The sequence below is a fragment of the Halonotius sp. F2-221B genome, from assembly GCF_046719765.1.
Lineage (GTDB): Archaea > Halobacteriota > Halobacteria > Halobacteriales > Haloferacaceae > Halonotius.
Window position 1 is genome coordinate 1 of record NZ_JABEBY010000004.1, and the last position, 185,937, is coordinate 185,937.

Annotated in this window: 202 protein-coding genes, 4 tRNA genes and 1 pseudogene; 87 read left to right on the top strand and 120 right to left on the bottom strand. The window is 62.8% G+C overall.

Annotation, left to right across the window (positions count from 1 at the left end):
* Positions 1 to 164: 164 nt before the first annotated feature.
* Entirely contained in the window at positions 165 to 473 is a 309-nt protein-coding gene (locus tag HKK80_RS03355; protein ID WP_411798205.1) for a putative quinol monooxygenase, read from the top strand.
* Positions 474 to 1,075: 602 nt separating this feature from the next.
* On the opposite strand, the gene ftsY is transcribed toward HKK80_RS03355, so the two are convergent.
* From ftsY to rpl18a, 3 genes are read right to left on the bottom strand one after another with little or no spacing between them, the layout of a single operon-like run.
* A complete protein-coding gene (gene ftsY, locus HKK80_RS03360) occupies positions 1,076 to 2,263 on the bottom strand; it encodes a signal recognition particle-docking protein FtsY (protein WP_411798206.1) in 1,188 nt (395 codons plus the stop codon).
* Positions 2,264 to 2,298: 35 nt separating this feature from the next.
* Positions 2,299 to 2,772: a prefoldin subunit alpha gene (pfdA, locus tag HKK80_RS03365; protein WP_411798207.1), complete on the bottom strand. Its 474-nt coding sequence runs from the start codon at positions 2,770 to 2,772 to the stop codon at positions 2,299 to 2,301.
* Positions 2,769 to 2,945 carry a 50S ribosomal protein L18Ae gene (rpl18a, locus tag HKK80_RS03370; RefSeq protein ID WP_411798208.1) on the bottom strand — a complete coding sequence of 59 codons (177 nt, stop codon included), beginning with the start codon at positions 2,943 to 2,945 and terminating at the stop codon, positions 2,769 to 2,771. Before rpl18a ends, pfdA begins: the two co-directional genes overlap by 4 nt.
* 270 nt (positions 2,946 to 3,215) lie before the next feature.
* Between rpl18a and HKK80_RS03375 the strand changes: the two genes are divergently transcribed.
* Positions 3,216 to 4,478 (top strand): RNA-guided endonuclease InsQ/TnpB family protein, encoded by a 1,263-nt coding sequence (locus HKK80_RS03375; RefSeq protein WP_411798209.1) that lies wholly within the window; start codon positions 3,216 to 3,218, stop codon positions 4,476 to 4,478.
* Positions 4,479 to 4,529: 51 nt separating this feature from the next.
* On the opposite strand, the gene HKK80_RS03380 is transcribed toward HKK80_RS03375, so the two are convergent.
* Genes HKK80_RS03380 through HKK80_RS03390 form a run of 3 tightly spaced genes read right to left on the bottom strand, consistent with a single transcriptional unit; the run spans position 4,530 to position 5,632 of the window.
* Positions 4,530 to 5,195 (bottom strand): translation initiation factor IF-6, encoded by a 666-nt coding sequence (locus HKK80_RS03380; RefSeq protein ID WP_411798210.1) that lies wholly within the window; start codon positions 5,193 to 5,195, stop codon positions 4,530 to 4,532.
* Between the two features lie 6 nt (positions 5,196 to 5,201).
* On the bottom strand, positions 5,202 to 5,477 hold the full coding sequence (locus tag HKK80_RS03385; RefSeq protein ID WP_411798211.1) for a 50S ribosomal protein L31e: 276 nt from the start codon (positions 5,475 to 5,477) through the stop codon (positions 5,202 to 5,204).
* 2 nt (positions 5,478 to 5,479) lie between these two features.
* Positions 5,480 to 5,632: a 50S ribosomal protein L39e gene (locus HKK80_RS03390; RefSeq protein WP_411798212.1), complete on the bottom strand. Its 153-nt coding sequence runs from the start codon at positions 5,630 to 5,632 to the stop codon at positions 5,480 to 5,482.
* A 147-nt stretch (positions 5,633 to 5,779) separates the two neighbouring features.
* Between HKK80_RS03390 and aglJ the strand changes: the two genes are divergently transcribed.
* Complete coding sequence (gene aglJ / locus HKK80_RS03395) at positions 5,780 to 6,790, top strand: S-layer glycoprotein N-glycosyltransferase AglJ (RefSeq protein WP_411798213.1); 1,011 nt, start codon at positions 5,780 to 5,782, stop codon at positions 6,788 to 6,790.
* 24 nt (positions 6,791 to 6,814) lie between these two features.
* Here aglJ and HKK80_RS03400 read toward each other — a convergent pair whose 3' ends face one another.
* The 14 genes from HKK80_RS03400 to HKK80_RS03465 form a co-directional block, all read right to left on the bottom strand.
* The gene (locus tag HKK80_RS03400) at positions 6,815 to 7,141 is read right to left on the bottom strand and encodes a hypothetical protein (RefSeq protein ID WP_411798214.1); all 327 of its coding nucleotides are present in this window, start codon (positions 7,139 to 7,141) and stop codon (positions 6,815 to 6,817) included.
* Positions 7,142 to 7,216: 75 nt separating this feature from the next.
* Positions 7,217 to 7,582, bottom strand: a complete 366-nt coding sequence (locus HKK80_RS03405) for a HesB/IscA family protein (protein ID WP_411798216.1) — start codon at positions 7,580 to 7,582, stop codon at positions 7,217 to 7,219.
* A 58-nt stretch (positions 7,583 to 7,640) separates the two neighbouring features.
* Entirely contained in the window at positions 7,641 to 8,909 is a 1,269-nt protein-coding gene (gene hisD, locus HKK80_RS03410) for a histidinol dehydrogenase (protein ID WP_411798217.1), read from the bottom strand.
* Between the two features lie 41 nt (positions 8,910 to 8,950).
* The gene (locus HKK80_RS03415; protein ID WP_411798218.1) at positions 8,951 to 10,780 is read right to left on the bottom strand and encodes a Na(+)/H(+) antiporter subunit D; all 1,830 of its coding nucleotides are present in this window, start codon (positions 10,778 to 10,780) and stop codon (positions 8,951 to 8,953) included.
* The gene (locus HKK80_RS03420) at positions 10,780 to 12,465 is read right to left on the bottom strand and encodes a cation:proton antiporter (RefSeq protein ID WP_411798219.1); all 1,686 of its coding nucleotides are present in this window, start codon (positions 12,463 to 12,465) and stop codon (positions 10,780 to 10,782) included. The genes HKK80_RS03415 and HKK80_RS03420 overlap by 1 nt, the downstream gene beginning before the upstream one ends.
* Positions 12,462 to 14,006, bottom strand: a complete 1,545-nt coding sequence (locus HKK80_RS03425; RefSeq protein ID WP_411798220.1) for a proton-conducting transporter membrane subunit — start codon at positions 14,004 to 14,006, stop codon at positions 12,462 to 12,464. The genes HKK80_RS03420 and HKK80_RS03425 overlap by 4 nt, the downstream gene beginning before the upstream one ends.
* Entirely contained in the window at positions 13,999 to 14,367 is a 369-nt protein-coding gene (locus tag HKK80_RS03430) for a cation:proton antiporter subunit C (protein ID WP_411798221.1), read from the bottom strand. Before HKK80_RS03430 ends, HKK80_RS03425 begins: the two co-directional genes overlap by 8 nt.
* The gene (locus HKK80_RS03435; protein ID WP_411798222.1) at positions 14,364 to 15,011 is read right to left on the bottom strand and encodes an MnhB domain-containing protein; all 648 of its coding nucleotides are present in this window, start codon (positions 15,009 to 15,011) and stop codon (positions 14,364 to 14,366) included. Before HKK80_RS03435 ends, HKK80_RS03430 begins: the two co-directional genes overlap by 4 nt.
* Positions 15,008 to 15,586 (bottom strand): DUF4040 domain-containing protein, encoded by a 579-nt coding sequence (locus tag HKK80_RS03440; protein ID WP_411798223.1) that lies wholly within the window; start codon positions 15,584 to 15,586, stop codon positions 15,008 to 15,010. Before HKK80_RS03440 ends, HKK80_RS03435 begins: the two co-directional genes overlap by 4 nt.
* A complete protein-coding gene (gene mnhG, locus HKK80_RS03445) occupies positions 15,583 to 15,903 on the bottom strand; it encodes a monovalent cation/H(+) antiporter subunit G (RefSeq protein WP_411798224.1) in 321 nt (106 codons plus the stop codon). Before mnhG ends, HKK80_RS03440 begins: the two co-directional genes overlap by 4 nt.
* Positions 15,900 to 16,205, bottom strand: coding sequence for a cation:proton antiporter (locus tag HKK80_RS03450; RefSeq protein ID WP_411798225.1), 306 nt, complete (start codon positions 16,203 to 16,205; stop codon positions 15,900 to 15,902). Before HKK80_RS03450 ends, mnhG begins: the two co-directional genes overlap by 4 nt.
* Positions 16,202 to 17,362 carry a monovalent cation/H+ antiporter subunit E gene (locus HKK80_RS03455; RefSeq protein ID WP_411798226.1) on the bottom strand — a complete coding sequence of 387 codons (1,161 nt, stop codon included), beginning with the start codon at positions 17,360 to 17,362 and terminating at the stop codon, positions 16,202 to 16,204. Before HKK80_RS03455 ends, HKK80_RS03450 begins: the two co-directional genes overlap by 4 nt.
* A 212-nt stretch (positions 17,363 to 17,574) precedes the next feature.
* A complete protein-coding gene (gene coaBC / locus HKK80_RS03460; protein WP_411798227.1) occupies positions 17,575 to 18,747 on the bottom strand; it encodes a bifunctional phosphopantothenoylcysteine decarboxylase/phosphopantothenate--cysteine ligase CoaBC in 1,173 nt (390 codons plus the stop codon).
* 44 nt (positions 18,748 to 18,791) lie between these two features.
* Entirely contained in the window at positions 18,792 to 19,646 is an 855-nt protein-coding gene (locus HKK80_RS03465) for an NAD(P)/FAD-dependent oxidoreductase (RefSeq protein ID WP_411798228.1), read from the bottom strand.
* 110 nt (positions 19,647 to 19,756) lie between these two features.
* Between HKK80_RS03465 and HKK80_RS03470 the strand changes: the two genes are divergently transcribed.
* A complete protein-coding gene (locus HKK80_RS03470; RefSeq protein WP_411798229.1) occupies positions 19,757 to 23,428 on the top strand; it encodes an LAGLIDADG family homing endonuclease in 3,672 nt (1,223 codons plus the stop codon).
* A gap of 30 nt (positions 23,429 to 23,458) precedes the next feature.
* Here the strand turns inward: HKK80_RS03470 and HKK80_RS03475 are convergent, their stop codons facing one another.
* Entirely contained in the window at positions 23,459 to 23,776 is a 318-nt protein-coding gene (locus HKK80_RS03475; RefSeq protein ID WP_411798230.1) for a hypothetical protein, read from the bottom strand.
* A gap of 121 nt (positions 23,777 to 23,897) precedes the next feature.
* The gene (locus HKK80_RS03480) at positions 23,898 to 24,083 is read right to left on the bottom strand and encodes a hypothetical protein (RefSeq protein WP_411798231.1); all 186 of its coding nucleotides are present in this window, start codon (positions 24,081 to 24,083) and stop codon (positions 23,898 to 23,900) included.
* A gap of 217 nt (positions 24,084 to 24,300) precedes the next feature.
* Between HKK80_RS03480 and HKK80_RS03485 the strand changes: the two genes are divergently transcribed.
* Positions 24,301 to 24,384: a surface glycoprotein gene (locus HKK80_RS03485; protein ID WP_411798403.1), complete on the top strand. Its 84-nt coding sequence runs from the start codon at positions 24,301 to 24,303 to the stop codon at positions 24,382 to 24,384.
* On the opposite strand, the gene HKK80_RS03490 is transcribed toward HKK80_RS03485, so the two are convergent.
* Complete coding sequence (locus tag HKK80_RS03490; RefSeq protein ID WP_411798232.1) at positions 24,381 to 26,183, bottom strand: helicase C-terminal domain-containing protein; 1,803 nt, start codon at positions 26,181 to 26,183, stop codon at positions 24,381 to 24,383. The two genes, HKK80_RS03485 and HKK80_RS03490, sit on opposite strands and share 4 nt — an antisense overlap.
* 139 nt (positions 26,184 to 26,322) lie before the next feature.
* Here HKK80_RS03490 and HKK80_RS03495 point away from each other — a divergent pair, with 139 nt between their 5' ends.
* Entirely contained in the window at positions 26,323 to 26,595 is a 273-nt protein-coding gene (locus HKK80_RS03495; protein ID WP_411798233.1) for a hypothetical protein, read from the top strand.
* 39 nt (positions 26,596 to 26,634) lie between these two features.
* On the opposite strand, the gene HKK80_RS03500 is transcribed toward HKK80_RS03495, so the two are convergent.
* On the bottom strand, positions 26,635 to 26,880 hold the full coding sequence (locus HKK80_RS03500) for a hypothetical protein (protein ID WP_411798234.1): 246 nt from the start codon (positions 26,878 to 26,880) through the stop codon (positions 26,635 to 26,637).
* A 126-nt stretch (positions 26,881 to 27,006) separates the two neighbouring features.
* On the opposite strand from HKK80_RS03500, the gene HKK80_RS03505 reads away from it, so the two are divergent.
* Complete coding sequence (locus HKK80_RS03505) at positions 27,007 to 28,368, top strand: hemolysin family protein (RefSeq protein WP_411798235.1); 1,362 nt, start codon at positions 27,007 to 27,009, stop codon at positions 28,366 to 28,368.
* 30 nt (positions 28,369 to 28,398) lie between these two features.
* On the opposite strand, the gene HKK80_RS03510 is transcribed toward HKK80_RS03505, so the two are convergent.
* The 4 genes from HKK80_RS03510 to HKK80_RS03525 all read right to left on the bottom strand — a co-directional run bounded on the left by HKK80_RS03510 (position 28,399) and on the right by HKK80_RS03525 (position 31,613).
* A complete protein-coding gene (locus HKK80_RS03510) occupies positions 28,399 to 29,583 on the bottom strand; it encodes an anion permease (protein WP_411798236.1) in 1,185 nt (394 codons plus the stop codon).
* Positions 29,584 to 29,613: 30 nt separating this feature from the next.
* Complete coding sequence (locus HKK80_RS03515; RefSeq protein WP_411798237.1) at positions 29,614 to 29,760, bottom strand: hypothetical protein; 147 nt, start codon at positions 29,758 to 29,760, stop codon at positions 29,614 to 29,616.
* Positions 29,761 to 29,798: 38 nt separating this feature from the next.
* Positions 29,799 to 30,308 carry a metallophosphoesterase gene (locus HKK80_RS03520; protein ID WP_411798238.1) on the bottom strand — a complete coding sequence of 170 codons (510 nt, stop codon included), beginning with the start codon at positions 30,306 to 30,308 and terminating at the stop codon, positions 29,799 to 29,801.
* A gap of 120 nt (positions 30,309 to 30,428) precedes the next feature.
* Positions 30,429 to 31,613: a CBS domain-containing protein gene (locus tag HKK80_RS03525; protein WP_411798239.1), complete on the bottom strand. Its 1,185-nt coding sequence runs from the start codon at positions 31,611 to 31,613 to the stop codon at positions 30,429 to 30,431.
* Between the two features lie 139 nt (positions 31,614 to 31,752).
* Here HKK80_RS03525 and HKK80_RS03530 point away from each other — a divergent pair, with 139 nt between their 5' ends.
* The 3 genes from HKK80_RS03530 to HKK80_RS03540 all read left to right on the top strand — a co-directional run bounded on the left by HKK80_RS03530 (position 31,753) and on the right by HKK80_RS03540 (position 34,389).
* Positions 31,753 to 33,810 (top strand): DEAD/DEAH box helicase, encoded by a 2,058-nt coding sequence (locus HKK80_RS03530; RefSeq protein ID WP_411798240.1) that lies wholly within the window; start codon positions 31,753 to 31,755, stop codon positions 33,808 to 33,810.
* A 77-nt stretch (positions 33,811 to 33,887) separates the two neighbouring features.
* On the top strand, positions 33,888 to 34,058 hold the full coding sequence (locus tag HKK80_RS03535; RefSeq protein ID WP_411798241.1) for a hypothetical protein: 171 nt from the start codon (positions 33,888 to 33,890) through the stop codon (positions 34,056 to 34,058).
* A 46-nt stretch (positions 34,059 to 34,104) separates the two neighbouring features.
* Complete coding sequence (locus tag HKK80_RS03540; RefSeq protein ID WP_411798242.1) at positions 34,105 to 34,389, top strand: DUF357 domain-containing protein; 285 nt, start codon at positions 34,105 to 34,107, stop codon at positions 34,387 to 34,389.
* 16 nt (positions 34,390 to 34,405) lie between these two features.
* Here HKK80_RS03540 and HKK80_RS03545 read toward each other — a convergent pair whose 3' ends face one another.
* The gene (locus HKK80_RS03545; RefSeq protein ID WP_411798243.1) at positions 34,406 to 35,275 is read right to left on the bottom strand and encodes a CheF family chemotaxis protein; all 870 of its coding nucleotides are present in this window, start codon (positions 35,273 to 35,275) and stop codon (positions 34,406 to 34,408) included.
* 106 nt (positions 35,276 to 35,381) lie between these two features.
* Positions 35,382 to 35,765 (bottom strand): DoxX family protein, encoded by a 384-nt coding sequence (locus HKK80_RS03550; RefSeq protein WP_411798244.1) that lies wholly within the window; start codon positions 35,763 to 35,765, stop codon positions 35,382 to 35,384.
* Positions 35,766 to 36,005: 240 nt separating this feature from the next.
* Here HKK80_RS03550 and HKK80_RS03555 point away from each other — a divergent pair, with 240 nt between their 5' ends.
* The gene (locus tag HKK80_RS03555; protein WP_411798245.1) at positions 36,006 to 36,206 is read left to right on the top strand and encodes a hypothetical protein; all 201 of its coding nucleotides are present in this window, start codon (positions 36,006 to 36,008) and stop codon (positions 36,204 to 36,206) included.
* 734 nt (positions 36,207 to 36,940) lie between these two features.
* Here HKK80_RS03555 and HKK80_RS03560 read toward each other — a convergent pair.
* From HKK80_RS03560 to HKK80_RS03570, 3 genes are all read right to left on the bottom strand, one after another.
* Positions 36,941 to 37,015: transfer RNA gene (locus HKK80_RS03560), tRNA-Met, on the bottom strand.
* A gap of 166 nt (positions 37,016 to 37,181) precedes the next feature.
* Positions 37,182 to 38,678, bottom strand: coding sequence for a response regulator (locus HKK80_RS03565; RefSeq protein ID WP_411798246.1), 1,497 nt, complete (start codon positions 38,676 to 38,678; stop codon positions 37,182 to 37,184).
* Positions 38,679 to 38,908: 230 nt separating this feature from the next.
* Positions 38,909 to 40,144 carry a mandelate racemase/muconate lactonizing enzyme family protein gene (locus HKK80_RS03570; RefSeq protein ID WP_411798247.1) on the bottom strand — a complete coding sequence of 412 codons (1,236 nt, stop codon included), beginning with the start codon at positions 40,142 to 40,144 and terminating at the stop codon, positions 38,909 to 38,911.
* A gap of 87 nt (positions 40,145 to 40,231) precedes the next feature.
* Here HKK80_RS03570 and HKK80_RS03575 point away from each other — a divergent pair, with 87 nt between their 5' ends.
* Positions 40,232 to 41,167, top strand: coding sequence for a 1,4-dihydroxy-2-naphthoate polyprenyltransferase (locus HKK80_RS03575; RefSeq protein WP_411798248.1), 936 nt, complete (start codon positions 40,232 to 40,234; stop codon positions 41,165 to 41,167).
* On the top strand, positions 41,167 to 42,210 hold the full coding sequence (locus tag HKK80_RS03580) for a mandelate racemase/muconate lactonizing enzyme family protein (protein WP_411798249.1): 1,044 nt from the start codon (positions 41,167 to 41,169) through the stop codon (positions 42,208 to 42,210). The genes HKK80_RS03575 and HKK80_RS03580 overlap by 1 nt, the downstream gene beginning before the upstream one ends.
* A 7-nt stretch (positions 42,211 to 42,217) precedes the next feature.
* Here HKK80_RS03580 and HKK80_RS03585 read toward each other — a convergent pair whose 3' ends face one another.
* On the bottom strand, positions 42,218 to 42,676 hold the full coding sequence (locus HKK80_RS03585; RefSeq protein ID WP_411798250.1) for a halocyanin domain-containing protein: 459 nt from the start codon (positions 42,674 to 42,676) through the stop codon (positions 42,218 to 42,220).
* Positions 42,677 to 42,776: 100 nt separating this feature from the next.
* On the opposite strand from HKK80_RS03585, the gene HKK80_RS03590 reads away from it, so the two are divergent.
* The 3 genes from HKK80_RS03590 (at position 42,777) to HKK80_RS03600 (ending at position 45,824) form a co-directional block, all read left to right on the top strand.
* A complete protein-coding gene (locus tag HKK80_RS03590; protein WP_411798251.1) occupies positions 42,777 to 43,232 on the top strand; it encodes a DUF5799 family protein in 456 nt (151 codons plus the stop codon).
* Between the two features lie 163 nt (positions 43,233 to 43,395).
* A complete protein-coding gene (locus HKK80_RS03595; RefSeq protein WP_411798252.1) occupies positions 43,396 to 45,087 on the top strand; it encodes a methyl-accepting chemotaxis protein in 1,692 nt (563 codons plus the stop codon).
* A complete protein-coding gene (locus HKK80_RS03600; protein ID WP_411798253.1) occupies positions 45,087 to 45,824 on the top strand; it encodes a bacteriorhodopsin in 738 nt (245 codons plus the stop codon). The genes HKK80_RS03595 and HKK80_RS03600 overlap by 1 nt, the downstream gene beginning before the upstream one ends.
* Before the next feature lie 33 nt (positions 45,825 to 45,857).
* On the opposite strand, the gene leuB is transcribed toward HKK80_RS03600, so the two are convergent.
* Positions 45,858 to 46,832, bottom strand: coding sequence for a 3-isopropylmalate dehydrogenase (gene leuB, locus HKK80_RS03605; RefSeq protein ID WP_411798254.1), 975 nt, complete (start codon positions 46,830 to 46,832; stop codon positions 45,858 to 45,860).
* 118 nt (positions 46,833 to 46,950) lie between these two features.
* Between leuB and HKK80_RS03610 the strand changes: the two genes are divergently transcribed.
* Positions 46,951 to 47,355: a MauE/DoxX family redox-associated membrane protein gene (locus HKK80_RS03610; RefSeq protein ID WP_411798255.1), complete on the top strand. Its 405-nt coding sequence runs from the start codon at positions 46,951 to 46,953 to the stop codon at positions 47,353 to 47,355.
* A 253-nt stretch (positions 47,356 to 47,608) separates the two neighbouring features.
* The gene (locus HKK80_RS03615; RefSeq protein WP_411798256.1) at positions 47,609 to 47,863 is read left to right on the top strand and encodes a UPF0175 family protein; all 255 of its coding nucleotides are present in this window, start codon (positions 47,609 to 47,611) and stop codon (positions 47,861 to 47,863) included.
* Here HKK80_RS03615 and leuD read toward each other — a convergent pair.
* From leuD to HKK80_RS03650, 7 genes are all read right to left on the bottom strand, one after another.
* Positions 47,860 to 48,462 (bottom strand): 3-isopropylmalate dehydratase small subunit, encoded by a 603-nt coding sequence (gene leuD / locus HKK80_RS03620; RefSeq protein ID WP_411798257.1) that lies wholly within the window; start codon positions 48,460 to 48,462, stop codon positions 47,860 to 47,862. The genes HKK80_RS03615 and leuD overlap by 4 nt on opposite strands.
* The gene (gene leuC, locus HKK80_RS03625; protein WP_411798258.1) at positions 48,462 to 49,922 is read right to left on the bottom strand and encodes a 3-isopropylmalate dehydratase large subunit; all 1,461 of its coding nucleotides are present in this window, start codon (positions 49,920 to 49,922) and stop codon (positions 48,462 to 48,464) included. The genes leuD and leuC overlap by 1 nt, the downstream gene beginning before the upstream one ends.
* Positions 49,923 to 49,963: 41 nt before the next feature.
* Positions 49,964 to 50,968 (bottom strand): ketol-acid reductoisomerase, encoded by a 1,005-nt coding sequence (ilvC, locus tag HKK80_RS03630; RefSeq protein ID WP_411798259.1) that lies wholly within the window; start codon positions 50,966 to 50,968, stop codon positions 49,964 to 49,966.
* Between the two features lie 24 nt (positions 50,969 to 50,992).
* Entirely contained in the window at positions 50,993 to 51,694 is a 702-nt protein-coding gene (gene ilvN, locus HKK80_RS03635) for an acetolactate synthase small subunit (protein ID WP_411798260.1), read from the bottom strand.
* Positions 51,691 to 53,475, bottom strand: a complete 1,785-nt coding sequence (gene ilvB / locus HKK80_RS03640; RefSeq protein WP_411798261.1) for a biosynthetic-type acetolactate synthase large subunit — start codon at positions 53,473 to 53,475, stop codon at positions 51,691 to 51,693. Before ilvB ends, ilvN begins: the two co-directional genes overlap by 4 nt.
* Before the next feature lie 355 nt (positions 53,476 to 53,830).
* The gene (locus HKK80_RS03645; RefSeq protein ID WP_411798404.1) at positions 53,831 to 55,030 is read right to left on the bottom strand and encodes a LeuA family protein; all 1,200 of its coding nucleotides are present in this window, start codon (positions 55,028 to 55,030) and stop codon (positions 53,831 to 53,833) included.
* A 133-nt stretch (positions 55,031 to 55,163) separates the two neighbouring features.
* Complete coding sequence (locus tag HKK80_RS03650; protein ID WP_411798262.1) at positions 55,164 to 55,307, bottom strand: hypothetical protein; 144 nt, start codon at positions 55,305 to 55,307, stop codon at positions 55,164 to 55,166.
* A 327-nt stretch (positions 55,308 to 55,634) separates the two neighbouring features.
* Here HKK80_RS03650 and HKK80_RS03655 point away from each other — a divergent pair, with 327 nt between their 5' ends.
* Together HKK80_RS03655 and HKK80_RS03660 are read left to right on the top strand one after the other, a co-directional pair.
* Complete coding sequence (locus tag HKK80_RS03655; RefSeq protein WP_411798263.1) at positions 55,635 to 56,381, top strand: family 16 glycosylhydrolase; 747 nt, start codon at positions 55,635 to 55,637, stop codon at positions 56,379 to 56,381.
* A 156-nt stretch (positions 56,382 to 56,537) separates the two neighbouring features.
* The gene (locus HKK80_RS03660) at positions 56,538 to 56,804 is read left to right on the top strand and encodes a DUF2892 domain-containing protein (protein WP_411798264.1); all 267 of its coding nucleotides are present in this window, start codon (positions 56,538 to 56,540) and stop codon (positions 56,802 to 56,804) included.
* Between the two features lie 4 nt (positions 56,805 to 56,808).
* Here the strand turns inward: HKK80_RS03660 and HKK80_RS03665 are convergent, their stop codons facing one another.
* From HKK80_RS03665 to HKK80_RS03675, 3 genes are all read right to left on the bottom strand, one after another.
* Complete coding sequence (locus HKK80_RS03665) at positions 56,809 to 58,068, bottom strand: glycosyltransferase (RefSeq protein WP_411798265.1); 1,260 nt, start codon at positions 58,066 to 58,068, stop codon at positions 56,809 to 56,811.
* A gap of 207 nt (positions 58,069 to 58,275) precedes the next feature.
* The gene (locus HKK80_RS03670) at positions 58,276 to 58,428 is read right to left on the bottom strand and encodes a hypothetical protein (protein ID WP_411798266.1); all 153 of its coding nucleotides are present in this window, start codon (positions 58,426 to 58,428) and stop codon (positions 58,276 to 58,278) included.
* Positions 58,429 to 58,480: 52 nt separating this feature from the next.
* Positions 58,481 to 58,660: a hypothetical protein gene (locus HKK80_RS03675; protein ID WP_411798267.1), complete on the bottom strand. Its 180-nt coding sequence runs from the start codon at positions 58,658 to 58,660 to the stop codon at positions 58,481 to 58,483.
* A gap of 113 nt (positions 58,661 to 58,773) precedes the next feature.
* Here HKK80_RS03675 and HKK80_RS03680 point away from each other — a divergent pair, with 113 nt between their 5' ends.
* Positions 58,774 to 59,226, top strand: coding sequence for a peroxiredoxin (locus HKK80_RS03680; protein ID WP_411798268.1), 453 nt, complete (start codon positions 58,774 to 58,776; stop codon positions 59,224 to 59,226).
* A gap of 94 nt (positions 59,227 to 59,320) precedes the next feature.
* On the opposite strand, the gene HKK80_RS03685 is transcribed toward HKK80_RS03680, so the two are convergent.
* From HKK80_RS03685 to HKK80_RS03705, 5 genes are all read right to left on the bottom strand, one after another.
* Positions 59,321 to 60,334 carry an NADP-dependent oxidoreductase gene (locus tag HKK80_RS03685; protein ID WP_411798269.1) on the bottom strand — a complete coding sequence of 338 codons (1,014 nt, stop codon included), beginning with the start codon at positions 60,332 to 60,334 and terminating at the stop codon, positions 59,321 to 59,323.
* Positions 60,335 to 60,515: 181 nt separating this feature from the next.
* Positions 60,516 to 60,590 (bottom strand) — tRNA-Val (locus HKK80_RS03690).
* Positions 60,591 to 60,674: 84 nt separating this feature from the next.
* Complete coding sequence (locus HKK80_RS03695) at positions 60,675 to 60,941, bottom strand: hypothetical protein (protein ID WP_411798270.1); 267 nt, start codon at positions 60,939 to 60,941, stop codon at positions 60,675 to 60,677.
* A gap of 318 nt (positions 60,942 to 61,259) precedes the next feature.
* A complete protein-coding gene (locus HKK80_RS03700) occupies positions 61,260 to 61,787 on the bottom strand; it encodes a cob(I)yrinic acid a,c-diamide adenosyltransferase (protein ID WP_411798271.1) in 528 nt (175 codons plus the stop codon).
* Positions 61,784 to 62,020, bottom strand: coding sequence for a glutaredoxin family protein (locus tag HKK80_RS03705; protein ID WP_411798272.1), 237 nt, complete (start codon positions 62,018 to 62,020; stop codon positions 61,784 to 61,786). The genes HKK80_RS03700 and HKK80_RS03705 overlap by 4 nt, the downstream gene beginning before the upstream one ends.
* 391 nt (positions 62,021 to 62,411) lie before the next feature.
* Here HKK80_RS03705 and HKK80_RS03710 point away from each other — a divergent pair, with 391 nt between their 5' ends.
* Positions 62,412 to 63,077: a 2,5-diamino-6-(ribosylamino)-4(3H)-pyrimidinone 5'-phosphate reductase gene (locus tag HKK80_RS03710; RefSeq protein ID WP_411798273.1), complete on the top strand. Its 666-nt coding sequence runs from the start codon at positions 62,412 to 62,414 to the stop codon at positions 63,075 to 63,077.
* 82 nt (positions 63,078 to 63,159) lie between these two features.
* Positions 63,160 to 63,492 (top strand): thioredoxin, encoded by a 333-nt coding sequence (gene trxA, locus HKK80_RS03715; RefSeq protein WP_411798274.1) that lies wholly within the window; start codon positions 63,160 to 63,162, stop codon positions 63,490 to 63,492.
* Between the two features lie 100 nt (positions 63,493 to 63,592).
* Here the strand turns inward: trxA and HKK80_RS03720 are convergent, their stop codons facing one another.
* From HKK80_RS03720 to HKK80_RS03740, 5 genes are all read right to left on the bottom strand, one after another.
* The gene (locus tag HKK80_RS03720) at positions 63,593 to 66,103 is read right to left on the bottom strand and encodes an ATP-dependent DNA helicase (protein WP_411798275.1); all 2,511 of its coding nucleotides are present in this window, start codon (positions 66,101 to 66,103) and stop codon (positions 63,593 to 63,595) included.
* A 25-nt stretch (positions 66,104 to 66,128) separates the two neighbouring features.
* Positions 66,129 to 66,647: a hypothetical protein gene (locus tag HKK80_RS03725; protein WP_411798276.1), complete on the bottom strand. Its 519-nt coding sequence runs from the start codon at positions 66,645 to 66,647 to the stop codon at positions 66,129 to 66,131.
* Positions 66,648 to 66,759: 112 nt separating this feature from the next.
* Complete coding sequence (gene sucD, locus HKK80_RS03730; protein WP_411798277.1) at positions 66,760 to 67,629, bottom strand: succinate--CoA ligase subunit alpha; 870 nt, start codon at positions 67,627 to 67,629, stop codon at positions 66,760 to 66,762.
* Positions 67,626 to 68,771: an ADP-forming succinate--CoA ligase subunit beta gene (sucC, locus tag HKK80_RS03735; protein ID WP_411798278.1), complete on the bottom strand. Its 1,146-nt coding sequence runs from the start codon at positions 68,769 to 68,771 to the stop codon at positions 67,626 to 67,628. The genes sucD and sucC overlap by 4 nt, the downstream gene beginning before the upstream one ends.
* Positions 68,772 to 68,848: 77 nt before the next feature.
* Positions 68,849 to 69,139, bottom strand: coding sequence for a hypothetical protein (locus HKK80_RS03740; protein ID WP_411798279.1), 291 nt, complete (start codon positions 69,137 to 69,139; stop codon positions 68,849 to 68,851).
* 96 nt (positions 69,140 to 69,235) lie between these two features.
* Between HKK80_RS03740 and HKK80_RS03745 the strand changes: the two genes are divergently transcribed.
* The 4 genes from HKK80_RS03745 to HKK80_RS03760 all read left to right on the top strand — a co-directional run bounded on the left by HKK80_RS03745 (position 69,236) and on the right by HKK80_RS03760 (position 72,505).
* Positions 69,236 to 69,308: transfer RNA gene (locus HKK80_RS03745), tRNA-Gln, on the top strand.
* 216 nt (positions 69,309 to 69,524) lie between these two features.
* A complete protein-coding gene (locus HKK80_RS03750) occupies positions 69,525 to 70,244 on the top strand; it encodes a nucleotidyltransferase domain-containing protein (protein ID WP_411798280.1) in 720 nt (239 codons plus the stop codon).
* On the top strand, positions 70,237 to 70,722 hold the full coding sequence (locus HKK80_RS03755) for a hypothetical protein (protein ID WP_411798281.1): 486 nt from the start codon (positions 70,237 to 70,239) through the stop codon (positions 70,720 to 70,722). The genes HKK80_RS03750 and HKK80_RS03755 overlap by 8 nt, the downstream gene beginning before the upstream one ends.
* A gap of 121 nt (positions 70,723 to 70,843) precedes the next feature.
* Positions 70,844 to 72,505: a hypothetical protein gene (locus HKK80_RS03760; RefSeq protein ID WP_411798282.1), complete on the top strand. Its 1,662-nt coding sequence runs from the start codon at positions 70,844 to 70,846 to the stop codon at positions 72,503 to 72,505.
* A gap of 7 nt (positions 72,506 to 72,512) precedes the next feature.
* Here the strand turns inward: HKK80_RS03760 and HKK80_RS03765 are convergent, their stop codons facing one another.
* Positions 72,513 to 73,697: a PQQ-dependent sugar dehydrogenase gene (locus tag HKK80_RS03765; RefSeq protein ID WP_411798283.1), complete on the bottom strand. Its 1,185-nt coding sequence runs from the start codon at positions 73,695 to 73,697 to the stop codon at positions 72,513 to 72,515.
* 156 nt (positions 73,698 to 73,853) lie between these two features.
* Between HKK80_RS03765 and HKK80_RS03770 the strand changes: the two genes are divergently transcribed.
* A complete protein-coding gene (locus tag HKK80_RS03770; RefSeq protein WP_411798284.1) occupies positions 73,854 to 74,795 on the top strand; it encodes a ZIP family metal transporter in 942 nt (313 codons plus the stop codon).
* A gap of 230 nt (positions 74,796 to 75,025) precedes the next feature.
* Here the strand turns inward: HKK80_RS03770 and HKK80_RS03775 are convergent, their stop codons facing one another.
* The 5 genes from HKK80_RS03775 to HKK80_RS03795 all read right to left on the bottom strand — a co-directional run bounded on the left by HKK80_RS03775 (position 75,026) and on the right by HKK80_RS03795 (position 79,640).
* Positions 75,026 to 76,246, bottom strand: a complete 1,221-nt coding sequence (locus HKK80_RS03775; RefSeq protein ID WP_411798285.1) for a hypothetical protein — start codon at positions 76,244 to 76,246, stop codon at positions 75,026 to 75,028.
* A gap of 209 nt (positions 76,247 to 76,455) precedes the next feature.
* A complete protein-coding gene (locus HKK80_RS03780; RefSeq protein ID WP_411798286.1) occupies positions 76,456 to 77,154 on the bottom strand; it encodes an SDR family NAD(P)-dependent oxidoreductase in 699 nt (232 codons plus the stop codon).
* 47 nt (positions 77,155 to 77,201) lie between these two features.
* The gene (locus HKK80_RS03785) at positions 77,202 to 77,651 is read right to left on the bottom strand and encodes a TIGR00725 family protein (RefSeq protein WP_411798287.1); all 450 of its coding nucleotides are present in this window, start codon (positions 77,649 to 77,651) and stop codon (positions 77,202 to 77,204) included.
* 63 nt (positions 77,652 to 77,714) lie between these two features.
* Complete coding sequence (locus HKK80_RS03790; protein ID WP_411798288.1) at positions 77,715 to 78,344, bottom strand: TetR/AcrR family transcriptional regulator; 630 nt, start codon at positions 78,342 to 78,344, stop codon at positions 77,715 to 77,717.
* A gap of 801 nt (positions 78,345 to 79,145) precedes the next feature.
* The gene (locus HKK80_RS03795) at positions 79,146 to 79,640 is read right to left on the bottom strand and encodes a DUF3592 domain-containing protein (protein ID WP_411798289.1); all 495 of its coding nucleotides are present in this window, start codon (positions 79,638 to 79,640) and stop codon (positions 79,146 to 79,148) included.
* Positions 79,641 to 80,034: 394 nt separating this feature from the next.
* Between HKK80_RS03795 and HKK80_RS03800 the strand changes: the two genes are divergently transcribed.
* Positions 80,035 to 80,568 (top strand): ArsR family transcriptional regulator, encoded by a 534-nt coding sequence (locus HKK80_RS03800; protein ID WP_411798290.1) that lies wholly within the window; start codon positions 80,035 to 80,037, stop codon positions 80,566 to 80,568.
* An 80-nt stretch (positions 80,569 to 80,648) separates the two neighbouring features.
* Positions 80,649 to 81,008 carry a hypothetical protein gene (locus HKK80_RS03805; RefSeq protein WP_411798291.1) on the top strand — a complete coding sequence of 120 codons (360 nt, stop codon included), beginning with the start codon at positions 80,649 to 80,651 and terminating at the stop codon, positions 81,006 to 81,008.
* A gap of 128 nt (positions 81,009 to 81,136) precedes the next feature.
* Here the strand turns inward: HKK80_RS03805 and HKK80_RS03810 are convergent, their stop codons facing one another.
* The 3 genes from HKK80_RS03810 to HKK80_RS03820 all read right to left on the bottom strand — a co-directional run bounded on the left by HKK80_RS03810 (position 81,137) and on the right by HKK80_RS03820 (position 83,890).
* Positions 81,137 to 82,258, bottom strand: coding sequence for a hypothetical protein (locus HKK80_RS03810; protein ID WP_411798292.1), 1,122 nt, complete (start codon positions 82,256 to 82,258; stop codon positions 81,137 to 81,139).
* A 191-nt stretch (positions 82,259 to 82,449) separates the two neighbouring features.
* The gene (locus HKK80_RS03815) at positions 82,450 to 82,815 is read right to left on the bottom strand and encodes a hypothetical protein (protein WP_411798293.1); all 366 of its coding nucleotides are present in this window, start codon (positions 82,813 to 82,815) and stop codon (positions 82,450 to 82,452) included.
* A gap of 37 nt (positions 82,816 to 82,852) precedes the next feature.
* A complete protein-coding gene (locus HKK80_RS03820; protein WP_411798294.1) occupies positions 82,853 to 83,890 on the bottom strand; it encodes a zinc-dependent alcohol dehydrogenase family protein in 1,038 nt (345 codons plus the stop codon).
* A gap of 94 nt (positions 83,891 to 83,984) precedes the next feature.
* Between HKK80_RS03820 and HKK80_RS03825 the strand changes: the two genes are divergently transcribed.
* The gene (locus HKK80_RS03825) at positions 83,985 to 84,881 is read left to right on the top strand and encodes a mechanosensitive ion channel family protein (RefSeq protein ID WP_411798295.1); all 897 of its coding nucleotides are present in this window, start codon (positions 83,985 to 83,987) and stop codon (positions 84,879 to 84,881) included.
* 87 nt (positions 84,882 to 84,968) lie between these two features.
* The gene (locus HKK80_RS03830) at positions 84,969 to 85,376 is read left to right on the top strand and encodes a TRAM domain-containing protein (protein ID WP_411798296.1); all 408 of its coding nucleotides are present in this window, start codon (positions 84,969 to 84,971) and stop codon (positions 85,374 to 85,376) included.
* Positions 85,377 to 85,392: 16 nt separating this feature from the next.
* Here the strand turns inward: HKK80_RS03830 and HKK80_RS03835 are convergent, their stop codons facing one another.
* Positions 85,393 to 86,094, bottom strand: a complete 702-nt coding sequence (locus HKK80_RS03835) for a class I SAM-dependent methyltransferase (RefSeq protein WP_411798297.1) — start codon at positions 86,092 to 86,094, stop codon at positions 85,393 to 85,395.
* Positions 86,095 to 86,289: 195 nt separating this feature from the next.
* Here HKK80_RS03835 and HKK80_RS03840 point away from each other — a divergent pair, with 195 nt between their 5' ends.
* Positions 86,290 to 86,562, top strand: a complete 273-nt coding sequence (locus HKK80_RS03840) for a MarR family transcriptional regulator (RefSeq protein WP_411798298.1) — start codon at positions 86,290 to 86,292, stop codon at positions 86,560 to 86,562.
* Positions 86,563 to 86,634: 72 nt separating this feature from the next.
* A complete protein-coding gene (locus HKK80_RS03845) occupies positions 86,635 to 87,552 on the top strand; it encodes a glycosyltransferase family 2 protein (protein WP_411798299.1) in 918 nt (305 codons plus the stop codon).
* Positions 87,553 to 87,578: 26 nt separating this feature from the next.
* Here HKK80_RS03845 and HKK80_RS03850 read toward each other — a convergent pair whose 3' ends face one another.
* Complete coding sequence (locus tag HKK80_RS03850; protein WP_411798300.1) at positions 87,579 to 88,409, bottom strand: amidohydrolase family protein; 831 nt, start codon at positions 88,407 to 88,409, stop codon at positions 87,579 to 87,581.
* Between the two features lie 216 nt (positions 88,410 to 88,625).
* Between HKK80_RS03850 and thsA the strand changes: the two genes are divergently transcribed.
* The 3 genes from thsA to HKK80_RS03865 all read left to right on the top strand — a co-directional run bounded on the left by thsA (position 88,626) and on the right by HKK80_RS03865 (position 94,054).
* Entirely contained in the window at positions 88,626 to 90,191 is a 1,566-nt protein-coding gene (gene thsA / locus HKK80_RS03855) for a thermosome subunit alpha (protein WP_411798301.1), read from the top strand.
* Positions 90,192 to 90,381: 190 nt separating this feature from the next.
* Entirely contained in the window at positions 90,382 to 91,866 is a 1,485-nt protein-coding gene (locus HKK80_RS03860; protein WP_411798302.1) for an ATPase domain-containing protein, read from the top strand.
* A gap of 7 nt (positions 91,867 to 91,873) precedes the next feature.
* Positions 91,874 to 94,054: a PAS domain S-box protein gene (locus tag HKK80_RS03865; RefSeq protein WP_411798303.1), complete on the top strand. Its 2,181-nt coding sequence runs from the start codon at positions 91,874 to 91,876 to the stop codon at positions 94,052 to 94,054.
* Between the two features lie 3 nt (positions 94,055 to 94,057).
* Here HKK80_RS03865 and HKK80_RS03870 read toward each other — a convergent pair whose 3' ends face one another.
* Positions 94,058 to 94,855: an S-adenosyl-l-methionine hydroxide adenosyltransferase family protein gene (locus HKK80_RS03870; RefSeq protein WP_411798304.1), complete on the bottom strand. Its 798-nt coding sequence runs from the start codon at positions 94,853 to 94,855 to the stop codon at positions 94,058 to 94,060.
* A gap of 9 nt (positions 94,856 to 94,864) precedes the next feature.
* The gene (locus tag HKK80_RS03875) at positions 94,865 to 95,389 is read right to left on the bottom strand and encodes a nicotinamide-nucleotide adenylyltransferase (protein WP_411798305.1); all 525 of its coding nucleotides are present in this window, start codon (positions 95,387 to 95,389) and stop codon (positions 94,865 to 94,867) included.
* A 167-nt stretch (positions 95,390 to 95,556) separates the two neighbouring features.
* Between HKK80_RS03875 and lonB the strand changes: the two genes are divergently transcribed.
* Positions 95,557 to 97,866, top strand: coding sequence for an ATP-dependent protease LonB (gene lonB / locus HKK80_RS03880; protein ID WP_411798306.1), 2,310 nt, complete (start codon positions 95,557 to 95,559; stop codon positions 97,864 to 97,866).
* A gap of 95 nt (positions 97,867 to 97,961) precedes the next feature.
* Here lonB and HKK80_RS03885 read toward each other — a convergent pair whose 3' ends face one another.
* On the bottom strand, positions 97,962 to 99,218 hold the full coding sequence (locus HKK80_RS03885; protein WP_411798307.1) for an RNA-guided endonuclease InsQ/TnpB family protein: 1,257 nt from the start codon (positions 99,216 to 99,218) through the stop codon (positions 97,962 to 97,964).
* A 185-nt stretch (positions 99,219 to 99,403) separates the two neighbouring features.
* On the opposite strand from HKK80_RS03885, the gene HKK80_RS03890 reads away from it, so the two are divergent.
* The gene (locus HKK80_RS03890) at positions 99,404 to 99,739 is read left to right on the top strand and encodes a hypothetical protein (RefSeq protein ID WP_411798308.1); all 336 of its coding nucleotides are present in this window, start codon (positions 99,404 to 99,406) and stop codon (positions 99,737 to 99,739) included.
* A 33-nt stretch (positions 99,740 to 99,772) separates the two neighbouring features.
* Here HKK80_RS03890 and HKK80_RS03895 read toward each other — a convergent pair whose 3' ends face one another.
* On the bottom strand, positions 99,773 to 100,225 hold the full coding sequence (locus HKK80_RS03895) for an MGMT family protein (RefSeq protein WP_411798309.1): 453 nt from the start codon (positions 100,223 to 100,225) through the stop codon (positions 99,773 to 99,775).
* Between the two features lie 86 nt (positions 100,226 to 100,311).
* Here HKK80_RS03895 and trpC point away from each other — a divergent pair, with 86 nt between their 5' ends.
* From trpC to HKK80_RS03920, 5 genes are all read left to right on the top strand, one after another.
* The gene (gene trpC, locus HKK80_RS03900) at positions 100,312 to 101,073 is read left to right on the top strand and encodes an indole-3-glycerol phosphate synthase (RefSeq protein ID WP_411798310.1); all 762 of its coding nucleotides are present in this window, start codon (positions 100,312 to 100,314) and stop codon (positions 101,071 to 101,073) included.
* Positions 101,074 to 101,143: 70 nt separating this feature from the next.
* The gene (gene trpB, locus HKK80_RS03905; RefSeq protein ID WP_411798311.1) at positions 101,144 to 102,421 is read left to right on the top strand and encodes a tryptophan synthase subunit beta; all 1,278 of its coding nucleotides are present in this window, start codon (positions 101,144 to 101,146) and stop codon (positions 102,419 to 102,421) included.
* A complete protein-coding gene (gene trpA, locus HKK80_RS03910; RefSeq protein ID WP_411798312.1) occupies positions 102,422 to 103,318 on the top strand; it encodes a tryptophan synthase subunit alpha in 897 nt (298 codons plus the stop codon).
* A gap of 54 nt (positions 103,319 to 103,372) precedes the next feature.
* Positions 103,373 to 104,167 carry a 2-amino-3,7-dideoxy-D-threo-hept-6-ulosonate synthase gene (locus tag HKK80_RS03915; RefSeq protein ID WP_411798313.1) on the top strand — a complete coding sequence of 265 codons (795 nt, stop codon included), beginning with the start codon at positions 103,373 to 103,375 and terminating at the stop codon, positions 104,165 to 104,167.
* 159 nt (positions 104,168 to 104,326) lie between these two features.
* On the top strand, positions 104,327 to 105,145 hold the full coding sequence (locus HKK80_RS03920) for a hypothetical protein (protein WP_411798314.1): 819 nt from the start codon (positions 104,327 to 104,329) through the stop codon (positions 105,143 to 105,145).
* Between the two features lie 49 nt (positions 105,146 to 105,194).
* Here the strand turns inward: HKK80_RS03920 and meaB are convergent, their stop codons facing one another.
* Positions 105,195 to 106,442, bottom strand: coding sequence for a methylmalonyl Co-A mutase-associated GTPase MeaB (gene meaB / locus HKK80_RS03925; RefSeq protein ID WP_411798315.1), 1,248 nt, complete (start codon positions 106,440 to 106,442; stop codon positions 105,195 to 105,197).
* 2 nt (positions 106,443 to 106,444) lie between these two features.
* Positions 106,445 to 106,861 (bottom strand): cobalamin B12-binding domain-containing protein, encoded by a 417-nt coding sequence (locus HKK80_RS03930; protein WP_411798316.1) that lies wholly within the window; start codon positions 106,859 to 106,861, stop codon positions 106,445 to 106,447.
* 107 nt (positions 106,862 to 106,968) lie between these two features.
* Between HKK80_RS03930 and HKK80_RS03935 the strand changes: the two genes are divergently transcribed.
* The 4 genes from HKK80_RS03935 to HKK80_RS03950 all read left to right on the top strand — a co-directional run bounded on the left by HKK80_RS03935 (position 106,969) and on the right by HKK80_RS03950 (position 109,199).
* Positions 106,969 to 107,199, top strand: a complete 231-nt coding sequence (locus HKK80_RS03935) for a hypothetical protein (RefSeq protein ID WP_411798317.1) — start codon at positions 106,969 to 106,971, stop codon at positions 107,197 to 107,199.
* Positions 107,200 to 107,339: 140 nt separating this feature from the next.
* Positions 107,340 to 107,732, top strand: a complete 393-nt coding sequence (locus tag HKK80_RS03940; protein WP_411798318.1) for a MarR family transcriptional regulator — start codon at positions 107,340 to 107,342, stop codon at positions 107,730 to 107,732.
* Positions 107,725 to 108,057: a hypothetical protein gene (locus tag HKK80_RS03945; protein WP_411798319.1), complete on the top strand. Its 333-nt coding sequence runs from the start codon at positions 107,725 to 107,727 to the stop codon at positions 108,055 to 108,057. Before HKK80_RS03940 ends, HKK80_RS03945 begins: the two co-directional genes overlap by 8 nt.
* 68 nt (positions 108,058 to 108,125) lie before the next feature.
* Positions 108,126 to 109,199: a glycosyltransferase gene (locus HKK80_RS03950; RefSeq protein ID WP_411798320.1), complete on the top strand. Its 1,074-nt coding sequence runs from the start codon at positions 108,126 to 108,128 to the stop codon at positions 109,197 to 109,199.
* A gap of 14 nt (positions 109,200 to 109,213) precedes the next feature.
* On the opposite strand, the gene HKK80_RS03955 is transcribed toward HKK80_RS03950, so the two are convergent.
* Positions 109,214 to 109,852, bottom strand: a complete 639-nt coding sequence (locus HKK80_RS03955) for a halocyanin domain-containing protein (RefSeq protein ID WP_411798321.1) — start codon at positions 109,850 to 109,852, stop codon at positions 109,214 to 109,216.
* A 157-nt stretch (positions 109,853 to 110,009) separates the two neighbouring features.
* Here HKK80_RS03955 and HKK80_RS03960 point away from each other — a divergent pair, with 157 nt between their 5' ends.
* Positions 110,010 to 110,267 (top strand): MTH865 family protein, encoded by a 258-nt coding sequence (locus tag HKK80_RS03960; protein WP_142442228.1) that lies wholly within the window; start codon positions 110,010 to 110,012, stop codon positions 110,265 to 110,267.
* A 41-nt stretch (positions 110,268 to 110,308) separates the two neighbouring features.
* A complete protein-coding gene (locus HKK80_RS03965; RefSeq protein WP_411798322.1) occupies positions 110,309 to 110,929 on the top strand; it encodes a J domain-containing protein in 621 nt (206 codons plus the stop codon).
* 23 nt (positions 110,930 to 110,952) lie between these two features.
* Here the strand turns inward: HKK80_RS03965 and HKK80_RS03970 are convergent, their stop codons facing one another.
* Positions 110,953 to 111,732: a MarR family transcriptional regulator gene (locus tag HKK80_RS03970; RefSeq protein WP_411798323.1), complete on the bottom strand. Its 780-nt coding sequence runs from the start codon at positions 111,730 to 111,732 to the stop codon at positions 110,953 to 110,955.
* 83 nt (positions 111,733 to 111,815) lie between these two features.
* Here HKK80_RS03970 and HKK80_RS03975 point away from each other — a divergent pair, with 83 nt between their 5' ends.
* Positions 111,816 to 112,529: a metallophosphoesterase gene (locus HKK80_RS03975; RefSeq protein ID WP_411798324.1), complete on the top strand. Its 714-nt coding sequence runs from the start codon at positions 111,816 to 111,818 to the stop codon at positions 112,527 to 112,529.
* 276 nt (positions 112,530 to 112,805) lie between these two features.
* The gene (locus tag HKK80_RS03980; RefSeq protein ID WP_411798325.1) at positions 112,806 to 115,556 is read left to right on the top strand and encodes a hypothetical protein; all 2,751 of its coding nucleotides are present in this window, start codon (positions 112,806 to 112,808) and stop codon (positions 115,554 to 115,556) included.
* 153 nt (positions 115,557 to 115,709) lie between these two features.
* On the opposite strand, the gene HKK80_RS03985 is transcribed toward HKK80_RS03980, so the two are convergent.
* Positions 115,710 to 116,981: an NAD(P)/FAD-dependent oxidoreductase gene (locus HKK80_RS03985; protein ID WP_411798326.1), complete on the bottom strand. Its 1,272-nt coding sequence runs from the start codon at positions 116,979 to 116,981 to the stop codon at positions 115,710 to 115,712.
* A gap of 57 nt (positions 116,982 to 117,038) precedes the next feature.
* Positions 117,039 to 118,031 (bottom strand): alpha/beta hydrolase, encoded by a 993-nt coding sequence (locus HKK80_RS03990; protein ID WP_411798327.1) that lies wholly within the window; start codon positions 118,029 to 118,031, stop codon positions 117,039 to 117,041.
* Between the two features lie 145 nt (positions 118,032 to 118,176).
* Here HKK80_RS03990 and HKK80_RS03995 point away from each other — a divergent pair, with 145 nt between their 5' ends.
* Both HKK80_RS03995 and HKK80_RS04000 read left to right on the top strand, forming a co-directional pair.
* A complete protein-coding gene (locus tag HKK80_RS03995; RefSeq protein WP_411798328.1) occupies positions 118,177 to 119,403 on the top strand; it encodes a threonine synthase in 1,227 nt (408 codons plus the stop codon).
* Positions 119,404 to 119,495: 92 nt separating this feature from the next.
* Complete coding sequence (locus HKK80_RS04000; RefSeq protein ID WP_411798329.1) at positions 119,496 to 120,170, top strand: metal-dependent transcriptional regulator; 675 nt, start codon at positions 119,496 to 119,498, stop codon at positions 120,168 to 120,170.
* 62 nt (positions 120,171 to 120,232) lie between these two features.
* Here the strand turns inward: HKK80_RS04000 and HKK80_RS04005 are convergent, their stop codons facing one another.
* The 3 genes from HKK80_RS04005 to HKK80_RS04015 form a co-directional block, all read right to left on the bottom strand.
* Positions 120,233 to 120,991, bottom strand: coding sequence for a DUF2064 domain-containing protein (locus HKK80_RS04005; RefSeq protein WP_411798330.1), 759 nt, complete (start codon positions 120,989 to 120,991; stop codon positions 120,233 to 120,235).
* Between the two features lie 76 nt (positions 120,992 to 121,067).
* On the bottom strand, positions 121,068 to 121,703 hold the full coding sequence (locus HKK80_RS04010) for a uracil-DNA glycosylase (RefSeq protein WP_411798331.1): 636 nt from the start codon (positions 121,701 to 121,703) through the stop codon (positions 121,068 to 121,070).
* 78 nt (positions 121,704 to 121,781) lie between these two features.
* Positions 121,782 to 122,891, bottom strand: a complete 1,110-nt coding sequence (locus HKK80_RS04015) for a lysostaphin resistance A-like protein (RefSeq protein ID WP_411798332.1) — start codon at positions 122,889 to 122,891, stop codon at positions 121,782 to 121,784.
* Positions 122,892 to 122,907: 16 nt separating this feature from the next.
* Between HKK80_RS04015 and HKK80_RS04020 the strand changes: the two genes are divergently transcribed.
* From HKK80_RS04020 to HKK80_RS04030, 3 genes are all read left to right on the top strand, one after another.
* Positions 122,908 to 123,192, top strand: a complete 285-nt coding sequence (locus HKK80_RS04020; RefSeq protein WP_411798333.1) for a DUF5779 family protein — start codon at positions 122,908 to 122,910, stop codon at positions 123,190 to 123,192.
* A 382-nt stretch (positions 123,193 to 123,574) separates the two neighbouring features.
* Complete coding sequence (locus HKK80_RS04025) at positions 123,575 to 124,282, top strand: hypothetical protein (protein WP_411798334.1); 708 nt, start codon at positions 123,575 to 123,577, stop codon at positions 124,280 to 124,282.
* Between the two features lie 6 nt (positions 124,283 to 124,288).
* Complete coding sequence (locus HKK80_RS04030; RefSeq protein ID WP_411798335.1) at positions 124,289 to 124,714, top strand: hypothetical protein; 426 nt, start codon at positions 124,289 to 124,291, stop codon at positions 124,712 to 124,714.
* A gap of 26 nt (positions 124,715 to 124,740) precedes the next feature.
* On the opposite strand, the gene HKK80_RS04035 is transcribed toward HKK80_RS04030, so the two are convergent.
* Positions 124,741 to 124,950 carry a ribbon-helix-helix domain-containing protein gene (locus HKK80_RS04035; protein WP_411798336.1) on the bottom strand — a complete coding sequence of 70 codons (210 nt, stop codon included), beginning with the start codon at positions 124,948 to 124,950 and terminating at the stop codon, positions 124,741 to 124,743.
* 122 nt (positions 124,951 to 125,072) lie between these two features.
* On the opposite strand from HKK80_RS04035, the gene HKK80_RS04040 reads away from it, so the two are divergent.
* The 8 genes from HKK80_RS04040 to rdgB all read left to right on the top strand — a co-directional run bounded on the left by HKK80_RS04040 (position 125,073) and on the right by rdgB (position 130,195).
* Positions 125,073 to 125,318 (top strand): DUF5816 domain-containing protein, encoded by a 246-nt coding sequence (locus tag HKK80_RS04040; protein WP_411798337.1) that lies wholly within the window; start codon positions 125,073 to 125,075, stop codon positions 125,316 to 125,318.
* Between the two features lie 83 nt (positions 125,319 to 125,401).
* Positions 125,402 to 125,749 carry a hypothetical protein gene (locus tag HKK80_RS04045; protein ID WP_411798338.1) on the top strand — a complete coding sequence of 116 codons (348 nt, stop codon included), beginning with the start codon at positions 125,402 to 125,404 and terminating at the stop codon, positions 125,747 to 125,749.
* A 78-nt stretch (positions 125,750 to 125,827) separates the two neighbouring features.
* Complete coding sequence (locus HKK80_RS04050; protein WP_411798339.1) at positions 125,828 to 126,247, top strand: universal stress protein; 420 nt, start codon at positions 125,828 to 125,830, stop codon at positions 126,245 to 126,247.
* 107 nt (positions 126,248 to 126,354) lie between these two features.
* Positions 126,355 to 127,101, top strand: coding sequence for a lycopene cyclase domain-containing protein (locus HKK80_RS04055; RefSeq protein WP_411798340.1), 747 nt, complete (start codon positions 126,355 to 126,357; stop codon positions 127,099 to 127,101).
* A 78-nt stretch (positions 127,102 to 127,179) separates the two neighbouring features.
* The gene (locus HKK80_RS04060) at positions 127,180 to 127,491 is read left to right on the top strand and encodes a 30S ribosomal protein S24e (protein WP_411798341.1); all 312 of its coding nucleotides are present in this window, start codon (positions 127,180 to 127,182) and stop codon (positions 127,489 to 127,491) included.
* 6 nt (positions 127,492 to 127,497) lie between these two features.
* Entirely contained in the window at positions 127,498 to 129,204 is a 1,707-nt protein-coding gene (locus tag HKK80_RS04065) for a bifunctional N(6)-L-threonylcarbamoyladenine synthase/serine/threonine protein kinase (protein ID WP_411798342.1), read from the top strand.
* A gap of 77 nt (positions 129,205 to 129,281) precedes the next feature.
* A complete protein-coding gene (locus tag HKK80_RS04070; RefSeq protein ID WP_411798343.1) occupies positions 129,282 to 129,575 on the top strand; it encodes a DUF5808 domain-containing protein in 294 nt (97 codons plus the stop codon).
* A 53-nt stretch (positions 129,576 to 129,628) separates the two neighbouring features.
* Positions 129,629 to 130,195, top strand: a complete 567-nt coding sequence (gene rdgB, locus HKK80_RS04075) for an RdgB/HAM1 family non-canonical purine NTP pyrophosphatase (RefSeq protein WP_411798344.1) — start codon at positions 129,629 to 129,631, stop codon at positions 130,193 to 130,195.
* Positions 130,196 to 130,240: 45 nt separating this feature from the next.
* Here the strand turns inward: rdgB and HKK80_RS04080 are convergent, their stop codons facing one another.
* From HKK80_RS04080 to HKK80_RS04090, 3 genes are all read right to left on the bottom strand, one after another.
* Positions 130,241 to 130,843, bottom strand: coding sequence for a hypothetical protein (locus tag HKK80_RS04080; protein WP_411798345.1), 603 nt, complete (start codon positions 130,841 to 130,843; stop codon positions 130,241 to 130,243).
* 42 nt (positions 130,844 to 130,885) lie between these two features.
* Positions 130,886 to 131,542, bottom strand: a complete 657-nt coding sequence (locus HKK80_RS04085) for a potassium channel family protein (protein WP_411798346.1) — start codon at positions 131,540 to 131,542, stop codon at positions 130,886 to 130,888.
* Positions 131,543 to 131,650: 108 nt separating this feature from the next.
* Positions 131,651 to 132,088, bottom strand: a complete 438-nt coding sequence (locus HKK80_RS04090; protein WP_411798347.1) for a DUF5807 family protein — start codon at positions 132,086 to 132,088, stop codon at positions 131,651 to 131,653.
* A 785-nt stretch (positions 132,089 to 132,873) separates the two neighbouring features.
* Between HKK80_RS04090 and HKK80_RS04095 the strand changes: the two genes are divergently transcribed.
* The gene (locus HKK80_RS04095) at positions 132,874 to 134,703 is read left to right on the top strand and encodes a cbb3-type cytochrome c oxidase subunit I (protein WP_411798405.1); all 1,830 of its coding nucleotides are present in this window, start codon (positions 132,874 to 132,876) and stop codon (positions 134,701 to 134,703) included.
* A gap of 102 nt (positions 134,704 to 134,805) precedes the next feature.
* On the opposite strand, the gene HKK80_RS04100 is transcribed toward HKK80_RS04095, so the two are convergent.
* The 4 genes and pseudogenes from HKK80_RS04100 to HKK80_RS04115 form a co-directional block, all read right to left on the bottom strand.
* Positions 134,806 to 135,666 carry a sulfurtransferase gene (locus HKK80_RS04100; RefSeq protein WP_411798348.1) on the bottom strand — a complete coding sequence of 287 codons (861 nt, stop codon included), beginning with the start codon at positions 135,664 to 135,666 and terminating at the stop codon, positions 134,806 to 134,808.
* Positions 135,666 to 136,436 carry a helix-turn-helix domain-containing protein gene (locus HKK80_RS04105; RefSeq protein ID WP_411798349.1) on the bottom strand — a complete coding sequence of 257 codons (771 nt, stop codon included), beginning with the start codon at positions 136,434 to 136,436 and terminating at the stop codon, positions 135,666 to 135,668. Before HKK80_RS04105 ends, HKK80_RS04100 begins: the two co-directional genes overlap by 1 nt.
* Positions 136,437 to 136,679: 243 nt before the next feature.
* Positions 136,680 to 137,120 (bottom strand): hypothetical protein, encoded by a 441-nt coding sequence (locus HKK80_RS04110; protein WP_411798350.1) that lies wholly within the window; start codon positions 137,118 to 137,120, stop codon positions 136,680 to 136,682.
* A 218-nt stretch (positions 137,121 to 137,338) separates the two neighbouring features.
* A pseudogene (locus tag HKK80_RS04115) lies at positions 137,339 to 137,743 on the bottom strand (30S ribosomal protein S6e); the annotation flags it as partial.
* A gap of 100 nt (positions 137,744 to 137,843) precedes the next feature.
* Between HKK80_RS04115 and HKK80_RS04120 the strand changes: the two are divergent.
* The 3 genes from HKK80_RS04120 to HKK80_RS04130 all read left to right on the top strand — a co-directional run bounded on the left by HKK80_RS04120 (position 137,844) and on the right by HKK80_RS04130 (position 139,878).
* Positions 137,844 to 138,683, top strand: a complete 840-nt coding sequence (locus tag HKK80_RS04120) for a hypothetical protein (protein ID WP_411798351.1) — start codon at positions 137,844 to 137,846, stop codon at positions 138,681 to 138,683.
* Positions 138,684 to 138,823: 140 nt separating this feature from the next.
* A complete protein-coding gene (locus HKK80_RS04125; RefSeq protein ID WP_411798352.1) occupies positions 138,824 to 139,351 on the top strand; it encodes a hypothetical protein in 528 nt (175 codons plus the stop codon).
* Positions 139,352 to 139,440: 89 nt separating this feature from the next.
* Complete coding sequence (locus tag HKK80_RS04130) at positions 139,441 to 139,878, top strand: TRAM domain-containing protein (RefSeq protein WP_411798353.1); 438 nt, start codon at positions 139,441 to 139,443, stop codon at positions 139,876 to 139,878.
* Positions 139,879 to 139,961: 83 nt separating this feature from the next.
* Here HKK80_RS04130 and HKK80_RS04135 read toward each other — a convergent pair whose 3' ends face one another.
* The 10 genes from HKK80_RS04135 to phnG are packed head-to-tail and all read right to left on the bottom strand — an operon-like array spanning position 139,962 to position 147,778.
* Positions 139,962 to 140,372, bottom strand: a complete 411-nt coding sequence (locus HKK80_RS04135) for a hypothetical protein (RefSeq protein WP_411798354.1) — start codon at positions 140,370 to 140,372, stop codon at positions 139,962 to 139,964.
* The gene (locus HKK80_RS04140) at positions 140,369 to 141,043 is read right to left on the bottom strand and encodes an HAD family hydrolase (RefSeq protein ID WP_411798355.1); all 675 of its coding nucleotides are present in this window, start codon (positions 141,041 to 141,043) and stop codon (positions 140,369 to 140,371) included. The genes HKK80_RS04135 and HKK80_RS04140 overlap by 4 nt, the downstream gene beginning before the upstream one ends.
* Positions 141,036 to 141,845 (bottom strand): sugar phosphate isomerase/epimerase family protein, encoded by an 810-nt coding sequence (locus HKK80_RS04145; RefSeq protein ID WP_411798356.1) that lies wholly within the window; start codon positions 141,843 to 141,845, stop codon positions 141,036 to 141,038. Before HKK80_RS04145 ends, HKK80_RS04140 begins: the two co-directional genes overlap by 8 nt.
* Positions 141,842 to 143,014, bottom strand: coding sequence for an alpha-D-ribose 1-methylphosphonate 5-triphosphate diphosphatase (locus HKK80_RS04150; protein WP_411798357.1), 1,173 nt, complete (start codon positions 143,012 to 143,014; stop codon positions 141,842 to 141,844). Before HKK80_RS04150 ends, HKK80_RS04145 begins: the two co-directional genes overlap by 4 nt.
* Positions 143,011 to 143,799 carry a phosphonate C-P lyase system protein PhnL gene (locus HKK80_RS04155; RefSeq protein WP_411798358.1) on the bottom strand — a complete coding sequence of 263 codons (789 nt, stop codon included), beginning with the start codon at positions 143,797 to 143,799 and terminating at the stop codon, positions 143,011 to 143,013. Before HKK80_RS04155 ends, HKK80_RS04150 begins: the two co-directional genes overlap by 4 nt.
* On the bottom strand, positions 143,796 to 144,626 hold the full coding sequence (locus tag HKK80_RS04160) for an ATP-binding cassette domain-containing protein (protein ID WP_411798359.1): 831 nt from the start codon (positions 144,624 to 144,626) through the stop codon (positions 143,796 to 143,798). The genes HKK80_RS04155 and HKK80_RS04160 overlap by 4 nt, the downstream gene beginning before the upstream one ends.
* The gene (locus HKK80_RS04165) at positions 144,623 to 145,672 is read right to left on the bottom strand and encodes an alpha-D-ribose 1-methylphosphonate 5-phosphate C-P-lyase PhnJ (RefSeq protein ID WP_411798360.1); all 1,050 of its coding nucleotides are present in this window, start codon (positions 145,670 to 145,672) and stop codon (positions 144,623 to 144,625) included. Before HKK80_RS04165 ends, HKK80_RS04160 begins: the two co-directional genes overlap by 4 nt.
* Positions 145,665 to 146,792, bottom strand: a complete 1,128-nt coding sequence (locus tag HKK80_RS04170; protein WP_411798361.1) for a carbon-phosphorus lyase complex subunit PhnI — start codon at positions 146,790 to 146,792, stop codon at positions 145,665 to 145,667. The genes HKK80_RS04165 and HKK80_RS04170 overlap by 8 nt, the downstream gene beginning before the upstream one ends.
* Positions 146,793 to 147,338 carry a phosphonate C-P lyase system protein PhnH gene (gene phnH / locus HKK80_RS04175; protein WP_411798362.1) on the bottom strand — a complete coding sequence of 182 codons (546 nt, stop codon included), beginning with the start codon at positions 147,336 to 147,338 and terminating at the stop codon, positions 146,793 to 146,795.
* Complete coding sequence (phnG, locus tag HKK80_RS04180; protein WP_411798363.1) at positions 147,335 to 147,778, bottom strand: phosphonate C-P lyase system protein PhnG; 444 nt, start codon at positions 147,776 to 147,778, stop codon at positions 147,335 to 147,337. The genes phnH and phnG overlap by 4 nt, the downstream gene beginning before the upstream one ends.
* 225 nt (positions 147,779 to 148,003) lie before the next feature.
* Between phnG and HKK80_RS04185 the strand changes: the two genes are divergently transcribed.
* Genes HKK80_RS04185 through HKK80_RS04200 form a run of 4 tightly spaced genes read left to right on the top strand, consistent with a single transcriptional unit; the run spans position 148,004 to position 151,550 of the window.
* Entirely contained in the window at positions 148,004 to 149,035 is a 1,032-nt protein-coding gene (locus HKK80_RS04185; protein WP_411798364.1) for a PhnD/SsuA/transferrin family substrate-binding protein, read from the top strand.
* A gap of 21 nt (positions 149,036 to 149,056) precedes the next feature.
* Positions 149,057 to 149,860: a phosphonate ABC transporter ATP-binding protein gene (locus HKK80_RS04190; RefSeq protein WP_411798365.1), complete on the top strand. Its 804-nt coding sequence runs from the start codon at positions 149,057 to 149,059 to the stop codon at positions 149,858 to 149,860.
* Positions 149,857 to 150,882, top strand: a complete 1,026-nt coding sequence (phnE, locus tag HKK80_RS04195; RefSeq protein WP_411798366.1) for a phosphonate ABC transporter, permease protein PhnE — start codon at positions 149,857 to 149,859, stop codon at positions 150,880 to 150,882. Before HKK80_RS04190 ends, phnE (HKK80_RS04195) begins: the two co-directional genes overlap by 4 nt.
* Positions 150,883 to 150,884: 2 nt before the next feature.
* Entirely contained in the window at positions 150,885 to 151,550 is a 666-nt protein-coding gene (locus HKK80_RS04200) for a DapH/DapD/GlmU-related protein (protein ID WP_411798367.1), read from the top strand.
* A 39-nt stretch (positions 151,551 to 151,589) separates the two neighbouring features.
* Here HKK80_RS04200 and HKK80_RS04205 read toward each other — a convergent pair whose 3' ends face one another.
* Positions 151,590 to 152,468: a winged helix-turn-helix transcriptional regulator gene (locus HKK80_RS04205; protein ID WP_411798368.1), complete on the bottom strand. Its 879-nt coding sequence runs from the start codon at positions 152,466 to 152,468 to the stop codon at positions 151,590 to 151,592.
* Positions 152,469 to 152,629: 161 nt separating this feature from the next.
* Here HKK80_RS04205 and HKK80_RS04210 point away from each other — a divergent pair, with 161 nt between their 5' ends.
* The 4 genes from HKK80_RS04210 (at position 152,630) to phnE (HKK80_RS04225) (ending at position 156,542) form a co-directional block, all read left to right on the top strand.
* Positions 152,630 to 153,628 carry a PhoU domain-containing protein gene (locus tag HKK80_RS04210; RefSeq protein WP_411798369.1) on the top strand — a complete coding sequence of 333 codons (999 nt, stop codon included), beginning with the start codon at positions 152,630 to 152,632 and terminating at the stop codon, positions 153,626 to 153,628.
* Between the two features lie 107 nt (positions 153,629 to 153,735).
* The gene (locus tag HKK80_RS04215) at positions 153,736 to 154,746 is read left to right on the top strand and encodes a phosphate/phosphite/phosphonate ABC transporter substrate-binding protein (protein ID WP_411798370.1); all 1,011 of its coding nucleotides are present in this window, start codon (positions 153,736 to 153,738) and stop codon (positions 154,744 to 154,746) included.
* Between the two features lie 6 nt (positions 154,747 to 154,752).
* Positions 154,753 to 155,553 carry a phosphonate ABC transporter ATP-binding protein gene (gene phnC / locus HKK80_RS04220; RefSeq protein WP_411798371.1) on the top strand — a complete coding sequence of 267 codons (801 nt, stop codon included), beginning with the start codon at positions 154,753 to 154,755 and terminating at the stop codon, positions 155,551 to 155,553.
* Positions 155,550 to 156,542 carry a phosphonate ABC transporter, permease protein PhnE gene (gene phnE / locus HKK80_RS04225; protein ID WP_411798372.1) on the top strand — a complete coding sequence of 331 codons (993 nt, stop codon included), beginning with the start codon at positions 155,550 to 155,552 and terminating at the stop codon, positions 156,540 to 156,542. Before phnC ends, phnE (HKK80_RS04225) begins: the two co-directional genes overlap by 4 nt.
* A 188-nt stretch (positions 156,543 to 156,730) precedes the next feature.
* Here phnE (HKK80_RS04225) and HKK80_RS04230 read toward each other — a convergent pair.
* Both HKK80_RS04230 and HKK80_RS04235 read right to left on the bottom strand, forming a co-directional pair.
* A tRNA-Thr gene (locus HKK80_RS04230) sits at positions 156,731 to 156,802 on the bottom strand.
* A 73-nt stretch (positions 156,803 to 156,875) separates the two neighbouring features.
* Positions 156,876 to 157,538: a hypothetical protein gene (locus tag HKK80_RS04235; protein ID WP_411798373.1), complete on the bottom strand. Its 663-nt coding sequence runs from the start codon at positions 157,536 to 157,538 to the stop codon at positions 156,876 to 156,878.
* Between the two features lie 250 nt (positions 157,539 to 157,788).
* Here HKK80_RS04235 and HKK80_RS04240 point away from each other — a divergent pair, with 250 nt between their 5' ends.
* Positions 157,789 to 159,045, top strand: coding sequence for a hypothetical protein (locus HKK80_RS04240; RefSeq protein WP_411798374.1), 1,257 nt, complete (start codon positions 157,789 to 157,791; stop codon positions 159,043 to 159,045).
* Between the two features lie 61 nt (positions 159,046 to 159,106).
* Positions 159,107 to 159,982, top strand: coding sequence for a hypothetical protein (locus HKK80_RS04245; protein WP_411798375.1), 876 nt, complete (start codon positions 159,107 to 159,109; stop codon positions 159,980 to 159,982).
* Positions 159,983 to 160,359: 377 nt separating this feature from the next.
* Here HKK80_RS04245 and HKK80_RS04250 read toward each other — a convergent pair whose 3' ends face one another.
* Positions 160,360 to 161,199, bottom strand: coding sequence for a hypothetical protein (locus HKK80_RS04250; protein WP_411798376.1), 840 nt, complete (start codon positions 161,197 to 161,199; stop codon positions 160,360 to 160,362).
* Between the two features lie 357 nt (positions 161,200 to 161,556).
* On the opposite strand from HKK80_RS04250, the gene HKK80_RS04255 reads away from it, so the two are divergent.
* The gene (locus HKK80_RS04255) at positions 161,557 to 162,639 is read left to right on the top strand and encodes a signal peptidase I (protein ID WP_411798377.1); all 1,083 of its coding nucleotides are present in this window, start codon (positions 161,557 to 161,559) and stop codon (positions 162,637 to 162,639) included.
* Between the two features lie 40 nt (positions 162,640 to 162,679).
* Here HKK80_RS04255 and HKK80_RS04260 read toward each other — a convergent pair whose 3' ends face one another.
* The 3 genes from HKK80_RS04260 to HKK80_RS04270 form a co-directional block, all read right to left on the bottom strand.
* Positions 162,680 to 163,513, bottom strand: a complete 834-nt coding sequence (locus HKK80_RS04260; RefSeq protein ID WP_411798378.1) for a hypothetical protein — start codon at positions 163,511 to 163,513, stop codon at positions 162,680 to 162,682.
* A 329-nt stretch (positions 163,514 to 163,842) separates the two neighbouring features.
* Complete coding sequence (serS, locus tag HKK80_RS04265) at positions 163,843 to 165,222, bottom strand: serine--tRNA ligase (RefSeq protein ID WP_411798379.1); 1,380 nt, start codon at positions 165,220 to 165,222, stop codon at positions 163,843 to 163,845.
* Positions 165,223 to 165,261: 39 nt separating this feature from the next.
* Positions 165,262 to 166,602: a ribonuclease catalytic domain-containing protein gene (locus tag HKK80_RS04270; RefSeq protein WP_411798380.1), complete on the bottom strand. Its 1,341-nt coding sequence runs from the start codon at positions 166,600 to 166,602 to the stop codon at positions 165,262 to 165,264.
* 91 nt (positions 166,603 to 166,693) lie between these two features.
* Here HKK80_RS04270 and HKK80_RS04275 point away from each other — a divergent pair, with 91 nt between their 5' ends.
* On the top strand, positions 166,694 to 166,966 hold the full coding sequence (locus HKK80_RS04275) for an ArsR family transcriptional regulator (RefSeq protein ID WP_411798381.1): 273 nt from the start codon (positions 166,694 to 166,696) through the stop codon (positions 166,964 to 166,966).
* On the opposite strand, the gene HKK80_RS04280 is transcribed toward HKK80_RS04275, so the two are convergent.
* Entirely contained in the window at positions 166,967 to 167,269 is a 303-nt protein-coding gene (locus tag HKK80_RS04280; RefSeq protein WP_411798382.1) for a hypothetical protein, read from the bottom strand.
* A 122-nt stretch (positions 167,270 to 167,391) separates the two neighbouring features.
* On the opposite strand from HKK80_RS04280, the gene HKK80_RS04285 reads away from it, so the two are divergent.
* A complete protein-coding gene (locus tag HKK80_RS04285) occupies positions 167,392 to 168,351 on the top strand; it encodes a succinylglutamate desuccinylase/aspartoacylase family protein (protein WP_411798383.1) in 960 nt (319 codons plus the stop codon).
* Positions 168,352 to 168,467: 116 nt separating this feature from the next.
* Positions 168,468 to 168,872 (top strand): response regulator, encoded by a 405-nt coding sequence (locus tag HKK80_RS04290; RefSeq protein ID WP_411798384.1) that lies wholly within the window; start codon positions 168,468 to 168,470, stop codon positions 168,870 to 168,872.
* Positions 168,873 to 168,980: 108 nt separating this feature from the next.
* Here HKK80_RS04290 and HKK80_RS04295 read toward each other — a convergent pair whose 3' ends face one another.
* Genes HKK80_RS04295 through HKK80_RS04305 form a run of 3 tightly spaced genes read right to left on the bottom strand, consistent with a single transcriptional unit; the run spans position 168,981 to position 170,866 of the window.
* On the bottom strand, positions 168,981 to 169,316 hold the full coding sequence (locus HKK80_RS04295; protein ID WP_411798385.1) for a type II toxin-antitoxin system RelE family toxin: 336 nt from the start codon (positions 169,314 to 169,316) through the stop codon (positions 168,981 to 168,983).
* Positions 169,317 to 169,321: 5 nt separating this feature from the next.
* On the bottom strand, positions 169,322 to 169,489 hold the full coding sequence (locus tag HKK80_RS04300) for a hypothetical protein (RefSeq protein WP_411798386.1): 168 nt from the start codon (positions 169,487 to 169,489) through the stop codon (positions 169,322 to 169,324).
* 51 nt (positions 169,490 to 169,540) lie between these two features.
* Entirely contained in the window at positions 169,541 to 170,866 is a 1,326-nt protein-coding gene (locus HKK80_RS04305; RefSeq protein WP_411798387.1) for a DUF1743 domain-containing protein, read from the bottom strand.
* A gap of 161 nt (positions 170,867 to 171,027) precedes the next feature.
* Here HKK80_RS04305 and HKK80_RS04310 point away from each other — a divergent pair, with 161 nt between their 5' ends.
* Complete coding sequence (locus tag HKK80_RS04310) at positions 171,028 to 171,996, top strand: transcriptional regulator (protein WP_411798388.1); 969 nt, start codon at positions 171,028 to 171,030, stop codon at positions 171,994 to 171,996.
* On the opposite strand, the gene HKK80_RS04315 is transcribed toward HKK80_RS04310, so the two are convergent.
* From HKK80_RS04315 to HKK80_RS04335, 5 genes are all read right to left on the bottom strand, one after another.
* Positions 171,993 to 172,238, bottom strand: coding sequence for a glutaredoxin family protein (locus HKK80_RS04315; protein ID WP_411798389.1), 246 nt, complete (start codon positions 172,236 to 172,238; stop codon positions 171,993 to 171,995). The two genes, HKK80_RS04310 and HKK80_RS04315, sit on opposite strands and share 4 nt — an antisense overlap.
* A 77-nt stretch (positions 172,239 to 172,315) precedes the next feature.
* Positions 172,316 to 173,326: a hypothetical protein gene (locus HKK80_RS04320; RefSeq protein WP_411798390.1), complete on the bottom strand. Its 1,011-nt coding sequence runs from the start codon at positions 173,324 to 173,326 to the stop codon at positions 172,316 to 172,318.
* 43 nt (positions 173,327 to 173,369) lie between these two features.
* A complete protein-coding gene (locus HKK80_RS04325) occupies positions 173,370 to 173,777 on the bottom strand; it encodes a hypothetical protein (protein WP_411798391.1) in 408 nt (135 codons plus the stop codon).
* A gap of 128 nt (positions 173,778 to 173,905) precedes the next feature.
* Positions 173,906 to 175,312 (bottom strand): NCS2 family permease, encoded by a 1,407-nt coding sequence (locus HKK80_RS04330; RefSeq protein ID WP_411798392.1) that lies wholly within the window; start codon positions 175,310 to 175,312, stop codon positions 173,906 to 173,908.
* A gap of 192 nt (positions 175,313 to 175,504) precedes the next feature.
* Positions 175,505 to 176,218: a phosphoribosyltransferase family protein gene (locus HKK80_RS04335; RefSeq protein WP_411798393.1), complete on the bottom strand. Its 714-nt coding sequence runs from the start codon at positions 176,216 to 176,218 to the stop codon at positions 175,505 to 175,507.
* 237 nt (positions 176,219 to 176,455) lie between these two features.
* Between HKK80_RS04335 and dpsA the strand changes: the two genes are divergently transcribed.
* Positions 176,456 to 177,004, top strand: coding sequence for a DNA starvation/stationary phase protection protein DpsA (dpsA, locus tag HKK80_RS04340; protein ID WP_411798394.1), 549 nt, complete (start codon positions 176,456 to 176,458; stop codon positions 177,002 to 177,004).
* A 134-nt stretch (positions 177,005 to 177,138) separates the two neighbouring features.
* Here the strand turns inward: dpsA and HKK80_RS04345 are convergent, their stop codons facing one another.
* Positions 177,139 to 177,303, bottom strand: coding sequence for a hypothetical protein (locus HKK80_RS04345; RefSeq protein WP_411798395.1), 165 nt, complete (start codon positions 177,301 to 177,303; stop codon positions 177,139 to 177,141).
* Between the two features lie 105 nt (positions 177,304 to 177,408).
* On the bottom strand, positions 177,409 to 179,475 hold the full coding sequence (locus tag HKK80_RS04350) for an ATP-binding protein (RefSeq protein WP_411798396.1): 2,067 nt from the start codon (positions 179,473 to 179,475) through the stop codon (positions 177,409 to 177,411).
* A 253-nt stretch (positions 179,476 to 179,728) separates the two neighbouring features.
* Here HKK80_RS04350 and HKK80_RS04355 point away from each other — a divergent pair, with 253 nt between their 5' ends.
* Positions 179,729 to 180,520, top strand: coding sequence for a hypothetical protein (locus tag HKK80_RS04355; RefSeq protein ID WP_411798397.1), 792 nt, complete (start codon positions 179,729 to 179,731; stop codon positions 180,518 to 180,520).
* Here the strand turns inward: HKK80_RS04355 and HKK80_RS04360 are convergent, their stop codons facing one another.
* Both HKK80_RS04360 and HKK80_RS04365 read right to left on the bottom strand, forming a co-directional pair.
* On the bottom strand, positions 180,521 to 180,877 hold the full coding sequence (locus tag HKK80_RS04360; protein WP_411798406.1) for a nucleic acid-binding protein: 357 nt from the start codon (positions 180,875 to 180,877) through the stop codon (positions 180,521 to 180,523).
* 68 nt (positions 180,878 to 180,945) lie between these two features.
* Complete coding sequence (locus HKK80_RS04365; protein WP_411798398.1) at positions 180,946 to 182,100, bottom strand: thiolase C-terminal domain-containing protein; 1,155 nt, start codon at positions 182,098 to 182,100, stop codon at positions 180,946 to 180,948.
* Positions 182,101 to 182,187: 87 nt separating this feature from the next.
* Between HKK80_RS04365 and HKK80_RS04370 the strand changes: the two genes are divergently transcribed.
* On the top strand, positions 182,188 to 182,601 hold the full coding sequence (locus HKK80_RS04370) for a hypothetical protein (protein ID WP_411798399.1): 414 nt from the start codon (positions 182,188 to 182,190) through the stop codon (positions 182,599 to 182,601).
* 9 nt (positions 182,602 to 182,610) lie between these two features.
* Here the strand turns inward: HKK80_RS04370 and HKK80_RS04375 are convergent, their stop codons facing one another.
* The 3 genes from HKK80_RS04375 to HKK80_RS04385 all read right to left on the bottom strand — a co-directional run bounded on the left by HKK80_RS04375 (position 182,611) and on the right by HKK80_RS04385 (position 185,848).
* Positions 182,611 to 183,573: an NADPH:quinone reductase gene (locus HKK80_RS04375; protein WP_411798400.1), complete on the bottom strand. Its 963-nt coding sequence runs from the start codon at positions 183,571 to 183,573 to the stop codon at positions 182,611 to 182,613.
* Positions 183,574 to 183,640: 67 nt separating this feature from the next.
* Positions 183,641 to 185,569, bottom strand: a complete 1,929-nt coding sequence (thrS, locus tag HKK80_RS04380; protein WP_411798401.1) for a threonine--tRNA ligase — start codon at positions 185,567 to 185,569, stop codon at positions 183,641 to 183,643.
* Between the two features lie 111 nt (positions 185,570 to 185,680).
* Complete coding sequence (locus HKK80_RS04385) at positions 185,681 to 185,848, bottom strand: hypothetical protein (protein ID WP_411798402.1); 168 nt, start codon at positions 185,846 to 185,848, stop codon at positions 185,681 to 185,683.
* Positions 185,849 to 185,937 lie beyond the last annotated feature (89 nt).

Here is a 185,937-nt window from a genome sequence, read left to right on the forward strand (position 1 = left end):
CCTCTCGTATCGGCATCCTCACCATGTCAGACTGCGATCTTGCTGCTACCGTTATCAGGAGAACGGACAACTAGCGATATTATCAAAATAATACTCCTGGCTATAGATATTTCACCGCTACAGGAACCACCGTATTTTATGTATCGGGTAAATTATGAAGAGATATGATCGTCATTCATTCTGAAGTGCCAATACATAACGATTCAAAAGCAGAAGCTAGCAAAATTCTAAAAGATATGGCTTCTACTTCCAGAAAGGAACCAGGGGTTATTGATTATAGGGTAACATTCGATATTGAGGCACCAGCAACGGCCAGAATTATTGAACAGTATGAAGACTGGGACGCAGTCGAAGCACACGAATCGAGTAGTCACCTCGAATGGTTTCAAGATGCAATTGAGCCACACATGCGTGCTGAACCAACGTTATACCAGTATGAGGTAACAGAAAAAATTGAAGCTAAGGGGCCATAAGGTGGTTATCTACGCTCAAAACTTGTATGCGATTTATACCCAAGATCAATAGTACCCCTAGTTGAGGTAGTTTTTCACTGGAAGGGCTGTAAGAGGGGAGGCAGCCCAAGCGTATGCCACAGTGAATCTGGATTAGCACGCGAGTGACTGTCGATCAGTTGCAAGCCGGTGCGTTGGTCTAAACGACCAATTGTATTGAAAATCTCTTTTTACTAAAAAGCATTGGAGATAATATTCCCAATATGAAAATAGTATTAATATAATAAGCGTATATATTGAACCAACAAACAATATTGAATCGGAAGCAGGATACAGGTCAAAAGCGTGGCTAGTTGGAAGTACTCTGTTGAGTAGCAGTCATTGAGTCGAAATTAAGCAACATCAATTTTGAAATCACGAGTCTGGGTCGCTCACACACCGATTCAATATCTACCACTCTCCACATGTATCACTATTTATCAGAGCACTTTGACACGTTCTCCAGCTATCATTCAAGCAGTCCACCCTTCGACTACCTGTTCATTGACCACAACCAGAACACAGGCCGGCGGCTACGCCACAGGTCTACAGTTTTGGTCGTCAAAAGCAGCGATCAGACTGCTCTACTCGTCGTTGCCGAGCAACTGATCGACCAGTTCCTCCGGCTCGAAGGGCTCGATATGCTCGTAGCCCTGCCCGGTTCCAAGGAACAGGATCGGTTTGCCGGTAACGTAGGCGATCGAGATCGCCGCGCCGCCGGAGGCATCGACATCCGCTTTCGTCAGGATCGTCCCGTCGATGGCGGCGGCGTCGTTGAACTCCTGGGCGCGCATCACGGCATCCTGGCCGGCGACGGCCTCGTCGACGAACAGCGTCATATCGGGGTCGACGACGCGGTCGATCTTTTCGAGCTGTGACATCAGGTCGTCGCTCGTATGGAGTCGCCCCGCTGTGTCGCCGAGGACGACATCCACGTCGTTGGCCTCGGCGTACTCGACGCCGTCGTAGATGACCGCGGCGGGATCGCCACCCTGCTCGTGGGTGATGATCTTGCGGTCGAGGTTCTCGGCGTGTTGTTGGAGCTGTTCGTTCGCGCCGGCGCGGTAGGTGTCGCCGTTGGCCATGACCGACGAGTAGCCACGGTCAGCCAGATACTCCGAGAGCTTGGCGATCGAGGTCGTCTTGCCGACGCCGTTGACGCCGGTAAAGACGATCGTGATCGGTTTGTCAGCCTCGGCAATGCGCTCGTCGAAGTCGAACTGGCCGACGCTGATCACGTCGACGAGGGCGTCGTGGAGCGCGCGCTCGACGAGTTCGCCGGTCGTCTCGACCTGCTTGCGTGTCTCGCCGATCATCGTCTCCTCGACGGTGTCGAGGATCTCCTCGGCGACGCTCATCTCCACGTCGCTCTCCAGGAGTGCCATTTCGAGCTCCCACAGCGGGTCTTCGAGGTCGTCTTCCTCGATGATGACCTTGCCCGTAGCGAAGGCCGCGGCGCGTTTCAGCGTGCCCGGCCCCGACGACGAGTCGTCGCTGTCGTCGTCATCGGCATCGGCCGCGTCATCGCTCTCGACAGCGTCGCTACCGGGTGTCTCAGCGTCGGTCTCGGCAGCAGCCGCGGCCGCGCTGTCGTCGGCATCAGCGTCGTCGACAGCGACACTTTCGGCGTCAGCACTCGCGGCGGCGTCGGCACTCGCGGTCGATTCATCGACGTCGTCGGCTGGCTCGTCCGCGTCGTCGGCCGCCTCCTCGGCGGTTTCCTCGACGTCCTCGCGGAACGAGTTCAGCTTGTCTTTGAGTCCATCAAACACGGCTTGTCCTCAGTAGGTCAGTTGCAGGTCGGTCGTTACTCGTCGCCGTCCTGCATCTGCTCCATCTTCGACATCTGCTGTTGCTGCTGTTGCTGCATCCGCTGTTGGATCGCCTGGGCCTGTTTTTCGAGATCCTCGGTCTCGTCTTCGAGCTCCTCGATCTCGGCTTCGGTCTCCTCGATGGTCTCCTCGATGCTCTCCTGTTTGGTGCGGAGGGCGTCGACGGCGTTGTCCTGTTCCTGTTCGGCCGCGTAGCCGCCGCCGAGGCTGACGATGACCTCGTCGATGTCCTGGATCTCCGCGCGCAGGTAGGCGTCGCCGCCGATCGGCACCTGCACCGTTGAGCCGCTGTCGAGGGTGTCGAGGGCGTCGACCGCCTCGTCGATCTCGGCGTGTTCGGTCTCCAGCTCGTCGACCTCGGCCTCCAAGGCTTCGACCTCGGCGTCGATGGCTTCAAGCTGTTTCTGGAGCTGCTGGAGCTGTTGGCCGCCGCCACCGCTTCCCATCATTGTGCGGACACCTCCTGGATCGTGATCTGCGTTCGTTTGAGCCCGTGCTCGCTCCCGAACTGCGAGAGGATGTGCTCGCGGGCGACGTTCTCGTTTTCGGCGTCGATCTCCTTTGTGAAGGTTCGCGGCCCGGTTCGGCCGTCAAACTCGCCGCGGATCGTGAACTGACTCATGCCTCGTTGCTCCGGCAGCAACGCGGAAGTATCTTCCTACTCAGGACGAGCCATAGCCGTTACGTGTGGCTTCTCAGGAACCAAGATACGAGAAAAGCTTCGTCGAACCGACGACGCACCGACAGGGTTACAGCGGTAGCGAGGCGAAAGCCCATCGGCTTTAGCCGTGGGATGAAGCCGACAACTGTGAATATATCTACGTTCGCCGCTCTACCCGGATATTCCACGCCGAACACAACGTTAATGAAATTGAGACTATGCTGCTTACATATGGCGGATCGGGTCGTCACGCGAACACTCACAGCGAGTCTCACTAACCACTCGCAAGTGCACGACGATCTCGATTCCCATGGCTTCGCCGCCAGCAAACTTTGGAACGTCGGTCGGTGGACGATCCAACGGGTTTGGGATGCTATCGATCATATCCCCGATGCTGACGATCTCTGTTCATACCTCAAAACTCACGACCGCTATGCAGACCTGCACTCACAGTCTAGTCAGCGAGTTCTCCAACAACTCGCTGAGGCGTTCGTGGGCTGGTACGAACAGGACGATCCCGATGCGAACCCACCCGGCTACCGCAAACACGGCGACGACCACCCACGCTCAACGGTGACGTGGAAAAATCAGGGCTTCAAACTTGACACCGAGTACAATCGTATCCGACTCTCGAAAGGCACGAACATGAAAGAGTCGCGGTACGCCGCCGACTACATCCTCTGCGAATACACGCTCCACACAGCCGACCGGACGCTCGAAGACGTTGAATCTGTCCAGACAGTGCGTGCGGTCTGGACTGGCGACGAGTGGGAGCTACACTTCGTTTGTAAAATGCGTGTTGAGACACCCGACGCTCCGGGTGAGAAAACAGCAGGAGTCGATCTTGGCATCTGTAACACGGCAGCTGTTTCTGTCGGTGATGAAACGCTGCTGTACCCCGGCAATGCGCTGAAAGAGGATGCTCACTACTTCCGCCAGCAAGAATACGCCACGGAAGGTGAGAACGGGCCGTCACAGACTGCCCAGTGGGCACGCCGCAAGAAGGCCCGGCGACAGCATCACTTCCTGCACGCTTTGTCGAAAGATATAGTTGAACAGTGTACTGCTCGTGGTGTTGGGACGATAGCGGTCGGCCACCCCAAACACATCCGCGAGGACGAGGACTGGGGGAGACACGGGAACAAACGCCTCCACGACTGGGCGTTCACCACGCTGCTCGACTACATCGAGTACAAGGCCAAAGACCGTGGCATCGACGTGGAACGTGTTGCTGAAGGTAAGCTGAAAACGTCGAAAACCTGCTGTGCGTGCGGTGTCGAAGCCGACGCCCACCGCGTCGAGCGTGGGTTGTACGTGTGCGACGAGTGTGAGTTGGTAGCGAACGCTGACTGCAATGCGGCTGAGAACATGCGAGCGACGGTAACTCCGAATCCGTCACAGGATAGGAGTAACGGCTGTTTGGCACAGCCAACGGTGCGGTTGTTCGACACATCAACGGGGCGAGTAGTCCCACAAGAACAGGTTGCGCCGTGAACCCTAATATCCCAACGTGGGAATCCCACGGCTTTAGCCGTGTGGAGGATGTCAATCGATGAAGCCGAGGGTGTCCTCGATCCGCCCGATCTCCGGGCCGGTCGTCTTCTCGCCGACGACAAACCCCTCGTCGGTGGCGACAAGCCCCGAGCCCAACAGCGGCGCGCCGTAGTTGATCGTCCCAACGTCGACGTAGGCATCGAGGTGCTCTTCGATCGTTGTCAACTCGGCCTCCCGCGATTGGGGATGGCACAGCACGCCGGTGTTGGTGGCGACGGCGGCGGTGCCGACGGTCTGTCGATCGCCGAGCGCGCCGCGGACGACCGGCACATCGAGGGTCTCCTCGACGACCGATACCGCCTCGTCGTCGAGCTCAGGATGGACGTACGCGCCGGTGTTGTTGGCGAGCACGACGTTGCCGGCGGCGTTGATGCGGCCGGGGAGTTCGGCGACAACGCCGTCGGCAGCCTCACTGATCGTCTCGCGTTCCCGCTCGGTGAGCTGGCTGGAGACCACCAATCCGTTGTCGTTGCCGGCGGCCAATGCACCGACGGTGCCGGAGCCGCCGATCGTCGTCGACACCGGCTCAACACCGAGTTCGTCGGCGATCGCTGTGGCTGTCTCGTCGTCGATATCACGCCGGACGAGCAGACAGCCGGTGCTCGCATGCGCGAAGACACCGACGTACGGCGAGCCGGCAACAGTCGTGCGTAACACGGTGGGTTAGGCGAGTTCCGCTTCGACGATCGCCTCGCCGTCTTCGACGAACCGGGCCGCACGAACCCGGAGCTTCGACGGCGGGTTCTGGCGACCGTTCTCCCACACTGCCTCGTTGATCGAGGGATCGAGCCGGATCTCGTCTTCGGCGACGTTGAAATGCTGTGCGAGGTGCTCGCGGATGATCGTCATCGCCCGGTCGGCACGCTTCTGGGTCGGAACCGCTTTCACGCCGCGGAGCGGTACCGTCTCGACGCGCTCCTCGAATTCACTCGTACTCATCGTTACTCGTCAGTGTTGCTTCGCCGCCAGTTGCGGCGTTTCGCGTTGCGCGAAACTTCCATATCGGTTTTCATCATCACCCACGTCGGCACCCGCCGGTTCTGCCGTTCGAGCTTCGCCAGCCGCTTTTTCTGCGCCTTCGATTTCTTTCCCATAGTACCAGCCTCTCGGACAGCACCGCTTAAAATCCTGTTCATCCGGGCGGATCGACGCGGCCACACAGCGCGGGCGACGGTCGCCAACGCGGCACGCCGCCTGCCAACCACACAGGGTTTTAGGCCTCCGGTGCCGAGACGACGACAATGGCTTCGCATGCGGATGTCTGTGTTCTGTTGCCGGCGCTCAACGAGGCTGCGACGATCACCGATGTGATCACCAGCTATCAGGCCGCTGGCTTCACCGAGATCCTCGTCATCGACGGCGGCTCCAGCGACGGGACACGGGAGCTTGCTGAGGAGGCCGGCGCGACGGTCATCACCCAGACCGGCAGCGGGAAGGGCCAAGCTGTCCGGCAGGCGGTCGGCTACATCGACGCGCCGTACGTCCTCATGGTCGACGCCGACATGACCTATCGGGCCGCCGACGCCGAGGCGATGTTGGAGCCGCTGCTCGACGGCGAGGCCGACCACGTCATCGGCAACCGGTTTGCCGATATGGAGGCCGGCGCGATGACGACGCTCAACAAGATCGGCAACCGGCTGTTTAACGCGATCTTTCGGATGATCTACGGCGCAAACTACGTCGACATCCTCTCCGGGTATCGTGCGTTCACAACCGACTCCTTCGAGCGGCTGACGCTGACGGCCGACGGCTTCGGTATCGAGACCGAGATGGCGATCCAGTGTGCGAAACACGAGATCGACACCGCGGTCGTCCCGATCACCTACCGCCCGCGGCCCGATGGCTCGGCGACGAACCTCCATCCGATCAAGGATGGCAGCATCATCCTGCTGGAGTTGTACCGAAACGCGAAAACCAACAACCCGCTGTTTTACTTCGGCAGTGTCGGCCTCGGCTCGACGGTCGTCGGCGTCGCCATGCTGGTGTTTGTCATCTGGCGGTGGCTCACCGTCGATATCAGCCACCAGCTCATCGCCATCGGCGGGGTTGCGATGCTGCTGCTCGGTGTGCAACTCCTGATCTTCGGCTTCCTTGCGGATATGATCCAATCGTTGCACCGCGAACAGCGCGACCGGATCGACCGCCTCGACAGCAGTCTGACCGACGATCGATCGGCATCGACGACAGACCGACGGGAGCCGACGCCGACCGACGGCGAGGCTGACCAGCCGGTCGCTAAGTCAGATCGGTAACCGGTTTCAGGCGGCGCGACGCGCTTAGATCGGCAACAGGGCCCGGAGGCGACCGACAACGCTTGTGGTGGCCTGTTTGCGCTGTTCTTCGAACACCGGATGTAACATATCAAGCAGCTCCGACTGTTTGGCGAACTCATCTTGGGGCAGCCGGTCGAGTGCGGTCGCCAACGCAACGGTGTTGCCGGCGCTGTCAACCGGAATCTCGGTGTCGGAAACGGCCGCACAGATCTCGCGGCTCGTCGCCGGATAGCTGATATCGGCCCTCTCAAGCCGGGCGGCGAGCGCGGCGATGCCGAACGCGATCACTTCGGGCTCCGACGTTTCGTTTTGGGGCGGCCTCGCTGCCATTAGTGACACGTTGGGCTCAGGTGGTAAAAACCCAGCCACACCAGCCGCGTCGTGGCTGAAACGGAACAAATCGCGTCAGGTTCTGAAACTTTCACCGCAGCCGCACTCGGAGACAACATTGGGGTTTTCCACGTGGAACCCTTCGGCCTGCAGCCCGTCCTCGTACTGGAGACTGCTGCCACCGATGTAGTTCAGGCTTGCGGGGTCGACAAAGACGCGGAGTCCGTGGTGAACCGTGATGGTGTCGTCGTCCTCTGGCTTGTCGTCGAAGCGCATCCCGTAGGAGAGGCCGGCACAGCCGCCCTGCTGGACGAACAGCCGCAGCCCGCCGACATCGGTGTCCATCCCTTCGCTTTCCATCAACGCGAGGGCCTTTTCGGCAGCCTGCTCCGTGACTTCGACGGCCTCCTCGGTTCCGCCGTCGACGGTGCTCGTGCTCATACCCAGCTATCGTCAGCCGAGCCTGTTAACAGTGACGGCGAAACGTAACCAGGAGTCATTACTCGAATCGGCGGCGAACACTTTCGGCGTGGGCCTCCAGCCCTTCGGCCTCCGCGAGCGTCGTAATCGCCCCTGAAAGCGCGTCAAGGCCGTCCGAATCGAGTCGCTGAACCGTCGTCGACCGCAGGAAGGCGTCGACCGAGAGCCCGCCAAACCGTTTTGCGCCGCCGTTGGTCGGCAGGACGTGGTTCGTGCCGGAGGCGTAGTCACCGGCAGCCACCGGCGTGTTCGGGCCGAGGAAAACGCTGCCCGCCGAGTCGATGCGGTCGAGGATCGCCTCGTCGTCGTCGGCCTGAATCGAGAGATGTTCGGCGGCGTACTCCTCGGCAAAGAGGACGGCTTCCGACATCGATCGCGCCAGGAGGACGCCGCTGGCGTCGTGAGCGAGGGCGTCGCTGATGATGTCGGCCCGGTCGCGCCCGTCGACCTGTTCATCGATCGCGGCGTCGATCGCTTCGGCGGTGGCCTCATCAGCGGTAACGGCGACCACGGAGGCGTTGGGGTCGTGTTCGGCTTGGGCGATCAGGTCGCTGGCGACAAGCTCGGGGTCGGCTGTCTCGTCGCAGACGACAAGGATCTCACTCGGCCCGGCGAGGAAGTCGATCTCCACGTCGCCGCGAACCTCGGCCTTCGCGGCGGTCACCCACTTGTTGCCCGGGCCAACGATCTTCTGTACCGGCGTGACCGTTTCGGTGCCGTAGGCGAGCGCGGCGATCGCTTGCGCGCCGCCGGCGGCGTAGATCGCATCCGCCCCGGCTTCGTGGGCCGCCGCGAGCGTAACCGGGTTCATCGGGTCGGCCGGCGGCGTGGCGACGGCGACGTGGTCGACGCCAGCAATTTTGGCTGGGATGACACCCATTAGGACGCTTGAGGGGTAGGCGGCGGTGCCGCCCGGCGCATAGACGCCGACCGCTGAAAGCGGCCGGAACCGCCGGCCGAGTTCGCGGCCGTCGAAGTGCTCGCGCCAGTCGTCGGGCACCTGTCGCTCGTGGAACTCACGGATGTTGGCGGCGGCGGTCTCGATGGCCTCGAGAATCTCGTCGTCAACGTCTTGATGGGCGCGCTCGGCGAGGTCGGTCACATCGAGATTGCCGACCTCAACATCGTCGTGCTTTGAGGCGAGGTCACGCAGCGCGACATCGCCCTCCGTGCTGACGCGGTCGATGATGTCGGCGGCGTCGCTCCGAACCGCGTCGATGCCGGCGTCACGCTCGAAGAAGGCCGCACGTTCGGCCGGCGAGAGATCCGCGATGACTCGGTAGCTCATAGGCCGGCTTCGGGTGGCCGGCGAAAAACCGTTTCCATCCCCTAACCGATCAGCAGGATCGCCACGGCGAGACTCACCACGGCGAGCAACACGAAGACGCTCCGGCCGATCCCCGAGCGGAGTATCGGCGGCTGCTCGTCGCTGCCGACGCCGAGCCGGCGGGCGGTCGCCTGCGGATCGCTGCCGACGGCTTTCGCGCGGGCGATGGTGCCCATCACGGCGCGGTCGACGGCGGCGTAGCCTTCGGTGACGCCGACGATGATGCCGCGGCCGCCGTAGAAGACAGCCCGATTGTAGATCGCGTCGATATCGGGCACGCGACCGAGTTTTGAGAGCGGTTTCTTCGTAAGCCGGAAGCCGATCAGCCCTGCGGCCGCAAGGACGACCCCCTCGACGATGTGACCGACGGTATAGGTTTTGTACACATGTGCGACGACAGCGTCGCTTGTCACGTCGAACGGCAGGAGACCGAACAGGCCAGTGTTGGCTGGCAGGAGAGCCGCCAGCGGCGATGTGGGGACGGCAATCCCATAGAAGACGCATAGTCCTGCCACCGCCAGCATGGCGACGCTTTGGCCGGGATTCGCGTCGGCGACGCTGCCGTCGTGAGTGCCATGGAAGAAGGCGTAGTAGCCGAATTTGATGAACGACATGAAGGTGCCAATCCCACCGAGCAACAGCAGCCATTCGAGGGTGTGGAACTCACCGATCGGGAACGGCCCCGCACTGAAGGCGTAGTGACTCGCCGAGATGATAATGCCCTTGCTGACGAAGCCGTTGAATCCGGGGAAGCCGGCGATCGAGAGGGCAGCGACGGTGAACGCGCCGGCGGTGATCGGCATCTCTCGTGCCAGCCCACCGAGTTTCTTCAGATCCTCCTCGCCCGTCCGGTAGACGACGACGCCGGCAGTCATGAACAGCAATCCCTTGTAGAGGATATGGTTGAACACGTGGGCGAACGCACCAGACTGGGCCAACGCGCCGCCGATGCCGACGCCGGCGATCATGTAGCCGACCTGCGACTGAATGTGATACGAGAGCAGCCGGCGCATATCGTTTTGGAACAGCGCGAACGTCGCCCCGAAGACGGCCATCCCGCCGCCCATGTAGGCGATAGCGAGGTGGCCCTCGGGGAACGCGCGGTACATCCCGTAGACGCCGGTCTTCGTGGTGAACACACAGAGGAAGACGCTGGCGGCGATATGCGGTCGGGGGTAGGTGTCGGGGAGCCACGTGTGCAGGCCGATGAAGCCGACGTTGACACCGATCCCGATGGCCGCGAGCGCGGCAGGGAGACCAGCGGCGATGCCCGCCACCTCGGGGCCGCCGGGCACCGACGCGAAGAGGAAGGTGCCCTTCGTCACGTAGGTCTGCAAAATGGCGGCCATCAGTAGCGTGCCGCCGATCCCGTGGAAGATCGCGTAGCGGTAGCCCGCTCGGACTGCCTTGCCGCGGTAGTGCCAGACCAGCAGCGTGCTGGTGACGGCCATCAGCTCCCAGAAGAAGATGAGCGTGAGCCAGTCGCCGGCGAACACCGCACCAAAGCTGGTGGCGACGTACGAGAGCGCGAACGCAGTTTGCAGGCTCTCGGCCTCGCTAGCGTAGGAGTACAGCACGGCGACGACGCCGATCAGCGCGAAGATCAGCCCCATCAGTCGGGAGAACTGATCGACGTTGAACAATACGGTCTCGAACCCAAGGAACTCGGTCTGGAGGTACGCGCCGGCCGGAACTGTCCACACCCACGCGAGCGTCACGGCGGAGGCAGCGATGCCGAGCGCGTGGCCGGCGCGGCGCGGCAGGAGTGCGACCAGGACGGCGACCGCCAGCAGGACGACCCCAGGCGGGACGGCCGTGAGCGCGGTCGCCATCAGCCCATCACCCCCGGCAGATTACCGACGATGGTCTTGACGATCCGCAGGAAGACGACAGTATGCGGAATAACCCCCAGCAGCAGCGACAGCGCGGCCGCGGTCAGAATCGGCCCGAGCATGAACCACGTACTCTCACCGCCGCGCCAGTTGCTGGCCGGCCAGCCGCCGGCCGGCGGGCCGCCGTGATGGTGATCGCCGTGGTCGGAATTGTGATCGTCGCTGTGGTGATCGTCGCCAGCGTGGTCGGTGGCGTCGCCGCCGTCGGCGACCACCCGATCCCGACCGCCGTATGGGCCTTCGGCGATGGGTTTCTCGTCGTGGTCGTCGGGCGTCTCGAAGAACGCCTGGTAGACGATTGGCCAGAAGTACGCGATGTTGAGAATCCCCGAGAGCAACAGCACGCCCGCGAAGATCCCATTGCCGCCCTCAAAGGCCCCAATGACGATGTACCACTTGCTGACGAAGCCGGCGACGAGCGGAATGCCGGCCATCCCCGCAGCGGCGACGCCGAAGGCGACCATGGTAAGGGGCATCCGCTTGCCGATGCCGGCCATCTCGCTGATGTAGTCGGTGTGGGTTTCGACGTGGATGATCCCCGCACAGAAGAACAGGGTGAGCTTCATGAACGCGTGGGCCGGGATATGCAGCAGTCCGCCTATCAGGGCATCGCCCTCCAGCAATGCGAGCCCGAGGACGATGTACGAGAGCTGGCTTATCGTCGAATAGGCCAGTCGGCGTTTGAGATGATCCTTCCGCAGGGCGATGATGCTGGCGACGGTGAGCGTGATCGCCGCGAGCGCGGCCAGCGGCAGCGCGATCCCGAGGTCGCCGAAGCGGTCAGGGCCGAGGGCGGCCAGCGTGTCAGGCCCGAACACGTCGAGGACGACGCGGGCGATCCCGAAGACGCCGCTTTTGACGACGGCGACGGCGTGCAGCAGCCCCGAAACGGGTGTCGGCGCGACCATCGCCTCAGGCAGCCACTGGTGCAGCGGCATCAACCCGGCTTTGACGCCGAAGCCGACCGCGAGGATCATGAACGCCAGCGTCGCAGCCGTCGGGTCGGCATTGGCGAGGGCGGCGATTCCGCCGGGCGTGAAGTCGACGGTGCCAGTCAGCCAGTAGACGAGCGTCGTCCCGGCCAGCACCAATACGCCGCCGCCAAAGAAGGTGTAGGCGAGGTATTTGCGGCCGGCCGCCCGCGCTTCCTCAGTTTCGTCGTGAGCGACGAGCGGGTACGTTGCGACTGAGAGCACCTCGTAGAAGACGAAGATCGTCAGGAGATTGCCCGAGAAGGCGATGCCGACGGCGGCGGCGACCGAGACGGCGAAGGAGGCGAAATACCGGGTCTGATTATCCTCGTCGAGCCCGCGCATGTAGCCGATGCTGTAGAAGCTGGTGACGATCCACAGCAAGCTAGCCAGCGAGGCGAACAGGACGCCCAGCGGGTCGGCCCGGAGGACGAAATCGATACCGGGGACGATAGTGCCGAGGTTGGTGACGAGGATATCGCCGTCGAGGGCGGCCGGCACCATGCTGGCGACGAGGCCGAACATCGACACCGAGGCGAGGATTGTCCACGCCTCTCGAAGGTTCGGCCGGCGGCCGGAAACGAGGATCAGCCCGGCGGCGACGAACGATACAAGGACGGCAGCCAACGGTCGAACGGCGGCGATTTCACTCATTGGAAGAACCTCCCGAAGACAGGGTCAAGCAGCTCCGCAAACATCCCGGCCGCACCAAACAGCGCGACCGTCGACAGCGCGAGGACGACGACAACGACGATCCGTTCGGTGGCGACGCGATTGCTTCCGCCGTCGGCGACGACCGAGCCGTCGTCAGCGACATCGACCGCGTCGGTCGCGTCGGCGGCGACATCGCCGTCGTCGTCAGTCGCGGCGGGCTGATTGAAGTACAGCGTTTCGAGCAGCCGGCCGATGTAGGTCAGCGTCAACAGCGTGCTGATGAAGATCACGGCAGCGACGCCCCACGAGCCCTCCTCGACCGCGCCGAGAGCGATGAACCACTTGCCGAGCGTGCCGACCGAGGGCGGAATCCCGACGAGCGCGAGGCCGGCGACCGCCATCATCCCCGCGGTGATCGGGGCGCGCTTGGCGAGGCCGGCGTAGTCGGCGACGGTACGCGCGCCGTAGGCCGAGGCGAGCACGCCCCCGCCCATGAATAGCGTGGCCTTCATCAGCCCGTGGCCGACGAGGTGGATGACCGCGCCGAACAGCGCGGTTTCGCTCTGGAGACCGATTGCCGCGAGGATCATCCCGAACTGGGCGACCGAGGAGTACGCGAAAACGCGTTTGAGTTCGGTCTGGAGCGCGGCCAGCAAACTGCCGACGACGATGCTGATCGAGGCGACCAACAGGACGGCGTCGGTGATCAGCGGGTTCGCCGCGAAGAAGTCGACGGTGAACACGTCGTAAGCGATCCGGATGAGCGCGTAGGCCGCCGTCGTCGAGACGAGCGCGGAGATGTAGGCTGAGATGGTATCCGGCGCGTAGGTGTAGGCGTCGGGCTGCCAGGTGTGCAGCGGGAAGATAGCGATCTTCAGCATGAAGCCGATGAGGATGAAGCCGAAGGCCGCCTGCACGAGCGGGTCGGTGTAGCCGAGGGCAGCGAGTTCAGCCGCCATATCGCGCATGTTGAGCGTGCCGGTGGCGACGAAGGCGTAGCCGACGCCGATCAGGTACAGTGATGCGCCCGCCGTCCCGAGGAACAGGTATTTGAGCGCGCCGTAGGCCGCCCGGGGGTCGTCGTTGCTGGCGATCAGCGCGTAGCTCACCAGCCCGACGATTTCGAGGAAGACGAAGAGGTTGAACAGGTCGCCGGTGAGTGCCATCCCGAGCAAGCCACCGGTCAACAACAGAAAACCGCTGTAGAAGGCGTTGCTGTCGGGGCCGGTCGTCCGCGCGTAGACGAGGACGGCGACGGCGACGACGCTGATGAGGAGTGCGAGGATCGCCGACAGCCCGTCGCCGACGAGTTCGATCCCGTAGGGCGCGGGATAGCCCGCAAGGTCGTGGACGAATCGCTGGGGGCCGCCGCTCCACGGCGAGACGGCCCACGCGAGGCCCGCCGCGAGGCCGGCAACCGACAGCGACGTTGCCATCGCTATCGGCCAGCCGACGCGCTCGAATCGGAGGCCGAACAGCAGCGGGAAGATCGCCGCCAGCAGCGGGATGGCGATCAACAGCGGCAGGAGCGCGTCACTCATCGCCGATCACCTCCCGGAGCGCGTCGGCCCGCAGGGTGCCGTACTCGCTGTACAGCCGGATGGTGAGCGCGAGGCCGACCGCCGTGAGGCTGATACCGACGACAATCGCCGTCAGCACGATTACCTGCGGCAGCGGGCTGACGTAGGGGCCGCCGCCCTCGACAACGACCGGTGCCGCGCCGCCGATCCGGTAGGCCGAGGTGACGAAAAACAGGAAGACACCGGTTTGGAACATGTTCAATCCGATGATTTTCTTGACGAGGTTCTCGTTTGCGATCATCATGTAGAGGCCGATGGCGGACAGCAGGACGAACAGCGCGTAGGCGTGTCTGGTCGTCACCACGCCGAGGAGGTCGGTCATTCGTTCTCACCCGCCTCGGCGGTGGTGTCGCCGTCGATTTCGGCGTCATCGCCAGCGACATCGTCGCGCGACTCCGACGCCGTGTCGGCACCGGTGTCTGTCGCCGCGTCGGCATCGTTGCCGGTGCCACTGGGCGGCGTCATGCCGGCCGCAAGCGCGAAGAATAGCCCCATCAAGACACCTGAAACGATGAAGGCGATGCCGCCGATCTCGACGGCCTCCATCCCGTATTTGACGAACTCGTACTCCTTGAGGCCGAGCGTGTCGCCGAGAACGGGGTAGTAAGCGGTGTAATCGAGAAAGTTCTCGCCGAGGGCCATCGGGACGAGTGCGATGCCCGCGAAGATCGCCACGCCGACCGTGGCGAGGCCGACAACGAGCGTATTCGAGAGCCACTCGCGGGTCGACTCGATGCCGAAGGCGAAGGCGATCATCAACACGACCGACGCGATGAGCGCGCCACCCTGGAAGCCGCCGCCGGGCGAACTCGTCCCGTGGAACGTGATGAACAGCCCGTAGGTCAACACAAAGGGGATGACGGCCTTGACAGTCGTCATGATGACCTGACTCTCGGTGTAGAGCGGCCGTTGGCGGGCAACACGGGTGTCCGAAGACGTTTCGCCGTTGAGCCGGTCGCTGCTCATGTGGTGAACACCTCCCGCCCGAGGACGAGCAGGCTGGCGACCCCAGCCGCGAAGACGACGATCGCCTCGCCGAAGGTATCGAACCCGCGGTAGGCCGCCAAGACGGCGGTCACGGCGTTTTCCGCGCCGGTCTCGTCGTAAGCGTTGGCGAGGTAGTAGCCGGTCACGTCGGCGTTGGCGAGGATCGGCGAGCCGGGATCGCCGACCGCCGGGAACGCCGGCAGCGTCGCGGCGACGACGAGGACGAACAGCCCACAGACGCCAACGGCGGGCCAGTTGATCGCCTCGAAGCGGGCGTCGGTCGCCGGCCGCGTCGTCTTGGCGATGGTTAACAGCAGGAAGACGGTGGTGACGCCGGCCCCGATTGCGGCCTCGGTCAGCCCCACGTCGGGTGCGCGGTAGAACGTGTAGATGACCGCCAGCCCGAGGCTGTAGGCCGCAAAGATGACGATAGAGGCGAGTACGTCGCGGAACAGGGCGGTGAGGACGGCCGTGATGAGGACGAACGCGAACAGCGACGCCTCGATGGGCGTGATGCCGACGCTCTGGAGCGGGAGCCCAGCAGCGACGCTCATCGTCGCTCATCCCCCTTCGTCCACGGCTCGACGCCCTCCTCGTAGGCCGCCCGCGCGATGGCGTGGGCCGCCGTCGGGTTGGTGACGAAGATGAAAAACAGCAGTAACACCGTTTTGACCGCTGTTGGGCCCCAGCCAATCGTCAGCGCGACCGCCGCGAGCGCGAAGCCCGCGCCCAGCGTGTCGGCTTGGGAGGCGGTGTGAGCACGGGAAAACACGTCCGGCAGCCGGATCACACCGGTCGTCGAGACGAACGTGAAAAACAGGCCCAGTGCGACGAAGACCGCGATGAGCCCGATCCGGGCGGTGGTGATCATATGACACCACCCCGCTCGACGGTGAACTTCGAGATGGCAATCGACATCAGGAAGTTCAACAGGGCGTAGACGAGGGCGATATCGAGGAACCACGGCTCGCCGAGGGCCGCCCCAAGGAGGGCAAGAATGACGACCGTGTTGGTGCCGAGGACGTTGACCGCGAGCACGCGATCCTGATTCGTCGGGCCCAAAATTGCCCGATAGAGCATAGCGACCGCGAGCGTGACGAACAGCGCGGCCGCGATCAGCAGGCCGTCGCCGACGGTGTAGCCGGCGACGACGGTGGTGTCGGCGACGCTCATCGCTTCTCCTCCAGCGTGTCGTCACCACTGAGATCGACACCGTCGTCAGCGATGCCACCATCAGCGACGGCTTCGGTTCCGTCGGTCGGCGGTTCGCCTGCCTTTGGGTTCTGTAACACCTCGGTGTCACCACGCTCACGCGGCGACGGGAAGCGGGCGGCGTCACGCCCATAGAAGACAAACCGAACCCACCGCTCCAGCGAGCCGTCGAACAGCCCCTCGCGGGCGAACGGCACTAGCGAGTGGACGTACAGCTCCTGATCGTCGGCTTTGACCGTCAGCGTCCCCGGCGTCAGCGTGATGCTGTTTGCCAGTGTCGTCAGCGGGAACCCCGAGCCGACAAACACCTTGATCTTCGTGAGTCGGGGGTCGATATCGAGGCGCGGATCGAGGATCACGCGAGCGACGACGAGGTTCGAGACGATGATCTCATAGAGGAGATACGGGACGTAGATGACGCCGCGTGCGAGGCGTTTCGGTGAGTTGATCACCGTCGGATCGCGGTAGAAGCTTACACCCGACAGCGTCGTGGCGACGATCAGCGCGGTCGCAACGCCGGTCACGAGATCGAACAGCCCGCTGAACCCGCCGAGCACCTGATAGAACAGCATCGAGGTGCCGAACAGCGCGAGAAAGCGGGCCGGTGTGGTGCGGCCGACCACTCGGTCCCGGCGTGTCGGGCGGTCGACCGGGGCCTCCTCGATAGCGAGGTCGCCTTGGGCGAGTTCAAACTCCAGGGGCTCTACCAGCGTCGTGTGGCCGACAAGCGAGTACTCGGGATCGACGACGACGCGACCGAGGCCGTGTTGCTCGGCGTACTCGGTGAGCAGGTCGGCGTAGTCGCCCGGGCTGAACAGGTAGTCGTCGCCGCCGATCACCGCGGTTTCGATGGTAATCGCGTCGCTGGCGGCGTCGGCCTCGTCGAGTTCGAAGCCGGCCCACGTTTCGACCTGACTGAGGAGATCAGCCGCGCGCTGTCGCTCGCGGTCGGAGCCGGGGTCTTCGGCGCGCCACGAGGCGACCGAGACGAAGTGGACGACGGGCGCGTCACCGGCGGCGGCCCGGTCGAGGGCCTCGCCGATGACGTAGCCGACGGTCTGGCGGAGGGTCGCCGAGCGTTTGACGGGGACGACGATCCCCGACTCGGGGGCCGTCATCGGCCGGTCACTCCGTCCGGCGCACGCGAGGGTTGTCCGAACGTCATACTGGTCTTAGTCGGGGAAAGTCGGGGACGCCTCAAAACAATTCTTATCTTGGCTGTCGGATGAGTTGGAGTTTCGAAAAGCGGGTGTGTCATCTGTTGGTTTGTGCGTAATCTGTCGGGATACTAGTTGTCTGTTCAATAACTCGCGGAGCGGTGCCCGATCAGTTACTCCCCGAGCAGCCCCGCGAGCCGGCGGGCGATCCGGTCGCCGAGCAGGGGTTTCGGCCCTTCGACGACCTCGCAGTCGGCGACCGTTTCGGCCCCACGGTCGACCAACAGCGCGCGAGTATCGGTTTCGCCCATCACAGTCGCGTCGTTGGCGACGACGAAGGCGAGGTCGATCCGGTCGCGTAGCGCGGTTGCCTGTTCGAGCAGGGCCTCGTCGTCGCCGGTCGTTTCGGCCTTGAAGCCGATCAGCGGGAGGTCGGGGTGGCCCTGTCGAATCGAATCCAGCACCTTCGGCGTCGGTTCGAGATCGATGGTTCGGGCCTCGCCCGACCGGAGTTTCGCCGACGCCTCCTGGACGGTGTAGTCGCCGATGGCCGCCGCCGAGACCATCGCGTCGGCGTCCTCGCAGGCGGCGTCGGCCGCGGCCAGCATCTCCGCGGCGCTCTCGATTTCGACCACGTCGGCGTAATGCACGTCGGGGCCGTCGTGGATCAGCGTCACATCGGCCCCCCGGATCGCACAAGCACGGGCGACCGCACGACCGGTGCGGCCCGACGCCCGGTTGGTCAGCACGCGGATCGGGTCGATGGCCTCGCTGGTCGCGCCGCCGGTGACGACGATATGGCGACCGGCGAGGTCTTGGGTCGTCGTCGCCCGCGCGAGCGCGGTGACGATGGCGGCCTCGGTGGCGATCTTAGCCTTGCCCTCCTCGATGCGTGGATCGACGAACTCGACGCCCCACGATTCGACGCGGTCGATCGCGTCGAGCACGCCGGGGTGGTCGTACATCGGTTCGTGCATCGCAGGGGCGACGACGACCGGCACGTCCGCGCCGAGGGCGGTCGTCGCCGCCGTGGTGACAGGGGTGTCGTCGACCGCGCCAGCGATCTTGCCGACCGTGTTGGCGGTGGCCGGTGCGATGAGGAGTACGTCAGCCCAGCCCTCACGGCCACAGAGGTCGACGTGTTCGACCCGGCCGGTGATCTCGGTGACAACGTCGCGCTCGGTGGCAAATTCCAGTGCCCACGGGTGGATGATCCCGCGCGCGCTGTCGCTCATCAGCGCGCGGACTGACGCGCCCTGCCGGCGGAGTTCGTGGGCGAGTTCGACGGTTTTCACCGCGGCGATGCTGCCGGTGACGCCCAAGGCGACGTTGACGCCGTCAAGCATACCCCGAACGTGGGGTCGGTAGATAAATAGGCGTTCGGGGTTCGCTACCGCTCCCAATCGAGACGATTGCGCTCGTCGTCGACGAGCGAAGGAAAGGTTCGCTGCTGTTGGTCGTGGGGCGCGGCGAAGTACTCCTGCATCGCCGCCATCGCGGCTTCCTGTCTGGCGCGCTGCTCGGTCGGATCGATCTCCTCACAGCCCGGCGGCACCTCCCGGCCGCGATCCGTCCAGTAGCCCTCAGGGGCGACCCAGTCGTTGTAGAAGGGGATGTCGGTGTCGTGGATCAGCGTGATCGCGGCTTCGGCCCCGTCGCCGGCGGCGATCACGGCTTGGTGGTAGCGTTCGGCCAGCCGCCCCGCGACGTAGAGCCCCTCAACACCGGTGCGGCCCAACTCGCCGGCCTCGGCGTACTGTTTGCTGTCGGCCGTTCGGGTCTCGATATCGAACCCATCAAGAAAGTCGGCATCCGGGAACGAGGCGGCCAACACCCGATCAGCGGTGAGCTCCCGCGTTGGTTCGGTCTCCTCGCCGTCGTCGCCAGCATCTCTCTCGGTGTCGTCGCTGGCCTGTCCGCCGGTAATCGTGGCCGTGAATCCGTCGTCGATATCGCCGGTCAACTCGGTGACGGTGCCCGTCTGGTACTCGGCACCGTTTCGGGTTGCCTGCGCGCGCAACATATCCGCGAACCGGCGGGGGTTGACGCCGGCCGGAAAGCCCGGGATGTTTTCCAGATGGGCGTTGCGCCGGAGCACCGTCTCGCCGTCGTTGATGACCATCGTCTCGATGCCGGCGCGGGCGGTAAACGTCGCCGCGGTGAGGCCGGCGACGCCGCCACCAATGATCAAAAGCTCGTGTCGCCCATGTGTGGTTCCTGCTGTCGTCGACTGCGATGACGCCATACCGTTCGTACCGGCGGGAGTATTTTTGCAGTAATGGTACATGACTCGAATACTCTCCGGATCGGTGGGAACCGGACTTTCATAACCGATGCCGACGTACGCCTCTCGTAATGGCGCAGGCCTCCAATCAGGAACTCACCGATCGGTTCATCCAGTTTTATCGCAACTATTACCGGGATGAGATCGGACAGCTCGCCCAGCAGTATCCCAACGAAAAGCGGTCGCTGTACATCGATTACGACGACCTCTACCAGTTCGATGCGGATCTCGCCGAGGATTATCGCTCCCAGCCCGACCAGCTCCAGGAGTACGCCGAGGAAGCCCTCCGGCTCTACGACCTGCCGGCGGATGTCAAACTCGGCAACGCCCACGTTCGGCTGCGAAACCTCCCGGAGTCGGTCGACATCCGCGACATCCGCGTCCACGACAACCATATCGGCAAGCTCGTCTCCGTGCAGGGGATCGTCCGCAAAGCGACCGACGTGCGCCCGAAGATCACCGATTCCGCCTTCGAGTGCCAGCGATGCGGAACGATGAATTACATCCCCCAGCAGGACGGCGAGTTTCAGGAACCCCACGAGTGTCAGGGCTGTGAGCGACAGGGGCCGTTCCGCATCAACTTCGACCAATCTGAGTTTATCGATGCGCAGAAGATCCGTGTCCAGGAGAGCCCCGAAGGCCTGCGCGGCGGCGAGACGCCCCAGAGCATCGATATGAACGTCGAAGACGACATTACCGGGAAGGTCACCCCCGGCGATCACGTCACCGCCGTCGGCGTCCTCCACATCGAGCAGATGTCCGACGGCAACGAGAAATCCTCGCTGTTCGATCTCTACATGGATGGTGTCTCGATCACCGTCGAAGACGAGGAGTTCGAGGACATGGACATCGAGCAGGAAGACATCGAGACGATCATCACGCTCTCCAACGAGGACGATATCTACGATCAGATGGTTGGCTCGGTCGCGCCAGCGATCTACGGCTACGAGGAGGAGAAGCTGGCGATGATTCTCCAGTTGTTCTCCGGGGTGACGAAGAATCTTCCCGACGGGTCGCGGATTCGTGGCGACCTGCATATGCTGCTTATCGGTGACCCCGGGACCGGCAAATCTCAGATGCTGTCATATATCGAAAACATCGCCCCGCGATCGGTGTACACCTCCGGGAAGGGCAGCAGTTCGGCCGGGCTGTGTGTCACAGGGGACACGCTCGTACACACGAACGAGGGCTTCAGGCAAATACGAGACCTCGTGGCGAGCGACCTACCCGAACCGGTTGACGACGAGACGGCCGTCGAGAAGGAGGTTGACATCCAGACCTTCGACCGCGAGACGGGTGAGATGAAGAGCGACACGTCGTCGCACGCGTGGCGAATGCCCGAGAAGGAGTGTCGCCGCCTTGAGACGGCCCATGGAAAAGAACTCGAAGCATCCCGCAGTACGCCCGTCCTGACGTGTGGCTCCGACGGGATGGAGTGGACCGAAATCTCCGCGGTCGAACCCGGCGAGTACGTGGCAGTACCGCGGTACGAAGACCTCGACCGATCGGAGATCGGTGTTCGGGAGTTCTTGGAGTTAACGACCGAGAAGGTACGCCTCGCCGACGAGACGGTTGCGTTCCTCCGCGAGGAGCTGACAGCGGAGTTCGGCTCGTTGCGGGACGCCGCGGCGGCACTCGATCTCTCGGAGAACTTCATCTACCTCCACCTCAAGAACCGCCACGTTCCGCTGGATAAACTCGACCGGATGCTGGAGGCCGTCGGTGCGACCCGCGAGGACGCCAGTATCGAGCGGGCGATGCTCAGACACGGCGACAGCATCACCATTCCGGAGACGTTCGACGAGGATCTCATGTACCTGCTCGGGCTCGTCTTCGGGGATGGGGATATCTCCCTGAACCGCCGCGATGGCAACCGCGGGATGGTTCGGATCTCGAACAGCGACACACAGCTACTCGAACGCGCCGCCGACATCTTCGACGCACAGTTCGACAAACACCCTGATATCGAACGGCAGGCGGACAAAGTGCCCTGCATTCGGGTCAACAGTGCGACGATTGCCCGGCTGTTCGCCAATGCCGGGATGCAGACGCCGAAAGACGGGTTGGCACTCGATCCACGGTTGACCACGGCGGCGCACGCGGATGCGTTCCTCCGCGGCCTCATGGACGCGGATGGCTCCGTCTCGGCACGCAACGATGGCGGATCGAGCGTTCTCATGTCGACAATCAGTGACGATCTCGCCGAACAGGTGCAGTTGATGTTGGAGACCTACGGCGTCCGGGCACAAACCAGGGAACGCGATCGGCGTGGCACGTACGAACTCGCCAGCGGGGGGACAATCGAATCCAAGCACATCCAGCATCACCTCGAAATCTATGGCGCGGACATCGACCGCTACGCCGACGCCATTGGGTTTGCATCGGCGGCAAAAACCGAGGCACTGCAGGAGATCGTCAGCACCGAACGACGCCAGCGCGAAACGATGCCGGTCGGGTCGACACTTGCCACCGCTGAGGGGTCGGCTGGAGAATACTACATGAACGTCCACCGCGGCGACAACCCCGGACGGGCGCGGGCGCGCTCGATGCTGCAGGACATCGATCTCGGCCCCGCCGAACCGCTCGTCCGTGAAGTGGTGGACGCGGAGTTGCGGTGGGATGAGGTCGTTGCCGTCGAAAACACCGATGAGAAGGAGGTGTTCGACCTGACCGTCCCGGATACACACAACTTCGTTGGCAACGGTCTCGTCACACACAACACCGCCGCGGCCGTTCAGGACGATTTCGGCGACGGCCAACAGTGGACGCTTGAGGCCGGCGCGCTCGTCTTAGCCGACAAAGGGATCGCGGCCGTCGACGAACTCGACAAGATGGCCAGCGACGACCGCTCGGCGATGCACGAGGCCCTCGAACAACAGAAGATCAGCATCTCGAAGGCCGGCATCAACGCCACCCTGAAATCCCGCTGCTCGCTCTTGGGCGCGGCCAACCCGAAGTATGGCCGGTTCGACCAGTACGAACCCATCGGCGAGCAGATCGATCTTGAACCCGCTTTGATCTCCAGATTTGATCTCATTTTCACCGTCACCGACCAGCCCGACCCCGAACACGACGGCAAACTCGCCGACCACATCCTCAAAACGAACTACGCCGGGGAGTTGAACACCCAGCGCGACCGGATCGCTACCTCCGAGTTCACCCAACAGCAGGTCGACGACGTGACCGAGGAGGTCGCCCCCGAGATCGACGCCGAGCTCCTGCGGAAATACGTCGCCCACGCCAAACGCTCCTGTTTCCCGACGATGACCGACGAGGCGAAGGCGACGATCCGGGAATTCTACGTTGACCTCCGCTCGAAAGGGGCCGACGAGGATGCCCCGATCCCGGTCACCGCCCGAAAGCTCGAAGCTCTTGTCCGACTGGCGGAGGCGAGTGCGCGCGTACGGCTCTCCGATACGGTCGAGCCCGAAGACGCCGAGCGGTCGGTCGAGATCGTTCGCTCCTGTCTGCAGGATATCGGCGTCGACCCCGAAACCGGCCAGTTCGATGCTGACGTGGTCGAAACTGGCACCTCGAAAACCCAGCGCGACCGGATCAAGAACATCAAGGGCCTGATCAGCGAGATCGAGGAGGAGTTCGAGGAGGGCGCGCCGATCGAGGAAGTGTTGGATCGGGCCGATGAGATCGGGATGGATGCCGCGAAGGCCGAAGATGAGATCGAAAAACTACGGCGGAAAGGCGAGGTCTACGAACCAAAACAGGATCATCTGCGAACGACCTGACAGGGATCGACCGCTGACTCGTTTTCGGCGTTACTGCACGCAGCGTTCGCGCTGTGTTTCAGCCGCGTCGATGACCGCCCGCAGCGCGGAGTGATCCCGCGTTGGTGCCGCCGACGCCGACAGCCGGTCACGACACAGCTCACAGAGCAGTGACAGCTCATCCGTTGTGAATACCCCGTCGGCTTCGAGTCGGTCAAGAATCCGAGAGACGCGTTCGATACGCACATCGTCGACAGTGGTGCGGTCGACGGCGTCACGAAGCCAGTGCTCGACGGTTGCGTGGGCGGCCCATGCCTCGGCGTGTGGGAGTTCGAGCCGGCCACAGGGGTCGGTTACGGATGCTGTCATACGCGTGCCTCCGTTCGTGAGGGGGAGTGCCACGCACAAAAAATCCGGCCTCCAATTATCTATACTGATATCTTTGGTGTGTCTGCTGTCGAACGCCTGTGTGGAGAGCCGACGTTGCCGATCAGCTCGGTGTTGGATCTGCGAATGGCGGCGTGTTTGGCTGTTCCGGACGGGACGGCACACCGAAGCGATCCAGGATGCGGGCAAAGGCTTCGGGTGACTTGCCCGCACGGGTTGCAGCCTGGTTGAAGGTGAGTGTTCCACAGCGATACAGTGTGAGCGCGATCATCAGGCTGTCTGTGGCCATACACTTCTTACAGAGTGGTTGAATATAAGTCTACTGTGGGAATTACTACCGTAGTTAGGCTAATAAAATCAGATTAATTTTGTTTTGTTTTCTTTATTCGAATAAATTTGGTTGAATGGCCTTTCTATTTTCTTCGATCGAACCGGGGCCGACAGTGTGGGTTCCTGTCGGACGCAAAGTCAATGGAGCTAAATCACTCGATGAAAAACCTACAGCTATGAACAGACAGCAGATCATCGCCGTCCTCTTTGCGGTCTTGATGGTTGGCTCGATGGTCGCGTGGGGCGCGACACTGATCTAGCCGTCGCCCCAGACATCCGACAGCGGGTGGTCATCCCGTTGGGCAGCGTCGGCGTCGGTGCGGGATCGGCCCCCTGACGCCGTGGCGTCGGTCTGTCCACGCGTGACGGCGGACTGACGGCCCCGGTCGTCGGCTGTGGCATCGATCCCGGCGAGCGCGGCGTCGGGATCGAACGCCGGCAGTGTCGGCTCCGAGCAGCGATCGACCTGCTGGCGGAACCACGGCGGCATGTCGGCGGCCGCCCGATCAAAGAGATCCAGCAGACTCGAATCGGCGAGATACGTCGCCCCGTAATCGTCAGGGGCTCGAACCACCCGCCCGCAGGCCTGGATCACCGTTCGCAACGCCGCCCGGTGGTACCACGCCCACTGACCGTCTTCGAGTCGGCGCGCGACCCGTGAGTCGTTGGTGTTGAGATAGGGTACCTTACAGAGCACCTGCCAGCGGGCGAGGTCGCCCTCCAGATCGAGGGCCTCCTCCATCTTGACCGCGATGAAGACCTCGGGGTCGTCGCTGGCCTTCCACACGCCAAGCTCATCGTCACGGCTGTCGGCTGTGTGGGTGCGAATCCGCGACCCAACACCAAACTCAGCCAGCCGGTCGGCAAGATCCTTGGCGATGGCGTACGAATGGGCGTGGATCAACCCCTTTTCGTCGGGGTGTTCGGCCATCAGCCGAACGAGCAGGCGGGCGAGCTTCGGGAGCGTCTCATCGCGGTACTCGTAGGTCATCTTCCCCTGTGTCACATCGTACAGTGGACGGTTCTCGACCGGAAACGTGTGGTCAACATCGACGAGTGCGACACGATCGGGATCGAGACCGACCCCCCGACAGAATGCCTCCTTGTTGAGGATCGTCGCCGACAACAGCGCGAAGTTATCGCCGCGATCCCAGACGGTGTGCTGAAGATACCGGGCGGGATCGAGCGGTTTGATCGTGATCGCCGTTCCCTCACCGCCGGGTTGGTCGACGACCCATGTCGTCGGGCTCTCGGGATCGCGGTAGTCATCAACGAACCAGTTGAGGTCGCTGATGAGCTCGCCAAGTCGATCCCGCCGGGCGACTTCCTCGGCTGAGAGTTCGGGCTGGGCGGTAAGCTCATCTTTCGCCCGCGAGCAAACGCCGGCCAGCGTCTCCGCGAAGCGAACGGTGCGGTCGAGGGGATCGTCGGCAGCGGCGACAGCTGGCACGCCGACCTCGTCCCAGACGGGTACACGATCGGGCGAGAGTTCGATCGTCGCGTACATCTCGGCCCACTCGGCGAGCCCGTGGGCCTCGTCGATGACGACGACATCGCGTTTGCCGAACACGTCCGAGCCCGCGGTCTGCATGAAGTACGCCAGCGTCATCGCCGCATGCGGCTGTGCAGAGGCGATCGACCGATCGGAAAAGTACGGACACCGGTGTTTGATCGAACAGTCGAACCCCGACTCGCGGGCACAGGGGGCCTGATCGACCGGCGTGTCGTGTTCGCCCGGGAGCAAACAGGAATAATTGTTCTTGCCGCGGATGATGTTGAGGTCGTCGAGCAGGGGGTCGGCGGCTACGTCATCGAGTTGGGAAACCTGCGGCGTCGTGTAGTAGGCACCCGTCGCTTGGGCCGGCTTGGCGGTCTGTTTCGAGCGGGCACAGCCCATGATCGACCGCGCCAGGAGGGATTTCCCGCTGCCGGTCGGCGCGCGCACCAGCACCACGTCGTTGTCGGCCTCGAAGGCCGACTGGATGTCCCGGAGGGCCTGTTTCTGTTGGGCCCGAAACTCGGGGGCGGGGAACTCCTCGACGATGCGGGCGGGCTTCACGGCCGTCGGTCGGATTGCCGGGGAGAAAAGCGTAGGGATTGCGGTGGGGTGGTCGTCGGTGTCGACAACGAGTCACTGAGATAGCCAAAAAAGTATCGTTCAACAAACTCACAAGTAGTTGCGTGTTGTTACAGCCACTATGGAGCGGCTGTACATATACACCGGCTCGTTCGTCGTAATCGGGGTTTCAGTGGGCGGGCCAGCAGCACGCTCACTCGCTGCTGGAGACCATAGTATCCCGATACTCCTTATGGCGATCGGTGGAGCCGGGATGATCGTCACTGCTGTTTACGAGGCACTGGAAACTGACCCCGAGGAGTTTACTGCCTCGGCTCTTTCGATCTTCGCGTTAGTTGGTACCGCTTGTTTAACGCTTCTCGGAACAGTTCTCTCTGCCGTTTCTGGTGCTTGAGTAAGCTGTACTGAGCGATTGAGGCTGACCACTAGCTATCTACTCATCGTCAGCCGACGATTCGTCCGCCTCGTCAGCCGTCGGCAATGCGGCCACGTCGTCGGCGGTCGGCTCCCGATCATCTGGCAGGCGGTCGACACAGTCCAAACAAAGAAAGTGCTCGCTGCCGTCGGCGAGTTCGAGGATCATCCCGTCGGTCGGGCCGAAATCAAAGCTCCAGAGGTCGCCGATCCCGCCGGCGATCTTGACTTTCGTGTCACAGCCATCACACCGCCGTGTCGTCATTGGTCACAGGAGGGCGGCCGTCGGTTTCAGTCCACCGTTCGGTTGTCATCGGCGACGGCAGCGGCGCGATCGGCGGCTCGTGTGAGGGCAACTCTTAATTCCGGGGCGGGGAAAAGGCCAGTACCAATGGGCTTATTGCTTGTAGGGACGCCTCTCGCAGCCGAGTTACTCCAGCTGCCGGCCCTCAGTACGGAAGCGATTACCGCCCTCGGCGTTGTCGCTATCGTCGTCCTGATCGGCCTCTCGGCGTTCTTTTCGTCCTCGGAGATCGCCTTCTTCTCGCTGCCCCAACACCGCATCGAGTCAATGGTTGAGGAGGGCATCCCCAACGCTGAGACGGTCAAAGCCCTCAAGGGCGACCCCCACCGGCTGTTGGTGACGATCCTCGTCGGCAACAACATCGTCAACATCGCGATGTCGTCGATCGCCACCGCGCTGTTCGGTATCTACATGTCGCAGGGCCAGGCCGTGGTGGCGGCGACGTTCGGCATCACCGCCGTCGTCCTGCTGTTTGGCGAGAGCGCGCCGAAGTCCTACGCGGTCGAAAACACCGAGTCGTGGGCGCTGCGGATCGCGAGCTCGCTGAAGCTCTCGGAGTACGTGCTGTTTCCGCTGATCATCGTCTTCGATAAGTTAACCCGGATCATCAACACGGCGGTGGGAAGCTCCTCGGCGATCGAATCCCCGTATGTCACCCGCGATGAGATCAAAGACATCATCGAAACCGGCGAACGCGAGGGGGTCATCGACGAGGAGGAACGCGAGATGCTCGAACGCATCTTCACGTTCAACAACACCATCGCCAAGGAGGTGATGACGCCGCGGCTGGATATCACCGCTGTCTCACAGGACGCCACCATCGAGGAGGCCATCGAGGCCTGTATCGGCCACGACCACGTCCGCGTCCCCGTCTACGACGGCAACCTCGACAACATCATCGGCGTTGTCAACGTCCGTGATCTGGTGCGTGAACACCAGTACAGCGAGGGTGAAAGCGATCTCAGGGATATCGTTCAGCCGACCTTACACGTCCCCGAATCGAAAAACGTCGACGACCTGCTGGCGGAGATGCAGGAAAACCGCCTCCAGATGGTCGTCGTCCTTGATGAGTTCGGGACGACCGAGGGGATCATCACCCTCGAAGATATGGTCGAGGAGATCGTCGGCGACATTCTCGAAAGCGACGAAAGTGAGCCGTTTACGCGGATCGACGAGCAGACCACTGTCGTCCGCGGTGAGGTCAACATCCACGAGGTCAACGAGGTGCTCGACATCGACCTCCCAGAAGGCCAAGAGTTCGAAACGCTGGCTGGCTTTGTGTTCAACCGCGCCGGTCGGCTCGTCGAGGAGGGTGAGACCTTCGAGTACGACGGCGTCGTCATCGAGATCGAGGAGGTCGACAGCACGCGCATCCTGAAGGCCCGACTCACCGTCACAGAGGAGTATCCCAAAACTGAGGACGAGGCCGAACCCGAGCTGACGGAGTAGCTGTCGGCGGCGGAACCACCGGCATGCCGGTCAGAAGAGGAGCTGGACAGCAGTGTACACCACGTAGCCGATAACGAACGCCGAGACCAGCGAGCCGACCCACGCCAACACCGTGTATAGCATCTTATCGCGGCTCACCCCGGCGTTGCCGGCGGCCAGCCCGCTGCCGACGATCGCGCTGACGATGATCTCGTTGAACGATACCGGGATGCCGAAGTAGACCGCTGTTTGGGCGATCGCAAACGATGGGATCAACGCCGCGATCGATCGCCGCGGCCCAAGCGAGGAGTAATCCTGAGAGATGGCCTTGATCATTCGTGGCGCGCCAGTCCAGGAGCCAATCAAGAGCCCAAACCCACCGCCGACAAGCACGGCCCACAGCGGGATGTTGATTCCATCCCCGAGCAGCGGTACCAGCGGCCCGATCGCCAGGCCGACCTGACTGCCGCCCGCCGAGAAGGCGACCAGCCCACCCAAAAACAGCAGGAAGCGTCGCTGGCCGGCCGCCCGATCCCGATTCAGTGCGAGCCACAGGGCGGCCATCCCCGCAAGGGCGACCCCACCGGTGGCAACGACGACACCGGCGGCTGTGGGGAGTCCGGTCGCCGGGCCAAGGGTGCCGGCGATCGACCCCTGTTCGCCGGGCGGGCCGAGAAAGGTAAAACCGATGTTGGCGATCAGCGCGCCGACGAGCCCGCCAAGGGCGGCGATCAGCCGATCCTCATCGAAGCGATCCCCGCGGATGAGCCGGGCGATCCCGTAGGCGATCCCGCCGCCGACAAACGGCGTCAGCGTCCACAGCGTGAGGATCTCGGCGTACTTCGCCCAGGCAGGCCCACCGCCCATCGCCAGCCCGACGCCGACGACCGCGCCGGTGACGGTAAAGGCGGTGGCGATCGGGTAGCCGGCGAAGACGCCGAGAGCGACGAGAACCGCCGCGGTCAGCAGGCCGACGATCGCGGCCCCGGCGGTCAGCGGTTCGCCGATGATGAGCTCACCCCCGACGGCCTCGGTGACGTTGGCACCCTGCAGTACCGCCCCGGAGAAGCCGAGGACGCCGACGATCAGGCCCGCCCGGAGCACGGAGATGGCGTTCGCGCCGACCGCGGGGGCAAACGGCGTCGACCCGGAGGAGCCCGCGCCGATCGCCCAGGCCATAAAGAGGCTGGCCGCCGCGGCGATCCCGAAGGTGACCAGCGTTTCGACACCGATCATGGCGTGGTTTGTTGCTGGGTGTCGGCCACGTTACTCCCGCCGTTGGCCGTCACGATACCCTTCTCGGAGCCCGAGGACGGTACGCCGCATGAGGAGATACCCAAAGAAAACGAACAGCAGCAGCACCACAAGAATCCCGATGAGGACAGGATCCGCGAAGATCTCGACAACGGTCATAGTTTTCTCACCGCCGGCGCGCCGCAAAGACGTTTCGATCAGTGGGAGAGGCTGAACGCCTCGATCACGTAGTTGTTGGGTGTGACGAGCCGGCCTGTAAGCCCCGCCTCGCTCGGCTCCAGTTCGGCGTGGGCTTTCCGATAGCCGCGGGGTTGGGCGTGGCTACCCGGGTTGATGAGGGGGAGTTCGCCGCTCGTGTCGACATCTGGCTTGTGGCTGTGGCCGTAGATCACGGCGTCGGCGTCCCGTTCCCGCCCGAACAGCGTCAGCTCGGTTGGGCCGCCGCTGACGCGGTGGGTGACCGCAAACCGGAACCCCTCGTAGTCGACCGTCCGGGCCTCCGGAAGCCGCTCGCGGATCTCGCTGTCGTCGTTGTTGCCGTAGACGCCGCGGACTGTCCGGGCTTCGTCCTCAAAGGCATCGAGCACCGGTGCGCGCATGAAGTCGCCGGCGTGAATGACAAGATCGGCCTCCCGGACAGCCTGCAGCGTCCGGCCCTCAAGCTCGTGACCCCGGACGCTGTGGGTATCAGAAACGACGGTAAGCATAGCTATCAGTCCGCTACGCAGTGGGGAAAAACTACCGCTGTCGGTGAATCCGTCCTCCCGGAGCGACAGGGTATCGCTGCTATCAGCCTATCGGAGCGATGGGATATCGCTGCTATCAACCTACCGGAGCGATGGCATCTCACCGCTTGTCTGGTCGCCGATCAGCGTCGCCGACCCTCCGCGGCTCTGGATAATGTTGAACGCGGTCATCAGATCGGTTTTCGAAACGATGCCGATGAGCGTCTCCGACTCGTCGACGACAGGAAGCCGGCCGACGCCGTGTTCCTGCATCGCCTGCAACGCGGTGAAGGCGTCGGCGGTCGGTGCGATGGCCGTGATATCGCGTTCCATCACGTCGTCGACGGTGTAGGCGTCGCGTTCGACATCTTTCACCGAGCGGGCGTGATCCAGCGTGACCATCCCGATCAGCTCCCCGCGGCTGTCGACAACCGGGTAGCCGGTGTGGCGTTCGGTTAGCATCCGATTGAGGAGGTCGGTGATCGTTGTTTCGGGGTCGACAACGAGCAGCTCCTCACCGGGTGTCATGATGTCGCCGACAGTGACGCCCTCGAAGGCGGCTTTCAGCGTCGACTGCTGGGCCTCGCCGGAGGCGGCAATGTAGATAAAGAAGGCCAGCAGGATCAACAGCGGGCTAAACGCAAACAGCCCCAGCAGGCCGAGGGCGAAGGCGAAGGTTTTGCCGACCTCGGAGGCGAGCTGGGTCGCCCGTGCGTGGGGTCGATTGCGGGCTAACAGTGCGCGCAACACCCGGCCGCCGTCCATCGGGAACCCCGGCAGCATGTTGAACAACGCGAGTCCGACGTTCATCACGGCGAGATAGCCGAGGACGAACCGAACCGGATCGAGACCGCCCGGCACAACCAGAAAGGCGAGATACGAGAGGCCGCCGACGACGACGCTGACAAGCGGGCCGGCGATGGCGATGTTGAACTCCTGCTGCCAGGCTTCGGGGATCTGCTTGAAGCTGGCGACGCCGCCGAGCAGCCACAGCGTGATCGATTCGATCTCCACGTCGTAGCGCATCGCCACCAGCGAGTGGCCGAACTCGTGGAGCAACACGCCACCAAACAGGCCGATCGCGGCGGCGATCCCGAGCAGCCATGGGGTTATCCCGGCTGTGAGCGTCTCGACAGCCAGGTTCCCCCCAAGAACGGTGTTGATGAGATCGGCTAGTCGGTCGATATCCGAGCCGATGATCCACGCAAAGATCGGGAGGATCAGCAGAAACGTCCAGTTGAGTTGCACCGGGATACCAAATACCCGTCCGAGACGAAGCCCTCGCATACCCCTGTTTTGCCGCGAGCAGGTATTAAGTTGGCTCTCCGGCTGATGGCGGTCGGTGCGGCCGCGGCGACGCCCTCCCGACAGCACGCCATCGCCGAAAGCCGAACCCCTGATATACTCCGATGGTCTACCCGTGGGCGTGTCCACGCAGGCCTCGGCTGTCGAGACGCTGTTCCTGCATGAGCGCGGCGATAGCTACCGCGTCGTCGCCATCCGGGACGGCCAGCGCGTCTTCCATGGGACGCTCGATACGAAGGAGACGAGTGCCGGCCCACGACCCGGGCGGTTCCGCACCAAGGACGGCACCAGCGAGGAGCCACGAAACCCAGATGAGTTCGTCGAACTCGCCCGCCAGGCGGGTCGCATCCGCATCTCCCAACAGACCTCGGCGGCTGGACGCGAGGAGCTGCAGGCGCTGCTCGATGGCTACCAGCTGTCGGCAAAGACGGTGCGAACCTGCCGGTACTGCGCCAACGACGGCGCGTACTCGCCGATCACCGAGGAGACGGCGATCAAAACCGACCGCGAGCATATCTGTCCGGACTGTGCCCGCGAGGAGCTAGAGCGCGAGCTCGCCTACAAGGGGCAGTTTACCGGCCAGGCCCAACAGCGGCTTGAGGATCTCCTGCTTGAGGTGCAGGATCTCGACCGGATCGTCAACCTCCTGTCGGGTGATCTCGACCCCGATCTAACCAAATTCGATACGATCAGCGCGACCGTCGACGATGTCGATCCCGTGGCGACCGACTCGCTTGGCCTGCATCCGCAACTGCAGTCGATGATCGAATCCCGGTTCGACGAGTTGCTCCCCGTCCAGAGCCTCTCAGTGCGCAACGGGCTATTTGACGGCGACGACCAGCTCGTCGTCAGCGCGACCGCAACCGGCAAAACGCTGATCGGCGAGCTGGCGGGTGTCAACCGCACATTGGAAGGCAAGGGCACGATGCTGTTTCTCGTCCCGCTTGTTGCCCTCGCAAATCAGAAACACGAGGATTTCCGGGATCGCTACGGCGACCTCGGCCTGGATGTGACGATCCGGGTTGGCGCGAGCCGGATCAACGACGACGGGACGCGGTTCGACCCCGGTGCGGACGTGATCGTCGGTACCTACGAGGGGATCGACCACGCCCTCCGGACGGGCAAAGATCTCGGCGATATCGGCACCGTCGTTATCGACGAGGTACACACCCTCAAAGAGCCGGAACGCGGCCACCGCCTCGACGGCCTCATCTCTCGGCTGAAATACTACTGTGAGGAACGCGCCGACGAGAGAAGCGAATACGGCGGCGCGCAGTGGCTTTACCTTTCGGCGACCGTCGGCAACCCCGAGTGGCTGGCCGGACAGCTCGGCGCGACACTGATCGAGTTCGAGGAGCGACCCGTCCCCATCGAGCGACACGTCACCTTCGCCGACGAACGCGAGAAGTTGCGGCTGGAAGACAAACTCGTCAAACGCGCCTTCGACCAGAAATCCTCGAAGGGCTACCGCGGCCAGACGATCATCTTCACCAACTCCCGGCGACGCTGTCACTCGATCAGCCGGAAGCTGGGATACGACTCCGCGCCGTATCACGCCGGCCTCGACTACAAGAAACGCAAACAGGTCGAAAGCAAGTTCCTCGACCAAGAGCTGTCGGCGGTCGTCACCACCGCCGCCCTCGCCGCAGGCGTCGACTTCCCGGCCTCGCAGGTCATCTTTGACTCGTTGGCGATGGGGATCGAGTGGCTCTCAGTGCAGGAGTTCAGCCAGATGCTCGGGCGGGCGGGCCGCCCCGACTACCACGATACGGGGACGGTCTACATGCTGATCGAACCCGACTGCACCTACCACAACTCCATGGAGATGACCGAAGACGAGGTCGCCTTCAAACTCCTGAAAGGCGAGATGGAGGACGTGCGCAACGTCTACGATCAGGCTGCTGCCGTCGAGGAAACCCTGGCCAACATCACCGTCGCTGGCGGGTCGGCAAAGCGGCTCAACGACCGGATGCTCGGCGAGATCGACACCCAGCGGGCGGTCGGTAAGCTACTCGAATGGAACTTTATCGACGGCCTCGAACCGACGCAGATGGGCCGAGCGGTCACCCGGCATTTCCTCTCGCCGGACGACGCCTTCCGGCTACTGGATGGGATCCGCAACGGGCTGTCGCCCTCCGAGATCGTCGCCGAACAGGAGCTGGCCGACGAGGAGTTGTAGGTGTGTGATCGCGTCTCAGTAAAACGCGCGTCGAACCGATAGCCGGCTTTTTGTGTCTCACAACCGATCCGAGAGCTATGTTACACAATCCGATCTTCCGCTGGGGCGTCGGGCTCTCGGGTGCTCTTGTCGTCGTTGCTGTCGCGCACCTGTTCCTGAGTGGCACTGTCCAACTCGTTGCCTACGGGATCGCCGTCTTCGATGGGCTCATGACGCCGCTGGTTCTGAAACGGGCTGCTAGGGAGTAACGCACAGCGACCGAACGGCTTTCCGACTGGCCGGCAAGCCACCGATATGGCTGCCGATCTTGCCGAAAAGACGGATCGCTACGAGCAGATGTTGGCCGACGCCTTAGCCGCGGCGACGACACAACCGCCAGCCGACACACCACTCGGCGAGGCTGCCGCCGAGTGTCGGGAGATGGCTGAATCGTATCTGGCAGACGGCCGCCACTTCCGGGCTGACGGCGATCCAGTAAACGCGCTGGCCGCGTTTTCCTACGGCTACGGCTGGCTGGACTGTGGGGTTCGGATGGGGCTGTTTTCGGTGCCCGACGACACCGAGCTATTCACGATGTAGTGGTGCCGGCAGGCTGCTACTCGTTGACCGACTCCAGCTGTTCGGTGACGACGATCTCGCCGCGGGAGGTGAGATAGAGCACGCCCTCCTCCTCGGTGACCAACTCTTTTTCCAAGAGGCTCTCGGCGACCGTCTCTGCGTCGGTGTCATCGTCGGTGACGATCCCCTCCAGCGACGCGCTACCGCCGGCACTGTACAGCGAAATGAGTGCCTGGGTTTCGGTGTCGTTGACCTCCGTCTGCCGCACGTCGTTGATAACCTTGCTGTAGTTGAGCCGGACGAACTGACTCAGGAAGGTGAGCTTCCGCCTGCTGAGCAGCGAGATGTAGGTTGTCAGCGTCGTGTTGCCGGCGGCGTGATCGAGGATCAGCGTCGGCCGGGCGCGATCCATCAGCTCCCGCTGTTCGTGTTCGAAGCCGATGACCGCTTCAACGTTGATCCGGGCGGTTTTGTCGTCTAAGGATAGCTCGATCGCCGATTCGGAGAGATCAAGCAACATCTTTCGTGGCGGCACATCGGTGACACGGCCGCCGCGTTTGGCGGGATGTTGGGCGATCACGGTCTGTTTGCCGATCAGGAGCTTGAACAACAGCGTCCGGAACTTGGCGATCGTCTCCGGGCTACCGCCGATGATCGCCCGCCGCCGGTTTCCCTTCCGTTCGTAGGCGATGGCGATCGCCTCCTCGAAAAACTGTGAGACGCTGTCGGCGACCGAACCGGGGTTTGTGCTGACGATCTTTGAGAGAAAGATCGTCTTCTTGCTGTCCCCTGTGACGAGCACTAACTGTTCGTGGTTAAGAAGTACACGACCTTTGACAGGTTTGAGCTGGTCAATATCTTCGGTGAGGAGCTTTCCGGTGAAGTCGGCGACGACCTCCTCACTCATGACCTACGTATTACGCAAACGGGGTATTGTATATTTCGGATCAGTTGGGAACACCGGTAGTGCGACGGCATACCACGTCATTCCTATCAGAATTTTGTGGTTCAAACTACCGGTTGTAGGCCGCCCGGAGGAAGGCGACGGCCGCGCCGAACATGGCGAGATTCCCGAAGAACGCCAGCCGTTCGCCGCTTTTGTCGTCGGGATCGGCGTTCCAGAAATCATGCATCGTCGGCGTTACGACCGCCAGAAACGTTGCCACCGCGCCGGTCGCCAGCCGCGGGAACCGCCAGAATGCTGTACCCAGTCCGCCGACAACCATCATGCCGGAGGCAAACGGGGCCGCGATCTCCGGTAGTGGCACGTCGGCGGAGTCGGCGTACTCGATCGTCTCGTCCATCTCTCGGAAATCTTCGGTCGCTTGCAGGGCGACGCCGAGGCCGAACAACACGCGCCCCATCGTCGAGAGGGTGTCAGTGGTATCGGATTTCATGCTGTTGTCTACCAATTCTGTAACCCCCACGGGAATATAAACGTCAAGGTCGCTCACACGCTACGTAATCGTCCATGGTTGATTAATACGGTCTCAAACGCGAAAAATAAGCTGTTTCGGTTGTGGATATTCAGAAAGTGATTCGGAATAAAACTAAAATCAAGCAAACGATTATGGGTGAAATAGATCGAAAAGACGTATATATGTGTCGAATCATCATACAAACGCCCATACGAAACTATGAGACACGATTACGACCTCCCGCCCGACTGGGCGGCCATGACCGACGAGGAGAAATCCCGATGGATGACCCAGGAACGCTGTCGGCGTCAGGCGAGACGACAGCAGACACCCGTGGCGGACGCCGTGGACGCCGAATCCGAACGAGTCGAGCGGAAACTGGCAGCCCGTGGCTACGCCCCGGTGAAAAAACAGCGATAGCCACTGACACCACCGACTCCGACGCCCCGTTTTTTTCAGTTCACGTGGGTATCAACACTGCTTGGGTGAGACGCTTGACGAGCCACGCTTGAGTGAGCCACTCGCCTGTCTTCGTTGCGCCACCACCCGATGGCCCCGGATGCTCACCCCGCGGCGACCGCCCTCGCAGCACCTGATTATTACAGCTGATACTCCGCGCCGAACGTATTTATATTCCCTCGCGCTATCCGTAGATGTCGCTACTCACAGAAGGCGACACCCCCTGAATAGGTGTGGAAGTCTCCCCCGACTTCCGAGTCTTTGAGAGCATGCGACATTGACCCCCCTCGAACCCTGCTCCACCACTGGTATGGTGGTAGCACTGCATTCCACTTTTCACGACGCGAACACAACCTCTAACAGCATCGTTGCAATCGACCGGTCGACAGCCTCCACCGAGAGGAAGACTACGGTCGAAGACACCGGCGCGATACTGACCGTCTGGGGGTGCGATCGTGTGTCACTGGATTCACCTGTCGCCTTCGCGACCGCGTCGTCAACGGCGACGAAACGCTCCGTCGCGCCGGGATGGAACTGGTCGTTGAACTGTGCGTCCGAGACGGATAGCGGAACATCGTGGTAACAGCCGCTTCTCGCGTGTGCTTCTTGCTTAACGCTCTCCTATGAGTCGTTCAGCGACAGTGGAGATGGCGTGGCGACAAGACGCCACTTCGTGGGTGACTGTCGCAGAAATATAGCGGGAAGTAGATTTGAACTACCGATCTCCGGGTTATGAGCCCGGCGGAATCTCCTGGCTATCCCATCCCGCTATCAGAACGGATGCCACAGTTACGGTTAAGCGTTATGATCGACTCGCAGTATGGCACTTTTCGACGATGTGTGGTGGTGTCACGACCCGACCGACAGCCCGCTGTCGCACTCAGTTGTCTGCGGTACACACCGCAACTGCGATGCCCGACCGCACCCATGAGGATGTCAGTCGCTTTCCAGATCAACGCCGATATCGTCAACCGTCATGATGTGATCGAACAGCGGCTTGAGCGTGTTCACGTCCTGTGGGCTGCTGGCCGAGGGGTTAACAAAGAAGGAGCTTACCGCTCCGCCGGCACTCAGCTTGCCGAGGAAGATGTGGAGAAACCGGAAGGTGCCCTCAACGGATTTGTACCGGAACAACACGTCGAGCGGATCAAGCGAGACAGCGATCCCGCCGTCGAGAGCCTGCCAGTCATCCAGCGTCTTCGTTGAGAGAATCCCCAGGCGCGTCACATCGTTGGGATTGTTGATGTTGACGACCTCGACGGTATCGCTGACAGCGGTCGGAACGGTCTGCGAACAGCCGACGGTGATCACCTTGACCCGGCGGGCGGCCTCGGCGATCGCCGCCAGCCGGTCGGGGTTCATCGCCCGATACTGGATCAGGAGGATGTTGCGATCGTCGGCCTCGGTGACGCCAAGCAGATCACGACGGGCCTCGTGTTTGCGGCTATCCTGTGAGCTACACTGGACGAGGATCGTCGTCCCCGGCGAGAGATCCAGATTCCGGGGACGCTGGTAGCCCTCATTGGCTTCCCACACCGTGTCGTCGGCCTCCGGTTCGGCTCCCGGCGTATCGGCGGTCGGGGTGGGGTCGCTTGGCGTGCCATCGGTAGTTGACGCCGAGCGACTCGGCGTTTCTGCTGTCGCTCCACCGGCTGTGTCGGCGGCTGCAGCCTGTGTGGGTGGTTGGCTGTCGGCCTCGCCGTTATCGATGGTTTCGGCCATCGCCTCGGCCGACTGGGTCGCTGGTTCATCGTCGTCACCGATGATCTTCGCCAACAGCGCGATCAGCTCATCTTTTGGGAGCGCTTGGAGCTCATCGAGATCGAGATCAAGATCGGAGGCCGACAGTTCGTCGGCTGTGTCATCGCTCGCTGTTGTGTCGCCGTCGTCGGTGGCTGTCGAGCCGGTTGCAGCGGTGTCAGTCGTTTGCGACGATCCGGATGCTGACGCCTCGGTGCCGCCACCGTCCGTGCTTGCTGGCACCTCTTCGGTGGCTCGTGCTCCGGGCGTCTGTTCCGTATCGGCGGTCGCCGGTTCGGCGGTCGTTTCGGCCGATTCGGCCGTCAGCTCGTGGATCCGATCGACCAGCGGCTCATAGGAGAGCTCGATCATCGACCGGGGGAAGAGATCGGTCGCACCGGAGCTAAAGGCATCGCGGGCGATCTCTTCGGGCTCGTCGTCGATCAGGAGAATGACCGGCAGCGAGCTGTGTGCCGAGCGCACGTGCGACAGCAGATCGAGGCCGTCGTCGTCGCCGAGCCGGAACTCGCTGATGACGCAGTCGATATCGTCTGCGTCGAGCGTTGCTTTCGCGGTAGCCACGTCGCTGGCGGTTCGCACCTCGAACTCGTACTCCGACGAGAGCGTCTCCGCGCGGGACGCCGCCGTATCGGCATCAGCGTCTACGTACAGTAACTGTGGCACCGCACCCATAGCTTAAGAGTGGGGTTCCGGAAGTATAAACACCACCGATCGATCCTTGTATCTCAGTAAAACGACGGCTGTCACGGGGTGTCGTGGGGGCTACTCAACCGGTGCGGGGCAAGCTTCGCTGGCCCAACGAAGCTCAGGCCTCGTCGAACATGGCGGAGCAAGCTCCGCCGACTCGACTTCGCGCTGCTCAGTCGAACATCGCAAATCAGAGATTTGCTGGCCTGACGAAGCTACGCTTCGTCAAACAACGTCTCGCCGTCGACCATGTGCTCCTCGACGGCGTCCATATCGAGCGTGACGCCGAGTCCTGGCTCCTCAGGGATCTCGATGTAGCCATCGACGATCACGTCTTCCTCGACGAGTTCGTCCCACCAGCCGAGCTCGTAGCTGTGGTATTCGACGGCCAGGGAGTTCGGGATCGCCGCGCCGACGTGGGCACTCGCCATCGTCGCCACCGGCGAGGAGACGTTGTGCATCGCCACGGGGATGTAGTACTGATTCGCCACGTCGGCAATCTTTCTCGTCTCGCGCATCCCGCCGACCTTCGGGAGGTCGGGGGCGATGATATCGACCGCCTGGTTCTCGATGAGGCGTCGCTCCTCGGTGACCCGATAGCGGTTCTCGCCGACGGTGATCGGCGTGATCGTGGATTTCGTGACCTCCTCTTGAACTTCGAGGTTCTCCGGCGGGACGGGGTCTTCGAGCCACCACACGTCATACTCCTCAAGCTCGGCGGCGAGCCGTTTCGCGCTACCGCCCGAGAACGTCCAGTGGCAGTCGAACGCAACGTCGGCGCGATCCTTCACGCGCTCGGTGACGGCCTCGACGATCTCGGCTTTGTGGCGGATTTCGCCCGGCCGAAGATGGCGGTTTGCGCGATCCTTTTCGAGCCCCGAGGGCACATCGAGATCGAATTTGAGAGCGTCGTAGCCGAGTTCCTCGACGACGCGTTCGGCCTCGTCGGCGCAGGCCTGCGGGTCAGCCTCGTTGGCGGTGTGGCAGTCACAGTAAACGCGAACCTCGTCGCGGTATTTGCCGCCGAGGAGCTGGTAGGCCGGTACGTCGAGGATCTTCCCCGCCAGATCGTGCAGCGCGATCTCGATGCCGGCGATGGCGGTGACCGTGACGCCCTCAATGGTACCTTCGCCGGACATCTTCTGGATCAGATGCTCGTAGAGGCGATCGATATCGAGGGGGTTCTCGCCGACGACGAACGGTTTCATCCGCTCGATGAGTTCGGGGACGCCCGCACCCCAGTAGGCCTCGCCGGTGCCGACGACGCCGCTGTCGGTGTACACTCGGACGAGTGTCCACGGGAAGTTGCCGTCGACCATCGTCGTCTGCACGTCGGTGATCTCGACATCGCGGTCGCCGCCGCGGCTGGCGGTGACGCCCATCGTGTCGCCGGACAGCTCACGCATCGTGTACTCGGCGTTCGGGTCGTGTAAGGAGTCGTAATCGACCATGTGTCGGCGTTAGTGTCCACTCGTAAATAGTCTCCTCACCTGTGTGCGAATGGCAACATTCAGGCACGCGCCGCCCCCAGCGTGACTATGAGCGGTTCGAACCTCTCGCGGCGACAGGCGTGGGTCGCCGCTGCCCGCCCGCAGACGCTGCCAGCGGCAGCCGCACCCGTCATCGTCGGCGTTGGCCTCGCACTCCACGACGGCGTTGCTGCCGTCGCCCCCGCCGTCGCCGCCTTCGTCGGCGCGGCCCTGATCCAGATCGGCACCAACTTCGCTAACGACTACTACGACGCGATCCAGGGTGCCGACACCGACGACCGCGAAGGGTTCACGCGTGTCACGCAGTCCGGGCTAATCGAACCGGACCGCGTCAAGGCTGCGATGTATGCCACCTTCGCGGCCGCCATCGTCGTCGGCGGCTATCTTGTCTACGTTGGCGGCGTCCCGATCCTCGTGATCGGGCTGCTGTCGGTCATCTCCGGGATCGCCTACACCGGCGGCCCCTACCCGCTCGGCTACCACGGCCTCGGCGACCTCTTCGTCTTCGTCTTTTTCGGCGTCGTCGCCGTCACCGGTACCTACTATGTCCAGGCTGCGGCCGCGCTGGCCGCGCCGCTGACGACGACGATCCCGCCCGGGACGATCACGCTTGAAGCGGTCGTCGCCAGCCTCCCGATCGCGGCGATCTCGACGAACATCCTCGTCGTCAACAACATTCGGGACAAAGCGGAAGATGAAACGACCGGCAAGCGAACGCTGGCGGTGCGGTTCGGCTACGGCTTCAGCCGCGCGGAGTACATCGGCCTGCTCGGCGTCGCATACCTGGTACCCGTCTGGCTGTGGCTGGCGACGGATTTCTCACCGACTGTGTTGCTTCCGCTGTTGACGCTGCCGGTCGCCGTCCGGGTCGCCGAGACTGTTCGGACTGAAACGAGCGGCGCGGCCCTCAACCCAGCCCTGGAGACGACCGGGAAACTGCTGGCGGGCTACGCGCTGCTGTTCGGCGTGGGGTTGGCGGTCTGATGTGGATCGAGTCGTTTTCTCTCACGCTTGCATCGCCGCTGTCGACTGCTCGCGGCGAGATCACCGAGCGACGGGGGTTCCTCGTCGGCGTCGACGACACCGCGGCCCCACCCGGGATCGGCGAAGCAACCCCGCTGCCGGGCTGGACTGAGTCCATTGAGGACTGTCGAGATGCACTCGAAGCGACCGACCCTGCGACCCCTGAGACACATCCTGATCCGTCGACGACGCCAGCCGCGGCCCACGCCGTCGAACTCGCCGGGCTTGATGGGCGCGGTCGCAGCGAGACAACCTCGTTGGCGGCGATGCTCCGAAAAGACGTCTTCGATGATGCCGATGCTGCGGTACCCCAACAGGTGCCAGTAAACGCGACCATCGGCGACGACGATCTCGATGCGACCGTCGCGGCCGCCGAACGCGCGGTCACCTACGGCTACGACTGCCTGAAGCTCAAAGCCGGCAGCCAGTCCGTGGAGGCCGACCTCCAACGCGTCCGCGCCGTCCGCGAGGCCGTCGGCGACGACATCGCGCTCCGGATCGACGCCAACGGTGCGTGGGATGTTTCAACCGCCGAGGATGCGATCGACGAGCTCGCGGCTCTCGACGTTGCTTACATCGAACAGCCGCTACCGGCGGCCAACATCGCCGACCACCGCGAGCTTCGTGGTCGCGGTGTCGACATCGCGCTCGATGAATCGCTGGCGACAGCGTCGATATCGGCCGTCCTCGATGCCGACGCGGCCGACGTACTGATCCTCAAACCGATGGCCCTCGGCGGGCCGCTGCAGGCGACACAGGCGGCCGCCCGTGCCCGTGAGGCGGGCGTCGAGCCCGTTGTGACGACGACGATCGACGCTGTTGTCGCGCGGACGGCCGCCGTTCACGTCGCCGCGGCGATCCCCGACATCGCGCCGTGTGGGCTGGCGACAGGGTCGCTGCTTGCGGATGATCTCGCCGCCGATCCGGTGCGGATTAGCGAGGGGGCTGCGAGCGTGCCGACCGGCGGTGGGCTCTGTGGCGATGCGTTTGAGACGCTGCGCTGATCGATGGTTACTCCGCGATAACCTCCACGACACCGATCATTCCATAGCCACGGTGTGGGCTACAGTAGTAGGTGTAGACGCCGGGATCGGTGAACGTATGTTCAAACGTGTAACCGGCCTCGGCTCTGAGTTCGCTTACAAACGCGGGGTCTTCAGCGTCCGCAACAACGTTGTGGCCGCCCCCCTTGCCGGTCCACTCCCAGGTGACCGTCGTTCCCGGCGACACCTGCACGGCTGCTGGGTCAAAGGCAAACCCCTGTTCGCCGACGCCGACAGCGACGGTCACCGATTCGGCATCCGTTCTGTCTGTCACACTCTCGGCATCAACATTATTTGCTCGTCTAAGCACCCCGTCGTATGGGCCGCTCTCGGCCGTCTCAGCACCTTGGCTAGTGCATCCAGCAACGCCAACAACTGCCGTTGCCCCGATCCCTGACAGCAGCTGTCTACGGGTCGCAGTGTTCATACCGTTGTTACCCACTGAGGGCGCATTAGTCGTCCGTTCTAAACTGGTGGTAGCCATCACACCCGGTAGGCTGAAACCACCGGCAGGTGTAGTCACAGCCATGAGCGAGTGGCGAGACATGCTCGTCGGCGACCGCATGGCTGTCGATCAGGCGTTCACCGACCGGGTTCAGGCCTCGGAGTTCACGAACCAGGAGTGGGGGCTGATCATGACGGCGACCGAACTCGACATCGAGCACGCCGACGATCCCGAGGCCGCCCGGCTCGTTGCCGATACCGCGGCGATCGAATCGATCATGCCCGAACTGGCGGCGATCCGTTCACGGGGCGGCCCGATGGCCGGCGGGGACGACGAGGGTACCAACGACCCCGGGATCGTCGACTCGATCAAGGGCGCGCTTGGGTTCAGCGATGACGACGACGGCGTCGACGAGGAGAAGTTGGCGGCGGCCGAAGCACTCGCCCAGGAGTACGCCGACGAACTCCAACAGCATCTCGAAGCGAACGACGCCTTTGAGGCGATCAGGGAAGCCTACGTCGAATCGGCGGAGCGGTGAGCGGGTTTCGCGTTTTTTGGTGTCGCGGCATGGTTACATTCTTGTCGCGGAACTTTGTGCGAGTGGATTTGTGGTGAGGCCTATATTGAATGGGTTTGGCTGCCGATGAATAGCCTATACAGATAGCGCGTACGCATACGTGGTCGGCTTTCAATGTCTACCTATGGCCGAAACGCAGTCTGGCAACTCAATACGCGACAGCTACGCAACGAAGCTCACGCTCTCGTTGGCGGGGGTCGTCGCTCTCGCCACGGCGGCCGGTATCCTGGTGTATTTCCAGGCCCGGTCACTGTTCGGTGCGGAGGCCGGTGTCATCGGCTCAAGCATTCTGGGATTGATTCTCGTCACCGTCATCAGCCTCGCGCTGATCGGCGTGACGATCGGTAGCAACACGATCATCGCCCTCCGGCGGCTGACAACCAAGGCAGACCAGATGGCCGAGGGCGACCTCGATGTCGATCTCGACACCAAGCGAACCGATGAGATCGGGCAACTCCACCAGGCATTCGACTCGATGCGCCGCTCGCTGCGGGAGCAGATTTCGGCCGCCGAGGAAGCCCAAGAAGAGGCGCAGGCCGCCCGCGAGGAGATGGAACAGCGGGCCGAACGCATCGAACAGAAGGCCGCCGAGTACGAGCGCGTGATGCAGGCCGTCGCCGACGGCGACCTCACCCAGCGTGTCGATCCCGCCACCGACAGCGAGGCGATGCAGCAGGTCGGGGTCGCGTTCAACGAGACGCTCGACGAACTGGAGGGAACCGTCAGCGAGGTGATGACCTTTGCCGACCACGTTGAGGACGCCGCCGCCGGCGTCGACAGCACCGCCGACCAGCTCTACGCGGACAGCAGCGGCGTCGCCAACGCCGTCGAAGACATCTCCGACGGCGCGCACAGACAGACCGAGAACCTCCGCGAGGTGGCCGACGAGATGGACGGCCTCTCATCGGGCGCGGAGGAGGTCGCCGCAACCGTTGATACGGTCGCCGAGACGACCGAGCAGGCGACCGACGCCGGCACCGAGGGCGAGGCTGCCGCCGCCGATGCCATCGAGCAGATGGACGCCGTCGAATCGACGACCAACGAAACGCTGGAGGACATCGAGGTGCTCGACGAGGAGATGGACAAGATCGGCGAGATCGTCGATATGATCAGCGAGATCGCCGAGCAGACGAACCTGCTCGCGCTCAACGCGTCCATCGAGGCCGCCCGCGCCGGCCAGGAGGGCGAGGGCTTCGCCGTCGTCGCCGAGGAGGTCAAAAGTCTCGCCGAGGAGACCAAGGAGGCCGCCGGCCAGATCGAAGGGCGCATCCAGCGCGTCCAAGAGAAGACCAGCGAAGCCGTCGCCGGGATGGACGAGACCAGCGTCCGGATCAGTCAGGGCGTCGAGACGGTCGAGGGCGCCATCGACCAGCTCAACGACGTGATCGAGTACGTCGAGGAGATCGACAGCAGCATGAGCGAAATCAACCGGACGACCGAAGAACAGGCTCGTGCGGCCAACTCGGTGGTCGATATGATCGACGAGGTCGCGGAGATCAGCGAGACGACGACCGAGACGGCCGACGATGTGACCGAGACGGCGACCGACCAGCAGGAGACGCTGCAGACGGTCGAGTCGTCGGCGACGCAACTCCGGTCGCAGGCCGCGAAACTGCGAGAGGCTCTCGACCGCTTTGAGGTCGACAGCGACGCGGGCGGCGGCGAACTCGGCGCGTCGGCACCGACCTCACCGACGGCTGGCAGCGAGTTGTCGCCGGACGCGACGGCAGCGACGCCCGACGCGGCGGCGACCGACGGCGGCCAAGAGACGGACAGCGAGGCAACCGACGACGATCTCAACTTCGGTGATTCCTAATGTTGTTTTCAGCAAACGGCTGGGCGGCGGTCGGCGCGGTGGCACTGGGACTCGGCACGATCCCCTCGGCGTACTACGCGGTTCGTGACGAGAAAAACAGGAAATACTACAGCGTGCTCGCGGCGATCACGGGGATCGCCACGGTTGCCTACGCGTTGACCTCGCTGGGGATCGGCTCGATTCCGGTCGACGGCGCGACGTTCTACACGCCGCGGTACGTCGACTGGCTACTGACGACGCCGCTGTTGATTCTCTATCTGACGATGCTGTGTAAGCCGGGACGGCAGCTCTACGCGCTGTTGATCGGCCTCGACGTAGCGTTGATCGGCCTCGGCGTGGCAGCGATCTTCACGCAGGGTGTGTTGTCGCTGACGCTGTTCGGACTGGGCGGCGCGGCCTACGTCGCGTTGGCCTATCTGCTGGTCACTGAACTCCCGGATCGAGCGAGTTTCGCCAGCGAGCGGGTCGGGATCGTCTTCGCCAAACTGCGGAACGTGACGGTCGTGCTGTGGACGCTGTACCCCGTGGTCTGGCTGCTCGCGCCGGTCGGATTCGGACTCCTCCAGCCCGGTGTCGAGATGATGGTGATCGTCTATCTCGACATCATCACAAAGGTCGGCTTCGCCATGCTCGCGCTGATGGGCAAGGATGCCCTCGACGACATCACCGACCAGTCGCTGCAACTCGACACCGAGGAAGAACAGGGCTCGTCGACGGCGACCGAGTTCGTGAGCTAACGACTCGCGCGCTTTTCGCTGTTCGCAGGCCCGCTACAGTTCGTCGATGATCGCCTGCGTGACTTCGTCGGTGTCGGCGTCGCCGCCGAGGTCGGCGGTGCGCGGGCCCTCGGCGAGCACGGTTTCGACGGCGGTCTCGACGCGATCCGATTCTTCACTGTAGCCGAGATGATTGAGTAGCATCGCCGCCGACAGCACCGTTGCCATCGGGTTGGCGACGCCCTCGCCGGCGATGTCGGGCGCGGTGCCGTGAACCGGCTCGAACAGGGCGTTGTCGTCGCCGATGTTCGCGGAAGGCAGGAGGCCGAGCCCGCCGACGAGGCCGGCAGCGAGATCCGAGAGCACGTCACCCGCGAGGTTCGGACAGACGATGGTATCGAACTGTTCGGGATCGAGACAGACTCGCGTTGCGAAGGCGTCCATCAGGACTTCGTCGGTCTCGACGCCGTGCTCGTCGGCGACGCGAACGACTGCGTCGCGGAACCGGCCGTCGGTCTTCCGCATCACGTTGGCCTTGTGGACGACGCTGAACCCCTCGCCGTCGTCGACGTACTCGCAGGCGAATTCGGCGAGTTTCTCGGAGGCCGAGGTGGTGACGACGCGCGTCAGCGTCGAGAGGTCATCGGAGAGGTCGTCCTCGTGGCCCGAATAGACGCCCTCGGTGTTTTCGCGGAGGAAAACGAGGTCTGTTTCCGGTCGGACGGCGTCGACGCCCGGATACGCTTTCGCGGGGCGGATGTTGACGAACGAGTCGACGGCCTCCCGCAGCGGGAGGATCACGTCGGCAGCGGTCTCGCCGGCCGCGCCGAACAGCGTGGCGTCGGACTCGGCCGCGAGGTCGTAGGTCTCCTGTGGGAGTGCCTCGCCGGTTGCGTCTTTGACCGCGTCGCCGGCGTCGCCTGCGACGAATTCGAGATCGAGATCGAGCGATTCGAGTACGTCAACAGCGGCTGGGATCACTTCCTGTCCGATGCCGTCGCCTTCGATGACGGCGATTGTGTGGCTCATACGCGTCGTCTTGCCAGCACTGAAAAGAGCATGTCGATGTGTTGGAGTCGTAGTGACCTGTGTCGCCGAACGGAGCAACCCCAAACCGCTTCCCTGTTGTCGCCGTAGCAGGGGGCAGATGGTTGATTTGGCCCGGTTCAAACGTCCGCTGCTCTACGTGATGGGGCCGCTCTACGTCGTCGCGGGCGTGCTGCATTTCGTCGTCCCGGATTTGTACGCCCAAATCATCCCGCCGTTCCTGCCCGCGCCGCTCGCGCTGGTCTACCTCTCCGGTATCGCCGAAATCGCTGTCGGGATTGGGGTGTTGATTCCACGGACGCGACGGTACGCGGCGTGGGCGACGATTGCGCTGCTCGTTGCGATTTTCCCGGCGAACGTCTACATGGCGACCTCGATGGTCGTCGTCGAGGGAATCAGCGGGGGTGATCCATCACCGTTGATCCGCTGGGGACGGCTGCCGCTCCAGGGCGTGTTGATTCTGTGGGCCTACTGGTACACTGATTCGAATACTGTCGATACGTAGCGTGGATCGCTGTCGACTCGACTGATTTTAATTTGGCAACAGAGGTGTAGAAAGCCCTCGGCAGGCTCGGCTCCCGCGGCTCGTTGCGCTCCTCGTCACTCGCTCCGCTCGTTCCTGCGGTGCTTACGTCGCCGGGGTTCGCCGACCCTGCCTCGCCCTTTCAGTCCGCCAGGGCGGCGGCTGGTCGGCCGGTCGATCCACTCTGGTTGGCCGCTGCCGAACACTCATTACGAAATACTCCATATATTCGACGATGGCTACCCTCGAAATCGACGACGAAGTCTACGAGGCGTTACAGCTTCCCGAAGGAGAACGGGAAGACACGCTGAAAAAGGAGTTAGCTGTCTCTCTGTACGCTCGTGAATACCTCTCGTTCGGTAAGGCCCGTTCCTTGGCAGGGCTGTCGAAACGTGAGTTTCACAAACTCCTCGGCGACCGAGAAATCACCCGACACTACGACGAGACTGAGTTAGCCGAAGATATAGAATACAGCGAATCGCCGGCTTAGTCGTCGCCTTCGACGTACGGCAGCCCGGCGACAGTTTCCTCGACCTTGCTCCGATTCGAGTACATCAGCGCGGTCGTATCCCAGATACCCTCGACGAGGGCTTCCTTCATCGCGTCGTCGATCTCGACATCGATTGTCGTCTCGCCGTAGGTGACTGCCTCGTTTTCGACGTCGATGTTGATGTCGCCATCGGGGTTGGCTTCGATCCACTCCTGGAGGTCGGTGACGGTCTCGTGGTCGGTCGTCACGGCTGGAATCCCCAGGGACTTGCAGTTGTCGCGGAAGATTTCGGCGTAGGACTCGCCGACGATGCCGTCGACGCCCCAGCGCATCATCGCCTGCGGGGCGTGCTCACGCGAGGAGCCACAGCCGAAGTTGGAGTTGACGACTGCGATGGATGCGCCCTCGAAGCGGTTGAGCGGGTGGTCGTTGAACCCGTCGTCGTCTCGCCGGGCGTCGTAGAAGAGGTAGTCGGCCATGTTGTCGAAGGTGACCTCTTTCATAAAGCGCGCCGGCAGGATCTGGTCGGTGTCGATGTCGTCACCGGGGATCGGGACGCCGGTGCCACCGACCTCGGTGATGTGGTTTTCGGCGGTCATCAGTCAGCCGCCTCCCCAACACCGCTGGCACTGCCAGCCGGATCGTCGCTCAGATACTCGCGTGCGTCGGCGACTTCGCCTTCGACGGCCGCAGCGGCGACCATCGCGGGACTCATGAGGACGGTGCGGCCCTCCTTGCTGCCCTGGCGGCCGATGAAGTTCCGGTTCGACGAGGAGGCACAGACCTCGTCGCCCTCCAGGGAGTCGTCGTTCATGGCGAGACACATCGAACAGCCGGCGCGACGCCACTGGAAGCCGGCGTTGATGAACGTCTCGTCGATGCCGCGAGCCTCACACTCCTCGCGGACGGTCTCGGAGCCGGGGACGGCCAGCGCGCGCACCCCGTCGTCGACCGTGTTGCCCTCCAGGATCTTGGCGGCTTCCTCGAAGTCCGAGACGCGGCCGTTCGTACAGGTACCGAGGAACGCCACATCGACATCGTAGCCCAGCATCGACTGGCCGGGTTCGATATCCATGTGGTCGAGGGCCTGCTCGGCGGCCTCGCGGTCGGTGCGGGCCTCGAAGTCCTCGGGCTGGGGGACGCTGTCGGTGATCTCGATGACCTGGCCGGGGTTGATCCCCCACGTGATGAGCGGGTCGATATCGTCGGCATCAACGGTGACGACATCGTCGTACTCGGCGTCCTCGTCGGATGCCATCGACTCCCAGTACTCCTTGCGCTCCTCGAAGGCCTCGCCCTCAGGGACGTACTCGCGGCCCTGCAGGTACTTGTAGGTGGTCTCGTCGGGATTGATGTAGCCCGCGCGAGCACCGCCCTCGATGGACATGTTACAGACCGCCAGCCGGCCCTCCATGTCGAGGGCTTCGATGGCCGGGCCGCCGTACTCGTAGACGTGGCCGACACCGCCGTCGACGCCAAGATCCTGGATGATCTTCAGGATGATGTCCTTGGCGTAGACGCCCTCGCCGAGTTCGCCCTCGACGTTGATCCGGCGGACTTTCTGTTTGTCAGCCGCGATGCAGCCCGTCGCCAGCACGTCGCGGATCTGGCTGGTGCCGATGCCGACGCCGATAGAGCCGAACGCGCCGTGGGTCGCCGTGTGGCTGTCACCGCAGGCGACGGTCATCCCCGGCTGGCTGAGACCGAGTTCGGGGGCGACGACGTGGGTGATGCCCTGCTTGCCAGATTCGAAGCCGAAGAACGTGATGCCGTTCTCGCTGGTGTTGCGTTCGAGCGCGGACAGCATCTCCTCGCTTTGCTCGTCGGTCAGCGGTCGCTCCCGCTTTTCGGCCTCGGTCGGCGCGATGTGATCGGTCGTTGCGAAGGTCTGATTCGGGTAGGCGACGTTGAGATCGCGCTCCCGGAGCATGCCGAAGGCCTGCGGGCTCGTCACCTCGTGGACGAGATGGAGGCCGATGAACAGTTGATCCTGTCCGCTCGGCAACTCCGCTACTTTGTGCTTTTCCCATACCTTGTCGTACAGCGTTCCGTTGCTCATTTGATAGCTCCGTTAGTGTAGATTGTGTGTTCCATCCGTATTTACTCGTCGGCCCACGAGAAGAGGCCGCGCAGCTCCTCGCCGACGCCCTCGATCTCGTGGTTTTCCTCGGCGGTCTTCAGCTGGTCGTAGTTCGGTCTGCCGGCCTGGTTCTCGGTGATCCACTGCCGGGCGAAGGTGCCGTCCTGTACCTCTTCGAGGACTTCCTCCATCTGCTCGCGGGCGTGGTCGTCGACGACGCGGTCGCCGCGGGTCAGCCCGCCGTACTCGGCGGTGTCGGAGACAGATTCCCACATCTCGCCGAGGCCGCCCTCGTACATGAGGTCGACAATCAGTTTCAGCTCGTTCATACACTCGAAGTAGGCCATCTCCTCGCTGTAGCCGGCCTCGACGAGCGTTTCGTACCCCTGTTTGACGAGGCTGGTGACGCCGCCACAGAGGACGGCCTGCTCGCCGAACAGGTCGGTCTCGGTCTCCTCGCGGAACGTCGTCTCGATGGTGCCCGCCCGCGTACAGCCGATGCCTTTCGCGTACGCGAGGGCCTGCTCTTTCGCGTCGCCGGTCACGTCCTGATAGACGGCGACCAGCCCGGGCGTCCCCTCGTCGGCCTCGTAGTTCCGCCGAACGAGGTGGCCCGGCGATTTCGGCGCGACGAGCGTCACATCGATGTCGTCGCCCGGCTGGATCTGGTTGTAGTGGATGTTGAACCCGTGGGCGAACTGCAGCGTGTCGCCGGCGTCGAGTTCGTCTTTGATTTGGTCGTAGACCGCGGGCTGCACCGTATCGGGAACCAGAATCGAAACGACATCGGCCTGCGCGGCGGCTTCCGGCGGCGTCGCCACGTCGAGCCCGTCGCTTTCGGCGGCGTCCCGCGAGGAGGAACCCTCGCGGAGGCCGACGACAACGTCGATCCCGCTGTCGTTGAGGTTCTGGGCGTGGGCGTGGCCTTGGCTGCCGTAGCCGATGACCGCCACCGTGGCGTCGTCCAGATAGCCGGTGTCTGCGTCGTCGTCGTAGTAGATCGTGGCGTCGAGTTCGTCTGCCATTGTGTCTCGGGAAAGACGCCCCCCTTAGTTGGTGGTTTCGGCTTGGCTTTCAGCCGAATCGCCACCAGCGTCGCCGCCGTCGGCTTCGACGCCAACGGCGGTTGCCTCCGCAGCGGGCTTCTCGCCGGGTGTCGTGGGTGTACTCCCGCGGGCGAGGGCGGTCGGGCCGGTACGGGCGATCTCGATGATGCCGAACTGCCGGTAGGCGTCCAGCGCGTCTTCGATTTCGTCGTACTCGCCGGTGAGTTGGACGGTGATGGTTTCGGGGCCGGCATCCAGCGTTTCGCCGTCGTACATCTCAGTGACCGCTTGAACTTTATCGGGGTCGTCGCCGTTGACCTTCAGCAGGACAAGTTCGGAGCGAACCGGCCGGCCCTCAAGCTCGCCGACCGAGATGACCGGCTTGAGCTTGGCGAGCTGTTTTTTTGCCTGGTCGATGCCGGGTTCGGGCTCCTCGACGATGAGGGTGAGTCTGGCGTTGCCCTCGACGGTCGTCGGGCCGACCGTCAGGCTCTCGATGTTGAACTGTCGCCGCGAGAACAGCCCCGCGACCCGCGCGAGGACGCCGGGCTCGTGTTCGACGAGCGCGGAGATCATCGCCGTGCGGCTGTCGGGTTCGGCCTCGACCTCGGGATCGATCCGAATCCCTTGGCTGTTGCGCCGGCCGTCCGGGTGTGGGCGTTCCTCCGGCGGCGGCCCTTGCAGGCCCTGTTGGTTCTCACTCATAGCTGATCCTCCGAGAGGGCGAATTTGCCATTCGGTGCGCCGCTTGCGACCATCGGGTAGACGTTGGCGTCGGGATCGATGTGGAAGTCGATGACAGAGGGGCCGTCGTAGTCGAGTGCGGCTTCGACGGTGTCGGCAACCTCGTCGTAGTCGTTGACGCGCCAGCCCTTTGCGCCGAAGGCTTCGGCGAGCTTGTCGAATTCGGGCATCCAGTTGTATTCTGAGGCCATGTGACGGCCCTCGAAGAAGGCGTCCTGCCACTGGCGAACCATCCCGACGTACTCGTTGTTGAGGACGGCGACCGTGATATCCAGGTTCTCGCGGACGGCGACCGACAGCTCCTGGATCGTCATCAGGAAGGAGCCGTCGCCGTCGAAACAGACCACGTCCTGATCGTCGTCAGCGGCGAAGCGCGCGCCGATGGTCGCCGGCAGGCCATACCCCATCGTGCCGAGCCCGTGCGAAGAGACCCACGTGCGCGGCTCGGTGAACTCCCAGTACTGGGAGGCCCACATCTGATGTTGGCCGACGCCGCTGGTGACGATGGTGTCGTCATCGGTCGCCTCGTCGAAGGCCTCGACGATGAACTCCGGGCGCAGCGGGGCGTCCTTGTCAACCGAGTAGTCCATCGGATACTCCTCTTTCCACGTCTGGCACTGCTCGCGCCACTCGCGGGCGTCGGGCTCCCGATCCATTTCTTCCGTCAGCTGGTCGAGCACCGTCCCCGCGTCGCCGATACAGGGGTAGTCGGCGTGGATATTCTTGCTGATTTCGGCGGGATCGATATCGATGTGGACGACCTCCGCTTCAGGCGCAAAGGTGTCGATGCCGCCGGTCAGGCGGTCGTCGAAGCGGGTGCCGACGCCGATCAGGCAGTCGGTGTGGGTGATCGCCATGTTGGCGTAGCCCGTCCCGTGCATGCCCGCCCACGAGAGACAGAGATCGTCGTCCTCGGGGTAGGTGCCGATGCCGGGCATCGTCGTCACGACGGGGATGCCGTGTTCTCGCGCGAACGCGCGGGCTGTCTCGCTGGCTTCGGCCTTGATAACGCCGCCGCCGAGCAACAGCAGCGGTTTTTCGGCGCGCTCGATGGCGCGGGCAGCTTCCTCAACGTTCTCCTGATCGGCCGTGGTCGGTGGCTCTTGGCCGGCCGGGAGTTCGGGCTCGCCGGGTTCGGTGTCGGTCTCCTCGAAGCTCACGTCCTTCGGGAGATCGACCAGCGTCGGGCCGGGGCGGCCGGACTCCGAGAGCGCGAACGCCTCGCCGACGGTGTCGCCGATGCTGTCGGCGGAGCTGGCGAACCAGTTGTGCTTGGTGATCGGCATCGTCACGCCGGTGGTGTCGGTCTCCTGGAAGGCGTCGGAGCCGACCATATCGCTGGGAACCTGGCCCGTCAGGGCGAGCATGGCGTCGGAGTCCATGTTGGCGTCGGCGATGCCGGTGACGAGGTTGGTCGCGCCCGGCCCCGAGGTGGCTAAGGCGATGCCGGGTTCGTTGGCGACGACGCCGTAGGCGTCAGCCGCGTGGGCCGCGCCCTGCTCGTGGGCCATCGTGATGTGTTCGATATCGGAGTCCCACAGCGCGTCGTAGACGGGCATGATCGCCCCGCCCTGGACGCCGAAGGCGTGTTCGACGCCGCCGTTTTCGAGCGCGCGAACGATAGCCGTCGCGCCATCGGTGACGGGCGTCGCGTCGTCGGCGTCGGTCGTCGCTTCCGTGGTCGTTTCTTCGGTTGTCGATTCCTCGTCGGCGTCGGGATGTGATTTCGCTGTTTCGCTCATTGGCCTGCTCCTGTTGTCGGTTGGTCGCGTGCTGTCGGTCGTGAATGCATGGTCTGCTGTCGGGTTTGTGTGAGTTCGACACCTGCTGGGGGTGTGGATCGAACGCCGGATGTGGGGATAAAAGGTGGAGTCGGGGTTAGACCCCTACAATACCGCGTACGCCGACAGCACTGACTCGGGTGACCGCCGCGCCGAGAGGGAGTTGCTGTGGCATCGTACCCGAAGGAATGACACGGTTCATAATAATAGTTACGCGTTTGCCGTGATCGGTGTGCTACTGACCACCAAGCTCCCGACGGCCTGTCGGCTGGCTGCGGCTGTCGCTCACCGGGTGCAAACGAGCAGGGGACGGACATCAGACCCGTACCTCCTCTGAGTCGACCTCACTGACACCGACCTCCTCGGCGAAGCGTGCGATCACGCTGTCGGTGACCTGCTCCTTCTCGGCGCCGAACTCTTTGACGAGTTTGGTGACCGCCCGCACCTCGGAATCGCTCGGCTCGTAGTTGAGCTCTTCTAACCGCTTGCGAACCGAGTGGGTGCCGGTGTGTTTGCCGAGGACGAACTCCCGAGACGCGCCGACCATCTCGGGGGTCATCACGCCGGGTTCGAAGGTGTCGGTGTTCTCCATGACGCCCGCCGCGTGGATGCCACTTTCGTGGGCGAAGGCGTTGTCGCCGACGACGGCCTTGTTGACCGGGATCGGGATCGTCGACTTCTCCTCGACGAGCTTCGCCAACTCGGTGATCCGGGTCGTGTCGATACCGGTATCGACGTTATAGAGGCTTTCAGCAGACATCACGACCTCCTCAAAGGCCGCGTTGCCCGCGCGTTCGCCGATGCCGTTGACCGAGACCTGCGCCTGGTGGGCACCGGCCTCGAAGCCGGCCATCGCGTTGGCGGTTGCCAGCCCGAAGTCGTCGTGGGTGTGGACGTCGATCCGGGCGTCGGTGTGTTCGCCGACGAGCCTGATGAGCTTCGCAAACCGGGTTGGGGTTGCGACGCCACAGGTGTCGGGGATGTTGATCCAGTCGACGCCGGCCTCGCTGACGGCCTCGACGACCTCGACGAGGAACGCCTCGTTGGTGCGGGTGGCGTCCATCGGCGAGAACATGACCTCCAGGCCCGCATCGCGAACCTGCTCGACGCTTTTGACCGCGCGGGTGACTGCCTCCTCGCGGCTTGCGTGCATCGAGTCTTGGAGCTGCACGTCGCTCGTGGAAACGAAGACGTGCACCATGTCGACGCCAGCGTCGATCGCCGCTTGGACGTCCTTCTCGACGACGCGGGCGAGCCCGCAGGTCGTCGCTGAGGTCGCCGCCGCGATATCCGAGACGGCCTCGAACTCGGGGTCGGAGTTGACGGGGAACCCGGCCTCGATGACGTGGGTGCCCATCTCGTCGAGCAGCTCGGCGATGGCGCGTTTGTCGTTGTAATCAAACGAGGTGCGTGGTGACTGTTCGCCATCACGCAGCGTCGTGTCGAAAAGTCGTACTGACTCTATTTCGTCAGTGTTAGTCAATGTGCCCTCGAAGAACTCGATCCGCCGGGGAATCCGACGTGTCCTCCGTGTCGTGGTGAGACATGTACCTACACTAAGTAGCTACCTGAGTAATAAAGCCATCGCTCTGGCTGGGATTGAATCGGTCAACTGTCCAGTTTGCTTTCGGGAAACTGGGTTGACATCTTTACTCAACACCAAACAGCACGTCTTCGAACGCGCCATCGGAGTCACGCAGGCGTCGATCCCTGCCATCGTGATTCTGTAGGTCTTCCGGCGATAGCTCCTCGTGGGATTCCGCTGGCGTCGTCGGATCGACTCGCTCGGTCACTTCGAAGCGCTCGATTGGGCGGAATAGTCCCCATATTGCTCCGACCGAGTGAACGCACACGCCGAGCGGCGTCAAAATCAAAAATACCGGTCAGCGTAGCGGGTTCTTTCGGCGGCGATCTCACCGGCAAACATGTCGATGAGTGGTGAATGATTGAAATACATGTCTCTCTAAGCCTCTCTCATGGCTCCCGGCAAGCTCCCGCGCCGAACGCTTCTCAGTTGCCTCGGTACGGCCAGCGTTGCCGGCTGTCTCGGGAACCAATCAAATAACACACTCCCTCCACCATTTGAAAACGAGGGTTCATCAGGCGACTGGCAGCTTACTGTGGATGAACAGTGGGACGAATTCGACACGGATCGCTGGGCCGTCGGCTTCATCGACCGAGCGGAGTGGATTCCGGACGATGACGCAACCGTGAGTGCTGACCATGTCCACGTCGATGACGGCAGTTGTATACTGGAGGTCGAATCGCGTGGCACAGGGCCGGATGGCTGTTTTCAAGGCGTGATCAACTCCAGCGTCGCCGGCGGAGCGAACCACCCAACGACCGGGATTCCGATTGATCCAGTTCCGGGCCAGTATATTGAAGCACGGCTCAAACTCCCCGGTCGAACCGGCGTATTGCCTGCGTTCTGGATGCATCCAGCAAACCGAAACTGGCCACCGGAAATCGATATTGTCGAACTCTTTCAGCCGGGGGAAACTGCCCCACAAGAGGAGCGACAGCAGCTCCATATGGACGTTCACTGGAGCGAGTCAGGCCAACCGAACGACAGAGAAACGCATGAACACGATCCGGCCGTAGAGGAGACTGGAATCGACCTCACGGCACGCTTCAATACGTTCGGCTGTGCGTGGTTTGCAGATCGCATCGAGTGGTATTTCAATGATAATCGCATCTACCGCCGATCAGCACCGCCGGCGATGCTGGAATCGCTCACAGCGACCGCGGCACGACCCTTTGGGCTTGTTTTCTCGAATCACGTCAATCGGATCGGGCATGCAGACCTGACGACCAGGTGGACAGAACAACTGCACATCGAGTGGATTCGTGTATGGAAAAAACAATGATCTCTGATCTGTCGGACGGTATCAGTCAATCACTAGGTCGTTTGTCGTGGAGAACGTCGTTTTTCACATCGAAAACCCGCTGTACTGATTGTCGATCTATCCATTAGATAGCCGCTGTACGGTTGGTTTATTAATCTCAACGACGTAATAGGTAGTATGAGCGGTCAAAAAACGAACGTTGGCCGTCGTGACCGAATCGCCCGAGTCTTATTGACACCGATCGCTCTCGGTGCTATCCTGTGGCTCTACACGTCAGTTCCGCAGTCGTCGACGACGCTGGCGGCTATGGGCGGTCTCGGGCTGTTTGTCTTTATTTTCGTCACAAGCGCGCTGACAGGCACGTGTGGGATCTACGCTGCCCTCGGCATCGACACCTGCCGTCAGTGTGAAGCCGAGTACGCTGGCGGCGACACGTGGGGCTAAACCGTTAGTCGTTCCCTGCGGCAGTCGCCTCGTCTTCTTCTATCGGTTCGTTCGGTTCCATGATCTCCGCATCGAGGTCGGGATTCAGGTCGGCGAGCGTTTCGGCACTCGCACGCTCCGGTTGGTCTTGGGTGACGCGCCCGGGTGTTTTTTCGGTGATCCTGAAATCCGTCGCCGGCCGCAGCAACCCCCACAGCGCGCCGACCGCGTGGAGTGCGACGACGATCGGCGTCAACACCAGATAGATCGGCCACACCTCGGGATACTTCTTGTATTCGATTAGCCCGGCGATCATGTAGACGAACAGCATGCTGAACAGGGCGATTGAGGTGATCTGGTAGAGCCCGTGTTGGGGCACGAACTGCGGGTACAGAAACGCCAACACCGACAACAACGGAATCACGGGCGACAGCGTCCACGTAATGATCCGGGTGAACTGGAGTGGGAGGTACCGCTTCGGCAGCCGATACATATCCTGCAGCGTCCCCGACATCCACCGCCGTCGCTGATTGAACATCCCGCGAATCGTCGGCGGAGCCTGATTCCGAAACCGTCTGTTGAGCAGCCGGTACTCGAATTTGCCGCCCTGTTGGTCGACGTACTTTGCCGCGCGCCAGATGTAGGTCGTATCCTCGGTGATCGTCGGCACGTCCCACGTCACCTCGGTTTCGAGTTCGTGCCGGACGGCGACCGCGCCACCCCAGGCGTAGAGCGGGTACGCCATCCGGTGGAACGCGCGCTGTTCGCGCTGGTAGCCGACCCGGAACACCTCACAGAGGTAGACCCACCACGACCCGGTTCGCAGCGGGTGCTCGCTGATCTGGATCAGATCGGCTGCCGGCAACCCCTCGAAGTTGACCATGATGCTGTCCTCGTCGAGATAGAGGATGTACTCCTGCTCGCACTCGACGTGCGTTCGTGCCCATTCGATGGCCCGACCCTTCTTTTGAGCCGCGCTCTCGAAGTCGTCGGGAACGACGTGGACAGCCGCGCCGTCGATATCCATCTCGGCTTCGGCGATCACCTTCGTCGCGCCGATCCCCTCCGGCACCGAGTTGACGGTCACCTGCACGGTCGACGGCGAGTTGTAGGTCAGAATCCGCACCTGGATGTTGTCGAGGCCGATCTCGGTCTCGTCGTCAGCCTGCCAGCCGCGGGCTAACACTGTCACCTCAAGCAGCCACCAAAACGAGGAACCCCCATACAGCACCAGCGTCACCCAAAATACGAGTGCGATCGCTGTGCCGGCGAGCGATCCGATCATCGACTCCCTCGGTCACCCCTCTCGTGGATCGTGGCTGGTGGGCTCATTGGTCGGTGGCGGGATGGTACTCTGGCAGGGGATTCAGCAGTCGACTACTTCAACCTGCTGTAGAATCCCTGAGATGACGGTCGTTGTAAAAATGACTCGCTGGTGACCCCGTCGACACCTGCGGTCGTCCTCGAAGCGAGAATCCGTGGCGACTCTTCGTTAGTCGTCAGCCGGTGGTGCGATCTCTTCCGGCGATTCCGCGGCGTCGAGTTCCGGATCCTCGGCGTCGGCTGTTTCGATCGTCTCGGTTCGTGACTCCGATTCGGTCTCAACCTCATCCCAGTCGATGGCGATATCTACGTGGTGGCACATGACAACACATGACACGGGCTCGATGGATAAAAATCCTCGGTTGTGTCATCCGCTACCGCCACGGCGACCGACGAGAGGGGCTTGCGTGAATAAACCCGTCCCCGATGACCGCCTGTAACACCTGCTTGAATGCAAGCCCGGCGATGAGCCCGAAGAGTACCATCACGACCGTCGATTGGAGCTTCAGCAGCAGCTGTTGCTCGGCGGGCACCGCGAGGAGTGTTGCAAACATATCTGTTCTTCGAGCTCAACAGATAAATCACTGTGGATTGGTAGCATGTCTCACGAAACGCACAGCATCGCAACGATCACAACCGGTATGCCGGCGGCGACCGACAGACAAGTATGCTTGATGTCGGCGATCCGGCCCCCGCGATCACCGCACAGAACCAACACGGCGAGACAGTAACTCCCGAATTTACCGAGCCGACGGTCGTCTACTTCTACCCGAAGGATTTCACCGGCGGCTGTACGACCGAGGCCGCGGAGTTTCAGGCCGCATTTCCGGAGTTTCAGGAGATCGGCGTCGACATCTACGGTGTCTCGATGGACGATGTCGAGACCCATGCCGACTTCGCCGACGCCGAAGGCCTCGTCTTCGACCTGTTGGCCGATCCCGACGGCGACCTCGCCGACGCCTTTGGGCTTGAACCGACAGATGGAATGGTCGACCGCCGAACGTTCGTCCTCGCCGATGGAGCGGTTACTGCCGTCTACGACCCACCAAACGCTGATCCATCGGGGCACGCCCGGACGGTGCTGCAGGAGACGCGAAACGAGTTCTTCCGTGGCGGCTGATCGATTCTGAGATAAACAGCGAGAATGGGTCAGGGCGGATTTGAACGCGGACAGGAGCCGTCATCTCGCTCGGCTCTTGATGCGTCTCGCTCGCTCACGACTCCTCAGTCACTCGGACGACCTGCTTGCCGATATTGTCGCCGGCGAACAGCCCCAAGAACGCCTCCGGCGCGTTCGAAAGCCCCTCGACGACCGTCTCTCGGTGCTGGAGCGTCCCGTCTGCAACCCACTCACTGAGTTGTTCAGTGGCCACGGCAAAACGATTCGAAAAGTCACCGACAAGCAGTCCCTGTACGGTTGCCCGTTTGGCAATCAATTGGGGAAGTTTTCGCGGGCCAGTCGGCATCGACTCAGCATTGTAGTGGGCGATCTGGCCACAGACAGCGACAGTCGCATCCAGATTCAACTGCGTGAAGACTGCATCAGTGATCGGCCCCCCGACGTTGTCGTAGTAGACATCCACGCCATCGGGAGCCGCATCCGCCAAGGCGGCCTGATAGTCATCGGTGGTCTTGTAGTTGATTGCAGCATCGAAGCCCAGATCGTCGGTCACCCAGCGTGTTTTCGCATCACTGCCCGCAAACCCAACGACGTGACAGCCATTCAATTTCGCAATCTGGCCGACCACAGAGCCGACAGCCCCCGCAGCCCCGGAGACAACAACTGTCTCACCCGGCGAGGGATCACCGACCTCAAGCAGGCCGAAATACGCTGTCCGGCCGGGCATTCCAAGCACGCCAAGATACGCCTCTGGCGGTGCCACCGACGGATCGACTGGGGCCACATCGTCAGCATCCAAGCGGCTATACTCAGCCCAAAGTCCTTCACCCGTAACGAGGTCACCGGTGTCGTAGGCGTCGCTCTCGGTGGCGACAACCTCACCGACGATGCCGCCTTTCAATGGGTCGCCGACCGCCCACGGCTCAGCGTATGATTCCTGTTCGCTCATCCGCCCACGCATGTATGGATCAACCGAGAGATACCGAGTCTCAACAAGGATCTCGCCCTCGGTTGGCTCATCTGTCTCCGTCTCTGTGCGTTCAAAACAATCAAGATCAGGTTCTCCAGCCGGCCGTTTGGAAAGAATCCACTGGGAGTTTGGTGCCATCACGAAGAGACTATTTCTGGCTCACTGAATAGGGTTGGGAGTTAACGCCCCGGTGGTTCGTAGCGCCGAGTGACCGCGTTTGAGACAGTGGGCCAGCCCACACAATAATTAACGGATAGAATCGATATCTCAGGCATGCTACCGAGTGATTCTCGTCCTTCAAAAACCGTAAGTCAGCTGATGGGTCAGGGCGGATTTGAACCGCCGGCCTGCTCCGTGTGAAGGAGCCGTCATAACCAGACTAGACCACCGACCCGACGAAACCTGCTACCTCTCGGCTGGACTTAAAGCCTTCTCTCCGGGCGACGCACTGCGGCGTAAAACGAACCGGAACCGACCGTCAGGCAGCGGCGTCGCCGTCGCCGCCACGGTAGTTGTCGACGCGCTGTTTCGCGTCGCTTGCGGTCTCCACGACGCGTTCGGTCGACCGCTTGGCGGCGACCCGAGCCTTCTCGGCCGGCGTTTTCGGTGTCGGCTCCGGAACCTCACGACCCAACCGCCGCTGAACCCGCCGAACGACCGGCGAGAGTTCCTCGTGGAGCCCGCGTTTGAGGTGCGATGCGGCTTGGGTGAGGTAGTATCGGGTATCACTGAAATGCTTGTTCATATCTGTCCTTTCGTCGGCAACAGATAAAGCTCTTGTGTCCTCGTCACAACAACAGTTTTCGCTCTCAGGCGGTCTGCCCATCCCACTGCTGCGTTCGGGCATCCATTTTTAGGTTTACCTAAATCAAAACCTATACAATGGTTTAGGCAAACCTAAAGACACGGCCGGTGACGGAGCCACCTCCGTTGCGGCCGGATCGCATCGCCTCCGTCGTGTCACGACGGCATCGTTGGCATCATCCGCACCGCGACGACCGCATCCGCCCGTCTGTCCCGTCGGTCGTCGCCCGCTTCGGTTCCTGACACTCGAACGTTCGCCTCAGTAGCTCGGCGACTCCTCCGGCACCTCATCGCGGGCGTTGACCAGCCGCGCGAAGGTGAACAGCGCGTCCGACAGCCGATTCAGATACACCAACGCCTCGGCGTTGATCGGCTCGTTGTTGGCGAGTTCGACCGCCCGCCGTTCGGCGCGCCGGGTCACCGACCGGGCGTGGTGGAGGGCCGCCCCGCTGTCGCTGCCGCCCGGGAGAATGAACTCGGTGAGTGGCTCAAGCTCCTCGTCGGCGGTGTCGATCCAATCCTCAATCTCCTCGACGTGAGCCTCCTCAATCGAGGGATCATCAGCTTCCGGCATCGAGAACTCCGCTTGGATGATGTGGAGGTGGTTTTGCACGCCAGCCAGCCAGTCATCGATATCGTCGTAGCCGGTCGGTCGCGCGCGGCCAATCAACGAGTTGGCCTCATCGACGACACCGTAGGCTTCGATCCGGACGTTCGTTTTCGACACCCGGGAGCGATCCCGTAGATCCGTGAGTCCCTCGTCGCCGCGGCCGGTGTAGATGGTCATGCCAGGCTCCGTTCGATGAAGCTGCAGATGTTCTCGCTTTCGGCCATCGTCACGCCGCGTTCCTCGTCGATGATGACGGGCACGCTTCGTTGGCCGCTGACGCGTTTGACCTCGTTGCGATCGGAGTGGAGCGGCTCCGTCCAGATCGTTTCGTAGTCGATTCCGTGGTCGGCAAGGGTGTCGTGGACGGTTTCACAGTACGGACACCCATCGAGCGCGTACAGGGTAACCATACCCTGCGTTTGGGTTCAGCAGCCAAGTAGCTTGGTGCCGACGACTGGATGGCGTTCAGAAAAGTAGTTGTGAGAGAGAAATCTGTGTAGAAAGCCCTCGACGCGCTCGACTCCCAGGACTCTCACGGCTCGCTCCGCTCGCCGTTCGAGCGGGTCGCGGTCTCCCTTCGGTCGACCGCGCGCTCGCTGCGCTCCTCGCTCACTACGTTCGCTGTGGTGCTTACGTCGCCGGGGTTCGCCGAGCGCGTCTCGCCCTTTCATTCCGCCAGGCCGTGGTTTGGTCGGCCGACTGATTCACCTGTTTGGCTGCTTGTCTCTGCATACCGATAGATAGCCACTGATCGCGCGCCGCGATCGAAACCCCGATGTCGATCACGCGCTGAATACCGGTATGCACGTCGTCGTCAACGCCGCGATGAGCGTCGATGGCAAACTCGCCTCCCACCGCCGGGAGCAGCTCGCCATCAGCGGCCCCGAGGATTTCGACCGCGTCGACCGGATTCGGGCGGCCGCAGACGGCGTCATGGTCGGCGTCGGCACCGTGCTGGCCGACGACCCACATCTCACCCTCGACGTGACCGACCGCCGCGTCCAGCGGCAGCGACACGGCCGGCCGGGCAACCCAGCCCGCGTCGTCGCCGACTCGACGGCCCGAACCCCACTCGATGCCCGCATTCTCGACGACGAGGCGACGACCTATCTCCTCGTCTCCGAACAGGCACCCGAGGAGCGGCGAACCGAACTAGCTGATGCTGGTGCGGAGATCATCGTCGTTGGCGACGACCGCGTCGATCTCGCCGCCGGGATCGACCGCCTCGCCGACGAGGGGATCGAACGGCTGATGATCGAGGGCGGCGGCGAACTCATCTTTTCGGCCGTCGACGCCGGGCTCGTTGACGAACTCTCTGTGTTTGTGGGCTCCCAAATCATCGGCGGCCGGGACGCGCCGACGCTGGCCGACGGCGAGGGCTTCACCGAAGAGTTTCCCGCGCTCACGCTCGATGACATCGAGCGATTGGACGACGGCGTGGTGTTGAAATACACGGTCGAGGGCTAAGTAGGCCGTCGAGCGGTGCGGTTGTGTGTGCTGTCGGCATCGCCCCTTCATGCTTATATGTAATGCTACCGAAGAAGGTAATATGAGCCAAGCAGCCACCGAGCCGATCCACGTCTCCGACAGCGACCACTTCGAGGAACTGATCGCCGACAACGACGTTGCCCTCGTCGACTACTACGCCGACTGGTGTGGGCCCTGTAAGATGCTGGCCCCTACAGTAGAAGAGTTGGCCGCCGAGACCGACGCGGCGGTACTCAAAGTCGACATCGACGAGCTACAGGAACTGGCCGGCGAGAAGGGGATCCGCAGCGTTCCGACCATCGAGTTCTATCACAACGGCGAGGCCGCCGACCGCGTTGTCGGCGTCCAGGATAAGGCCGACCTCCAGGCGGCGCTCGACGAACTGCGCGCGTAAGCGACTGCACGACGCCAGATCGGATCGATCACTGATCGACGGCGACGGTCGCTGCGGGATCACCGGCTGCTTTTTGCTGCGTGCTACCACACAGTCAGCCTCAGCCCCAGAAGGCCTCGAACTGCCCATCGAGGTACTCCGGCGTTAACCGCCGAAACTCCGCACGCTCCTGATCGGGGAAAAACGGCGCGACTGATCGTGGTTTGTCGGGAAGGTATCGCTCGCCGACGAGCACCCGAACGCCGCGCTCCTCGGGCCCCCGTAGCACCCGACCGATCGCCTGTCGCACCTGCCGGACGGCCGGCACCGTCAGCGCGTAGTCAAAGGCGTTGTCCTCGCCAAAGCGATCGCCGTAGGCGTGTCGTACCGCTTGCACGCGCGGGGAGCCGATGTTGACGAGCGGAATCCCGAACACCGCACAGGTGTGTAACTCCTCGCCCTCGTAGTCTACACCCTCGGTCAGCGTCCCGCGCGTGCTCGTCACCAACACCGCGTGGTCGTCGTCAACAAACCCCTCGCGGAGCGCGTGGGTCATCTCGTGGCTTGAGGATTCGTCGAGATACACCGGTTTGTCGATCTCCTCGCGGAGCCGGCCCGCGGCCCACTTCGCCTCGGCGTAGTTGGGGTAGCACAACAGGATATTTCCGTGGCTGCGGGCGATCTCGCGGGCAACGTAGGCGTAGCGATCCCGGGTCGCGTTATCGGGGCCGGTCGGGTCGCCGCGGTTCCGGGCGGTGAACGGCTCCACGTCGACGATCCAGCTTTCGCGGTTGGCTTCGGGAAACGCGAGATCGTAGCTGCGGCGGTCGACGCGGCGGGGCGGTCGATCGTCGGCTCTCCCGGCTGTGCTGCTCCCATCTGCGACCGACGACAGCCCACTGACCGCTTCGAACACGTCCAGCGGTTCCAGCGTCGCACTCATCAGGACGCCGCCGCCAAACTCGCCTAAGATCTCGCCTACCTGTTCAGCGGGAATACAGTTGTACATCACCAGCGAGGCGTTGTAGGCGGTTCGCCACTCGGGATCGAGACGATCTCTGTCGGCGTCGGTCGGCTCCAGCGTGATCTCCCGGAAAAACGCGGTGTGATCCCGCGTCCACCACTGGCCGAAGCGTGCGCCGACCGCGGTACACACACAATCGCGGTCGACGCCGAGTTGGGAGAGGGCGTCCTCGACCGCACCTCCGACCTTCCCGAGTGTCCGGAAGAACGCGCCATCGTAGCCCGCCGATTCGGCCCACTTGGTGAAGCTATCGCGTTCATCGACCTCGGGATCGCGGAGTTCGATCTCGATCCGCTCCTCGGGGAGGTCGTCGGGATAGCCGGCCGCGTAGCCCTCGAACCGCTCGGCGAGCGCGTCGTCGACGTGGTCGTCGAGCCACGCGACCGCCTCGCCGTAGAACGTTCGGGCTTGTTCGACCGCCTCGTAGGGCACGTCGTGTTCGGCGAGGTGCTTTTCGACCAGTTCCTTGTTGTCTGGGTGTTGGCTGGCGCGATCCAGCAGTTCGCCGAGGTCGCGCTGGGCCTGTGTGAGCGTCACCCGACCGACCGTATCGCTGACGAGATCGCGGACGCGTTCCTCGATCCGGTGGGCCTCATCGAGAATCACGAGCGTGCGCTCGTCGAGGATCGGTTCGGTGAGGTTGCGGGTGCGGCTGTCGAAGAGATGGTTGTAGTTGCCGATGACGACATCGGCGTGTTCCAGCAGGACGCCCATCGCCCGATGCGGACAGGTGCCGGCCCCGACCGACGCCGGCAGGAACTCTTCGGTCGACAGTACGTGATCGACGCCCTGCTCGAAGCCGACGGGCGACCCTTTGTCGCGGGCGTACCAGTCGGCCTCGAAGGGGCAGTACAGCGGCGTCGACTCCCCCTCGGTCATCGATTCGGGTGCGGCCGGCTGGGCGGTGCCGTACGGCGCGCTCGCGCCGGCCGTTTTGAGGGGGTTGGCGTCGACATCGCCGCCCGACTGCTGAGCTGCGCGGAGATCCTGCTGCGCCGTCTGAACGAGTTCGAGTGCGCGCTCGGTATCCCACCACTGTTCGGTAGCCTCACGGCCGGCGGTGAGGCGGGCCGCCGGCTCGGGGGCGTCAGCGTCGTCGCCGCCGACCGCACCGGCAACGCTGCCGAGCAGTTGGGAAGCGATCGACGATTGCGTTGTCGCCTCGCCCGCGCCGTCATTGTCGTCGGCGCGAATGAGGTTGGCTGTCGAGTCTCGCAGGTCTTCACACCGGTCGTGGACGCTTGAATCGGCCGGGAACAGATCTTCGCGGCCGTAGGGACAGAGATCGGTTTTGCCGACGAGGGCGACGCCGGCCAGCGGGGTGTCGACCCCGCGGTTGATCGTCCGGAGGTCATCGATGAACTGCTGGCGTTGCTGTTTGACCGGCGTGGCGACGAAGATGTTGTCGAATCGGTCGGTCTCGCGGAGCAGCGTTGCCGCCGCGGTCAACGCGGCCATCGTCTTCCCGGTGCCACAGGGGCCCTCCATGGCGAGATAGCCACGGTCGCCGACGGTCTCGATGGCCGCTTCGATCGCGTCGGCTTGGTTTTCGTAGGGCGACTCGAAGCCAAAATACGGCTCCCAGCCCGGCGTGGACTCGCGGGTCACATCCGGGGTTGGTGCCTCCCCGGGTTTATAGGCTCGCACCTCTGATCGATTCGATCAGCTGATGGGGGAAGGGATCGGTGTTGGTTATGACGATCAACTCCTGTGATCCCGTTTTCACGAGATCAGCGTCCGCAAAGTGGGTCGTGATCTGCTCTGCGATCGCCGTCGAGAGCCCCCAGTCGCTGGCGGTCACCAGCCGGAACCCATAGAAGACGGTCATCGGATACAGCTCGTGGGACGGCGTCATCACGTCCGCGAAGAAGCCACCGGCCACGCGGCTGCTGAACTCCGATTTGAGCCGGTAGGCCGGCCGGACGATCTCCGCCGCCGTCATCAACCCGCCGCCTCTGAGTTCGTCGTGGCCGAATGTTTTGGCGATCCGGACACCCGCGGGGATCGGGATGAGATCGGCGTGATGGTCGAGCGGCGAACAGCGCACCCGGTTGCTGGTGACCTGGCAGTCGTTCGGCACGCCACTCTCACCGAAGGCGATCTCCACCGGGCATGGCCCATCGTTGCCAGCGGCCGACGCAGCTCCGGCCATATACATGTACTTACAATTGAATGTGGATTAAATTATTGTATCTCAGCTGATAGTATCTCTCGTGACTGGTTGGTGTCCCAAACAACCGAGCAAAAACAGGGACCAGCGGCGGCTACAGGAAGTCGTCGATCGCCTCGGCGACCTCACCGGGCGTGTCGGCGACCGGAACGCCGGCGTCGTTGAGCGCGGTGATCTTCGAGTCGGCGGTACCGGTACCGGAACCCGAGACGATGGCGCCCGCGTGGCCCATCCGCTTGCCCGGCGGCGCGGTGCGACCGGCGATGAAGCCTGCGACCGGGGTGTCCATGTTCTCGGCGATGTATTTGGCAGCCTGCTCCTCGTCCTCGCCGCCGATCTCGCCACACATGGCGACCGCGTCGGTGTCGGTGTCGGCCTCGAAGGCCTCCAGTGCGTCGATGAAGGAGGTGCCGATGATCGGGTCGCCGCCGATGCCGATGGCGGTCGTCTGTCCGATCCCGCGGTCGGTCAGATTCGAGACGACCTGGTAGGTCAGGGTTCCCGACCGCGAGACGAGGCCGACGTTACCCGATTCGAAGATGTTGCCCGGCAGGATGCCGAGCTTGGCTTCGCCCGGCGTGATGATCCCCGGACAGTTTGGCCCGATCAGGTTCGTGTCGACCTCGGAGAGTCGCTTGTTCACCTTCGCCATATCCTGTGTGGGGATGCCTTCGGTGATGGCAACAACGAGGTCAAGGTCGGTGTCGAGGGCTTCGAAGACCGCGTCGCCGGCGAACGCCGGCGGGACGAAGACGACCGAGGCGTTGGCGTCCTCGGCGTCGACGGCCTCGTCGACGGTGTCGTACACCGGGACGCCGGCGACCTCCTGGCCGCCCTTGCCCGGCACCGCGCCGGCGACGACGTTGGTGCCGTACTCCAACATCTGCTCGGTGTGGAACTTCCCTTCGCCGCCGGTGATGCCCTGCACGACGACGCGGGTGTCGTCGTCGACAAACACACTCATTGGGCCACCTCCTCGGCGTTGGCGACGGCGCGTTGGACGGCGTCTTCGAGCGTCGCTTCGACCTGCACGAGGTCGGTGTTGAGGATCTCTATCCCCTCCTCGGCGTTGGTGCCGGCGAGTCGGACGACGACCGGTTTCGGAATCTCCTCAAAGTCTTCGAGGGCTTCGTTGATGCCCTTCGCTACTTCGTCGCCGCGGGTGATCCCGCCGAAGATGTTGAAGACGACGCTGTCGACGTTCTCGTCGGAGAAAACCATATCGAGGGCGTTGCCGATGCGGTCGGCCTTTGCGCCGCCGCCAACGTCGAGGAAGTTCGCGGGCGTGCCACCGTAGTAGTCGACGAGGTCAAGCGTCGCCATCACGAGGCCCGCGCCGTTGCCGATAATGCCCGTGTTGCCGGAGAGGCGCACGTAGTCAAAGCCGTACTCGCCGGCCTTGCGTTCGAGGTCGTTCTGGGAGGAGTCCTCCTCCATATCGGCGAGATCGGGCTGCCGAAAGAGGGCGTCCTCGTCGATATTCATGACCGCGTCGGCGGCGATCACGTCGTCGTCGCTGGTGATCATCACGGGGTTGATCTCGATGTCGCTGGCGTCGTTGGCCTCGTAGAGCTCGTAGAGCGTTGAGAGAATCGACGACACGTCGCGGGCATACTCGGCAGGGACGCCGGCGTCGTAGACGACCTTGCGGGCCTGGTAGGGATGCAGGCCGAAGGCGGGGTCGATGTGCTCTTGGGCGATCGCCTCGGGGTCGTCCTCGGCGACGGCCTCGATATCGACGCCGCCTTTCGTGGAGACCATGGCGACGGGTTCGCCCGCGCCGCGGTCCATCGTCACGCCGACGTAGTATTCGTCGACGAAATCGACGCCTTCCTCGACGAGGACGCGGTCGACGGTGTAGCCTTTGAGATCCATTCCGAGGATGGAGTCGGCGGCCTCCCGTGCTTCCTCGCGGCTCGTTGCGATCTTGATACCGCCGGCCTTCCCGCGGCCGCCGACGTGGACTTGTGCTTTGATGGCCGCTGGGTAGCCGATCTCGTCGACCGCGTCGAGAACCCCATCGACGCTGTCGGCAAGTTGCGATTCCGGTACCGGAATCCCAGCCTCCCCGAAGATCTCCTTCGCTTGATACTCGTGAAGTCTCATACGTCTCTACGCGGGTCGGACTGACGGTTAAATCCGCCCATTTCCCGCGAGTTGGTTGGTGCCTCGAAATCAATCACCTACCGAGTGTTGACAGTTGCGCGGCCGACGCCGACCAACCCGATGGCGACGCCGAGCGCGGTCAGCCCGACGCCGCCGGTGATCAGCGGCTGGAGGCTGAAGCTGTTGCAGCCGTCGGTGTAGCTGACGGCGAGTGAGTCGATATCGACCGCCTCCAGCGCGTAGCGCGGCTCGTGGTCGGGGCAGGCCACGTCGGTGCCGCCGGCGGCCGGGCCGAAGAGAACGGCCGTCAGCAACACCACCGCGAGCCCGAGTGTTCCACAGAGGAGGCCAACGCGTTGCAGTCCCATATCGACCACTGACACCGGTGGCGTATATCCCTGATGGGCGTCGCGGTGTGATGAAAAGAAAGGACTAATGTAATCGCCAGCCCGAGTTGCGAGTGCAGTCCCGTGGTGTAGTGGCCAATCATATGGGCCTTTGGAGCCTATGACGGCGGTTCGAATCCGCCCGGGACTATTCTGTTCGAACGAAGTGAGAACGAATAGCCGTCGGTGGATTCGATACCCAGAGGGCGAGCGGAGCGAGTCCTCGTGGTTCGAATCCGCCCGGGACTACTTTTGGGAGCGATAGCCAGCAGTCGTCGTCACGACCCCAAGCGGGTCGTCCTCGTGGTGCCGCCGAGATACTTCGGGTGGGAAACTATTTTTAGTCTATTGGACACTGATAGTGTACATGGGCACTAATAGTGAACAGCACGTACGATTGGAGGTTCCCTTCCCCTTCGGCGATGAGCAGGTGTTCCGGTATAAGGCGATGGAGGATGTGATTGAACTCCTGGTTCGCAATCCATTCAGGGCGTTCTCTGTGCGCCAACTCCGTGAGATCACCGACAACGGCTCGAAGACGACAACGCGTGCGGTCGACCTGCTCCAGCAACTGGAACTCGTCTGCGTTGATGAGAGTGGGCGAAGCAAGCGCGTGCGTCTGAACCGCAACCGGGTGACGATCCCGGATGAGTCGCTGTTTGCGGTGCCGCAGGATGAGTTTCGCGAACCGGTGGGAGCGTTTGCCGAACAGGCTCGCACAGCGGTGCCGTCGTTTTCCGCACTGGTCGTCTTTGGGAGCGTCGCCCGCGGCGAGGCTGATCGCCGCAGCGATATCGATCTCTGGATACTCGTCGACGACAACGACGATCTTCTCCAAGCGCGCCGTACAGCAACCGACATCGCCGCCGACCTCGGCGAGCAGCGATTCGGCGACGCGGGCAACCGCTACGAGTTCGAGGTGCTGGTCGAATCTGTGGAGTCGGCGGTGAGTCACGGCGAGGCTGACGACGGGATCGACGAGCTGCTGACCGAGGGCATCGTGATCGAAGACTCCGACGCGCTGGAACGGGTCAAAGATGTGGTACTGGGCGGTGCCGACGCTGCGGAGGTGGTCGGCGATGAGTGACGCGGATCCGTGTAGTGACGAGTTGAGTGCCGCCGTGGCTGCGTTCACCCGACGCGGCACCATCGAACCGGGACTCGATGTGGAAGGCGAGGCACTCCTGCAGCTGCGAAAGGCGTGTCGCATCCTGGATGGGATTCGGGCGTTGCGCGACATCGATCGACACCACACGCTGGTGGTCGAGGGGTCGTTTGCGGCACTCGAACGGACGGTGCAGTTCTACGTCGTCGATCAGGGGTTGGCGGAGACGAACGATCTGCTGAACCACGAGGACACCTTCGAGTACGGGGTGCAGGCTGGCGTCTGCTCCGAGGCGACGAAGACCGAACTGGTCGAACTCTGGCAGAACCACCGCAACGGGACGTACTACCAACAGGAGCGTGCGACCGCGGAGCAGGCCGAAGCGATGCTTGCGTACGCCGAGTGCATGCACGACCACGTCCCGAAGCTCGCCGGTCGATCACACGACTGCATCTGCTAACTGGCGGGAGCCAGCGTATCCCATTGATCGCCGATAAACGGTATTAACCGTCCGCCCAACAGAGACGTATCGCACACATGGCGTGACGGCAGCCCGATGCCTGCCTCTGCCATCCTGATTGATGAACCGAAACGAACTGCTGGTCGTCGTGATCGCTGTCGGCCTTATGGCGATTCCGGTCTCGGTGATCTCCTACTCCGTCATCACGAACACGGCCGTCGACGATCTGACCTACGAGACCGACACCGGTCTTGAGGTCACGGCGACCGATGCCCAGGTATTTGAGTCGCCGCCGGTCGTCGGCAACGACACCTGGCAGAGCGGCCCCCTCCGGCTCAGCAGCGACGGCCCGGCGTCGGCGACCGTCAGCGACGCCGCCTTCGACCGATCGGCGGTCGGGATCGAATCGGTCGATGCGAGGCGCAACCCTGTGACGGTCAACCGAAGCGATATCGGAGCCGTCGAACTCGACGGTCAGTTTGAGCAGTTCTCGACGCCCGGCATCGACACAAGCGACGACGAACCTGATTTCAGCTACCGGGCCGGCGAAAATGTCACCATCTCGGTCAGTGGCGTCCCGACCGACAGCGGTGTCGCCGCCGTCGACGAGGGTCAGGTTGTCGCCACCGACACCGCCTTGAACCCCGAGGGGACAGCGACGTTTCAGGATCTCCCGAGCGGCGAGCAGGCGATCCGGGTGGCGGAGCTGCCCGCGGAGCTATCGATCCGGGATGTCACCGACGGCTCGCTGATCGACGGCAACGAGGTCGACGTCTCACTCACCCCAGTGGGGGCCAGCGAGCCGATCACCCAGCAGACGACCAGCGACGGGACGATCAACATGACCGGGCTCCCGGTCAACAAGCGGTTTGCCGCCGATCTCTCCGCTGGGGGCAACTACTACGACCGCCGTGTCCGGCTGCCCGCCCGGATCGACCAACAGCCGGCCTATCTGCTGCCGGATGACGACGCGGTGGCGGCGGTGTCGCCACGGCTGACGCTGGACGACCAAACCGGCCGCTTTGACGAACAGCGGTCTGTGATCCGACTCCAGCGACCGGTGCCGACAGCGTCCGGCACCGAGTACCGAACGGTCGCCGGCGACCGCCTCGGAAGCGATGGCTTTGGGACTGCCGTCCAGCGCAACCAGCGGTACCGCGTCATCATCGTCGATCCAACCGCCGGCCAAACCTACGTCAGCAGCTTCACCCCGCGGACGAGTTCACCGACCGCGGTGCCGATCGAAGCCATTCAGTACACCACCACCGAATCCATCGATGGGCTCAACATCTCGACGGCCTACCGGAGCGGCGAGGACGGCGACCGGCTCGCGGTCAATCTCTCGAACGTTCGATCCGCTGACCTGTCGATCAGCGAGGCGGGCAACGCGTCGAATCTCCTTCTCGACGACAGCTATGAGCAAAACGTGACCGCCGACGTGCCGGTGCCCGAGGAGACCACGGACGCAAACTGGAACGCCGACTACGAGGCGACGACGACGAACGATGCGGCGATCAGCGGCCAGCAGACGATCCGCAACCCGGCACGCCAACAACAGCGGGAGGCGGTCATGCGGGCGATTCTCTCGATCCTTCTGGTTGTCGTTCTTGGGAGTGTTGCCATGCGTGTCAGCCCGGCGTTGGGTGGTGTGGTGGTCATCATCACGGCCAGCCTGCTTTGGCTTGCCGGCTGGATGCCACCGGAGGCCGGCCTCCCGTCGATCGGGGTCGGTATCGTGGTCGGCGTGTTAGGCGTTATCTCCGGGGATCGCCGATCGTTGTGAGTGAGGGTCAGGCTGCCGGCAGTAGCCGGAGGATCGGCGCGTCGCCGGCATCAACAGCGACGTACAACGCGCCGTCAAGACCGACAGTAACATCTCGAATCCGCTGTTGGCGGTCGGCCAACAACGGTTCCGCCTCGCGTACGTCGTCGCCATCGACCACCAGATGCACGACGCGCTGGGTGACCAACCCACCGACGAAGAGGTCACCCTGCCACTCGGGGAACGCATCGCCGTCGTAGAACGTCATCCCGCTCGGTGCGGGGCCGTCCTCGCCGCAGGGCCAGCCGAAGACCGGCGCGATCACGTCCTCGCGGTCGTCGTGGCTCACGCCGATCGGCTGGCCGGTGCCGTACGTGCAGCCCTCGTCGGCGACCGGCCAGCCGTAGTTGCCGCCGCGCTCGATAACGTTGATCTCGTCGCCGTCGGACTCACCAAATTCGCTTTCCCAAATCTCGCCTGTTTCGGGGTGGCGGTCAAGCCCCTGTGCGTTCCGGTGGCCGTAGCTGTAGATCGCGTCCCGCGCCTCGGCGTCATCGACAAAGGGGTTGTCGTCGGGGATCGAGCCATCCGGTCGCAGGCGGAGCGTCGTTCCGAGATCGTTGGTTCGGTCTTGGGCGACGTGGTCGGGGCCGAAGTTCTTGAACTGGCGGTCGCCAACGGTCATGTAGAGATAGCCATCGGTATCGAACCCAACGCGGGAGCCGTAGTGACCGTTGTCATCGACGAACGGCTCGGCCGTATACAGCTGTTCGAACGCGGTCAGTCGGTCGCCGTCGCCCTCGTCGCTCTCGCCGCCCCCGCCTGCGAGTCGGCCGCGGCCGAGTCGGGTCGTTGTTTCGCCGGCCTCGTTGGCGACGGCGTAGGTGAGATAGATCCACTCCTGGTTCGGCCCCCATGTTACATCGAGGAGGCCGCCCTGTCCGGCCGTGTCGACCGCGGGCACGCCACCGATTTCGGTCGTCGTGCCGTCCGCGGGATCGACACGGAGCAGCCGCCCGGTGTCGCGCTCGGTGACCAACAGCGATTCGTCGGCGTCATCGACGGCCAGCCCCCACGGATGAGTGAGTCCCTCGACAACCGTTTCGACGGTGAGCTCCGAGCGATCCGATCCGCCCGCTGGCCCGCCGAGACAGCCGCCAACCGCACCGATGCCGACCGCGCCAACGGCCGAGAGATAGCTGCGTCGCCACATACACCGCTGTTTGGATCCGGCGGGCAAAACGACACCGCCTCACCAACGGCCGTGTCGTCTGCGATAGTCGGCCACCAGCCGGATCTGTTTTAGGTTAGACAAAATTTTGTTTTTAACTTGCAAAGTTTCTTTGCAATCGAACGGGAACACTCCGATATGAGCTTCTTGGTGAATGTAGCGCTTGTCTTTGTTGCCGGGCTGATCACGGCGTTGGCGACCGGGCTTGGGGCGATCCCGTTTTTCTTCGTCGAGGATTTCAGCGACCGCTGGAACGTCGCGCTGTGGGGGATCGCCTCGGGGATCATGGTCGCCGCATCGCTGTTCGGCCTCGTCAACGAGGGGTTGGCCTACGCCAGCGACGGGCTGCCGACGCTCATGATCGGCGGCCTCGTTGCGGGGGTTGTCCTCGTCGAGGTTGCTGATCGCGTGCTCGATGCGGCCGATGTCGGTGGCGACGGCGGCCACGATGGGGCGCACGGCCACGACCACGCGGACGACCCCGACGCTGACGCGGCAGCCGCCGTCGACGGCGAGGCACGCACCGATGGCGACGGGGAACCCCACAGCCACGACCATCCGATCGATGTCGAGGCCTTCGCCGAGGGCGACCTCAAAAAGCTCGTGTTGATTCTGGGGATTCTGACCGTCCACAGCTTTCCGGAAGGCGTCGCTGTCGGCGTCTCGTTTGCGGAACTCGGCTTGGAGGGCGGGGTCGGCGTGCTCGGTATCTCCGTGCCGCTGTTGGCCGTGTTTATGACGATCGCCATCTCGATCCACAACATCCCCGAGGGCACCGCCATCGCCATCCCGATGCGGGCGATGGGGCTCTCGAAGTGGCGGATGGTCGGCGCGGCGGTCTTTTCCAGCCTTCCGCAGCCGATCGGCGCGGTCATCGCCTTCGCGTTTGTCACCTGGGCCGAGTCGTTCCTCCCCTTCGGCTTCGGCTTTGCGGCCGGCGCGATGATCTATCTCGTCCTCACGGAGTTCATCCCGGAGGCGTTGGCCACCGGTGTTGACCTCCCGCGTCGCGGCTACGGCGAGTTGGCAACCGGGATCGCCGCCGGCGTGCTGTTGATGCTGCCGTTGTTGTACGTCTGAGATACTGTCGCTGCTGTGCGTCTACGCGGTGGTTGGCCGGCGATCCGGCTGTGGTTCCACCCTGCCCACACAGCCGAACGCCGCGCACAACTGTTTTGTGGCCTGTTGTCGATACACATACGATGAACACGTTCCAAAAGATCGGGTTAGCGATCGTGGGGCTCATCCTGCTGTTTCTGCTGATCGGGATGGCTCTCGAAATCCCGCTGTGAGCGGTCGTTGCGCGACACTTAGGCCGTATCCGCGATCGTTGAGGTTTCGGTGTTGCCGTCGGCGTCGGTGCCGGTGACAGTGAGGGTGTATCGCTGCCCGTTTTGGATCGTGTCCCCCAGGTCGGGGGTGATCGTCTCGGCGGGGTTCCCGTTCGGCTTGTAGCGGTTGGTTGCGGCGAAGCTGACCGTTTTTGTGGCAACGACCGTCCCGCCCGAACCACCGTCCCGCACCTCGTAGGCGACCTCGACGAGGTCGTCGTCGCCGTCGTTATCACGGATATCGACCTGTTTGACCTCGAAGACGTTACCCTGATTCCCCTGCGGTGGGGCCGCGGTGAAGTCCTGATCCTGCAGCGGTTTCTGGATCCGGATCGCCGTCGGGTCGTTCCCCGGCTGGCTTCCGCCGCTGTCGCCGGTCTGGATGGTTGAGGTGTCGACATTGCCGTCGGCGTCGGTGCCGGTGACGGTGAGGGTGTATCGCTGCCCGTTTTGGATCGTGTATCCCGGGCTGGGATCGATCGTTTCGGCGGGGTTCCCGTTCGGCTTGTACCGGTTCGACGGCGGGAACGTGACGGTTTTCGCGCCGACGACCGTCCCGCCCGAGCTACCGTCCCGCACCTCGTAAGCGACCTCAACGAGGTCATCGTCGCTGTCGTTGTCACGGACATCCACCTGTTTGACCTCGAAGACGTTGCCTTGGTTGCCCTGCGGTGGGGTCGCGGCGAAGTCCTGATCCTGCAGCGGTTTCTGGATCCGGACGGCACCGACGACGTTGCCGGCTTCGGCTGTCACGCTCCCGGTTGTGTCGATGGCAACGGCGGTGCTGGCCACACCGATGCTGTAGCCGATCGTCCCCGTTGTCGTAGCGTCCAGATCGACCGTCCCGCTGTTGCCCGCCGCGAGGCTGAACACCACCGTACAGCCGGAGCTGCCGTTCGGGTCGTAAAGCGTTCCGTCGCCACAGCTATCGAGCGTGATGGTGTAGGTCGCCGTCTCGGCGGTGTTGTTCGTGATCGTCACCATCGGCTCGCGGGCGTTCTTTTTCACCGGGCCGCGGTCGACAATCCCGACCAAGGCGGTCGTATTGTCGACGGCGATCCCGAAGGGGCGTCTGGCCTCAACCTGATCGAAGGCTCCCGATGTGCCAACGCCCAGTAGGACGCCGCCGGCGATCAGCCCGAGGGCTGCCCGGCGTGTGTATCGGCTGCCGTTGCCGCGTCCACGAGCGGGCGTTCTCATCTTAGCCACCTCTTGGTGTCCGGCAGTTGTGCTGTCGGTGGTGCGTGCCGGCCGCTATCTCTGTACTTCCTCCGATAGCGTCCCGGGACGTATCCATACAATAGAGAGGGGTTCCAGACGGTTAGTATTGCGCTGCCTGCTGTCTGGAAACCGAGCGGCCGGCTATCCTGACCGACAGCAGGCACACCCTGCCGCAGCCCTCCCCGCGCTCACCACGCTTTCGGCGCTCGATCGCGCCAAAACTCCCCGCTCGGCGCGTCGGGTTTGAACCGCGCCAGCCAGATCGGTGTTTCTGCACCCTTTTCAGGCGTTCTGGGCGCGCTCCCGTCGGTCATGTCCGTCTGAACATAGCCCGGACAGACCGAATTGGCGAGCAGCCCCTGTGTGCTGTATTCACCGTCGAGATACCGGGTGAGACCGTTGAGCCCGGTCTTCGAGATCCGGTAGGCCGGCATCCCGCCGGACTGCGGCTCGGTGATCGCGCCCAGCCCCGAGGAGACGTTGACGACGCGGGGGCCGGGCTGCGGCAGTAGGAGATCAAGTGCCTGTTTCGTCAGGTGAATCGGGCCCTGCACGTTCGTCGCCAGCGTCTGCTCGATCGTCTCGGTCGGCATCTCGGCCAGCGGCTCACGGCTGTCCATCACACCGGCGTTGTTGACGAGGATATCGAGGTGGCCGGCCTCCTCGCTGATGCGGTTGACCGCGGCGACGCGCTCCGATTCGACTGTCACGTCGAGTTCGATCGCCCTGCGGTCGTTGCTGTCGATATCGGCGGGATCGCGCGCGCCGGCGTAGACGGTCGCGCCGTGGTCGACGAGCCCGTCAGCGATGCGTTTCCCGATCCCGCGGGTCGCGCCGGTCACGAGTGCGACCTGCCCATCCAAGCTATCGTAGAGAGGGATGTCCATGCAAACGACAGGGCCACGAGTGCCAAAAGCTGTCCGCCCAGTGGCACTCAGACGCTGGCTTCGACGTAGTCGATCGCCGCTGCGGGGGTGTCGACGTGCTTGATCCCCGCGACGCTGTCAACGCGGTGAGTATCGATCCCAGCGACCGGCTTGCCCAGACTGAGCGCGTGGCCGAGCTCCGACAGCGTCCCCGGGCCGCCGTCGACGGCGATGACGGCATCGCCGTTCAACACGACGACTGCATTGCGAGCATCGTTGATCCCGGTGGCGATCGCCGTCTCGACGAAGGGGTTGGCAGCCGCCGGCTCCGAGTCCGGAAGGATGCCGATGGTGTGGCCGCCGGCTGACTGGGCTCCCTGACAGACGGCCTCCATGACACCGGTTCGACCGCCACAGACGACCTCATGGCCGTGTTCGGCAAGCTGTTCGCCAAGCGTCTGGGCTGTGGCGTACTCCTCGTCGCTGACGGTGCTGCCGCCGATCACGCTGACACGCATAGGCTCTCTCTTGTCGCCGGGGCTCTTGCTGTTTTGGGTCGTCAGGCTGTCGGCGGGTTGCACTCAGAACGCGATGTCGTCGGCCAGCACCGCCGTCTCGATATACGCCTCCAACTCTTCGCGGAGCAGGGATCGTGGGCCGTCAGTTCGCGTCGTCTGCTGGAGATTGATCCCCTCAAGGGTGGCGAACAGATACTCCGCCGTCGTCCGTGGATCGTCGACAGCGAAGACGCCCTGTTTGACGCCGGTGTCGATGATCTCGGTGAGGTTGTCGACGAGCGTGGCCGACAGCTCGGTAAACTCCGCCCGGAACGCCTCGTTTTGGATCGCTTGGGCCCGCAGCTCCAGATACGTCGAGAGCCGCGCGTCGGCATCCGGCGTCCCCTCGGCGGCCGGATACTCGCCCAGCGAGACGGTTATGAACGCCTTCAGATCGCCGACCGGATCGCCCGTCGATTCGATCCGGTAGCCACGCTCGAAGTAGTCCCGCATATACTCGACAAACGACAGCAGGATGTCGTCTTTGCCATCGAAGTGGTGGTAGAACGTCGATTTCGTCAGGTCGGATTCGTCGGCGATCCGCTGGATCGAGATGCCGGGATAGCCGTGGGTGCGCAGCGCGGCAAACGTCGCCATCATGATGGCCTCGTGGGTGTCGGCCGGGTTGCCGTCGAGCAGTGCCTCGTCGCTCATACGTGGGGGTTCGCTGTCGGCCGGAAAATAGCTTGGTGCCCACGACTGTGTGACACCGGCACAACAATAGCAGTGGCTCCTATTCAGCGAAACGGCCTTGTCTGGTATTGATCAGGAACTGCTGTGGCAGACGTAGAGCATACATTCATACGGTTTGCTGTCGGAAGGTACCGTTTGACCGCCGCCTGGTTGGCGGTCGAGGCGGTAACCGTCTACAGTAAACAGTATCAGCCATCCCGACCTCTGAATAAAGTAGCTTTACCCAGTCGCATAGCAGCTCTACGAAACGTATAGTCCAACTATACCGCCAACTGAATACCAATGACCCCCTTTAGAATTTCTTGCCAGCTAAATCTACTGAGACCATACCAGATGAGTCCAATCGGAATGACTGCCAAGATCTTATGACTCCATGACGGAATCTGGCCCGTATCAACTACTGCGTTCATGAAAAAGTAGATACTCGTTGCAACAACACCAGTAAAGAACGCACTAATACGCTTCCACCGAAACTCCGAGCACCGTAGACCATCGCTTGGAGGGCCATCACCGATGAGTTCCCGTTTAGTGGGCACAATCTGTCTAGGGTGATGTGACACAAAGAATTTGTGCTACACTTGCACACTCACTTCAGCAGTTGGCGGATACATTTATCGAGTAGTTGCTGGATGGCAGAGTGACCAACAACAGGCACCTATTGATCACGCCATCGCTTTTTGTTTATTATTGAGAGATTCAACGAAAAGGGGCTGCTTATCATCGATATATTTTGACCAAATCAGCGAATATCTCACAGAGTAGTTAGATCTTTCTCACAGCTGAAATTGTTGACAAGAGCGCGAAGATTCCACCGATACCGATAGCTATGATCGGAGCGTTTGATGTTTTATTTTTCAAGAACGCATCATTCGGCTCGTCTGGCTCAACATATGCGGTCGTTTCTCCACCCTGTTCGTAATTCTCAACCGCTGATTCGGCACCTGACCGTGTCTGATAGTTTTGTTCGATCTCTGCTGGATATACCTGTGTTCCAGTGTACTGTGTTCCGTTGTACGTATATTCGAATTCAACGGCTGGTTCGTACTCCAGCCCCGGGTTTGAGGATGTCCCGCGATCCGTCTCAATGCTGCGTTCCGTGACAGTAGCGTTGACTTGCACCGAATCTCGGACTGCCTCGGTTTGCTGTATATAATCATAGCCCCCGTAGCTGGCGATAGCAAGGCCAATAACAACGTACAACACTGCCCCTGCTAAGCTATCAGGGCCACTCGTATTGGAGTCTGAACCGGCACCCATTATTCCCAGCCTCCTTCTAACTGATTGTTATATAACAACGACAAGCTGTCGCCGCTGAATATACGTAACCGCGGATCAGTCACGAGACGCGAATGAGTGTGACGGAACCAAGCGGGTAGATCCGCAGTCCGGCCGACGCATCGGTCGGGTGATCTGTTGTGCTTTTGGAGGATGTAACGCATAAAAGGCGCATCTCCGACAAGATACTAAAATCTGTATACAAGCACTACCTCGGTACGCAAGCTCACTGCACACGCGCTGTCCCTCTTGCACGTTATCCGATGTTAATATCATATCACATACAAATTATTAGGTGAGAAGTGACGTTCACAATCGCCACCGGAGCAAAGTATTATTTACGCAGAAAATATATGTTTGATACAGGCTCATAGCGATGAGTTCAGATCATACACACGAAAGCGATGATCCCATCCAAGCGGCCGAAGCGGATTGGAAAGCCGCAACGACTGCATTAGAACGTATCAAACAAGTCAGTGAGCAAACCGCAACGCCACAACCAGTGAGTACAATTGCCACTGAGGCACTCGTCAGCGAGCCGACTGCCCGCAAACATCTCAACGCCCTTGTCGAGGTCGGAACGGTCACAAAAAGCACCGAGAGTGGCACCACGAAATACAGTCGTGACGACGATCAACTCCTCTCTCAACGGATTCGAACCTTAGCTAGCGACCACAGCCGGGAGACGCTCATCGACGAGATACAGGCTCTCAAACAACGGCTCGACGAACTCAAAAGCGAGTACGATGCTGTCTCGCCGGAAACCATTGTCACGAACCTCTCAGCAGATGCAACTGAGAGCGACTGGGAAGCCGTCGCCGAATGGCAGACTGTCGAGCGAGACCTGCATATCGCTCAGGCTGCAATCAACTACGAACGGGCCCGTGAACTCGGGCGGGCGACCGAGTAGGATCGCCGATGCCAGATCGTCTCGCCGAGCCAGTTGGACCCGTCTCATATCCAGTCCTCCAGCAAATTCGGGAGTTGCTGGTGACTGAAGAACCGCTTGTTGAGGCGGCTGAGTTTGATACACCAGTCAGTCCCTCAGAACTGCTCGTCGCATTCGAGACCGGATTGGAAACAGCAGGCCGGTTCGAAATCACCTGGTGGGAAGCCGGTGCGTATCGCTTCCACTACACCGAACCAGACGGCGTTGATTTTCGGTTCGATAGACATCCGAAAGATGGAGATCCGCAGGCCCACGTTCATCCACCACCGGATGCAGGCGCAGCTGAACCCTCACTCCTTGCAGGGACTACCCAACCACAGGTGGTTACCAGAGTGATTGTCAGCCAATGGCGGAGCGCGATTATCGAACAGAGGGATCTCACTCTGCTCAACGAGCGGTGAAATCAGTCTCGTTACGCTGATCGCCCTTTCGCTCAGGGAGAGAAAGCCATCGCAACCGGTTGTCGCCGCCCAACAAGGAGTGTGGTGGCAGCCAGAGGCTGCCGAGGGCCGAACCGCCACGTGATCGCTCAGACCGTCCCGGGGATCCAGACGCCGGTCGGCAACACGCCGGCGACATATAGGAGCCCAACACCGAACGACCAGATGATGATCGCCATCGCGGGCGGATCGATGTGGGTGCGGCCGTGAGCGTAGAAGATCCGCTGGGTGAGCTCGCCGGCTAGCGCAGAAATGACGCCAATTCCGCCGGCAAACAGCAGGCCGACAGTCGGCGAGAGACCAGCCAGCGCGGCCTCACCTGAGGCGGTCACCGCGAGGAAGATCGTCGACCCCGCCAGCGTGATGTGGTGGGTCACCGGGAACCGCTCGACACCGAGGTTGAGAAACAGCAGCGAGGCCGCGCTCAGCCCGAAGCCGAGGAACGGACTCCCGGTACGGAAAGCGAGATAGCCCGACGCCAGCCCAGCTGCCAGCCCGATCATGGCGACGTTAGCCCACTTGTACTGCTGTGGGAGCCACGGTTCGGTCGCCAGCCACTCACCCGCCGGCTCGCCGCCGTTTTCGGTGCCGTTGCTGTCGGCGGCCGTGCCGCCGTTGGCGGTCGCCGCAAGGGTGTCACCGCGCTCGAAGGGGCTCATATCGAGCAGCCCCGAGCCCTGCGGTTTGCCGATCAGCGCGTAGCCGAACACCGCCCGGTGGACGAACGCGCTGACGACGATGCTGACCGGGATCGGATCGACCGGGATCAGCAGATTGCGGGAGAGCTGTTCGACGGCGATCCCCAGCAGGCCGAAGGCCCCACCGACAGCCAGCACGTCGGGCTTGGTGCCGAGCGCGAAGCCGATATCCTTCGCGTTGTGGAAATCGAAGCCACTCTCCATGTAGCCGCGTTTGGCCGCGTAGGCTGCGGCGGCCGCGCCGCCGGCAAACGAAATGTGGGGGCCGAAAACGTGGCCGAACCCGATCCCGACGAGGCCGACTGCTCCCTCAGGTGCGACGCCGACGATATTGGCGGCCGCGCCGGCGACGACCAACAGCCCGGTCAGGATAAACGCCGGCAGCGCGCCGATGGCGGCACCGAACGCCCCACCGGCAAAGGCGCCGATCCAGATGGTGGCGTCGCCGAGGACGGCTGTCACGTCGGCGAGTGAGCCACCGAACGCCTGCAGGGCCGTGAGCTCACCGACCATCCATTCTCACCACCGATCGTCTGTCTGCTCGCTTCTGTGCGCCGACTCCGTGCGATCTCTGTCTCGCTGTATCTGTCATGATCGTTCCACCGCGACTCGAACGAACGTTCGTTTTATTATCAACGTTACGGTTCTGGATCTTTGCTGGTGGTGATCGAGCAGGACGCGATTGGTGTGCGAGAAGACGTCCGTCAGGCCGCGGAATCGGTGAGTCCGGCAATGACGGTGTACAACCCGAAGGTTGCAACCACTGTTCCGGACAACTGCGTGCCGGCTGTGGCGATGAAACCAACATCGTACAGCAGTGGCGCGGCCATGAACCAGCTACCGAAGATCGTTGTCAACACGGCCGCCGGAAGGCTGACGCTCTCGGTCGCTCGGTACAGCTGGACGCCTCGACCGGCAAACACACCGCCCAACACGCCGCTGGTGGTGATACTGCCGGTGTACGCCGCCGACGCGCCGGCGACGATGGGGGTCACTGCAGCACCGAGACAACCGGCGACACAGATGAGCGTAGCGACGCGCAGAAACGGGGATCGGGGTGCTCGTGACACGGCCGCTTCTTGGGGCCGAGCCATCAAAAAAGTCGGCTCAGGGTTTGACCAGTACCTTCACCGCCTCGCGGTCGTCCATCGCAGCGTAGCCTTCGGGCACGCCGTCGAGATCGACCTCTTTGGTGAAGATCGGTGATGGGTCGAGCGTCCCCTGTAGCACGTCGGCCATCAACTCCTCAGCGTACGCACGAACCGGTGCGACGCCACCGTTCAGGGTGACGTTCGCCCGGAAGAACGGTTCCAGATCGAGGCCGTCGCCGAGGCCGTGGGGGACGCCGACGTAGCCGACAGTGCCGCCGGGGCGGGCGACGCCGATGGCGGTCTCCATCGAGGAGGTCGCGCCGACGCATTCCATGACGTGGTTGACGCCGCCGTTTGTGAGTTCCTGGACGCGTTCGATGGCCTCCTCGCCTCGTTCGCTGACGAGGTCGGTCGCGCCGAACTCCGCGGCGATTTCGAGTCTGTCCTCGTGGTGGCCCATGGCGATGATGCGTTCGGCACCGAGTCGCTGGGCCGCCAGCACGCCACAGAGGCCGACCGCGCCGTCGCCGATGACCGCAACTGTCGATCCCGCCTCAACGCCCGCGCTGACGGCGGCGTGGTGGCCGGTGCCCATCACGTCAGTCAGCGGGAGCAGCGAGCGGAGGGTGTCCTCGTCGTCGGCATGTCGATCGGGCACACGAACGAGCGTGCCGTCAGCTTCGGGACAGCGGACGTACTCGCCCTGCGCGCCGCCGTTATCACCGCTCCAGCTGTCTTGATTCACACACGATGTGTAGAGGCCCTTCCGGCAGAACTCACAGCGGCCACAGCTGATAAAAAACGGCGCGAAGACGCGATCGCCCGGTTCGACGGAGACCACATCGTCGCCGACTTCCTCGACGACCCCCATCGGTTCGTGGCCGACACGGGAGGGTACGTCGCGGTCGCTTTCGCCGCGATAAAACCAGAGGTCGGAGCCACAGATCGCGGTGTGGGTGACACGAACGATCGCACCACGCGAGGAATCGAGTTCGGGTTGCGGGACGGATTCGACCCGGATCTCGCCGGGGCCATGAAAGGTCGCTGCGCGCATACCGAAAGCGGGGGGCTCACCGGACAAAAACCCATCTCCCGACCGCTTCCGCCGTGGTGGCTATTTTTATAATGCTACAGACAGTGGTACAACTGTGCCATCACCACTATTGTTGCAGGTACCGACCAGCGTGGACGGCTTCCTCACCCAGTATGGAAATGTCGTCGTCGACTTTGCGATCACCGTCGTCACGTTCCTCGTGACGTTCCTGTTGCTGTATCGGATCGGGAAATCGGTGCTTGTCCGGGCGACGAGTCGGGCACTCAACGCTCGGGAGTTCTCCACGGCGGTCGTCAGCCTCGGCTCAAGTATCGCCGCCGTTCTCGCGGTGGTCGGCGCGGTGGCTATCGCCGCGACGGTCGCCGGCTTCCCGGCGATCCTCTCGGCGTTTGCGACGCTGGCCGGCGCGCTCGCGTTGGGTATCTCCTTCGCCGCCGGCGACATCATCGAGAACTTCGTCGCTGGCGTCTTCATCCTCAAGGACAAACCGTTCACCGTCGGCGACTACATCGAGTGGGACGGCAACGACGGCATCGTCCGGGAGATCAACCTTCGTGTGACCAAACTCGATAGCTTCGATAACGAACAGCTCACCGTGCCGAACGGCGACCTCGCCAGTGCGGTCGTCACCAACCCTGTTGCCAACGACACCCGCCGTGTCACCGTCGACTTCGGGATCGAATACGGGGCCAGCATCGCGGCTGCCCGGGCGGCCATCCTTGACGAGGCCAGCAAGATCGATGGCGTCCTCAATGAGCCGGAACCGGCCGCGCCGGTAACCGGCCTTGGCGACTCGGCGGTCGTGCTGAACGGCCGCGTCTGGATCGATCCCGCAGAGACCGGTGCCGGTGGTGTCAAACACACACTCGTCGAAAACGTCAAACGCCGCTTCGACGCCGAAGGGATCGGCATGCCGTACCCCTACACGGAGCTCACCGGCGAGATCGACGTTAACAGCCGCGACATCGAGACGACCCCCGCCGACGACTGATCGGCACACCACCTGTCTGTCTCGGGCCGGATTGCCGTGGCGGTACTTCTATTATCATCGGTCGACGACGCGTTACCGAGGACATCTATGGAAATCTCAGAGCAACTCCTCTGTCTGTTCAGCGCGTCTGTGACCGAATCCGCGGATGGGTATACTATCGAGGTGCCGAAACGGGAGGTCGACACCGGCGAGATCGCCGTCGGCGAGACCTACCGGGTGGCGTTGATCGATGACGCCGCCGCGGCGTCGACGACGATCGACGAGTCCTCGACAACCGACGCCGACAGCGACGAACCCCAGCCGCCGGTCGAACCCGGCGAGCTCCGCTACGTCGAGATCGAGGATATCGGCAAGCAGGGCGACGGGATCGCCCGCGTCGAGCGTGGCTACGTGATCATCGTTCCCGGCGGGGAGATCGGCGAGCGCGTCAAGATCGAGGTCTCGGAGGTCAAATCCAACTTCGCGGTCGGCGAGATCATCGAAGAGGACTTCTAGTGCCGGCTGATCGGTGCTACTCGACAACCCAGTAGGAAACCGACGCCACACGGTCGCCGACAGCCGTCGAGCCGATCGCCCGATCGAGCTTGCGGAACGGGCGGGCGATCCGCGTCGGGAGACTCCGGTAGAAACCATACGGGAGGACAAAATCGTGTTGGGCGTCGACGAGTTCGACCCCGGCGTCGGCGATGAGGCTCTCGACGCCCTGCCGGGAGTAGAGCCGCGACCCCATCGGTAACAGCCAGTTGTACAGCAGGCGGCTGCTTTCGAGATTGAATGTATCAAACAGCACCGGCCCGGCCGACACGCGGGTAAGCTCCCGGAGGAACGTCACCGGCCGGTCGGCGAGATGGAAAAACCGCATGGCGAAGACGGCATCAAAATGGTCGTCGGGAAACGGTAGCCGCGCCGCGTCGCCGCGGATGAACTCCACGGTGTCGCTGACGCCGACGGCCTGTGCCTTCTCGCGGCCTTGTGCCAACATCGCATCCGACACGTCGAGGCCGACGATATCGGCACCCAGCTGTGCCAGCATGACAGTAAATCGGCCGGTGCCGCAGGCGACCTCCAGGATCTCCTTGTCGTCGACCGGCCCGAGAGCGTTGCGAACGGCCGTTTTCTCGCGGCGATCGATGAACTGCCCGCCAGCCGAAAACCGCTTGTCGTCGTAGGCCTCGGCGATCTCGTCGGCCTGATACCACTCGGTGCCTTTCACGCTGACGACAACTGCTCACCCGAGGGATAAAACCGTACTGGATATGCCCCACGACGCCGGCCGCGGCACGCCCTCGGTCGATTGTGCGCCCGTCCACAGCCGACCGGAATCCCACATTCGTGACCTTATACAATATATATTAACCGACGACATATGAAGCCAACCTTTACCATCGCCCCCGGCGGCCACAGAGGTATGAGCACTAGTCCGGTTGAGGCCAACAGTCCAGTTCGACTTTCAGAATCCGAGTTCCGCGAGCGGCTGCGGGAGCTACCGCCGAGCGCGAAGCTCATCGCCAAGGTACTTGAGGGCGACGAGCCGCTGTCGCAGGGCGAACTCGCCGAGGAGTCGTTGCTCCCGGATCGCACGGTGCGATACGCGCTCAACCGGCTGGAGGAATCCGAGCTGATCGGCTCCCGATACAGCTTCAAGGACGCTCGGAAACAGGTGTACTACCGCAACACCTGACGGTCAGGATCGATCATGTGGTGTCTCGGCTGATCACCCCTTTTATATAGCAGCCGGTGTAGTAGACCGGATATGGATCTCTCGGTCGTCGTCCCGACGCTCAACGGGCGCGACCAGCTGCGGGGCTGTCTCGACGCGGTCGCCGACCAAGCCCCCGACGCGGAGGTGGTCGTCGTCAACGGCCCCTCGGCCGACGGCACGACCGGGATGGTCACCGACCGCGACGATGTGGACGTGCTCATCGAGGTCGCCTCTCGAACGGTCACCGTCGCCCGCAACGCCGGCATCGACGCCGCCAGCGGCGATGTGATCGCCTTCGTTGGCGACGAGCTTCGGGTTGAATCCGACTGGCTGGCCGCGGTCGTCGACGGGCTGACCGAGGCCCCGGTCGTCACCGGCCCAACCCACCGCACGCTCCGGGGCGGTGTGGCGACCGAATCGACCGAGGAGGTGACGATCACCGGTCGAACCGTTACCGCGATCGCCGGCCACAACGTGGCCTTTCAGCGGGGGGTGTTGGACGATATCGACGGCTTCGACGAGTATCTCGAAACCGGCGGCGCGTGGGACGTGGCCCATCGACTGGCCGCCAACGACCACGCCGTCGCGTGGCGACCAAAGATGAGCGTTCGCCGGGAGCTCGAAGCCGACGGCGGCCGGGCCGACCGCGATTGGGGGTGGACATACCGCGCGTTGGCCTACCGATTGGTCAAAAACTACGGGCTCCGGCCGACGGTCGCCCGCCGGACGCTGTCACACGCCGCCGGCGACGCGATCACTGCTGCCCGCGATGTGCTGCGTGGAGATGCCGAGCCGACGACGTGGTTTGGCACCGGCCGACGCGTCCTCACCGGGATCGTCACCGGCGGCTCCGATGGCCTCGTGGCGCGGGCCCGCGACCGAAGCGACGCGCGCAACCCACACGGCCTCTCGAAACGGGCTGATCGGGTGGTGACGAAATACGAGTTGGGCACCGACTCCGATCGATAGCTCGACTGACGACCCTGATCGGTCGTTCAGCTGTCGGCTCCGGCGGCAAAGCCGGGGACGAGCCGGCTCGGGTTTCGGTTGAAGACGCGTCGCATCGCATCCTCCGGGAGATCCAGCGTCAGGATCTCCATGACGGCGACGTTCGGATGCACCTCCGGCGTGCCGCTGCCGAAGATGATGCGGTCGGGATGCTCCTGGAGGCCGCGTTCCAGCAGCTCCCGGGAGCGTACCGCACAGGTGTCGAGATAGAGGTGGTCGTACTCATCGAGCAACGCGAGGGCGGTCTCCATCCGTGATTCGGCCATCGGGTAGCCGCCGAAGCCGGCGAGGACGACGGGATAGCCGTCGGTGAGAAGCGTGTCGGCAGCCGCTGACGGTGGGAATCCCTCTCGGCAGTAGACGATCACTGGCAGGTCGACGGCGGCGAGCTCCTCGCGTACCGGCTCCTTCGGCAGGCCGTCGTTGATCGGATCGAGGACGAAGCCATGGAATCGGTCGTCGTAGGCGTACTGCTCGATGTCGCCCGGTCGGGTGTGGTGGGTCTCCCGTGGCGCGTAGATGTTGCGGAACGTCGAAATCGGGCTTTCGGCGGCCGCAAGCGGCCCGTTGAGCCGCGCGAAGGCGAGAAACGGGCGGTCGACGCTGAGCCGCGCCACGGCGTTGTTCGCCCGGACATAGCCGATGTCGCGCGGCCGCTTGGTCGGCGAAACGGCCGTCCGGACGACGCCGGCTTGGTGACACTCCCGTTCGAGTCGGTCGGGGCCCACATTGCGCCCGTGGGTGGAGACAGCCACCTCGTCGTGGTCGAGATGCCCGTGGATGTCGACCACACGGAACCCGTGTTCCAACTCAAGCATTGTCTGAGCCTTACCGGCGGCCCACATAATTGTTGCAGACAGTTTTCGGGGCGAGTGGGTGGCTGTGGTGGGTCGATCGCCCGCAAACCCGTCTCGACCACCCAACCCTGTGTTGGTATGTGACGATCCCACACGACGCTTGCTGGCGGTTTGTGTTGTCGGAGGTCGACAGATTTATATAGAACTGCAAACCATCATCGGGTGAGGCGATTCTTCATGGCACAACGACAGCAACCGATGGTAATTCTCTCCGAGGACAACGAACGAACGCAGGGCGAGGACGCCCAAGACTCCAACATCCGGGCCGGCAAGGCCGTCGCCAACTCGGTGCGGACGACGCTTGGCCCGAAAGGGATGGACAAGATGCTCGTCGGGTCGTCGGGTGATGTGACGATCACCAACGACGGGGCGACCATCCTCAACACGATGGATATCGAGCATCCCGCCGCCCAGATGCTCGTCGAGGTCGCCGAGACCCAAGAGATCGAAGTCGGCGACGGGACGACGACCGCGGCCGTCCTCGCGGGCGAACTGCTCGCCGAAGCCGAGGAACTGCTCGATCAGGATCTCCACCCCACCGTCATCGTTGAGGGGTATCACGAAGCCGCCGAACTCGCCCACGAGGCGATCGACGACCAGACGCTCGATGTCGATCTCGACGATGACACCCTGGAGGCGGTCGCCCGCTCCAGTATGACCGGCAAGGGCACCGGCGACGTGACCGTCGACGCCCTGGCCGAGCCGGTCGTCAGCGCGGTTCAGCAGGTCTCCACCGACGCCGGCGTCGACCGGGAGGATATCCACATCCACACCCACCCCGGCGCGTCGACGAGCGCGACCGAGCTGATCGAGGGCGTCGTCATCGACGAAACGCCGCTCGACGACACGGCCCCGAGCCAGCTTGCGGAGGCGACGACAGCGATCCTCGATACGGATCTGGAGTTCGACACCGGCGAGGCCGACGCCGAGTACAACATCACCGATGTCGACCAGCTCAACGAGGCCATCGCGGCCGAGGAAGAGGAGCTGGAGGGGTACGCCGAGACGATCGCCGACGCCGGCATCGAGCTCCTGTTTGTCACCGGCGACATCGACGACCGCGTCGCCAGCCGCCTTGCGGCCGAAGGGATCGTCGCCTTCGAGGATATCGGCTCCTCGGATGCCGATGCCATCGCGGCGGCGACCGGAGCCCGACAGCTCGGGACGCTGGAGGATATCGAAGCGTCGGATCTCGGCACCACCGCCACCCTGAGCGTCGAGACCTACGGCGAGGACAAGTTCACGTTCGTCGAAGGTGCCGACGCTGCCCACGTCAGCCTCTTCGTTCGCGGCAGCACCGACCACGTTGTCGACGAGCTCGAACGCGCGCTCAACGACGCCCTTGATGTCGTCATCGCCGCCCTCGATTCGGGTGGCGTCGTCGGTGGCGCGGGCGCGGCCGAGATCGCCATCGCCGACCACGTCCGGGGCCATGCCGCCAGCGTCGAAGGCCGCAAACAGCTCGCCATCGAGGCCTTTGCCACCGCAGTCGACGAACTGCCGCGCACGCTCGCCGAAAACACCGGGATGGATCCGATCGACGCGCTGGTCGATCTGCGGGCCCGCCACGACGCCCAGGGTCGCGCCGGCCTTGTTTCGACCGGCCGCTCCGGCAAAGTTGGCGACCCCGTTGAGGAGGATATCCTCGATCCCGCAGCCGTCAAACACGAGGCCGTCGACTCCGCGACCGAAGCGGCGACGATGATCCTCCGCATCGACGACGTGATCAGCTCCGACAACTAACGCCGTTCGGTGGTCGCTCACCACCCGCTGTCGGCTCACCGATTGCTGTCGGCTCGACGGCGGTTCCGCGTTGATCGGCTTTTTTCATCGGCTTGCATACGTTTAAGTGAACTCGGCGGCGTTTATCGATCATACGCCGTTCGGGTTGAGGGTCTCCCGGGCACGGCCCATCAATCCACAGCGTCATACAATGACAGAGGCTGCATCTTCCCCTGACGACTACGAGATCGAGCCGATCAGTACCGGGATCGCCGAACTTGACAAACTGCTTCATGGTGGCTACATCCGCGGCCGAACCTACCTTGTCCAGGGTGTGTCCGGCACCGGGAAATCGCTGCTCGGCCAGCATTTTCTCGAAGCCGGGATCGAAACCGGCGACACGGTTGTCTACATCCACGGCGAGGAATCGAAGGCTGACATCGTCCTCAACGCCGCCCAGCTGTCGGTCGACATCAGCGACGCCGAGTTTCTCGATATCGGCCCCGGCACCGACTTTTTCGCCGAGGATATCTCCTATGATCTCGTCGAGACCGCCGAGGTTGAGTCCGAACGGTTCACGAAGGATATCAAGGAGGTCATCGAGTCGGTCGACCCCGAACGCCTGCTGATCGATCCGATCACCCAACTGCAGTACGTTGAACGCGACGAATACCAGTACCGCAAACGCCTCCAGTCGCTGATCCGGTTTCTCCGTGATCGGCGGGTGACGACCGTCGCCACCCGGACGGTCAGCCGCGGAACCCCCCACGGCAGCAGCTACGACGATTTCGAGTCGCTCAGCGACGGCGTGGTCAATCTCTATCTGGATGAGAGCGAACGCCGCATCGCCGTTCCGAAACACCGCGGCCTCGGACAGGTCGACGGCACCCACGGCCTCGAAATCCGCGACGACGGCATTGAGATCTACCCACAGACGATCCCCAACCACGACAACCGAACCTTCGATCCGACGCTGATCTCGACCGGCCACGAGGCGTTGGATTCGCTGCTCGGCGGCGGGATCGAACGCGGCGCGGTGTCGTTTATCTCTGGGCCAACTGGGATCGGCAAGTCGACAACCGGCGCGCAGATGCTTTCGGGGATCGCCGCCGACGGGGGCGCGGCCCTCGGCTATCTTTTTGAGGAATCCATCGACCAGTTCAGCTACCGGTGTGAGAGTCTCGGCCTACCGATTTCCGAGCTCCGCGAGACAGGCCAACTCCACCTCACCGAGGTCGAACCCCTGGTGCGGTCGGCCGAGGAGTTCGGTCAGTACGTCGTCAACGAGGTCGAAACTCACGATCCGGCTGCCGTCTTCATTGATGGCCTTGCGGGCTACAAGATCTCCCTGCAGGGCGACGATCAGCGGCTTGTCCGCCGGCTTCACGGGTTGACGCGGGTGCTCAAAAACCACAACGTGGCGACGATTATCACCGACGAATCCGATGCCCTGACCGGCTTTCCGAAGGCGACCAGCACGAACACCAGCTACATCGCCGACAACATCATCTTTCTCTCGTATGTCGAGGTCGACGGCGAACTCCAGCGGGCGATCGGCGTGCTGAAAAAGCGGCTCGGCGACTTCGACAGCCGGTTCCACCGGTTTGCGATCGAAAGCGACGACGGCCTGCGGCTCAAGGGCCCCTTCGAGAACGTCCACGGGATCATGCAGGGCACCGGCCACCGGGCGGAGTGACGCGACGATGCGTGACAACCGTTCCGACGCCGTCGACCGCCTCCAACTCATCGTCGCCAACGCGGCCGACCGCGAGGCGATCCGGGCGATGCTCAGCGAGCGATACGATGTCGTCATCGCCGACGAACTGCAGGCCGTCGACTGCTATCTCATCGACGACCGCAGCCTGCCGGCCTACCGGGAGGCGATCGAGCAGCAAAAGGCCGAACTCGATCCAACGTTTCAGCCGGTGTTGTTGCTCCGCCGCGAGCAGGCGACTGAGACGGCCCCACAGCTGGGTGTTGACAACGGCGACGATGGGCCGCCGGTGATCGATGAGGTCGTCACCGCGCCGATCGATCGGACGACGCTGTACCGCCGCCTGGAGAATCTGCTGGTTCGGCGGCGGCAGTCCGCCGAGCTTACTCAGCGGTACGCCGACATCCAGACCCGGTTTCAACGGCTCTTTGAGGCGACCAACGACGCGATCCTCGTGCTTGATGCGGAGTCACTGCTTATCACCGCCTGCAACCCCGCTGCCAGCGACCTGCTTGGCTACTCCCGAGCAACGATCCTCGAAATGGAGCCGTCTGAACTGTTTGCCCCCGATCGGCCCGATGCCCTCGCGGCGTTTTTCGAGGACATTATCGCGTCCGGTGACGCCTGGACAGATGAGCTCACCTGCCGGACAAAAGCCGGCGAGGAGCGGGCGATCGAGATCTCGGCGACCACCTTCGAGACCAGCGACGATCTGTCGATCCTGCTGTCGATCCGTGATATCACCGACCGGAAAGCCTACCAAGCGGAGTTAGAGCTCAAAACACAGGCGATCGATGGCGCGCCGATCGGTATCAGTATCAGTGATCCGTCACAACCAGATAACCCGCTTGTCTATGTCAACGAGGGCTACACGGAACTGACCGGATACAGCGTGCCGGAGGCGACCGGCCGGAACTGTCGGTATCTCCAGGGGCCAGGCACCCGCGAGGAGCCGGTCGCCGCGATGCGGGACGCCATCGACAATGAGGAACCCGTCACCGTTGAGCTTCGCAACTACCGCAAGGACGGCACGCCGTTTTGGAACCGGGTGACGATCGCGCCCGTCCGCGACGACGGAGCGGTGGTTAACTGGATCGGCTTTCAGGAGGATGTGACCGAGCGCAAGGAGCGCGAACAGGATCTGCAGCTGTTCCGCCGCGCTGTCGAAAATGTCGGGAGTGCTGTCGTCATCACCGACCGCAACGGCGATATCAAATACGTCAATCCCGCCTTTGAACGACAGACCGGCTACAGCCGCGAGGAGGTCGCCGAGACAAACCCCAACGTGTTGGCCTCAGGAAAACAGTCCGCGGAGTTCTACGAGGAACTCTGGGAGACGATTCTCGACGGCGAAACGTGGGAGGCGGAGCTGGTCAATCAGCGCAAATCCGGCGAGCTCTACCACGTCGAACAGGAGATCTCGCCGATCAAAAACAGCGTCGGCGACATCACCCACTTCGTTGCCATCGAGGCCGATGTGACTGACCGCCAACTCCGCGAACAACAGCTGTCGGTGCTCAACCGTATTCTCCGCCACAACCTTCGCAACGGGATCAATGTCATCGAGGGCAACGCGACGCTGCTGGCCGAGCAGGTCGACGACGCGGCGGCCCGCCGGTTCGTCGAGGCGATCGAAGAGCGGGCCGCGGGGTTGGCGGCCCTCAGCGAGAAGGCCTCGACGGTGCGGTCGCTCTTCGAACAGGAGCCGCCGGTCGACGCCCGCTATCCGATCGACGACCTCTTTGGGACGGTGACCGCGGCGTTTGCGGAGACGCATCCGGAGGCGACAGTGTCGACCGACATCGCTCAGCCGCTGGCGGTGCGAGCCGACAGTCGCCTCCGGGTGGCGCTTGCGGAGCTGTTGACGACGACGCTTGATTACAACGACACCGCCGAACCGGCGTTTACCATCACGGCCGCGCCGGCCGCCAACGACCGCGGCGAGGAGTGGGTCGAGATCACGGTCAGCGACAACGGCCTCGGGATCCCGGAACACGAGTGGCAGGCGATCGAAGAGGGCGAGGAAACCCAACTGCAACACGGCAGCGGCCTCGGACTGTGGCTCGTCCATTGGACGGTGTCGCTGCTCGGCGGGGAGGTGCGGATCGAAAGTGCCGACACCGGCACTCAGATGGTGCTGACGCTGCCGCGGGTGCCGATAGACGGGTAGTGGTCAGCAATCAACTGACAGCCGAACAGAATCGCCGGCAGCGAGCCCAAACGCCTCGTCGCCGCGGCCGTGGTTTACGTCGCATTCGACGTAGCCGTGACTTCCGACAGTGACGAGTCTCGCGCCGCGGGCGACGCGGTCGAACGTGTCGACGACCGGCACACGCGTCTCGTCGATCTCAACGGCCTCGACGCCGGCGAGTTCCTCGCCCGGGATGTTCGTGATCACGTTGCCGAAATCGTCGACAACGAGCACCTCGCCGTGGATCGTTTCATCGTCGACAGTGGGGGTTGGAAACGCGATGTCGACACAGCTATCGAGATCGATCCGGCTGAGCCCATCGAGGTCGGCCATGGCGTCGACGCCGACGGCATGAATCTCGGCGGCCGCGGGCGCAAAGACATCCCGGCCGTGGAACGTCGTCGATGCCGGGTCGTCGATCGTGATCGCGAAGGCCTCGACGGGTGGCTCGTCGGTGACTGAGTCACCCCCGGCTATCGTCTCGCGGAGTCGCCGCACCACCGGCCGGGCCAGCCCGTTGTCGGGGGCGACGATCGCGTGGTCGCCGACGCGAACCGCGATCGCCCGGCGATCGGTGCCGACGCCGGGATCGACAACCGCGAGATGAACCGCGGGGGGAAACCATGGGATCGTCTCTCGGAGCCAGAAAGCCGCCGCGCGGGGATCCTGTCGCGGCAGGTCGTGGGCGATATCGACCAGTTGGGCATCCGTGCGAGACAGCATGACGCCTTTCATCGCCGCCGGATAGGGACTGCCAAAATCGGAGGCAAGCGTAAGCATCGGTGGCTGTTAGTCGCCGTTTTCGCCCGCGCCGTCGCTGTCGGCGACCTGCTGAATCCGTTCGACGCCGTCGATCTCTTTGATCACGGCCGCCGCCGGATCGGGCACCAGCGACTCCCACTCCTTGGCGTCGGCCATGCGCTCTCTGAGCTCCGACCCCTCTAGGATCTCCCGGCGGAACATCGGCGACTGTCGCACCTCGACGCCGGCCTCCTCGAAGAGCCGGATCACCAGCGGGTTGTTCGAGAAGGCGACATCGAACGCCGGCGACATGCTCTGGACGTGGCTGACCCACACCGAGTTGCGGTCGAGATCCTCGATGGGGACGACGTAGGTCGGGATATCGAACTCGGCGACGGATTTGGTGACCATCATCACGCGCTCGCCGGCGGTAAACGGGTTGCGTGGGGTGTGGGAGTCGCCGGCCGAGCCGATGCCCAACACCAGTTCGTCGACCTGTTCGGCGATCTCCTCGACCATGTGGTGGTGGCCCTCGTGGTAGGGCTGGAACCGGCCGATATAGAATCCCCGCATACCGAACGTTACCGGATCGCCCTTTATAAGTACGGCGAGTCACCGACGCAACCGAAGACAGCTGATACAGCACCGCTATCGCCGAAATTACCGATATTGGCGACTTTTCACAAGGGGAGAAAGTATATCAGTCGGCGCGCCGTTTCTCTTCGTAGCGAACCCGTTCTATGAGCAACCACACGGACACAGACGACGGGTCTCCCGACACGGAGGCCGAGGAGACGACCTCAGAGCCCGGGCACTCCGAGGAGGTCGCCGACAACGGCCAGCCGGCAGCCGACGACGAGGCGTCTCACAGCGACGAGACGGCCGGCGAGCCGGAGGATGTGGCCGGCGACCAATCACACGACGAGCACGGCGGTCAGCCGGAGGCCGGCGACGACCCTGACGACGGCGACGAGATGTGGCCGCCAACGGGGCCGAGCCACGACGAGCCGACGATCGCCGACGAGGACGCCTTTGATCACAACCCTGGCGACGACCGTACCCGTGGCAACGAGCCAAGCGACACCGAGGGAACCGCCGGGACGATCGAGGAACTCGGCAGCGATGTCGAGGTCAGCGCGCCCGTCGCTGACGACCCCGACGAGGACGACCTGCTTGGTGGGCTGTTGATCGACAGCACCGAGGATGTGGAGATCCCCGAGCGGCTCGTCGATCAGGTCATCGGCCAGGAACACGCCCGCGATGTGATCATCAAGGCCGCCCGCCAGCGGCGACACGTCATGATGATCGGCTCGCCCGGTACCGGGAAGTCGATGCTGGCGAAGGCGATGACCGAACTCCTCCCCAAAGAGGAGTTGCAGGACGTGCTGATCTACCACAACCCTGACGACGGCAACAAGCCGAAGGTGCGGACGGTGCCAGCCGGTAAGGGTGAACAAATCGTCGACGCCCACAAGGAGGAGGCCCGCAAGCGCGATCAGATGCGCACCTTCCTCATGTGGATCATCATCGCCGTCGTGTTGGGGTACGCCCTCATCATCGCCGGCCAGATCCTCCTTGGGATTCTCGCCGCAGGGATCGTCTATCTTGCCTTCCGCTACGCGTCGCGTGGCGGCGACGCGATGATCCCGAACCTGCTGGTCAACAACGCCGACACCACGAGCGCGCCGTTCAAGGACGCCACCGGTGCCCACGCTGGCGCGCTGCTCGGCGACGTGCGCCACGACCCCTTCCAGTCCGGCGGCATGGAGACGCCCAGCCACGACCGCGTTGAGGCCGGCGCGATCCACAAAGCCAACAAGGGTGTGCTGTTCGTCGACGAGATCAACACCCTCGATGTTCGCTCCCAGCAGAAGCTGATGACCGCGATCCAGGAGGGTGAGTTCTCGATTACGGGTCAGAGCGAACGCTCCTCGGGGGCGATGGTTCAGACCGAGCCGGTGCCGACGGACTTTATCATGATTGCCGCCGGCAACCTCGACGCCATGGAGAACATGCACCCCGCGCTCCGCTCCCGTATCAAGGGGTACGGCTACGAGGTCTACATGGACGACACCATCGACGACACCCTGGAGATGCGCCAGAAGTACGTCCGGTTTGTCGCCCAGGAGGTCGCCAACGACGGCCGGCTACCGCCGTTTGACGCCGAGGCCATCGAGGAGGTCGTCCTTGAGGCGCGGCGACGCGCCGGCCGGAAGGGTCAGCTCACGCTGCACTTCCGGGATCTCGGTGGACTGGTTCGTGTCGCCGGCGATATCGCCCGCGCCGAGGACGCCGAGCACACGACCCGCGATCACGTCCTGCAGGCCAAACAACGCTCCCGGTCGATCGAACAGCAGCTGGCCGATGAGTTCATCGAAAAGCGGAAGGACTACGAGCTGCAGGTCTCCGACGGCTACGAGGTCGGCCGCGTCAACGGCCTTGCCGTGATGGGTGAAGACTCCGGGATCATGCTACCGGTGATGGCCGAGATCACGCCGACCCAAAGCGGCGGCCAGGTGATCGCCACCGGCCAGCTCCAGGAGATGGCCGAGGAGTCGGTGCAAAATGTCTCGGCAATCATCAAAAAGTTCTCCGACGAGAACATCGCCGAGAAGGACATCCACATCCAGTTCGTCCAGACCGGCCAGCAGGGTGTCGACGGCGACAGCGCGTCGATCACGGTTGCTACCGCGGTCATCTCCGCGCTCGAAGATGTCGGCGTCAGCCAGGATCTGGCGATGACCGGCTCGCTGTCGGTTCGCGGCGACGTGCTCCCGGTCGGTGGGGTGACCCACAAGATCGAGGCCGCCGCCAAAGCCGGCTGCAAGCGCGTCATCATTCCGAAGGCCAACGAACAGGATGTGATGATCGAAGACGAGTACGAGGATATGGTCGAGATCATCCCGGTCAGCCACATCAGCGAGGTGCTTGACGTGGCACTGGAAGGCGAAGCCGAGACCGACTCGCTTGTCGCCCGGCTGAAAAACATCACCGGCTCCGCGCTGCAGGACGGCAGCGTCGCCGGCCCATCGAGCCCCAGCCCGCAATGACATCCTCCCCGGCGTGAACGGAGAGGGAGCAAAGCTCCCTCAAGCAGTCGGGCGAAGCCCGACGACGCCGAGGTTTCCCGACCGCGTTTGAGATATTAGGGTTTGCCGTCCACCTGCTCTTGTGGGGATACTCTCCCCGTGGATTTATCAAACAGGCGCACCGCAGGCTGTGCCATACAGCCGTTATCCCTATCCCGGCCACCGTCTGTGGCGAGATTCGGGAGTACCTTCTGTCGAATGTTCTCCGCGCCGTTACAGTCCGCGTTGGCGACCAGTCCACAGGACTCACAAACGTACAGCCCGCGCTCGACGCGCTGGCTTCCATCCACGGTTCCACAGGCCGAACAGGTTTTCGACGTGCCGCGTTCGTCCACCTGTTCCACCTCGATGCCATCCTCCTCGGCCTTGTATTCCAGCATCGACGTGAAGCGGTCGAACGCCCACCCGTGCAGGTCGAGGTTGCCGCTGTCACCCCAATCTTCCCCGTCGCGGATGCCAGCGAGGTCGCCCACGACAATGGTTCCGACGCTACACTCGGCGCACCGCTCTACAATATCTTTCGAGACGGCGTGAAGGAAGTGCGAGCGGCGGGCGGCCCGTTTCCGGTTGAGGCGGTCGGCCTCTGCCGAGTCGGCGTCGTCGCATTTCGCTCGTTGCTTCTGGAACCAGTATTCATCCTCTTTGAGCGCGCCGCCGGGGTACAGCACCGTCTCGTCACCGAACGAGACGGCGGCGAAGTTGCTGATACCGAGGTCGATGCCAGCCACTTCGTCACCGGGAGAGTCCGTTTGAACCTCGTGACGACAAACGAAGTGCAATCGCCACTCGCCGCGCTCGTACACTGCCCGAACCTGCTGGACATTCTCGATAGTACCGTCCGGATCAGCGGCGTACTCACAGAGAAGGAAGTCGCTCCACCCGTCCTTGAGGTTGCGCCCCTTCGAGAGCCGGACGCGCCCGTTCTCGGGGTCATGCTTGAAGCCGTCCTGCTTGAACGTGACCGTGGAACGTGGGTGCTGGTCGCCGTGCTTGCGGTAGGCTGGCGGGTTCGCGTTTTCATTCCCGTTCTGCCGATGACCGTACCACGATTTGAACGCCTCAGCGAGTTCTTGGATAACTCGCTGACTGGACTGTGCGTTGAGGTCCGCGTAGCGTTCGTGTGATTTGAGGTACGAGGCAAGTTCGGCGTGGCTGGGAATACGGCCCGTTTCGCTCCAGATACGCTCTACTGTCCACCGAGCGACGTTCCAGAGTTTCGAGGCGGCGAACCCGAGCGAATCGAGGTCATCACGAACCTGTCGTGGATTGCGGATGGACGCGACGTGGGTTCGCGTGACAGTCCGATTCGCCATATGTAGCCTGTGTTGATCCAGAGACAAATTTTTCCCGGTGGAATATCCGGGCGGCCATCGACGGCGGTTGTGGCACCAAGTGTACGCGATTCACGCTCGGGCTGAAGGCTGGGACTCTCTCGCTGTAAAAGGTAGAGAACTGCCGGGAACGGGGGTTTCAAGACGCTGTTTTTCGAGGCTCGTGTATGGACGCCGAGATCGACATCGAGCCCGGTGATCTTCCGTTGGTGGCCGCGACCGTCGCCATCGCCTTCGGGAGCCTGTTTGTCATCGTCGGCGACGCCGAGGGCCACTTCCTGTCGATCCTCTCGTTGGTCGGCGGCACCGTCGCCTTTGTCTGGTTCGCGCTCCAGCGGATCGAACCGATCGAACCCCGGACGGCGATCCCGATCTCGGCGATGGTGCTCGGGAGCGTCCTCGTCGGCTTCGACGTACCAAATCTCTTTGAGTTTGATGGGCCGCTGGGGGCGGCACTCTTCGTGTTTGGTGCGATCCGACTGCTCAGCTACGTCGATGAGTAGTCGGTAACGATACGCCTGCGTCGCCCGCGATCGTTAGTCGTTTTCGAGTTCGCGGAGCGTCGCCGCAACGTCGGGCGGTGTCGCCCCCTGTGCATCCCGCACGCGGTGATCCGGGATCAACAACGGCATCGGATTTGCTTGGAGTGCGTCCCGAACCGTCGCCTGATCCTCCTCGCTGTCCTCGTCCATCCCGGCCAGCCGCGCCAGCCGCGAAACGGTCACCGTGTTGCCGGCCGAGACGTTTTGCAGGGCCGACAGCACCTGTCGGTGGTCGGTCGGCACGGTGAGTGCGATCTCCACCTCGGTGAGCGCGAGGCGATCGCCCTCCAGATAGTCGTCGATCAGCGTGAAGACCTCGTGGTCGGTTGCGGCGTCGGCAGGAACCGCATCAGGGAATGAGACATCGATCACCTGGCCGCTGGCGATCCCGAGCTGGATGACGGTGCCGAGCTCGTCGAACCGGCGGGCGTAGATTCCGGGCGTCATTATCCGGAATCAGTCGCTGCCGCCCCTCAACGGTTCCGGCTCACGACGCAACTCTTTTGTACAGATACGTACATCGATGTACATAGATGAACGAAACAACAGGGGAAGTGGCCCCAGAAGTGCAGTCAATCCTCGATGCGGCGGCCGACCGCCCGGGCGGCGACGAGCGCGTGTCGGTGAGCCCGCGGTCGTTGTCGGCGGCGTTCACCGCGGCCGAACGCGACGGCCGCGTCCCGGTGATCGCGGAGGTCAAACCGACGAGTCCGACGACCGATGGCGAACACGACGCCGACCCTGTCGAGTTGGCGAAATCGATGGTCGACGGCGGCGCGGCCGCGCTGTCGGTACTGACCGAACCGGAGCATTTCGGCGGCTCGATCGAGAATCTCCGGCGTGTCCGCGAGGCGGTCGATGTGCCGGTACTCCGGAAGGATTTCATCCTGCGTGAGCCCCAACTCGACACCGTCGCAAGCGACGTGATCTTGCTGATCGCCCGGTTCCTCGGCGACGACCTTGAACCGATGCTTGCGGCCGCCCGCGACCGCGGCTTTCAGGTGCTTGTCGAGGTACACACGAAGGAGGAACTCGATGCCGCGATCGACGCCGGGGCGGAGATCATCGGCGTCAACAACCGCGATCTCGCCAAACTGGACGTTGATCTGGCGACGTTCGAGCGACTGGCTCCCGACGCCCCCGACGACGTGACGTTGATCGCCGAAAGCGGCGTTGCGACGGTCGAGGACGTGCGCCGGATGCGTGAGGCCGGCGCGGACGGCCTGCTGATCGGCAGTGCGATCATGGACGGCGATCCACAGACAAATACCCAGCGGCTGACCGGGGCAGAGTAACGATGCGAGACAGCACACCGACAGACCGAAGCGAGGGTTACATGACCATGCCACACGAGAGGAACACACAATGAGCACGGAGCACGCGACAGACGACGACCCGACACCCGAGACGGCCGACGGTAAGTTCGGCGACTATGGCGGCCAATATGTGCCGGAAGCACTGATGCCAGCGATCCAGGAGCTGACCGACGCCTACGAACGATACGTCGTTAACAACGAGGATGGCTTCATGGACGAGTTCCGCCAACGGCTGGCGGATTTCGGCGGCCGACCGACGCCGCTGCAGCGCGCGGATCGGCTCTCTGAGCGATACGACTGCGAGGTCTATCTCAAACGTGAGGACTTGCTGCACGGCGGGGCCCACAAGCTGAACAACGCGCTGGGACAGGTGCTCCTCGCCAAATACATGGGCAAAGACCGCATCATCGCCGAAACCGGCGCGGGTCAACACGGCACCGCGACCGCGATGGCGGCCGCCCACTTGGATATGCCCTGCACAATCTACATGGGTGAACGCGACATCAACCGCCAGCGACCCAACGTCTTCCGGATGAAGCTCAACGGCTCGGATGTGAAGCCGGTGACTGCCGGCCGCGGCACGCTGAAGGAAGCCATCTCGGAGACGATGCGCGATTGGGCCGCCAGCGTCGAGACGACCCACTACGTCATTGGGTCGGTCGTCGGCCCCCACCCGTTCCCGGTGATGGTGCGTGATTTCCATGCGGTGATCTCCGAGGAGATGCGGGCCCAGACCCGCGAGGCGACCGGTGGCCTCCCGGATTCCGTTGTCGCCTGTGCGGGTGGCGGCTCGAACACGATGGGTGCCTTTGCCCACTTCGTCGACGACGAGGATGTGGATCTCGTCGCTGTCGAGGCCGGCGGCTCATCGCTGGCTGTCGACGAAGAGGCGGGTGTCGCACCCAACTCCGCGTCGCTGTCGACAGGCGACGAGGGTGTGCTCCACGGCGCGCGCACGAAACTCCTGCAGGATAGCTTTGGCCAGATCATGGAGTCGCACTCAATCTCCTCGGGCCTCGACTACGCGGGCGTTGGCCCCGAACTCGCCCACCTCGTCGACGAGGATCGCGTCACACCGGTCGCCGTCGACGACGACGCGGCGCTGGAAGGCTTCCACCGGCTGTCGAACACTGAGGGGATCATCCCCGCCCTCGAAACCGCCCACGCCTTCGGCTATCTCGAAGACCACGCCGACGAGCTCTCCGGCACCGTCGTCGTCAACGTCTCCGGCCGCGGCGACAAGGATCTCCAGGCGGCCATCGAGGAGACCGAGGCCCGCGATATCCCAAACGCCCCGGATATGTCGATGTTCTCGGAGGGGATCTGAATGGCCGACAGTGGGCAGGCAGCCGAGCCCCGCCGCAGCGACGGCGCGGCCGCCAACAGCGCAATCGCCGCGGCCTTCGACGACGGCCCCGCGTTCATCCCATATCTGGCTGTCGGGGATCCGAGCTACGAGGCCTCGAAAGAATACGTGGAAGCCCTCGCCCGCGGCGGCGCGGACGTGATCGAACTCGGCTTGCCGTTCTCGGAGCCGATCGCCGAGGGGCCGACGATTCAGGGCGCGATCGTTCGCGCCTTAGAGGGCGGTATGACGCCCGAACTGTTCTTCGAGTTCGTCGAGGATGTCGATGTTGACGTCCCGCTGGTCTGTATGACCTACTACAATCTGATCTATCAGTACAGTCCCCCAGATAGCGACGGGCGAGGCCCAGAGCAGTTCGTCGCCCGCGCGGCTGAGGCCGGCATCTCGGGGCTCGTTGTTCCCGACCTCCCCGCCGAAGAAGCCGATCCGCTCCGGGCGGCCTGTGACGAACACGGGCTGGATCTCGTTTTCATCGTCGCGCCAACGACCGAGGGCGAGCGGCTGCGGTCGATGATGGAGCGCGTCTCAGGGTACGTCTATGTGCAGGCGCGGCTGGGGACGACCGGCGCGAAAAGCGACGTATCCGATCAGACCGACCGGAGCCTCCAGCGACTCAGCGAGTGGGACGTGCCGAAAGCCGTCGGGTTCGGTATCTCCAGCGGCGAGCAGGCCGAACGCATCGTCGCCAGCGGCGCGGACGGCATCATCGTCGGCTCCGCATTGGTCGATATCGTCGCCGACGGCGTCGACAACGAGTGGTCAACCGCGGAAACAGCGGATAAGCTCGAAGCGAAAGCTCGGGAGTTGGCCGATGGTGCGAGCCGCGGACGAACCGAACCGCCGACCGACGCCGAGTAGGCCCGGAGTCGCAAGCTACATACCCTCCAACTGACAGAGGTTCACACAACAGCTATGTCCGCAGGAATCAGCGCGCGGCTCGATCGCATCTCCACCGGGGGCCGGTATCTGATCGTCCCGATGGATCACGGGATCACAATGGGCGCGGTTACTGGCCTCAAGGAGCTGGAGGCGACCGTCGACGGCGTCACCAGCGGCGGTGCTGACGCCGTCCTCACCCAGAAGGGCGTCGCCGACCGCGTCCACGGCAACACCAACGGGAGTGGCTACATCGTCCATGTCAACGGCTCGACGACGATCGGCCCAGACGAAAACGACAAGCGGCTCACCTGTACCGTCGAGGAGGCGATCCGCGCCGGTGCCGACGCCGTTTCCTTCCATATCAACGTCGGCTCAAACTACGAACCCGATCAGATCGAGGAGCTCGCCGAGATAACCGGTAAGGCCGAGCGGTTCGGGATCCCGGTGTTGGCGATGGCCTACGCCCGCGGCCCCGGCATTCAGGGTGACGAACCCGAGGCACTCGGCCACGCCGTTCGCCTCGCCGAGGAACTCGGCGCGGATGTCGTCAAAACCGGCTACAGCGGTGATGCCGACAGCTTCGAACACGTCTGTGCGTCGACGAGCCTGCCCATTGTCATCGCCGGCGGCTCGAAAGGGACAGATGCCGAAACCGTCGAGATGGTACGCGGCGCGATGGATGCCGGCGCGGCCGGTGTCTCGATGGGTCGATCGATCTTCCAACATGACAGCCCCGAGGCGATCACCCGCGCTGTCTCGGCGGTCGTCCACGATGACCACGACGCCGAGGACGCGCTGAGCGCGGCCGGGCTCACGGTCGAAGCCTGACCCGTCGGTTCGGCCTCACTGGGTGTGTCGCCGTCACTCTGTGATCGACGAGCACAGCTGCTGATGGGGACGACTGGGCAGTTGCGCAGCTGCTAAGCGGTCGTAGATTATGTTCATGGTGAATTTTAAGTACGCTACCTGATTTCGATGAGATAGTCGATGGTGTACCGATGGCGGGCGCGAAGCGGGGATTTCACGGTCTGGTCGGCCAGCCGCGAGAAGACCGTCGAGCGCGTGAAGACCTATATCGCCAAGCAGAACAAAAGCCGGCTCACCCAGGAGGGCGTGATGGTTGGGTGGTCGTGTCCCTACTGCGATCGGCGCAACTCCGCCCACGACGAACACGTCGCCTTAGAGACGTTCAAAAAGCATCTCTTCGAGCACAAGAAGCCGCTGTTGGAGTCGGGTGTCCACGTCGCCGACGACATCAACGGGACGGGCTCGATCGCGGTGTTGTCACCCGTCGAGTCAACCAGTGCTGACAACGCTAGAGTCCATTTTCTCTCCCCGGGTGACGTTGTCATCGTTGTCACGACGAACCCGGCGAGCCGCATCGATCTGCTGCGATCGAAGCTCAGCGAGTGGCCCGAGTGGACGGTCATTCTGACGACAAAAGACGATCCGCTTGCGGGGCTCAGCGGCGTTGAGCTGATGGATATCCCCGTCGAAATCGTCCACCTCGACAAACAGATGGGGTTGGGGAGTCTGACCGAGACCATCTCGCGGGTGCTTGAGGAACAACAGGAGCCCGGCCGGAAGATCGCCTTCGAGTTCGATATCCTGACCGAACTGATACAAAAGGCAAAACTTCAGCGCATCTTCAAGTTTCTGCACCTGTTGACCGGCCGTCTGGACGACGTGAACGCACTCTCGCATTTCTTCGTTAACCGCGAGCGGATGGCCTCCAGTATGAACGTCCTCGATCCGGTGTTCGACATGCAGCTCGAAGTTGACGGATCGCTGTTCCTCCAGGAGTGAGCACTCCGCCGCCCCCGCCCCGCCATCCGGGTTGACGGCGGGTGGGCTCTCAGCGCAGCTCGTCTGTGTCGTCGACAGCCGACCGCTCGCCGTCTTCTGTGGTGTCGCCGTCGACAGTCGGCGGTGAGACGGCCGCATCGATCGGCCCAACAAGCCGGTCGACGACCGTGTATGGATCAGCGTCGCGCTCGGCGACGGCCGCGGCGATCGCATCCAGCCCGCCGTGGGCCCCCAGAAGTCGGTCGCTGATCGCGCCGAGATCGCTGCGGAGGAGCCGCTGGATCGTTGCCGCCGCCCGCCGACGCCGACGGCCGGTGGCTCCCCCTGCGTTATCGAGGTGGGCTGTATGGTCGGCGACAGCGTCGGCGAGGGCATCGATCCCCTCGCCGCTGGTGGCGATCGTTTCGATCACCGGCGGCGTCCACGTGGCCGTCTCACCCTCCCCGCCGTCGTCGGCCTGGGTATCGGTATTGTCAGCCTCGGCAGCGTCGCGCTCACCGCTCTCGTCGCCACCAACACCGACATCCGCGCTGTGGTGGCCGGCGACGCCGCCTGTCGGTTTCGCGCCGTGTACCATCGCCTCCAGATCGGCGACCGTCTGGGCGGCCTCGTCCATGTCGGCCTTGTTGACGACGAAGAGATCGCCGATCTCGAGGATGCCGGCTTTCAGCAGTTGGATATCGTCGCCCGATCCCGGCTGGACGACGACCGCGACGGTGTCGGCGGTTTCGACGATATCAACCTCGTTTTGGCCCGCGCCGACGGTTTCGATGATGATCCGATCCATCCCGAAGGCCTCGTAGGCGGTGACGGCGTCGGTCGTCGCCATCGACAGCCCGCCGAGTCGGCCACGCGCGCTCATCGATCGGACGAAAACGCCCTCGTCGCCGGCGGTTGAGCCCATCCGGATGCGGTCACCTAATACCGAGCCGCCGGTGTACGGCGAGGCGGGATCGACCGCCAACACGCCGACGGTCTCGCCGCGCTCCCGATAGTAGTCGGTGAGCTTGTCGACCAGCGTGGATTTGCCCGCCCCGGGGCTGCCCGTGATCCCAACCACCGGCGTGGGGTCGGCGTGGCGGTGAAGCGCGGCCAACAGGTCGCGGGCTCCCTCTCCCCGATCTTCGATCGTCGTGAGCACGCGTGCAAGGGCGCGCTGATCGCCAGCGAGGAGGTCGTCCAACAGGGCTGTGTTGGTCTCGGAGAGCGGCTCGCGTGGGTCGTCCGGGAGCTCTGCCAGCAGCTCCTCGGCGAGGGCGGCTGTGGGATCGTCGCGGTTGTCGCTGTCCTCGCCCATTGTCACTCCGCTCCGGCGTTGTTGCGGACGAACGCGACGGTCTCTTCCATCGGTGTGCCGGGGCCGAAGATCTCGGCGACACCGAGCTCTTTGAGCTCCGTTTTGTCCTCCTCGGGGATGATGCCGCCGACGAGGATCAGCGTGTCCTCCAGCGCGCCATAGGAGTCCAGCCCGTCGATCACCTTCGGCACCAGCGTGTTGTGGGCCCCCGAGAGGATCGAGATGCCGAGGACGTCCACATCCTCCTGGACGGCCGCTTGGACGATCTCGTCGGGCGCGCGGTGGAGCCCGGAGTACACCACCTCGAAGCCCGCATCCCGGAACGCCCGGGCGATGACCTGCGCGCCGCGGTCGTGGCCGTCGAGGCCGACCTTGGCGATCAGACACCGGATCGCCCGCTGTGTCGAGTCCGCGCTCATAGCCGCCGATTGGGACGAGAGCGGTTTGATTCTACCGGCCATGCGGGTGTGAGACACGGCCGCAGGTGTCGAGTGCGGCTTATGACGCTCCAGCCCCAAGATAAGGTATGACCACGAACGCAGAAGATCGACTCCTCGGCCTCGCTGTTGCAGCCCTCCTCACCGCGATCGGCGGTGAGTTGGCTGGCATCGCCGCACTCGTCACCCTCGGCGTGACGACGTTTGCGCTTGCCCTGGCTGCGTTGTTAGTTGTGATGCCCCTCTCGCTGCTCGTTGGCCTCAGCCGAAGCTCGGGGCCGGATATGCACCCGGTAGGGACGACTGACCGGCCGCACTAAGCGACGATCGTCGGCCCAGTGCACCGTTTTCTCGGAATGTGATGCCTTCGATAGCAGCCGGTACCCGTCGTTCTCACCGGGCAGCTAACCGCCAGTCAGTCGGGAAAATAGCTATTACAATCAATTACAAACACTATCATATGCCGATCGATTTCCGATCGTACGATCCCGACGACAAACACACCCTCCAACTCACTGAAGGTTCAAACGCCTACACGATTCTCACCTTCCTCGCTGCCCACCCCGAACAGGGATTCACACCGAAGGAGCTCAGCGAGACAACCGAGATCCCGCGTGGGAGCGTTGGAACGACGCTCAGCCGACTCCATGACCGTGGGCTCGTTCGTCACAAAGAACCATACTGGGCCGTCGGTGACGACGACCGTCTCGCCAGCTACGGGGCGGCGCGCCACGGCCTCCTCGCTGCCGACGATCGGTTTGGTGACGACGACTTCGGCGACTGGCAGGCAACCGCTGTCGACCCTCGAACGATCGACAGCGAGGATGAAACAGGGGCGGCTGATGATGGCTGACGAACCGGCCTTCGAGCGTGGCCATGTGATCTGGCACGATGGGCTGTTCAAAACAACAGCCAGACCGTGGTTTATTCTCAGTGACGACGCCCATCCGTTCCACGGTGAGGAGTACCTCGTGGCCGGTGTGACGACAACACAACGTCCGAACGCGATCGAACTGTCCGAGACTGGCTGGGTAGTCGGCGGCCTTCCGGAGCCGAGTTACGTGTCACCGTGGTTCGTCACCACACTGAAACACGCCGATATCGACCAGGGGATCGGGATGGTCACCGATGAGATGTCTGCGACCGTTTGCGAGACGGTTCAGACCTACCTGTCCTGACAAGCAACACACTTGAGACGCGGCGCGTTTCGCGTGGGTTTTTAATCACCGGGTGGCACCCATGTGGTATGCGTGTCGCGTTCGTCTCGATGCACACCCACCACACCCGCGACACCCCGGCGATCCGGCGGCGAACCCGGCTGATCCGCCTGCTCAACCAGACGGAACACGAGGTCGTGGTGCTCTGTAGCCGCTGGTGGGACGGCGACCACCCAACTTTCGAACACGAGGGGATCACCTACCGCGCCGTCGACGGCGAGTGCTCCCCAAACCATTTTATCGCCAAACTCCCCCTCGCGTTGCGGCGGGCCGACCCGGATGTCGTCCATATCCCGAACAGGCCGGCTCGACACGCCCGCGCAGCCAAGCCGGTCTGTCGGCTGCTCCGGGTTCCGCTGGTCGTCGACTGGTGGGCTGTCGGCGACGACGACGCTGCGGGCGACTGCCGAAGCGTCGCCAGCAACGCCGATCGGATCGTCGCCCCCTCCCAAACCGTTGAGACGGTCGTTCGGGAGCACGGTGCCTCGGAGGCGGCGATCAGTGTTATCCCCGAGGGGCTTGATTTCTCGCTGATCGAATCCGCACCGGTCAACACGGAGTTCGATCTCGTCTACAGCCGCCACCTCGACGAGCATGCCAACGTTGAGACGTTTCTGCTTGCGTTGGCCGAGCTCCGCGATCGGGAGTGGTCGGCGGCGATCATCGGCAACGGAGCCGCGGCGGCGGACATCGAGCGGACGGCCCGCGATCTCCGCATCCGCGATCGGATCTCGTTTCTCGGCGAGCTGGATGACGAACAGCGGGTCGCGGTGCTGAAGGGGGCCCACGTCTTTGCCCAGACAGCCGAGCAGGAGCCGTTTGCGACGGATCTGCTGTGGGGATTGGCCTGCGGCTGTGTCGGCATCGCGGAGTACCAGACCGATTCGGCGGCCCACGAGCTGGTCGAACAGAAATCACGGCTTCCCGATACTCGGGGTGAACTCGTCTCAACTCCCCAGGAGTTCGCCGACGAGATCGTCGCCGCCGGCTCGCTTGAACACCGAACGATCGATCCGGCGTACGAACGCTACGACGACACCAAAATCATCGACCGGTATCTCACCTGTTACCGACAGGCGATCGACAACTACGGGCTATTCTGATTCGACCGTTCTGCTCAGGCAGCGTCCTCGTAGTCGCCGCCGTATTTGAGGAAGAAGAAGGCAAAGGATAGCGTCGAGACCATGGCGACAAACGTTGCCAGCCCGAGTGTCTTGGCTGAATCGGGGATCTGTGGCGCGCCGCCGGCACCGCCGCCACCGCCGCCGGTTTCGACAGTTTCGACATCGTCACCGACAGCAACCGCCCCAAGCATCCCGAGCGATTCGTGGGGGGTGCAGTGGTAGTTCGTGATCCCGGCGTGATCTTCGGTGAATGTAAACTCAAAGGTAAAACCGGCTTCGCTCACGGTTTCGCTGCCAAACTCGGCTGGCCCCTCACCGCTTTCGACGTTGTGGCCGCCGCCTTCGCCGGTCCACTCCCAGATGACGGTTGTGCCGGGATCGATCCAGATGCCAGCCGGGCTAAAGGCGAGATTCCCGCCGTTGCCGCTGGCACCGACCTCAACGGTGACCTCGCTTTCGCCGCGAAGATCCTCGGTGCCGCCGTCGACGCCCTGGAGGTGACTCCCGAAATCGGCCATCTCCGACTGCCCAGCCGCGGTACCTGCCGTTGCGGTTGCAGCCCCCGCCGCGGCGACGCCGCCGGCCGCCGTCCGGAGCAGCCCCCGTCGTGAGACCGCGTCGTTATCGCTCATAGCTCCGCGTTCGTGATCGGCCGTAGTGAATATGTTGGTTCGCGCCCGGGCGATACCCTTCTCGGCAGCGGGACTGTCGTCCGTTCGGAGACCCTTCCGACAGCGGATCGTCGGCCGTTCCGGAACCCTTTTACTGCCGATGCCGACACATTCGCCCATGTCATCCGTTGAATCCGAACTCCGCGAGCAGTTCACCGAGGCCTTCGCCGGGGCCGATTATCCGATCACCGGGCAGATGGATCTGGTGCCCGCGCTCCCGAACGGGCCGGGAACAACGTTTACCGCGGGCGATCGCACCCTCACCGCGATGGAACTTGCTTCGGAGCTCAGCGGCCATCAGGAGTTCCCCTATGAGGACGTTGAATCGCTTGTTGATGACGCGATCGCCGGGCTCAAACAGGAAGGCGTGATCTGAGCGACGGCGGCCGAGACGTTCTTTGGTATCGAGCGCAAACGATGGCTGTGCTCTCCGTGCTGCAGGCCACGCTGCCGGCGTGGGTCGTCTTTGGGCTGCTCCTCGGGCTGGCCGCCTCACTGCTGGTGGCCACCATCTTCTATCTCGGCGATCGACTGGTTCCCGCAACGGATCACGGCCACCGCGAGCGGGGACGCCGCACCACCGGGATGGGCCGACGGCGTGCGGAGTATCGGGAGTATCTGACGGCGATCGATGAACCCTTCGTTGAATCACACGAGCGCGCCGGTCACAGGCTTGATTTTTATCTCCCGGAGCGGGATGTCGGGCTCACCTTCGAGCCACGCGTCTTCTTTGGGCTCGAAGCGGCTGCAACACAGGTGATCCTCTGTGAGGCCGAGATGCCCGCGGCCAACCTCGGCCGGCGACTCCCCTTTGAGATCCCGGATGACGTATACACCCCACCGACCAGCAGCGACCCGGTGCAGCGCGCCTACGAGCAGCTGGGGATCTCCCCCGATGCCACCGCGACCGAGGTGCGGGATGCCTACCGCTCGCGGGCCAAGGAGACACACCCCGACCGCGGCGGCAGCAGCGAGGAGTTCAAACAGCTTCAGGAGGCCTACGCGACCGCGAAAGATCACGCCGAAGGCACGGCGTAACGACCGCGGGTTGGTGGTCGCGCTTACAGCGTTGTCACGTCGTAGTCGGTGTCGCCATCGCGGAGCGCGTCGGTCACCCGACCAACCGTGTCGGTCGAGGCGACGACGACAACGGCCATCCCGACGGCGGCCGCGGCGGCAGCCACCTCGCCGGCGGCGACGGTTACCGCCGGCTCATAGCCCGCCTCCCGGAGAGAGACAACGCCCTCAACATCCGCCGCCAGACACTGATCGGCGGCCTCGCAGTGATCGGCCAAGCCGTCGATATCGGCCGCGCGGCTGCCACCGTCGCGGGCGGGTGGCACCTGTGCGACGGTGACCGTTCCGGTCGTCATCTCGATGATCCCCTCGAAGGAGGTGATACTCACGTCGGTGCCGGCGTCGGCATCGGTCGTCGCCACGCCGGTCGCCGGCCCCTCGTCGCCGGGGGTCGCATGCAGCAGTCCATCCTCCAGTGAAAGGGTGACCTGCTGGCCAGCCTCGATCGCGTCGGTGGCGATCGCGGTATCCTCCTGGACGCTCCCCAACACATCGTTGGTGACGTGGTCGGCAAACCGCTGGAGCCCTCTGGCCTCCTGAAACAGCCAGTCGACGCCCTCCTTGGTGACCGCATACCGGGAGCGGCCCTCCTTGCGGACAAGCCCATCGTCGACAAGTTCGCGGATATACTCGGAGACGGCCTGGCTGGTGACGCCGACGGCGTCGGCGATCTCGCCTTGGCTCACCGCCGGCTGGCGTTCGGCGATCTCCACCAACACCCGCAGCCGGGTGGCCGTTCGCTTATCGGCGAGGGCATCGCTCATACCGTGTGGTTTTGGCGGCACGGTAAAAAGCCCGCCGGGATCGCCGACCGGAGGGTTTTGTCGGTCGCTGCCGACGTATCGGTATGGCCGTCCGTCCGCCGAGTGCCGCCACGCTGACGTTCGCCGACCGGGCGGTGTATCTCGCCGACGCCGATGCGGTGGTGGTGGCCGACCTCCATTTCGGTCGTGCCGATGCCTCCCGTGTCGCGGCCCCGATCGATGCCAGCGAGTCGATCCGCCACCGCGTTCGTGCGCTGCTGGATCGCTTCGCCCCGACAACGGTCGTTTTCGCGGGCGATCTGCTCCACAGCTTTGATCGGCTGCCGGCGGTCGCCACCGACGCGATCGAGGGGGTGTGGGACGACTGTGTCGACGCCGACACCGAGGCTCTCGCTGTCGCCGGCAACCACGACAGCCGGCTGGCCGACTGCTGGCCGGGATCGGTTGCCGATGCGGTCACCCTCGCCGACGGCACGGTCGTCTGCCACGGTCACACGCCACCCGAGCAACGTGGCCATCGCTACGTTGTTGGCCACGCCCATCCGGCGATCACGATCGAGGGGGTGAAACGCCCCTGTTATCTGTTTGGCGACGACGCCTATCGCGGCGGTGAGCTGCTGGTGCTGCCGGCGTTTACCACCCTGGCCGGCGGTGTCGATATCACCGATCGGCGGGCCGACGATCTATCCTCGCCGCTGGTGTCGACGCTGGCGCCGTTGCAGCCGGTGGTCTGGGACGACGACGGCGACAACGCACTGTGGTTTCCGCCGCTCCAGCGGCTGCGGTCGCTGCTGTGAGTTGGTCGCTCTCGTTTCGGCAACCACCCGTCACAACGGGTTCATGCGCGCTGCCGGCACAACACACCTCCGGTCGGCGTTGGTGGTCTACAACCTCCTCCGCGAAATCGAAGGATTCAAACATACATATTAACGAAAGAACATAACCAGGCAAAGATATGTCTGTGGCAAACCCCAAATGCGGGGTCTCTGACCACGGATGAATTTGATTTCAGACAGTTAGTTGATCAACCAATGAAAATGTGTGGGAGCGTATCCGAGACGGGGTCGATGCGTATGACGCGACAATCATTCATCGTCGCCGTTCTCGTGGCGGTGTTTCTCATCGGTGGTGCAGGTGTGGGTGGAGCCAGCGGGGTGAGTGAGACACAGCCGACAGCACAGCTCGACCATTCAAGCGGCGATGTGTTACCCACCACCGAGGAGACAGCACATTCCGACGATCGGACGATAGCAAGCGTGGACGCCCCGACAGAACCCGCAGCGGATCCTTCACAGAAGCGGCCGGATCAGCCGGCTTTCACAGAGCGGGCTGGCGTGATGGCGCGCTCACCACAGACCGGGAGCCCACGGGTTTCCCGATCACTGACGGCCGGGCGTCCGCTGACCAGGGGGATTACCCAGTCTCAGATCCTCCAGTTTTGGCGGGAGCCGGCAGCCTTTACGACCGAGATCAATGCGAGTTCGGTCAGCGCGGGGAACGATCTCACGGCTAACGTGACGATCACCAACACCGGTGATCAGGCGGGTGACACAACGATACAGGTCAGCGATGAAACAGCCATCCTCAATACGACGACGCTCTCGCTCAGCGGGCAGACGAGTACGACCATTACCGTCACCCGCGAGACCACCGTCGATGATATCGGGACGGTCACGCTCACCGCAAACAGTTCGGATACGACCACAACCACGACCGTAAACGTCACCGATCCTGAACCGCCGACGGTTAGTGCTGTCCAGCGAACCCCGGCGAGAACGAACGATACCGTTCAGATCGCCGCCACCTTTGAGAATGGGAGTGTGCCGATCGAGAGCGCACGGGTGGCTCTTGCAGCCGATTTCACGGCGTTTACCCACTCACTGCCGGTCGAAACCCCAACCGGTGACAGTGCGGCGACGACCGTGACGTTCAACGTTACTGAACTGCCCGCTGATGGGAACTACACGCCACAAGCGGTGGCGACAGGGCCAACCGGGCAAACCGACAGCACCACCACCGATCCGGTGACGGTCGATACAACGCCGCCGGAACTTCAGCTTACCACCGCAAATCTCACCACCAATGGCACTCTGCGGATCGTGCCACGCGAACCGGTTACACTCACCGATAGCGGGATCACGATCACAACCGACACGCGCGCTGATCGATCCCCTCGTCCCACCGATATTCCGGACGGCACGATCACAGCCCCCGTCACAATCCCGTTTAATAGCACGGTCGTCGGCAACACCGAGACGTTCACCATCGAGGTGACCGCAACCGACCGCGTTGGCAATCGGGACACACACACCCTTACCGCAACAGTAACAAACCATACGCTCTCAGCGGATGGAACCGCTCGGATCGACCCAACGGATGACACCACGATCAGCGTTCCCGCAGATGACTCGCTTGACCGCCGTGATCTGACCACCGTGGTACAACGCAGCGACACAGCACCGCCGGGCACAAACCTCACCCCCGCACAGGTGGGCGGTGGCTTCCGCACCATCACGACGAGTGGGCTCACAGCGTCGACACCCAGGAACGTGACCGTCCAGTTTGCGGTAGCTGAGATACACCAGGACACGGTTGACACCTTCGAAAACAGCAGTCTGCGCGTTCTCACATCGGCTGCCGACGAGCGTGCGTACCAGCCAGTTGAAACAACGTACAACCCTGCCAATCACACCGTCACAGCGACGGTAAACGACGTGGGTCAGTTCGCTGTTGCCGGTATCGATACAACGGAACCGTCGGTGACGCGCACAGCCGTCGCTCCATCTTGGACCGTCGCGCCGACAGCGGACGCTGTCAACGTCTCCTATGAGTACACAGACGCCGAAACAGGGATAGACCTGACACAGACAACACTGACCGCGGCTGTTGCCTCGGAGCGAAACCAGACCACCATCGGCCGGAATGCCGCATGGATTGCGATCGATCAGCTACGCGGTGGTGAGACGATCCCTGTGGTGTTGACGGTCACCGACAACGCTGGCAATAGCCACACACAGACTGACGTCATCAGTGTCGCTCCCGATGGCGGTGACCCCCCATCGGTTGATCAGCTTCGCAGCAGCCTCCGGTTGGTCACGCCGGAACACCGCACTGGGCTCCCGCTTTCGGCTGCCGAACCCCAGCAGGACGGGCTTGTTCTTGCGACCGACAACGCCGAGACGGTTGATCGGCTCAGGTTTAGCCAGGAATCACTCAGCGGACGTGTTGTGGTGACAGAGTACGGTGCTCCGCCACAGAGCATCGCCGATGCTCTCACCGAGTCCGCCGCACAGGATATCGACAGCATCGAGACCGGACGCGCGTACGGTGAACAGGGTGCCAATATCGAGCTGATTTCGGTGGCGAATATCACGCCGACGACCGAGGGGACAGACGACGCCGCAGCGACAGTCGCGTTCACTGTCGACAACAGCAGCGTCACACACCCTGAACGGCTCGGTGTGCTCACAGCGACCAATCCGGCCCAAACACAGCAACCGGAATGGCGGCTGCAAAAGCCAACGATCCACGCGAACGGCACCGATGAGATTCGGCTACAGGTGGCCGTCGATTCGTTCTCGCTGTTTGCGATCGTTGACACAGCGTTTGAGATACAACCCGAAGCGACAGGCGATGCGGACACGACGGCTGCTGCGGCCGATCGCACCGATATCCAGCAGCCACTACTCGTCCTCGTCTCGGCTGTACTCATCGTTGGACTCCTGATATCTGCTCCGTTTGCCCGACGGCTGCGGCGCGCTACCGAGGAGGACATCGATCCTGAGGAAACAGAGTTTGAATGGGATCCACTGGAGGACTCATAACCGCTTTCGAGTGATACTCACGCGTGCGTTACACCCCCACCTCTCACCGCTAAACCGACCCCCGCTTGTTTGCGTTGTCTGATCGATCACACCAGCCGATTTGCGACCTCTGCATCGATCACAGCAGTCCGTCCCGAAGCCACCTTCGCCGACTCAGTAGTCTTCGAGCACCGCCTGCGCCGCCGCCCGCCCGCTTGCCATCGCGCCCTGAATCGACGACCACTCGGTGTACTCCCCGGCCAGATAGGTGCGTCGCCCGCCATCCCGCACGTCCGGCAGCGACTCGTGGACACCGGGCGGCTGGGCGAACTGTGCAAACGGAATCCGATCGGTTCGCAGGGGTTCGAGCCCCGCGAAACGCCGCTCGGGATACCACGCCGACAGTGTCTCGCGGGTCTGGGCGGCTAACTGCTGGCTGTCGGTTTCGAGGGCGTCGTCGCCGAGAAACGTCGCGTTCAGCAGCAACGCGTCGTCGGGGGCGTACTCGGGGGCCACCGTCGACATCGGGACGACGGTGTTCGGCGCACTGTCGCCGGCGTTCAACAGCAGTCGCCTGCCGGTGTCGAGATCGTCGGCGTCGGGCAGCCGATAATGTTGGGTGACACAGCCGACCCCCTCGGTCGGGATCGAGTCACAGCCGGTGAGTCTGGCGGCCGGCCGCGCCCCGGTGGCAACGACGACGGCGTCGACCGCGCGGCGATCGCTGTCGGTGACGACGACCGCGTGGCGGCGCTTTTGTTTGAGCTCGGTGACCGCCTCACCGGTGGTGATCGTCGCCCCGGCGTCGGCCGCGGCAGCGGCGAGTTGCTGGGCGATTGCGCCCATCCCCTCGGCCGGCACCGCGCTGTCGCCGTCGCTGAGGGCCTTGAACGTGTACTCGAAGACGCGCTTCGAGGTCGACAGCGACCGATCCAGCGTGATCCCGCCGTAAAACGGCGCGATGAAGTTGTTGCTGTACTGCTCGGAAAACCCCCACTCACGAAGCCACTCGCGGATCGACGTGTCGGGTCGCCGGAGAAGCTCGTCGTAGGATCGCGTCCCGAGATCCTGTCGGAGTGCGAGCGTCCGCAGCTTGTCGGTTGTGGTGACCTCGTCGGTGCGGAGGCTGGCGAGGGCGGCACCCGGATCGCCCAGCGGATCGGCCAACACCGATCGTTTGCCGGGGCGAGCGATCGTTGCCCCGGGCGAAAACCGCCGAAGGTCGAGGGCCGCGAGATCAAGCTCTCGTTGGACGGCCGGGTAGGCGGTGAACAGCACCTGAAAGCCCCGATCCAGCGTATAGCCGTCGTCGGTGTTGGTCGTGACCCGGCCGCCAACCGTCTCGTTGGCCTCATACAGCGTGACAGCCGCGCCGCCGTCCGCCAGATGCCGGGCGGCGACCAACCCGGCGAGCCCACCGCCGATAACGACAACAGAACGGCTCATACCATCCCTTGTAGCGGGGGGTACAAAGAAGCATCCTCCCCCCTGAGAGGAAGGGTTCTACCCCCCAAGGGCGTCGATCCACGCGACCGTCTGCTCAAGGGTTTGGGTGTTGGCCATTAGTTCGAGATGGGAGACACCATCGAGCAGCGACAGCTCGTGGCCCTCGGTGTCGGCAAGCAACGACTCGTAGGCCGCCGGTGCTACCGCCTCGTCGTCGTTGCCGACAAGCGTCAGTGTCGGCTGGCCGATCTCGGTGATCGCGGTATGCTCGTCGGGCACCAACTCGACCGCAAGCCGGAACGTGTACGACAGCGTTTCCGCGCCGTAGCGCGCGGACTCGGGCATCTCATACCGGAGCACCTCGGTGTCGTTGTACACCCCGATCCCAAGCCCGTTGAGCGTGCCGGCCAACAGCATCGATTGGGCGTTGAACTCCTGCCAGCCGCCGAAGGCCCGTTGGGTCGTCGGGGTGAGCAGCCGCCCGAGATGCGGGGCCAACAGCAGATACGCGTCGGCGAGGCTGTCACCCAGCGGATCAGCCCCGATCCGGGTCGCAAACCCCCCGCCGGCTCCGTGACCGCCGATGATGACCGTCCCGAACTCATCGAGTGGCTCGGGTCGCTGCAGGCCGTTTGCAGTGTTGACGACCGCTTCAAGGTCATCGGTGAGCTGGCCGACGTAGTCGGTATCACCCCGCCGGATCGGCTCGGGGCCGTGGCCGCGGATGTCGGGCGTAATGACGTGGGCGACCCCAGTGTCAGCGATCGCCGATGCCAGCGGCCGGAGCATCCGGCTGTCGAGGGTGGCGTTATGGAACAGGATCAGCACCGTATCCGGATCGCCCTCGGCGAGATACTCCCGAAACACCGGTTTTTGCGTGCCCGCTGTGGTCTCTTTCAGTGGCGGCGCGGTCTCCCACTCGATCTGATCGAGCACCGAATAGTCAACCGTCCCCTCCGGTGGCTCGCCGCGAAGACAGCCGGCTGTCCCGCCAAGGAGGGCGGTTGTCCCACCGGCAAGCGCGTGTCGTCGGGTGAGGCGGGGAGCCATCGGGCTGTGATAGGTCACCGGCCACATAATAGCTTGCTATCAGGTGCCACACAGCGACCTGTGCTCCCGGTCGGTGACGAATCCCAGATCACGGCTCCGCGATGGCGACGGGAAGGGCTTAGGGCGTCGGTCACCAACGCCGGGTATGGAATCAACAGGGGCTGTCCGGGGGCTCCGGTGTCCGGTGTGTGAGACAACCCACCCGCTTGCTGCCGATCAGGGCTGTCCGGACTGTGGTGCCGCCTGTACTGTCGACTACGACTACAGCGCGATCGATGCCGCCGGGGTCGGTGGCGGATCCACCTCCGGCGAGAGCGATGCGGCAGCCGAGGCGAAACACCCGCCAGGCCAGTGGCGGTACGACGCGCTGTTGCCCTTTGACGCTGCCGACGCTGTCACCGCCGGCGAGGGCGACACGCCGCTTGTCGCCGCCGATCGGCTGGCCGACGAACTCGGCGTCGAGGGCGTCTACATCAAAGACGAAAGCAGAAATCCAACGGGGACGGTCTACGACCGCGGGATGAGCGTGGCCGCGACCGCGATCGCGGCGCGGGACGATCCCGAGGCTGTCGAACCGGTCGCGCTGGCGACGACCGGCAACAGCGGGCAGTCGGCGGCGGCGTATCTCGGCCGGCTCGGCCTCCGATCGTACGCCTTCGTCCCCTCGCGGTCGGCGTTTTCCAACAAGGCGATGATCAACGTCCACGGCGGGGAGATGCAGGTCGTCGGCGGGCGGTATTCGGATGCCGCCGACGCTGTCGACGAGCAGTTGGCCGGCGACTACTACTCGCTGCAGGAGTTTACGACGCCGTACCGACAGGAGGGCGCAAAGACGCTGGCCTTCGAGCTGTATGCCGATCTCGGCGAGGTTCCGGATGTCGTCTTCGTCCCGACAAGCACCGGCGAGCTGGTCGTCGGTGTTGCCGCCGGCTTCGAGGAACTGGTTACTGTCGGCGTTGCCGACGAGACGCCGACGCTGGTCACCGTCCAGCCAACGGGCTGTGCGCCGATCGCCACCGCCATCGAGAGCGGCGCGAGCGACCCCGAGCCGTGGGCGGTGCCGGATACGATCGTCGGCGAGTTGGAGGTGCCCGACCCCGCCGGCGGCCCGCAGGCCGTCGCCGCCGTCGAGCGACTCGATGGGGCGGCTGTCACCGTCGACGACGACGAGATCCTCGAATCGGCGGTTGCCGTCGCCAGCAACGAGGTCATCGAGATGGGTGCGGCCGGCGGCGCGGCCCCCGCGGGTGCGTGGCGGTACGCCGACGAAGATGGCTTCGACGGCGACGAGACGGTGGTGTTGCTCAACACCGAATCCGGCACCAAGACGCCGGACATCCTTCGCAGTCATCTGATGGGCCCCGGTGGATAGTCGCCGGAACGCGCCACACCCTGGTAGCTATTTGCTGCCGGAGCGACAGCACGCCCCGGTAGCTATTTGCCGCCGACACCGCTAGTCCCTGTATGTTCAGCGACACCATGGAGGATTACCTGAAGGCGATCTACGTCCTTCAGACCGAGCGTGGCCCGCCGGTGTCGACCTCGGCGATCGCGGAGTATCTTGAGAAGACGCCGCCGACGGTCACCAGCATGGTGAGTTCGCTGGCCGACCACGGCCTCATCGACCACGAGAAGTACAAGGGCGTCGAGCTAACCGAGGAAGGTGAGACGGTTGCCCTCGAAGTTATCCGCCACCACCGCCTACTTGAGACCTATCTCACCGAACATCTCGACTACGACTGGCACGAGGTTCACGAGGAGGCCGACGCCTTAGAACACCACATCTCCGAGGAGTTTGAACGCCGCGTCGCCGAAGCGCTCGATAATCCCACTGTTGACCCCCACGGCGACCCGATCCCGGGCGTCGATCTCGACCCGATCGAGGGCGACGACGCCGACCGCCTCACCGAGTTCGAGGCCGGCGACCACGTCGTCGTCAGCCGCGTCAGCGACCGCGATGAGGACGAACTCACGTATCTCGAAAACGCCGGCATCACCCCCGGAACCGAGCTCGAACTCACCGATATCGCACCGTTTGGGATGGTGACTGTCGTCACCTCCGACGGCGACGAACAGAGCCTGCCTGAATCCGTTGCGCGCTCGATCCGTGTTGAACCAGTCGACGAGGCTGTGGCGTAGCTCCGTCTTCTGTTCTGTCTCTTCATTCGTGTCGAACCCCGAGTGGCTACGTCGACCCGCGATCAGTGATCGGCGACAAGTTCGAGGCCGTCATCGGTGTCGACGACAGCGAGCCCGTGGTCGTGGACGAACGTCGCGGTTCGCTCGGGGACGATCCGTTCGGCGGACACCCGGGCCCGGAGCTCCGGAAGCAGCGTGCGGAGATCCGCGCCGGTTTCGATGACCGGCGAGGAACGGAGAAACGCGATCGATAGATCGGCGTCGGCCGCTCGGTCGGCAAGGCGTTGGAGTTCGATACCCTCGAAGCTCTCGGCGAAATCGATCGGCTCGGTGAAGCCGGCGTAGTAAACCCGCCCCTCGGTCGTCGGGCCGAGAACTACGTCGTTGGTGCGGAGCTTCATCGCCGCCTCGTCGATCATCGTCCGCGACAACAGCGGGGCCGTCCCACGGATAACAGCCACCGATGCTGCGTCCTCCTCACGAAGGAGATGCGTGACGGTGTTGCCTGCCCGCGCCGAAAACGTCGAGCCAACCTGCGGTTCAAACCGCACGTCCCCGGAGTCCTCAAGCGCGTCGGCAACGACGGCGCGAAGCTCGGCAACCGGCTCGGTGTCGGTTTGGTGGGCGTCCGGCAGCTGGTCGGATTCCGGATAGTTGATCAGTAGTTCCGCGCCCGAACGGTCGATGGCGCGGATCGTATCAACAAGGCTTGCCTCGTAGAGCTCGGCGGCCGCCGCACTCGACAGCGGGCTCGTCTCCGAAAGCGCGGGCAACACCAGCCCCTCACGTGGCGGCAACGCCATCACGGCGATCACGGTCATGTCTTCCGCTCAGGGCGGCGGCGTCTTGAACACGGTGATCCCGGCCGGGCGCGGTGACCCCTCTCGGTGAGCGTTGTCACCGACTCTGCCGGCCCTTTGTCTGGCGATAATCCCGCGAAAATACGTTCTCGGTCATATGCTCGATGAAAGCCTCGCTGTCGGCGTCGGTCTGCTCGTCGAGTTCGAGCATCGGCACCAGTTCGAACCCGCGGCCGCGAACCGTCGTCGCGTGTATCTCCTCGATATCGAAGCTCTCCGGCGACTTTGTCGTGTACTCCATCGCCAGCGATTCGATTACCCGCTGGCCGATCGGGACGATGATCTGGGGGTTCATCATCCGGATCTCGGCGTTGAGATACGGCTCGCAGGTGTCGATCTCGCTTTTGCTTGGCTCACGATCCGGGTGTCGACAGCGCGTCAGATAGGTGCAAAAGGCGTTCTGCATGTCCGGCTTGGCGGCGTCTGGCTCCGAGCGGACGAAGCCGAGTTCGCCGAGAATCCACTGGAGGCGGCGGCCGGCGTCGTCGCCGGTGAAGGGGATTCCCGTCGTGTCGGCCCCCTCGCTTGGGCGTTCGGCGATGAAGATGAACTCGCCGCCGACATCGCCGTAGCCGTGGACAACGTTGGTGCGTTCATCGCAGAGCCCCGGACAGTTGGTGCACTGCTCGTCCATGCCGAAGGGGTTCTCTAATTGGGGCTGGTGGGCGTCCACACCGGATCGTGGGGATCTGTAGATAAAATACCCCGGATGGTTGGCCCGCCGAGCCGAGACAACGAGCGTCGACCGCGATCAGAAACCGATGAGCACCGTCGCCTGGTTTGCTAGCTCTTGGAGTTCCTCGCTGGTCGAGATGAGATAGATGAACCCGAGTTGGATCGAGTTCGTGAGCCCATGAGCCAGCGCGACGACCGTCAGATTCTCCGTCCACTCGTAGAGAGCCCCGTAGATGACCGAGCCCGCGAACAACGCCGCGAAGGCCGCCAGTACCTGCACCGGACTCGCCCCAGCCGAACTGTATGCCGTCAGGTGGATCGGGACGAAAATGAAGCTTGCCAGCACGATCGCCGCCGGGCGGCTAAAGGAGTTCGTCAGCCGCGTTTGGATCACTCCCCGGTAGAGCAGCTCCTCGAAGGGGCCGACAACAAGGATCATAAACGGGATCAACAGCAGATAGAAGGTTGGGTCGATCCCCTCGAAGTTGAGCAGGCTGTGTGAGGCCGCTTGAACGCCGAGGGAAAACGAGATGAGATTGATGGTGCCGATCGCAAACAGGACGGCAAACGGCGCGACAGCGATCACCAGCAGGTGAAACAGTGTCGGCTTGCGAATCCGCACAAAGGAGCGATCCTTCCCGGTTGCCCACAGATAGGCGGCGGCGATCCCGCCCATCGCCAGGATCTGTCCGAACACGAAGTTGATCACCAACTCCGCCAGCGGCGACAGCGGTTGCTCGATCGGGAACACCAACGCCGCCGCAAGCAGCGGGAGCACCAACACGGCCGGCAGCAGGATCGCCCCGAACCCAAGCCCCGCGGCGAGAACGATCGCCCACAGCTTTCCCAGCAGCCGCCACCCGATATCCCCGGACCGATCGCCGGGCCCGCTGGTCACGATCCGGCCGTCGTCGGTCACCGATCCGACCGGCTGTCGACCCGCCGGCCCGTCGCTCGGCGGGGCCATCACCGCCACCCACACCGACCGGTGGTCGGCAGACGCGCTGTCGACTCCGGCGGGTGACGCTTGGCTGGCGGTACACGGCGGTGGCGACGGGTGGAGGCTTCCATTAGCTGTCTGTCGGTGCTGGATGGCGAAAAACGCTGTCGTTCCGGCGATCGTCTGGTGGGTGACGCCGCCGGAGCGGCCGCGTCGCCAACCTCCCCCGAACGCTTTTACTGCCACCGGCTAACGGAGGGGTATGGCGGATTTCGATCTCGACCTCCGTGAGGCGGAGGCACAACTCGATGAGATGCCGAGCGATGAGGTGGTGTTGGGCGTGCTCAACGGCGAGACCGATGACGCCGAATGGGTACAGTCGATCACCCAGGGGAATGTGCTCGTGCTCTCGGTGGAGGGCGACCTCAACGAGTTGGCCGCCGGCTTCGCCCGCGAGATCAAGGATATGGGCGGCGAACTCATGCATTTCCGGGAGTTTCTGATCATCACGCCGCCGGAAACCGCGATCAACACCGATCGACTCTGAGACCGACGACCTGTTAGTTATCTGTACAAGTATCGATCATACGTGACCGCTGTTGTTGGCGTGAGTTTGGGCCGCTATCCGTCGCTGGCCGTGTTCAAATAAGCCGTGGAAACTGGAACCATCTCGAAAGCCTCGACGCGCCGAAGTCGGGGGGCTCGCTGCACGCTTCGGGCCTGCGGCCCTGCAGTGCTTGCGTCCCCTGCCTTCCGCCAGCGCGTCGCCCTTTTCAGCCCCGCCCGACCGCAGCTGCCTGACCCGTCGACGCGGGTGGGATTGAAAGGGGCCGGCGTCTTTCGAGGTGTTCGCAATCCAGTCGCACTACTCTGAACAGTACTGTCGCTGACGTGCTTGTGTTTATGTCGCCACACATCCAACAGCTGGTATGCCGATGAAAGGAGCCGGCTCGGCCGACCTGCAGGTGATCGATCGCTTCGATGGCGGCGTCGGCTGGCTGGCCTACCCCGACGAGACGATGCAACGGGCGAGTCACGCCCTCGCAACACCCGAGGGCGTCTGGGTCATCGATCCCGTTGACGCCGACGGCGTCGACGACCTTATCGCGGAACTCGGTGACGAGCACGACGGCCCGAGCGAGGTCGCCGGCGTCGCCGTCTGTCTGGATCGCCACAAGCGCGATGCGGCGGCGATCGCCACCCGCCACGATGCCGATGTGTCCGTTCCAACCTGGATGTCCGGCGTTACCGATGAGATCGACGCGCCGGTGAGCCGGTTTGCGGGCGAGCTCGGCGACTCCGGCTTCGAGTCGTTCGTGATCCGGGATTCGTCGCTGCCGCCGTGGCAGGAGGTCGGCCTCTTCAACCCTGAGACCGGCACGATGGTCGTCCCCGAATCTGTCGGGACGGCGTCGTACTTTCTTGCCGGCGAGGAGCGGCTCGGTGTCCACCCGATGTTCCGACTGACTCCGCCTGACGAACTCCGATCACAGGGCCGACCCGAGCGGATTCTCGTCGGCCATGGGGCGGGGATTCACGAGGACGCCGCGGCCGCACTGGAGCGCGCGCTCACCTCCTCGCGGTCGAACACCCCCTCGTTGTACGCGAAGACGCTGAAAGGGTTTCTTACCGGGTAATCTGTGGTGCTCTATGCGACCGCCGGGCTGCTCGATGTGCTCATCGAGTTTGCCACCGACCGCGAGCCCCAACAGGCCAACGTCCCGCTGGCGGCGACGCCCGCGGGTGAGTTAACCGGCAGCGACGACCGCCTCGCCGACATCGACCCGGCGACATCGGTGCTCACACACTTCTATCTCCCCGACGCCGGCGGCGCGGTGAGTTCGGTCTTCGGGGTGGATCTCGGGACGCCCTCCGGCGGCGCGCAGGCCAGATTTGTCTCCCACCCGACCGGCCCACTGGCGGTCACAAAGGAGGACGATCTGGCCGGCGCGGTGCTCGTGGCGGTGCCGCCGTGGACGGCCGCTGAGATCCGCGCCTTCGATCGCCGCGGGCAAGCGGTTGAGCTGGTCGGTCTCGATGCCGAGCCGCCGGTCGAAACGATCGAGTAGCCACCACGAGGTGACCGGTCGCGTCGCTACTCCAGGTAGCCGAGATCCCGAAGCTGGTCGGTGACCTCGGCGAAATCCGCTTCTGTCAGCGTGCCGTCGGGCTCCTGTTGGATGACGATGCTGCGGAGCAAAAACCGGACGAGGTCGCTCGTGGAGGTGAAGCTGGTTCCTTCGATCGTCTCCTCGACGCGATCACCGAGCTCCTTCGGGATCGACACTGTCGTGTAGTCGGCCATACCCGTCGTTCGGCCAGCAAGCCGAATAAGTCCTCCTGTCGGCACAGCGGCAATGTGCCACCGAGTTATACACCGATCACCGGAGCCACACGCCTAAACCGTCGGCGTGCCGTAGGACAGGTATGCGCCGAGAGCAAGCAACGACAGCCGACGGTGACACCGTCTACATCGACCGGAAGGCGGCGGAGCGTGGGTCGGTCGATCTCTTTCATCCGGTGTACTGCGACGCCGACGGCGAGAAGCGGTGGGGGTACTACTGTAACGCCTGCGGCGGCTTTGACAACGCGATGGATACGATGGGGCGGTTGGTCTGCAACAGCTGTTCGAACATCCGCAAACCAGACGAATGGGACGCAGCCCACGAGTGAGGTCGCCAAGCGGATACGTCTCTGTGCCGCCAGCATAGAATCGTGGGAAGCTTTATCATGGGCTACGTACAATCTGAACGTGGATGGCCACTGTTACCATACCACCGGCTGAAGAGGCCCGAGACGTGTTCAAACGGCTCGGCTACGCGATCGAGGAGCGTGGCAGCGAGTTCGTCGCCGAGCGGAAGTGGCGGCGCGTCCAGGTGACACCGTTGTGTGCCGACGACGCCAAAGCCCCCGACGAGATCGTTGCGTACGGCGATGGCGGCGGCCCGCGACTCCGGTGTTTCGTCACCTGGATGGACGCTACCGAGGAGCTACAGTCGTATCTTCAGTCGGCAAAGCCCCCCTACGATTGGGCGATCATCGGGATCGAAAGCGACGGCGAGTTTCAGGTCGTCCATCCCGAGCCGGGCTCCGCCCCGATCTGACGCCGTGGCCGAAACTGTCGGCGGCACTCGACACACAGGAGCGATATGTTCTTTTCCGCTCGGCGGTGAGAACACCCAATGACGCTGGTCGTCGTCCCGGTTCGGTATCCGCTCAGCGAACACTCCGCAGCCACGCTCCGGGAGGCGATCACGATCAGCGACGACCGCGACGCCGAGCTATCGATCCTCCACGTTGACCTCTATCAGAACAGCAACAACGTCACCCGAACCGACCTCAAGCGCGCGGTCGAACGGGAGTTCGGGGTGCTCGACAACGCGCGGTATGTCGTCCGCCGCGGCTTTTTGCTCGAAGAGACGATCTTAGAGGAGATCGTCGGCGAGAACGCCGATCTCGTGGTGATCGGATCCCGACAGGCCGGTCGGTGGCAACGCATGCTTCAGAAGCTGCGTGCCGATCCCGACATCGGCGACTTTCTCAAGGGTGAACTCGACTGTACGGTGATCACCGTCACCGCCGACGGCGTGACAAATCAGTAAGACGATCGGATCCAGCGGTTACCCGACTGCGGTGCCAAGCGTGTTGATGCCCCTGGGTGCCGGCAGTATTCGCAATGTTGTTTTATCGGTGGTTCCAAGATAGCGCAGTGCCCACGACATATCTGCAGTTCCATCTCGTCTTGACACTCCCGCTGTTGGCGCTGTTGCTGTACCTGACGCCGACGTACGAACCGGTTCGCCGGCGACGCGGTGCGGCGGGGTTGACGATTCTTGTAGCCATCGCCTTCGCCTACACGACGCCGTGGGGATCGTATATGATCCAGCGTGGGGTCTGGTGGTACGGCGACGGTGTTGTCGCGGGGCGCCTGCTGGCGATCCCGGCCGGCGAATATCTGTTTTTTGCGATCCAAACGCTGATCGTTGGCTCCTATCTCTACTGGCGCGGGTTCGATCCCCGATACGAGCCGGGTGATTGTGCGTGGCTCCCGCGGATCGCTGGCGTCGCTGTCGGCGCGTTGCTGTTCGGCGGTGGGCTCTGGATGGTCTTCCAGCAGCCGTCGTGGCTCTATCTCGGCGGGCTGCTCGCGTGGGTGGGTCCGGTCGTCGCCCTGCAGTGGGCTGTCGGCGGCGGCTATCTCGCCCGCCGGCCGCGGGCGTGGATCGAGGCGGCGGTCGTGCCGACGATCTATCTGTGGGTGATCGATCGGTGGGCGATCGGTCAGGGGCTGTGGGTGCTCTCCGAGCAGTACACCACCGGGATCGCGCCGTTCGGCCTGCCGATCGAGGAGATCCTGTTTTTCCTCTCGGCGGGCGTGATGACCGTCACCGGGCTGGTGTTGTTTGAGTGGGTGTTGGACTGGAACGACCAGCGGTCGACCGCGGCCCAGCAGTAGGTCGGCCGACGGAGCAACCCCCGAGAGCACCCTTCGAAATCCTTTTACAGCTTTCGGGTGGAGTACAGGCAACTAACCATGGACGTTACTATCGTCTCCGAGGAGGACAACCCCATGCTGCACCGCACGGATATCCGATTTGAAACCGTTCACGACGAGGCCACGCCATCGCGGCTCTCGGTTCGTGACAGCCTCGCCGCGAAACTCGACAAGGACGCCGAAGAGGTCGTCGTCCACGAGCTCGATACCACCTTCGGGATGCGGAAAACGGTCGGCTACGCGAAGGTCTACGACAGCCCCGACCACGCCGCCGAGGTCGAACAGGAACACATGCTCGAACGCAACAAGATCGCCGAGGACGCCGACGCCCCCGACGCCGAGGAAGCCTAAGGCGACATGCGCGTGCTCGGCATCGAGGGCACCGCATGGGCCGCCAGCGCGGCCATCTACGACGACACCGACGAGTCGGTTTTCATCGAGTCGGATCCCTACCAACCGGAGAGCGGCGGCATTCATCCGCGTGAGGCCGCCGAGCACATGGGCGAGGCGATCCCGGCGGTTATCGACCGCGCGCTCGCTCACGCTGCCGAGACAGCCGACAGCGACGCTGCTGTCGACACCGACGGTGAAACCGTAAACCGTTACGACATCGACTGCGTTGCGTTCTCCCAGGGCCCCGGCCTCGGCCCGTGTCTCCGGACGGTCGGCACCGCGGCGCGGGCGGCTGCCCAAGCACTTGCGGTGCCGCTGGTCGGTGTCAACCACATGGTTGCCCACCTCGAAATCGGTCGCCACGAGTCGGGCTTCGACTCGCCGGTCTGTCTGAACGCCTCCGGTGCGAACGCTCACCTGCTGGGGTATCACAACGGCCGCTACCGGATCCTGGGTGAGACGATGGACACCGGCGTCGGCAACGCCCTCGATAAGTTCACGCGTCATATCGGCTGGGAGCACCCCGGCGGCCCGAAAGTCGAGGCAGCCGCAAAAGATGGCGAGTTGATCGACCTCCCCTACGTCGTCAAGGGGATGGACTTCTCGTTTTCCGGCATCATGAGTGCGGCGAAAGCCGCCGCCGACGAGGGCCAAGACATCGAAGATATCTGTTTCTCGCTGCAGGAACACATCTTCGCCATGCTGACCGAGGTCGCCGAGCGCGCCCTGTCGCTGACGGGTACCGACGAACTCGTTCTCGGCGGTGGCGTCGGCCAAAACGCCCGTCTGCAGTCGATGTTGGAAACGATGTGTGCGGAACGCGGCGCGGCGTTCCACGTCCCCGAGGCCCGCTTTCTCCGTGACAACGCGGGGATGATCGCCGTGTTGGGTGCCAAACAGTTCGCGGCCGGCCAGACGGTTGGGATCGAGCGTTCGCAGGTCGATCCAAACTTTCGGCCCGACGAGGTCGCGGTTGCCTGGCGGCAGGGCGAGGAATCTGTCGCCCGCGGGCGCGGCGTCGACACGCTGTCGGCGGATGGAACTTCGTCAGCGGACAGGACGCCGTCGAACCGCGGTCGCCAGCGCGGCGCGGAGGCGGTCGTCGACTCGATCGCCCCGGTCGACTGCGAGTACGACCTCCCCGCCCGAAGCGTTCGCAAACACCGGCTTTCAAAGTCGTACCGCCACCCCGATCTCGACGCAACGCTCACCGGGGAGCGCACCACCGCCGAGGCGCGGCTGACCGCCGAGGCCCGTGCCGCCGGCGTTCCGACACCCCTCGTCTGGGATGTCGACCGCGAGCACGCGACGATCCACCTCCAGCATGTTGGCGACGCCGACCTCGCCGAGCGGTTAACGGCCGATGCGGTCGCTACGGTCGGCCGCCATCTCGCGGCGATCCACGACGCGGGGCTCGTCCACGGGGATCCGACAACCCGGAATATCCGCGTCGGCGACCGGGTGTGGTTGATCGATTTCGGGCTGGGGTTCCATACGGGCCATGTTGAGGATTACGCGATGGATCTCCACGTGCTCCGGCAGAGCCTCGCCGCGACCGCCGACGACCCGGGGCCGCTGCTGGAGGCCGTGATCGATAGCTACACCGAGGCTGGCGACCCTGCGGTTGTCGATCGGCTGGAAACGGTTGCGGATCGCGGCCGGTATCAGTAACCCCCACCGCAGCCGGCCCGCAACCTATCAGCGTAGAAAGGCGAATTTTCATTACGGTGAGGCGACTACCCGAGGGCATGGGAACAAAATCCGAGTCCGGAACGCTGTTTGGCATCCCGTATAACTTCGAACGCCCCTCCATCGGCCGGCTGCTGTCGGCCCACTGGAAACCCGGCGAGGGCATGCTCGTCGAGAAGCCGTTCGGCATCGGCTACACGCTCAACCTCGCCAGCTGGCGGTCGTGGGTCGCCCTCGGTGTCGCCGGCGCGCTGCTCTACCAGGAACGCAGCGGGGGTAGCGATGACAGCGAGGCTGTCGATATCGACGACGACGGCGACGACGAGCCGGTCGAAGTCATCGTCGAGGACTGAGCCGCGCCGCCGCAAACCGACGCCTCTTTTCGCGCCGCGCCGAACCACCAGCCATGTTGCAGTACGTGACGACCAACCCCGGGAAGCTCCGGGAGGCCCGCCGCTATCTCGGCGACGAGACGATCGACAGCTACGACTACGATTATCCGGAGCTCCAGGCTCCGACGCTGGAGCCGATCGCCGCCGCGGGGGCCCGCGACGCCTACCGCGAGGTTGGCGGGCCGGTCATCGTCGACGATGCCGGGCTCTTTATCGACGCCTTCGACGGCTTTCCGGGGCCGTACTCCTCGTTTGTCGAGCAGACGATCGGCGTTGACCGCGTCTGGGAGTTGGCCGAGCCGCTGGCTGATCGAACCGCTTCGTTCCGCTGTGTCTTAGCGTACTGCGACGGCGACCCGGTTGACGACCCGGTCGACGACGGCGACCTGCCGGTACAGTGTTTTACCGGCGTTGTCGGCGGTGAGATCGTCGCCCCACGCGGCTCCGGTGGCTTCGGCTACGATCCGATCTTCGAACACGACGGGGCGACGTTTGCGGAACTCACCGCCGAAGACAAAAACGAGGTCTCCCACCGTGGCCGCGCCCTCGAATCCTTCGCCGCGTGGTACAGTGATCGGTAGCTGTGTGAGCCAGCGGTCGATAGCTGCGTGTACAGCGGTCGATAGCTACCCGTTGCGTGGCTCCCGATCCGGGCCGGGGTAGGGGTCGTCGCCGACTGTCTTGTACAGACTCTCTGGATCGAACAGCCGGGCGAACGCCGCCGGCGAGCGGACGCTGACCGACAGCCGCTGGTTGAGTGCCGCGCCGGCCTGCGAGCCGGCGAGCTCCTCGTCGAACGACAGCAGGTGCATCGCGCCACCGCGGTAGGCCGACGCGAGCCCGGGATGGTCGCCTGGCGGCTGGACGACGGGCGCACGCCAGGCCTCGATCGCGGCTCGCCAGTCGGCTGCCGTCTCGCTGTCAGCGACGGTTTTGATGACAGCTTCGGTATCGGCGAGCAGGTCGTCGCTGGCGACAAGCGTCGTCCAGGCGTGTTGCCACAGCACCTCAAGGGTGGCTCTGGCGTCGCCGCCGACAAGGAGGTCAGCCGCGAGCACGTCGGCGTCGGCGACAACGCGGGTCGGCTCGGGCTCGCGTGGCTTGGTGAGCCCCTCAGGTGTCTGGTCTTTTGTGGCCGGCTCCCTATCGTCGCGGTGTGAGGCAAGCGCGGTGGTGATGGCCTCGCGGTCGACCGTCGGCGCGCGATCGACCAGCCCCGGCCAGTTCATACGCGATGTTGTGAGGCGATCCACAAGAGGGTTCGCAGTCGGTCACTCGCCGAGCAGGATCGACGTAACCTCGTCGACGGCGTCACGCTCGATCACAAGTGCCAGTCGATCGCCGGCCTCGATCGTTGTTGTCGGCAGCGGGATCGTCATCGGTTCGCGTTCGTGGCCGTGGGCGTAGAGCCGTGCGGTCTCCGGCAGCTCGACCTCCGAGACCCGCTGGCCGACGATCGGGGCGTCGTCGTCGACGGCGACCGTCGTCAGTTGGAGGGCTTCGGTTAGATCGCCGATCGCGTTGAGACTGCCGCCGAGCAGCGCGGTTTTCGCGCCGGCCGCGCCGAGCCGTTGGGGGTAGATCACGTCGTCGGCGGCCGCGGCGTACTCCTCGTATTTCTCGGTGCTCACATCCTCGCTGATCCGGAGGACGGTTCGGCAGTCGGACTCCTGGCCGAGCAGGCAGATCTCGTGGTTGACCGCCACATCGCCGGTGAGCCCGCCGATGGCGTCGGCGTCGGCGATGCCGGCCTCCTGTAACACCGACTCGTCGGCTCCGTCGCCGTGGATCACGGTCAGCCCCGTCTCGCGGGCGCGGTCGACCTTCTCGCGGTCGGTATCAACAACGATGACATCGTAGCCTTCCTCGGCTAACACCCGGGCCGTGCGGGCCCCGACCCGGCCGTAGCCAACGACAATGATTCGCATACGCCCTCGTATGATGGTCGGTAACAAAAAGATGTGTTCCCGGCGGGGCCGCTGGCGGTTCAGCTGTCAGGGGTGGCTAATGGTTCAGGTGTCGGGGTGGCTAACGGTTCAGGTGTCGGGATCAGCCAGCCACTTTTGGCTGAAGTCGGTGCCACAGGCACAGTGGGCGTAGGCGTGGATCACATCGCCCTCGGCGTAGAGCCCGCCAACCTCCTGGTTTTCGGCCTCGGCGAACGCAAAAATGAATTCGGTGTGGTGGTCGTCGGTGGCTGGTTCCTCCGCATCGGGACAGGCCCCACCGGCGAGGCGGTCGTCGATCTCCCCGGTACGATCCATCGCCTGTTTGGCAAACGCCATCGGATCAAGGCCAGTGCTGTCGGCGAAGGCCTCCCGGCCCGTCTCGCCGGGCACGACGACCACGACGCCACCATCGACAGCGATGCCGGCGGCTGACAGCGGGTGGTCGCCATCAAAGAATGAATCGGCGACGTAGATCGCGACATCATCGAGTCGGTCGCCGTCGAGAAACGCGGTGAGATCGTCCATACCCGCCGTGGTGACGCCACCCATTTAGCAATGGTGTTGCCGGATGTGGTGTGGTCGTCGTCGTGGATTGCTCCTCACCGAAACCGTGCCGATGTACAGCGTGGATCGTGTATTTTGAACTGTGGGGTTCCGATTCGTTATATTTTATTTACAGTAGCAGAAAATATTATATATTACTAAAACAATAGCTATGGATGGATAAAAATGTGACCAAATGCGGTAAATGCGGGCGAGTTTACAATCTGACGGTGAATGTCCGCTGTCCACATTGCAAAACACCACCAAGGCCACCAACAGACAGGGGACTACTGTCGCTCAAGTAGGTAACTACACGGCTGTACTCAGAAATCGGTGACGAATCCGAACAACGATTTCCTCTCTCACGGCGTTGCAAGGTGGATGCCGCAGGGAGTGCCCCCGAGGCAGTTTCTTTCGCTGGGTTGCTCCCACGGCTGATAAACACCACCAGTTGTTTGCGAGTGATCGAATGAACCACCAGCATCGAGAACCAGATGAGCCAACGAGCATCGAGAACCGGATGAGCCCACCAGTGCCGGGACTCGGTGCCCACGCGACATCCCCGCAGACTGGCCTCATCCATCTGGAGACGCAGGGGTAGTTAATACATTGGCACGCGCCAAGTGAATACTGAATCTTCGGGTCTCCAAACGAGCAGGTGGAGCAGAACTGATCTATGACGGAGTTGACCCAGTATTTCGCCTCACCTGATACGGGGCGGGTGACACGAGATGACTGTTGACGCACAGATCACGCTGACCGTGCTGATGGGGGTATTCCTCGTTGCGGTCGCCACGTTTCTCACGCGGATCGAGAACTGGCGGTCGTACACCATCGTCGGTGGCGGGGGCTCATTTATCGAGGAGTCGGGCTACATCGATGAGGAAAAACCGGCCGGGATCATCCGCTGGCTAACCACTGTCGACCACAAGGATATCGGGATTCTGTACGGCCTCTACGGGGTCATCGCCTTCACCGTCGGCGGGCTGATGGTCACGATCATGCGGTTCGATCTCGTGACCGCGTCGTCGCTGCTCGGAACGGCAACCTACAACTCCTTGCTGACGAGCCACGGGATCACGATGCTGTTTCTTTTCGGGACGCCGATTATCGCCGCCTTCGCCAACTATCTCGTTCCACTGATTATCGGAGCCGACGATATGGCGTTCCCCCGGATCAACGCCATCGCCTTTTGGCTGCTGCCGCCGGCGGCGTTGCTGATCTGGGCGGGCTTTTTCGCCCAACCGCTCGGGCTGTTCGAACCCGCACAGACAACGTGGACGATGTACACACCGCTGTCGCTCGGTGAGACAGGGGCGAGTGCCGACGCGGTCGGCGGAACCGGCGTTGATCTGATGTTGCTCGGTCTCCATCTCTCCGGTGTCGCCGCCACAATGGGCGCGATCAACTTTATCGCGACCATCTTCACCCAACGCGGCGAGCAGGTGTCCTGGGCCAATCTCGATATCTTCTCGTGGACGATCCTCACCCAGTCAGGGCTGATCCTCTTTGCGTTCCCGCTGCTTGGCAGCGCGCTGCTCATGTTGCTTGCCGACCGCAACCTCGGCACCGCCTTTTTCCTGACTGACGGCGGCAACATCCTCTGGCAGCACCTGTTTTGGTTTTTCGGCCACCCCGAGGTCTACATCCTCGTGTTGCCACCGATGGGGATCGTCAGCTACGTCCTCCCGCGGTTTGCGGGCCGGAAGCTGTTCGGCTTCAAGTTCGTCGTCTACTCGACGCTCGCAATCGGCGTCCTCTCGTTCGGCGTCTGGGCCCACCACATGTTCGCCACGGGGATCGATCCCCGTGTTCGGGCGTCGTTTATGGCCGTGTCGATCGCAATCTCCATTCCCTCGGCGGTGAAGACGTTTAACTGGATTACAACGCTGTGGAACGGCCGAATCCGGCTGACGACGCCGATGCTGTTCTGTCTTGGATTTATCTCCAATTTCATTATCGGCGGTGTCACCGGTGTCTTCCTCGCGTCGATCCCGATCGACCTCGTGCTGCATGACACCTACTATGTGGTCGGTCACTTCCATTACATCTTCATGGGGGCCATCGCCGTCGCTGTCTTTGCCGGCCTCTACTACTGGTTTCCGCTCGTCACCGGGCGGATGTATCAGACGAGCCTTGGGAAGGCCCACTTCTGGCTCACGATGATCGGGACGAACGTGACGTTCCTGGCGATGATCTTCCTGGGCTACGGCGGCATGCCACGGCGGTACGCAACCTACCTCCCGGAGTTTGCCACAATGCACCGCGTCGCCACCTTCGGCGCGATCCTGCTGTTGATCGGCCAGATCATCTGGCTGTACAACATGGTCGTCTCGTGGTTTGAGGGCAAACGCGTCGAAAGTGCCGATCCGTGGAATCTCCGCCAGGACAACGTTCGCACCGTCGAGTGGCAATGGTTCGAACAGAAACTCGATACCCAGTTGGCTGCCGACGGCGGCGACGAGGACGTCGTTCCCGACGGCGGCGACGAGGACGTTGCTCCCGACGGCGGCGAAGACGTTGCTCCCGACGGCAGCGAAACGGCTGCGGAGTCGGCCGACAGAGAATCGGATCTGCCTGACAGAACTGACGATTGATCTCTGTGACGAGGTCAGTGCCACGCTGTGACGGGCAGCGAACTGCCACCGAGATGTTGTTACGATGGTCAACGCAGCTACTGGGAGCAGTACGCAAGTCGATCACCGAAGGTCGGCACTGGTTGCGCTCTCAACCGGGAGCCCGACAGTGTTTCCCCACTCAACGAACGAGCCATAGTAGTAGGCGACGTTCTCGTACCCAAGTATCTCTGCGAGAGCCATCCAGACGAGTGCCGACCGCTCGCCGACGCGACAGTAGACGATGAGTTGCTCGTCTGTAGAGTAGTTCTCAAACAGCGTCGCCAGGTCTTCACGCGAGCGGAAGCGACGGTCTGATTGAATGGTGTCCCGGCAGGGTTTGTTCACCGCGCCGGGGATGTGACCGCCTCGCTGTACGCCCTCGTTCCAGCCCGGGGGTGCAAGAATCTCGCCGCGGTACTCGGGCGGCGCACGGGCGTCAAGCAGACAGCCGCCGGACTCGACGGCCGCCTCGACTTCGCCGCGGCGCGCCCGAATCGATTCGTCGGGATCGGGGGTGTGATACTCGCAGTTGGGAACCGCAGGAACCGCATCGGTCGTCGGAAACTCGTTTTCGAGCCAGTATTTTCGTCCCCCATCAAGCAACAACACGTTCTCGTGGCGGTAGTACCGCAACAGCCAGTACGCATGAGCGGCGAACCAGTTGAAGAAATCGCCATAGAGGATAATCGTCGTCTCACGGGTCACGCCGCAGTCGCCAAGCAGTGATGACAGTGCTGCCGGGGAGAGTATGTCGAACGTCCTCGTATCCCGAAGGTCACGCTGCCAGTCGAGACTCACCGCCCCCGGGATGTGCGACGACTCGTAGGTGCCCTTCTGGACGTTCACTTCGAGAAGTCGGTACTCAGTGTCTGTCGTTTGAATCGCCTCCAGATTTGCTGCCACCGTCTCCGCGCTGACGAGTGGCCCGGTCACGTCGAGCATTACGTCTCCCCCTGCTGCTCGGGCGTCTGTGGAAAGCTCTCAAAGGCTGTCTGCTGGGTGCCGGTCGCAAAGCTCTTTGCGAGTCTCGATTCGGCACTCCGGAGTCGATACGACAGCGTCGACCGGGGACAGTCCAGTTCTGTCGATAACTCCTCAAGGGTTATCTGTCTGGGTTTTTCGTAGTAGCCGCGGCCGACTGCCTCAACCAGTGCCTCGCGCTGTTCTGCGGGGAGATTCTTGCGTGCGAACAATCCTGTTCGTCGTTTGGAGGCCTGTCCGATATGGTCGAACTCGAAGCGAATCCCGTCCTGTAACGACACCTGCAACGCGTCGTAAAACAGTCCAACACCGTCATCGGTTTCCATCATCACCGTCCACGTCTCGCGGTTCTGGCTTCGTTTTAGCTCAAATAGGACATCCGGGTCGATATACTCGACAGCCAAGGTTGGGACGGACTCGCAGTTCCCGATATCCCGCAGGTGGTAGTACAACTCACACCCGGCGTCGGTTTGCTTCAACACCTCTCTGTGAACCGCCCCCTCACAGCCGGCTGGCGTGATCTGCTCGACGGCAAGTAGCTCCCTTTGTCCGGCGTTTGTGAGGTTGTCAACCCCGTCTTCGTCGCCCTCAAATCGTTCAAGCCGCCAGAACTCCTTGGCGTCGATACAGCCACCGATCGCTGTTGAAGAGACCCCAGTGGCGTCGGTAAGCAACTGCTGTAGAGGCCCGGCTGTCTCCTCGTAGACGAGGTCAAAAACGAACTCTCGCATATCTATACTGACAGATGGTAGGTGCCCTCGATGTAAGTTCCTGTCGTTGCAGTTGTTGGCGGGGTTCGGATGCGGAGCAAACAATGCGGCATCACGGGTTTGTGTATTTATATCATATTTCTGATACCAACGATCCAGCATATGCTTTCGCCCACCAACGGGCTACAGACCGCGCAGGCTGAGTGCCGCACGAATCGCTCCTGAGTCGGTTTGCTCGGTCGCCCGGATCGTCAGCCACACACCTCAGCTGTCGCCATCGAGTGACTCGGCGATCGACTGCAAGGAGTCCCGTGGTTCGTGTTTGACGGTGTAGACGGCGCGATCTCCCGGTGCGCGCAGCCCGTATCGCTCGCCGGCGACGATCACATCGCAGATGACGCTGTCGCCGATCTCACGATCAAGCCCCCGGAGCCACGCACCGAGCCGGTTAGTTCCCTCGCCGGTCGATCGGGCCTGTTTACGGGTCTCGTAGGCACCGTACAGCAGCTGTCCGCTGTCGTCGCCAGACACAGTCGCGTAGTACTCCGCACCGTCGATAACGATCGTGACTCGATCATCGACGGTGACCACCTCGGCGACGGCTGCTGGGAGTTCAAGACAGGGGGTGCGGCTGCCGCCACGGCGAACGATCGTCGCCCGGGAGGAGTCGACCGCGTCGCTGTCGCTCGGAAGCCGCGTCGACATCAGGTGGGTTAGGCGTCCGCTTTCTCGTTGTCGCTGTCGGCGTCGGCTGCCTCGTCAGCGTCTGTATCAGCGTCCTCGGCGTCTGCGTCGGCCTCGGTCTCTTCCTCGGCGTCCTCAGCATCGGCGTCCTCAGACTCAGCATCCTCGCCGTCCGCATCCTCACTGTCTGCGTCCGCCGCTTCGTCCGCGTCTGCGTCCTCAGCATCGGCGTCGTCGGCCTCCTCATCCTCGTCTGGTTCCGGCTCTTCGAGGCCGAGGGCGACCCGGACGTTGTCGTCGCTGTCGAGGATCGTTGCGTTGACCTGGGCGGTTTCCTCGGAGACCTGGCGGCCGCGGACGGTGATTCGCTTGCGCTCGCCGTCACGGCTCGGGTTGAAGCCGACGCCACCTTCAAGCAGGCGTTCGCGGATCTGTGCGCCGGGGACATCCTCGCGCATCGGTCGGCCCGTCTCGTCGGAGCCACCGGTGAGTTTGAGGGTGTACGAATCGAGGCCGACCGCGCCGCCGTCGACCTCCTCGCCGAGTTCGCGGCCGAGGAAGCGGTTGGCGTCCTGTCCGTCGACCTCGTGTTGATACGTCTGCCCGTCGCGGGGGTCAGCGACGGCGACTTGGAATTCTGCCATACCACTGTGTGTTCGGTCGCCGATAAAAAGCACGTCGAAACCAGCCGCCGGCCACCGGCGGTTAGTAATCGTTATACACCGGACGTACGTTGCCCGAAATATGCAACGACGCGCTGTGGCCGTCTATGTCGCGTTATTCGTGCTCATCGGTGTGGCGTCGTACACGCTGATGGTAACCGCCGAGCAACCACAGGTAACGGTCGACAACCCGGATTTCCAGCTGTCGTCGGGTGAGGCGTTCACCGTTGGCGGACAGACCTACACCGCGGCGACGGTTGAGGAGGTAACCGAGGAGGGTGGCCATGGAAGCAGTACCACCTACATGGCGGCGACGGTCGAGTGGACGGTGACCGGTGTCGAAAACACCGACGAGTGGGCCGAGGGCGACACCGTCACCGTCGATGAGCGGGAGTGGACGGTTGTCGATGCCGGTGCCTCGACGGTGACCGTTGAGGAAGTCATCGACCGAACGTCGATCCTCGAATCCGATCCCGCCGCCGACAACGAGACCTATTCCGGCGATGACGGTGAGTTCGTACTCGTCGACGGCGAGCGCGTCCCGGCCGCGGACTACTTCGAGCCGTCGATCGACACCGTCACGTTCAGCCAAGGTGAGTCGATCCCCTACGACGGCCAGCAGGCGACGATCGATTCGGTCGACAACGGGAGCGTCGGTCTCTCGTGGATGACAAACGAGTCCAACAGCCAAGAGCTGGAGGCCGGCGATACGATCACCCTCGCCGACAACAGCACCTACACCGCCTACTTCACCGGCACAGACACCGTTGAGCTGACGAGCGATGCCGAGGCCTACGCGGCGGCCGTCGCCGAGCAGGAAACGTTCTCCCAGCGCGTCACCGGGCTGCGGTGGGTGACGTTCACCGCGGGCTTCATCGCAATGCTGTTGATCGCCTTCGCGTTCCTCCCCTCGCGGTACTAGCGTCGCGCTGGCGGCGGGGGTTGTGTGGCCGTGTCGGGTGACAGCCCGCTATCGATACCATCGATCCCCTCGTGGCGAGGGCTCTGTGATGTCGACAACTATGCAGGAAGTATTTATTGCGGCTCTGGTAACGAGTGGATATGGAACCGGGTGAGTACGTTGTTGACACCGACGACGACGATCCAGATCTCGCGGTCGTTGTCTCCAATCGGGAGGAACCGATCAGCGAAGTTACCGTCTCGGATCCGGAGTCGGATCGAACGGTCGCCGCGGACAACCCGGCGTACGATCCGTCTGACCCCGCGGTCACCGTCGCGTTCGTCGAATCCGGTCTCAACCGCCGGTGGCCCGAGTGGACGGAGGCCTCACCCGCGGCGCTCTACGAGGGGGCGACCGACCACGACGTGAAGCTGTATACGTTTCCCGAGGCCAGACTGCGGACGCTGACCGGCCAGCAGGCGGCGGTCATGCTCGCCGAGGAGACGGTCGATCTGACGGCGCTCGAAGAGCGGCTTGCGGAGGCCGGCTGGCAGGTTGAGCCGGGCGAACAGCTGATCACCGTCACCAAACACGACGAGGAGTATCGGATCTACAAAACCGGCGATGTCGACGGCACCGGACAGCTCCGAACCCCACTGACCAACCTTGTCGAGGAGTATAGCACCTGACGCGGGCTGATCTGTTGTACGGTCGTGGCCCACTTCGTTGGTGGTGTCGTTAGGTTCAAGAGACTGGCCGCATCTCTTCTACCAACTCAATGGAGATCCCCGAGCAACTCGCCTGTCTGTACACCGCAGAGCTGACCGAAACCGAAGAGGGCTATCAGTTCAGTGTCCCCGCCTCGGAGGTTGAACAGGGTTCGATCACCCCGGGAGAGACTCTCCGGGTCGCCGTGTTGGCGAAATCCGACGGGACGACCGAGCCAGCCGAACCAACGGCGACCACCGAGGCGACAGCCCAGCGTGAGGATCCCACGCCGTCCCAGCCGGAGCCGCCGGTCAGCGAGGGTGAAACCCGTGTCGTTGAGATCGAGGATGTCGGCGACCAAGGCGACGGGATCACCCGTGTCGAACGCGGCTACGTGGTGATCGTTCCCGAAACCGACGAGGGCGAAACCGTCGAGATCCGCATCGAGACGGTACAACCAAACGTCGCGTTCGGGACGGTCATCGATCGGCTCGATCACGCTGAGTAGGCGTGCTACTGCATCAAACGCGTCGCTGAACACGTTCGCTTTGGCTGGCGTGAGATTGATAACGCAGTGTGCGATGCTGCTGGCTACGCTTCAGCCCACTTCGTTCGGAGTTCGTATCGGGTTACGTCGTCGACACCGACCGCCAGGGAAAACTGTACTGTTGTCGATTCCTCGCTGTCAAGTGGGTCGACCAGTTTGCGCCCAGACTGCAAGAGTTGCTCGCCCGAATCGCTGAAAAACGTGCAGGTAAACCGTGGGACACGATCGTCGAGTGTGAGCGGCTCGCTCCCGTCGTTGGTGACTGTGACATCGACGACGACGCGGGTGCCGGATGGGGTCGCTTGGATCCCGTATTCGTGTGACAGTGTCAGCGGTGTCTCGTTTTCGACGACCGCCCCCTCGACGCTCGAACGTGAACACCCCGCCAACGCGGATGCGGTGCCGGCGAGAAGCGTTCCAAGGACGGCCCGACGAGTCAGCCCATGGTCGGTCATCGCTGCTGTTCCGGTTCGACGGCCGAGAGACGCTCGGTGAGCGCATGCAGGCTCGGTACGTCGATCGTCGGCTCCGTCGAGAGGTCGATGTCCGCGACGTGGTCTCGACGCAGAAACGCCGAGTCGATCCCGGCGCGGTGGGCGGCGACAAGATCCTTCTCGGAGTCACCGATATACAGCGCGTTCTCAACCCCAAGATCCGACAGCGCGCGCTCGATGTAGTCCGATTCGGGCTTTCGCTTTGCGGCCCCGGCGAGCGTGGGCTCTCGCCCGTAGGCCGTCTCGAAGACCGGGAGATCGTGGTGGGCCAACAGGAACTCGATCGTCGCATGCTGGTTGTTGCTGACAACGGCACGGGGTATGTCTAACCGGGTGAGCGCGGCCACATCCTCATACATCGGCTTCCCGCCAGCCAGCACGTGGTGTTGCTGGGCGAGACTTGCGGTCAACTCCCGGTAGTGCCAGAACGCCTCGGGGTCGATGCCGTGTTCGGCCGCGATCTCTCTTGGCACGATGTCGTCTTCGACTGTGTGACGCGCACGCGAGCGGTCGATGTCGACCCCGAAGGCGTGAAACGCCTCAACGACGGCGTCGACAAGCACCGCGGTGTCGGTTGGTTCGACCAAGACACCATCGTTGTCGAAGATGAGTGCCTCGTACCGGTTAGTCATCCGCGGACACCTCCGGTTCCGGGGCGACGACATCGGCACCAACACTTGTCGCCACGTCCTCGGGCGACTTCATCTCGAAGACAAAGACATTCGCCGGCACTGACTCGACGACAGACCGGTACTCAGGGAACGGCTCGTGTTGATCGGCACTCCCGTCGTTGTCGTGGAGATGACACACCCTGATACGCTGGCCAAACTTCTCGACAAACGCCTGGTAGTCGTGGTCGTTGACCTTCGCGTGGCCCACATCGAGGGTGACGCTGAGGTACTGTGGCGGGACATCGACATCCTCGATCATCGCCGCAAGATCGGCGGGTGAGGTGGTGTACCGTCGCTTCTGCTCATCGATCGGCTGGTTTTCCAGACACAGCGAGACCCCGGCAAGCTGGGCGTATTCGGCACACTCCGCAAGCGACCGACGCGCGTTCTTGCGGGCGCGCTGTCGAACCCACTCCGGGTAGCGGTGTGGGATCGATCCGCCGTGAACGACGACGCTGGTCGCGCCGGCGGTCGCCGCATCGTCGATTGTCCGCTTGACGCGCGCAACCGAGTCCTGGCGAACTGTCTCGTCGTAGCTCCCCATGTTCCAATCACGGAACGGCGCGTGGTAGCTCAGCGTAACGCCGTACTCGTCGGCCAGTTCGCCGACCCGTTCCGGGGATGGTGTGTTGGGGTGGCCGGCCAGGTATTCGCGTTTGAACTCCACGTGATCCAGCCCGAGGTCGGTCACGTACTTCATGAAGCTCTCGACGGTCGTGCCGAACCGGATATCCATCGCCGCCCCGATCCGTGGGTCGGTCATCGACTCACCTCGATAGTGGTGTCGGCGTGATACACCGGCTGTCCGGCGACCACAGCGGCGGTGACCGTCGGTGTCGGGTCGGGATCGACGACGATGAGATCGGCGCGCTTGCCGGCTTTGATCCGCCCTCTGTCGGACAACCCGACAGCGTCTGCCGGGTTGGCGGTGGCGCGTTTGACCCGTTCGTGGAGTGGTTCCTCGGTGTCAACGAATACGCCCGCAAGCAGCGACGGTGGGTGGTAGTCGGCGACTAGCGTGTCGATAACGCCGGCGTCGATGCCGGCGGCTGTCGATAGGTTGCCCCACTGGCTTTCGCCGCGGACGAGATTTGGCGCGCCCATCGCCGTCGTCATCCCGATCTCGGTTGCGCGCTGGGCTGTTTCGAGCGTGATCGGATACTCGGCGATATCGACGCCCGAGTCGGCCAACTGCTCGACCTCCCGGGGGTTCTCATCGTCGTGGGACGCCGTCACAACGCCAGCCTCGTGGGCCCGGTCGACGACCCGGTCGACCCGTTCGCGGAGCGTCGCCATCGACATCGAGCCCCGTTCGTCGATCATCTCCTCGGCCTCCGCGGCGGTGCGGTCGTTTGCGTTCTCGTAATACTGCCGGAACGCCTCGATGTCGCGGAACTGGCCTTTCCCGGGAACATGGCTCATCACCGAGACCAGATCGGTGTTGTCGTTATCGATCACATCGATCACAGCCTCGACACACCGCTTTTGGGTCACTTCACAGCGCGCGTGGAGGCGGTGGTCGACAAGGAGGTCGGTCGCGTCGGTGATCGCATCGGTCAGCGTTGCAGCGAGTTCGGGCGATCGATCGGCCGATTCGTCGAGCTCAAATGAGATGGCGTGGAACTTTGTCGTGATCCCCGCGGCGACGTTCGCGCGGTCGGCGGCAGCCAACGCCATCTCGGTGTCCATCCGTGCGCCCGACCGCGGGTAGAGATGGCTCTCGATGTCGTCGCCGTGGATATCAACCAACCCTGGCAACACCAACTGGCCGTTGGCATCGATGACAGTGTCTGTCTCGGCGTCGCTGTCGCCGACAGCGGTGATCCGATCGCCTCCGATCTCCACACGCCCATCGATCACGCCATCGGGGGTTACGACCCGGCCGTCGACGATTGTCACGGTCGTGTCGGCGGTTTGTGCGGTCGAACTCATCGATCTCTCCTCCCGTTTGCCTCTCCAAGCGGTTCGTTGCTGTCTGCCTCTGGGCTCGTATGGGTGCCGTCGTACTCGGCGATCGGGATGACCTCGTTGAGCGAGCCGTCAGCGAGGACGACAACGCGATCGGCGACACGCTGGACGACATCGGTGTTGTGGAAGACGCCAACGACTGTCGTTTCGGGTCCGAGATACGACTCCAGCAGGTCGATGGCGGCGTTGCGGGTCTCAGGATCAAGCGCGCTTGTTGGTTCATCAAGCAACAGTAGCTCCGGTTTCGGGGCCACCGCCTGTGCGAGGTTGACCCGTTGTCGTTCCCCGCCGGAGAACGTCGCCGGGTAGGCCGCCCAGAGTTCCTCCGGAACGTGCAGTGCCGCAAGTAGCCCTCGTGCTTGGTGGCGAGCGTCTTCGGTTGGTGTGCCCCGCTCGACCAGTGGCCGGGCAACCACGTCCACGGCGGGCACACGCGGGATCTCGTCGAGGAACTGCGAGGTGTAGCCGATCGCATCATCCCGAAGCGCCATCATCGTGCGGTCGCCACAGGACGCCAAGTCGATCTTGTCGTCGCCGTCGTGGTAGACAACGCGGCCGGCAGTTGGATCGTAGGTTCGGTAGAGACATTTCAGCAGCGATGACTTGCCGCTGCCGGATTCCCCAACGACCGCGAGGAATTCGCCTCCCTGAACGGCGAACGATACGTCGTCGAGCCCGACGACCTGCGTGTCGCCAAGCACGTGCATGTCGAAGGTCTTGGTGAGCCCATCGACTGTGAGAACGGTCATAGTACTGAGTTGATAAGTGTCTGGGTGTACTCGTGGTGTGGGTCTTCCATGATGCGGTCGGTCAGGCCGGATTCGACGATCCGGCCGTGGCGCATCACCAGCGTCCGATCGGCCAGCAGCCGAACGACGCCCAGATCGTGTGAGACGACAACTGCCGCGACAGTCTCCTCGCGTTGGACGCGTCGGAACATATCCAACACGCGGGCCTGAACACTCACGTCAAGGCCGGTCGTCGGCTCGTCGAGAATGACAAGCTCCGGATCGGTCGCCAGCGCGCGAGCGATCTGGACGCGTCGCTGCATCCCGCCGGAGTAGGTTCGCGTCGGGTCATCCATCCGGGCGGGTGGGATCTCGGTTGCTTCGAACAGGTCGCGGACGCGTTCGCGGACAGCCTCGTAGGATCGCCAGCCGGCTGCGAGGAGTTTCTCGGCGACGTTGCCACCGCCGGTGAACTCTAACTCCAGGCCGTCGCGGATATGTTGGTGGACGAAGGCGATCTCACCGGTTCGGAGCGCGTGGCGGGTCTGATAATCTACGTCCAGGAGGTTGCCGTCATGGCCCGCGTAGGCCACCTCGCCGGCAACTGTCGCCTCCGGATCGCGCTCCAGTGCCAGCGTCTCCGCTAAACTGGATTTGCCGGAGCCGGACTCACCGACGATGCCAAGCACCTCCCCGGACTCGACGCGCAGATCCGCGTTAGCACAGGCGACGACACTCCCGCAGTGTTCACACTGGTTTGTGCCGGCGTGGTCGCCGGTCGTGTTGAGACACTCCGAACAGCCCGGCCCGTAGATCGTCTGCAGGCCGGCTGCGTCGAGCAGTGTCATTCCGTCTCACCGCCCGCATCGGTGTTCGGCGTTCCTGGCCCCCAGTCAACACCTGCTCGGTCATGGTGGTGATCCTTCGTGAGAGCCGGATCCTCGCGGCGTTTGGCGCAGAAACTCGCATCGTTGCAGGCGTAGCGTGTTTCGAAGGTTCCCTCGTCTTCCGATGAAACCTCAACCAGATAGGTGTCGGTTGAGCCACAGGCGTCACACGCCTCCTCGGGGAATCGCTCGACGGTGAACGCCCGATCCTCGAAGGCCAGCGGTTCGACCGATGTGTGCGGTGGAACCGCATAGATGCGAGCCTCCCGTCCCGCTGCGAGGATCGTCAGATGGTCGGCATCGTCGAGTTTCGGCACATCCCACCGGGGGATCGGTGAGGGATCCATCAGATACCGACCCGCAACCACCGTGGGGTACCGCGAGGCGATGTTGATCTCGCCGTACTCGACGACGTTCTCGTAGAGGTGCACCCACATCTTTCCGTAGTTCCGGTGGGCGTGTCGCCGTCGGTTGGCTGCATCCGAGCTATCAACCTTCCGGAGGGCATCGGTGATCGGCACCTGCAATACGAGGCGTTGCTCATCGGTCAGCACCTCCTCGGGGATTCGGTGGCGGCTCTGGATCACATCCGCGGCGGTGGTGTCGGTTGTCGTCTCCACGTCGGCGGTATCGGCGGCAAGCCGGCGGATATTGGCGGCGTTGACACTCTCGTCGGCCCCCTGGTCGATCACTTTGAACGTGTCTGTCGGGCCAAGCAGCGATAACGACGCCTGGATGCCGCCGGTTCCCCAGCCACGGGCCAGCGGCATCGGCCGTGAGGCATAGGGAACTTGGTGGCCGGGGATGGCGACAGCCTTCAGCATCGCCCGCCGCACCTCGCGTTTCGTGTGCTCGTCGAGATACGCGTAGTTGTAGCCGGCGACCCCTTTTGTCTCGATGTCAGCAAGCACGCCGTCGACGGAATCGGACGTGACACGTGTGCCGCCGTCTGTTTTGTCGTTGGCGGTGGTCTGGTCGCCCTCGTGATCGCCCGTGCTCTCAGTCATCGTTGCTCACCTCCGCGACCGGCGGGGTCTCGTGATCTGTGTCGGCGGAATCCTTCTCCGACATCCCTTGGCGTTCGCGGATCGACCGGATGCGGTCGAGAATCGACTGGAAGGTGACATAGTGGGGGAGTTTAAGATGTTCGATGAATCCAAACGAATCCATGCCGTCGATCGTATCAAGGACGAACTCGGCGTTTTCAGCCGGTTCTGCCTCGCTGTCGAGCTGGAGTGAGGCGTCAAGAACCGTCATTCCGATCGCCTTGCGCTCGTTGCGACCGAACGTCAGCCCGTAGCCGAAGGCGAACTGCGGATCTTCACGCTTCTCGTAGACCGGCACAACCGCCTCCGATTCGGTCACGTCGGTATGGGTGACTGTCACCGGTTCGTCGGTGTAGGGGTGTTCGATCCGAACCGGGAGCCGACCGACGCGAACCTCCGCGAGCGTCGGATGAACCTGGCCGTACCCCCGCAGTGCCGAGTAGCCAAGCGCGGTTATCGCCCCTGTCTCGCCGCGAGCAAGTTCTTGCAGCACCGCGTCACGGGCGGGCGGATGCGTCACCGACTCCCGTGTGGTGTCGGTCGGTTCCTCGATATCAGGTTCGTCAGGTTCGTGTAGTAGATCCTCCTCACGGAGCAGTTCCGTGACGTTTGTCAGCCGGTCGGGAGCACCCGCATCCGCAACGTCCCAGTCGCCGGTTGGATCCGTTCGCTCCGTCTCCGCAAGCGCGAAATCGAGCAGTCGCTGTGTGTAATCCTTGGTTGCACCGAGGATCTGTCCACCCGGCACGTCCTTGAACGCCGGCGAGACGCGTCGACTGGCGATCATCTCGCGTGGGTCGGCGGTGATCGTCTCGTCGTATCGCTCAAGCGTTGAGCGGTACGCTCGCAGTAGAAATGCGGCCTCGATGGTGTCACCCTGGGCCTGCTTGACCGCCAGTGCCGCCAGCCGCGGCGCGTAGAGGCCGCTCTCGCTCATGACCTGGGCGGTCAGCCGACTGAGCTGCTCATCCAGTTGGTCGATCCCGAGGTCGTCCGAACTCCCCTCCGTACGCTGTTTCTCGAACAGCTGCTCGGCGCGTTTGATCACTTCCTCGCCGGCTGTGACCGCGACGTATCCCATTTAGGCCACCTCCACTGTTACCGACCGTGGGATCGCTGCAAGCCGATCTTCGGAGGCGAACACGGCATCGACACCACGCGGGTACTCCGACTGGACCGCCGCGAGTGCCGACAGCTCGGACTCGGGCAGTGTCACTGACAGTGTCCGATCCCCATCGACACCCGGCCCCGAGAGCGTAACCATCGTTTCGTCGGCGTCGCCGGTTGCGACCGCCTCGACGCGATAGATGATCGTCGCACCGTCGCTCGGCTCGACAAGTGAGCCACGCTTGCAGTTCCGTACGTCTACCGTCGTGTGATCCGACACGTGAACCACGCTTGCCTCGTCCGGTGATTCGGGATTGAAACGGCCCTGTTCCGAGAGGGCTTTTTCCAGCACCTCGTCGCTGGTTGCAACTGTGACCTCGTGGTCGACCAACGTTGTGATGATCGCGTGATCGGCGGGAGCCGGAACGGTATGGATACTCCCAGGTCGACTCATCGCCGAGAGCAACCCATCGAACGTCCGGCGCGTATCATGGACTGGGTCGATACCGAGTGCTCTCACTGCTGCTCCTCCATCGTTTCGAAGGTGACGGTCGTGTGGCGGCTCTCGGCCCACGACTGCCGGTGTTGGTCACGTTGTCGGGCTTCAACCGCTCGGAGCTCCTCGACGATAGCCGGTGTCTGTTCGTGCGCTGCGGCCACGGCGGCGTCGACGATGGCGCCCGACAACGCGGCTCGTTCTCTTTTGCCGGGAACCATCGCAAACCCACGGGTGTCGTCGAGCGTCACCTCGGCGGGGGTGACGACGACCTCACCAAGGTTAAACGGTCGTCGCTCAACGGGTTCCTGAACCTGTTGCAGCAGCAGCTTTGGTCGGGGATCCTGTCGGATCAACAGCGGCGGGTCGTCTTCGAGCACATCGTTGGCGAAGCCGGCGAGCGTTTCCTCGTCGCAGGCGGCGATCAACTCGAAGCGGTCGGATCTGTCGTGCGGATCAGCCATGGTTCGGCCGAAGCACACGAAAACGATCGCATAAACCTTCTCTCGGGACTCTCTATGGATCCCTCGTCGTCTGGGTTGTTTCCACCGATCAGCTCATCGCGTCTGTACGAGTACATACGCACTGTGCTGGCTGCAGGCCGAACCCGACGGCAATCATCGGCGACATGGGGGGTTCGGACTCTCCCCAGTCAACTGTTATTACCCTCGTTTTCCAGCCCGAAACTGATGTCTGACAGACAGGGCGACACCGGTCAGGACGCATCGAAATCGGACAGCAACAGCCGAACAGAATCGGTGGGTCGACGACACTTCGTTGCCGCCGGCGCGGCGACCGCGCTCACGACGGGACTGGCAGGCTGTGGTGGTGTCATCGGCAGCAGTGGTGAGGGCGAAAACACGGTGACGATGTTGTTGACGCCGGGCACGCCGGCTGATGCCCGACGCCGGTACAAACCCGTTCAGAACCTGCTCAACGCGGAGATCGACGGTGCGACGTTTGAGATGACGGTGCCGACAGACTACTCGGCGATCCTGCCCGCCCTCGAAAGCGAGCAGGCCGAGATCGGGATGGACGACGTGACGGTGTTGGCGAACCCAGATAAGATGGATATCTACGGCTCCACCGTGACCGGTGGGTCGGCGTTCTACTTCTCGCTGATGGTGGTTCCGCCGGAGGAATCGGAGATCGGAGGGCCAGCGGATGTCGAGGGGCGGACGTGGGCATTCGCCGATCGGCTCTCGACAAGTGGCTCGATCTTCGCGCTGTATGCCCTCCAGGAAGCCGGCCTCGACATCGGGGAAGCACCAAAAGGTGATCCGGTTGATTTCGAGGGGAGTTGGACCGATCACGATCAGGCCCTTCAGCGGGTCGCGGCGGGACAAGCCGACGGAGCGACAACGTGGGGCGGAAATGGGATCCCCCACCTCCCAGAGGGGACGGACGTTCCTGATCGAGTCGAGGAGAACAGTTCGTTCCTCGATACGATGGGAACCGAAACGCCGGAGTTCAAGGCCGTTTGGTGGTCGTTCCCGATCCCAAAACAGCCGATGTACGCGCGGAGAACGTGGGAGTCCGATATCAAACAGGAGGTCGGAGAGGTGCTTCGAGGCTCCGATAAAGCCCAGATCGAGGAGCATTATCCGGAAGATTACAACGAGGATGAGCTCCCGTTCACCACGCTCACGGATACGTCGATAGAGGACTACGAACCGATCATCGAACGGATGAACGCAGTTGGGATCGAGCCCGGTGAGTAACCGCAGTAGTCACATCTCACAATGAGCAAACTCACAGTCGAGAATCTGTCAAAGCAGTATGGGGAGGTAACCGCGCTCGAAGAGGTCTCCTTCGAGATCGAAGATGAATTCGTCGTCCTGTTGGGCGAATCAGGGGCCGGCAAGTCGACGCTGCTCCGCTGTGTGAACGGATTAACCGAGCCGACCGAGGGGTCGATCTCGCTTGACGGCGAGGAGATCTCGGGCTCCCAGACGGCTGTTGGGATGATCTTCCAGCAGCACAACCTTGTCGACGGTGTCTCGGCGTATCTGAACGCGCTCACCGGCTCGCTCAGCCGGGTTTCGATGCTCCGAAGCATGCTGCAGTGGCAAGCCACGGAGGACAAAGTTCGGGCACTGGAATCGCTTGAAACCGTTGGCCTCCTCGAAGAGAGCCATCAAAAGGTGTCACAGATGTCCGGCGGCCAACAGCAGCGGGTTGGGATCGCCAGAGCACTCGTGCAGGATCCCCGCTGTCTGCTGGCCGACGAACCGGTCGCCAGTCTTGATCCCTCAAGTGCTGAGACGGTGATGACGTATCTCCGGAAGGCCGCCAAGGAACACGATGTGACCGCGCTCGTCAGCCTCCACCAGGTAAACGTTGCTGCTCACTTCGGTGACCGGTTTATCGGTCTGCGTGATGGACAGAAGCTCTTCGATGTGGAACGTGGGGAGCTTACCCCGGAACTCATCGACGATCTCTACGGAAGCGTTGAAACGGTGAGCCTTGCCGAACAAGCGAGCACACCCGAGAACGGATCGCGCGAGGAGGTCGTCGGCGACATCGAGCAGGTGATCGAGGCATGAGCGCGCCACCCTCGAAACTGGATTCGCTGGCGACGTATTTCGGTGTTGATGCTATCGGCGACTCCCCGGCCGAACAGAAGCTCCAGGATATGAAACGCCGGAAGACGAAGCGGCGGCTCTGGATGGTCGGCGGACTCATCGCTACCTACCTGCTGTTTTATGCGAGCCTTCGTCTTATCGAGTTTAGTCTCGCAGAGATCGTCGGCCAAGTCGATCAGTTCTATGAGGCGTTGTTAGGCTATTTCCCCCCGACGACCTACTTCGGGATTCCGTTTGTTGATCTCGGGGCGTATCTGAGCTTCATCGTCGAGGAAAACCTCATCCTCACCGTTGAGGGTGGAGAGATTGTCTGGGGTGCGATGTTCGTCACGATGGCCGTCGCGTTTGCCGGGACGGTTCTGGGGCTGCCGCTCGCGTTGTTCTTTGGCGTTATGTCCAGCGAGCGGGTCATCCCCTACCCGTTTAATTTCGGGTTCCGCGCAACGATGAGTCTCATTCGGGCGATCCCGGGGCTGGTGTGGTTTCTTATTCTGATCCCGCTGGCCGGGGTCACCCCGTTTACCGGTGCCTTGGCGATCATGGTCGACACCACCGGCTATCTCGGCCGACTGTTTACCGACGAACTTGAGGAGATCGAAGACGGGCCGATCGAGGGGATCCGATCAACCGGGGCAAACAGCTCCCAGATCGTCTCCTTCGGGATGTTGAGCCAGGTGTTCCGCCAGTTTATCGCCTGGATCGCGTTCGATCTTGAACACAACGTCCGGGCGGCGATCGGGCTCGGCATCATCGGAGCCGGCGGACTCGGCCTTGAGCTGTACGTCCAACGGCAGACGTTCAACTACACGGAGATGATGGCCTGTATTATCCTCATCTTCCTGCTTGCCGGATCGGTTGAGCTGATCAGCCAGCGCGTCCGGTCGGCACTGCGTGAAGACGACGATATCGAGCAATCTGGTATCATCGAGGTGTTTGTCAACGCCCCACGGAAGATCCTCTCTTCGACAGTGGGTCGCCGCTGACCATGCCCTACTACGAGTCGTACGGCCCTGACCGCAGCCGCACGCTGTCGCCCGAGCCAACCCTGCATGACCCCGTTTCGATCAATGAGTCCGAACTGGGCAGATGGACTGAGGTTCGCCGCGGCGCGCGGCTCAATGAGTCAACGCTGGGTGAGTACACCTACGTGATGGAGCGGGCACAACTGGATTTTACGACGATCGGCACGTTCGGTAGTATCGCAAGCGACGCCCGCTTGGGCCCGACGAACCACCCGATCGATCGCCCGACTGCTCATCACTTCACCTACCGTGCGGCGATGTACGATCTGGGTGAGGACGATGCCTCGATCTTCGACTGGCGGGCCGATCAGCCCGTGGAAGTCGGCCATGATGTCTGGATCGGCCACGGGGCGATCGTCCTCCCAGGTGTCACGATCGGGAACGGTGCGGTCGTTGGAGCGGGAGCAGTCGTCACCGCAGATGTCGATCCCTACACCATCGTTGCGGGCGTCCCGGCCGAACCGATCCGCCGGCGGTTCGACCCCGAAACCGCGGCTCGCATTGAGGCGACCGAGTGGTGGGACTGGGATCACGAGACGCTGTCTGAGCGACTTGCCGCGTTCCGTGATAAAGCGGTCTTCCTGGATCGATACGCGCCCGAACAGGTGGACACGACAGCACTGGATTGAGCTTCGGTTTGCGCTGTTGCTGTTTCCCGTCTTCGGTGGTCAGATTCCGATATGTCCGGGATCGAGGCCGGTATGGATCCTGACGGCCGTTTCGGCGGCACTGACCCAGTAGTGGATGATCCGTTCGAGCGTTCGGGTGACGGTCACGAGGTAGCCGTAGGTGTCTGGATCGTAGGCGGTTACGAGTTCAAACAGCTCTTGGAGGTCACGATGGACGGTTCGTTCGGTCGCGTGCAGTGTTTCCAACATCTCAAGTTCTCGGTCGAAGAGGATAGCCTCAACGTATTCGTTGATGCGCTCGCCGGCCTCGAATATCTCGACGGTGCGTTCGTGCACCGCGCCTGCCGGCGTTGCGTCGGTCTCTTCGACCGCGTCAGCGATCAGACACGCCCGGTCGCCGATGATTTCGAGGTTGACCGCGATCGTCGCTAACGCCGCCGCGATACGGTTGCCGGGCCAGTCGGTTGTGATCGTGTAGGATCTGAGCTCGCTCAGCACAGCCGAATACCGTTCGTTGGTAAGGGGTTCAAGCTGATCGGCCGCTTCGGCGACAGCCTCCCCACAAAAGGCGGCTTTCGCCGCCCGGTACTGTTTGAGCGTCACGTCGTTGAGCCGTTGGAGGCGATCGAACAACCCCTCAGTAGCCTGCACCTCCTGGTCTACCGCCGACTGCCAGAGGTTCGACACATCCTCCACGTGGCTGAAGATAGCACTGTCGTCGACGACGTAGGCTTTCCGCACCATCCCCTTCGATTTGAGCTCTTGGAGCACCTCCGAGAGATAGTTCGGCGAGAGCCCAACCGCCTCAGCCAGCTTCGCCTTTGTCGCCGGCGCGTCGGTGTCGATGGCCTCGATAACCGTCGCTAGCGTCCGTTCCCTGCTATGGAGCTGTCCGGCAGACGCCGTGTTCTGTGGCATATCCGGAGCCAACACCTATCGCTGTGTTAGGTTTGATCACCGTACAAGACAGGCGTCTCCGGAGGGCTCTCCACCGCTACCAACGCTATGTAGCCGTCCACATCTCTTTGTTACCAACATACAAACGCCTACACACCCAGGGGTCAATCCTGCCTGTAGCCATGGAAACACGGAAAGTCCAGCTTTCAGGTGGGACGACGTTCACCGTATCGCTGCCGAAGTTCTGGGCCGAGGAGCACGATATTACGGCGGGATCGTTGCTCTATCTCTATCCGAACGCGGACGGCTCTCTCCTGGTAGAGGCCGCCGAGAAGGCTGATGCGGATGGCCGTTCAGTCACGATCGATGCAGGCGACATCGATGAGGCGGAGCTACGAGAGACCGTCACCGGGCTGTATCTCATCGGCGTCGACAAGATCCACATCCGCGACCGAGCCGGTGAGATCGACGAGCAAGAGCGGTGTGTCAGAGACATCGTCACCGATCTGACCGGGTTTGAGATCCTCGAAGTCGACGAGTGGGAACTGATCGTCCGGAACCTGATGGATGCTGACAACGTTTCTATCCTCAAGAGTACGATCCGCCTCCGACTGATCGCCGACACCATGCACGAGGACGCGATCAGTGCGGTGCTCACGGATGATACAACGCTGGCACGCGACGTTATCGACCGCGACACCGAGGCTGACAAGCTCTTCCGTCTTGTCAGTCGGCACTTTCAGCGAACACTAACCGACCTCGGTGAGGTTCAGAAACTCGAGTTCACTCGGGCCGAACTGTTCGCCTACTACTATCTCGCACGACAGCTCGAACGGATCGCCGACCATGCCGAAAAGATCGCACGCGTTGCCATCGACCAGCCGCACGCCCCCGACGGCGACCTCAGTCGACAGGTCAAATCGTTCGGCCAGGACGCTCGCTCGCTGATCTGGGATGCGACCGAGCCAATCCTTTCGGAGACCGATATCGGTCTCGCCTACGACGCGCTGGCCGAACGCGAAGCGATCACAACGGGGATCGGGGAGCTGGATCGGGTGCTGTACGAGAGCGACCATGCGCCGGAGGCATTTCGCTGGGGCCTTCTCTTAGACAGTCTTGAACGCACGGCTGAGTATGGGGGGAATATCGCCGAACTTGCCATCCAGCAGCATTACCGATAACAGCTCTATATAGTGCTATTGTGGTGTATTAGCCACCAATACCGCCACATATCATTTCGTACAGATATTATAAGTGCATAAGTACATATTTCGTCCACATCGAGGTGATGGCAGATCAAACACGTCGACGCGTGCTTCAGAGCACCGGTGTGGCACTGACAGCTGGTCTCGCGGGCTGTAGCTCAGATGGTTCTTCTGGCAGCTCCGATGGGAGTTCCGGTGACGGTGCTGATGAGGAGTCGTCGGGCAACGACTACGAGCCGGTGAGCTTTCTTGAGACGCCGGGGGAAACGCCGGGTGATACCGAGGAGATGTGGGAACCGTTCAGAGAGCATGTTCGGTCGGCGGTTCCCGATGCGGAGTTCAACGTCGACTTTGCGGACAACACCTCGGCGATCGGTCAGGCCCTCATCAACAACCAAGCCGAGATGACACGCAGCGACATCGTCCTGCTTGCGAACCCGGAGCAGATCGATGTCGTCGGCATCGTCGAGGAAGGCGGTGCGTCGGTGTATTTCTCGGCACTCGCAACGCTGCCCGATTCCGACATCGAGGAAACCACGGATATCGAGGGGAAAACGATCGCGTTTGCGGATCGACCATCGACCAGCGGCTCGCTGTACCCCAACTACATGCTGAACCAAGCCGGGCTTGACACCGGTGAGGCACCGTACGGTGACCCAGTTGATTACAACGGCGAGTGGACGGGGAGTCACCGCAACGCCGTTCAGACGCTGATCAATCGGGACGATGTCGTCGCCTGTGGCTGCGATATCGCCGTGCTGTTGAACCATATCCCGGAAGACCAGTGGCCGGATCGCGTCCGCGAGGGCTCCGGACGGTGGGACGACGAGGTTGGGACGGAGTCGCCCGAACTGCAGCTGGTCGAGGCCTCAACGTCACTCCCCTTCTCTCCGATCATTGCGCGCAGCAACTGGGAGCATCCGTTACGGTCGGATATCGAAGAGGCGATCGTCGGTATCGATGACGGCACGCTCCGGGAGCCAGATGGTGACGTTGCAAACCCACTGACCGCGGTAACGGAGGCCAGCATCGACGACTATCAGCCGGTTATCGACGTGATCGATACGCTCAACGTCGATCTGGGCCAGCTCTAACGACCGATGGTACTCCGTGTCGAGAACCTGACGAAGCGATACAGCGAGACGACAGCCCTCTCGGAGGTTTCCTTCGAGATCCCGGACGGAACCTTCGCCGTCGTCCTCGGCGAATCCGGGGCCGGCAAATCGACGCTGTTGCGCATCCTCAACGGGCTGACCGAGCCAACGTCTGGGGGTGTCTACATCGACGACGAGGAGATCACCAACTCGCGGTCGGATGTCGGGATGGTGTTCCAGCAACACAACCTCGTCGAGGAGCTGAGTGCCTACAGCAACGCCCTCACCGGGACGCTCAACCGAACCGGGTTCCTCCGGAGCCTGCTCAGCCGCCAGCCTGCCGCGGAGAAGGAACTCGCGCTTGAAGCGTTGGAAACGGTCGGTCTGCTCGATGAGGCCGGTCAGACGGTGCGCAGTATGAGCGGCGGCCAACAGCAGCGGGTCGGGATCGCTCGCGCGCTGGTTCAGCAACCCGAGCTCCTGCTCGCCGACGAACCGGTGGCCAGCCTCGATCCGTCGAGTGCGGAGACGGTGATGGCGTATCTCCGCGAGACGGCCAAGACGCGCGATCTGACGACGCTCGCAAGCCTCCATCAGGTCAATATCGCCCGTGAGTTCGGTGAGCAGTTCATCGGCCTCAAACAGGGACGCGTGGTCTTTACCGGCTCCCGCGAGGAGCTGACGACCGACGTTCTCGAAGAGATCTACGGCCACATCGAAACCGAGGAGCTCCGCGAGGAATCCGATCCGGAGGCGATGATCGACGCGGCGACTGAGGAGAACACGGGGATCGGAGCCAAGCCATGAGTGCTGACTCCGATTCGGTTGTGGGGCGGCTTCTCAAACGGGTTATCGGCGGTGACGACGCCGACTCAGCTGTCAGACAGCGGCATGCCGCGCTCAAACGCACGCGGCTGCTGCGCCGGCTCTCGCAGTTTGGCCTGCTCGTTGTCATCGGGATTCTGTTGGTCGGCTCGCTCGTGATGGTTGGCTTCTGGCGTGAGGAGTGGATCCAGTACTGGCCGGAGTTCACCGACGCGCTCACGCAGTATTTCCCGCCGGAACTCTACTTCGGCTTTCTGCCTGCCGTCGATGTCGGTCGGTACTACCAGTTTTGGGTCGAAGCCGGGCTGCTCGGGGAGGCCGGTATCACGCTGGCGATCGCGCTTGCGGGGACGATCCTGGGCGCGCCGCTGGCCCTGCTGTTCGGGATTCTCGGCAACGAGCGTGTCACGCCGTTCCCGATCAACTTCCTCTTCCGCGGCGTTATGAGCATCATTCGCTCGATCCCGTCGCTCGTCTGGGCCCTGATCTACGTGCCGTTAGGCGGCATTTCACCCGTGACCGCGACGCTGGCCATCGGCACCGACACCATCGGCGAGTTGGGACGGCTGCTCACCGACGAACTCGAAGAGATCGACGACGGCCCGATTGAGGGGATCAGCAGCACCGGGGCCGACAAACCACAGGTCATCACCTTCGGGATGATCACTCAGATCGTGCGGCCGTTCATCGCGTGGTCGATGTTTATCCTCGAAAATAACGTCCGGTCGGCGGTCGGCCTCGGCATCATCGGTGCCGGTGGGCTCGGTGTCACGCTGTCGATCGAGCAGCAAACGTTCAAATTTACGAATATGATGGCGACGATCCTGTTTATCGTCCTGTTGGTGCTCTCTGTCGAGATGATCAGCCAGCGAACGCGCTCGTATCTCCGCGGCAACGACGACGATGAAGGGTTGAGCCTCTACGATCGCATCGTCGGATTGCCGGAGCGGCTGTCGAACTCGCTTTTCTAACTCGGTGATCTCTCTCCTTTCTGGATCAGCCGACGTTCTCACCGGTGGTACAGTGTTGTCGTCGGAGTCGAAGGAAATATCGAGAGCCTAGGCCGGAATTTGAACCAGAGGAAGACTCGCGTCGCTCGTCTTCCAGGGATTCAAATTCCACGTGTAGCTTTCGCTCCTCACGTTCGTTCGTCGCAGAAAGCCTAGGCCGGAATTTGAATCCGGGGTCTCGTCCTTACCAAGGACGCGCTTTACCGCTAAGCTACCCAGGCACGCATTCGCTCGTAGTCCGGGTTTGTCTTTAGGCGTTTCGATTCGGCGGCCCCGCACGGTGGTTTTTCGCGGTCAGCGATCGCCGACCGATGACGCGACCGGATCATCGCCACCCGCCCCAACCTCGGTCAGTCGCTGGCGAACCGAGTCGGTGAGGACGGTCGCCGCCGGCGGGAGCGTCTCGTAGCTTCGGGCGGCGTCAGCCGCAAACTCGACAAGCGCCTCCGAGGGCTCACCCCCGACAGCGGTGACGCCGGCCCGAACCGCCAACACGAAGATGTCGGCTTCGAGATTCCGGTCGTGTGTGTCGGTGTCGGCCCCCGGCTCCCGGCGGTGGGTCTGATCGCGGCCGAAAGAACGAACGGTTTCGACAGCCGCATCCGAGACCTCGGTTTGAGCCAACAGATAGAATCCCCGCGAGACGAGGATGTCGGCCGCAAGGATCTCCAGATCGGCGTCGATCTCGCTGTCGGCACCAGTCGCCCACGGCTCGTCGTCTGCCAGCGATCGTGTCAGGCGAAGCCCCTCGTAGATGAGCTGGACGCCAACACCTCGGTCGATAACAGCCTCCGTCGCAAGCGATGGCTGCCGGCCGCGCGCGCTCTCAATGACCAACACGCCGGGTGCCATCGACGCCTCCGCGAGCCGATCGAGGAGGATGGCCCGGAGCCGTGGTGGCTCGATATCCTCGACGGTCTCCCGAGCCGCAGTTCGCGCTCGCACGGCAGCATCCATTACACATCGGTAGGCAAGCGAGTGGCAAAGACCTTTGGAACCTCCTCCCCCTGCGGTGATGTGCCGGAGGCTCCCAGTGGTTGTGGCTGCTCATCGTCGTCTGCGGTGCTCCGAGACCGACAGCCAAGCGTCTGACAGAGCGCCATCACGAACGCTGTCGCGCCGAATTATCCGGTGATAACGCGACAAAAATACAGTATATTTTTAACATAGTGTCACAATAAGTGTTTTTAGAGCTACTCTCTTGTCTATGTCACGTGACCAACACTCGGAGGATGAAACGCCGACGGTCGACACCGACGCCCTCGGTGCGTGGGTCGCCGAAACAGCGGCGAAAAAAGATGTCTCCGAGCGAGAGCTCCTCGATGAGATCCTTTCGTCGTACTGGGTGCTCGAAGAGCTCTCCGAGGTGGTGGTCAACAGCGAGACCGATCCCGACGGCGGTGATCGCCGGGGGCCTCGTCGTGATTCCTACACGGAGCCACCAAGGGGGGCTGCGGCCGATCGGGATCGGTACCCGCCCAACACAGGGGAGCAGCCGGCAGCTGACGAGGATCCGGCGACTGACGACACAGCGTCGGGCGAGGACAACCCTCCCACGGATAACGACCCCGCGGCTGAATCGCCGTCAGCAGCCGAGCCAGCGTCGACCCCGGCGGAGGGAGAGCTCTCCGGGATCGAACAGGAGCTCGAAAAGCTTCGAACCGTTATCAATGGGTTGGCAGCCGAGGAGTCGCTGCCGACACCGGATGAGGCGGCCACCGGCTCCGACACGCCTGCGGATACCGCCCCAACGGTCGACCCCGACGAGGCGGCCGCCGAGCTTGCGGCGTCTCTCGCCTCGAACCCGGAACGAGGCCCGCATAGTCTGGGAGCCATCGCCGAGTTAGACGACGAACTCGTCGAGATCAGAGAGCGGCTCTCGGAGCTTGAGGCCGATCTTTCCGATCAGATCGCCGAAGAATCCGACGCCCGCGAGGAGCTTGAATCGTGGATCGAAACCGAGTTCGACAACGTCGAAGATGTGCTCCAACATCTGTTGTCGACAACCGACAATCTCGAATACCGGCTCGGCTCGGCGATCGACTCCCAGCGTGAGCAGCTCGAACCGCTACAGGCCGCCCATGCCGACCGCAAACAGCTACAGGAGCTCAAAAACGAGGCGATCGAGAAGGGTGTCTCAACGGCTGACTGTAGCAACTGTGGGGAGACGATTGATCTGCGCCTGTTGCCGGCACCACACTGTCCGAGCTGTGGCCAGGAGTTCACCGGTGTCACCGACAGCAGTTGGTGGCCGTTCGACAGTGCAACACTCCGGACGACGACAGCGCGGCGATCACAGACGGATCACTCCTGGGAGGCCACAGACCACGGGTCACAGCCGACACCTAGCAGATCAAACCAGAACAATGAATCTCCCTCGGCATCACACACCGACCAGCCAAATCCGACAGCCGACGCCGAGCCCCGTCCAGACGAGAACGGATTTGATCAGTTCGATGCGTAGTTGTGCTGTCACCGTCCTGCTGGTCGGTGATCTCCGAGGCGACGAACAAGCAGCGTAATCGATGTCCACTCACAGCCCACCACCCGTTGTCGAGTCTGCGGCCGACGACGACCACCAGGTGTCGCAGTCGGCCCAACAGCCGTCGCAGTCGGCTCAACAGCCGGTGTCGGCCGACGCAGCACCGGTACAGACAGCCAACCGGCTGTGGGATGATTTTGACGCCGATAGCGACACCGATAGCTCGGAGCCCGAAACGACTGACGCCGCAGCCGCCGAGGCGTCGACGTCGACCGACTCTCCCGAGCCCGATCGGGCGTTCGGCGATGTGTTGGATACGCTGTCGTCGTTTGGGCAGTCGACCTCGCCGACACAGGTGCTCGTGTTGAGCCCGATCTCGGGTGGGGCGACAAACGATATCTTCAGCCAGATCTGTACCGCCGAGGGGACGGCCACCCAAAACGTGGTGTTTGTGACCGCGACACGGTCGACCAACGACCGGCTGCCGATGACCCGGAAATTCGCCGAGTGGGTCGACGGCGAGTCGACGCTGATCGAGGTCGGCCAGCCGCACAGCGACACCGGATCGACCCGCGATACCAACACCCTTGGCCGGAAGACTGACACCCACAAAGAGATCCCGAACCCACAGAATCTCGCCAAGCTTGGGGTCGTCATCAGCCACGGGATCAGCCAGATCGACAACGGGTATCCGACCGTGTTGGGGTTCCACACGCTGTCGTCGATGGTGCAGCATCTCGGCACCGAGCGTGTCGTGCCGTTCCTCTATACGCTCTGTTCACAGCTCAACGAGTCCGGCGTGATGGGCTATTGCCATCTTGATCCGACCCGGCATTCCGATGATGATGTTGCGACAATTAAATCGATCTTTGATGTGGCGGTGCGGATTCAGCCCGACGGTAGTGTTGATATTGAGTGATGGCTCGCAGGCGTCTGTAGGTGCTACAATCTGAGAACTCGTCGGTAGCACCACAAGCCGGGTAGGACATCTCGTATTATTGGAGACGACCACCGTACGTTCTAGACCGGAGTCGAGTTTCTCGTAGTGATTATCTCGAATAGTTTCATTTGCAGCATGGAAAAGTGCTGGTACAGCCGTTCTCTTCACAGATACAGATCAGCACACCGGTAAAGACTCAAACGAATCATTATAAACAGGTGCGGCGATGAGCGTTCTAAAGGCGGAATCCAAGTGATCGCTTGCAGACCGATACACGATAGTCGAGAAGACGGCGACAGTTCGACGGACAGCACCGCCGCTATGCGGATGAAAAAATCTGAAAAGTAGTGAGCCGATTACGTGCTGTTGACTTCGCCGAAGGAAACCTGCGTTAGCAGCTCAACTGCGGTGAATGCGCCTTCGTCGAAGTCGTAGTTGCCTGCGGGAGCGCCAGCATTGTCCGCAATGTCCGACTGGATGTCAGATGTGTAGTTGATGCTGAAGTCAACTTTTGCTGAGGTTCCAGCAGTGACGGTTGCTTCGTTCGGAGTAGATGCCTCATCGCCTGACGAGGCAGGTGAATCCGGATCGGGGGAGATCTGTTGGCCACCAATTGAGAACTGGAATAGCTTGGCCACGTCACCTCTGTCCAAATTGCCATCGCCACGGGTATTACCTCCAGTAGTATCATCCACCGAGCTGCCGTAGGTGTATTCGACGGAGATGGTTTTGTCTGAGCCACCGTTATTAACGATTTCAAGCGGTGAAGTGCCACCGTTGCTGGTATCGTACGGATCGTTGGTGCCATCTTGATCGTCGATGACCTCATTTGGGGTTGCCACGGCGATCCGCAGGTTGCTATCTTGTGCGCCGTTAACGGTCAGTTGTGGTGAATCAACGTCTCTGAGGCCGGATCCCTGAGTGGTATTAAGCCGACCCTCTTCATTGGGGTTGGCGTCGCTTCCAACAAAATCAACCGTCGTGTTGACGTAGTTGTCGCTGGTGGAGTTCAGGATCTCGCCATTATCTGCTGTGTCGATATCACTGTTTCGCTGTAGGTTGAGATCGTTCTCGGCGATGACCTGGAAGCTTGCTCCAGCGTCGGCTGTTCCACTGATCGATGCACCTGTCACTGAAGCGGCCCCACTAAGTGTGGCTGCCGTCCCCAGCCCGAGGATGAAGTTTCGTCGATTCATTGTACCGAACGATAGTGAAAATGATACCACATCCTAATAATAATTGTGGAATAGCACAACAGAACAATTACCACGTATGCAACAGCAAAACTACTGAAAGCGATAGAGATCCTTCGATTATTTACCAGTTAATGACGCTCAGTTTTGTGCTATGAATGAAAACGTGTATATGAACCAGTACACCACCAACCGAACACTGATAGCCCGATTTCAGCCAACTGGTGAGCCGGAAGGTACATTTGGATCAGGTGATTAGATGTACTTCCTTCCTGACTATCATCACAGTCGATCCGCTCAGAAAAATCCGAGAATACAAACCACAGTATCATGAATGCCAGATCAGCCGCGGGGACAGTAGTGACCGGTCTGCTCGTTGTCGCCGTAGGGCTGATACTCCTGACGCAGATATTTGGCTTTCCCTCACCGATCAGTTTCGTAGCGACCGACAGTATGGAACCACAGCTAGAGCCTGGAAATGGCTTCATCGGAGTACCGAAACCGGTGGCCGGTGAGATAGAGACAGGGGACGTAATCACGTTTGAGGCACAGGAGGTCGGCGGCGGCGGACTAACGACTCATCGGGTTGTTGAGGAGACTGACGAGGGGTATATTACAAAAGGGGATGCCAATCCGTTCAGGGACACGGCAGCCGGTGAGCCACCGGTAAAAGCGAGTCAGATACAACTTGTCGTCGTTCAGTTCAACGGAGAGATTGTCACGATACCCTATGTCGGCCAGTTACAGAGCGCGGCTCAAAGTGCTATTTCAGCAGTAATCAACGCGCTTGGACTCAGTTCCGTTTCTTCATCCAATCCCGGTGTCATCATTGCTGTTCTTGGCTTCCTACTCGTTGTCGTAGGCGGAGGATACGAGATACTCACCCCCGAAAACGAACGTATGATGAGTCGCTCAGCGCGACGGAGTGAGGTGATTGATAGCCGACTCCTCCTCATTGGGCTGTTACTTGTTCTCTCTCTTCCGTTGTTGTCGGTTTCTGCGATCCCAAGTAGTACCGATGAGCTCACAATCATCAGTTCAACAGCACCAGATCCTGATGATCCATCGATAATCGAAGCCGGGAACTACAGCGAGGCGAATGTCACCATCGAAAACGGCCAACCTGTGCCGATGGTAATTATTGTTGAGCCAGCGAGTGAGGGTGTTAAAGTGTACGATAAGGTGTTGTCAGCCGCCAGCGGCGAGACAGTGAAATCGAAATTCCGTGTGTACGCCCCCGAAGAAACCGGGCCGTTTGTCCGCAGTCGTTCTACCAGTTATTACATCCAATCGCTTCCGACATCAGTTATCGCGTTCCTCCACCGAATCCATCCACTACTTGCGCTCGGAGCGACAATCGGAGTGGTGCTAGCACCGGTGGCAATCGGGTTCCTACTCGTCGTCGGCAATCGACAGATCCCGCTCCGGGATGTCAGTCGGTAGCAGGGAAACGGGCTACGACATGTATACTGTACGTACGCAATCAGCTGTAGGTGTTGTTTTCAACCGTGATCGCATCGAGCAAATCAATCGTCGTGATTGAGTCTCCGAAGCTCGCGGTCGTATCGATAGCGCCCCTGATGTTCTCCTTCGGGTTCAGCGTGGCCGACCCCAACACAGTGTTCACCGTCAGCTCCGTCAGATCGATCTTCAGGTTGATCTGGAACGAATCGCCGGGCTCTACGATCTTCGATTCGGTCGGCGTATCTTCACCTCTCCTCGGATCCGGTGATAGCCGCAGGTCGGTGCCGTTGGCCGGGTCAAACGATTGGAATCGATACACATGCTGTACGTCGTGTTGGGAAAGCTCGTCCGAGAAACTCCCTCCGACAATTACGTCCTCGCCGTACTGCCCGTTCGGATCGTAGGCCTCGTTGTCCCGGTCGTATCTGATGGCAACGTTCTTGTCGTCACCGCCGTTGTTCTCGACGCGCAGAATATCTTCGAATAGAAACGTATCAGTGTTGTTCTCGATTGAGAGTGCAACCGTTATTTCTAGCTCGTCGTTCACCGTGGTGTCTCGCGGGGAGACTGTTGCTACTGGAGCGTCATCACGGGAGATATCATCGAGTGGGTCACTCCCACTCTGAAAAAACGAGTCGTTGGAGGGGTAAGAGACGTACTGATCCTCGTAGGAGCTTCTGACCGTTCCGTCGTCGTTGAATGCAGCCCCTGCCTTGACCTCGAGGTTTTCGTCGACAATGGCGTTTATATTCGATGACGCATCTGCTGTCTCGGTGATTGCCGCAGTCGTCGCAACCGCGCCGCTCCCGGAAGCGAGCGCACCGATGCCGGTGAGCAGTGTTCGACGTTTCATTGTGGATCACAACCGCTTGCAAACACGGGATTTGAGACAGACACGAGATCCTGTTCCAGTCAACCGGTGGCTGCCGATTGGTGTCGGTGAAATGTGGTGCTATTAATAAGTTGTTTCGCCTGTCACGTTTATGCATTGCTATATTCACGCATTGGGCGACAGCCGGGAAGATATTGTCAACATCGATCGACGAAAGAGATGATAGCATGAACTAACGATCCTCACTGATCAAACCAACACACTATCATCGGAATCAAGCTGTGCCGTCAGTGGCAAAGCTTAGAATACCATGCGAGTGAGCAGGAGTTAATTGTACAGTAACACTCGCGTCAGTCGTCTGTTCCGTCACCAACCGCGCTCTCACCCACTGCCTCGTGACCCGCAATCTGTTCCTGTCCACCCATGTACGGCCGCAACGCTTCCGGCACCGTCACGGTGGCATCCTCGTTTTGATAATACTCTAAGATCGCAACCATCACCCGCGGCACTGCCAGCCCCGAGCCGTTGAGCGTGTGGAGATACTCCGCGGATTCGTGCTGCTCGGGACGGTACTGAATCCCCGCTCGCCGGGCCTGAAACGCCCGAAAGTTCGACACTGAGGAGACTTCCAGCCACCGACCACCCTCCTCAGGGCCGTCTTCCATGTCGTCACCAGGGGCCCAAACCTCGATGTCGTACTTTTTCGCCTGCGTGAATCCGAGATCGCCGGTACACATCTCCAAGATCCGGTAAGGCAGTCCGAGTTCCTGGAGCACTGATTCGGCCTCGCTGACAAGCACTTCAAACCGCTCGTCACTGTCCTCGGGGCGAACGAAGTTCACTAACTCAACCTTGTTGAACTGGTGGACACGGACGATCCCACGGGTTTCGGTGCCGTGTTCGCCGGCTTCCTGCCGGAAGTTTGGCGAGTAGGCCTGATATTTGAGGGGGAGGTCGTCATCCAGCAGGATCTCATCGCGGTGGAGGTTGGTGACCGGCACCTCCGCGGTCGGCAGCAGCCAGAGATCATCGTCGTCGTAGGGTTCGCTGTTGTCGCCCTCGATCCGGTAGGCATCCTCGGTGAACTTGGGGAACTGACCTGTTCCACGCATCGACGCGCTGTTGACCGGCAGCGGCGGGAAGATATCGGTGTACCCCTGCTCGCGGTGGAGTTCCAGCATGAACTGGATCAGCGCATGTTCGAGCCGGGCACCGTCACCCTTCGCGAAGTAGAACCCACCACCGGAAACCTTCGCGCCGCGGTCGAAATCCAGGATCTCAAGCTCCTCGCCGAGGTCATAGTGGGGTTCGATCTCTGCGGGGAGCTCCTGTCGGTCGTCGAACCCTTCGCGGCGACGCTCGACGTTTTCGCTTTCGTCCGCGCCGACCGGCACGGAATCATCGGGAAGCTGTGGCAGCGTCAGCAGTGCGGCTTCGAGTTCGTTCTCTAGCTCGTCGGCGCGGGCTTCGATCGCCTGCAGCTCCTCTTTGAGCTCCGAGGAGCGCTCGATGGCTTCCTCGGCTTCCTCATCCTTCCCGTCGGCTTTGAGCTGGCCGATCGTGCTTGAGACCTCGTTGCGCTCATGTCGGAGGTCGTCGCCTTCGCTTTTGAGCGACCGCCATTCCTCGTCGATCTCCAAGATTCGGTCGAGGTCGACATCGACGCCCTTCTGTTCGAGGGCAGCACGAACGGCCGCGGGGTTCTCGCGGACGAACTGTCTACGCAGCATTGCTGGAACGTTTTGCCGTCGGTGTGAAAACGGTATCCATTACCGCTGGGTTTCGGGCACCTGATGGACGTTCTCGCGTTGCTCGTCGTCCATCTCGGCGAGGTCGGCGTCGTCGACGACCTCTAGCCCGCGGTCGTTGATCGCGTGGGGGTCGAGGTGGAGTTCTTCCATGTGCTGCTTGTAGAGCCGTTCGACCGTTTCCCCGTCTTTCTCCTTGTCAGAGGCGCGATCACAGAGCTCGATCAAATCCTCGGGCACGTCGTTTTCGGCGACGATCCAGTGGTTGATCAGATCCGACAACCGCCGGATCGGGCTGGTGAAATGGCCGTAGATATCGAAGTTCAGCGCGTGATGGCCGCCGAAGGGGTCGTTCATGTACTTCGCGCGCGGCATCACCTTCAGCACGGCCCGCTGAATCTTGTTGAGCTGTCGCCCCGGTGATTCCTCCAGTGCGGCGTTGACAGCCTTCCGGGGTTCGTCCCACGAGCCACCCGGGATCGAGACGCCGTCGAGATCCTGAATCTCCTTGAGCGCCTCGTTCCACTGGTCGGGTGTCGGCTGTGGGTGAACGCGGTACATCGCCTCAACGCCGCGATCCCACATCAGCTCGTGAGTGACCGCTTTGTTCGCTTTCAGCATGCACTCCTCGACGATAGTATGCGCGCGATCCCGTGAGGGGTTGAGCACGAGCGAGCCGTCCTCCTTGCGTTGCTCGTGGAGTTGGTCGGCCAACTCATAGACGAGATTGCACTCCTCATGGAGTGGCGCGCCCGCTTCCTCGATCCGGTTTTCGGCCTCAGTATAGGTCAGTCGCTCGTCGCTGTGGATGACGGATTTGTAGATGTCGACCTCCTCGAACGACAGCGTCTCGCGGTCGATGGTCATCTCGACGGTGTGGGCAAGGCGATCCTCCTCGGGGACGAGTGAGCAGACGGTTTCGGCCAACACCGGTGGTAGCATGTGGACGGTGTAAGCGGGGAGATAGACGGTGTTGCAGCGTTCGACCGCCTCGGCCCACATCTCGGAGCCGGGGTGGACGTAGTGGCTCACGTCGGCGATATGCACCCACAGCGTGTAGGTCTCGTCGTCGGCGTCGATGCTGATCGCGTCGTCGAAGTCTTGGGCGTCGGCGGGGTCGGTCGTCCACGCCGTGAGATCACGAAGATCACGTCGCTCGTCGAGCTCATCCTCGATCTCGGTGTACACGTCCTCGGTTCGCTTGCGGGCCTCGACGAGCACGTCGCTGGGAAACTCGTCGTTGATCTCGAACTCCTCGAAGAGTTCGGCCCGTTTTTCGGCGAGGCGATCGGCGACAGCCTCGGTGATCCGAACCGGGCCTTGGCCCTCGGCGGTGCCGGCGTCGGCCTGCGCATCTGACATGGCCGATCCAACGGGTGGGCGGTAGAAAGGCGTGTCGGGCAGCCGTGAGACTGGTGAAGTTTTATACTCCTGTCGCCCGGAACTCATATCGATGGCTGGAACAGACGACGAAACGCTCGACGACCTCCCACCGAGCGCGAAGCTGGTTTTCAAAGTCCTGGAGTACAACGGGACGCTGACCCAGAAGGGGATCGTCGAGGAATCGATGCTGTCGGCACGCACCGTGCGGTACGCGCTGGAACGCCTCGAAGGGATTGGCCTTGTCGAGGAGGACGTGTACTTCGCTGACGCCAGACAGAACATCTACGAGCTCACCGCGGCCGCCGAAGCCGCCATCGAAGACAGCGAGGCGATCGCCGACTAATCACACATCTTTTGAGAGCCGCACCGCCCGGATCGCCGTCAACACGACGACGACGCCGAGTGCTGTCGCCGACGCGAAGACGACCGCCAACAGGAGAAACCACGCCTCCGGGCCGACGATCGGATACGTTCGTTCGAACCCAACGGGGCCGAGGAGCTCGAAGATCCGCACCAGATAGGCGAGTGCGGCGACACCGACGCCGACGCCGAGCCCGATAACGGTGTTTCGTTTGACCGCCAACGCTGCAAGCAGCCCCCCTGCCGGTGCCCCGTCTGGTTGCCCGTTCGCATCACCCTCGCTCATGGCACCCGCTACGCGCCCGGTCGACAAAAGGAGCACCGACTGCCGGCGGCGATCGGCGAGCGCCCGTGACTCGCTCGTATGGGATCGAACCGCTAAAGAACGGGGCGACCCTCCGCTCGGTAATGACGATCACGCTCGGAACCGCCGCGGCCGATCCCGGAGAGATCGACACCGGTCGGCTCGCGGTCGGTGAGACCCGCGATGGGAGTCCGGCACGCCTCCCGGTTGCGGTTATCAACGGGGCCGACGACGGCAAACGGCTCTATCTCCAGGCGGTCAGCGACGGCAACGAGCTCAACGGGCTCGGGGTCATCCGACAGCTGGTGCCACAGCTTGACCCCAGCGAGATCGCCGGTGAGATCTGTATCGTCGCCATCGTCAACTACCACGGGTTTCAGGTCGCCGAACACCGTAACCCGATCGACGACCGCAAGCTCAACCGCACGTTCCCCGGAGACAGCGAGGGCACTGCCAGCGAGCGCATCGCCGACGCTGTTTTCGAGATCGCCAAAACCGCCGACCTGATCTTGGATCTCCACCAGGGGTCGACCAGCCGGATGATCGATGAGGTACGGGTGCGGTGTGGTCGCCGCCATACGATGCACAGCGAGTGTCTCCGCTTGGCGAAGGTGTTCAACTGCGGCTACGTCCTCGATCAGAAAGGGCCGGAGGGTCAACTCGCCCGCGTCGCCCCGGATGAGGGGATTCCGACGGTCGACCCCGAGCTCGGCGGCTCGGTCGGCTTCGACGCCGACAGCATCCAAACCGGCGTCAACGGCGTCTACAACGTTTTGCGGCACTACGAGTTCCTTGATGGCGGAAAATCGATGGAGCGACAGACCCGCGCCAAGCGGTTCGATCAGTACGGCGCGTCGGCCGGCGGGGTGGTTGAGTACCGCGCCGAGCTTGGGGGCCGTGTCGACGCCGGCGACACGCTGTTTGTGGTGACCGATGCCTTCGGCGAGGTGAAAGATGAGGTCACCGCAGACAACAGCGGCATCCTCTGGCGGTCACGCCGGCTGCCACAGGTCGCCGTCGGCGAATACGTCTGTTCGGTTGGCACCAACGTCGACAGCTACTGATCTGGCCGCCCCGCACATGCTATAAGTAGTCGGATCACATATCACCACCAACGGAGTATTCGGGCGATGACACAGCACGACACCACAGGGCAGGCACGCAACGAGGCATTACAGCGATGACCGCACCGAAGGTTCTGCTGGTCGAGGACAGCGAGTTCATGTCGATGCGGGTTGTCGACGCGTTAGAATCCACCCACGGGATGGAGCTGACGGCTGTCAGAACGGCAAGTGAGGCGCGAAAACGCCTCAAAACAGACAGCTTCGATGTGATCGTCGTCAACTACGAGCTACCGGACGAAACCGGCATCGAGTTTGCCGGCTCGCTGAACCGCTCCGGCACCGATCCGTCTGTGCCGATCATCCTGCTGACGGGCAAGGAGCTCGAACCGATCGCCAGCGACGCTGTCGACAACGGCGTCACCGAGTTTGTGTACAAGGGCGACCACGCCGCCGCCGATATGGACGTGTTGGCCAACCGTATTCAGACTGTCATCGCCGCCTACGGCACCACGGCCGCATAGCAGTCGTCGTACTGAATCGATCGACCGACGCGAAATCGATCGACCGACGCGAAATCGATCGACCGACGCGAAATCGATCGACCGACGCGACTGAGACGACGCTGACGATTAACGACGGTTCATCCGGTCACGGAATGTCGACAGATCGTAGCCTCCCTCATCTTTCGGAAACACGGCGACAGCGGTCATGAGATCATCGCTTATCTCGTAGACGATGCGGTAGCCGCTGTTGCCAACGCGTTCTCGGTAGTAGTTGTACTCAGCAGCACCGGAGAGGTAGGTCAGATGCGTCTGTGGAACCCGCCCCCACTGGATCTTTTCCTCCCAGTCGTTGATTTTGCTGAGAATCCGTGCTGCGTGGTCGGGATTGTGTGCTTGAATCGCTGCGAGATCGTCGTCGATGACGACCGGAAGAATTCGGAGTGCTGTCGGCGGCTGCGGCACGGCTCTTATTCGAGTTCGATCCCGAGACGGTCGGCTGCATCCTCGGTGGTAAGAAGGTCATCGTCGGCAGCCTCGTCAAGAAGCTCCCCTCGGTGCGGCAACACCGCTGCCTCGTCTGGGAGCATATCGCTCTCGTCGGGTGCTCGAACGTCACTTTCGTCGTTCGTCGCCATTATCGCTTGTTTTGGTACGTGTCATCATAAGCACTTGGGTCGGAGAACTCACTACCGCTCCGGATGCGTCGGCGCGTCGAACCCGCCGCGAACGAGCGGTTTGGCGATATGGCGGCGCGCACAGGGCGGCACCTCATACCAGCCTCGTTCGAGTTCGCGGTCGATCTGACGAGTGACCTTCCCCGGTGTCGACGTGCCGCAGTCCCGACACCGATACCCCTGCCCGCTGCCGGCTGATTTCATCCGCCGGCCGCAGCCCTCGCAGGTCGGCGTCACCCGCTCGGTGCGATCGAGTTCCCGAACCGCGAACTTTTCGAGTTTGATCGTGCCGTCGCTGTACTCACCACAGACCGTGAGCCGGTCGCCTGTCCGCAGCGCGCGCACCCGGTCGCGGAACCGTTTTGTCGGCTCGAAAGCGACACAGTCGGCGGTCGCCTCACCCCCCGCGTCGTCCGGGGTGTCCGCGTTATCACCGCCCGAGGAGCCGAGTGTGAAGAACACGTGGCCGCCTTCTCGTGTTTCCGGCGACTCGGTGACAACGCCATCGACCCGGTAGGCTTCGCCCGCTTGCAGCGAGCCAAGCGTGCCTGCCTGGAGGTGGCTGTCGGTGCCCTGATTCGTCACAAAACAGCGGTCGCGTTCGATCGGCTCACCGTCGATCCCGTCGGCAACGCTGGCGACGGCATCGGGATCGTCGCCGCGAATCCCATAGAGGATCGGGCCGGGAGCGTTGGGGACACAGACTGCCTGACCGTCCTCGCGGTCGACGGTGTCCCAGACGGTCGGATAGCCGCGGTCGGCGGCCGCAAACACCGAGTCGATGTTGACATCGCGGGAGGAGCCACAGCGGTCGAACGCACGGTAGGCGATCTGTTCGTACGTCCACTCGTCGAACGCTGCCCACGCGCCGATGGCCGCCAGCGCGCCGATCCGGCCGCGACCCGCCACGTCGCAGCCCGCACCTGCCCAGCCGCGGTGCTCGTAGCCCGCCGCGTCGGCAACGTCGAGTGCGGTAGCAAGGCTGAGTTGGTCGTGCACTGCGCGTACAGCTAGGTCGGCGACGGCGTCAGGCACCGTCTCCGGGTCGTCATCGGCGACAACAAGCCCGGGGCTCGTTCGGGTGTCGGCGTCGACAGCGAGCGCATCGATGCGTTCGGCGGCGAGATCGGTCGCCGCGTCGGCCGGGAGGTCGGTGTGGATCGCCAGCGCGGCGTTCCCCCGGGTTTTGTGCTCAACGGCCGGGTTTAGTCGCACGAGAAGCGTCCGCTCGACGCGACCGCCGGCGTCGACGACGGCCTCAGCCAGCCGGGTTGCGAGGTAGGTCGTACACATCCCCCGGGTTCGGGAGTCGGTGTCGTCGAGCCCGATGACGGTCATCGGCGGGGATAATGGGGCGGCGGGAAAACGAGTTTCGGTCGGCTGAACGCGTTTATATATAACCGTATCGGTCGCGTGAGCGTGGAAATCCACTGACGTAACGCCGATAGGAGGCATCCATCGCCGCAACGTATATATGTGATAACTCACTAGCCACAGCTATGTCACGGACAGCACTGGTCGGCAACATCACCGCGATGCTGCAGGACGCCGACTTCCTCGTCAGCGACCGGTGTTCCGTCCGGCCGAAGAGCTTCGACCTCGCGGCCCGCCGTGGGGACGATCTCGTGCTGTTGAAGGTACTCGGCAATATCGACGCGTTCAATCCCGGAACCGGTGCGGAGCTCCGGCGGCTCGGCGAGTATCTGTCGGCGACGCCGATGGTGATCGGCCTCCGGACGCGCAACGAGGATCTCAAACCCGGCGTCGTCTACTTCCGCCACGGCGTGCCGGTGTTTAATCCCGATACCGCCTACGACCTCTTTGTCGAGGAGGTGCCGCCGCTGATCTACGCTGCCCCCGGCGGCCTCTACGTCAGCATCGACGGCGACCTGCTGGCCGACGAGCGCGAGGAGCGCGGCTGGAGTCTCGGCCGGCTGGCGACCGAGCTTGGTGTCTCTCGGCGCACAGTTTCAAAATACGAGGATGGGATGAACGCCTCGATCGAGGTGGCGATCCAGCTGGAGGAGCTGTTCGACCAGCCGTTCTCCAACCCGGTTTCCGTCCTCGATGGCGCGGAAGATGTCCATGATGCTGACCCCGTCCCCGAAGAGCCCGACGCTGACCCGGACGACGAACACGTGTTGACGGTGTTGGCGGAGGCCGGCTTCGATGTCCATCCGACAACACGCTCGCCGTTTAAGGCTGTCAGCAAGGCCACCGACAGCCGGGGCAGCGACATGTTGACCGGTCACTCATCGTTTACCGAAAGCGCGGAGAAACGCGCCGAGCTGATGAGCTCGATCGGTCGTGTCACAAAAACGCGGTCGGTGTACTTCACCGCCGAGCGGACGAAACGCGAGTCTGTCGATGGGACAGCGATCGTCTCCTGTGCGGAGCTGGCCGACATCGACGATCCGGAATCGATCCGGGAGCTGATCCAGGATCGCGGGGCCGAACCGGAGGCTTAGGCGTAGTGTGTTTCGAGGTGGGCGACGATATCGTCGCTTTCGGGCATCCCGTCGATATCGTGTTCCTCGTCGATCAACACCGGGACACCGGTCTGGCCGCTGACCTCCTTGACCTCGGTGCGCTCGCTGTGTGAGCGTGGTACCTCTCGGGACTCGTATTCAAGCCCGAGTTCGTCGAGTTTTGAGACGACTTTTGCACAGTACGGACAGCCCTGCAGTTCATAGAGGATGAGCTCTGACATCGGCCGTCCTACGGCCGGGAGGCAAATGAAGCCACTGGTGATATGTGCGACAGCGTCCCAAGCGTGAACGCCGTCAGTTACTCCGCGTCACCGGCGGTATCGTCGCCGTGAAACGCTTGTCCGGGCTTGAAACTCGTCAGCTCGTCGATCCGCTCCTCTAAGGCCTCGATTTCGCCCCGGAGTTCGTCGGTGTCGTCGCCGTCGGCGGCCGCCAACTGATCCTTGAGTCCTTGGAGACGGGAGGCCTTCGTGTCGTCGTCGACATCGGCCTTCCGGACGTAATCGCGCTCGTCGATCTCGTATACGTCCTCCTCGGAGACATCTGTTACGTCGAGGGCATCATCGACCTTGTCGGCATCAACGCCCTGGAGTCGCTCGCGGTCGATGCCTGCCGCCTCGAAGGCAGCGATAACCTCGTCGTCATCCTTCAGTGAGCGGTTCCGACGGCGTGTTCGCTGGACCGAGCCGAACTGGCCGGCGATCGGCTGATCGTGAGCGAGTCGATCCAAGAGGACACGCCGGATCTCCTGGCGGAGGTCGTCGGCGTTGCGCTGAACATCCGAACACAGCGTGTAGAGATCGACCAGCGTCGCCGTCTCGACCCCCGAGAGATCGGTCGGATCGGTACGTTCGAGCGCGTCGATCAACAGCAGCGCGTCGTTGTACACCGGGACATCGGGCTCGCTGCGATCGTCGTCATCGTCGCCTTCGTCGTCGATTGGTGGGATGGGCGCGTCGACCAGCGGTGTCGCCGCCGGGTCGTCGGTTTCGGTGAGCCTGTTTGCGTCGGTGTCGATCACAAAGCGGGGATGGACGCTCAGCAGGGTGGCGTACGGTTCGGCCGCCGCCGGGAGGCGATCGAGATCGAAGCCCGCGGTCGCGTCCGTGACACGGTCGTAGAGCGTTTCGAACTGCTCGCGGCTGAGTGGCGTCGTCTCGGTGTCGTCACGATACGTGATGATAATCCGGTGTTCCTGTAGCTCGTCGATACGGAAGGGGCGATCCGAGAGCGGCGTCCGAAATGTCGCGTCGGGCGGAAGCGATTCAAGTGGCTCCAAGAGATTGTGCCACGTCACGCTGAAGGGCATACTCGGCTGTTCGGCGGCGTCGGATAAAATGCTACGGCACGAGCTAGGCCCCAGATCGACTGTACAACACGAGCGCGCTGACCGCAAGCACCGCCTCGGCGGCCTTGCTGATCACGGCGATGGGGTTGAGGCTGCCGCCCATGTAGAACGCCTCGATGCTCCAGCCCTGAAACGCAAACAGCGCGAGGATCGTGATGATCGCATACGCGGCGGCGACAAGAAACAGCGAGCGTCGCCAGTAGCGGGTGAGATAGATCCCGATCCCGCCCAGAAAGCCCAGCCCGTTGAGCGCAAACAGGATCGCAAGGGTTTGGCTGAACTGGATCGCTCTGGTGACAGCCAGCAGGTGGAGAACGCCGGTGATGATAGCGGCAACGATTGCGACATATCCCAGCGTGTTGTCAGGCCACTGAATGCCCGCTGTGTTCGATGTTGCGGCGGTATTTGACATACCTGTGGCAACGAAACAACCGGGAAAAAGCGGTCTGGTACATTCATCCAACACGTCGCACATTCTGACGGCGGGCAGATCACCGTCTCAACACGGCGTCACAGCGAGACCTAACAGCGGCCCCCCGGCTACAGGAGCATCCCGCTGGTCTGGATGTAGAAGTAGCCGATCAACACGGCCGCCAAGAGCCACTGGCCGAGCCGAATGTCGTCGGCCTCGCCGGATGCAGCCTTCACCAGCGGGTAGCTGATGATCCCGGCGGCCAGCCCGTCGGCGATCGAGTACGTCAGCGGCATGATCGTGATCGTTAGTGCCGCCGAGATCGACCACGCCGGATCCCGCCAGTCGATGTCGACGACGCCTTCGAACATGATGATGCCGACGATCACCAGCGCGATAAACGAGGCGTAACTCGGGATCGCCGCGGCGATGGCGACAAACGGGATCATCAACAGGAAGAGGGCAGCGACGACGAGCGTGGTGAGCCCGGTTCGCCCGCCAGCCTCAACACCGGTTGAGGACTCGATGTAGGTTGTCACCGTTGAGGTGCCGAGCATCGCGCCGACGGTCGTCCCAACAGCGTCGGCCATCAGCGGCTTGTCCATCTCCGGGAGTTCGCCGTTCTCATCGAGGAAGTCGCCGAACTGGGCGATCCCGATCAGCGTGCCGGCGGTATCGAAGAAGTCCACGAAGAAGAATGTCAGTACGACGAAGCCGAAGGTTAGCGGTTCGACCTGTGAGAGGCCATCGATGAACGCGCCGGCCAGCGGCGTGATATCGTACTGGATCCCCGTGATGACGCCGAGGACGCCCTGCTGTTCGACCGCCGACAGCACCGATTCGTCGACGAGGACGCCGCGATCAACGACGCCGCCGAGGGTGAGCCCCCAGCCGGCGATGGCGGTCGTGAGAATCCCGATGATGATCGAGCCGGTGATCCCGCGAGCCCACAGCAGCAGCGTCAGCGCGACACCCGAGAGGCCGAGGATCGCCACCGGGTTTGAGCCGACCGAGCCAAGGGTGACGAGGGTTGCCTCGTCGTTGACGATCACCTGAAACTCCTGGAGCCCGATAAACAGCAGAAAGACACCGATCCCCGCGCCGACAGCGAACTTGACCGGTTCAGGAAAGAGGTTGATAATGTACTCCCGCGCGCCGATGGCCGTCAACACGATGAAGATGATCCCCTCGACAAACACCGCCGCGAGTGCCGTCTGCCACGGGATGCCCAAGCCGAGAACGACGGTGAACGCAAAGAAGGCGTTCAATCCCAATCCGGGGGCAAGGCCGAATGGTCGATTTGCGTACAGTGCCATCACCAGCATCGCGGCCACCGAGGCAAGGATCGTTGTGATGGCGATCATCTGGAACACCTCGGGGTCGGTGTACCCCTCGATGCTGATCGCGTTCGACAACACCGTCGGGTTGACGACGATGATGTAAGCCATTGCGAGGAATGTTGTCGCGCCGGCGATCACCTCCGCGTTGACATCGGTGTCGTGATCGTCAAGGTCGAAAAACGAGTTGAGTCCCATTTGTGGTATGTAGCGGTAGCTCCCGACACTGACTTAAAAATTTGCATAAAAGTGTGCTGAGGTACTAGATCACTGTCGAATGTCGATGAACAACCGTGATATGCTGCGAAACGAACTACCAAACGTACGGAATACTGCTGCTGGTCGGCCTACTCGCCGGTCGTCAACACCGCGACCGGTGCGTCGGTGCGCTTACTCGACGGTCGTCAACGCCGCGACCGGTGCGTCGATGCGCTCGCGGGCGCGGGCCAACCCCTCGTCGCCGACAGCGATCAGCGTGAACACACCGACGACCTCGGCGTCGGCCTGGGAAGCGATATCCAACAGCAACTCCTGGGTTTCCCCCGACCGGATCAGGTCGTCGACGATAAGCACCGATTCACCCGCCGCGAGTCCGGCAGCCGGCAGGTAGTAGGTGAGTTCGATCCCGGAGGTGAGCCGCTGGCGGGCCTCGATAAACTCCTCGACGGCGGTCTCCTTGGATTTTTTCGCGTAGGCCAACCGGGCATCAAAGTACGACGCCATCGCTGCCCCAAGGGTGATCCCGTCGGTCGCGGCGGTCAACACCACGTCTGGCCGGTCGAAGCCGACGCTGGTGGCGGCGACCGGCGCGACGCGGTCGAGAAACGACTGATCGAAGACGACCGCCGAGTTGTCGACATACCCCTCGTCGTCGACGCTAACCCGGGATCGAAGCTCGCGTGCGACGGCCTCGCGGCCGATCTCGCCGACGATCGCCTCGGCACGGTCGATCCCCGGGAGGACGTGACCGTTGACGTACCGGTTCAGATCGCCTTCCGGCAGTCCGGTCTCCGCAGAAAGCTCCGCGTAGGTGCGATCAGTTTTCAGCATCCGCAAGACAGCAACGGCCTGCAGTTGGAGGGCTGCCTTCTCAGCACGATTCATACGGAGTGTTCGAGATTGTGTAAGTATGAATACATCGGTACGGAGAGACCGCTTACTATCCGGTGTCGTGGATACGACCGGCCGACTCAGCGACCCAACCAACAGGTATCGGATCCAATTTGGGGTGACATGTTTCGCCGGCGGTCGCTACTTTTGCAAACAATAGTTTTTGAAATCAAAAAACGTATTTCTGTATCCCGAATAGTTAAGTGGATGGCAGCCGAATACTGAATCGCTATGAGCACCCAAAAGACAGTTCGCCAGCAGTTCGATGCGGTCGAACAATCGGAGGCTCTCCGCCTCGATGGCGATAAAGCCGAGCAGATTATTGACGCACTGAACACGGATCTCGCCAACGCTTACGTCCTGTATCACCAGATCAAGAAACACCACTGGAACGTTGAGGGCGCGGAGTTCAACGACATCCACGAGTTCCTCGGCGACGCCGCCGAGACACTTGAGGACGGTGCTGACGAGATCGCCGAGCGCGCCCAGGCCATCGGTGGGGTGCCGATCGCCGGCCCGACCAATCAGGAAGACCACGCCACGATCGCGTTTGAGGGTGAGGATGTCTATGACATCAGAACCTCGCTGGCAAACGATCTCCAGGCCTACGGCGACATTATCGAGGGCCTGCGCGACCACATCCAGCTGGCGGCCAACCTTGGCGACCCGACAACCGAGCATCTCCTCAAAGAGCAGCTCATCGAGATCGAGGAAGACGCCCACCATATCGAACACTACCTCGAAGACGACACGCTTGTCGTTGAGTCGGCGACCAACTAACGACCGCCGCGGTCTCTCGTTTTTTGCGTCTCGAACGCCCACGCAGCACCGACTCCCGGACAACTACCTCTGAGTCACAACGGCACCCAATCGATCACAACAGCACTCAATCGATCACAACAGAAACAGCCAGCTTACCGCGTGACAGCGACGCTGCAGTCGGTGGCGATCCAGCCGTCCTCGTTGCCCTCTTCGGTGAACACGGTTCGATCAGGTGTCGCGTTGCAGACCGAAACCTGTGGCGTGTCGTCCGGCGTTTCAGCGGTCGTTGTCGACCCGGGTGCGTCGGTGGTTTCCATACGACTTCTTAGGTATGCCTAAAGGGATATACGTTTTGGTCGACCTAATATCCGAGGGTGCTTCGTCAGCACCCACGTAGCGATCGCGTACTGACGACAGCGACGCTACGCTGTCGTTGATGGGGTCGGGAGGCGAATCTCGATCGTCGTTCCCTGTTGGGATTTTGACACGCTGATCTCGCCATCAAGGGTCGTTATGATCCAGTAGGTGAGCCACAGGCCGAGGCCTTGGCCGTGGACGAGCGGCTCTTCTTTCCCCTCAGCCAACACCTGCCGCTCTTCCTCCGGCAGCCCCGGGCCATCATCGCTGATCGTGAGCCGGAGTTGGTCGTCGGTTTCGGCAACAGCGAGCGTGATCGATGGCTGTTCACCACCGTGGACGGCGGCGTTTTCAAGCAGTTCCCACAGCGCCGTTTCGATCCGGGGCAGCGTTGTTGCGATCGCGGACGACGGGATCTCGGTGGTCACCGACGCCTCGGGATACCGGCTACTGAGTTGGTCGATAGCCTTCTCTAGGATCGGCGTGAGATCGACCGTTTCTAACTCCGGGGATAGCTCACGGTTGGCCTCGATGCGGCGTGCGGACTCAGTAAGGTCAAGCAGTCGATCGGCGGTTTCGACGATCTGTTCGGCTTTTGCTGCGTTGTCATCATCCAGCTCGGTGGCCAGCAACTCGGCGTAGCCGTTGATCACGGTCAGCTTGTTGCGGACGTTGTGCCGCAACACGCGGTTGATAACACTGATGAGCCCTTCGCGCTGGCGTCGATCACTCGCATCCCGAACCATCACCTGCGAGCCGACGATGTCATCAGGTGTCCGTGCCTCCGGATCGACGCTGGCCTCATATATCGGGACCGCCCGGATATCGACGTGTACCGTGCGGTCAGACCGCGTTGCGATCGGCAGGTCGCGCACCTGGATCGATTCACCGTTTGCGACATCCGCGTGGTAGTCCGCAGCCAACTCGGTGGTCTCCTCGTCAGTCCCAAGTACCGACATCGGCTCACCGATCAGTTCCGCCGGCTCGTAGCCAAGAAACTCCTCAACCGACGGGGAGACGAATTTGAACCGCCCTTCAAGATCAAGCCGAAACACAAACGCAAAGCTGGCAGCGATGACGGCCCGGTACAGTTCGGTTCGCTCGTCGAGTTCGCGCTCGCGTTCGACCAGCGTGCGTCGCTGCTGTTCGAGATCCGTCACATCCGTCAGTGCGAGCACCTCCACCGCTGAGTCACCCAGCGTCATCGATCTCGGGGAGATCAGGTAGTATGCTGTCCCCTCGCCGTTGTCCTGTGCGACGATCTGCTTATCGTCGCTTTCACGGATGGCGGCGACCGCCGGGAGCGCGTCGCCAAGGGGGTCGTCGATCGAATCGGTTAGTGCCGGAAACGCGGCCGCAGCAGCCGGCGAGTAGTCCTGGATCCGGTCGTTGTCATCGAGGATTATCGCCGCCTCATCACCCTGGGCGGTGGTTCGAACCGTCAGGAACTGATCACTAAAGATGAACAGCGTGCCGATCGCAAACGCGGCGACACCGATCGGCGCGTAGATGAAATTGATCAACTGCGGCGTCGCAATCGCAATGATATCAAGCGTAACCGGGAGGGCAAGCAGGCCTGTCAACACCGCCAGCGGCTTGCTGTTGTATCCTGACTCGACGTACAACTCGAAGATCATAAACAGGCCGATAGACGCAAGCACGTACGCCAGGCTGGTCGAGATCCAGTGGACAATGCCGTGGTCGATCGCCAGATAGCGGAACGGGGTCGTCACTAGCGTCGTGGTAAAATAGAGCCCATGAATCGGGTTTGTGATCTTTATCAGGACGATCAACAGAAAGACAGCCCCACTGAGTCGGCGGAGCGTGGTATTTCTGTGGAGCGATCGGCCGGTGTACGCAGACACGAAGTACAGCCACGCCCAGACGGTGGCAAACCCAAAGATCAGCCCGACAATGTAAGTGGCCTCTCGGAAGGGATCGGGCACAACAAAAAACGCGGTCTTGAGCAGTGCCCACATCCCAGTCGTCGCAAGCAGCCCAACCAACCCGTACCGCATCTCGACATCGTTGATACTGTTGGCCCGCGGAATCGAGGCAAAACACGCAACGCTGCTAAGCAAAAACAGCCCCATGTAGGTTGCGCCAGCGGGGGTCATCCACGGGAGAGCCATTGCTATGTGGGATACGTGTCCGAGAAGTATAAAATCGGGGTTGCTCCACCGCGGCGTGACAACATATCCGATGTGTTCGAACGGCCTGAAACTGCCGCATTCAGCGGCTGCATCTCTGGATGAAACAGGTCGGTTACGAGGTGATCAACGGCCGTTTGAGATACATACGTAGCCATACAAATACCGAGAGCCACAACTCGAACACCCGCCGTGGGGCCACAGTCTTAACAGACCCGCACCCCAAAACGGGTGTATGACCCCACCCGCAGACAACCCGTCTGATCCGCCGGATCGCGAGGAGCTGGCGGCCCAGCTTGACGAGTTGGCGGCGACGCTCACAGACCTCCGCGGTGAGCTCCGCGACGACAGTCGTCGTGGGCCACCGCAACCCCCACAACTGGGCGAGTTGCTCCGGTTTACCGAGCAGTACACCATCCCAACGCTGATTGCGATCCTTGAGGCGACGATCCGCTCCCTTGAGTTGCTGCGGCGGACGCTCCGGTTGGCCGATCCCGAACGCGCTGCCCGCGAGGAGGGGGCTGCCGCCCGGGGGCGACTTGACGAGGTCGGCAGCGAGGCTGGACGGCAGCTTGCCGACGCCTTGACCGAACTCCGCACCGCACTGTCCGAATCCGACCTCCCGGAAAACGCCGAATCTCGCGATCTTATTACCGACGCCCGTGAGCTGACCGGCGAGATCGAAACGCGGCTTCGTGATGCCGAACAAACTGTCAACGATCAGTGGGATCGTGAACGAGATGGGGGATCGACCCGGAAGCGACAGTCGAACGCCGCCGGAGCCAGCGACGGCGTGATGATCGATGTTAGCGATGACGGTGACGACAGCGATGACGGTGACGACAGCGACGACAGCGACCGGTCGCCGGCTGCCGACGGCAGCAACGCCGACGCCCCATCGGTCGATGTCGACGCCGAACTCGAATCGATCAAAGACGAACTCGACGAGGCCGAACAGGCGATCGACGACGCGAACCGTGATGAGACCCCGGACAACTCGACGGACGACGACGACACCGACGAATAGTTACTCGACCGGGCGGAACCGATACCCGTCCCACGACTGGCTTTCCGGCTCGCGGATGCCGGCATCGGGATCGCGGAGCTCCGGCACATAGACCGGTTCAACGGTGTCACCGATCTCGACATCGCCGGTCGTCAACTGACCAATGGCTCGCACCGATTCGCCGTCAACGTGGAACTCGACAATAGCGAGGTGATTCGGCTCGCGGACACCCGGCGGTGTCGCTGTCGAGGTTGTCCACGTCACAACGGTTGCGTGATAGTCGCTGAGGTCGACCATCTCGACCGGCTCTTGGCCCTCGGGGCCGAGCGGATGCGCCGGATAGAGGATCGACCCGTCTGGGTATCGGGCAGCCTCCATCGGCGGCTGGTCGTCGGTTTCGTCGGCGTCGGCATCGTCGGTGGCGTCGGTTGCGGTTTCGTGATCGCTCATTGGCCGGCCTCCATGATCGTCGTAATCACACAGTTGCCAAAGCCACCGACGTTGCAGGCGAGCCCCGTTTCGGCCTCGACCTGGCGCGGCCCGGCGGTGCCGGTGAGTTGTTTGTAGATCTCATATACTTGAGCGACGCCGCTGGCACCGAGGGGATGGCCCTTCGATTTCAGCCCGCCGGAGGTGTTGATCGGGAGTTCGCCGTCGCGGTCGGTGACACCATCTTCGACGGCTTTCCAGCCTTCGCCCTGCTCGAAGAAGCCCAACCCCTCCGATTGGAGGAACTCAAGGATGGTGAACATGTCGTGGAGTTCGGCCACATCGATGTCGTTGGGGCCGAGGCCGGCCTGTTCGTAGGCGATTGCGCTGGAGTCGACGACGCCGTTCATTACCGTTGGATCCTCGCGCTCGTGGACGACGTGGGTGTCGGTCGCGCCGCCGATCCCGGAGATGACGGCGTACTCGTCGGCGTACTCGCCCGCGACCGACTCGGGACACAGCAGGAGGGCGGCCGAGCCATCGGTAATGGGGCAGAAATCATAGAGCCGCAGCGGATCGGCGACGATCGGCGACTCCATGACCGTGTCAAGATCGACCTCCTTTTGGAACTGGGCGTGAGGGTTGTCGACGCCGTTTTTGTGATTTTTCACGGCGACCTTGGCGAGACTTTCGCGTGGGGCGTTGTACTTGTGGAGGTATCGCCGGGCGGTCAGCCCAGCAAAGGAGGGCAGGGTGACGCCGTGTTTGTACTCCGCGGGGTGGGTCAGCGAGGCGATCACGTCAGTCGCCTCAGCGGTCGTGCGGTGGGTCATCTTCTCGCCGCCAATCAGCAGCGTGAGATCGCTGGCTCCCGAGGCGACGGACTGCCACGCGCTGTAGACGCCCGCGCCGCCGGAGGAGCTTGTCTGGTCGATCCGGGCGGTGTAGGCGGGGAGGGCGTCGAGGTCGTGGGCGACGGCGTTGGCGATACCGGTTTGGCCCTCGAACTCGCCACTGGCCATATTCGAGACGTAGAGATGCTCAAGGTCGTCGCCGTCGATATCGGTGTTGGCCAAACAGGCCTGGCCGGCTTCCGCGAGCAACTCGCGGATCCAGCCCTCGCGTTGGCCAAACTCGGTCATCGACGCGCCGACGATCGCAACGCGATCCATACCACGTTTCTCACCGCGGGGTAGTTACCGATTTCCCTTCCAGCCCATCTCGGGCGATTTAACAGGACGGGACGGCGACCATTGAGCATGGAACCGGATCGTACGCTGCCGTATCTCGGTGCCGGAGCCGCGCTCGTCTTTGCCGTGCTGGCGGCGGCCCCGTATCTGCTCGTCCGGGGGCAGTCACAGCTGCTGGCGGGCTACTACGGGGCTGGGCCGTTCGGCGTCGCCGGCGCGATCTTTCTAGCCGTCCTCGGCGTCGTCATCTTCCTGTCGGGCGTCCGCGGGCAGGCTGATCCGACGCTTGTCGCGGGGATCATGCTCGCGGTCGGATTGGCGATCTTCGGGTTGACGGCGGTGTGGGCGTTGGCAATCCCCTCAACGATCCTCTATAGCTTCCCCGCCGACTACGGCTGGCTCGAATACCATCCGTGGGCGAGTCTGGTCGCCAGCGGCCTCATCGCCGGCAGCGCGGCAGGGTACGCACTCGTCGTCAACTAACCTGTGGGATCAGGGCGTAATGACGAGTTTGCCGAGGAAGCTCTCTTCGAGGACGGCGCGCTGGGCCTCGCTAGCGCCGTCGAGATCGTAGCGTTGGGCAAGCTGAATCTCCAGCTTGCCGTCGGCTAGCAGTGCGGCGACGTTTGACAGCGGCTCCCGCAGATCGGGTGTGTTGAACATGCTCATCAGCGTCAGCTGCAGATCCTTCCCGCGGGCGGCTGAAGACTGGCTGAAGCCGACCGACTGCTCCTTTTCGCCGATGCCGACGACCCGACAGCCGGTGGCGGCCACGTCGGCATCGAACTGGAGATACTCGTGCATGCGGTGATCGAGAATCACATCGACGCCGCCGTCGCTGGAATTGAGCACCGCGTCGGCGAGATCATCACGGCGGTAATCGAAGACGTGATCCGCGCCAAGATCGGCAAGCTCGTCGTGGTACCCCGGGCTGGCGGTCGTGATAACCTGCGCGCCCGCGGCGGTCGCGATTTGGACAGCCGCGTGGCCGACACCGCCGCTCCCCCCGTGGATCAGACATCGGTCGCCGAGTTGGAGGTCAGCGTGGTCGATCAGCGCGCGCCACGCCGTGACGGCTGCGACGCCCGCCGCGCCAGCTTCGACGGTATCGACGCCCTCGGGGAGGGTGACGACCCGGTCGTTGGGGATCGCCGCGTACTCGGCGTAGCCGCCGTAGTGATCCTTACCGATGCCGGTAGCCATGACCGCATCGCCCGCGGTGAACCCGGTCACGTCGTCGCCGACGGCAACGACCTCGCCGGCGGCGTCGATACCGGGGATCATCGGCAGCGTGAACGGCTCGTAGGAGCCCTCCCGAAAGTAGGTGTCGACGGGGTTGACCGCTGCACCGTCGACGGCGATCACCACCTCGTCGCCCGCCGGCTCTGGCTGGGGGATCTCGTCTACCTGGAGTACGTCGGTGCCACCGTGGCTATGGAATCTGACGGCGCGCATAGCTGGATCGACGGGTGGGAGTCGAATAAACGCCGCGGCGAGGTTGGGTCGTCAGCAACCCGCCGGATTAGTCGAGGAAATCGGGTTCTTTGCGTTTCTCGTCGCGCTCGTCGGTGAGGTGATCGATGAACGTCTCAAGTTCAACGTCTTGTTGTTCGCGCTCTTTGCGATCCCGCACTGAGACGGTGCCGGCCTCGGCCTCGTCGCTGCCGACAACGAGCATGTACGGCACCCGGTCGTCCTGTGCCTCACGGATCTTCCGGCCGAGCGTCCAGGATCGATCCTCGATGTCGACGCGGAAATCGGCGTCTTCGAGGTCGTTTTTCAAGCGGTGGGCGTAGCCGAGTTCGTCGTCGCTGATCGGGAGGATACGCACCTGTTCGGGCGCGAGCCACAGCGGGAACTTGCCGTCGTAATGCTCGATGAGCACCATGAAGAATCGCTCGAAGCTGCCGTAGAGGGCGCGGTGGATCATCACCGGGCGGTGGTCCTCGTTGTCCTCGCCGGTGTAGGAGAGATCGAACCGCTCGGGCATGTTGAAATCGAGTTGCACCGTCGGCCCGTCCCACTTGCGCCCCAGGGCGTCAGTAAAGGCAAAGTCGATCTTCGGCCCGTAGAACGCGCCGTCGCCAGCCTCAAGCTCGTAGTCCATGTTTGCGCTTTCGAGGACGGATTCGAGTTGGGATTCGGCCTCCTCCCAGATCTCGTCGCCGCCGACGGATTTCTCCGGCCGCGTGGCGAGGGCGACCTCGTAGTCGAGGTCGAACGTCTCCAGTACGTCGTTGATCATCGCCATGATGTCGTTGACCTCCGACTCGATCTGGTCGGGCCGGACGAAGAGGTGGCCGTCGTCGATGGTGAACGCCCACACCCGGGAAAGCCCCGAGAGTTCGCCGCGCTGCTCCTTCCGATAGACTTTGCCGTTCTCGGCGTAGCGGACGGGCAGATCGCGGTACGACCAGGAGTTTTGCTCGAAGATCGTCGCGTGGCCCGGGCAGTTCATCGGCTTGAGGCCGTACTCCTCGTCGTTCACGTCGAGCAGGAACATGTCGTCGACGTAGTTGTCGTAATGCCCCGACTGCTTCCAGAGTTCGGTGCGGAAGAGATGCGGCGTCTCGACGTACTCGTAGCCGTACTCCTCGTTCATCGACTCGCCGTATGCCTCAAGCTCTTTGAGGATGGTTTTGCCGTTGGGATGGTAGAGTGGGAGTCCGGGGCCGGTGACGGTCGGAATCGAGAACAGATCGAGCTCTTGGCCGAGTTTGCGGTGGTCGCGTTCCTTGGCCTCCTCGCGCATTTCGAGGAACTCCTCCAGTTGAGACTCCTTCTCGAAGGCCGTCCCGTGAACCCGCGTGAGGGTGTCGTTGTCCTCGTCGCCGCGCCAGTATGACGACGAGATGTTGAGGAGTTTGAACGCGCCGATCTCGCCGGTTGATTCGACGTGGGGGCCCTGACAGAGATCCTCGAACTCAGCTTGCTCGTAGAATGAGACTTCGGCCTCGTCGGCTTCGCGGTCGAGGATATCGAGTTTGTACTCGTTTTCGTCCTCGTACTTGGCGACGGCCTCCTCGCGGTCGTAAACGACCCGCTCGATGTCGTAGTCGGCCTCGACGATCTCCTGCATCTCATCTTCGATCTCTCGGAGGTCTCCCTCGTCGAGATCGACGCCGGTGATATCGTAGTAGAAGCCTTCCTCGGTCCATGGGCCGATGGTGAGTTTGGCGTCGTCGTACAGTCGCAGCAGAGCCTGTGCAAAGACGTGGGCCGCCGAGTGTCGCAGCACCGAGAGGTACTCGTCGCTTTGGTCGGTGACGATCTCAACCCGGTCGCCGTCGCTGACAGGGGTTGCTTTGTCGACTAGTTCACCTTCGATCTTGCCGGCGATGGTGTCGTCGCCGAGGCCGGGGCCGATCTCGTAGGCAACATCCTCCAGCGTCGCCCCTTCGGGCACGCCCAGTTCGGAGCCGTCCGGGAGGACGACAGCGATTTCGCTCATGAATTTGGGAAACCGACAGCCGGGGATAAGTGTTGTTGGATGCGGTCGTGGACGGTAAGGGATCGTTCGCACTTCCTGTCGATGATGTCTTCGTTTCAACTGGTCGCAGAGCTACAGCGTCTCGCTTGATCCTTCGAGAAATTCAGACGGCGAGACAATCTCGATATCACGAAACGCTCCAAGGTCGGTGAGATGTGGGTCGCCGGAAACAATGTATTCCGCCTCGGCTTCGAGCGCGATCTCCAGAAACAGGTCATCGTCCGGATCGTCGTCGATCACCTGAACTGACTGATAGTGTTTAGTTCGAATCTTTACCGGTAAGATACGGCCAGATGTTTGGTTCGGTGATCGCGCTCAATCCTCGTGGA

What these genes read in the sequence shown, in the direction of transcription:
- HKK80_RS03355 (WP_411798205.1), top strand. Translation starts at nt 165, where the DNA reads ATGATCGTCATTCATTCTGAAGTGCCAATACATAACGATTCAAAAGCA.
- pfdA (WP_411798207.1), bottom strand. Translation starts at nt 2,772, where the DNA reads ATGATGGGAAGCGGTGGCGGCGGCCAACAGCTCCAGCAGCTCCAGAAA.
- rpl18a (WP_411798208.1), bottom strand. Translation starts at nt 2,945, where the DNA reads ATGAGTCAGTTCACGATCCGCGGCGAGTTTGACGGCCGAACCGGGCCG.
- HKK80_RS03375 (WP_411798209.1), top strand. Translation starts at nt 3,216, where the DNA reads ATGGCGGATCGGGTCGTCACGCGAACACTCACAGCGAGTCTCACTAAC.
- HKK80_RS03385 (WP_411798211.1), bottom strand. Translation starts at nt 5,477, where the DNA reads ATGAGTACGAGTGAATTCGAGGAGCGCGTCGAGACGGTACCGCTCCGC.
- HKK80_RS03390 (WP_411798212.1), bottom strand. Translation starts at nt 5,632, where the DNA reads ATGGGAAAGAAATCGAAGGCGCAGAAAAAGCGGCTGGCGAAGCTCGAA.
- aglJ (WP_411798213.1), top strand. Translation starts at nt 5,780, where the DNA reads ATGGCTTCGCATGCGGATGTCTGTGTTCTGTTGCCGGCGCTCAACGAG.
- HKK80_RS03400 (WP_411798214.1), bottom strand. Translation starts at nt 7,141, where the DNA reads ATGGCAGCGAGGCCGCCCCAAAACGAAACGTCGGAGCCCGAAGTGATC.
- HKK80_RS03405 (WP_411798216.1), bottom strand. Translation starts at nt 7,582, where the DNA reads ATGAGCACGAGCACCGTCGACGGCGGAACCGAGGAGGCCGTCGAAGTC.
- hisD (WP_411798217.1), bottom strand. Translation starts at nt 8,909, where the DNA reads ATGAGCTACCGAGTCATCGCGGATCTCTCGCCGGCCGAACGTGCGGCC.
- HKK80_RS03415 (WP_411798218.1), bottom strand. Translation starts at nt 10,780, where the DNA reads ATGGCGACCGCGCTCACGGCCGTCCCGCCTGGGGTCGTCCTGCTGGCG.
- HKK80_RS03420 (WP_411798219.1), bottom strand. Translation starts at nt 12,465, where the DNA reads ATGAGTGAAATCGCCGCCGTTCGACCGTTGGCTGCCGTCCTTGTATCG.
- HKK80_RS03425 (WP_411798220.1), bottom strand. Translation starts at nt 14,006, where the DNA reads ATGAGTGACGCGCTCCTGCCGCTGTTGATCGCCATCCCGCTGCTGGCG.
- HKK80_RS03430 (WP_411798221.1), bottom strand. Translation starts at nt 14,367, where the DNA reads ATGACCGACCTCCTCGGCGTGGTGACGACCAGACACGCCTACGCGCTG.
- HKK80_RS03435 (WP_411798222.1), bottom strand. Translation starts at nt 15,011, where the DNA reads ATGAGCAGCGACCGGCTCAACGGCGAAACGTCTTCGGACACCCGTGTT.
- HKK80_RS03440 (WP_411798223.1), bottom strand. Translation starts at nt 15,586, where the DNA reads ATGAGCGTCGCTGCTGGGCTCCCGCTCCAGAGCGTCGGCATCACGCCC.
- mnhG (WP_411798224.1), bottom strand. Translation starts at nt 15,903, where the DNA reads ATGATCACCACCGCCCGGATCGGGCTCATCGCGGTCTTCGTCGCACTG.
- HKK80_RS03450 (WP_411798225.1), bottom strand. Translation starts at nt 16,205, where the DNA reads ATGAGCGTCGCCGACACCACCGTCGTCGCCGGCTACACCGTCGGCGAC.
- HKK80_RS03455 (WP_411798226.1), bottom strand. Translation starts at nt 17,362, where the DNA reads ATGACGGCCCCCGAGTCGGGGATCGTCGTCCCCGTCAAACGCTCGGCG.
- coaBC (WP_411798227.1), bottom strand. Translation starts at nt 18,747, where the DNA reads ATGCTTGACGGCGTCAACGTCGCCTTGGGCGTCACCGGCAGCATCGCC.
- HKK80_RS03465 (WP_411798228.1), bottom strand. Translation starts at nt 19,646, where the DNA reads ATGGCGTCATCGCAGTCGACGACAGCAGGAACCACACATGGGCGACAC.
- HKK80_RS03470 (WP_411798229.1), top strand. Translation starts at nt 19,757, where the DNA reads ATGGCGCAGGCCTCCAATCAGGAACTCACCGATCGGTTCATCCAGTTT.
- HKK80_RS03475 (WP_411798230.1), bottom strand. Translation starts at nt 23,776, where the DNA reads ATGACAGCATCCGTAACCGACCCCTGTGGCCGGCTCGAACTCCCACAC.
- HKK80_RS03480 (WP_411798231.1), bottom strand. Translation starts at nt 24,083, where the DNA reads ATGGCCACAGACAGCCTGATGATCGCGCTCACACTGTATCGCTGTGGA.
- HKK80_RS03485 (WP_411798403.1), top strand. Translation starts at nt 24,301, where the DNA reads ATGAACAGACAGCAGATCATCGCCGTCCTCTTTGCGGTCTTGATGGTT.
- HKK80_RS03495 (WP_411798233.1), top strand. Translation starts at nt 26,323, where the DNA reads ATGGAGCGGCTGTACATATACACCGGCTCGTTCGTCGTAATCGGGGTT.
- HKK80_RS03500 (WP_411798234.1), bottom strand. Translation starts at nt 26,880, where the DNA reads ATGACGACACGGCGGTGTGATGGCTGTGACACGAAAGTCAAGATCGCC.
- HKK80_RS03505 (WP_411798235.1), top strand. Translation starts at nt 27,007, where the DNA reads ATGGGCTTATTGCTTGTAGGGACGCCTCTCGCAGCCGAGTTACTCCAG.
- HKK80_RS03510 (WP_411798236.1), bottom strand. Translation starts at nt 29,583, where the DNA reads ATGATCGGTGTCGAAACGCTGGTCACCTTCGGGATCGCCGCGGCGGCC.
- HKK80_RS03515 (WP_411798237.1), bottom strand. Translation starts at nt 29,760, where the DNA reads ATGACCGTTGTCGAGATCTTCGCGGATCCTGTCCTCATCGGGATTCTT.
- HKK80_RS03520 (WP_411798238.1), bottom strand. Translation starts at nt 30,308, where the DNA reads ATGCTTACCGTCGTTTCTGATACCCACAGCGTCCGGGGTCACGAGCTT.
- HKK80_RS03525 (WP_411798239.1), bottom strand. Translation starts at nt 31,613, where the DNA reads ATGCGAGGGCTTCGTCTCGGACGGGTATTTGGTATCCCGGTGCAACTC.
- HKK80_RS03535 (WP_411798241.1), top strand. Translation starts at nt 33,888, where the DNA reads ATGTTACACAATCCGATCTTCCGCTGGGGCGTCGGGCTCTCGGGTGCT.
- HKK80_RS03540 (WP_411798242.1), top strand. Translation starts at nt 34,105, where the DNA reads ATGGCTGCCGATCTTGCCGAAAAGACGGATCGCTACGAGCAGATGTTG.
- HKK80_RS03545 (WP_411798243.1), bottom strand. Translation starts at nt 35,275, where the DNA reads ATGAGTGAGGAGGTCGTCGCCGACTTCACCGGAAAGCTCCTCACCGAA.
- HKK80_RS03550 (WP_411798244.1), bottom strand. Translation starts at nt 35,765, where the DNA reads ATGAAATCCGATACCACTGACACCCTCTCGACGATGGGGCGCGTGTTG.
- HKK80_RS03555 (WP_411798245.1), top strand. Translation starts at nt 36,006, where the DNA reads ATGAGACACGATTACGACCTCCCGCCCGACTGGGCGGCCATGACCGAC.
- HKK80_RS03565 (WP_411798246.1), bottom strand. Translation starts at nt 38,678, where the DNA reads ATGGGTGCGGTGCCACAGTTACTGTACGTAGACGCTGATGCCGATACG.
- HKK80_RS03570 (WP_411798247.1), bottom strand. Translation starts at nt 40,144, where the DNA reads ATGGTCGATTACGACTCCTTACACGACCCGAACGCCGAGTACACGATG.
- HKK80_RS03575 (WP_411798248.1), top strand. Translation starts at nt 40,232, where the DNA reads ATGAGCGGTTCGAACCTCTCGCGGCGACAGGCGTGGGTCGCCGCTGCC.
- HKK80_RS03580 (WP_411798249.1), top strand. Translation starts at nt 41,167, where the DNA reads ATGTGGATCGAGTCGTTTTCTCTCACGCTTGCATCGCCGCTGTCGACT.
- HKK80_RS03585 (WP_411798250.1), bottom strand. Translation starts at nt 42,676, where the DNA reads ATGAACACTGCGACCCGTAGACAGCTGCTGTCAGGGATCGGGGCAACG.
- HKK80_RS03590 (WP_411798251.1), top strand. Translation starts at nt 42,777, where the DNA reads ATGAGCGAGTGGCGAGACATGCTCGTCGGCGACCGCATGGCTGTCGAT.
- HKK80_RS03595 (WP_411798252.1), top strand. Translation starts at nt 43,396, where the DNA reads ATGGCCGAAACGCAGTCTGGCAACTCAATACGCGACAGCTACGCAACG.
- HKK80_RS03600 (WP_411798253.1), top strand. Translation starts at nt 45,087, where the DNA reads ATGTTGTTTTCAGCAAACGGCTGGGCGGCGGTCGGCGCGGTGGCACTG.
- leuB (WP_411798254.1), bottom strand. Translation starts at nt 46,832, where the DNA reads ATGAGCCACACAATCGCCGTCATCGAAGGCGACGGCATCGGACAGGAA.
- HKK80_RS03610 (WP_411798255.1), top strand. Translation starts at nt 46,951, where the DNA reads ATGGTTGATTTGGCCCGGTTCAAACGTCCGCTGCTCTACGTGATGGGG.
- HKK80_RS03615 (WP_411798256.1), top strand. Translation starts at nt 47,609, where the DNA reads ATGGCTACCCTCGAAATCGACGACGAAGTCTACGAGGCGTTACAGCTT.
- leuD (WP_411798257.1), bottom strand. Translation starts at nt 48,462, where the DNA reads ATGACCGCCGAAAACCACATCACCGAGGTCGGTGGCACCGGCGTCCCG.
- leuC (WP_411798258.1), bottom strand. Translation starts at nt 49,922, where the DNA reads ATGAGCAACGGAACGCTGTACGACAAGGTATGGGAAAAGCACAAAGTA.
- ilvC (WP_411798259.1), bottom strand. Translation starts at nt 50,968, where the DNA reads ATGGCAGACGAACTCGACGCCACGATCTACTACGACGACGACGCAGAC.
- ilvN (WP_411798260.1), bottom strand. Translation starts at nt 51,694, where the DNA reads ATGAGTGAGAACCAACAGGGCCTGCAAGGGCCGCCGCCGGAGGAACGC.
- ilvB (WP_411798261.1), bottom strand. Translation starts at nt 53,475, where the DNA reads ATGAGCGAAACAGCGAAATCACATCCCGACGCCGACGAGGAATCGACA.
- HKK80_RS03660 (WP_411798264.1), top strand. Translation starts at nt 56,538, where the DNA reads ATGAGCGGTCAAAAAACGAACGTTGGCCGTCGTGACCGAATCGCCCGA.
- HKK80_RS03665 (WP_411798265.1), bottom strand. Translation starts at nt 58,068, where the DNA reads ATGATCGGATCGCTCGCCGGCACAGCGATCGCACTCGTATTTTGGGTG.
- HKK80_RS03670 (WP_411798266.1), bottom strand. Translation starts at nt 58,428, where the DNA reads ATGTGCCACCACGTAGATATCGCCATCGACTGGGATGAGGTTGAGACC.
- HKK80_RS03675 (WP_411798267.1), bottom strand. Translation starts at nt 58,660, where the DNA reads ATGTTTGCAACACTCCTCGCGGTGCCCGCCGAGCAACAGCTGCTGCTG.
- HKK80_RS03680 (WP_411798268.1), top strand. Translation starts at nt 58,774, where the DNA reads ATGCTTGATGTCGGCGATCCGGCCCCCGCGATCACCGCACAGAACCAA.
- HKK80_RS03685 (WP_411798269.1), bottom strand. Translation starts at nt 60,334, where the DNA reads ATGGCACCAAACTCCCAGTGGATTCTTTCCAAACGGCCGGCTGGAGAA.
- HKK80_RS03695 (WP_411798270.1), bottom strand. Translation starts at nt 60,941, where the DNA reads ATGAACAAGCATTTCAGTGATACCCGATACTACCTCACCCAAGCCGCA.
- HKK80_RS03700 (WP_411798271.1), bottom strand. Translation starts at nt 61,787, where the DNA reads ATGACCATCTACACCGGCCGCGGCGACGAGGGACTCACGGATCTACGG.
- HKK80_RS03705 (WP_411798272.1), bottom strand. Translation starts at nt 62,020, where the DNA reads ATGGTTACCCTGTACGCGCTCGATGGGTGTCCGTACTGTGAAACCGTC.
- HKK80_RS03710 (WP_411798273.1), top strand. Translation starts at nt 62,412, where the DNA reads ATGCACGTCGTCGTCAACGCCGCGATGAGCGTCGATGGCAAACTCGCC.
- trxA (WP_411798274.1), top strand. Translation starts at nt 63,160, where the DNA reads ATGAGCCAAGCAGCCACCGAGCCGATCCACGTCTCCGACAGCGACCAC.
- HKK80_RS03725 (WP_411798276.1), bottom strand. Translation starts at nt 66,647, where the DNA reads ATGGCCGGAGCTGCGTCGGCCGCTGGCAACGATGGGCCATGCCCGGTG.
- sucD (WP_411798277.1), bottom strand. Translation starts at nt 67,629, where the DNA reads ATGAGTGTGTTTGTCGACGACGACACCCGCGTCGTCGTGCAGGGCATC.
- sucC (WP_411798278.1), bottom strand. Translation starts at nt 68,771, where the DNA reads ATGAGACTTCACGAGTATCAAGCGAAGGAGATCTTCGGGGAGGCTGGG.
- HKK80_RS03740 (WP_411798279.1), bottom strand. Translation starts at nt 69,139, where the DNA reads ATGGGACTGCAACGCGTTGGCCTCCTCTGTGGAACACTCGGGCTCGCG.
- HKK80_RS03750 (WP_411798280.1), top strand. Translation starts at nt 69,525, where the DNA reads ATGGGCACTAATAGTGAACAGCACGTACGATTGGAGGTTCCCTTCCCC.
- HKK80_RS03755 (WP_411798281.1), top strand. Translation starts at nt 70,237, where the DNA reads ATGAGTGACGCGGATCCGTGTAGTGACGAGTTGAGTGCCGCCGTGGCT.
- HKK80_RS03760 (WP_411798282.1), top strand. Translation starts at nt 70,844, where the DNA reads ATGAACCGAAACGAACTGCTGGTCGTCGTGATCGCTGTCGGCCTTATG.
- HKK80_RS03765 (WP_411798283.1), bottom strand. Translation starts at nt 73,697, where the DNA reads ATGTGGCGACGCAGCTATCTCTCGGCCGTTGGCGCGGTCGGCATCGGT.
- HKK80_RS03770 (WP_411798284.1), top strand. Translation starts at nt 73,854, where the DNA reads ATGAGCTTCTTGGTGAATGTAGCGCTTGTCTTTGTTGCCGGGCTGATC.
- HKK80_RS03775 (WP_411798285.1), bottom strand. Translation starts at nt 76,246, where the DNA reads ATGAGAACGCCCGCTCGTGGACGCGGCAACGGCAGCCGATACACACGC.
- HKK80_RS03780 (WP_411798286.1), bottom strand. Translation starts at nt 77,154, where the DNA reads ATGGACATCCCTCTCTACGATAGCTTGGATGGGCAGGTCGCACTCGTG.
- HKK80_RS03785 (WP_411798287.1), bottom strand. Translation starts at nt 77,651, where the DNA reads ATGCGTGTCAGCGTGATCGGCGGCAGCACCGTCAGCGACGAGGAGTAC.
- HKK80_RS03790 (WP_411798288.1), bottom strand. Translation starts at nt 78,344, where the DNA reads ATGAGCGACGAGGCACTGCTCGACGGCAACCCGGCCGACACCCACGAG.
- HKK80_RS03795 (WP_411798289.1), bottom strand. Translation starts at nt 79,640, where the DNA reads ATGGGTGCCGGTTCAGACTCCAATACGAGTGGCCCTGATAGCTTAGCA.
- HKK80_RS03800 (WP_411798290.1), top strand. Translation starts at nt 80,035, where the DNA reads ATGAGTTCAGATCATACACACGAAAGCGATGATCCCATCCAAGCGGCC.
- HKK80_RS03810 (WP_411798292.1), bottom strand. Translation starts at nt 82,258, where the DNA reads ATGGTCGGTGAGCTCACGGCCCTGCAGGCGTTCGGTGGCTCACTCGCC.
- HKK80_RS03820 (WP_411798294.1), bottom strand. Translation starts at nt 83,890, where the DNA reads ATGCGCGCAGCGACCTTTCATGGCCCCGGCGAGATCCGGGTCGAATCC.
- HKK80_RS03830 (WP_411798296.1), top strand. Translation starts at nt 84,969, where the DNA reads ATGGAAATCTCAGAGCAACTCCTCTGTCTGTTCAGCGCGTCTGTGACC.
- HKK80_RS03840 (WP_411798298.1), top strand. Translation starts at nt 86,290, where the DNA reads ATGAGCACTAGTCCGGTTGAGGCCAACAGTCCAGTTCGACTTTCAGAA.
- HKK80_RS03845 (WP_411798299.1), top strand. Translation starts at nt 86,635, where the DNA reads ATGGATCTCTCGGTCGTCGTCCCGACGCTCAACGGGCGCGACCAGCTG.
- HKK80_RS03850 (WP_411798300.1), bottom strand. Translation starts at nt 88,409, where the DNA reads ATGCTTGAGTTGGAACACGGGTTCCGTGTGGTCGACATCCACGGGCAT.
- thsA (WP_411798301.1), top strand. Translation starts at nt 88,626, where the DNA reads ATGGCACAACGACAGCAACCGATGGTAATTCTCTCCGAGGACAACGAA.
- HKK80_RS03860 (WP_411798302.1), top strand. Translation starts at nt 90,382, where the DNA reads ATGACAGAGGCTGCATCTTCCCCTGACGACTACGAGATCGAGCCGATC.
- HKK80_RS03865 (WP_411798303.1), top strand. Translation starts at nt 91,874, where the DNA reads ATGCGTGACAACCGTTCCGACGCCGTCGACCGCCTCCAACTCATCGTC.
- HKK80_RS03870 (WP_411798304.1), bottom strand. Translation starts at nt 94,855, where the DNA reads ATGCTTACGCTTGCCTCCGATTTTGGCAGTCCCTATCCGGCGGCGATG.
- HKK80_RS03875 (WP_411798305.1), bottom strand. Translation starts at nt 95,389, where the DNA reads ATGCGGGGATTCTATATCGGCCGGTTCCAGCCCTACCACGAGGGCCAC.
- lonB (WP_411798306.1), top strand. Translation starts at nt 95,557, where the DNA reads ATGAGCAACCACACGGACACAGACGACGGGTCTCCCGACACGGAGGCC.
- HKK80_RS03885 (WP_411798307.1), bottom strand. Translation starts at nt 99,218, where the DNA reads ATGGCGAATCGGACTGTCACGCGAACCCACGTCGCGTCCATCCGCAAT.
- HKK80_RS03890 (WP_411798308.1), top strand. Translation starts at nt 99,404, where the DNA reads ATGGACGCCGAGATCGACATCGAGCCCGGTGATCTTCCGTTGGTGGCC.
- HKK80_RS03895 (WP_411798309.1), bottom strand. Translation starts at nt 100,225, where the DNA reads ATGACGCCCGGAATCTACGCCCGCCGGTTCGACGAGCTCGGCACCGTC.
- trpC (WP_411798310.1), top strand. Translation starts at nt 100,312, where the DNA reads ATGAACGAAACAACAGGGGAAGTGGCCCCAGAAGTGCAGTCAATCCTC.
- trpB (WP_411798311.1), top strand. Translation starts at nt 101,144, where the DNA reads ATGAGCACGGAGCACGCGACAGACGACGACCCGACACCCGAGACGGCC.
- trpA (WP_411798312.1), top strand. Translation starts at nt 102,422, where the DNA reads ATGGCCGACAGTGGGCAGGCAGCCGAGCCCCGCCGCAGCGACGGCGCG.
- HKK80_RS03915 (WP_411798313.1), top strand. Translation starts at nt 103,373, where the DNA reads ATGTCCGCAGGAATCAGCGCGCGGCTCGATCGCATCTCCACCGGGGGC.
- HKK80_RS03920 (WP_411798314.1), top strand. Translation starts at nt 104,327, where the DNA reads ATGGTGTACCGATGGCGGGCGCGAAGCGGGGATTTCACGGTCTGGTCG.
- meaB (WP_411798315.1), bottom strand. Translation starts at nt 106,442, where the DNA reads ATGGGCGAGGACAGCGACAACCGCGACGATCCCACAGCCGCCCTCGCC.
- HKK80_RS03930 (WP_411798316.1), bottom strand. Translation starts at nt 106,861, where the DNA reads ATGAGCGCGGACTCGACACAGCGGGCGATCCGGTGTCTGATCGCCAAG.
- HKK80_RS03935 (WP_411798317.1), top strand. Translation starts at nt 106,969, where the DNA reads ATGACCACGAACGCAGAAGATCGACTCCTCGGCCTCGCTGTTGCAGCC.
- HKK80_RS03940 (WP_411798318.1), top strand. Translation starts at nt 107,340, where the DNA reads ATGCCGATCGATTTCCGATCGTACGATCCCGACGACAAACACACCCTC.
- HKK80_RS03945 (WP_411798319.1), top strand. Translation starts at nt 107,725, where the DNA reads ATGGCTGACGAACCGGCCTTCGAGCGTGGCCATGTGATCTGGCACGAT.
- HKK80_RS03950 (WP_411798320.1), top strand. Translation starts at nt 108,126, where the DNA reads ATGCGTGTCGCGTTCGTCTCGATGCACACCCACCACACCCGCGACACC.
- HKK80_RS03955 (WP_411798321.1), bottom strand. Translation starts at nt 109,852, where the DNA reads ATGAGCGATAACGACGCGGTCTCACGACGGGGGCTGCTCCGGACGGCG.
- HKK80_RS03960 (WP_142442228.1), top strand. Translation starts at nt 110,010, where the DNA reads ATGTCATCCGTTGAATCCGAACTCCGCGAGCAGTTCACCGAGGCCTTC.
- HKK80_RS03965 (WP_411798322.1), top strand. Translation starts at nt 110,309, where the DNA reads ATGGCTGTGCTCTCCGTGCTGCAGGCCACGCTGCCGGCGTGGGTCGTC.
- HKK80_RS03970 (WP_411798323.1), bottom strand. Translation starts at nt 111,732, where the DNA reads ATGAGCGATGCCCTCGCCGATAAGCGAACGGCCACCCGGCTGCGGGTG.
- HKK80_RS03975 (WP_411798324.1), top strand. Translation starts at nt 111,816, where the DNA reads ATGGCCGTCCGTCCGCCGAGTGCCGCCACGCTGACGTTCGCCGACCGG.
- HKK80_RS03980 (WP_411798325.1), top strand. Translation starts at nt 112,806, where the DNA reads ATGACGCGACAATCATTCATCGTCGCCGTTCTCGTGGCGGTGTTTCTC.
- HKK80_RS03985 (WP_411798326.1), bottom strand. Translation starts at nt 116,981, where the DNA reads ATGAGCCGTTCTGTTGTCGTTATCGGCGGTGGGCTCGCCGGGTTGGTC.
- HKK80_RS03990 (WP_411798327.1), bottom strand. Translation starts at nt 118,031, where the DNA reads ATGGCTCCCCGCCTCACCCGACGACACGCGCTTGCCGGTGGGACAACC.
- HKK80_RS03995 (WP_411798328.1), top strand. Translation starts at nt 118,177, where the DNA reads ATGGAATCAACAGGGGCTGTCCGGGGGCTCCGGTGTCCGGTGTGTGAG.
- HKK80_RS04000 (WP_411798329.1), top strand. Translation starts at nt 119,496, where the DNA reads ATGTTCAGCGACACCATGGAGGATTACCTGAAGGCGATCTACGTCCTT.
- HKK80_RS04005 (WP_411798330.1), bottom strand. Translation starts at nt 120,991, where the DNA reads ATGACCGTGATCGCCGTGATGGCGTTGCCGCCACGTGAGGGGCTGGTG.
- HKK80_RS04020 (WP_411798333.1), top strand. Translation starts at nt 122,908, where the DNA reads ATGGCGGATTTCGATCTCGACCTCCGTGAGGCGGAGGCACAACTCGAT.
- HKK80_RS04025 (WP_411798334.1), top strand. Translation starts at nt 123,575, where the DNA reads ATGCCGATGAAAGGAGCCGGCTCGGCCGACCTGCAGGTGATCGATCGC.
- HKK80_RS04035 (WP_411798336.1), bottom strand. Translation starts at nt 124,950, where the DNA reads ATGGCCGACTACACGACAGTGTCGATCCCGAAGGAGCTCGGTGATCGC.
- HKK80_RS04040 (WP_411798337.1), top strand. Translation starts at nt 125,073, where the DNA reads ATGCGCCGAGAGCAAGCAACGACAGCCGACGGTGACACCGTCTACATC.
- HKK80_RS04045 (WP_411798338.1), top strand. Translation starts at nt 125,402, where the DNA reads ATGGCCACTGTTACCATACCACCGGCTGAAGAGGCCCGAGACGTGTTC.
- HKK80_RS04050 (WP_411798339.1), top strand. Translation starts at nt 125,828, where the DNA reads ATGACGCTGGTCGTCGTCCCGGTTCGGTATCCGCTCAGCGAACACTCC.
- HKK80_RS04060 (WP_411798341.1), top strand. Translation starts at nt 127,180, where the DNA reads ATGGACGTTACTATCGTCTCCGAGGAGGACAACCCCATGCTGCACCGC.
- HKK80_RS04065 (WP_411798342.1), top strand. Translation starts at nt 127,498, where the DNA reads ATGCGCGTGCTCGGCATCGAGGGCACCGCATGGGCCGCCAGCGCGGCC.
- HKK80_RS04070 (WP_411798343.1), top strand. Translation starts at nt 129,282, where the DNA reads ATGGGAACAAAATCCGAGTCCGGAACGCTGTTTGGCATCCCGTATAAC.
- rdgB (WP_411798344.1), top strand. Translation starts at nt 129,629, where the DNA reads ATGTTGCAGTACGTGACGACCAACCCCGGGAAGCTCCGGGAGGCCCGC.
- HKK80_RS04080 (WP_411798345.1), bottom strand. Translation starts at nt 130,843, where the DNA reads ATGAACTGGCCGGGGCTGGTCGATCGCGCGCCGACGGTCGACCGCGAG.
- HKK80_RS04085 (WP_411798346.1), bottom strand. Translation starts at nt 131,542, where the DNA reads ATGCGAATCATTGTCGTTGGCTACGGCCGGGTCGGGGCCCGCACGGCC.
- HKK80_RS04090 (WP_411798347.1), bottom strand. Translation starts at nt 132,088, where the DNA reads ATGGACGATCTCACCGCGTTTCTCGACGGCGACCGACTCGATGATGTC.
- HKK80_RS04095 (WP_411798405.1), top strand. Translation starts at nt 132,874, where the DNA reads ATGGGGGTATTCCTCGTTGCGGTCGCCACGTTTCTCACGCGGATCGAG.
- HKK80_RS04100 (WP_411798348.1), bottom strand. Translation starts at nt 135,666, where the DNA reads ATGCTCGACGTGACCGGGCCACTCGTCAGCGCGGAGACGGTGGCAGCA.
- HKK80_RS04105 (WP_411798349.1), bottom strand. Translation starts at nt 136,436, where the DNA reads ATGCGAGAGTTCGTTTTTGACCTCGTCTACGAGGAGACAGCCGGGCCT.
- HKK80_RS04110 (WP_411798350.1), bottom strand. Translation starts at nt 137,120, where the DNA reads ATGTCGACGCGGCTTCCGAGCGACAGCGACGCGGTCGACTCCTCCCGG.
- HKK80_RS04120 (WP_411798351.1), top strand. Translation starts at nt 137,844, where the DNA reads ATGCAACGACGCGCTGTGGCCGTCTATGTCGCGTTATTCGTGCTCATC.
- HKK80_RS04125 (WP_411798352.1), top strand. Translation starts at nt 138,824, where the DNA reads ATGGAACCGGGTGAGTACGTTGTTGACACCGACGACGACGATCCAGAT.
- HKK80_RS04130 (WP_411798353.1), top strand. Translation starts at nt 139,441, where the DNA reads ATGGAGATCCCCGAGCAACTCGCCTGTCTGTACACCGCAGAGCTGACC.
- HKK80_RS04135 (WP_411798354.1), bottom strand. Translation starts at nt 140,372, where the DNA reads ATGACCGACCATGGGCTGACTCGTCGGGCCGTCCTTGGAACGCTTCTC.
- HKK80_RS04140 (WP_411798355.1), bottom strand. Translation starts at nt 141,043, where the DNA reads ATGACTAACCGGTACGAGGCACTCATCTTCGACAACGATGGTGTCTTG.
- HKK80_RS04145 (WP_411798356.1), bottom strand. Translation starts at nt 141,845, where the DNA reads ATGACCGACCCACGGATCGGGGCGGCGATGGATATCCGGTTCGGCACG.
- HKK80_RS04150 (WP_411798357.1), bottom strand. Translation starts at nt 143,014, where the DNA reads ATGAGTTCGACCGCACAAACCGCCGACACGACCGTGACAATCGTCGAC.
- HKK80_RS04155 (WP_411798358.1), bottom strand. Translation starts at nt 143,799, where the DNA reads ATGACCGTTCTCACAGTCGATGGGCTCACCAAGACCTTCGACATGCAC.
- HKK80_RS04160 (WP_411798359.1), bottom strand. Translation starts at nt 144,626, where the DNA reads ATGACACTGCTCGACGCAGCCGGCCTGCAGACGATCTACGGGCCGGGC.
- HKK80_RS04165 (WP_411798360.1), bottom strand. Translation starts at nt 145,672, where the DNA reads ATGACTGAGAGCACGGGCGATCACGAGGGCGACCAGACCACCGCCAAC.
- HKK80_RS04170 (WP_411798361.1), bottom strand. Translation starts at nt 146,792, where the DNA reads ATGGGATACGTCGCGGTCACAGCCGGCGAGGAAGTGATCAAACGCGCC.
- phnG (WP_411798363.1), bottom strand. Translation starts at nt 147,778, where the DNA reads ATGGCTGATCCGCACGACAGATCCGACCGCTTCGAGTTGATCGCCGCC.
- HKK80_RS04185 (WP_411798364.1), top strand. Translation starts at nt 148,004, where the DNA reads ATGTCTGACAGACAGGGCGACACCGGTCAGGACGCATCGAAATCGGAC.
- HKK80_RS04190 (WP_411798365.1), top strand. Translation starts at nt 149,057, where the DNA reads ATGAGCAAACTCACAGTCGAGAATCTGTCAAAGCAGTATGGGGAGGTA.
- phnE (WP_411798366.1), top strand. Translation starts at nt 149,857, where the DNA reads ATGAGCGCGCCACCCTCGAAACTGGATTCGCTGGCGACGTATTTCGGT.
- HKK80_RS04200 (WP_411798367.1), top strand. Translation starts at nt 150,885, where the DNA reads ATGCCCTACTACGAGTCGTACGGCCCTGACCGCAGCCGCACGCTGTCG.
- HKK80_RS04205 (WP_411798368.1), bottom strand. Translation starts at nt 152,468, where the DNA reads ATGCCACAGAACACGGCGTCTGCCGGACAGCTCCATAGCAGGGAACGG.
- HKK80_RS04210 (WP_411798369.1), top strand. Translation starts at nt 152,630, where the DNA reads ATGGAAACACGGAAAGTCCAGCTTTCAGGTGGGACGACGTTCACCGTA.
- HKK80_RS04215 (WP_411798370.1), top strand. Translation starts at nt 153,736, where the DNA reads ATGGCAGATCAAACACGTCGACGCGTGCTTCAGAGCACCGGTGTGGCA.
- phnC (WP_411798371.1), top strand. Translation starts at nt 154,753, where the DNA reads ATGGTACTCCGTGTCGAGAACCTGACGAAGCGATACAGCGAGACGACA.
- phnE (WP_411798372.1), top strand. Translation starts at nt 155,550, where the DNA reads ATGAGTGCTGACTCCGATTCGGTTGTGGGGCGGCTTCTCAAACGGGTT.
- HKK80_RS04235 (WP_411798373.1), bottom strand. Translation starts at nt 157,538, where the DNA reads ATGGATGCTGCCGTGCGAGCGCGAACTGCGGCTCGGGAGACCGTCGAG.
- HKK80_RS04240 (WP_411798374.1), top strand. Translation starts at nt 157,789, where the DNA reads ATGTCACGTGACCAACACTCGGAGGATGAAACGCCGACGGTCGACACC.
- HKK80_RS04245 (WP_411798375.1), top strand. Translation starts at nt 159,107, where the DNA reads ATGTCCACTCACAGCCCACCACCCGTTGTCGAGTCTGCGGCCGACGAC.
- HKK80_RS04250 (WP_411798376.1), bottom strand. Translation starts at nt 161,199, where the DNA reads ATGAATCGACGAAACTTCATCCTCGGGCTGGGGACGGCAGCCACACTT.
- HKK80_RS04260 (WP_411798378.1), bottom strand. Translation starts at nt 163,513, where the DNA reads ATGAAACGTCGAACACTGCTCACCGGCATCGGTGCGCTCGCTTCCGGG.
- serS (WP_411798379.1), bottom strand. Translation starts at nt 165,222, where the DNA reads ATGCTGCGTAGACAGTTCGTCCGCGAGAACCCCGCGGCCGTTCGTGCT.
- HKK80_RS04270 (WP_411798380.1), bottom strand. Translation starts at nt 166,602, where the DNA reads ATGTCAGATGCGCAGGCCGACGCCGGCACCGCCGAGGGCCAAGGCCCG.
- HKK80_RS04275 (WP_411798381.1), top strand. Translation starts at nt 166,694, where the DNA reads ATGGCTGGAACAGACGACGAAACGCTCGACGACCTCCCACCGAGCGCG.
- HKK80_RS04280 (WP_411798382.1), bottom strand. Translation starts at nt 167,269, where the DNA reads ATGAGCGAGGGTGATGCGAACGGGCAACCAGACGGGGCACCGGCAGGG.
- HKK80_RS04285 (WP_411798383.1), top strand. Translation starts at nt 167,392, where the DNA reads ATGACGATCACGCTCGGAACCGCCGCGGCCGATCCCGGAGAGATCGAC.
- HKK80_RS04290 (WP_411798384.1), top strand. Translation starts at nt 168,468, where the DNA reads ATGACCGCACCGAAGGTTCTGCTGGTCGAGGACAGCGAGTTCATGTCG.
- HKK80_RS04300 (WP_411798386.1), bottom strand. Translation starts at nt 169,489, where the DNA reads ATGGCGACGAACGACGAAAGTGACGTTCGAGCACCCGACGAGAGCGAT.
- HKK80_RS04305 (WP_411798387.1), bottom strand. Translation starts at nt 170,866, where the DNA reads ATGACCGTCATCGGGCTCGACGACACCGACTCCCGAACCCGGGGGATG.
- HKK80_RS04310 (WP_411798388.1), top strand. Translation starts at nt 171,028, where the DNA reads ATGTCACGGACAGCACTGGTCGGCAACATCACCGCGATGCTGCAGGAC.
- HKK80_RS04315 (WP_411798389.1), bottom strand. Translation starts at nt 172,238, where the DNA reads ATGTCAGAGCTCATCCTCTATGAACTGCAGGGCTGTCCGTACTGTGCA.
- HKK80_RS04320 (WP_411798390.1), bottom strand. Translation starts at nt 173,326, where the DNA reads ATGCCCTTCAGCGTGACGTGGCACAATCTCTTGGAGCCACTTGAATCG.
- HKK80_RS04325 (WP_411798391.1), bottom strand. Translation starts at nt 173,777, where the DNA reads ATGTCAAATACCGCCGCAACATCGAACACAGCGGGCATTCAGTGGCCT.
- HKK80_RS04330 (WP_411798392.1), bottom strand. Translation starts at nt 175,312, where the DNA reads ATGGGACTCAACTCGTTTTTCGACCTTGACGATCACGACACCGATGTC.
- HKK80_RS04335 (WP_411798393.1), bottom strand. Translation starts at nt 176,218, where the DNA reads ATGAATCGTGCTGAGAAGGCAGCCCTCCAACTGCAGGCCGTTGCTGTC.
- dpsA (WP_411798394.1), top strand. Translation starts at nt 176,456, where the DNA reads ATGAGCACCCAAAAGACAGTTCGCCAGCAGTTCGATGCGGTCGAACAA.
- HKK80_RS04345 (WP_411798395.1), bottom strand. Translation starts at nt 177,303, where the DNA reads ATGGAAACCACCGACGCACCCGGGTCGACAACGACCGCTGAAACGCCG.
- HKK80_RS04350 (WP_411798396.1), bottom strand. Translation starts at nt 179,475, where the DNA reads ATGGCTCTCCCGTGGATGACCCCCGCTGGCGCAACCTACATGGGGCTG.
- HKK80_RS04355 (WP_411798397.1), top strand. Translation starts at nt 179,729, where the DNA reads ATGACCCCACCCGCAGACAACCCGTCTGATCCGCCGGATCGCGAGGAG.
- HKK80_RS04360 (WP_411798406.1), bottom strand. Translation starts at nt 180,877, where the DNA reads ATGGAGGCTGCCCGATACCCAGACGGGTCGATCCTCTATCCGGCGCAT.
- HKK80_RS04365 (WP_411798398.1), bottom strand. Translation starts at nt 182,100, where the DNA reads ATGGATCGCGTTGCGATCGTCGGCGCGTCGATGACCGAGTTTGGCCAA.
- HKK80_RS04370 (WP_411798399.1), top strand. Translation starts at nt 182,188, where the DNA reads ATGGAACCGGATCGTACGCTGCCGTATCTCGGTGCCGGAGCCGCGCTC.
- HKK80_RS04375 (WP_411798400.1), bottom strand. Translation starts at nt 183,573, where the DNA reads ATGCGCGCCGTCAGATTCCATAGCCACGGTGGCACCGACGTACTCCAG.
- thrS (WP_411798401.1), bottom strand. Translation starts at nt 185,569, where the DNA reads ATGAGCGAAATCGCTGTCGTCCTCCCGGACGGCTCCGAACTGGGCGTG.